The sequence below is a fragment of the Nitratireductor sp. J20-h4 genome (assembly GCF_056780505.1).
Window position 1 is genome coordinate 2859568 of the sequence record NZ_CM165557.1, and the last position, 230686, is coordinate 3090253.

Consider the following 230686-nt stretch of genomic DNA (forward strand, 5'->3'; position numbering starts at 1 on the left):
GTCGTCGAGCCGGATGTGAAAGATGGTCATATCGCCGAGATAGGCGATGTCGTAGATCTCGCCCTCGGCCGCGTTGCTGTCGGTCTTGTCCGGCTTGGCCGCGCTCACCTTGATCTTTTCCGGCCGGATGGCGAACCAGACCCGGTTGCCGGGCGCCGCGTCCCCGGCATCCTCGGCCAGGATCGTCAGCCCCTGGCCGTCCTCGATCCGCGCGACGCCGTTTTCGCGTCCCTTCAGCTCGCCCTCGATCAGATTCACCGTGCCGACGAAATCGGCCACGAAGCGCGAACCGGGCGCCTCGTAGATCTCGGCCGGCGTGGCCACCTGCACCACCTCGCCCTTGTCGAGAATGGCGATGCGGTCGGCCATGGTCATCGCCTCCTCCTGGTCGTGGGTGACGACGATGAAGGTCAGGCCGAGATCGTACTGCAGGTCGACCAGCTCGAACTGCGTTTCCTCGCGCAGTTTCTTGTCGAGCGCGCCCAGCGGCTCGTCGAGCAGCAGAACCTTGGGGCGCTTGGCCACCGAGCGCGCCAGCGCCACGCGCTGGCGCTGGCCGCCCGAGAGCTGGTGCGGCTTGCGTTTGGCAAACTGTTCGAGCTTGACCAGCTTGAGCATTTCGCCGACCCGCTTTTCGATATCGGCTTTCGCCATGCCGTCCTGTTTCAGGCCGAAGGCGATGTTCTGCTCGACGCTCATATGGGGAAACAGCGCGTAGGACTGGAACATCATGTTGACCGGCCGGCGATAGGGCGGAATGCCGGCAAGATCCTGCCCGTCGAGCAGGATGCGGCCGGAGGTCGGCGCTTCGAAGCCGGCCAGCATGCGCAACAGGGTCGACTTGCCGCAGCCCGACGCGCCCAGAAGCGCAAAGAATTCGCGCTCGTAAATATCCAGCGACAGTGAATCGACGGCGGTGAAGTCGCCGAATTTCTTGGTGATGTTGTCGAACGAGATATAGGGCTTGGCCGAGGCGTCGGCCCAGGGCGCGAAACTTCTGCGTATGCTGCCGAGTGACTTCATGATGCCCCCGCCGGACCAGGCCCTGCGGCCCCGGTGCCCGGCACCGGGGCCGTGAGCGGATTATTGTCCGGTGACGACCCGGGTCCACAGGCGGGTGATGCGCCGCTGTTCCTTCGAATCGTAAGGCATGGTCGTATAGAGATTGGCCAGCGTCTCGTCGTCGGGATAGACCGCCGGATCGCCGATCACGTCCTCCTCCAGCAGCTCCTGCGAAGCCTTGTTGCCGTTGGCGTAGTAGACATAATTCGACGCCTTGGCGATCACTTCGGGACGCATGATGTAGTTGAGGAACTCATGCGCTTCCGCGCTGTTGTTGGCGTCGGCCGGGATCGCCATCTGATCGAACCACATCTGCGCGCCCTGTTTGGGGATCGCATAGTCGACCACCACGCCCTGATCGGCCTCCGCGGCGCGGTCGCGCGCCTGGAAGATATCGCCCGACCAGCCGATCGCCATGCAGATATCGCCGTTGGCGAGCGCGTTGATATATTCGGAGGAGTGGAATTTGCGGATGCTCGGGCGGATCGACAGAAACAGCTCCTCCGCCTTGGCCAGGTCATCGGCGTCGGTGCTGGTCGGCTCCAGACCGAGATATTTCAGCGCCGCCGGCACCATCTCGGCGGGCGCGTCGAGCATGTGGACCCCACATTCGGCGAGTTTGCCGATCATCTCGGGCTTGAACACCACGTCCCAGCTGTCGATGCGCTCGATGCCGAGCGTGTCCTGCACCTTCTTGACATTGTAGCCGATGCCGGTGGTGCCCCACATGTAATTGATCGAATAGGCATTGTCGGGATCGTATTTTTGCGTCCTGTCCGCGATCATGTCCCACATGTTGGACAGGTTCGGCAGCTTCGACTTGTCGAGCTTCTGGAACACGCCGGCCTGGATCTGCCGGGCCAGAAACGTGCCCGTCGGCACCACCACGTCGTAGCCGGTTCCGCCGGCGAGCAGCTTGGTCTCCAGGATTTCGTTGGAATCGAAGACGTCGTAGACGACCTTGATGCCGGTTTCCTTGGTGAAGTCCTCCAGGATCGACTCGTCGATATAATCGGACCAGTTGTAGACGTTGACGGTCCGCTCCTGGGCGGCCGCGCCGAAGGACAGGATGGCCGCAAGCGAGGTGGCGGCGAGCAACGCGATGCTGCGTGACATGAAAACGTCTCCTCTGTCTGATCCCCTGCCGGCCCTGGCTTGTTTTTTTATCGAGCCGGTTTTGCTCAAAGCCTATTGACGAAATTTCACCGCGACAAGCGGGAAATTTCGCCGCCGATCAAAGATAGGTTGTGCGCTCCAGCGGCGTGATCTCCCCCCAGAAGGCAAGGATTTCGGCGCGCTTGAGATCCTTGTAGACCTTGGCCAGAAGCGGGCCGAGGGCGCGGTCGACAAAGGCGCTTTTTTCCATCAACTGCAGGGCGTCGTCCATGTCGTCGGGCAAAAACAGCCCGTCATCGTCATAGGCGTTGCCTTCCACCGGCGGCGGCGGCACGAGACCGCCCTCGATGCCCTCCGTCATGCCCTGGAGCAGGGCCGCCAGCACCAGGTAGGGATTGGCGTCGGCGCCGGCGATGCGGTGCTCGACCCGGCGATTGTCCTCGTTGGAAACGGGAATGCGCAACGCCACCGAGCGGTTGTTCTCCGCCCAGACCGCCCGCGTCGGCGCATAGGAGCCCGGCGTAATGCGGCGGAACCCGTTCCAGGTATTGATAAACAAAAGCAGCGATTCCGGCATGGTCTTCAGCAGGCCGGCCACCGCCGACTCCAGCCGCGCCCGGCCGCCCTCCCCGCCAAAGATGTTGCGCTCGTCGCGGTCGAGCATGGAGGCATGCACATGCATGCCGTTGCCGGCATATTCCAGGAAGGGTTTGGCCATGAAGGTGGCGGTGAGCCCGTGTGCGCGCGCGCAGCCAATCACGATGCGACGCAGCAGGATGACGTCGTCGGCCGCCTTCAGCGGGTCGGCGCGATGTTTGAGATTGACCTCGAACTGGCCGGGCGCGGCCTCCTTGATGATCGTGTCGATCGGCAGGTCCATCTCCTGCGCGGCGTCGCGGATCATGTCGAACAGGTCGGCGTGCTCGGCCAAATCGTCGAGCCCGTACATCCGCAACCGGTCGGGCCCGGCGGTGGCACCGACCGGAGCCGGCATGCCGTCGTCCCAGTCGGTTTCGGGATCGAGCAGGTAGAATTCGAGCTCGAAGGCGACGACAGGGAAAAACCCCTTCTCGTTGACCTCGGCGATCTTCTTCTTCAGCACCTGGCGCGGATCGGCCAGGAAGGGTTCGCCCTCCGGCGTGAAGGTCTGCAACAGCACCTGCGCGGTCTTGCGCTTGGCCCAGGGCACGATCGACAGCGTGCCGCGCGTGGCCCGGCAATAGCCGTCCTTGTCGCCGGTTTCGATATGCAGCCCGGTCTCGTTGACCTCGCGCCCCCACACGTCGAGCCCGTGCAGCGACATGGGAAAATTCACCCCGGCGAGATAGGCTTTTTTCAAGGCATCGCCCGGCGCCCACTTGCCGCGCATGACGCCGTTGGGATCGACCAGCAGGAATTCGACCGCTTCGAGATCGGGATGCTTTTCCACGAAAGCGCGATACTCGGCCTCGTGCTCGGCCGAGGCGAACCCTTCGCCGTCATCGGGAGCACGCGCGGCGGAACGCGATTGGGTGGCCGTCGCGGCCTTGACTGGCTCTGCCTTGGAACCGGCGGGAGCCGTACCGGATATGGAAAGGGGCAAGATTGGCCTGTATGGCTGTTGCTAATCGCCTAAGCTGCCAGCGCGGCTGCGAATTTGTCAATCGCCGTTTGCCGCGCTCGGGCGCCCGGCCGGCGCCAATCCCCAATCGCGCGCAGACCGGCGCCTCAGCCCGAAATCACAAAATCGCCGTCCATGCGGCCGGGATCGGCATCCTCGACCTGAACGCGCGCCACCGCCGCATGGCGCGGCCCCTCGTGCAGCCGCGCCAGCATCGCATCGAGGCTTTCCGCTGTTCCCGCAATCAATGCCGTGACCGAACCGTCGGCCTCGTTGCGCACCCAGCCCGACAGGCCGAGAGCCTGGGCCTCGGCCCGGGCCCAGGCGCGATAGCCAACGCCCTGTACCCGCCCCGTTATCCGCGCCACCACGGCCTTGTGCTTGTCGCTCATGGCGCCCTCTTGTGCTTCACCGCCGAAGTGTGGAGGCTGTTTGCCGCTGGCGCAAGCATGCGCGACGCGGACAGGGACAGGATCGGAGAACAGGCGTGAAAGCGGTCTGGTACGAGAAGAACGGCGCGGCGCGCGATGTGCTGGTCGTCGGCGAGATGGAGAAGCCGGAACCCGGGCAGGGCGAGGTGCTGGTGCGGCTCGCCGCGTCAGGCGTCAACCCGTCCGACGTCAAGAGCCGGGCCGGCCGGCCGCTGGTCGCCCCGCGCATCGTTCCCCATTCCGACGGCGCCGGCGTGATCGAGGCGGTCGGCGAGGGTGTGGCGCCAAGCCGGGCGGGCGAGCGCGTGTGGATCTGGAACGGACAGTGGAAACGGCCGTTCGGCACCGCGGCGGAGTTCATCGCCCTGCCTCACAATCAGGCCGTCCCCCTGCCCGACACGATCGACTTTTCCGTCGGCGCCTGCCTCGGCATTCCCGCGCTCACGGCCCTGCGCGCCATCGACCTGCATGGCGCGGTCGCCGGGCGCACGCTGCTGGTCACCGGCGCGGCCAACGCCGTCGGCCACTACGCCGTGCAGATCGCCAAACGCCGCGGCGCCCGTGTCATCGGCACCGCCTCCGCTGCCCGCCGCGATCATGCGCTCGATGCCGGCGCCGACGCGGTGATCGACTACCGCACCGAAAACGTCGCGGCGCGGGTGCAAGAGCTGACGGATGGAAGGGGCGCCGACGGCATCGTCGACATGGACCTGTCGTCGACCGCCGCCCTGCTGCCGCATGGCGTGTTGGCCGCCCACGGCAAGCTTGTCTGCTATGGCTCCAATCTCGCCGCCAAGATCCCGGTTTCGTTTCCCGCCATGCTGTGGAATAGCCTGACGCTGCAGGTGTTCGTCGTCTACGAACTGCCCGCCGACGTCAGAAGAAGGATCATCGGCGAATTGACCCGCATGCTGGCGGCCGGCGAACTGCGTCACGCGATCGGCGCAACCTTTACGCTGGAAGAAGCCGCCGCCGCGCACGAGGCGGTCGAAAGCGGCGGCACTACCGGCAATGTCGTCCTGTCGATCGGATGATCGCGCCGCTCGCTTCTATTCAGCCGCGACAGGCATGTCCGCGCTGCCGCTTTGGGCCGGCCGATTGCCGATCACCAGCCAGCCGAAAAACAGCATGTCGGCCAAGATGACGATCGACGAAACCGCCGCGACCGGCTCGCCGATCGGGCTCTCGTTCATGATCAGCGTGATGCCGCCGACCATGACCGCGGTGGCGACGATCCAGACGCCGACCTGCAACAAAGCCGCGCGGCTGCGGTCGAGCACCGGATGCAGCCGGTAGAACACGCCGATCAGGAAAAGCGACACCCAGCCAAGCAGATTGAGATGGGCGTGAGCCGGCATGGTCGTGTGGTCGTGTGTCATGGCCATATAGATGCCCCAGCCAATCCCGAAGACACCCATCAGCACGGCGGCGGGAAAACTCACGGAAGATGCGGTCATGGTTCAATCCTGTGGTTTAAAAGCGGGTCTCATCGGCGCGTGCATGGTCGGGGCGTGCCGCAGGCGGCCACCGCGTGTTGCACGGCGGCAAACCGCTCTGTACCGTTTCTCGACCATCGGCCGCACCGCTCCCTGTCTGCGCCCCATAGGTGCACGGCAAACGATAGCCCTCGGCGGCCGCGGGCTGGAAATTGAATGTTGATATGGGGTGCATCACGAATATGAATTTTGCATCCTTCGACCTCAATCTCCTGCGCGTCTTCGATGCGCTGATGCGCGAGCGCAGCGCCACCCGCGCCGGCCAGACGATCGGCCTGAGCCAGCCTGCCGTCAGCAACGCGCTCGCCCGCCTGCGCCATGCGCTCAAGGACGAGCTGTTCGTGCGCCGGGGCAACGACATGGTCCCCACCCCGTTCGCCGAAACGCTGGCCGACGCGGTGCGCGACGCGCTGGCGCAGATCGAGCAGGCGCTTGCCGGCGACGCCTGCTTCGAACCGTCGAGCGCCGAGCGGCTTTTCACGCTTTACGGCGCCGATTTCTTTTCCTCGCTGACGATGCCGCCGCTGTTTGCCCGGATCGCGGCGCACGCGCCCGGCGTTGCGCTGCGGCTTCTGGAGAGCGCGACCGGCGAAGTCGAGCGGCTGTTGCGCGACAATGCCATCGACGCGGCGCTGGAGCGGCGCATGGAGATGCCCGACTGGGTGTCGAGCCGGCCGGTGCTGCTATCGAGCTTCGTGACGGTTGCCGCGCGTGACCATCCCGAGATCGGCAGGGCGGGCATCGAACCGGGCGACGTGCTGCCGTTGGCGCTTTTTTGCCGCTTGCCGCACGCGCTGCGCTCCGTCGACGGAACGATGACGGGCATGGTGGACGACGCGCTGGCCGAAATCGGCATGAGCCGTCGCGTGATGCTGGCCCTGCCGCATTTTCACAGCGTCGCCGTCGCCGTCGCCCGCAGCGACCTGATCGCCGCCCTGCCGCGCCAGATGGCCGAGGCGGTCGCCGACCACCTGGATCTCGCGATCCACCCCCTGTCGGTCGACATCCCCGCCCAGGAACTGCGCCTTTACTGGCACAGGCGCCATGACCGGCACCCGGCCCATTGCTGGCTGCGCGAACAGATCGTGGATATCGTCGGCACGATATCGGAACAGCCGGTCTGACGCCCCCCACACCGGCCGGAACGCGGCCCGTAACCGCGTCGCGGACCCGAGCGGTGCTCAGCGAAAATCGAACGCCGAAAGCCCGGTCACCATCTCGTCGAGCCCGAGCGGGCGCGTCACCGGCGGCTCGGCGCGGGCCAGGCATCCGTTTCGCTCGCACAGCCGGCAGGCGGGCCCGACCGGAATGGCCGCGACATCGCCGGGTTTGCCCGCACTTGCCGGCGCGGCCGCCGGCAGCGCGGCCGAATAGACGATCTCCTCGCGAAAGCCGATATCGCAGCCGAGCAGCAGCGCCGTGCGGCGCGGCCGTTCGTTGAACGCGCCCTGCGGGCCTTCCAGCGTGCGCGCGATCGTCAGGAACTCCGCTCCGTCCGGCATCTCGACCGCTTCGACCAGAATGCGCCCCGGCTGCTCGAAGGCGGCGTGAACCGGCAGCTTCGGACAGCCGCCGCCGAAGCGGCTTTGCGGAAAACCCTGCGCGCCCGCCTTGCGGAAGCGATGGCCGGCATTGTCGACCTCCAGCATGAAGAACGGCACGCCGGCGGCACCCGGCCGCTGCAGCATGGTCAGCCGGTTCGCCGCCTGCTCGAAGGAAACCCCGAACCGCGATTTCAGCACGTCGATGTCGTAGCGCGCGCGCACCGCCGCCGACTGGAACGCGGCATAGGGCATCATCACCGCATGCGCGGCGTAGCGCCCGAGTTCGAAACGGGCCAGCCGCCTCGCCTCGTCGCCGGACAGTTTCAGCGCCTCGGTTTCCGCGCCGATCGCCACGCTCATGCGCATCGCGCACGCCTCCATCGCGATCTCCCGCAACTGGTCGAAGGGCGACAGGCGCTCCGAGATGAACAGGCGCTGCGAATGCCGGTCGTAGCGCCGGCGCCAGTTGGGCATGGTCGCCACCGGCAGCACGCGCACGCCGATGCCGTGCTCGCGCCTGAGCCATGCCTTCAGCGCGCCGGCCAAGTCGTCGCCGGGGTCGAGCACGGCCAGAAACGCCTCCGCCTCCTCCTCGATCCGCGCAAAATGGTTCGCCCGGCGCTCGAAGACCTCGTGAACCTCGTCGATCGGCAGCCGCGCGGCCGACAGCGCCGTCGCGTGCCCTTCGCGCGCCAGCAATTCCGACAGGTCCGAAAGCCGGCCGGCCTGTTCGCGATAGGCCCGGTAGAGCTTGACGACGGCGGCCGACACGTTCGGCGCCGCCTCGGCGATTTCCACAAGCTCCTGTTCTCCGGGCAACTCGTCCGACAACAGCGGGTCCGCGAACACCTCGCGCAACGCCGCGATCGAACCGCCGGCGCCGGCCTGCAGCTCTTCCGGTTCGACCTTGTAGACCGAGGCCAGCTTGAGGATAAGCTGCACGGTGAGCGGGCGCTGATTGCGCTCGATCAGATTGAGATAGGACGGCGAAATGCCGAGCCCGCTCGCCATCGCCGTCTGGGTCAACCCCTTGGCGTTGCGGATGCGCCGGATACGCGGCCCGGCAAAGATCTTCTGTTCCGCCATGCGATGCCTTTTGTAACGATTTTACAGATCCGACACGATCGCGTGTCACAAGCACCTTTTACAATCTTGACAATTTTACGAACCCGACCTGTCAAACGCAAGACAGATTTTCTCGATTTTCGACTGATAATTCAATGATTTTCTGGTGCGTTTTGCGCTGCAATGTAAATTAAGTCACATGCGAATGCGGCGCCGACCTCCCAAAACCGCCTTCGACGCAACGCCAATCGTCGGCAGGAGATTTGTCATGACTGATTTTTACAACCTCGTCCCGTCCGCGCCCGAAGGCCGTTATGACGGTATCGAGCGGCCCTATTCCCCCGAAGACGTCAAGAAGCTGCGCGGTTCGGCCCAGATCCGCTATTCGCTGGCCGAAATGGGGGCCAACCGGCTATGGAAGCTGATCCACGAGGACGATTTCGTCAACGCGCTCGGCGCGCTCTCCGGCAATCAGGCCATGCAGATGGTGCGCGCCGGGCTGAAGGCGATCTATCTGTCCGGATGGCAGGTCGCCGCCGACGCCAACACGGCCTCGGCCATGTATCCGGACCAGTCGCTCTACCCGGCCAATGCCGGCCCGGAACTGGCCAAGCGCATCAACAAGACCCTGCAGCGCGCCGACCAGATCGAGACGGCGGAAGGCAACGGCCTGTCGGTTGAGACCTGGTTTGCGCCGATCGTCGCCGACGCCGAGGCCGGTTTTGGCGGACCGCTCAATTCCTTCGAACTGATGAAGGCCTATATCGAGGCGGGCGCGGCCGGCGTCCACTACGAGGACCAGCTTGCCTCGGAAAAGAAATGCGGCCATCTCGGCGGCAAGGTCCTGATCCCGACCGCGGCCCATATCCGCAATCTGAACGCGGCACGCCTCGCCGCCGACGTGATGGGCGTGCCGACCCTGGTGGTCGCGCGCACCGACGCCGAAGCGGCCACGCTCTTGACCTCCGACATCGACGAGCGTGACCGGCCTTTCGTGAACTATGACGAGGGCCGCACGGTCGAGGGTTTCTACAAGGTCAAGAACGGGCTCGAACCGTGCATCGCGCGCGCCGTCGCCTACGCGCCCTATACCGATTTGATCTGGTGCGAGACCTCCAAGCCGGATCTGGATCAGGCCAGGCGCTTTGCCGAGGGCGTGCGCAAACACCACCCCGACAAGCTGCTGGCCTACAATTGCTCGCCGTCCTTCAACTGGAAGAAGAACCTGGACGACGCCACGATCGCCAAGTTCCAGCGCGAGCTGGGGGCTATGGGTTACAAGTTCCAGTTCATCACACTGGCCGGTTTCCATCAGCTCAATTTCGGCATGTTCGAGCTCGCCCGCGGCTACCGGGACCACCAGATGGCCGCCTATTCAAAGCTGCAGGAAGCCGAGTTCGCCGCGGAGGCGAATGGCTACACCGCCACCAAGCATCAGCGCGAGGTCGGCACCGGCTATTTCGACGCGGTATCGATGGCCATCACCGGCGGCCAGTCGTCGACGACGGCGATGCGGGACTCGACCGAACAGGCGCAGTTCAAGCCGGCCGCCGAATAGGCCACAACAACAAAGGCTCTTGCGGTCAGACCCGCAAAGCCGCCCGGCAAACGAGGCCAGGACACAAAGGAGAGCGCAGATGGCGCCGAGAACACGGGTTAAGGAACGCGCCGAAGAACAGGCGTCCAGCATGAACACCGACCAGCAGGCGGCGATCCGCATGGTGGCCAACGACCTCCACCGGCTGAACCAGTCGGTTATGAAAGCCGTCGAGGCCGGCGTTTCGGTGGAACTCGTCCGCTCCGCGCGTCATCACGGCGGCGCCGGCAACTGGGGCGACCTGCTGATTCCCGTGATCGTCACCCAGGGACAGGGCTGAGACCCCGGCGCGGCGCGGGCCATGCGCCGCCACACCGCACCGAGAACGACGAAGCCGCGCGCCCCGGGATGCGCGGCTTCGTCTTTTGTGTCTTTTCAGGGAAAATTACTGGAGCAGGCAAGAAAGGCCTTGCTTAACGGCTCGCTTTTTCTTTATGAAACTGACCATCGGAAATACAACCCTACATTGAATCTCCGCCATTGCCGTCGGCGGCGACGCGAATCCGCGCGGACGGCTGAAACGACGGAAGCGGCAGCATGGCATGCAGCGCGAACAAGGCCCCAGCGGTCCTGGTGATCGGCCGATCAACGATCAACGGCGTCGTGGTTTCGCGGATCGTCGAGCGCGCCGGGTTGAGGGCACGGACGGCCCTACCTGAACTGGCCGCTCACGTGCTGGAAACCGACCTGCCCTCGATCGTCATTCTCGACCTGCCTGCCGACGACCCGGCAGGCGGTGCGCTGTTCGAGCGGCTTGGCGCGCAACGCGCGACCCACGATCGCGCCTTGCCGGGCGTCATCTTGCTGTCGGCGACGACCGACCCGACCCATGGCCCGAACGGCGCGCCCGTCGTCGACATCGTCGTTGCCCGCCCGATCACCGTCGACCGGCTCCAGCCGGCGATCGAGGCGGTGCGGGCGCGCAATGGCGACTATGGCTGAACGCGCCGACAACCGCTCTTCCCTAGCGGCCTGACCGGCGTTTATAGTCGGCCCGTTCAAGGAAACATTGGTGATTGATGCCCCCCGCAAAAAAAGACGTCCGGGCAGCAGGGCGTGCGAGCAAGAAACGCCCTCCCGCATTTTTGAAGAACTTTCGCGGCGTTAGGAACTGGAAAGAGGCCGGCGCTTGGCTTGAATGGCGCGACATCGAGGATATCGAGTGCATCACGCCCGATCAGGCCGGCGTGGCGCGCGGCAAGATGATGCCGTCAAGCAAGTTCACCTCCAACACCTCGCTCGCCTTGCCGTCAGCCGTCTTCATGACCACGATTTCGGGCGGATACCCGCAGGATGGCGGGGACTTCACCTATCCTGCCGATGACGGCGACCTGAAGCTTCTGCCGGACCTGTCGACGCTCTCGGTGGTGCCATGGGAATCAGACCCAACCGCCCAGGTGATCTGCGACCTGGTGCACCAGGACGGCCGCGCGGTCGAATTCACGCCGCGCAACCTGCTCAAACGTGTGGTCGAGGCTTATGAGGCGCGGGACCTGCGTCCGGTGGTTGCGCCCGAGATCGAATTCTATCTGGTCCGCAAGAACCCCGATCCCGACTACCCGCTCACCCCTCCGGTCGGGCGATCGGGCCGGCCGATCGGCGGCGGCCAGGGTTATTCCATCGCCGGCGTCAACGAATTCGACGAGTTGATCGACGACATCTACCATTTCTCGGAGATCCAGGGCCTGGAGATCGATACGCTGATCCACGAGGAAGGCGCCGGCCAGCTCGAGATCAATTTGCGCCATGGCGATCCGGTCGAACTTGCCGATCAGGTGTTCCTGTTCAAGCGCACGATCCGCGAGGCGGCCCTCAAACACGACACCTACGCGACTTTCATGGCCAAGCCGATCCAGGGACAGCCGGGATCGGCCATGCACATCCATCAGTCGATCGTCGAGCTGTCCAGCGGCCGCAACATCTTCTCCGACGACAATGGCGAGGAAACGGACGCCTTCCGCCATTTCATCGGCGGAATGCAGCGCCACATGCCCGCCGCGCTGGTGATGATGGCGCCCTATGTCAATTCCTATCGCCGGCTGACCAAGGCCGCCTCGGCCCCCGTCAACACCGACTGGGGCTACGACAATCGTACCACCGCCTTCCGCATCCCGCGCTCCGACCCCGCGGCGCGCCGGGTGGAAAACCGCATTCCCTCCTCCGACGCCAATCCCTATCTGGCGCTCGCCGGCTCGCTTGCCTGCGGCCTGATCGGCATCGCCGAACGCATCGAGCCCGAAGCGCCGGTCGGCAAGGCCGCCAACGAGGAGGAGATCGACCTGCCGCGCGGCCTGCTCGAGGCGGTCGGCCTGCTGGAGGACGACGATGCCCTGCGGACCATGCTCGGAGCGCCCTTCGTTTCCACCTACGGCGCGATCAAGAAGGCCGAGTTCGAGACCTTCATGGAAGTGATCAGCCCGTGGGAGCGTGAATATCTGCTGCTGAACGTGTAGTCGCCGTGCGAGCCATGGCGATCAGAGGCGCAAGGACAAGATGAAGGCACGACTTCACACCAGGCCGCATCCCAAGGGCGGCCCGCCGCGCGGCGGACCCGCCCCCGCCCGCCCGAAGGCGCATCGATGAACGACCCGTCGCCCATTGCACCCGGCTCGTCCTGGTACGAGGCGACCGTCGGCGAACGGCCACGCTACGCGCCGCTTGCCGGCGATTGCCGGGCCGACGTCGCCATTGTCGGCGGCGGTTTTACCGGTCTTTCGGCGGCCGCGCACCTGGCCCGGGCCGGCGTCGACGTCGTCCTGATCGAGGCGCACCGCTTCGGCGACGGCGCCTCGGGGCGCAATGGCGGTCAGATCGGCACCGGCCAGCGCGCCTGGGCCGAGGAGCTGGAAGCCGAGCTCGGCCTGTCGCGGGCTAAGGCGCTGTTCGATCTCGCCGAGGAGGCCAAGGCGCATCTGCTCGACTTCGCGGCTAGCCACGCGATCGACATCGACTACCGGCCGGGGCAGCTCTCCGTCGCCCACAAGCAGCGCTATGTCGACGACTACCGCGCCCATGCCGACGTGATGGCGACGCGGTTCGGCTACGAGCACCTGACCTATATGGACGCCGACGAGACCGCCCGGCGGGTCGGCTCCACACGCTATTTCGGCGGCGTGCGCGATACCGGCACCGGCCATATCCACCCGCTGAAGCTCGTTGTCGGCACCGCGCGCGTTGCCAGCCGTGCCGGCGCGCGCCTGCATGAACACACACAGGCCACCGGCATCGACAGCACGGGCGGCCGGGTCACGATCACCACCGCCAACGGCACCGTCACCGCCGAGAAATGCCTGGTCGCCGTCAATGCCTATGGCGGCGGGCTCGAACCCGTCAGCGCCGCCCATGTCATGCCGATCGGCTCCTTCATCGGCGCCACGCCACCGCTTGGCGACGACAGTCCCGTCATACCGGGCGGCGAGGCGGTCGACGATTCGCGCTTCGTGGTGCGCTATTTCCGTCGCTCCGCCGACGGGCGGCTTCTGTTCGGCGGTCGCGAAGTCTATTCGACCGACGATCCCAACGACATCGGTGCGCAGATCCGCCGCCAGATCGCCGAGGTCTACCCCGCCCTGCGCGATGTCGAGATCACCCATGCCTGGGGCGGATTTGTCGGCATCACCATGCCGCGCAAACCGTTCGTGCGCGAGGTGATGGCGAACGTGATCGCGGCGGGCGGTTATTCGGGCCACGGAGTGATGCTGTCCAATTTCACCGGCAAGCTCTATGCCGAAACGGTCGCCGGCAACCGCGACCGGCTGCGATTGCTCGAGGAGTTGAAGGTTCCGCCGTTTCCCGGTGGCCGGCGTCTGCGCGCGCCGCTCTTGTTCCTGGCGCTGAACTGGTACGCGCTGCGCGACCGCATCTGAAAAAATGCGGACCCGACGACGTAACGGCAACGACCGGCCTTGATCCTGGTCAATGCCGGTTGCCGCCCTCACCGTCATAAGCGAAACTGGAGAGAGATCGGCGCTGCGGGCGATGTCCGCCGGACGAGGCGCTGTTTTCGGGAGGAAACGATGGTCGGTCCGAACGATGGCGCGAAGCCGGCGATGCCGGAGGTCGCGGCAATCACCGGCGCGGATATTCGCGCGGCGTTGATGCAGGGTCTGAACGATTTCGCGCGCGCGCCGCTGTTCGGGCTCTTCTTCGGCGGCGTATTCGCCCTCGGCGGCATGGTCATCGTGCTCGGTCTGACGATCTGGCGGGTGCCGTGGATGATCTATCCCTTCGCCATCGGCTTTCCGCTGATCGGTCCCTTCGCCGCCGTCGGTCTTTACGAGGTCAGCCGCCGGCTCGAGGCCGGCCAGCCGCTCGACTGGAAGGCGGTCCTGGCCGTGGTCTGGCATCAGCGCACGCGCGAATTGTCGTGGATGGCGTTCGTGATGCTGTTCGTGTTCTGGATCTGGATGTATCAGATCCGCCTGCTGGTTGCGTTGGTCCTGGGGCGGATGTCCTTCGCCACGCTGGAACGGTTCCTCGACGTGGTCTTCACCACGCCGCAAGGCTGGACCTTCCTGGCGGTCGGTCATGTCGTCGGCGCGATATTGGCGCTGGTGCTGTTTTCGATCACCGTCATCTCGATCCCGCTGCTGCTGGAGCGCGAGATCGATTTCGTCACCGCCATGATCACCAGCGTCAAGACGGTGCTGGCGAGCCCGTTTGCGATGATCGGCTGGGGCGTCACCGTGACCGTACTGGTGCTCTTGTCCTGCGTGCCGTTCTTTCTCGGCCTGTTTGTCACGCTGCCCGTGCTCGGCCACGCCACCTGGCATCTCTATCGCCGCGCGGTGGTTGCCTGAGGCAAGCCGGCCGGCCGGCATGTCTGTCGCACGCCGGTTCCGGAGCCGTTTGGCTTATGCGAGCCCGCGCGACAGCGCCAGCAGCCGGGCGCTGATCCAGATCAGATAGGCCAGCATCAACAGCGAGATCAGAAACTCGCGCACCTCCGACAATTCGTGCCCTTCGCTCATCTGCCCGCCAAATGCCAGGAAGACGGCCTGCGAGGCAACCATCAGCGCCGCCCACAGACCCGCAAAGGCGCGCTCGCCGAGCGAGCCTCGGCTGCGGTCAAGAGCGCAGTCGACAAGCAGGATCACGCCGAGCGCGAAGGCGACCTGCATCGGCACCACGTTCCAATATTCGTAGAACAGGCCGGAGATCGGCGCCGCCACCAGGACGAATCCGGCCGGCGGGACAAAAAAGGCGAAAGGTTTCAGCCACCGTCCCGGCAGCTTCGGCCACGCATAAGGCAGGACGAAAAACAGCAATAGCGCCGACAGATAATAGGCCGTTTCGAAGCGATATGTGTAGAAATTGTGGAAATTCGTCTCGTTTTGGATGTTTCCGGCGAAGGTTTCGGGGGTTTGCCAGCCGATCAGATGCTGCCCCCAGGACATTTCCTCGCCGAGGATCAGAAACGCCACCAGCGCCATGCCGACGAACGCCAGCGGGGCGGGAATGATGCCGATCCGCGCCGCGGCCACCGTGCGCGAACGCACCGCCGCAAACACCGCAAGCCCGATCGCGCCCGCCAGGAACAGTTCGGAAATCAACTGCACCACGGCCCCGTCCGTCACCAGCGGATACAGCCTCTCCGGGATAAGCACGACGCCGGCCATCGCCGCCGCCATGGTCAAAAGGCTCACCCATGCAAACAGCTTTCCAAGCCGCGCGCTGGTACAATCAGCCAGGAAGGGGCGCGTCTGGTTCCGGGCCGGTCTGAGCGCCAGATAGATCAAGAAGGCGGCGATCGCCGAGCCGCCAAAGCGCAGCCAGCCGACGGCCGAGAAATCGGGCGGGAATTTTTCCAAAAACCGATAGCCCTGCCCCAGCGTGCCGAGGCGGATCACCATGACCACGGCGGCCAGGCCAATGAGAAGCCCGGTCGCACGCATGAAATGCGGCTGCCGAATTATCGCGATCATGACCGTCCCCCTTTACGCCGACTATTCAAGCGATTGCCGACATATCTAATACAAGCGCCGCCCCTGGCGGGAAAATTGTTAAGATATCGTTAACCGACAAGCCGCCGCGATGAAGGCCGCCGGCCTCCACTTCGTCATGGATGCGACCTTGCCGCTGCCCGCATAAGCCAATAACGTGGCGTGCCGCCATGGAGGAAGGCCGGCCAAAGCATGGCATCCGAGAAGACCACCTCATGTCGGAAACGCAGCTTCGGTTCTCCGTCTTTCTAGCGGCGGTTTTTGCGCTTTATTTCGCCGCCGCCATGCTGGTGCCGGCGGCCGTTGACTTTTTTCTCGGCAACCCGGACTGGCGTGTCTTCGTCTCCTCGGCTGTGCTTGTCGGCGCACCGGCCGCCGCCTGTGCGCTGGCAACGCGTGCAAGCCCCCCGCGCGTCAACGCCCGCTTCGCCTTCCTTCTGGTCAATCTTTTGTGGGTCACTTCGGCGGTCGTCGGCGCCATCCCCTTCATGCTCGCATCGATCCGTCTCGGATTGACCGACGCCGTGTTTGAAGCCGTATCGGCTCTGACGACAACGGGATCGACCGTCATTTCGGGCCTCGACGCGCTGCCGCCGGGGCTGCTTTTGTGGCGCTCGCTGCTGCAATGGATGGGCGGGCTCGGCGTGGTCGCTCTGGGCCTGTTCGTGCTGCCGCTGCTGCGCATCGGCGGCATCTCCTTCTTCCGCATCGAATCCTCCGATACCGCGGACCGGCCCTTCGCGCGGTTTTCCACCTTCACCGTGGCGCTTGTCGGCATCTACAGCGTGCTCACGCTGTTATGCGCGCTGTCCTACGCCGCGGCCGGCATGACCGGCTTCGACGCCGTCAACCATGCCATGACGACGCTGGCGACTGGCGGATTTTCAACCCATGACGCCTCGCTCGGCTATTATGGCGAAAACGGCGCAGTGATCTGGGTGGGAACCGTCTTCATGTTCGTGGCCGGCCTGCCGTTCTCGATCCTGATGCTGCTCGTCCTGCGCGGACGCCTGGAGGCGCTGGGCGACCGGCAGATCCTCGTCTATGTCGGTTTTTGCGTGATCTTCACCCTGTCGGTGGCGGTCTATCTTCGGGTTCAGTCCGACTACACGCCGGTCGAGGCGCTGACCCATTCGGCCTTTAATTTCGTCTCGCTGATCACCACCACCGGCTTTGCCAGCGCCGACTATTCGCTATGGGGCGCCTTTCCGGTCGCCTGTGCGTTCCTGGCCACGATCCTTGGCGGCTGTTCCGGCTCCACCGCCGGCGGTATCAAGGCCTATCGCTTCCTGATCCTGTTCGAGACGATGCGATCCGGCCTCAGGCAACTCGTCTATCCAAGCAGCGTCGCGACCGTTCGCTACGGCGACCGGCGCGTCGATACAGACATGCAAGATACCGCCGTTTTGTTCATCTGCGCCTTCGTGGTCATCTGGGCGCTCACGCTTGTCCTGCTCGCCGCAACCGGACTCGATTTCATGACCGCCGCCACCGGCGCCCTCACCGCCCTGACCAATGTCGGGCCGGGACTGGGAGATATCGTCGGCCCCGCCGGCAATTTTTCAACGCTTCCCAGCGCGGCGAAATGGGTTCTCGACGGCGCCATGATCCTCGGCCGGCTTGAAATACTCGCCGTGCTGGTGCTGCTTTCGCCGGCATTCTGGTCGTAGCAGCACTTGCCGGCATCCTCGCCGGTCGGCGGCCCCTATAGCCGTCTGACGATCACGCTGCCGGCCGAATAGCCGGCACCGAAGGAGCAGATCACGCCAAGGCTTCCCGACGGCAGGTCGTCGGAATATTTCGAAAACGCGATGATTGACCCGGCCGAGGAGGTGTTGGCGTAGTCCTGTAGCACATTGGGTTGCTCGGCCCGGCTCGGCACCCGCCCGAGCACTTTTTCGCCGATCAGATCGTTCATGTTCTTGTTGGCTTGATGCAGCCAAAGCCGCGCCAATTCGGACGGATCGACGCCCTCGTCGCCAAGATGCGCGCGCATCAGGTCGACCACGACCGGCACAACCTGCTTGAAGACCTTCCGGCCCTCCTGGCAGAACTGCATATCGCGCCGGTCGTCCATGTGGCCGGGTCGGGTCCGGCGCAGGAAGCCGTTATTGTTGCGGATAGTGTTGGAATAGAGCGTCAGGCACCGCGTCGACAGCACCTCCCAGGCATTGTCCGCGGCCAGGTCTTCGGCCCGTTCCACGACCACCGCCGTGCACACGTCGCCAAAGATGAAATGGCAGTCCCGGTCGCGCCACTCGTGATGACCGGAGGTGATTTCGGGGTTGACCATCAGGATCGCCCGTGCCGAGCCGCAGCGGATCATGTCTGCGGCGGCCTGGATGCCGAACGTCGCCGAGGAACAGGCGACATTCATGTCGAAGGCGAAACCGTCGATGCCCAGCGCCTGCTGGATCTCGATCGCCACCGCCGGGTAGGCGCGCTCGTGGTTTGACGCCGCGCAGATCACCGCATCGATGTCGGCGGCGGTGCGGCCCGCGCGTTCGAGCGCCTTTTTTGCGGCATCGACGGCGATCTCCGCCATCATCGACAACTCGTCATCGGCCCGTTCGGGAAAGACCGGATGCATGATCTGCGGATCGAGCACACCGGACTTTTCGATCACATAGCGGCGCTCGATGCCCGACGCCTTGAGGATGAACGCCTCGCTCGACATCGGCTTGGCCTCCGCCTCGCCGGCCTCGATCGCCGTGCCGTTCGCCTCGTTCCAGCGTGAGGCGTAGTCGTTGTAGGAGGCGACGAGTTCGGCATTGGTGATGACCTGATCCGGCGTGAAGATGCCGGTGCCGCTGATGGCGACCTTGTGCATGATTTTCCCGACCCCACGTTTTTTTCGAGGATCGGGCCGGGTTCGCCTGCGGTCAAGCCAAAAGGCGCCCCGACCCGTGCCTAAAGCGGCCAGAAGAACAGGATCGCGGGGACGCTCACCACGATGATCAGGATTTCCAGCGGCAGGCCCATGCGCCAGTAGTCGCCGAAATGATAGCCGCCCGGTCCCATGATGATGGTGTTGTTCTTGTGGCCGATCGGCGTCAGGAAGGCGCACGAGGCCGCGACCGCCACCCCCATCAGAAACGGGTCGGGCGACACGCCGATCGAACTGGCAATGCCGACGGCAATCGGCGCTGCGATCAGCGCGGTGGCGACGTTGTTGAGGAAGTCGGACAGGGTCATGGTGACGACCATCAGCACGGCCAGAATGCCCCAGGCCGGCAGGAACGAGGTCTGCGCGACGATCGCGTTGGCGATCAGTTCGGTGCCGCCCAATTCCTCCAGCGCCAGCCCGAGCGGGATCAGCGAACCGAGCAGCACGATGACCGGCCACTCGACCAATTCGTAGACCTCGCGCGCGGTGACGATGTTGAATAGCGCATAAAGCGCCACGGCGGCCGCGAGCGCGATCGGCAGGCTGATCAGCCCGATCACCGACGCGGCGATCGCGGCTGCGAAGATCCCGATTGCCAGCAGCGCCTTGCTGCGCTGGATCACCGCATGGCTGCGGTCTGCCAGCGCCATCGCTCCCATCCACTCGACCGCGTCGGCGACGCGGTTTTCCGGTCCGAGCAACAGCACGACATCGCCGGCCTGGATGGTGAGATTGCGCACGCGTTCGCGGAAACGTGTGCCCTGACGCGACACGCCGATCAGGGTCACGCCGCGCCTGGCCAGAAGCCGCATGTCGAGTGCGGTACGGCCGACGGCGCGCGCGCCGAGCGGCACGATCGCCTCCGTCAGCGTCATCGAACGGCCGATCAGCCCTTCTTCCTTGGGTTTGACCGTGATGTCGAGCTTGGCCGCGCCGGTAAAAGCCTCGATCGATTTCGGGATACCCTCGACCACCAGTCGGTCGCTCTTGCGGATCTCCTCGCCCATGGCAAAGCCTGGCAGGCGCTTTCCCCGGCGCACGAGACCGAGAATGGCGACATCGAGCTCGTCGGCCTTTTCGACCAGGTCGCGCGGCGTTTGCCCGACCCATTCGGACCCCTCGGGAAATCCGGCCTCGGCGACGAACAGTCCGCTTTCCGTTTCGCCCGCCTTTTGCGGCGCGATGCGCTGCGGGATCAGCCGCCAGCCGATGCCGGCCACGAAGGCGATGCCGGCAATGGCGCACACCAGGCCGACGGGCGAAAAGTCGAACATCGAAAACGGCTCGCCCAGCGCCCTGTCGCGATACTGCGCGATCACGATATTGGGCGGCGTGCCGATCATCGTGACCATGCCACCGAGAATCGTGGCGAAAGACAACGGCATCAGCGACAGCGACACCGAGCGGCCCGCCTTCCTCGCCGTTTCCATGTCGAGCGTCATCAGGATTACGAGCGCCGCGACATTGTTGATGATCGCCGACAGCGCGGCGCCGGCCACCGACATCACGCCGATATGGCTGGAGAGCGAACGCCCGGCATCGACGACATATTGCGCGATCAGCTCGACCGCGCCGGAGTTCATCAACGCGCGCGAGGCGATCAGCACCAGGGCGATGATGATGACGGCTTCATGGCCGAAACCGGCAAAGGCATGCTCGGCCGGGATGGCGCCGCCGGCAACGCCGATGATCAGCGCCGCGAAGGCGACCAGATCGTAGCGGATGCGACCCCACACCAGAAATGCGAACACCCCGCCCAGCAGGCCGAAGATGAAGATCTGTTGCCCGGTCATGAAATCGCTGTGCTCCTGCCGCTGGGGCCTTGCTTGAACGTATTGGGAGGCGTCCGGTTCCGCCGACGGGACAGGAGATCAGATGCAGCGGCCGCCATCGACCTCGAGCGCGACGCCGGTGATGAAGGCCGCCTCGTCGGAGGCCAGCCACAACGCGGCGTTGGCGATGTCGAGCGGTGTCGAAAGCCGCCCGAGCGGAATCGAGGCGCGGAACTGGGCGCGCTTTTCGGGCGTATCCTCGCCCATGAACTGGGCCAGCATGCCGGTTTCGCCGGCAACCGGGCACAGGCAGTTGACGCGGATGTTCATCGGGGCGAGCTCAACCGCCATCGACTTCGTCGCCGTCACCGCCCAGCCCTTGGAGGCGTTGTACCAGGTCAGCCCCGGGCGCGGCCGGAGCCCCGCCGTCGAGGCCGTGGTGATGATGGAGCCGCCACCCTGTTGTTCCATGATCGGCACGACGGCGAGCGCGGCGAAATAGATCGCCTTCATGTTCACCGCCGCGATCAGGTCGAACGTCGCCTCGTCGACGTCCAGCATGCTCTGGTTGGTGTGGGTGAAGCCGGCATTGTTGACCATGATGTCGATGCGGCCATGGGCGTCCATCGCCGTGGCCACCATGGCGTCGATATCGGATTTCAGCGACACGTCCGCCGTCACCGGCAGCGCCGCCTGGCCGATCTCGCCGGCGACGCGCTCCGCGCCCTTGGCGTTGAGGTCGGCCACGACCACCTGCGCGCCCTCCTCGGCAAAGCGCTTGGCCATGCCTTCGCCGAAACCCGACGCCGCGCCGGTGATCACCGCAACCTTGTCTTTCAGACGTGTCATTCCCGTTCCTAACTTTCGTCCTTGGGCCGCGTTGCGGGCGATGCCGCCCTGCTTTACGCGGCATTTATCCCATTCTTACCCGTGATTGAACACGACCGTCTTGGTGGCGCTCATGTCGTAAAGTGCTTCAAAGCCCTTTTCGCGGCCGTGGCCCGATTTCTTGAAACCGCCGAACGGCAGCTCGATGCCGCCGCCGGCACCGTATCCGTTGACGAACACCTGGCCGGCCCGCACCCGCTTGGCGACCCGATGCTGGCGCGCGCCGTCGCGGGTCCATATGCCGGCGACCAGGCCGTAATCGGTGCCGTTGGCAAGCCGCACCGCGTCGGCCTCGTCCTCGAACGGCATCACCGCCAGCACCGGCCCGAACACCTCCTCGCGCGCGATCGCCTGGTCCGGATCCGCCGAACCGAACAGGACGGGCGCGAAATAATAGCCGCCGGACGGCGCATCGGCATGCACCGAGCCGCGGGCCAGGATCGGCACGCCGGCCTCCTCGGCCGCCGCCACCAGGCCGGCGACGCGTTCCTTCTGGCGCTGGTTGATCAGCGCGCCGAGGTCGAGATCGGCATCGTGTGGGCCGGCCGTCAGCCTGGAAAACCGTTCGGCCAGGGCGCGCGACACGCTCTCGTAGACCGGGCGCTGCACCAGGACCCGGCTGCCGGCGGAGCAGGTCTGGCCGCCGTTCTGGATGATGGCGTTGACAAGCACCGGCAGCGCCGCCTCCAGATCGGCGTCGTCGAACACGATTTGCGGCGACTTGCCGCCAAGTTCCATCGTCACGCCGCGATTGTTGACCGCCGCGGCCTGCTGGATCGCGGTTCCCGTCAAGGTCGAGCCGGTGAAGGTGACGTAGTCGACCAGCGGATGGCCTGACAGCGCGGCTCCCGCGTCGTGCCCGTAGCCGGTAACCACGTTGAAGACGCCGTCGGGCACGCCGGCCTCATGCGCGAATTCGGCGATGCGGATCGCTGTCAGCGAGGCGTCCTCGGCCGGCTTGACGACCAGCGTGTTGCCCATGGCGAGCGCCGCGCCGGCCACGCGGGCCAGGATCTGCAGCGGATAGTTCCACGGAATGATGCCGGCAACCACGCCATGCGGCTCGCGCAGGGTGAGCGCGGTATACCCGTCCAGGAACGGGATCGTGTCGCCATGCACCTTGTCGGCCGCGCCGCCGTAGAATTCGTAATAGCGCATCGTCGCCGTCACGTCGGCCTTGCCCTGGCGCACGGGTTTGCCGGTATCGCGCGATTCCAGCGCGGCCAGTTCTTCGCCATTCTCCTCGACCAGGCGGAAAAGCCGGGTCAGGCAGCGCCCGCGCTCCACCGCCGGCATCCTGCTCCACGGTCCGTCGTGGAAGGCGCGATGGGCGGCGCGCACGGCCAGGTCGACATCCTCCTTGCCGCTTTCGGGGATCGAGGCGAACATCTTGCCGTCGGACGGCGACACGACATCGATGCGCCGGCCCGACGCGGCCTCCTGCGATCTGCCGTCGATGAAATTCGCGAAGGCCAGGCCCTCGGCGACGCTGCGCGAGAAATGCGTGTTCATTGTCCCGGCTCCTCTTTGCGGCGCGCGCGCTTTGTGATGCACTGGCTGGCGTGCGCCTTATTGGCTGAAGGTGAAACCCGCCTGCTCCCGCACTGTCAAGCGCCAAGCGGCGCCGGACGGGGGCTGGCGTTCTTAAATCGATTAGATTATAGCGACGCCATCCGTCGCCACAGCATGCGAGAGGCTACCGAGACGCATGACGAGCCAGATCATACCGGTCGACCCGTTCGATTTCATCGCCTTCGGCGGAACCGGCGACCTTGCCGAGCGCAAATTGCTGCCGGCGCTGTTCCAGCGCCAGCAGGCGGGTCAGTTTTTGGAACCCACGCGCATCATCGGCGCGTCGCGCTCGAAGCTCAGCACTGAAGAGTACCGCGATTTCGCCCGTACGGCGATCACCGAGCATGTCCGGGCCGAGGAGATCGAGCCGGACGAACTCGCCCGTTTCCTCGACAGGCTGAGCTATGTCCCCGTCGACGCCAAGAGCGGCGACGGCTTTGCGGAGCTGGAGCGCGAGATCGGCGACAGCGACCGGATCAGGGTGTTTTACATGGCCGTCGGACCCGCGCTGTTCGGCGCGATCTGCGCCAAGCTCAAGGAGCATGATCTGGTGAGCGCGGATGCGCGCATCGTGGTCGAAAAGCCGATCGGCCGCGATCTGGCGAGCGCACGCGCCCTCAACGACCAGATCGGCGGCGTGTTCGACGAGCACCAGATTTTCCGCATCGACCATTATCTCGGCAAGGAAACGGTTCAGAACCTGATGGCGCTGCGTTTCGCCAACGCGCTCTACGAGCCGTTGTGGAACTCCGCCCATATCGACCATGTCCAGATCACCGTCGCCGAAACGGTCGGGCTGGAGGACCGGGTCAGCTACTACGACCGCGCCGGCGCGCTGCGCGACATGGTGCAGAACCATATCCTGCAGCTCCTGTGCCTAGCGGCGATGGAACCGCCGGCATCGATGGACGCCGACGCCGTGCGCGACGAAAAGCTGAAAATCCTGCGCTCGCTGGCGCCGATCGACGCCGACAATGCCGCCAGGCTGACGGTGCGCGGCCAGTACCGGGCCGGCGCCTCGGCCGGCGGCGCGGTCAAGGGGTATCAGGAAGAGCTCGGCAATGGCCAAAGCACGACGGAAACCTTCGTCGCCATTAAGGCCGACATCGCCAACTGGCGCTGGGCCGGCGTGCCGTTTTACCTGCGCACCGGCAAGCGGCTGAGCGCGCGCGCCTCCGAAATCGTCATCGCCTTCAAGCCGATCCCGCATTCGATCTTCGAAACCGGCGCCGGGCGCGTGCACGCCAACCAACTCGTCATCCGCCTGCAGCCCGACGAAGGCGTCAAGCAATGGATCATGATCAAGGATCCGGGTCCCGGCGGCATGCGCCTGCGCCATGTGCCGCTCGACATGAGTTTTGCGGAGGCCTTCAACGTGCGCAATCCGGATGCCTACGAGCGCCTGCTGATGGATGTCGTGCGCGGCAACCAGACCCTGTTCATGCGCCGCGACGAGGTCGAGGCGGCCTGGGCCTGGATCGATCCGATCCTTGCCGCGTGGGAGGATTCCGGCCGCGAGCCCCAGGCCTATACCGCCGGCACCTGGGGCCCGTCCGGCTCGGTCGCGCTGATCGAGCGCGACGGCCGCACCTGGCACGACCCCAACTGATGCGCCCGGCATCCCCCTATGGCTTCCACGCCTTCGAAGACGCCGAAGCGCTTGCCGAAACGTTGGCCGACACGATCGTCGGCCATCTGGACGCGGCCCTGCGCCGCGACGGGCGGGCCATGCTCGCCGTCTCCGGCGGCACCACGCCGGCACGGTTTTTCCGGCAGTTGTCGCAACGGCCGCTCGACTGGGAGCGCGTCACGGTCACGCTGGTCGACGAGCGGCTGGTCCCGCCGGCCGCGGCACGCTCCAACGAGCGGCTGGTGCGCGAAACCCTGCTTCGCGATCGGGCGGGCCAGGCCCGCTTCGTCGGGCTCTGGTCCGGCACCGCCGATTTGGCGGCGGCCGCGGCGGCGGCTGACGAGCGCCTCGCCAACTGTCTGCTGCCGCTCGACGCCGTCGTGCTCGGCATGGGGCTCGACGGCCATACCGCGTCCTATTTTCCCGATGCGGAAAATCTCGATACCCTGCTCGATCCGGCGACCAAGGCGCGCGTGCTGCCGGTGCGTGCGCCCAGTGCCGGCGAAGACAGGCTGACGCTTACCCTGCCGCTCGTCGCCGGGGCGCGTTTCCTGGCCCTGCACATCGAGGGCGAGGCCAAGCGCACGGTGTTCGAGCAGGCCATGCAGGCCGGCACCGCGTCGAGCGCCCCGATCCGCGCCGTCTTCGAGCGCGCAACCACCCCGCCAACCGTCTATTGGGCACCCAGCGAGGACAAGAAGCCATGACCGCCGCACGGGCCATCGAAACGATCACCGACCGCATCCGCGAACGCTCCAGGCCGACGCGCGAGCTTTATCTCGCCCGTCTCGACGAGGCCGCCGGTCAGCGACCGAACCGGTCCGTGCTGTCGTGCGGCAACCTCGCCCATGGTTTCGCCGCCTGCGCGACCGGCGACAAGGCCGACCTTTCCGGCGACCGGGTCCCCAATCTCGGCATCATCACCGCCTATAACGACATGCTGTCGGCGCATCAGCCCTTCGAGAGCTTTCCCGCCCTGATCAAGCAGGCCGCGCGCGAGGCCGGCGGCGTTGCCCAGGTCGCCGGCGGCGTGCCGGCAATGTGCGACGGCGTCACCCAGGGTCAGCCCGGCATGGAACTGTCGCTGTTTTCGCGCGACGTGATCGCCATGGCCGCGGCGATCGGCCTGTCCCACAACATGTTCGACGCCGCCGTCTATCTCGGCGTCTGCGACAAGATCGTGCCCGGGCTTCTGATCGCAGCCTTGAGTTTCGGCCACCTGCCGGCGGTCTTCATCCCGGCCGGGCCGATGACTTCGGGCCTGCCCAACGACGAGAAGGCGCGCGTGCGCCAGCTTTTCGCCGAGGGCAAGATCGGCCGCGACGAATTGCTGGAAGCGGAATCGAAATCCTATCACGGTCCGGGCACCTGCACCTTCTACGGCACCGCCAACTCCAACCAGATGCTGATGGAGATCATGGGCCTGCATTTGCCCGGCGCCTCCTTCGTCAATCCCGGTACGCCGCTACGCGACGCGCTCACCCGCGAGGCGACGCAGCGCGCCCTCGCCATCACCGCGCTCGGCAACGACTACCGGCCGGTCGGACGCATGATCGACGAACGCTCGATCGTCAACGGCGTCGTCGGCCTGCACGCCACCGGCGGCTCGACCAATCACACCATCCACCTGATCGCGATGGCCGCGGCCGCCGGCATCCGGCTCACCTGGCAGGACATTTGCGACCTCTCCGACCACGTGCCCCTGCTCGCCCGCGTCTATCCCAACGGGCTTGCCGACGTGAACCACTTCGCCGCCGCCGGCGGTCTCGGCTTCCTGATCCGCGAGCTGCTCGACGCCGGCCTGCTGCACGAGGACGCCGAGACGGTGTGGGGCGGCGGCCTGCGGGCCTACACGGTCGAGGCCGGCCTGGGCGCCGACGGCACGGTCGCACGCCGGCCCGCCCCCGAAAAAAGCGGCGACGACAAGGTGCTGGCCCGGCATCAAAAGCCGTTTCAGGCCAGCGGCGGCCTGACGGTGCTCTCGGGCAATCTCGGCCACGCGATCATCAAGACCTCGGCCGTCAAGCCCGAGCGCCGCGTGATCGAGGCGCCGGCGCGGGTGTTCGAAAGCCAGGACGCCCTCAATGCCGCCTTCAAGGCCGGAACGCTTCAGGGCGATTTCGTCGCCGTGGTCCGCTTCCAGGGGCCGAAGGCCAACGGCATGCCCGAATTGCACCGGCTGACCACCGTGCTCGGCGTGCTGCAGGACCGGGGGCAGCGGGTCGCACTCGTCACCGACGGGCGCATGTCGGGCGCGTCCGGCAAGGTGCCGTCCGCCATTCACGTCACGCCCGAAGCGCTTGCCGGGGGCGCGATCGCCAGGATCCGCGACGGCGACATGGTCCGCATCGACGCCGAGCACGGCGTGCTAGAAGCGCTCGTTGATGAGGCCGAGCTGGCGCGCCGCCCTATGTCCGAACCCGATCTTGCGGCCAATCAGTACGGGCTTGGCCGCGAGCTTTTCGCGCAGTTCCGCCAGATGGCGGCGCGCGCCGACGAGGGCGCCGCCGTCTTCTGAGAGCGGCCGGCGGCACACAAAGCGACCGCCGGCCCGGTTGGGGACGCCTATCGCACCGTGATCGGCCGACGGGCGAGAACGTACCGCCCGTCGCTGGCTTGCATGACGTAACGAAGTTCGTACGCGCCGGCTTCGTTTGGCGCGGTGATTGCGCTTTTTCGTTTGTCGCCTTCGTCGCCGGCCGCGTCCGTGTAGGCGTAGGCGAGTTCGCCCGACGTCTCCTGGTAGCCGGCAGGCACCAGGTCGAGATAGTCGCCGCGCCGGTTGGGACCCGCCCAGATCACGGCAATATCGCCGCCCCTGTCCACAGCCTCAGGCGCCTCGAGCTGAGCGTCCACACCGGTCACGGAAAGCGCCTGGCTGGTGAGAACCTTGCGTCCGTCCGACGCCTGAAGCACATAGCGCACCTGATAGCGCCCCGCCTTGCCCGGCGCGACCAGTTCCCCGGTCTCTCCGTCGTCGGAGGATTCGATATAAAAATAGGCGATTTCGCCGCTGGTCCGGTCATACCCTTCCGGAACGAGGTCGACATAGTCCCCGTCGGCGGCCGGCCCGCTCCAGGAAACCGACAGCACCGAGCCGGCCTCGACGTCGACCGGGAAGGCCACGCTTGCCACCGCCTCCGTCACCTCGAGCGGCACGGCAAGCAACACTTTGCGGCCTTCCGGCGCCTGCAGCACATAGCGCAGTTCGAAACGCCCGGGATCGCCCGGCGCTTTCAACCGGGCCGGATTGCCCGCCTCGGTATAGGCGTAGGAGAGTTCGCCATTGGTTTTCTCATACCCATCGGGCACGATGTCGACATAGTCGCCCGCCGTGCCGGGCCCCTTCCAGTCGACCGTGAAGGCTTTTCCGGCCATCACCCGCGCCGGCGCGATCAGCGCCACGGCGCTGTCGACCACTTTCAGCGGAGCGCTCGCCAGCACGTGGCGCTTGTCCGGCCCTTGCCAGACGTACCGCACGACATAATCGCCGACCTCGCCGGGCGCGCGCAAAACGGCCGTCTCCTCCGCCTTGACATAGGCGTAGGAGAGTTCGCCGCGCGTTTCCTCGTAGCCCACCGGCACGATGTCGAGATAATCGTTCTTGTCCGCCGGCCCGCTCCATTCGACCGTGAGCCCGGAGCCGATCGGCGCCTCGTCTGGGGCCTTGACGCTCGCCGCCGGCAACGCGACTGGCGGCGTCTCGGCCTTCTCGCCCTCGTCCGGACGCGCGCTGACCGTCTCGGTCAGCGCCTCCTTCAGCTCGGCGGCGTCGCCGGCCCGGATATATTTCCCGCCGGTGTTCTCCGCCAGACAGGCGACCTGGCGCCCTTCCTCGCGCGACAGGCCGAAACCGACGACATGGGCGGTGAAGTCCACCCCCGACTGTTCGAGGCTGGTCGCCAGCGTACACGGATCGGCATTGCAGGTCTCGATCCCGTCGGTGATCAGCACCACGGTCGCCTTGTCCTCGGTATAACGCAGCGCCTCGGCCGCGCGCTCGACCGCGGCCGAAAGCGGCGTCTTGCCGAGGAACCGCAGCGCCGCGGCGGCCTCCGCGATCCGCGGTGCCGCGCCCGCCGCCGGTTCCACGATCAGTTCGATATCCTTGCAATTGCCCTTTTCGCGATGGCCATAGGCCATCAGGCCGAGTTCGAGCTCGACCGGCAGCGTCGTCAAGACGTCGGACAGCGTCTCGCGCGCGATCTCCAGCTTGGGCTTGCCGTCGATCTGGCCCCACATCGAGCCCGATGCGTCGAGGACGATGACGGCGCGCTCCGCCGCGCCGGCGGATGTGGCGGCCAGCGCGCACACGGCCGCGGCGGCAAGCAATTTCAATGTCTTCATGAACGGAAATCCAAAGTTGTTGACCCTGCGGAAGCTAGAAAGAAGCCGGTCCATTAGCAAGGTCTTTAGGGCCACGCGCGCCAATGGTCCGCTAGTCGCGCCGCGGTCAGCCCGCGTATGTTGCCGACGCGCGGCGCCGTGCCCGAACGCTTGCCGCAACGGCCAAAATTGCCGTTGTCGAAGCCGTCGGCAGACGATAGTGTCCCGCGCCATGACAAGACGCCTGATCCTCCTTCTGCCCCTGTTCGCGCTCACCGCCTGCGCCGGCTCTCCCTACGGCGTGGAAACCCGCGCCCCGAGCGCGGCCGATCTCGAACGGCAGGCGCTTGAGGAAAAGATCTGGGAACAGAGGCGCATCCAGCGCGCGCAGGGTCGCTCGGAAGCCTCGCTCTAGGTTTAGAAAGATGGTGGTTGTTCGCCCGGTCGAGCGCAGCCCGGCCCCGGCCGCGCTCAGTAGGCCGTGCGCCGTTCCTCGCTCGGCGGCCGGCCGAACTGCAGCCGGTAGCTCTGCGCGAAATAGGAGTGCGAGGTAAAACCGGTCGCGATCGCCACATCGAGGATCGGCAGGTTGGTCTGGCGCAGCAATTCGCGCGCGCGCTCCAGCCGCAGGCGCATGTAATAACGCCCCGGCGTCATGTTGAGATGGCGTAGGAAAAGCCGTTCGACCTGGCGCACCGACAGTCCCGCGCCCTTGGCCAGCTCGACCGCCGAGAACGGCTCGTCGAGGTTTTCCGCCATCATGGCGACGATCTTTTTCAGCTTTTCCGACTTGCCGGTCAGGTCGCGCTCCGGCCCGATGCGCTGCCGGTCGGTGTCGCCGCGAATGCGCTCGTGATGGAACTGGTTGGCGACCTCGTTCGACAGGCTCGCGCCGAATTCGGCCCGCACGATCTCCAGCATCAGGTCGATCGATGTGGTGCCGCCGGCGCACGTATAGCGCTTTCGATCGATCTCGAACACGTTCCCCGTGCATTCGATATCGCGAAACCGCTCCTGGAAGCCGGCCCGGTTTTCCCAGTGGATCGTGCAGCGATAGCCGTCGAGCTGGCCGGCCTCGGCCAGAAGATGCGACCCGACCGACAGCGCGCCGAGCGCGCCGCCGCGCCGCCCCCACGAGCGCAGCGCGCCCAAAACCTTGCTCTTGCCCGGAAAATCGAGCGCCACGCCCACGCACACGAACAGGATCTCCGACGGCGGCATGTCGACCACGGAATAGTCGACCTTAAGCGGCAAACCGTTGGAGGCAATGACGGATTCACCGTCCGCCGACACGGTGATCCAGCCGTAATGATCGCGGCCGATGGTCCGGTTAGCCGAACGGAACGTGTCGATCGCCGCGGCCAGCGAGAACATCGAGAACTTGTCGACAAGCAGAAAGGCGAATTGCCGGACTGGCTGAGCGAAATCGGACATCACAGCGCTTCTACAGCAAGTCGCGACCCCGGCAAAGAGGTCTTGCAAGACGGCTGCCGCGCCGTGCGAACGCGCTCTCCGGCAAGGAAAATCCGCCGCTGTCGTTCCCCTCGCCGGACCGGATCCGCCGCCGGTTGCGGTTTCTCCCAGGATCCGATCCGGTGCATGATCGAAAAGCGAACGAAAGACCAGGCGATTGACGATTTTATGCGATCGTGATTGTTCCGGCGAATGAAGGACGGCGCCAATGTCGACAAAAGCCCGGCCACGCCAAGACAGACGGCGCGCCGCTGAGGGAGGTGCTCGACACTCCGGAGATCGAAGGGTGGTGGAATACCAGCCGCATCGCGGCTCACACCGGCCGCTTGCGGGAGGACGTCGGTGACGAGCCCCGGCCGCACACTCCTTACCGGCAAAAAGAGGCCGCAGCGAAGGACAGAACCAATGCGTGATTTCGAAAATCCGGGCCGCTCGCTCGTGGCAAGCCGCAATGCCATGGCGGCAAGCTCGCACCCGCTGGCCACGCTGGCCGCGCTCGATATTTTGAAGGCGGGCGGCCACGCCATCGACGCCGCAATCGCCGCCTGCGCGGTGCAATGCGTGGTCGAGCCCGGATCGACCGGCATCGGCGGCGACTGTTTCGTGCTGATGACGCCGGCCGGCAGCGCCGAACCCCTCGCCTATAACGGCTCGGGGCGCACGCCGGCGGCGGCCACGCTCGACTGGTACGACAACGCCGGCATCGCCGCCATCGATCGCGCCAGCCCGCATGCCGTCACCATTCCCGGCGCGGTCGAGGCCTGGGCGCGACTGGTCGGCGATCACGGCCGCATGCCGCTTGCCGAAATCCTCGCCCCGGCGATCGAGCTTGCGCGCAACGGCTATGCGATCACGCCGCGTGTCGCCCGCGACACCGAGCTGCAGCAGGCCCTGATCGCCGCCGACCCGACGGCAAGCGCCACCTTCCTGATCGACGGCAAGCCGCCCTCTGTCGGCGCCGTCCAGCGCCAGCCGGCCCTCGCCGACACCTTGGCCGCGATCGGACACGACGGTCCGGACGCCTTTTATCGCGGCCCGGTGGCCGCGGAGATGGTCGATTTTCTGCGCGCGCGCGGCGGGCTGCACACGCGTGAGGATTTTGCGGCCGCCGGCGGCGAATACGTCACCCCGATCAAGACCGACTATCGCGGCTGGACGGTGCATGAATGTCCGCCCAACGGCCAGGGCGTGGTCGCGCTGATGATCCTGAATGTCCTCGAACGGATCGCGCCGTCGGGCGCCCCGCAGGGGATCGACAATGTGTACGGGCTGGTCGAGGCGACCCGCCTCGCCTACGCCGCCCGCGACCTTTATGTGGCCGATATGGGCAAGGCCGCGATGCCGCTCGACGAATTTTTGTCGGACGCCTTTGCCGACCGGCTGGCGCGCCGGATCGACCGCGACCGGGCCATGACCCCGCAGGCGGCCGCCGACACGGTCGAGCATAAAGACACGGTCTACATCTCCGTCGTCGACAAGGACCGCAACGCCGTCAGCTTCATCAATTCGATCTTCCACCCTTACGGCTCCGGGCTGATGACGCCGCGATCGGGCGTGCTGTTTCACAACCGGGGCCAGAGCTTCAGCCTTCAGCGCGGCCACCGCAACGCGATCGCGCCCGGCAAGCGGCCGATGCACACCATCATTCCCGGCATGCTGTCGCGCGACGGCCGCGCCGTGATGCCGTTCGGGGTGATGGGCGGCCATTATCAGGCCATGGGCCATGCCCAGTTTCTCAGCCTGATGATCGACCACGGCCTAGACATCCAGGCGGCGATCGACGCGCCGCGCCTGTTCCCTTTGCCGGGCACGACGACCCTCGAGGCCGAGACGCGGCTGCGCGAGGCGCTCGGGCCGGAGCTGGAACGGCGCGGTTTCACCGTGCAGCCGCCGAACGCGCCGATCGGCGGCGCCCAGGCGATCTGGATCGACTGGGAACGCGGCACGCTGCTCGGCGGCTCCGACCCGCGCAAGGATGGCTGCGCGCTCGGTTATTGAGAGCCCGACACGCGGCGATTGGGGCCCCGTGTCGCGGCCTCAGTTCGCGGGCCGGAACGGCTTGGCCAGCGAGGCCGGGAAATGCAGCGCCAGCATCTGGCGGTTCTGCGAGATGATGACCAGCACCACGATGGTGGCGGCGTAGGGCAGCGCCGACAGGAGTTCGGAGGGAACGCCGAGCCCGAGCGCCTGGCCCTGCAATTGCAGAATGGTCATGCCGCCGAACAGCCAGGCCCCGAGCAGCACCCGGAGCGGACGCCAGGTCGCGAACACCACCAGCGCCAGCGCGATCCAGCCGCGCCCGGCCGTCATGTTCTCCACCCATAGCGGCGTATACGCGACCGACAGATAGGCCCCGCCGAGACCCGCCATCAGCCCGCCGAACAGAACGGCGAGATAGCGGATCTTTATCACCGGAAAGCCGATCGCGTGCGCTGTCTCGGGCGATTCGCCGATCGTACGCAACACCAGCCCCGCCTTGGTGCGGTAGAGAAACCAGCTGATCACGGCAAACATGAACAGCGCCAGATAGACCAACGGATCGAACCGCAGCAGAAGCGGCCCGACCAGCGGAATGTCGGACAGCACCGGCAGGTGGATCGCATCGAGCGCGTCGATCGGCGCGCTGCCGAACCCGCGGCCGATAAAGGCCGACAGGCCCGATCCGAAGATCGCCAGCGCCAGCCCGGCGGCGTATTGATTGGTCAGGAAGGTGAGCGCCAGAACGCCGAACAGCAGCGAGGAGGCCGCGCCGGCAAGTGCTCCGGCAAGGATGGCGAGCGGCATCGGCAGGCCGGCGATCACGCCCCAGAAGGCAAACGCCGCCCCGACCAGCATCATGCCCTCGATGCCGAGATTGAGCACGCCGGACTTTTCCACCACCAGTTCGCCGAGCGCGGCGAAGATCAGCGGCGTGGCGGCAATGATCGTGCCGGTGAAGATCGCGATGAATAGGTCCATCAGGCGTGCTCCCGTAGCGGGCGGATGCGGTAGAAGATGAAGAAATCGGCGGCCAGCAGGAAAAACAGCAGGATGCCCTGGAAGATGCGCGTCAGCGCCGACGGCAGGCCGAGCGTCATCTGCACGGAATCCCCGCCGAGGAAAAGCAGCGACATCAGCAGCCCGCCCAAAACGATGCCGAAGGCGTTGAGCCGGCCGATAAAGGCGACGATGATCGCCGCAAAGCCGTAGCCCGGCGAAATCTGCGAGGAAAGCTGGCCGAGCGGACCCGCCGCCTCGGCCATGCCGGCAATGCCGGCCGCCGCCCCGCCGGCCAGGAGCCCTGTCCACACCGCCGCGGATTCGCGGAACCCGGCATAGCGCGCCGCAAGCGGCGCCGCGCCGCTGACCGACATCTTGTAGCCGAGGAAGCTGCGGTCGGTAAAAAGCCACATCGCCACCACCGCGACCACGGTGATGAAGACCGAGCCGTTGAGCCGGTAGGCATAGTCGAACGGCTCGAACATCGCCGCCGGCGGCAACAGCGCGGTCTGGGGATAGTTGAAGCCGGCCGGGTCGCGCCAGGGCCCGTGCACGAGCCACGACAGAAACAGCACCGCGATATAGGTCAGCATCAGCGTGACCAGGATCTCGTTGGTGTTCATGCGCGCGCGCAGGAAGGCCGGTATCGCCGCCCAGCCCATGCCGGCGAGCGCGCCCGCAACGAACATCAGCGGCAGCAGGAGGACGCTTTCCGGATCGGGGTAAAACAGCCCGACGCCGCTGGCCGCGATCGCACCGATGATCAACTGTCCCTCCGCGCCGATATTCCACACATTGGCTCGAAACCCGACCGCCAGTCCGCAGGCGATCAGGATCAGCGGCGAGGCCTTCAACAGCCACTCCGAAAGCCCGTTCATGGAACTGAGCGGCGCGATGAAAAATGCATGCAGCGTCGCAAGCGGGCTATGCCCGAGCGCGGCGAAGACGATCGAGCCGACCAAAAGCGTCAGCGCTGTGGCCACGATCGGCGCGGCAACCCGCATGCGCGCCGACGGTTCCGGCCTTTGTTCAATCCTGAAGTGCAAGCTCGCCGCTCCTCTTGTCGCTGCCTTGTCCACCGAGCCGTGTCATCAACAGACCCACCTCCTCGCGATCGGTTTCGGCGGTGTGCAACGGCGCCGAAACCTGGCCCTGGCAGATCACCAAAAGCCGGTCGCAGATCTCGAACAACTCGTCGAGTTCCTCCGACACCACCAGCACGGCCGCGCCGGCGCGGCTGAGATCGATCAGGGTCTGGCGCAAAAACGCGGCCGCCCCCACATCGACGCCCCAGGTCGGCTGCGAGACCAGAAACAGTTTCGGCGCCAGTTCGATCTCGCGACCGACGATGAATTTCTGCAGATTGCCGCCCGAAAGGCTCTGCGCGCTCGCGCCCGGCCCGTTGGCCTTGACGTTGAAGCGCTCGATGATCGCCCCTGCGAAATCCCGCGCCTTCGGCCGGTTGACGAGCCCGTTGCGCACCAGCCCGTTGCGATGACCGGTCAGGATCCCGTTCTCCCACAGCGCATGCGGCGGCACCGCGCCGCGGCCGAGCCGCTCTTCGGGCACGAACGCCGTACCGATCCGCCGTCGCCCCGCCGCGTCGAGACGGCCGACCGGCTGCCCGTTGATGCGGATCGTATCGGCCTGGGCGTGAAGCCGCTCGCCGCTCAACAGGGAAATCAGCTCCGCCTGGCCGTTGCCCGACACACCGGCAAGACCGACGATTTCGCCGCCATGCACGGTGAACGAGACGTCTTTCAGACCGATGCCGTAACGATCCTTCGGCGGCGCCGAAAGGTTGCGCACCTCCAGGACCGGCTCCGGGCTCGGCGTCGCGGGATCGAGCCGCATCTCCGGCAGGTCGGAGCCGACCATCATGCGCGCGAGTGCGACGGAGGTGGATTCGCGCGGTCGCGCCGTGCCGGTCACCCGGCCGTTGCGCAGCACGGTCGCCGAATCGCACAGTTCCTGCACCTCGTCGAGCTTGTGGCTGATATAAAGAATGCTGCAGCCCTCCGCGGCCAGCTGGCGCAGCGTTTCGAACAGCTTCACCACCGCCTGCGGCGTCAGCACCGAGGTCGGTTCGTCGAGGATCAGCAGCTTCGGCGCCTGCAACAGGCAGCGCACGATCTCCACGCGCTGGCGTTCGCCTACCGACAAATCATGCACCCGCCGATACGGATCGATCGGCATGCCGTAGCGCTGCGACAGCTCCGTGATCTGCTCGGCGAGGCTGTCGAGGTGGAAGGTGCTGCTGACCGAAAGCGCGATGTTCTCGACCACCGTGACGGACTCAAACAGCGCGAAATGCTGGTAGACCATCTCAATGCCGAGCGCCCGCGAGCTCGCCGGATTGTGCGTCTCCACCAACTGGCCGTCACAATGGATAGTGCCGGAATCGGCCTGCGCCGCGCCGTAGATGATTTTCATCAGGGTCGATTTGCCGGCGCCGTTCTCGCCGAGCACGGCGTGGATTTCGCCGGGCGCGATCGACATCGAGATATCGTCATTGGCGACGACGCCCGGATAGGTCTTGCAGATATTGCGCAGTTCGAGGCGTGGGGTCATTGCGGGTTTGCCTGGCTAGGATCCTTTGCGGTTCGCACACATCGCAAAGGGTCGCGTTCACTGGGGCGCGCGGCGTCCGCCCGGCAGGCATCGCCTGCCGGGCGGACGCGCCGTGATTGCAGTCGTCAGCCGAGTTGGCCGATCATGCCCTTGACGAACCAGTTCATGCTGCGGATGTCGGCGTCGGGCAGCACCGAGCCGGCCGCCGCCTTCACGTTTCCGTCCTGGTCCTGCAGCTCGCCGGCATAGGGATGGACCGCGCCGCTGGCGATATCGGCCTCGAGCTGCTTGAGCTCGGCCTGCACCGCGGCCGGAATCGCCTCGTTATAGGGCGCCATCTTGACGAAGCCGCCGTCCAGGCCCTTCCAGCGCTCTTCCGCCTTCCAGGTACCCGCGGCGACCGCCTTGGCCGCGCCCACATATTCGCTCGACCAGTCGAGCACGAAGGCGGTCAGGTGCTTGCCGTTGCCGAACGGGCTCATGTCGCTGGCATAGCCGATCGACCAGGCGCCCTTTTCGCCGGCAACCTGCACGCCGGTCGCCGTGTCGGTCATCGAGCAGATGACGTCGCAGCCCTGCGAAACCAGCGTGTTGGCCGCTTCCTTCTCCTTGCCCGGATCGAACCAGGAATTGAGGAAGATGGTGTTGCAGGTCACGTCCGGATTGACGCTCTGCGCACCGAGCAGCAGCGCGTTGGCCGGGCCGACAATGTCGGGAATCGGGAAGCCGCCGATAAAGCCGATCTTGCCCGATTTGGTCATATGGCCGGCGGCCGCGCCCGCGACATAGGTGCCTTCGTAATATTTGGCCTCGAACGTGCCCAGATTGTTCAGATGCACGATGCCCGAGCAATGTTCGAAGGCGACGTCGGGAAAGCGCGGCGCGACCTTCTGCAGTGGGGTTCCGTGCGAGAAGCTGGTGCCGAAGACGAGCTTGTTGCCACTTGCCGCGAGTTCGCGAAACACCCGCTCGGCATCCTGCGGATTGAAGATATTGTCGATGACGGTCATGTCGACTTTGTCGCCGAGTTCCGCCTTGATCGCGTCAACGCCGAGGCTGTGTTGTTTGGTCCAGCCGATCTCGGCCACCGGCGAGACGTAGACGACGCCGATCTTCAGCGGCTCCTGCGCGTGCGCCAAGCCGGCAAAGCCGGGAGCGCCAAGTGCGAGCCCGGTCGCGCCTGCGCCTTTCAGGAAGGTTCGTCTGGAAAATCCGTTCATCATTGTTCCCTCTGTTGGTTACGGATCGCCGGCCTGAGTGCGCCGGAGATTGGCTGGCGGGATTGCATAGATCCGTGCGCCGTTCTGCTCGGCGCCCGCCTTGATGTCGCTTGACGCGGCGGCGTTGTTCCCCTCGCCGCCAAGATAGGGCGCAAGCGCCTCGCGCGGGCTGAGTTCGGGGAAGACCGCCCGGTCCATGATATAGCCGCGCACCACCGAGCGGTGATGGGTGTCGATCAGTTCCATCGCCTTCTTCAGCCGGCCCTTTTCCAGAAGGTCGATGACGCGCGCATGATCGTCGAGCAGGTTGCAGTAGTCGAAATCCGCCGTAATCAGCGAGCGCAGCAGGGTGGTGCGCCGCACCAGCTGGGCGTGGATTTCCTGCATGACCTTGTTGCGGCTCAGCCGCACGAACACGGAATGGAACTCCTGGCCGAGCACGTCGGCGAGTGCGTTGTTGCCGGCCGCCACGGCCTGGCGCTGGCGCTCGACGTGCTGGCGCAGTTCGGCCCATCCGCCGGGACCGAGCCGTTCGCTCAGTTGCGCCGCCACGCCCTGCTCGACCAGCGTCAAGGCGTCGTAGATCTCCATCGCCTCCTGCATGCTCGGCTTGGCCACGAACGCACCGCGATTGCGCTCGATCTGGGCAAGCCCGTCATCGGCCAGGCGGATCACGGCCTGGCGCACGACGATCCGGCTCACCCCGAAGATCTCGGCGAGTTCGCGCTCTCCCAGCTTGCAGCCAGGCACGAGGCGATGATCGATGATCGCCCGCGTCAGAATGTCGGCAATGGCCTGCGAGCGGCTGCTCATGTCAGGGTCTCCTCCCGGCCGCGGTCCCCTTTCCCGTCAGCCGGGCGCACCCCGTCCGGGGTAGGCCACAACGCGGGAACCTGCAGCACGCGACGATTGGAGGGCAATGAAAAAATTTTCACAATCAATAAATGCCGAAAGGACTTTCAAAAAAACGGGAATTGCTATCCAATTTCATATCGATCAGGCTTCAATCCAATGCAAGAACGAGCCGAAAATCGGCCATCTGGGAGGACGTTTTCGTGACATTCGCAACCAATGACCGGACCTGCGGCGATCCCGTGCTGGTGAATGACTGGCATATCATTGCCGACCTGACCGCCCTGCCGCAAGGCCGGACCCGCACGGCGCGCCTGCTTGGCGTCGATTTGGCTGCCAATCAGAGCGAAACCGGCCATGCGGTCACGCGCCTGGATACCAACGAGCCGGTCGCGGCAACCGAGCGGTACGGCTTCCTGTGGGCGTGCCTGGGCACGCCCGAGCGCGAGATCGTTGCGATTCCCGAAGCCGACGAGGCCGACCGTCACATCGTCAGCGGCGGCTCGATCGGGGTCCGGGTTTCGGGCCTGCGAGCGGTGGAGAACTTTCTCGACATGGGCCATTTCCCCTTCGTGCACACGGGCTGGCTCGGCGAAGAGCCGCATACCGAAGTGCAGCCCTACACGGTGCAGCTCACCGAAGGCGACGAGGTGCTGGCCACCGAATGCCGGTTCTTCCAGCCCGCGGCCTCGCCGACCGCCAGCGGCGGCATGATGGTGGATTATGTCTACAAGGTCGTGCGGCCCTACACGGTCGCGCTTTACAAGAGCAATCCCGTCCAGACCGACCGGCTCGACGTGATCTACCTGTTCGTCCAGCCGGTCGACGAGGAGAACTGCGTCGCCCATCCGCTGCTGTGTTATCTGAAGGACGGCATCGACGCGGCCGGCGTGCGCGCCTTCATGCAGCTGATCTTCGGCCAGGACAAACCGATCCTGGAAAACCAGTATCCCAAGCGCCTGCCGCTCGATCCGCGCGCCGAAACCCCGATCCGCGCCGACGCCGTGTCGGTCTATTACCGTCGCTGGCTGCGCGACCACAACGTGCGCTACGGCGCCATTCCCGCCCTTCACTGACGCACGGCACCCACCCCAACGAAAGACCCGCCATGACCGAGCCGAAATGCACCGACCACGTGAGCCTCAACCAGTGGTACCCGCTGGGCGCCATCGACGAGGCCCCCAGCGGACGCGTGGCCGACACCGTACTGCTTGAGGAAAACCTGTCCTTCGCCGTCGCCGACAACGGCAAGGTGGCGGCCTGGCGCAGACGCGCGGACCTGAAACCCGGCACGCCGGTCGACGTCGCGGCGCTGACCGACACGCTGCCGACGATCAGCGCCTACGGTTATGTGTGGACCTCGCTCGGCACGCCGCCGGCCGCGCTTTTCCCGATTCCCGAATATGCCGAGCCCGACCGCCGCAGGCTCAACGCCGCGACCATCGGGGTCAATGTCTCCGCCCCGCGCGCGATCGAGAATTTCCTCGACATGGGCCATTTTCCCTATGTCCACACCGACATTCTGGGCGCCGAACCCCACACCGAGGTCAAGGAATACGATGTCGAGATCTCGACCGATCGCGACGAGATCCTCGCCACGCGCTGCCGCTTCTTCCAGCCGATGGCCTCCACCGCGTCCGATGGCGGCGCCGATGTCGATTACATCTATCGCGTGCCGCACCCGTTCTGCTCGGTGCTCTACAAATCCAGCCCGCTCGACGAGACGCGCCAGGACGTGATCGCGGTCTTCCTGCAGCCTCTCGACCAGGAGCATATCCGCGCCCACATGATGCTGTGCGTCCTCGATGATGAAAACGAAGACAAGGTCATCAAGCGGTTCCAGCAGACGATTTTCGGCCAGGACAAGCCGATCCTGGAAAACCAGTATCCCAAGCGGCTGCCGCTCGACCCGCGCGCCGAAACGCCGATCCGCGCCGACAAGTCGGCCATCGCCTATCGCCGCTGGCTGAGCCAGAAGGGCGTGACCTACGGCGTCATCCCGGCCGCCGCCTGATCCCCTCATCCGGAGCTCACCATGCTGGACCAATCCAGGAACCGCTGGCACCCGATTGCCGCATCGCACGATCTCGCCTACCGCCACGTCTTCCACGGGCAGTTGCTCGGGCGTGAATTCGCCGTCTGGCGCGCCGACGACGATTTCGTCAACATCTGGGAAAACCGCTGCCTGCACCGCGGCGTGCGCCTGTCGATCGGCATCAATGACGGCCGAGAGCTCAAATGCCAGTATCATGGCTGGCGCTATTCCAACCGTACCGCCGGCTGCACCTATATCCCGGCCCACCCGGCCGATGCGCCGGCCCGCACCATCACCAACCGAACCTTTCCCGCCGTCGAGCGCTATGGCTTCATCTGGACGGCCGAGGAACCGGTCGGCGAGGTTCCCGAAATCGACGGGCTGCCGCAGGGCGAGCCGCTGGTTTTGCGCGGCATTCCCGTCAATGCCGCGGCCGACCGGGTGGTCGAACATCTCAAAACCTACCGTTTCCAGCCGATCGGCGCACTCGACGCGGACGATGCCGACATGACGATCGAGGCAGACGGCGCGTTTTCGCTCACCTTGGTGGCCCGCAATGGCGCGGCCGAAACGCGCTGCGTTTTTTTTGTCCAGCCGGTCGACGCGGCACGCTCCGTCATCCGCGGCCTGCTCGACCGACAGCCCGAGGCGGCCGAGAAAATCGCGGTGTTGCGCCATCACAATGAGCGCCTGTCGGCCCTGCGCGAGACGATCGAGGACGCCGTGCGCGGCGAGCCCGCGCCCAGCCCGATCGAACCGGTCTTCGATCCGGTGCCGGCCGAGCTCGCCGAGCTGCCGCAGCCTACGCCGCACGGGCGCAAAGCGACCTTGCGGGTCGAGGTGGCGCGCAAATGGGCCGCGGCCGACGGCATCGCCGGCTTCGAGCTCAGGCCGCTGCGCGGCGGCCTGCCGACCTTCCAGCCCGGCGCCCATATCGACGTGCACATGCCCAATGGCGAGATCCGCCAGTACTCGGTCGTCAACGGCCCCGGCGAGAGCGACTATTTCAGCATCGGCGTCAAGCGCGAGCCCGTTTCTAAAGGCGGCTCCGCGTGCATGCACGACACGGTGCGCGAGGGCGACGTGCTGGCGATTTCGGAACCGCGCAACAATTTTCCGCTGCGCCGCGACGCCACCAAGACGCTGCTGGTCGCCGGCGGCATCGGCATCACGCCGTTGCTCGCCATGGCCCAGGCCCTGCACAATCAAGACCTCGCCTTCGAACTGCACTATTTCGCCCGCGACGAGGCGCAGATGGCGTTCCGCGAGCGGCTCGATACGCTGGGCGCGGCGTTGCGCCCGCATCTCGGCCTCGACCCGCAGGCGACCGGCGACACGCTTTCGGCGCTGTTTTCGGACTATCAGGACGGCATGCATCTTTATCTGTGCGGCCCGGGTCCCATGCTTGAAGCCGCCCGCCGCATCGCCGCCGAACGGGGCTGGCCCGAACAGGCGATCCATTTCGAATATTTCAAGAACACCAACGAGATCGACGACAGCACGACCTTCGAGGTTGCGCTGGCGCGTTCCTGTCTGACGTTCCAGGTTCCGGCCGGCCGCACCATTCTCGACATGATCCGCGAAAACGGCGTCGACATGCCGTCGTCGTGCGAACAGGGCGCCTGCGGCACCTGTCTGGCCACCGTCATCGAAGGCGAGCCGGACCATCAGGACGTCTATCTGAACGACACCGAAAAACGCTCGGGCACCAAGATCATGACCTGTGTGTCGCGCGCCCGTTCGGCGCGGCTGGTGCTGGATTTGTGAGGCGAGGCGGATGATCAAGCTCTACGATTACGAACTTTCCGGCAATTGCTACAAGCTGCGGCTCTTGATGAGCATTCTTGGCGTCAACTACGAGACAGTGCCGGTCGATTTCTATCCCGGCCGCGAGCACAAATCGGACTGGTTCCTGCGCCTGAACCCGCTCGGCCAGCTTCCGGTTGTCGACGATGACGGACTGGTGCTGCGCGATGCCCAGGCGATCCTGGTCTATCTGGCCGCGCGCTACGACCCGTCCGGCACGTGGTATCCGCGCGACGACCCCAGGCTTCTGGGCGAGATCAGCCAGTGGCTGGCGTTTGCCGACGGCATCACCGCGACGGCGTCCGCCGCCAGGCTGCATGACGGCCTGTTCTACGATGTCGACATCGACGCCTGCCGTGCCGGCGCACACCGCCTGTTCCGCATCCTCGACGAACATTTGTGGTTCGGTGAGCAGGAGGGCCGCGACTGGCTGTGCGGCGCCTCGCATCCCACCATCGCCGACATCGCCTGCTTTCCCTATGTGATGCTGTCGGAGGAAGGCGGCGTGTCCCGCCAGGATTATCCGGCGATCCGGCGCTGGTGCGACCGGCTCAAGCGGGTTGACGGCTTCATCGTCATGTCGGGTATCTTCCCGGCCAGCCGGGCACGTGCGGCTTAAGGTATCGGCACCACGGACGGGAATCGATTTTCCGACCGTTCCGCGCTTTAAGGGATGACGCGGGCCGCGCAGCGCCGCGCCATCCCCAAACCCCTAATGATATGATCGAAGAGGACTATGGCCATGAAGACATTTGCGGCGGTTGCGGTTGGGGCGGGCAAGCCGCTCGAGGTGATGGAGGTCGATCTTGAGGGGCCGCGCGCCGGCGAGGTTCTGGTGGAGATCAAGGCGACGGGCATCTGCCACACCGACGAGTTCACGCTGTCGGGCGCCGATCCGGAGGGGATCTTTCCCGCGATCCTCGGCCATGAGGGCGCGGGCGTCGTGGTCGATGTCGGGCCGGGCGTGGAAAGCCTGAAAAAGGGCGACCACGTCATCCCGCTTTATACGCCCGAATGCCGCCAGTGCCCGTCCTGCCTGTCGCAGAAGACCAATCTGTGCACCGCGATCCGCGCCACGCAAGGGCAAGGCCTGATGCCCGACGGCACCAGCCGGTTCTCGATCGGCAAGGACAAGATCCACCATTATATGGGCTGTTCGACCTTTTCGAACTTCACCGTGCTGCCCGAGATCGCGCTGGCCAAGGTCCATCCCGACGCCCCGTTCGACAAGATCTGCTATATCGGCTGCGGGGTCACCACCGGCATCGGCGCCGTCCTCAACACGGCAAAGGTCGAGATCGGCGCCACGGCGGCCGTGTTCGGGCTCGGCGGCATCGGGCTGAACGTCATCCAGGGCCTGCGGCTGGCCGGCGCCGACCGGATCATCGGCGTCGACCTCAACAACGACAAGAAGGCATGGGGCGAGAAATTCGGCATGACGCATTTCGTCAACCCGACGGAAGTGGACGACGTGGTGGCCGAGATCGTCAACATGACCAAGCGCGGCGCCGACCAGATCGGCGGGGCCGACTACACGTTCGACTGCACCGGCAATGTCAAGGTGATGCGCCAGGCGCTGGAAAGCGCCCATCGCGGCTGGGGCGAGAGCATCGTCATCGGGGTCGCCGGCGCCGGCCAGGAGATTTCCACACGGCCGTTCCAGCTCGTCACCGGCCGCACCTGGAAAGGCACCGCCTTCGGCGGCGCCAGGGGCCGCACCGACGTGCCGAAGATCGTCGACTGGTACATGGACGGCAAGATCGAGATCGACCCGATGATCACCCACACGCTCACCCTCGACGAGATCAACACAGGCTTCGATCTCATGCACAAGGGCGAAAGCATCCGAAGCGTCGTCGTGTTCTGAGCCAAAGAAGCCGCAAGCCCCCATCCCGGCCAGAACCCGCCGGCGGCGTTACGCAACCGCGTGCCAAAACGCCCCGGCGGGCCTGTTTCGGCTCAGGTGCCCGCCCTCGCCCGGCCTCAGCGCTCGCGTTCGGCCTCAAGCAGATATTCCTTCATTTTCTGGGCGACGGGCGACAGGGCGCGCTGTCGGTGCTGAAGCACCGAGACGTCGCGGCTGATCGCCGGCTCGACCAGCTCCATCACCTTGACGTCGACCAGCGGCGCGAGCTGACGGGCGTTTTCCGGCAACACGGACACGCCCAGCCCGGCCGCGATCATGCTGATCGCGGTGGTTGAAAACCGCACCTCGTAGGATGGGCGGATATCCGGCGCCACGCGCAGCAATGCCCGGTCGACGAGATCGCGCAGCGGGTTTTCCTTCGCCAGCGCAATCAGCGCCTCGCCGGACAGATCCGACCAGCGCACGTTCTTCTGGCGCGCGAAACGGTGGTCGGCCCGGCACACCAGCATCAGCCGGTCGCGCATCATGTGGGTGGATTCCACCTCCGGGTCCTCGTCGGCGACCGTCCCGATGGCGAGATCGACCTCGTTGCGCTTCAAGGCCGGACGGATCTCCTCCTCCGGCATGTCGCGCACCTGCACGCTGATATCGGGATAGCGCCGGTTGAACCGGGCGATCACCGGCGGCAGGAAGGTGGCGGCCAAAACGATCGCCGAGGCGACGAGCACCCGTCCGCGCCGCAGCGAGGCCAGTTCGTGCACGCTGTCGACCGCGATCTCGAGGTCCTCCAGCACCTTGCGGGCCTGGGGAAAGAACTCGCGCCCCGCCCCCGTCAGGCTGACCATGCGGGTATGGCGGTCGAACAGCCTCTGCCTGAGCTCGGTCTCCAGCTCCTTGATCAGGATGCTGATCGCCGACTGGGTCAGGTTCAGCCGGCCGGCGGCAAGGTTGAAGCGGCCAAGCTCCGCCACGGCGACGAAGGCCTGGATCTGGCGAAGCGTTACATTCACACGGCGGGTTCCGTCCTGCTGGGTCCGATGGCCGTCGCGGCCATCTCCATCCGGCAGGGTGACGCTATCGCGATTGATTTTCAATCCGACAATATTCGCGAAATTGTTTCGAATTTTGAATGAGAGTGCCGCGTGCGCCCCTTCATTGGACCCGCGCCGCTGCCAGTTGAGCCGCTTCCTGCCTGTCGCCGGCCATCAGCAGACCCATTTCCTCGATACGGTTCCGGTCGGGCGGCAACTCGCCGACCAACTCGCCATGAAACATCACCAGGATGCGGTCGCAAATTGCGAACAACTCCTCCAGTTCGGTCGAGATCAAAAGGATCGCCCGGCCCGCCTCGCGCTGTTTGAGCACCTCCTGCATGACCAGCTCCATGGCGCCGATATCGATGCCGCGGGTCAGCTGGTTGATCAGCAGGAAATCGGGATCACGGGCAAGCTCGCGCGCCACAACCAGCTTTTGCTGGTTGCCGCCGGACAGGTTCTGGATCAGATCGAACTCGCCGGACGCCTTGACCCGGAACCGGCGGATCAGGTCGCGTGTGTGCTCGGCGATCGTCCCGAATTTCAACAGCCCGTGCCTGGCGAAGGGCGGCCTGTTGTAGCGTTGCAGCAGAACGTTTTCCGTCAGCGCCAGCGGCAAGACGATCCCCATCTTGTGGCGATCCTCGGGAACATGCCCGATCGGCCGCCGATTGACCTCGCCCGGTCGCAGCCGGCTGATCTCCTCGCCATTGAGCGAGATCGTGCCGGAGGTCACCGGCAGCAGGCCGGTCATGGCAAGCGCGAGTTCGCTCTGCCCGTTGCCGGACACCCCGGCAATGCCGACGATCTCGCCTTCGCGGACTTCGAGCGAGACGTTGCGCACCGCCGGCAGACCGATCTCGTTGTCGCAACTCAGCCCGTCGACGGAAAGCACGGTGCGGCCCGGCGTCCGGTTCGTGCGCGGCAGCTCCATCAGCACGTCGCGACCGACCATCATGCGCGCCAGTTCGCGCGGATTGGTATCGGCGGCCCGTGTCGTGAACACCACCTTGGCGTCGCGCATCACACTGACCCGGTCGCTGACCGTCATCACCTCGTCGAGCTTGTGCGAGATGAAGATCACCGTCTTGCCGTCCTTCACGAGGTCGCGCAACAGCACCAGCAAGCGGTCGGTCTCCTGCGGCGTCAACACCGCGGTCGGCTCGTCGAGTATCAGGAGATCGATGCCGTGAAACAGCACTTTGAGGATCTCGACCCGCTGCTGTTCGCCGACCGAGAGATCCTGGATCAGCGCGTCGGGACGCACATCCAGTCCGTAGCGTTCTGACAATCCGCGGATTCGCGCATACACCTCGCCCATATCGGTGATCACGCGCGTCGGCATGCCCTGGCCGAGAACGTAGTTTTCCGCCACCGTCAGGTTGGGCACCAGCATGAAGTGCTGATGCACCATGCCGATGCCATGCCGGATCGCCTCGCGCGGAGAGCCCAGCCGCAACGGCGCGCCCTTGTAGACGATCTGGCCTTCGTTGGGAGACAGGACCCCGCATAAAATATTCATCAACACGCTCTTGCCGGCGCCGTTCTCGCCGAGCAGGGAATGAATCTCGTTTTCTTCCACCTCGAGCGTGACGCCGCCGCTGGCGACAAGATCGCCAAAGCGCTTGTGGATATTGTCCATGCGAAGGAAGGGTTGTGTGTTCATCGGTCCCGCCTCAGGCTTTGTTGTAGGGAACGCCGAGCATCTTCGGCGTGTCGCCCTTGTTGCGCACCATCACCAGCGCGACGATGGTCATCACGTAAGGCAGGGCTTGCAGGGCCTGATAGGGAATGTTGAGAGCCGGCTGCGCCTGAAGCTGGAGCTGGAGCGCATAGAACAGGCCGAACAGCATCGCGACGAAGAACGCACCCACCGGCGACCAGCGCGCGAACACGACCACGGCCAGCGCGATGAAGCCGCGGCCGGAGGTGATGTTTTCGACGAACTGGTTGGAATGGCCAAGGGTCAAGAACGCGCCGCCGAGACCGGCAAGCCCGGTGCCGATCATGACAGCGCCGTAGCGATAGGCGGCAACGCTGCGTCCGACCACGTCGACCGCCTTGGGATGCTCGCCGACGGCGCGCAGGGTCAGGCCGAACGATGTTTTGTACAACACCACCACCGCAAGCAGCACCACCAGCACCGTGCTGTAGACGATCGCGTTGTGACGAAAGAACGCCTCGCCGAAGAACGGCAGGTCGCTGAGGCCGGGAATGTCGAGCGGCTGCGCGATCTCCACCCCGCGGCCGGTGCCGACGAAATAGGTACGGAACAAGAAGGCGGTCAGCCCCATGCCGAGCAGGTTTATCGCCGCGCCGACCACGATCTGATCGGCCTTGATGGTGATGGTGAAAAACGCAAACAGCAGCCCGACGACCATGCCGGCGGCGATCGCCGAGGCCAGCCCGAGCGGCAGGCTGCCATAGGTGAACATGGTGGCGAAGCCGACGAAGGCCCCGACCAGCATCACACCCTCCAGCCCGATATTGAGCACGCCGGCGCGTTCCGAAAACACCTCGCCGATCGCGGCGAAGATCAGCGGAGTCGCCAGGCGCCAGGTGGCGCCGATCGTGGTGGCGATGAAACCGAGTGTCGCGACGTCTTCCATGATGAACCTACTGCGAACGGGAGGCGGAACGGAACCGGTAGACGCCGAAGGCGACGACCGAGAGAATGACCATGCCCTGGATCACCGACACCAGAACCTGCGGCACCTGGGCGGTGATCTGCATCAGCTCGGACCCGGAACGCAGTATGGCAAACAGCCCGCCGGAAAAAATCGCCCCGATCGGATTGTTGTTGGCCAGAAGCGCGACCGCGATGCCCTCGAAGCCGTAACCGGGCGAAATGTTCTGGTAGAGCCGGCGGGTGACGCCCGCGACCTCGAACGCGCCGGCCAGCCCGGCCATGCCGCCGCTGATGCAGATCGCGATCATGATGTTGCGGCCGACATTGATGCCCGCATAGCGCGCTGCATTGGCGTTGATGCCCACCACGCGCACGGCATAACCGGCGCTGCTGCGGAACAAGAAGATATAGAAGGCGATGGCCAGCGCGACGGCGACCAGGATGCCGATATGCAGCCGCGTCGGCGGCAGGATGCGCGGCATCCACGCCTCCTTCAACAGCCGCGCCGACTGCGGATAGGCCGAGGCGGCGTCGCGCAGCGGGCCGGTCACCAGATAGCTGGTTCCGATCAGCGCGATATAGTTGAGCATGATCGTGGTCACGATCTCGCTGGCGCGGAAATAGACCTTGAGCAAGCCGGCAATGCCGGCCCAGGCCGCGCCGGCAAGCGCGCCGGCAACCATAATCAGCGGCACGTAGATCCAGGGCGTCAGGCCCTCGAAGGCAACGCCGACGACTGTCGCTGCAACCGCGCCGGCATAGAGCTGCCCCTCCGCGCCGATGTTCCAGATACTGCAGCGAAAGGCCACGCAAAGCCCGACGCCGATCAGGATCAGCGGGATCGACTTCAGCAGGATCTCGGCGATCGAGCGTGTGTCTTGCAACACCCCCACGATCATGACCGTAAACACGTCCCAGCCGTTAAAGCCGTTCAGGCTCAACAAAATGGCGCCAAGGATGAGTGCAACCAGAACCGCCGCGGCGGGTAGTGCGATCGCCTGGGCGATCCGAACCAAAATACTCATGGCATGTCCCATAAGATCGGTATCCGCGGCGCCTGGCCGCTCGTTTTCGATGTTTGCCATGATCCTGTCGTCGTTCGAAAAACTCGCGAAAGCGCGGTACCGGGCGCAAAAATCGCGCCCTGTCCGTGCAGGTGGTGGGCTATTCGGCGCGGGTGGCAATTTCGCCGGCGATAATGGCGTTCTTGACTTCCTCCACCTTGCGGCGGATCGCGTCCGGCACCGGGCGGGCGGAATGGTCGTTGTAGGAGAACGTCATCACGTCGGTGTCTTTGAGGCCGAAAACGATATTGCCGGAGGCCTCGAACTCGCCGTCTTGAATCTGCGAGACGATGCGCACGATGCCCTGGCCGTAATCGGCCACATAGACGCCGAGCGTGTTTTCGGGCGCCGCCTCGGTATAGTCGGAATAGACGCTGAAGGTCTGGATGTCCGGTCCCGCCTCGCGCGCCGCCTGCACGACGCCGAGACCGGCCGCGTTGGCGTTGGGCACCACGATATTGGCGCCACGCGCGATCATCCCGACCGCGGCCTCCTTGGCCGCTGTGGAATCGGTGAAGCTGCCGACGTAAATCTGCGCGATCGGATAGTCCGGATCGACACTGCGCGCGCCGTTGACGAAACCCTCGAAGGACTGCGTGATCGGCGGTATCTCGAGCCCGCCGACCAGTCCCGCCGAGGTGCCGGTCATCGCCGCGATCACGCCCATGAGATAAAACGGTTCGCTGGAATCGGTGTTGAGACCGATCACGTTGCCGTCGAAGACGTGGCTCGACGAAATCAGGAAAACCGTATCGGGAAAGTCTGCCGCCACCGTCAGCGCGGCGTCCTGAAACTGGAAACCATGGCCCAGCACAACGTCGTAGCCCTGGCTGGCATAGTTGCGGAACGCATTTTCGAACGCCGACGGATTTTCGTGCAGCTCGACATAGCTGACATCGGCGTCGAGTTCCTTTTCGACCCGCAGGAGCGCGTCGTAGGCGATCCGGTTCCAGCCCTCCTCGGCAACGCTGCCCGGAACGAGCAGGCCCATTTTGAAGGTTTCCGCAAGCGCGGGTCCAGCAGTGCCGGCCAGGGCAGCGCCGGCCAAGGCCGCCAGACAGACCCTCCTCGATAGCTTCATGACGCTCTCTCCCTCATCATGACGTGGAACGGCGCGGCAGCCTGCGCCGCGGCCAAGAGGGCGCGCCCTGCGCGCCCTCCGCGTTCGTTCTGCCTGCTGTGGCAGGATCCGTCCGCAAAGCCGGATGCCGGCTTTGCGGATAAACCTCAGCGTGCGCGCGTCTGGATCTCGCCGGCTGCGATCTTCGCCCGGACCTCTTCGACGGCGGCGCGAATGTCGGCCGGAACCGGGTTCTTGACGTCATCGCGGAACGTGAACTTCATCACCTCGGGATCCTTGAGGCCGAACTCGTAGTTCTGGGTCGGCACGTCACCCTCCTGGATCATCCGCGCCACCTTCACCACGCCCTGGGCGTAGTCGGCGACGTAGAGGCCCAGAATATGATCGGGCGCGACTTCGGTGAAATCACTGAAGATGCTGAACGTCCCGACATTCTTGCCTGCTTCCGCGATCGCCTGGTAGCCGCCGATCGTGGCGCCCGACGCATTCGGCATCAGGAAGTCAACACCTTGCGCGATCATGCTGAGCGCGGCTTCCTTGGTGGCCGTGGTGTCGGAGAAATTGCCGATATAGGCCTCGCTGATCGGGAAGTCGGGATCGACGCTTCGGGCACCATTCTTGAAGCCCTCGAAGGCCTGCTGAATCGGCGGGATTTCCATGCCGCCCACGAGGCCGGCCTTCTTGCCCATCTTCGCCGCGACCAAGCCCATCAGGTAGAAGGGCTGGCTGGTATCGGTGTTGAGACCGATCACGTTGCCTTCGTAGATATGGCTCGAAGAGATCAGAAAGACGGTGTCGGGATAGTCCGGCGCCACATCGAGGGCGGAATCCTGGAACTCGAAACCATGCCCCAGAATGATGTCGTAGCCCTGGCTGGCATAATCGCGAAACGCCTTTTCGAAAGAGGCCGGATTCTGCTGCAGCTCGACATAGCTGACCTGCGCGCCCAGTTCCTTCTCCACGCCTTTCAGCGCGTTGTAGCCGATGCGGTTCCAGCCCTCCTCCGAGACACTGCCCGGCACCAGCAGTCCCATCTTCAGCGTATCGGCCCAGGCTGCCGTCGGCAACGACATGGTGACCGCGGCCGCGACGGCCATGCCCGCAATATAGCTGCGTCTAGTAATAGTCATGATGCTCCTCCCAGATTTCTTTCATCATGCGTCCCGGCTCCAGTCGGATGCCGGTCAGCCGCTTCCCGCCGGTTGGCGGTGCTCGTCTCCCGCGACCGGCCTGGAGGCCGTCTCGAAAACGGGTTTACCCTTGGCGATCACCGTCATCGCGTCGGCGCCGCCGGCAACCAACGTGTCGACATCGGCGCAATCGGTGATCAACAGATCGGCGAACGCCCCCTCCCGGAGGCCGTAATCCGCCCCCAAACCCATCAAACGGGCCGGGATATCGGTCATCATCGAATAGACGGTCTTCAGTTCGTCACCGCGCAAATGGCCGGCAAGCAGCGTCCAGCGGCCGATTTCCAGCATGTCGCCGGCACCGGTCGGCACGAACGGGTCCTGGATATTGTCCGACGCGGTCGCGATCGGGACGCCGGCGCGCACAAGCTCGGCCACGCGCGTCAGCCCCCTCGGCGGCAGCATGTCCGCGTCGCGCCCCTGCAGATAGAGATTGGCCGCCGGCAATGTGACGACGCCGAGGTCAAGCTCGAGGATCTCGTCGCGGACGCGCTCGAAGGCGTCGCGCGGCATCGCGCTCAACACCGAGACATGGCTCAGCACCGTGCGGCCCTCGAGCCCGAATTTGCGCACCCGGTCGAAGACCGCGTCGAACAGCGGCCGCTGCGGGTTGAGATGTTCGTCGAGATGCAGATCGACCGGTTTGCCGTGACGGGCAGCCGCGCCGAACAGGATGTCCATGTAGCGATAGGGATCCTCGGCCACGGCCGGGGTGCCGCCGACCACATCCGCCTTCTCTACGGCCGCGTCGATATTGGCTTCAAGCCATTCAAGATCCTGCCCGGGATGCGGGGTCATGAACGCCACCAGCTGCAGCGTCAACCGGTCCGCCCAGCCGCCGCGTAGCGCCGAGAGCGCCTCGATCCCGTTGAAACCGGCATCCTTGTCGACATTGATGTGGCTACGGATCGCGGTCGTCCCGCGCGACAGGCAGCGCGCCATGGTGCGCTCGGCGCGACGCGTAATGTCGTCAGGCGGCGCGTTGCGGGCATATTTGGCAAAGGCCTCGCGCGCACCCTGCAGAGTGCCCGACGGGTTCGGCGTAAACCGCAACACACCGGTTTTGTCGAGATGCTGATGAGAGTCGACGAGGCCGCACGTCACCAACTTGCCGGAGATATCCACGATATCGGCGCCAGGTTCGGCCAGCCCCTCGCCAATCCGTGCGATGCGCCCATCCGCGCCGACCAGGATATCGACTTCGCCTATGTCGTGAGCAGTCGTGACGACACGCCCGCCCCGCAACACATAGGCGCGGCCGGCTTGAGGATAACGCGCACTGCCGTTTGCCAGCATCCAGAACTCCCTTTCCTGGCTTTCACCATCGACGGAAACGATATCGCCCGGCCCATTGATTAGGCAAATTCATTATCCAGATAAATTCTTTCGAATTGTGAATGAATGGCCGCCAGACCCGCGGCCGCGGCCGATCGCACGAATACTGAAAGGTGGCACAGAGAGAAAACCAACTTCCATACAAAATCAAGCAGCCCCCCTCCAAAAGATGAGTTTTATGACAAACCATTTCTCACTACTCCACCTATCTATTTTTGTTTACGATATTTTATATCTATAGATACTTGAAATAGCCGAATGATTTTGGAAAGACAGATCGATATCTACACACCATTCATTTAACATATTGATATTAATGATATTTTTTCGTTGAATGATTTTTTGTTGACAATCTGTACTTACAGAATAAATTGTCGACAATTGGAACGGAGATCGCATGTCGGAATCCCCCTTTCGAATCAAGCCTGGCCACAGCGCCGCGACCCCGGGCGCATCCATGAGCGGACCGGAAGCCGAAGAACGTGTCGTGAGCGCCGTGGTCGAAGCGATCCTTGGCCATCGGATTGCGCCGGGCACGCGGCTGATCGAACGCGAACTCGCCAACTATGCCGGCGCCAGCCGCTCCGCCATCCGTAATGGATTGCTTACGCTTGCCCATGCCGGTCTTGTCGAGCTCAGCCCCAACAAGGGCGCGACAATCGCAATGTGTTCGCCTGAGGAGGCAAGACAGATCTTCGAGGCGCGTATCGTGATCGAGGCGGCGGTGCTCGACATTCTTGCACATTCGCTCGACGATGCCGGGCGCGCCAAACTTGCCGCCTTCATCGACGAAGAACACGCCGCCTACGAGGCCGGGCGCATGGAAGAGGCCCGGCACCTGTCGCGGCGTTTTCATCTGCTTGTCGCCGAGCTCTCCGGCAATGACGTCCTGACCGGTTTCGTGCGCGATCTCATCAATCGCCAACCGTTGCTGTCGTGGACGCGCGAGGCGCGTAAGTCGCGTTTTTGCGGCAACGAGGCACACCAGCGGATCGCCGACGCGCTGGCGCGCGGCGACGGCGCGGAGGCGGCCCGCCTCAACACCGAGCATCTGCGCGAGCTCGAGCTCGAACTTCGCACCGACCGCGACAGCGCCTTGAAGGTGGTCGGCGCAGAAGACGTTGACGAGGACCCGCGGCCCCGGCCCGCGTGACCGCGCCGCCCAAAAAATCACTAGAGAACAAATGCCTGAAGGGATGGAACCGAGATGAGACGCTTTGAATATTACCAGCCGGAAACCCTCGAGGAAGCGTCCGCGCTCATGGCAGAACTCGGCTCCGAGGCCAGCATCATCGCTGGCGGCACCGACCTTCTGGTCGAGATCAAGGAGGAGTTGCGCAAGCCGGTCCATGTCGTCGACATCAAGAAGCTTCCCGGCCTGCAGGACTATTCCCACGACGCCAAGACCGGCCTGCGCTTCGGCGCCCTTGTCACGGCGCGCGAACTGGAAATCTGGGCGCCGGTGATCGAGCACTATCCCAATCTGCGCACGGCCGTCAGTGCTCTTGGCTCGATCCAGGTCCGCAACCGCGCCACGGTGGTCGGCAATGTCTGCCGCGCCTCGCCGTCGGCCGACACCATTCCGCCGCTGATTGCCGACGGTGCTTCACTGTCCGTCTACAATCAGGGCAGCGAGCGGCAGATTGCGATCGAGGATCTGTTCACCGGACCGGGCCGCACCGTCCTGGTGCCCGGCGACATCGTCACCGGCATCTCGGTGCCGCCATCGCGCCCGCAAAGCGGCCGGGCCTATATCAAGCACGGCCGGCGCAAGGCGATGGAGCTCGCCACCGTAGGCGTTGCCGTCAGTCTCGAGCGCGAGGGCGACACCTGCACCGAAATCCGCATCGCGCTTGGCGCGGTCGCCCCCACACCGATCCGCGCCCGCAACGCCGAGGCGCTTCTGCGCGGCCGCGCCATCGACCCGGCCGCCTTCGCCGCGATCGCCGATGCCGCGATGGCGGAGTCCACACCGATCAGCAATGTGCGCGCCAGCGCCGCCTATCGCCGCGACATGGTCGGCGTCTTGACCCGGCGCGCCATTGGCCAGGCCATGGGAGAAGTTTGATGACCCGTATCGTCACAATGACCGTCAACGGAGAGGAGCACGAGTTGCCCTCGCCCGCCAACCGCACCCTGCTCGACGTGCTGCGCGCCGAAGGCGGCTTGACCGGCACCAAGAAGGGCTGCGACGTCGGCGACTGCGGCGCCTGCACCGTCATTATGAACGGCAAGCCCGTCAATGCATGCCTGGTGCTGGCTGTCGAGGCCGAGGGCGCCGACATCCTCACCATCGAGGGCCTGCAGCATGGGCCCGACAGGCCGCATCTGCTGCAGGAAAAGTTCATGGAACACGGCGGCGCGCAGTGCGGTTTCTGCACACCCGGCATCGTCATGATGGCCAAGGCCCTGCTTGACGAGAACCCCGCCCCCAGCGAGGACGAGATCCGCTTCGCGCTGGCCGGCAACATCTGCCGCTGCACCGGTTACACCAAGATCATCAAGGCCGTTCAGGATGCGGCTGAGGAATTGAACAAAGCGAGGGCGCAATGACCATTCACGACCTACCCGTCGCGACCAAGCAGACTTTCTCGGTCGTCGGCAAGAGCGTCAAGCGCTCCGACACGCTGGAAAAGGTCACCGGCACGGCTGTCTATGCCGGCGACATCATTCTGCCCGGCATGCTGCACGGCAAGATCAAGCGCTGCGACATCGCCCATGCCCGCATCAAGTCGATCGACACGTCCAAGGCGCTGGCGCTCAAGGGCGTCAAGGCCGTACTCACCCACGAGAACGTGCCGCGCGTCCTGCACTACGGCTCGCCGCATCCGCGCTCGGCCTCCGTCACCAAGGATCAGTACATCCTCGACGATCGCGTTCGCTACTGGGGCGAGGGCGTGGCGGCGGTCGCGGCCGTCACCGAAGAAATCGCCGAAGAAGCGCTCGGCCTGATTAAGGTCGAATACGAGCCGCTGCCGGCCGTCTTCACCGTCGAGAACGCCTTGAAACCCGACGCGCCAGCGATCCACGACAACGGCCTGGACAAAAACAACGTGCTGCCGCCGGTGATCGTGGAACGCGGCGACATCGACCAGGGCTTCGCCGAGGCCGACCTCATCGTGGAGGGGGAATACGATCTCGGCCGCCCGACCGCCGCCTATATGGAGCCCAATATCTGCGTCACCCAGTGGGACGGCAACGGCAAGCTCACCATCTGGAGTTCGACCCAGACTGCCTTCATGGTGCGCGGCGCGCTGGCCGAGGTGCTCGGCATCCCGCTGAACAAGGTCCGCGTCGTGGTCGACCACATGGGCGGCGGGTTCGGCGCCAAGCAGGACCTGTTCCAGCACGAATTCCTGTCGGCCCTGCTCGCCCGCGAGACCGCGCGTCCGGTCCGCATGGAGTTCACCCGCAAGGAGACCTTCTTCGGCGGCCGGTCGCGTCATCCCGGCAAGATCTGGCTCAAGCAGGGGTTCACCAAGGACGGCCGCATCACCGCGCGCCAGGCGCGTGTGGTCTTCAATTCCGGCGCCTATGGCTCGCACAGCCCGGGCGTGACCAATGTCGGCACGGCGGCGATGACCTCGCTTTACCGTTGCGACAACATTCATCTGGAAGGCCGCGCCATCTACACCAACACGCCGATCGCCGGCGCCTTTCGCGGCTACGGCGTGGTCCAGACTTACTTCGCCATCGACCTGCAGGTCGACGAGGCGGCCGAAAGGCTGGGCTTCGATCCGGCCGAGTTCAAGCTGAAGAACGCGGTCCGCGAAGGCGACATCGCGCCGTCCAACCATCCCATCGTCGGCCACGGCCTGGAGGATTGCATCCGCCGCGGCATGGCCGAAAGCGACTGGTACACGGTGCGCAAGGCCCCGAAGGGCGACGGTGTCAAGCGTCGCGGCTGGGGCATCGGCTGCGAAATGCACGGTTCCAGCGCCTATCCCGGCATCAAGGAACAGGGCAACGCCATCGTAAAAATGAACGAGGACGGCACGGTCACGCTCCTGACCGGCACGGCCGGCCTCGGCACCGGCGCCCACACCGCGCTGTCGCAGATCGTCGCCGAGGAGCTCGGCGTGCCGTTCGAGGACATCGCCGTCGTCCAGGGCGACACCGACGTGGTGCCCTGGGACATCGGCGCATTCGCCAGCCACACCACCTATATGGGTGGCCGCGCCGCCCAGATCGCGGCCGCCGACGTGCGCCGCCAGGTGCTGGCCCACGCGGCGCCGATGCTCGAGGCCGCCCCCGAGGATCTGACGATCGTCGACGGCGTCATCATGCGCACCGACGGCTCCAACCGCTCGATCCCGCTCGGCGAGGCGGTCGCTCCGCAGCGCGGCATGCCGGCGATCCAGCTTGTCGGCGTCGGCACCTATACGCCGACCAAATCCTACTCCTTCGGCGCCCACTTCGTGGAGGTCGAGGTCGACACCGAGACCGGCGAGGTCGCCGTCCTCCAGGTGATCCCGGTGCACGAGATCGGCAAGGTGATCCATCCGGTCGCCGCCGCCGGGCAGATCGAGGGCGGCATCCAGCAGGGCATCGGCCACACGCTGAGCGAGGACTACGTGATCGACCTGACGAATGGCCGCTCGCTCAATCCGAGCTTCGTCGACTACAAGATGCCCCTGTCGATGGACATGCCCCCGATCCGCACGATCATCCTGGAAACCGCGCCCGATCCGGGCGGCCCCTGGGGCGCCAAGGGTGTCGGCGAAGACCCGATCATCGCCATCGGGCCCGCCATCGCCAACGCCATCCACGACGCGGTCGGCGTGCGCTTCCGCCACTACCCGATCACGCCGGAAAACGTCCTCGACGCCCTGCGCGCGAAAAGCAAGGAGGCATGACGATGCCCAACATCGAGACCACAGGCGGCGACAAGGTTCCCGTCACCATCCTCACCGGCTTCCTCGGCGCCGGCAAGACGACGCTGCTCAACTACATCCTGACCGAGCGCCATGGTCATCGCATTGCCGTGATCGAGAACGAGTTCGGCGAGATCGATGTCGATTCCGATCTGGTGATCGCCTCGGAGGAGGAGATTTTCCAGATGCAGAACGGCTGCATCTGCTGCTTCGTCGACGTGCGCAACGACCTCGTCGAGGTGCTGCAGAAGCTGCTTGCCCGCAAGGACAAGTTCGACCACATCCTGGTCGAAACCAGCGGACTGGCCGACCCCACCCCGGTCGCCACCAGCTTCTTCATCGACAACGAGGTCGCCGGCCAGGTCGAGCTCGACGCCATCGTGACCATGGTCGACGCCAAGCACATCGCCCAGCATGTCGACGATCCGCTTCTGGACGGGCGCGACAACCAGGCGGTCGACCAGATCGTCGCCGCCGACCGGATCGTCATCAACAAGGTCGATCTGGTCGACGATGCCGCCGTCGGCGCGCTGGAAACCAATCTGCGCAAGCTCAACGAGACCGCCGACATCTTGAAGGCCAGCTATGGCAAGGTCGACCTGTCGAACATTCTCGGCATCAGCGGCTTCCAGCCTTCCTATGTCGCCGAGCGCGCCAAGCTGTTGAATCTCGACGACCACGATCACCACCACCATCATACGCACGACCAGACGGTGGGATCGGAATCCTTCACCTTCGACAAGCCCTTCGACCGCGCCAAGCTCGAGCCGACCCTGTCGGCCTATCTTCAGGAAAAGGGCGACGCGATCTTCCGCACCAAGGGGATTCTGGCGATCGAGGACGACGACCGCTTCTTCGTTCTCCAGGCCGTCCACAAGCTGATGGATTTTCGCCCCGACCACGCCTGGGGCAAGGACCGGCCCTATTCCAAGCTGGTCTTTATCGGCCGCGACATCGATCGCGCCGAGATCGAGAAAATGCTCGAAACCTGTCTCGCCTGAGACGTCCTATTCTCCCAAGACACCCCACCTGTCGCCGGCCTTCGCGCCGGCGATTTTTTTGCCTGTTCCGTTCGCGGGGGCATGGGTCGGAATGATCGCCCGCCTGTCGTCGGGAGAAACGGGACTGTCGAAAAAATCGGAAAGTTGAAGCGTCTGCGACCGCCGAACGCACCGATGACGGGCTACCCGGTCACGGACTGTCTGGCCGCGCCCTTCAGACCGTCCCAGCGCCGCACGAGGCCGGCATCGATGTCGAACAGGTCGAGCACCCGCCCGACCGTATGGTTGACCATATCGTCGAGCGTTTGCGGCTTGGCGTAAAATGCCGGCACCGGCGGGCAGATGATCGCACCGGCCTCCGTCGCCTGCGCCATCGAACGGATATGGCCCAGGTGCAGCGGCGTCTCGCGCAGCATCAAGACCAGCTTGCGACGCTCTTTGAGTGTCACGTCGGCGGCGCGCGCCAACAGGCTGGAGGTCACGCCGGACGCGATTTCCGCCAGCGTCTTGACCGAGCACGGCGCAACGATCATGCCCAGCGTGCGAAACGAGCCGCTGGAGCAGGCTGCGCCGATATCCTTGTTGGAATGCACCACGGCCGCCAGCTTTTCGACCTCGGCGATCGTGCTGTCGGTTTCCATCGCCAGCGTGATCCGCGCCGCGTTCGACACGATGAGGTGGGTCTCGATGTCGAGCGCGCGCAGGATCTCCAGAAGGCGAATGCCATAGATCGCGCCGGAGGCGCCGCTGATGCCGACGATCAGCCGCTTGCGGGAGGGATCGGCCGGCTTCACGGGACGCGCGCCCTCAGCCGCCGGCGCCGCCGAGCCGTTCGAGCACGGCACGGGCGCGGGCGAAAGCCGCATCGTCGATCCTGGCCAGCGTGCCATGGAAATCGGCGCCGCGCGTGGCGTCGAGGCCCATGCGCGAGGTGGTGCCGATGCCCGACGCCGACGGGTCGAGCGCGTTGCCGGGAAGCCCTTCGATGATGACGACGTCGCGATGCGGCTGGAAATGGGTCGAGAGCGCCCAAAGCACGTCGCTGTCGCGGGTGACGTCGACATCGGCGTCGACGGCGATCACCGTCTTGAGATAGGCGTCCCAGCCGAGCAGGCCGAGCATGACCTGCCGCGCCTCCCCGGGCCGCATCTGGTTGAGCGCCACATAGGCGTGGAAATGCGTTCCCGAGGCCGGATAGTGCACGGCCGTCACACTGGGGAAACGCTGCTTCAGCTTTTCCACCATCTCGGCCTCGCGCGGCACGCGCCCGAGATTGAGATGTTCGGCCGAATTGCCGCCGGCCACCGAAACCAGCATCGCGTCGCGCCGGCGCATCACCGTCTCGACCCGGAACAGATTGTTGGTCGAGCGGTCCGACGAATAGCCGGTGAATTCGCCGAACGGCCCTTCCTCGACATGGGCTTCCGGCTCGATCACGCCTTCCAGCACGATCTCCGCGAAGGCAGGCACGCGGATGCCGTGCCTGGGCGTGCGCACCACTTTGAGCGGTTCGCCCAAAAGCCCTCCGGCCACGTCGCGCTCGTCGGCGCCGAAGGCGAGCCGGGCCGAGGCCGCGATCATGAACAGCGGATGCGCGCCGATCACCATGGCGACAGGCATCGGCTGGCCGCGCTCCTTGGCCATGTTCAGCAGCCGCCACAAATGGCCGCGCGAATGCAGGCTGGTCGCCAGTTCGTTCTTCGAATGGATCATCGCCCGGTGGTAGCTCAGATTGCCGCCGCCGGTCTCGGGATGCTCGGCGATGATGACGCCGCTGGTGATGTATTTTGCGCGGTCGGTGGCGAAGTGCTTCAGCATCGGCAGCGATTCAAGGTCGATATCGCTATCCTCGACCAGTTCCGTCACCGGGCCGCTCTTAAGTTCGACCGGCGCGACCTCGCGGCGCGAGCGCGCCTGATAGGCCTCGTGTAGCCTGCTTTCCTCAACGCCGAACAGATACGCGATGCGCTCGCGCGAGCCGAAAATGTTGGAAACGACCTCGGCGCCGATATTGCCGACCTTGCGGAAATGCAGCACTGGCGCGCGGTTTTGCGCCGCGAGCGCCCAGATAGCCGCGGTGACGTCCTGGTCATCGGAGACCGGCTCGTCGATCGTCAGGATATCGTGCGGACGGGCCGCGCGATAATCGGCCAGGAAACGACGAATGTCCTGCGTGTCGTGGGGGGCCGGCTTGTCCATCTGGGTACTCTTCGATCTTTGCTTGGGCGCGGTATGGGCGGCGACCCGGCCAGGCCGGGTCGCCAGCGGGCATCAGGCGGGAACAGCCTGGCCCGCGCCGCGCGTGACGCCTGCATAGGTGTCCGTCAGGCGCGCCTTCGCCTCGTCCATGGTACGGGGCGGAGGGGTGGGGTCGATGCCGACCAGCTTGGCGATGTTGTTGCCGAGATAACCTTCCAGGTCGTCTTCAGAAAGGCCGAGCCCCTGCGGCGGCTCGTGGCACAGAACTTCCAGTTCGCGCAGCCACATGCCCGGCTCGTTGGGCGGCGAATCGGTGCCGAACACGATCTTGTTCTTGGGCAGTTCCTTGGCGAATTCCACGATGCGCGACTGGAAGCACCAGCCGGACTCGCAGTAGACGTTGGGCGTATCCATCGCCATCCAGAAGGATTCGAAGGAATAGTTGCCGCCGGTCTGGATGCCGAAATGGCCGATGATGAAGTTGACCATCGGGAACTCGCGGATGATCGGGTAGAACATCGTCGGGATCGTGTAGGGTCCGTCACCGGTGTGGATCAGCACGACGACGCCGAGCTCGGCGCATTTCTTCATCGCCGGGCGCAGCCATTCCAGCGCCCGGTCCGGCCGGTAGCCGTGCATGTTGGCGTGCAGTTTCAGCATCTTGAAGCCGTATTCCTTGACGTGGAATTCCAGCTCCGCCGCGCCGTTCTCCGGGCCCCAGCGCGGGTTGTAGTTGAAGTTGCCGATGAAGCGGTCGGGATATTTCTGGCACAGCTCGGCGATGTAGGCCATGTAGTCGCGAATGCCTTCGCGGCCCATGCGATTGCCGTCGCGATAGCCGGTATTGCCGGGCGGCGGCTGGATGAAGCCCATGTCGATGCGGCGCGGCTTGCCGTTGATCCAGTACGGACCGTCCATCAGTTTGAGCATGCGCTCGCCATTGAACGGTGTTCCCGTGTGCCGCCAGGCCTCGTCGACCAGATTGGTCGGATGCAGGTGGGTGTCGATAATCATGATGATCTCCGGAATTTTTCGAGAGCGATCGCCAAACGGCTTCAGGCCGTTGCGAGTGTGGGCGTTTCGCCCTTCAGGCGTGCTTTCGCCTCTTCGACGGTGCGCGGCGGCGGCGTCGGGTCGAGACCGATCATACGCGCGATGTTGTTGCCGAAATAATCTTCCAGCGTGTCCTCGTCGAGGTTCAGGCCCTGCGGCGGCTCGTGACACAGAACCTCCAGCAGCCTCAGCCACATGCCCGGTTCGTTGGGCGGCGTATCGGTGCCGAACAGGATTTTCTCCTTCGGCAGTTCCTTGGCGAACTCGACGATGCGCGACTGCAGGCACCAGCCCGATTCGGCGTAGACATTGGGTGCGTCCAACGCCATCTGGAACGGTTCGAAACAGTAGACGCCGCCGGTCTGCACGCCGAAATGGCCGAGGATGAAATTGACCTCGGGGAATTCGCGGATGATCGGATAGAATTCGGTCGGAATCGAATACGGTCCGTCGCCGGTATGCACTTTCACCAGAAGGCCGAGCTCGGCGCATTTCCGCATCGCCGGGCGCAGCCAGTCGAGCGCCCGGTCGGGCCGGTAGGCGTGCATGTTGGCCTGGAGCTGCACCATCTTGAAGCCGTATTCCTTGGCGTGGTGCTCGATCTCCTCGGCGCCGTTCTGGGTGCCGTAGCGCGGATTGTAGACGAAGCAGCCGAGAAAGCGGTCGGGATATTTTTGAACCAGCTCGACCGTGTAGGCCATGTAGTCGCGGATCGCGTCCTTGCCGGTCAGGTCGCCGTGCCCGTCAGTATAGATCGTGTTGCCCTGGGGCGGCTGGATGAAGGCCTTGTCGATGCGGCGCGGCTTGCCGTTCACCCAGAACGGCCCGTCCATCATCTTCAGCAGGCGCTCGCCGGTAAACGGATCGCCATCGTGCCGCCATGCCAGGTCGACCAGCTTGGTGGGGTAGCAGCTAATGTCGATTATCATCGATTGTCTCCACAATTGGCAATGTCCCGCCAACACGGAGCCCGTGCGCGGCGAAACCACCGCGCCCGACAACAATCCTGCCGCAATCTCTGTCAGCTCTCACCGTCGGGCGCAGATCAAGTGATCTCTTGCCAGCAATTCCCGACCGGATTTTTCGCGCTATACGCGACCGAAATTCGGTGTTTTGCTTCTACTGACAATGTGGGGACCATACCCTATCCGAGCTTTTTCGAAAAGCTAAAAAATCCAAAAAGATCAAATATTTTATATAGTTAAGACAGAATTCCGACACATGAGGGTCATTGCCTGCGGCCTCGTCCGCAAGCCCCGCCGCGATCCGGCGTGCGTATATCATCCGCGCCGTCAAACACACGCAATGCGTGTGGTTGAGGCGCCCCCATTTCCGCTTGGTTTTTTAACCGATCGGCGGCGTGTCGGCCCGCGCCTCGGCGATTTTTTCCCTCAATTCATGCACGATATCGTTGAACTCGGACGTGTAGGTCAGGTCGATCGGCCGCGGCCGCTCGAAACCGATCTCGCGCTCCAGCACGACCCGACCGGGGCGCGCACTCATGACGAAGACACGGTCGGCCAGATAGACGGCCTCGCGTAGATCGTGCGTCACGAGCACCACGGTGAATTTCTTCCTCTGATGCAGGTCGCGGATCACGCCCCACAATTCCTCGCGCGTGAAGGCGTCGAGCGCGCCGAACGGTTCGTCGAGCATCAACAGGCCTGGCTCGTGGATCAGCGCCCGGCACAGATTCGCCCGCTGCTGCATGCCGCCCGAAAGCTGCCAGGGATATTTCGAACCGAAGCCGCCGAGGCCGACCAGGTCAAGCATGGCTTCGGCGCGCGCGACGTACTCGGCCTTGTGCTTGCGCAGCCTCTGGGCGTGCGGCGAGACGATCTCCAGCGGCAGCATGATGTTGTCGAGCGTGCGCCGCCACGGCAGCAGCGAAGGGTTCTGGAATGCCATCCCCACGATGTCGAGCGGCCCCTTGACGGCGGTGCCGTCCACGGCGATCCGGCCGGTCTGGGGAATGACCAGTCCGGTCGTCAGCTTCATCAGGGTCGACTTGCCGCAACCGGACGGACCGACAACGGCGGCGAACTCGCCCTTGCGAACCGACATGGTCAGGTCCTCGACGGCGGTCACCCCTTCGTCGCCGCCATAAGACAGCGTCACATCGGAGATCTCGACGAAATCTGTTGCGGCCTGACCGGCGCGCGACGGATCCACTGCGGCCAGCTTGGCCGTCACGTCATTGGATTGGTACAGCGAGCTTTCGGTGTGCAGCAAAGTCACGGCGCCTGTCTCCTGTCTTGGGTGGTCCGCGAAACGGCGGCCCGGTGTCTCGGGTTCAATGGTTCTGCGAACGATGGGCCCAGCCGGTGAACCGCTGCTCGATCAGCGCGGTGATCGCATAGAGCAGGATGCCCAGCACCGACAAAACCAGCAGCGCGGCGAACACGATCGGCACCTGGAAGGCGGCCTGGGCGTCGAGCATCAGCTTGCCCAGCCCCTTCGACGCGCCGGAGGTTTCGGCCACCACCGCGCCGATGAAGGCAAGCGTGATCGCCACCTTGAGCGAGCCGAAGAAATGCGGCAGCGAGCGCGGAATGCCGACCTTGGTCATCACCACAAGTTTCTTGGCGCCGAGGGCACGCAAGACGTCCTCGAGCTCCGGTTCGACCGTGGCGAGCCCGGTCGCCACGTTGACCACGATCGGGAAAAACGAAATCAGGAACGCGGTCAGGATCGCCGGAACGGTGCCGAGCCCGAACCACAGGATCAGAATCGGCACGACGGCCACTTTCGGGATCGAGTTGAACGCGATCAGCGCCGGATAGACCGCCGAATAGACGGCGCGGTGCCAGCCCACGGCGACGCCCAGAAGCAGGCCGATGACGATCGCCAGTGCGAAGCCGAGCAGCGTCGTCCACAAGGTCACGATCATGTTGTCGAAGATGACGACCCGGAACTCCCACAGCGCGGCGAGCGTCGCGGAGGCTGTCGGCAAGATCGATTCGGGAACGTTGAACAGCCTGCAGCCGACTTCCCATACCAGGAACAAGCCGAGCGTGAACAGCACCGGCGAGCCGATGTTCTCCGCATGCCAGACCCAGTCCGGGCCGCTGCGCGCGGCCTTTGCCGGAGGCGAGACGATATCGGTTTGTGCCATCTTATCCACCTATCTGTGTCGCACCGGTCGCAAGGGCGCTGCAACGAGCGCCCTCGCGCAGGGTTGCTTCAAGCCTATTGGATCATCCGCTCATTCTTCGCCGGCAGAAAATCGCCGGTATAGATGTCGGACGCCTGCGGCTTGTTGGTGAACGAAAAGGTTTCCTCGAGCTGGTCGATCGAGCGCGACAGCCGTCCCGCATCGACGTGGCCGAAACCGTTCTCGCGCACGTCGTCAGTGAAATAACACTCCTCGGCGACCAGCTTCAGCCGCTCGAGTTCGATGTCGCGCTTGGCGATCGGGTTGTGCTTCATGACGCTGTCCATCGCGCCTTCGGGATCGTTGATGGCGTCCCGGAAGCCGCGGATTGTGGCGCGCACGAATCCGGCCACCGCCTCGGGATGCTCGGCCATGAAGGACGGGCTCGCCATCACCGCACTGCCGAACAGGTCGACACCGTACTCGCTCATCATCATGCCGACGATCTGGTCGTCGGGCACGCCGGCGGCCTTGACCGCGAGCTTGTTGGAGATGAAGGCCGTCACCGCGTCGACCTGGCCTTGCGCCAAAAGGGTCTCACGCACCGGAAAGCCGACATTCTCGACCGTGACCGTCGACGTGTCGATGTCATTCAGCTTGGCGAAGATCGGCCAGTGCGAATAGGCCGCGTCCGCCGCAGGCGCGCCGAGAATCTTGCCCTCCAGGTCCTTCGGCTCAGCGATGCCGTTCTTCTTGATCGTCAGGATCGAAAAGGGCGGGATGTTGTAGGTCACCAGCACCGCCTTGATCGGCACGGCGTCGGCTGCGTCGCGATATTTGATCAGCGCGTTGAGATCCATCTGGCCGATATCGTAGGACCCCGAGGCGATCCGGTTGATGCCGTCAACGCTTCCGGTTCCCGGATCGATCGAGACGTCCAGCCCCTCGTCCTTGTAATATCCCTTGTCGAGCGCGACCAGATAGGGCGCGACATGGCCCTCGAAACGCCATTCATGAATAAACCGGACTTTGGTCAGCTCCTCCGCGGCAGCGGGCAGCGTCGCCATCGCCATAACCATCGCACCGAGTACGTAAACCAGTTTGCGCATCGTCTCCTCCCAAAGACCGGCCGGTAACGACCGGTCGAATTCGCGCCAACACCAAACCCATGTCCGAAGGACTGCTCCAACGGTCACCGAACATGGTCGCCGGGGGCCGAAAGCCCCTATTGTCTACAACGAGTCGGGAAGAACCAGTTTCGTAAAGCGCAACCCATCTCGTTGGCGTTCCAACAAGTGAGCAATTATCTCCCCCGCCCTTCAGGCGGCCGGGATTAAGTGCGCTTCTACTCACGCGGCGAGGTTCAAGCTACATCAAGCCGCCACGCACTGTCAAAGTGAAACTCTTGCTAGCCAAACCGATGCAATCGCTTTGATTGCAATGACTTGCGCATATACAGCCCTTACGCGAACACCGCGCGGGGAAAGTAGAACGCAACCACCCAGTTCGGCGCGTCGACGATCTCGCTGATGCGCAGGTCGCCGCAGACCGAGCACAGCATGTAGGCGTCGACGGGGGCAAGGCCGTGCTCACGGACGATCAGGTCGATCATGCCGGCAAGCGCCGCCCGCGCCCCTTGGTAAAGGTCCGGGCCCACACCGGTCGTCGCCTCGTAGCCCGCCCCGTCGAGATGACGCGTCACCGGACCCGGCGTGGTGAAGCGCGGCATCGAAAGCCCCGCCTGCTTGACCAGTTCCAGCGTCAGGGCGACCGTCATCGGACTTTCGATCGCGGTGCCGCACACCTCGCCATCGCCCTGGGCGGCATGGGTGTCGCCGATCGAAAACAGCGCGCCCGCCACCTCGACCGGCAAATAGAGCGTCGTACCGGCGGCGAGGTCGCGAATATCGAGATTGCCGCCCACACGGCGCGGCGGCACCACCGAATGCCGCCCGGGGGCTGCCGGTGCGACCCCGATCGTGCCGGCAAACGGCTTCAGCGGCACACGCGCATTGGCGCCGAACAGGGCCGGCTCGCGCGCCGTCACGTCGTAGCGCCACAGATGCAGCGCGGGATCGGGGAACTGGTCGGCAAGCAGGCCGAACCCCGGAATATTGGCAGTCCAGCCGAAGCCGGACGGCTCGAAGGCCTCGATCGTCACCTTGAGCGCGTCGCCCGGTTCGGCTCCCTCGACGAACACCGGTCCGGTGACGGGATTGATCGTTTCTGATGCTAGCGTCGCGATGTCGGCGACCGTGCTTTGCGGTGTGAAATGGCCGCCCGAGGCGTCAAGGCATTCGAAGGTCAGCCGCGCGCCGGGCTCCACATGCATGACCGGCGCGATCGCGTTGTCCCAGCCGAAATGATGCCGGGCGCGATGGATGGTGTGGTCGGCATGTGTGCACATGGCGCGTCTCCAAACTGGCCGGGATCGCGGCACGCCGCCTGCCACGCTCCTGGTCTCGTCACGCAGAATGGCCGTTTGGCGCGGACGGTTCCACCCGCCGCGGAGATTTTCCCGCCCCTGGTTGGCGCCACCAGTCCGGCTCGGCTATTCGCCAACCGCCTCGCGCGCGATCTCCTCGAGCAGGGTGTTGACCTGGTCACGGCCGCCGCCCTCCGGCAAACGCCGGAAGCCGACGCGCACGGTTCCAGGCTCTGCCTCGGTCTCGTAGGCGAACACCACATAGGGGCAATAGGCGATATTGGCGACATCCTCCTCCATCGCGCGGCGCGAGATGACGGCCGAGCAGAACTGGAAGAACTCGGCATTTTTGTAGAGCGCCTTCTGCGCTCCGACATCTTCGGCCGTGCGCTGCAGCATCTCGCCGATGAAACCGCGATAGTCGACGACATAACCGCGATTGACGATCGCGTCGCCAAGGTCGAAGGCGACATCGGCGAACGGCGTATCGGTCTCGTAGACGGTGACGTCGTCGGCCGCGACGGCCGGCAAGGCCGGAGTAAGCGAGACGAGAACAAGCGCGGCGACCCGCGAAAGACGTTTCATTGTATGGCTCCTTTGCTGCGCCATTGTCGCGCGCTTCGCCGCGCCTGTCCATTCACATAGAAATTCTTGAATACTTTACTCCGTTCCTTGGCGCAGCGATTGACGAGATTGTCGGACCGTGAAATCATTCGAAAAATTGAATATATTGCCGGGAGGCCCGCTCATGCCCACACGTCGCGCCGTTCTGACCGGTGTCGCAACCGCCGCCGCCGTCGCACTCGCCAGGCCTGCACTTGCCGCCACTGCGCTCGCGGCCGGAGATGGCGAGATCATGGTCGTCAGCGACGGTCACATGAACCTGCCGTTGAGCTCCGTCTTTCCCGACATATCGGTCGAGGAGCGCACCGCCCTTCTCGCCGAAGGCGGCATGTCGACCACCGACTACAAGCCGGACTGCAACGTCACCCTGCTGCGCGCCGGCGACCGGCTGGCGCTTTTTGATGCCGGGGCCGGGCCGAATTTCCTGCCGACCACGGGCGAGCTTCTCGCCGGGCTGGAGGAGGCCGGCGTGGACCCTGCCGAGGTCACCGACCTCATCTTCACCCACGCGCATCCCGATCATTTGTGGGGCGTTCTCGACGATTTCGACGATCTTGCCTTCCCCGAGGCCACACCCCGAATGGCGCGCGCGGAATGGGATTTCTGGCGTGCCGACGACACGCTGGCTACGATGCCGGAGGACCGCAAGAGCTTCGTTGTCGGCGCGCGGAACCGGATGGCCGCGCTGGAGGACCGCATCGCCCTTTTCGCGCCGGGCGAGGAAGTGTTCCCGGGCGTCGAGGCCATCGACACCGCCGGCCACACGCCCGGCCATGTCGCCTTCATGATCCATGGCGGCGACCGGCCGGTGCTGGTTGCCGGCGACGCGCTGACCAACGCGGTCTCCTTCCTGCGCCCCGCGCTGCATTCCGGCAGCGATCAGGACCGCGAACAGGCCGCGCAGACCCGCCTGCGCCTGCTTGATCGGATGGCCGCCGAGCGGGCGCGGTTGATCGCCTTCCATCTGCCGTATCCCGGCATGGGCACGGTCGAGCGCAAGGGCGAGGCCTATGGCTTCGCGCCGCTTGGCTGAGCCTATCGCGCCGGCGCGTCGTCCATGCGCCGGAACGCCGCCAGCACCGATCCCTCGATCAGATAGGCGAGACCCAGCCGCGCGCCGGCCATGATCGCCACGATCACGACGGGCGCCGAAAGCGCCATTGCCGACAGGGCGGTGATGCCCTGGCCGACCGTGCAGCCGAGCGCGAACACGCCGCCGGTGCCCATCAGGAAGCCGCCGGCGAAATGCCGTCCCAGTTCGCGCGCATCGTCGCAAGCCTCCCAGCGCACATCGTGGCTGCGCCACGCGCACAGGCCGGCGCCGACCACAACGCCGATCACCAGGCCAACGCCATAGTCCGGCCCGATGCCGGTGAACAGGATCGCCTGCAGGATCGTATCGGCCACCGGCACGACGAACGAGCCGGCCTCGATCTGCACGGGAAAGAAGGAGTGGCGTGCGGCAAGCGTCGTCGCCGCCCAGCCGAACGCGATCACCGCGCCGACCGTCAGGCTGGCGCCGATCGCCAGCCGGGCGCGGCGATAGGCGCGGTCGCGGAACACCCACCAGATCAGGCCGCCGGCGATCAGCGCCGCCACGGCCGCGTGAAGGTCGAGCCCCGTCACGGCACTGGCGATCGCCCCCATCGACTGGCCGCCGACGAAGGACAAGTCGATCGCCAGTTCGTCGACCAGTTCGACACGGGCCAGCGCCGACAGACCGCGCTGCGCGGCCATCGCCGACAGGCCGAGCACCATCAGCACGACCAGCGAGCGCAGGCTGCCGCCGCCGAGCCGCACCAGCGCGCCGAAGCCGCAAGTGCCCACCAGCGCCATGCCGAACCCGAAGGCGAGCCCGCCGATGACCGCGCCGGTCAGGCCGACAAGCGGCATCAGATAGAAACTGCGCCCGGGATCGGCGAGGCCGACCGCAACAAGCGTCTGGGTCAGCACCAGCGCGACGGCGGCGGCGAGCGCCCAACTGCGCACGCCGTGACTTTCGCCCGCATACCAGTGGCGTTCGAGCGCCGACATGGCGCAAAAATGTACGCGCCGCGCGACGAAGCCGAGCAAGGTGCCGGCGACAAGCCCCGCCAGCGGCAGGAAAAACGGCGATCCGACGATATTTTGCACCTGCGTCTCCTCCCTGGGACCGCCGTCTTCGCCGGACGCTCCCCAAGCCGCAGGCTGCCTTGCGTCAGGGTTTCCGGATTTTCGGCTCTCCCTGCCGGACCGGGGCGCAAAACAGCCCGTAAAGGGTCTCGATCACCGAGGCGACCTCCGCGCTGGCGATCGAATAATAGATGACCCGTCCTTCACGACGTGTGTTGACCAGGCGATCGAAGCGCAGGCGTGCAAGCTGCTGCGACACCGCCGCCTGCGGCATGTCCATGATGTTTTCCAGTTCCGAGACCGATTTCTCGCCCTCCGCCAGGAGGCACAGGATCAACAGCCGGCTTTCATGCGACAGCGCTTTCAGCAACTCGCTGGCCTTGCGCGCCTGGTCGAGCAGCGCCTGGAAATCTTCCGGCTGCTGGTCGGGATCGAGTTTCGGAAGGGTCATTCGTCTACGGTCTCGTCAAGCTTGGCGATCAAATCGCCGAGAAGATACCAGAAAAATTCATCGCCCGGATAGCCGCGTATGCGGCCGAGTTCGCGCCCGCCCTCGACCAGGACGAAGGTTGGCGTAAAGCGTTCGCGCGCGACGAAGTCGAGATCGGCCGGCCAGGACCGGGTGATGTCGACCCGGCGCAGCGGCGCCCTGCGGCCTTCCTGCGTCTTGGCATAGGCCGGCGCGATTTCCTCGTTGAAGCGCGCGCACCACGGGCAGCCGGGCTGTTCGAGCATGATCAGTTCGGCCGCTACGACAGGCCAGGCCAGCCCGGCGAAGACCCAGAAAACCAGGCAGAAAGCAAGCCGGCGCATGCAAAGTCCTTTCGTCGATTGCAATATATATAAATTTTCGCATATCTTCCAGCAGAATTGTCGCCAACCCGGCGACTCGGACAGCCGCAAGGCCGCATTACCGCAAGGAACGAACGCGATGCTGGACATAAGCCTCGGAGGCGCCCTTCTGGCGGGACTGCTGTCCTTCGTCTCGCCTTGCGTGCTGCCGATCGTTCCGCCCTATCTGGCCTGGCTCGCCGGGCTGAGTTTCGAGGAACTGCGCAGCGACGCCGTCGCCGCCGGCGCGCGCCGGCGCATCGTCGCGGCCGCCCTCGCCTTCGTGCTCGGCTTTACCACAGTCTTCGTCGCGCTCGGCGCGACCGCCAGCGTGATCGGCAACACGATCGCCCAGTATTTCGACATATTGTCGGTGATCGCCGGCGTCATCATCATCGTCATGGGACTGCATTTTCTCGGCGTATTCCGTATCGCCCTGCTCTACCGCGAGGCGCGCGTGCAAGTGGACAAGAAGCCGGCCGGCATCGTCGGCGCCTATATCATGGGCCTGGCCTTCGCCTTTGGCTGGACACCCTGCGTCGGTCCCGTGCTCGCCGCCATCCTGTTCGTCGCCGGGTCCGAGGGCACCGCCGCCCGCGGCGCCCTTTTGCTGGCCGTCTATTCGGTGGGTATCGGCATTCCCTTCCTGCTGGCGGCGGCCTTTGCCGGCCGCTTCCTCGGCTGGGCTGGGCGTTTTCGCCAGCACATGCGCAAGATCGAGATGGCCATGGGCGGCCTGCTGGTGGTCACCGGCATTCTGTTCATGACCGGCCAGATGGCGACCATCTCCTACTGGTTGCTCGAAACCTTTCCCATTTTCCAGACCATCGGCTAGGAGCCTTGTCATGATCCGTTCGCTGCTGTTGACCGCCCTCGTCACCCTCGTCGGGGCGTTCTCCGCCGCCGCCGCCGAAATCGGCGATGACGGGCTGCACAAACAGCCCTGGTTCTCGCTGACCTTTCGCGACGTCGCCGAGGACATCGAGACGGCGCGGCAGGACGGCAAGCGTCTCGCCATCGTCTTCGAACAGCGCGGCTGCATCTATTGCGCCAAGATGCACGAGGACCTTTTGAGCGACCCGGAGGTGCGCGACTACATCAAGGCGCATTTCAACGTCGTGCAGTACAACATGTTCGGCGACGAGGAGGTCACCGACCTCGACGGCGAGGTGCTGACCGAAAAGACCGCCGCGCGCAAATGGGGCTACGTCTTCACCCCGACGATCGTCTTCTTGCCGCAGGCGGCTCCGGATGGCACGATCGTCAGCGAGGCGGCGGTCGCCACCATGCCCGGCGCCTTTGGCAAATGGACCTTTCTGCACATGTTCGAATGGGTGTTCGAAAAGGGCTATGAAGGCGACGAGCATTTCCAGAAATACCACGCGCGCAAGCTCGACGAGCTTCGCGCCGCCGGCCGCCTGGAGGCGGACTGAGGGGCGGCTCGCGGAAACACATGCAAATAATCATATTTTTTCATTGAAGATTCGGATCGACATGGCTAGCGTGTCGCGGGAAAGAATATCCGCCAAGCAACGAGCGGGAATACGGGAGGAGACCGGCTGATGATTCGTGCGACAGCAATTGTGACGGCGGTCCTGGCGGTCACGGCCGCCGGTGCCTTGGCGGATGAGACCGCTCCCCAGGATGTCAAATTCGAGGATCTCGCCGTTGCCGCGTCGCTGACCGGCAAGCCAGGCGACCCGACCGTGGGACGGGACATTTTCAAGGACCGCAAGCTCGGCAACTGTCTTGCGTGCCACACCAATGCCGACATGCAAAAAGAGCTGTTCCACGGCACGGTCGGTCCGGCCATGGACGGCGCCGGCGACCGGTGGGAACCGGCTCAACTGCGCGCCATCATCACCGACGCCAAGCAGGTTTTCGGCGAACAGACCGTCATGCCGGGGTTTTATTCGCTCGCCGTCGGCAAAGACGTCCGCGAGGATCTTGTGGGCAAGACGATCCTGACGGCGCAACAGATCGAAGATGTCGTGGCCTATGTCGCCACGCTGAAGGAATAGCGCAAGCGCGAGGAGAACGAGAGATGACCATCAACAGACGCCAGGCGCTGGGCCTTACGGCGGGAGCGATCGCTCTTGCCGCCGTCGGCCTGCCCGGCCGCCACGCCTGGGCAACCCCCGAGGAAACCCAAAAGCGCATCGCCGAATTCACCGGCGGCAGGACGCCTGAAACCGGCCGGCTGACGCTGACGGCGCCCGAAATTGCCGAAAACGGCAACACGGTTCCGGTCTCCATCGAGGTCGAAAGCGCCATGGAAGGCGACGATGTCGTCGAGCAAGTCATGATCCTGGCCGAAGGCAACCCCAATCCCGACGTGGCGGTGTTCAATTTCTCCGAAGCCAGCGGCGTCGCCGCGGCGACGACGCGCATGCGCCTGGCCAAGACGCAGAACGTGATCGCCGTGGCGAAGATGAAGGACGGCTCGACCTTCATCGACCAGAAGGAAGTCAAGGTGACGATCGGCGGCTGCGGCGGCTGATCAGAGAGGAAACGACACAATGGCCACACCAAAACCGCGCGTGAAGCTCCCCAAGACCGCCTCGGCGGGGGAGGTCATCACCATCAAGACATTGATCAGCCACCCGATGGAATCGGGCCAGCGCAAGGACAAGAGCGGCGAGCCGATCCCGCGCCAGATCATCAACAAATTCACCTGCGAGTTCAACGGAACGCCGGTGTTTTCCTGCGACATCGACCCTGCGATCTCGGCCAATCCCTATTTCGAGTTCAATGCCAAGGTGGCCGAGAGCGGAACCTTCAAGTTCACCTGGGTCGACGACGACGGCTCGGTCTACGAGCACGAGGCCAGCATCGAGGTCAAATAGGACGGTCGGGCAGCAAAAGGGATCCGCGCGAACGGATTCCGGCCCGCAACCGCAAGGGAACGAATGGGAGGAAGGCCGTGAGGAATAGATACGCAATTGTCGGGCTTGGCGCGCTCCTGGCTTTCGCGACGGCTTTGCCGGCCGTGGCCGAGCCGGTCGACGATGAACTGGTTATCGACGGACAGACCATGACGGTGCGAACCGCCGCGCCCGAGGGCCATCCTTTCGACGAGCTCTTGTCCGGCTGGCTGTTCCGCGAAGCCGAAACGCGCGAACTGGAAGCCGATTCCTTCCAGAACCCGGGCATGCTTTACGTCGACCGCGGCGCCGACATCTGGAACACGGTCGACGGCACGATGGGCAAGTCGTGCGCGTCGTGCCACGACGACGCCGCCGACACCATGAAGGGCGTCGCCGCCAACTATCCCAAATGGGACGCCGACGCCAAGCGGCCGATCAATATCGAACTGCAGATCGACAAGTGCCGGGTGGAGAACATGGGGGCCGAGGCCTACAAGTTCGACGCGCCCGACCAGAAGGCGCTGACGACCTATATCAAGCACCAGTCGCTCGGCACGCCGGTCGCCGTCGACCTGAGCCAGGGCGACCTGCAGAGCTGGTGGGATCGCGGCAAGGAGATGTATTACACCCGCACGGGCCAGTTGAACTTCGCCTGCGCGTCCTGCCACGAGGCCAATTCCGGCCAATATATCCGCGCCGACCATCTGAGCCAGGGCCAGGCGAACGGCTTTCCGACCTACCGGCTGAAACAGGCCGACATGGTGTCGCTGCACAACCGTTTCCGCGGCTGCATCCGCGACACGCGGGCGGAATTTCCGAAAGCCTTTTCCGACGAGCTGATGGCGCTGGAAGTCTACGTCACCTGGCGCGGAACCGGCCTTTCGGTCGAAACGCCGGCCGTGCGTCAATAACCGCCGGCGTAGCCGGGCGCGGCGCGCGGCGTCGCGCATCAAAGCCAATGCCAAATGCACGCCGCTCCGTCCATCGCCGGGCGGACGTGGATGCCGTCGGGGCCAGAACATGATCTCAAGACGCGAATTCCTCATGGCAACGGCGGCTCTGTCGGCCGTCGCCGGTCCAGGCCTCGTCGGACGCTGGTCGCGGGCCGCCGCGCAGCAGACACTCACCGAAGACGCGCTGCTCGACTTCGAGGCGCACGGCAACGTCACCCTCGTGCACCTGACCGACATTCATGCCCAGCTTCGCCCTGTCTATTTCCGCGAACCGTCTGAGAATATCGGCGTCGGCGCGGTTGCCGGCCTGCCCCCGCATGTCACCGGCGCCGACTTCCTCAAGCTCTACGACATCGACCCGGGCAGCCCGCATGCCTATGCGCTGACGTCAGAGGATTTTTCCGCGCTCGCCCGCACCTATGGCCGCATGGGCGGGCTCGACCGCATTGCCACCATCGTCAAGCGCATCCGCGCCGAGCGCGGCGACAACATGCTGCTTCTGGACGGCGGCGACACCTGGCAGGGCAGCTACACCGCGCTGAAGACCAACGGCCAGGACATGGTCGAGGCCATGAACGCGCTCGCACCCGACGCCATGACCGGCCACTGGGAATTCACCTATGGCGCCGAGCGGGTCACGGAGATCATCGGTTCCCTGCCCTTCCCCTTCCTCGGCGGCAACATCTACGACGCGGAATGGAACGAGCCGGCTTTCGAGGCCTACAAGATGTTCGAACGCGGCGGCGTCAACATCGCCGTGCTCGGCCAGGCCTTTCCCTATACGCCGATCGCCAATCCGCGCTGGATGTTCCCGAACTGGTCGTTCGGCATCCGCGAGGAGGATATCGCGGCCAATGTCGCCGCCGCGCGCGCCGCCGGCGCCGATCTGGTGGTGCTTTTGTCGCATAACGGCTTCGACGTCGACCGCGCGCTCGCCGCGCGCGTTTCGGGTATCGACATCATCCTGACCGGCCACACCCACGACGCCCTGCCCGAGCCGGTCAAGGTCGGCTCGACGCTGCTGATCGCCAGCGGTTCGCACGGCAAGTTCGTCACCCGGCTCGATCTCGACGTGCGCGACGGCGCGCTCAAGGGCTTCCGTCACCGGCTGATCCCGGTCTTTTCCGACGTGATCGCGCCCGACGCGGAGATGGACGGCCTCATCACGCGGCTGCGGGCGCCGTTCGAGGACGAGTTGAGGCGCGAGCTGGCGACCACCGAAACGCTGCTTTACCGGCGCGGCAATTTCAACGGCACGTTCGACGATCTGATCTGCCAGGCGCTGCTCGACGTGCGCGAGGCCGACATCGCGCTCTCGCCCGGTTTTCGCTGGGGCACCTCGGTGCTGCCGGGCGAAAAGATCACCGTCGAAGACCTGCACAATGCCTGCGCCATGACCTACCCCGCCGCCTATCGCTCCACGATGAGCGGCGAGACCATCCACGCCATCCTGGAGGACGTGGCCGACAACCTGTTCAACGCCGATCCCTATTATCAGCAGGGCGGCGACATGGTGCGTGTCGGCGGCATGGCCTATACGATCGATCCCGGCGCGACGATGGGCAACCGCATCACCGACATGACGCTGGTCGAGACCGGCGCGGCCGTCGAGCCGGGGCGCGACTATGTCGTGGCCGGCTGGGCCTCCGTGAACGAGGCCACCGAAGGCCCGCCGATCTGGGAGGTGGTCGAGGACTATCTCGCCGGCAACCCGGTCGTGGAGCTGAAGGAAAACCGGCTCGTCACGCTGAAAAACTGACCACCAAGACAGGGCGGCGATGGACAGATGAGTTGCGGCTTGATATATATTAAAATTCATATGTGTATATAGATACCCGGCCGGACGGAACCGAACCATGCCTGATCAGCCATCGAGACGCGGTTTTTTGCAAGGCGGCCTGGCCGCCGGCGCGGCACTCGCCACCGCGACGACCGCCGCGCGCGCGGCCGACGATCCCGCCATCACCGAAATCCAGGACTGGAACCGCTATGCCGGGCCGGGCGTCGACGCCGAACCCTACGGCGTGCCCTCGCCCTACGAGGCCCATGTGGTGCGCCGCAACGTGCCGTGGCTGACGGCCGATCCGATTTCCTCGGTCAACTTCACGCCGCTGCACGAGCTCGACGGCATCATCACGCCCAACGGGCTGTGCTTCGAGCGCCACCACGCCGGCATCGCCGAGATCGACCCCGCACAGCATCGGCTGATGATCAACGGCATGGTCGACACGCCGCTGGTCTTCACCATGGCCGATTTGATGCGTTTTCCGCGCGAAAACCACGTCTATTTCCTCGAATGCGCCGCCAATTCCGGCATGGAATGGCGCGGCGCGCAGCTCAATGGCTGCCAGTTCACCCACGGCATGGTGCATTGCGTGATGTATACCGGCGTCAAGCTGCGCCACCTGCTGGAGGAAGCCGGCATCCGCGCGGGCGCGGCCTGGGTCATGCCCGAGGGCGCCGATGCGTCAGGCATGGCCCGCTCGCTGCCGCTCGAAAAGGCGCTCGACGACTGCCTGGTCGCCTTCAAGATGAACGGCGAGGCGTTGCGGCCCGGCCAGGGTTATCCGCTGCGGCTGGTGGTGCCCGGCTGGGAAGGCAATCTTTGGGTGAAATGGCTGCGCCGTCTCGAGATCGGCGACAAGCCGTGGCAGCTGCGCGAGGAGACCTCGAAATATACCGACCTGCTCGCCAACGGCAAAGCCAGGCGCTTCACCTGGGAGATGGACGTCAAATCCGTCATCACCAATCCGAGCCCGCAGGCGCCGGTCACCCACGGCCGCGGCCGGCTGGTTCTGGCCGGGCTTGCCTGGTCGGGCGGCGGGCGCGTCAGCCGGGTCGACGTCTCGATCGACGGCGGCCGCAACTGGACGACGGCGCGTCTCGACGGGCCGAGCCTGCCCAAGGCGCTGCACCGGTTCTACCATGCGTTCGACTGGGACGGTTCCGAGCTCTTCCTGCAGTCGCGCGCCATCGACGAAAACGGCTTCGTGCAGCCGACCAAGAACGACCTGCGCGCCGCGCGCGGGGAAAATTCCATCTACCACAATAACGGCATCCAGACCTGGCATGTGGCAAAAGACGGAGTGGTCGAGAATGTCGAGATTTCCTAGGCTCGCCGCCGCGCTTGCCCTGTCGCTGCTGCCGGCGGCGGCCTTGGCCGAAGGCGACGTTGACGCCGGCGAAAAGGTCTTTGCCAAGTGCAAGGCCTGTCACGCCGTCGGCGATGGCGCCAGGAACAGGGTCGGACCGCAACTGAACGACGTGTTCGGCCGTATCGCCGGCACGGCTGACGGGTTCCGCTATTCGCCCGCGATGGTGAAGGCCGGCGAGGACGGGCTGGTCTGGAGCGAGGAGACGCTGGCGGCCTATCTCACCGCCCCGCGCGCCTTCATCAAGGGCAACCGGATGGCCTTCGCCGGTCTGAAGAAGGACGCCGAGATCGACGACATCCTCGCCTATCTGGCGACATTTTCGCAATCGGGCGACGACGACGCGGCATCCGCCGAACCGGCGCCGGCCGATACGCCCGATACACCGAACGAGGATACCGCGATCGCCGAAGCCGAACCCAAAGCCGACGAGCCCGAGGAGGCCGTGGTGGAGGCGGACGCTGCGGCCGAGCCGCCCGCCCATGGCGTCTTCCATCTCGGCCGGCCCGCCACTGAGGCGGAGATCGCGGCCTGGGACATCGACATCCGTCCCGACGGCGCCGGCCTGCCGGTCGGCAGCGGCACGGTTCTGCAAGGCGAGACGGTCTATACCGAGCAATGCGCGGTCTGCCATGGCGATTTCGGCGAGGCGATCGGGCGCTGGCCGGTGCTGGCGGGCGGCTACGACACGCTGACGCGCGAGCGCCCGGTTAAGACGATCGGCTCCTACTGGCCCTATCTGTCGACGGTCTACGACTATGTGCGCCGCGCCATGCCGTTCGGCAACGCCCGCTCGCTGTCCGACGACGACGTCTACGCCTTGACCGCCTATGTGCTATATTTGAACGACATCGTCACCGACGAGGCGTTCGAGCTGAACCAGGACAATCTGGCCACGATCCGGCTGCCGAACGAGGACGGCTTCATCGCCGACGACAGGCATGAGGAACCGCATTATGCGGCCGGGGCCGAGCCCTGCATGCGCGACTGCAAGCCCGGCAAGGCCGAGATCGTCCAGCACGCCGCCGTGCTCGACGTGACGCCCGAAGGCGATGGCGACGAGGACGGCACCGGCGGCGGCATCGACTGACCGCGGTCCGGGCCGCCTTTGATGACGCAACGCGGGAGCGACGACGTGCCGAACAGGGCCCGAAAAACGCCACGACGCGCAGCCTCGCGTCTGTCGACCGGCGCCATCGCCCTGTTCCTGTGCGTGCCCGCCGTGGCGAGCGAAACCGGCCCGCCACCGCCATCGGCCGAAGACCTGCTGCGGGCCGAACATCTGGAGACCGAAATTCTGTCTCTCGACGGCGACGCCGCTTTCGGCGAATATCTCGGCGGCGAATGCGTGACTTGCCACCAGTCATCCGGCGCCGGCGGAACCATACCGCCGATCGCCGGCCTGCCGGTCGATCACACGGTGCGGGCGCTGGTGGAATACAAGCTCGGCCTGCGCGCCAACGAGGTCATGCGGTTGATGACGGCGCGGCTGGAGGCCGACGAAATCGCCGCCCTTGCCGCCTATTTCGCCGAGCTGTCGCCGTAGAGCGTTTTGAGGCGAAGGGGATGCCGGTTCGCCGTTCGGAAACGCGTTGAAACGAGAAGGTGAAGCCGGCCTGCGATTTGATGACAAGCAGAACGGCACTTGGATTTGGAGCACGACGCACAAGAACGTCTTTCGCTTGAAAACCGGTACTCGGGAGGATGCCATGACCGGATTGACGAGAAGGCAATTTACAACACTGGTCGGCGCCGGCGCGGCCAGCCTCGCAGCGCCCACATATCTGCGCGCCCAGGGCAAGCCGCGCGTGGTCGTGATCGGCGGCGGCGCGGGCGGTGCGACAGCGGCGAAATATATCGCCAAGGATTCCAACGGCGCGATCGACGTGACGCTGGTGGAGGACAGCGACAGCTTCACCACCTGTTTCTTCTCCAACCTCTATCTGGGCGGCTTGCGCGACTTCCAGTCGATCACCCACAGCTACGACCAGCTGGTCTCGGCCTACGGCATCACCAAGGTGACGGGCCGGGCGAGCGCCGTCGACCGCGCCGCGAAGACCGTGACCATGGCGGACGGCGCCACGCTTGCCTATGACCGGCTTATCCTGTCGCCCGGCATCGACATGATCTGGGATTCCGTGCCCGGCTATTCCCAGGCCCACGCCGAGATCGCCCCGCATGCCTGGCAGGCCGGTCCGCAGACCGAACTCCTGAAAGCCAGGCTCGACGCCGTCGCCGACGGCGAGACGATCGTCATGGTCGCCCCGCCCAACCCCTATCGTTGTCCGCCCGGACCTTACGAGCGCGTCTCGATGATGGCGCATGTGCTCAAAGCCAAGGGTTACACCGGCGCCAAGATCGTCGTCATCGACCCGAAGGCGAAATTCTCCAAACAGGGCCTGTTCCAGGCCGGCTGGGAAAAACACTATCCCGGCATGGTCGAGTGGTACGGGCCCGACATCCATGGCGGCATCAAGACCGTCGACGCCGGCGCCGGCACGGTCGAGACCGATTTCGACACCTTCAAGGGCGCGCTCTTAAACGTCATCCCGGCGCAGAAGGCCGGCGCCATCGCCGACGGCTTCGCCGATGACAGCGGCTTCTGCCCGATCGACGCCGCCTCGATGCGCTCGACGATGGACGAGGCGGTATTCGTGATCGGCGATGCCTCGATCGCCGGCGACATGCCCAAATCCGGCTTCTCGGCCAACAGCCAGGCCAAGATCGCGGCCATGAATGCCCGCGGCGACCTGACGGATTCCAAGGTCTTTCCGGCGAAATATTCCAACACCTGCTGGTCGCTGATCGAGACCGACGACGGCGTCAAGGTCGGCGCCCAGTACGAGCCCAAGGACGGCAAGATCACCTCGGTGGTGAGTTTCATCAGCCAGACCGGCGAGGACGCCGCGCTGCGCAAGGCCACCTACGAGGAATCGCTTGGCTGGTATTCCGGCATCGTCGCCGACATGTTCGGCTGAACGGGCGCCGCTTTCGGGGATCAAGCCGGCCTCGTACCTCGGACGACCGGGATGGCGAACCGATCACGCCATCCCGCTTCGTGACCGGTCGCGCCCGGCTTCGGGTCTATTCGGCCGGCACCGCGTGCGAACGCGTCGACACGGCGGCGGCCGGACGCGCGTCGATCAGCCTGTCGGCCGCCGCCGCGCCGCCGATCATGGCGGCAAGACCGAGCAGCGACGACAGCGCCAGCACCGCGCCGCCGGTGAAGCCGGCGCCGATGGTGCAGCCGACCGCCAGGATACCGCCGAAGCCCATCAGCACCGCGCCGAGCGTGTAGCGCAGGACCGAGGGCGTTCCGGGTTCGGAAAAGCCGGCGATACGGAAGTCGCGGAACAGCAGCGCGGCCGCGAAGGCGCCGGCGAGCGTGCCGATCAGCACACCCTGGTCGAGACCCGGGCCGTCGCTGCCGGCTTGCGCCAGCCCGCCCGTCGTGGCGAGCGGGCGGATATAGGACAGGCTCTCGGCCTGGATCGGGTCGAACACCTGCAGCGACAGCGTGTAGGTGAACCACCAGCCGGCGACCACCGACAGGCCGACGCCGATCCCGCCGACGACCCGCCACGGCGACGGTCGCGCCTTCACCGCCAGCAGCAGCGCCGCTAACGCCAGCGCCGCGCCGATGACGACACCGGCCTGCTGGCCAAGACCGGCATGGGCGAGAACGTCGTTGCCGCCAAGCTGCGCCGTGCTCCACAGTCCACCGATCGCATCGCGCGCCGGCACCAGCACGCCGCTATAGGTGGCCAGCCCCACCACCGCGATCACCACGGATGTGTAGAGGGCGCGCAGATTGCCCGAGGCCGAAAGCACGATCAGCCGCGATACGCAGCCACGCGCCAGCACCATGCCGACGCCGAACAGGGCGCCGCCGATCAGCGCGCCCGACAGGCTCTGCGCGGTGGAAAAGAAGCGCGTTTCCAGGACTTCGAGACGGCCGCTTGCCAGCAGATATTGCACGCCAAGCACGGCAGCGGCGAAACCGGCCGCCCACACCGCGAGCGCCTTCAGGTCGCGCCCACGCGTCAGGTCGAGCACGGCCGAACGGGTGCAAAAGGCGCTGCGCTGGGCGAAAACGCCAAAAAGCGCGCCGATCAGCGCGCCGCCGGCGATCGCGGTTCCGCGCTCGCCCAGTTGATCGATCAGGGGAACGAAATCCATGGCTCAAGGCTCCGGATGACACTGGCCGCAAAATAAGCCATCCGGGGCGGATTGGCAGGAAACCGTCCTCTCACCGGAACCGGGCTTGCGGAACGGTTTTGCGCGGTTTTGCCGGCAAGCGGCATTTCATTCCACTTGCCGGATCGCGCAAGAGCGGCCGTTCAGCCCAGCACCTCGGCAACGGCCTCGGCCGTCTTGGAGACGATCTCGTCGGCTTCGGCCGGCGTCAAGCAGAGCGGCGGCGCGAAACCCAGTATGTCGCCCTGCGGCATGGCGCGGGCGATCACCCCGCGTTTCATCAATGCGGCCGCGACGGCTGGACCGACCTTCTTGGACGGATCGAAGAAGGTCCGCTTGTCCTTGTCGTCCATGAACTCGACGGCGGCCAGCATGCCCTCGCCGCGCACCTCGCCGACGTGACTATGGTCGGCAAGCGCGTCACTCATCGCCGCGTTGAAATAGGCGCCGGTTTCGGCGGCGTTTTCGACCAGGCCGAGACTGTCGATCAGCTTCAGATTGGCAACACCGGCCGCCGCCCCGATCGGGTGCGCGGAATAGGTCCAGCCATGGCCGATCGGCCCGTTCTCGTCGGTCCCCTGCTCCAGCACCGTCCACACCCGGTCGCCGATGATCGAGCCCGACAGCGGCGCGTAGGCCGAGGTCAGCCCCTTGGCGATGGTGACGATGTCGGGTTTCATGCCGTAATGGTCCGAGCCCATCATCGTGCCCAGCCGACCGAAGCCCGTCACCACCTCGTCGGCGATCAGCAAGATGTCGTGCTTTTCCAGCACCGTCTGGATCGCCTGCCAATAGCCTTGCGGCGGCGGCACGATGCCGCCGGTGCCAAGCACCGGCTCGCCGATGAAGGCCGCGATCGTGTCGGCGCCCTCGCGCGCGATCAGCGCTTCGAGCTCGGCCACGCAATGGGCGACGAAGTCGGCCTCGCTCATCGCCAGGTCGGGCCGGCGGAAATAATACGGCGCCTCGGTGTGCAGGATGCGCTCGAGCGGCAGATCGAACTTCTTGTGGAAGAGCTCCAGCCCGGTCAGCGACCCGGTCACCAGCCCCGATCCGTGATAGCCGCGCCAGCGCGAGATGATCTTCTTCTTTTCCGGCCGGCCGAGAATATTGTTGTAGTACCAGGTAAGCTTGACGTTGGTCTCGTTGGCGTCGGAACCGCCAAGGCCGAAATAGACCTTCGACATGCCCTGCGGCGCACGCTCCAGCACCATTTTGGCGAGCGTGATCGAGGCTTCCGTGCCGTGGCCGACATAGGCATGATAATAGGCGAGTTCCTTGGCCTGTTCGGCGATCGCCTCGGCGATCTCCGGCCGCCCATAGCCGACATTGACGCAATAAAGGCCGGCGAAGGCGTCGAGCAGCCTGTTGCCGTCGCGGTCCTCGATGAACACGCCCTTGCCGCCCGACACGATGCGGTTCGGCGCTTCGCCGCGCGCGTGCTGGGCGAGATGCGTGGAGGGATGGAAGAAATTCTCCCGGTCCCACTGGTCGAGCAGATCGTTTCTGAGCATGGTTTTCTCCTATGTCACGATCGGGCCGAAATCCGTTGTGGTCAGGATCTCGGCGCCGTTTTCGGTCAAGAGCACGGGGTTCGAGACGAAATAGTCGCCCCGGCCGGTTCCCATCAGCCAGGAGAGCACGTGGAAACTCATCCCGGCCTTGATTTTCATATCGCTGTCGGCGCGCAGCCCGGTCACGCGGTTGCCGCCGGTCCACGATGGCGGCACGCCGATGCCGACCGCGTAGCCGCAATGATGACGGCGATAATGCGAAAGCCCGGCGGCGTCCACCACGTCCTGCCAGGCGCGGTAGACCGCGCCGGCCGTCCGTCCCGGTCTGAGCGCGGCCAGAACCGCGTCGAAGCCGGCCTTTGCCGTCTCCGCCATCGCCGCGTCGTCGGCTTCGATCCCGCCGACATGGACCAGACGGCCGATCGGCGCATGATAGCGCGCCACGCAGCCCGACAGTTCCAAAAACACCGGCTCGCCGGCCGGGTAGCGCCCGTCGCCCCAGGTCGCATGCTCCTCGCCGAGCCGCGCGCCCGGCCGGATGAAGGGACCGAAGCCCGGCGTGTCGCCGCCGGCGTGGATCATCGCCGCGTGGCATTCCGCGGCCACCTCGCGTTCGTTTGCCCCGGCGCCGATCGCCACCATCGCCGCCGCCATCGCCACGTCGGTCACCCGGGCGGCCTGGCGCAACAACGCCTGCTCGGCCGGCGACTTGACCAGCCGCATGGCATCCACCAGCCCGGTCACATCGTGCCAGTCGACATGCGCCAGACCCGCGCCGAGCGCCCGGCCGAAGCCGAGGCTCAGCCCGGCCGACCAGTGTTCGAGCCCCAGCCGCGCCGGGGCGGCGAACCGGCCGCGCAGGATCCGGACCGCCAGATCTGCCGCCGTCTCGGTGTCGGCATGCCCCTCGAAACGGGCATTGCGCACATAGGTCTCGATCGAAACGCGTTCCATCGCCCGCGTCACCAGCACCAACTCGCCATCGGCCGGCACGATCAGGATATGCGGGGCGAAATAGCCCCAATGGTCGAGGCCAGTCAGATAGAAGATGTTTTCCGGCGTGGAGATCAGCGCCGCGTCGAGGGCGAGCGCCGCAAGCGCCTCGCGCAGCCGCGCCACACGCCCGGCCAGTTCCGCGTCGGAAAACGGGTTGCGGTGCATCGGCGCCTCAATCGGTTTCCCGGCAGATATATTTGATCTCGGCATAGGCTTCCATGCCGTGGCGCGAGCCCTCGCGCCCGAGGCCGGCCTGCTTGACGCCGCCGAACGGCACCGGCGCGCCGGTGATCTTGGTGCGGTTGACCGCCACCATGCCGAATTCGAGCGCTCGCGCCAGGCGCGCCGCGCGCCCGGTATCGCCGGTGTGCAGATAGGCCACCAGCCCGGTCTCGGTGGCGTTGGCCCTGGCCAGCACCTCGTCCTCGGCGTCGAACGGGGCGAACCCGGCCACCGGGCCGAACGTTTCCTCGCGAAAGATCAGCGCGTCGTCGCCGACATCGGCAAGCACGGTCGGCGCAAAGAAATTCTCCCCTGCCGGATGCGGCTCCCCGCCGGTCACCAGCCGCGCGCCGCGCGCCAGCGCGTCGGCCACGTGCTCGCGCTGCTTGGCGACCGCGCGGCCGTTGATCAGCGGCCCGATATCGGGATCGGCAAGGCCCGGCCCCACCGTCAGGCGGGCCACGCGTTCGGCAAAGGCCGCCACGAAGCGGGCGTAGATCGGCCGTTCGACATAAAAGCGGTTGGCGGCCAGGCAGTCCTGTCCCGAGGTGGCGAACTTGGCCGCGACGGCGCGCTCGACCGCGCGTTCGAAATCGCAATCGGCGAAGGCGATGAAGGGCGCATGCCCGCCGAGCTCCATCACCAGGCGCTTCACCGTCGGCGCCGATTGGGCGTAGAGCAGCCGGCCGATCTCGGTCGAGCCGGTGAAGGAAACGACACGCACCAGCCGCGAGGCCGTCATCGCGCCGACCACCTCGGTCGCGCGTCCGGTCAGGACGTTGAAGACGCCGGCCGGCAGCCCGGCCCGTTCGGCGAGCTCGGCCAGCGCCAGCGCCGAAAACGGCGTCTCGGACGACGGATGGGCGACCACGGTGCAGCCGGCGGCGAGCGCGGCCGCCGCCTTGCGCGTCAGCATGGCGGCGGGAAAGTTCCACGGCGTGACAAGCGCCGCCACACCGGCAGGCTGGCGGATCACCGACATCTCGGCCCCGGGAAGATGCGAGGTCACGCTTTCCACGTTGAGCCGTTTCGCCTCCTCGGCATAGAACTCGATGAAGGAGGCGGCGTAGTCGATCTCGCCCAGCGCTTCCGACAGCGGCTTTCCCTGCTCCTCCACCATCAGCCGGGCGAGATCCTCGCGCGCCGCGCCGACCAGCTCGAACCAGCGCCGCAACACGGTGGCGCGCTCCTGCGGCAATTTCGCCGACCAGGCGGAAAAGGCGCGATGCGCGGCCGCGATCGCTGCCTCGACATCGCCCGCCGTCAACGCCGGCACCGCGCCGATCCTGCGGCCGTCGGCAGGGTCGGTGACGTCGATCGCCGTTGCCGACGCCCCGGCGACCCACGCGCCGTCGACATAGGCGAACTCGCGGAAAAGCCGCGGGTCACGCAGCGCGGACAGGGATGTCTTTTCCAGCTTGGCGACCGCGTTCATGGCAGGGCTCCTCCGTTCCGGTTGCGCCTGAACTGTCGACCGCCGGCCGGCGAAGTTTTTCTTGAAGACCCCGCCCCGCGCAGACGGTTTTTCGGTTTTGCCCGCCCTGGGAGCGCTCATTCGTCTTCCGGAGCCGGCGGCACCAGCGCGGCGAAGGGCAGCCGCGCCGAAAGCTTGACCGGCTTGGTCACGACATAGGTGAAATAGCGCGCCAGCCCGACCTGGCTTTCCAGCAACTCGTCGACCAGGCGCTGATAGGCGTCGATGTCGCGCGCGATCACCTGCAAGATGTAGTCGAAACCGCCGCCCACCGCCCAGCAGGCGACGATCTCGTCGTGGCGGGCGACCGCGCGCTCGAAAATCTGGAAATGTTCGGCCCGGTGTCCTTCCAGTTCGGCCGCCATGAAGATCACGACATGCGGCGCGATCTTCTTTAGCGCCACTTCGGCCCGGTAGCCGGTGATGATGCCGGCCTTTTCGAGCCGCTTCAGCCGCTCCCAGCAGGGCGCCGCGGTCAGGTTGACGCGCCGGGCGAGCTCGGATTTCGATATCCGCCCTTCCTCGCGCAGAATGGCGAGGATCTTCATGTCGCGATCGTCGAGTTTCAGCATGCGCGCGCCATTCAGGTCGAAATCACCGTGCCCGCGCCACCGGCGCGCGCCGCCGCCAGCGCCACGGTGGCGATCGCGGTATCCTGCGCGCCGGTGCCGGTCAGGTCGCAAACCGTCACCTGCGCTTCGCTCACCCGGCCGGGCCTGGCGCCGGCGACGATGTCGCCCAGTTCTGGCGGCGTGCCGCCGCGCCAAAGCCCGGCCGCGATCGCGGCGCGCAACTCGCCGAGCCGTTCGCACTGGCTCACCCGGTCGGCGACGTAGAGCCCGGCCTCGACCAGCGCGCGCGGCTCGATCTCGTTCTTGCCGCCCTGGTCGGAGCCCATCGCCGTCACGTGCAGGCCCGGATGCAGCCAGTCGGCCAGGAAGATAGGCTCCTCGGCCGGTGTCGTGGTCACCACGAGCTGCGATTGCGCGGCCAAGTCGGCCGGATCGGCGATGGCGCTGGCCTCGATGCCGAGCGCGGCCGAAATGTCGGCCGCGCAGGCCGCGGCCTTGGCGCCGTCGCGCGCCCACACGAGCACACGCCGAAACGGACGCACCAGGTGAGCGGCCTGGATCTGCAGCCGCGCCTGGACGCCGGCGCCGTAGACGCCGGCGGTCGCCACCGTCGCCGGCGCCAGATGCCGGGCCGCGACCGCGCCTGCGGCCGCCGTGCGCACATCGGTCAGATAGCCATTGTCCAAAAGCACAGCCTCGACCAGCCCGGTCTTCGCCGAAAACAGCACCATAAGACCGTTCAGGCTCGGCAGACCGAGCGCGGGATTGTCGAAGAAACCGGGGCTGACCTTGATCGCAAAGCTCTCGAAGCCCGGAATATAGGCGGTCTTCACGTCGACCTCGCCATTGGCGTCGGGGAACGCCATCGACAGAACCGGCGGCATCACCACCTCGCCCGAGGCGAGCGCGGCGAAAGCCCGCTCGACCGTGTCGACGACGGCGAGATCAAGCCGCACCGCCGCGCGCAGCTCGTTTTCGGTCAGGATGGTGATGTCATGCGGCATAAGGCGCTCCCGTGATGCGATAGTCGCCAAGCGTCACATCGGCACCGCGCATGATGGCGTTGAAAACCGCCATGTCGACATTGCGGCCGGTGATGATGGTGGCGACCGGGCCGGCGAGGTCGCCCAGCCTTCCGGCGATGAGGGCGGCGGCGCCGACCGCGCTTGCGCCCTCGCACACCAGCCGGTCCTCGAAATAATGCGTCTGCAAGGCGCGGTAGATCTCCTCCTCCGTCACCAGGATCACATCGTCGAGATGATCGCGGCAAAGCCGGAAAGATAGCTTGTTGTCGAGCCCGATGCCGCCGCCGAGCGAATCGGCCAGGCTCGCCACCTCCTCGACCTCGACCGGACGCCCCGCCGCCAGCGAGGCGTGCATGGCAGCCCCCCGGTCCATCGATATGCCCACCACCCGCACCGACGGCTTGATCGTCTTGGCCGCCAGCGCCACCCCGCCGGCAAGCCCGCCGCCCGACAGCGGCACCAGCAGCGTCGCGATATCGGGGCGGCGCTCCAAAATTTCCAGCCCGATCGTACCCTGGCCGGCGATCACATGCGGGTCGTCGAACGGCGAAATCTCCGTCAGTCCCTCCTCCGCGCACAGGCGCAGGCTTTCCGCCAGCGCCTCGTCCTGGCTCCGGCCGACGATGCGCACCTCCGCGCCCAGCGCCTTGATGCCGTCGATCTTGGTCTGCGGCACCAGCGAGGACATGCAGATCACCGCCCTGATGCCGCGCGCCCGCGCCGCGAAAGCCACCCCGCGCCCGTGATTGCCGGTCGAACAGCAGGTCACGCCGCGCGTCGCGTCCTCCAGCTTGAAGACCGCGTTGACCGCGCCGCGCAGCTTGAAGGCGCCGACCGGCTGTGTCGTTTCCAGCTTGAGCAGGAATTCGCCGCCGGCCCGCGCACTGAGATGCGCAGACGGCACCAGCGGCGTGTCGCTCGCCGTGCCGGCGATGGTGCGCCGGGCCTCGAAAATGTCGGAAAGGGTCAGGGAAATCATGCCAGGATCGATCGCAACAGAAAAGACAAAGCGGCTGTCGAACAAAACCCTGCCCGCTACCCCGCCTCCAGCACGGCGCTCAGGAACTGGCGCGTGCGGTCGCTGTCGGGGTCGTTGAACAGCTTGTCGGGCGGTCCCTGCTCGGCGATCTTGCCGCCGTAGAAGAAGCAGACCCGGTCGGAGAATTCACGGGCAAAACCCATCTGGTGGGTGACCATCAGCATGGTGAGATCGTGCTCGGCGCCTAGATTTCGGATGACGTTGAGCACCTCGCCGACGAGCTCTGGGTCGAGCGCGGAAGTCACCTCGTCGAACAGCATCACCTTCGGCCGCATCGCCAGTGCCCGGGCGATCGCCACGCGCTGTTTCTGGCCGCCCGACATCTGGATCGGGAAATGTCCCTTCTTGTCGCCGAGCCCGACCATGTCGAGCAGTTCGGACGCGCGACTCTCGGCTTCGTCCCGCGGCAGACCGAGCACGGAAACCGGAGCCTCCATGCAGTTCTGCAGCGCGGTCATGTGTGGAAACAGATTGAAGTGCTGGAACACCATGCCGATCTTGCCGCGCACGCGCCGCAGATGGCGCTCGCTGGCCTTCACCAGCGTGCCGTTCCTGTCCATATGGGTCAGCGGCTCGCCGTCGACCCAGATCACGCCGTCATTGATGCGCTCAAGCGTCATCAGCATTCTGAGTACGGTGGTCTTGCCGGAACCCGACGGCCCGATGATTGAGACTTTCTCGTTGCGCTCGATGTCGAGATTGAGCTGGTCGAGCACGGTCAGCGCCCCGTAGCGCTTGGTGACGTTTTCGAAACGGACCATCGGATCGCTCATGACGGGCTCCTACTGCAGATGGTAGCGGCGGTTGAGCCACAGGCTGATCATCTGGACGATCACCGAGGCGACAAGGCTGAACAGCAGGTAAAGCGCGCCCGCCATGGTGATCGCCTCGATATAGCGATAATTCTCGGCGCCGAAATTCTTGGCCTGCTGCAGCATTTCCAGGATCGCGATCGCCGCCAGGATCGGCGTGTCCTTGAACATGCCGATGAAATAATTGCCGAGGCTGGGCACGATCGGCGGGATCGCCTGCGGCAGGATGATCACCCGCCAGGCCCGCGCCATCGACAGGTTGAGCGCGGTGCAGGCCTCCCACTGGCCGCCGTCGACATTCTCGATGCCGGCCCGGTAGCATTCCGAGCAATAGGCGGCGTAATGGATGCCGAGCACGCCGATGCCGGCCGTCCAGGCCGGAATGACGATGCCGAATTGCGGACCGACGAAATAGACGAAGAAGATCTGCAAAAGCAGCGGCGTCGAGCGGATGAACTCGACGATCTCGGCCATCGTGCCGGAAATGATCCGGTTTTGCGACTGCCGGATCAGCGCGAAGACCAGGCCCAGTACCAGCGCGATCGCAAAGCCGATAAAGGTCGCCTGCACGGTGACGATCGCGCCCTTCAACAGATAGGGCATCGCCTCCCAGACATACTCCCAGTCCCAGATACTCATGCCACCGCCTCCCGGATGAAGCCCCGCGAGAAGCGGCGCTCCAGCCAGCGCACCAGCGGTGTGATGATGGCCCGGGCGATGAGGTAATACCCGAACAGCGCGACGGCGAAGAACAAGAGGTAATTGCCGGTGGCGTCGGCGGCGAGTTTCGAGGCGGTGGTCAGTTCGGTGATGGTGATGAAAAAGATCAGCGACGTGCCCTTCAGCAATTCGATCAGGAGATTGCCCCAGGGCGGCAGCATGCCGCGGATCGCCTGCGGCACGATGATGCGCCGCATCATGGTCAGTCGCGGAAAGTTGAGCGCCGTCGAGGCCTCGTACTGGCCGCGATCGACGCTCTGGATCGCCGCGCGCACCAGCTCCGCGCCATACCCCGAAACGTTCATGCCGACACCGACGATGGCCACGGTCCACGGCGACAGCGACAGACCGAAGATCGGCAGCACGAAGAACCACCAGTAGAGCTGCACCAGCATCGAGGTGCCGCGGAAGAATTCGATATAGGCCACGGCCAGCCAGCGCAGCGGCGCCAGCGTCGACACGCGCACCAGCCCGACGGCCAGTCCGAGCACGATGGCCACGATCGAGGCGCCGGTGGTGACGAAGAGCGTGACCGCCGCGCCCTTGAACAGGGCTGCGACGCTGAAACCGAGGGCGAACTCGTTCATAAAGCCGATTCCCATTTCGCGTCCTCCGGCTCAGGGGCCGGAAGACGCCTCGGGTTCAAATCGGATACGACACGCCAAACGTGCCGTCTCAGCCCTTGCAGAGCTCCGCCGTCGGGGTTCCGTCGGGCAGGTTGGCCTTGGAATAACCGTAAGGCTCGACCGACTTCATCATCTCCTCGGAACCGATATAGTCCTTGAGCGCGGCGTTGAAGGCGTCGACCTCCTCCTGCTGGTTGGGCAGGAAGGCCAGACCGGGGTAACCGTCGATGACCGGTGGCGTGAACGGGTCGGCAAGCTCGACCGCCTCGTCCTTGTCGGCGAATTCCTTCATGGTGAAGTAGGTGCCGCTGCCGGCCGCCGCCCGTCCGGCCTTGACCGCCTGCAGGATCTCGGCCGGGCCGGCGACCTGCATGATCTTGTCGTCGGCGATGCCGACATTCTTGGCGTTCTTGACGGTGTTGTAGCCGGCGCCGGTGACGAACATCAGCTCCTTGTCACGCACATCGTCGAAGGAGTGCAAAGCCTCGGGATTGCCCTTGGGCACGAGAAGCGCATCGGCGAAAGTGCCCAGCGGCTCGGTGAACAGCGCGTTGCGGCAGCGTTCCGGCAGAATATACATGCCGCCGGTGATGATATCGAAGCGGCCGGCCTGAAGGCCCGGGATCAGGGAGCCCCATTCGGTCACCACCGGCTCGATCTTGGTCGTGCCCATCTTCTTCAGGATGTCGATGGTGATCGCGTTGACGAAGCCGAGCGGTTCGTTGTTGTCGCCCGGATACGCCCAGGGAACTTCGTTCGAGAAGCCGACGCGGATCGTCTCCCCGGCCTTGATCTTGTCGAGCAGGTCGCCCGCCGCTGCCGATCCGGCCCACGAGCCGATCGTCAGCGCCGCGATACCGAGCGCGACCGCGCCCTTGAGGATGGTACGTCTCATAGCGTTTCTCCCATTGTAAGGTTCACCCGTTCTTCTTTTGTTGTGTACAACATCACGCAGGATCGGAGAATGTCAACGGGTTTTTGCTTAAAATTGCAGTTACACGTATGATTTTGTGCTTGCGTGAGAAGAGATGTACACATTATCGTCCCTGTCGGGCGACACAGCGCATCCGTCGCCGAGGGAGGAAGAATTGCCGGCCGCCGACTTGCCGTTTCCAAAATCCGAATATCGGCGCCGCCTGACCAAGGTGCGCGCGGCGATGGCCAAGGCCGAGATCGACGTGCTTTTCGTCGAGGATCCGTCCAACATGGCCTGGCTCACCGGCTACGAGGGCTGGTCGTTCTACGTCCACCAGGGTGTGATCGTGTTCCACGACGTCGACCCGCTGTGGTGGGGCCGCGTCCAGGACGCCAACGGCGCCCTGCGCACGGTCTGGATGCGAGACAGCGACGTGGCCGGTTATGCCGACCGCTATATCCAGTCGACGCACTGCCACCCGATGGAGGACCTGGCCGAGCGCCTGCGCGCGCGCGGCTACGCTGGCAAGCGCATCGGCGTCGAGATGGAGAATTATTATTACTCCGCCAAGGCGCATCTCGTGCTGACCGAAACCCTGCCGGAGGCGACCTTTGTCGACGCCACCGCGCTGGTTAACTGGCAGCGCGCGGTCAAGTCGCCGGAGGAGATCGTCTTCATGCGCCACGCCGCCGCGATCTCCGAAAAGATCGTCGACGGCATTCTGGCCCGCGTCGAGCCCGGCCTTCCCAAGAACGAACTCGTCGCCGAGATCTACGCCGACGCGATCCGCGGCACGGGCGAAGCCTGGGGCGACTATGCCGCCATCGTGCCGCTGCTGCCGAGCGGCGCCGACGCCACCGCGCCGCACCTGACCTGGGACGGGCGGCCCTTTTCATCCGGCGAGGCGACCTTTTTCGAGATCGCCGGCTGTTACCGGCGCTATCACGCGCCGTTCTGCCGCACCGTTTTCCTCGGCAAGCCGCCGCAGGAGATGCTGGACGCCGAAAAGGCGTTGGTGGAGGGGCTCGAGGCCGGCTTGGAAGCGGCCCGGCCCGGCAATCTGGCCGGCGACGTCGCCCGCGCCCTGTTCGGGTCGCTCGAACGCGCCGGCATCGAGAAGGAAGGCCGTTGCGGCTATCCGATCGGGCTTTCCTATCCCCCCGACTGGGGCGAGCGCACCATCTCCTTCCGCCACGAGGACGAAACCGTGCTCGAGGCCGGCATGACCTTTCACTTCATGCCGGGGCTGTGGATGCGCGACTGGGGCCTGGAGATCACCGAAAGCATCCTCATTCGCGACGGCGGGCCGGCCGAGTGCCTGTGCGACCGGCCGCGCAAGCTCTTCGTCAAGGACTGACCGCCATGGCCGATCTCGATCGCACCTGCGCGATCCTGGCCGATCTGGTCGGCTTCCCCACCGTCTCGGCGGACAGCAATCTCGACCTGATCACCTTCGCCGCCGACCTGTTGAGCAGCGCCGGGGCAAGCCTGTCGATCATGCGCGACGAGACCGGCGGCAAGGCCAATCTGTTCGCCACGATCGGTCCGCCCGGCGATGGCGGCATCGTGCTTTCCGGCCACACCGACGTCGTTCCGGTCGAGGGCCAGGACTGGTCGAGCGATCCCTTCCAGCTCGCGGAGCGCGACGGCCGCCTCTACGGCCGCGGCACCTGCGACATGAAGGGGTTCATCGCCTGCGCGCTCGCCATGGCGCCCGCCTTCGCCGAAACCGACCTCGCCCGCCCGGTCCATTTCGCCTTCACCTATGACGAGGAGATCGGCTGTTTCGGCGCCCGCGCGCTGGTGCGCGAACTGGTCGAGGTCGGCCTGCGCCCCGCAGTGGCCATCATCGGCGAACCCACCGGCATGGGTGTGATCGAAGGCCACAAGGGCTGCTACGAATACACGACCGAATTCACCGGTCTCGAAGGCCACGGCTCGGCGCCCGAACGCGGCGTCAACGCCGTCGAATACGCCGCGCGCTACGTCGCGCGCCTGCTCGATCTGGGCGAACAACTGAAAGGCCGCGCACCGGAAGAGAGCCGCTTCGAACCGCCCTGGACGACCGTCCAGGTAGGCCGCATCGCCGGCGGCGCGGCGCGCAACATCATCGCCGGCCAATGCGCCGTGGAATGGGAAATGCGCCCGGTCACCACCGAGGACGCGGATTTCGTGAAGGCCGATCTCGGCGCCTATGTCGACCAGGTTTTGCGCCCGGCCATGCAAGCGGTCCATGCCGACGCCGAGATCGTCACCCATGTGATCGGCGAGGTCGAGGGCCTGCGCGCCCTGCCCGATTCGGAAGCCCGCCGCGTGATGTGCGAACTCACCGGCGCCGACCACGCCGGCGTCGTTCCCTTCGGCACCGAGGCGGGCCTGTTTCAAAGCGCCGGCATCTCGTCGGTGATCTGCGGTCCGGGATCGATCGATCAGGCCCACAAGCCGGACGAGTTCATTGCCCTCGACCAGCTCGAGGCCTGCATGGGCATGCTGGAGCGATTGCGGCGGAAGATGAGCCGATGACCGCCATCCCGACCCTGGGCAGACTGCCCGCCGCCGAGGGCGCGCCCCAGTCCGGCGGGTCGCGCGAACGCATCGAGCGCATCTATGCCGTGCTGCGCAAGCGGATTTGCCTGCTCGATTACGCGCCCGGCGAACGCCTGCGCGAGGAAACGCTGGCCGACGAGTTCGATGTCAGCCGCACCCCGATCCGCCGGGTCCTTGCCCGGCTCGAGGACGAAGGCCTGGTCCGCTCCGTCCACGGCGTCGGCACCATCGTCACCGATATCGACATCGACGCGCTCGAACAGGTCTATCAGTTGCGTGTCGAACTCGCCGAGCTGATCGGCAAGCTGAGCCCCGTCCGGCCGGACGCACAAAAGATCGCCGCCTTCCAGACACTGCTGGCGCGATGCGAAACCCTGGTGGCGACGCCGGACGCGCGCAGGTTCGCCGAAATCAACATGGACTTCTTCCACATGCTGAATTCGCTGACCGCGAACGAACCGTTGCGCGCCATCAGCGAGCTTCTTTATTACCAGACGACGCGCATCTGGCTGAAGACCGCCTCGCGGCTGGAGAGCTACCAGGCGGTGCTCAACACCGAGATCACCATCTTTCACCGCGAGATGGCCGATATCGTCGCCGCCGTGGAGATCGGCGACCTGGAGGTCGTCGGTCATATCCGCCGCGCGCATATCTCGATGAGTTTTTTGCGACTGCGCGACAGCGCCCACGCCGACGCGACCCGCGGCGGCGACGACTGAACCGCCCCCGGCCGCGTTAGGATCGCGATCAGATCATCGCCCCGTTCTCGATCAGCCTCGCCCGGACGGTCCCGGCATCCGGCGCCTTGCCGGCTTCGGCGGCAAGCGCGGCGGCCGTGCCCGCCGCCTCGCCGGTGGCAAACGCCGTGCCCATCACCCGGATCGATCCATAGGCCAGACTGTCGGCGCCGACCACGCGGCCCGCATACCACAGATTGTCGAGCCCGCGCGCCGTGACCGCATCGAGCGGCACGTGAAAAAAGCCGTCCGCGCCGATGCTCTGGTAGAACGGCTTGCCCGCCTCCTTGTGCAATTCGATCGGCCAGGCGGCCCGCGCCACCCCGTCCTCGCGCTGGCGCCCGCCGACAACGTCGTCATAGGTGATCTCGTAGCGCGCGGCCGGATGCCGGCTTTCGCGCACCCCGATCTGTGGCCCTGTCTGGGCGAGCCAGGCCCGCTCGAAGCCGGCCACCTTCTCGCGCAGCACGTCGACCAGAAGCAGCGCCATCTCGCGCCCGCTCTGCTCGGCGCGAGTGAAGGTGCGCGTGCCGAGATCGGCCATCTCGCGGTCGATCACCAGCCACCAGAAATCGCTGCTTCCGGGCACCCGCGTGTAGATGCCGCCATCGGTGCGGTTGATCTTGAACTCGGCGCGCTCGTTATAGGTATCGACGGCCGCCTTGATCGCGGCGCGATCGATCTTGAGGTCGGGGTCGAGACCGCCGATGCGCACCGGCATGGTCGCCGCCTGCAGCCGCCGTTCCTCGTCGCCGACGCGATAGTCGACCCCGGCCACCAGCGCCAGATTGGCGTCTCCACTGGCATCGACGAAGGCTTCCGCCGCCACCCGGCTGCGCCCGTCCATGCCCGCCAGCGTCGCCGCTTCCAGACGGCTGCCGGTCCGCGACACCGCCGCCAGCCTGGTATGCAGCATCACGTCGACGCCGTGCGCCGCGCACAGCCGGTCGAGCGCAACCTTCAGCCGTTCGGGATCGAGCAGCACGATCCAGTTGCCGGTGGTCTCCGAGTGATAGGGCTCGGCCTTGACGCCGAGCGCGCGCAGCGCCTCCAGCACCTGCTCGCCGGCGCCCGCCACCGCCTGCCTGGGCGCGCCGCCCTGCTGGAAGAACCCGCAATAGGCAAGCACCTGCGCATTGGTCGCCGCGCCGCCCAGAAAGCCGTATTTCTCCACCAGGCACACTTTCGCGCCCGCCTTGGCGGCACCGAGCGCGGCGCCGACGCCGCCCGCGCCACCGCCGACAACGATCACGTCATAATCTGCTTCGGGACGCCTGGTCATGATCGCATGCTCCTTCGTGTCGCGTTCGCCCGCAAAGACCCGTTTCCGCGCCGCCAGCCGGCGCGGAGCGTCCCTGCATGATGATGTGAAACGGCCGCCGGCACCGCGCCGGCAGCCTCATGCGCCGGCGTTCAGGCCCGCCAGCGCAGGAAATAGCGTTCCGCGAGCGAGATCAGCCAGCTCACGATCAGCCCCAGGATCGACAATGTCGCCACGCCCGCGATGAGCTGATCCGTGGCCATGAGATTGCCCGCCAACAGCACGTAGGCGCCGATGCCGTATTGCGCGCCGATCATTTCCGCCGCCACCAGAAGGATGATGGAAATCGAGGCGGCGATGCGCATGCCGTTCAGGATCGCCGGCAGCGCGCTCGGCAGGATGATGTTGCGCACGATTGCCATGCGGCTCAGATTGAAGCTCTGGCCCATGCGGATCAGGTTGCGGTCGACGGCGTCGATGCCGCCATAGGTGGCGATCACCATCGGAAAGAAGGAGCCGAACAGGATGGTGGCGACCTTGGATCCTTCGCCGATGCCGAACCAGATGATGAACAGCGGCAAGAGCGCGATCTTGGGAATCGGAAAGATCGCGGCGACCAGCGGCTTGAAGGCCGAACGCGGGATCGAATAGAGCCCGATCGCGACCCCCACCAGCACGCCGAGCGTCGCGCCGCAGACGAAGCCGATCACAAGGCGCGTCAGCGACGCCTGCAGATGCTTGGCGAGCATGCCGCTGCGCACCAGGTCGCCGAACGCGCCGAGCACCTCGCTCGGCGCCGGCAGAACCAGCGGCGAGATGTAGCCGTTGCTGGAGCCGAACTCCCACAACAGCACCAGGGCCACGAACATCAGCGGCGCCACATACCACACCGGCTTGGGCGCGAAGCCGCCGCCGCGAAACGGCACGGAACGCTTGCCACCGGCCTCCGAAGAAGCGCCGCCGGCGGAAAGTGAGGCCTGAGCGGCCGTGGAAACGGAATCGGTCATGATTGATCACGCATCGGCGAGTTGTCGGTCCGCCGTCAGCGCCTCCTCGCGCATCATTTCCCACAATTTGGTCTGTGTCCTGGCCAGTTCGGGACTGTCGACCTTGCGTTCCGACAACGGGATGTCGATATCGACGGTCTCGCGGATTTCACCCGGCCGTCGCGACAGGACAACGACGCGATGGCCGAGGCGCACGGCCTCGTTGAGATTGTGGGTGATGTAGCACGCGGTGAACTGCTCGCGCTCCCACAGCGACACGAGGTCGTCCATCAAGAGTTCGCGCGTCTGGCTGTCGAGCGCCGATAGCGGCTCGTCCATCAACAACACGGCCGGATTGACCGCCAGCGCCCGCGCGATCGCGACCCGCTGCTTCATGCCGCCCGAGAGTTGCTTGGGATAGACATTGGCGAAGTCGGACAGCCGGGTGCGCTCGAGCACGTTGGCGATCCGCGAGGCAACCTCCTCGCGGCTGATCGGATGGCCTTCCAGCACCAGCGAGATATTGCCCTCCACCGTCCGCCACGGCAGCAGCGCAAAATCCTGAAAAATGTAGGTCAGCGGATTGAGCGAGCCCTGCGGCGGCTCGCCGATCTGGTTGATTTCGCCGGCGGCGGGCTGTTCCAGCCCGCCGATCAGCCGAATGAGGGTGGACTTGCCGCAGCCCGAGGGTCCCACGACGCACACCACCTGCCCGCTCGGGATGGTGATGTTGATGTCCCGCAGAACCTCTAGCTTGTCGTAGTGATGCGACAGGTTTCTGATTTCCAGATCCACGGCAGTCCGCCCTTTTTCGCGCCCGGCTCGTCAGTAGGTGTCGACGAACGACGTATCGGCCAGCTTGTCGAGCGTCAGGCTGGTCGGCACGAGACCGGCATCCTGAAACCACTTCATCTGCTTTTCGACATCGGTGATGTCGAGCGCGCCGGCCTCGTTGAGGTTCATTGCGCCCGAGATGATCAGCGGCGCGGCGTCCTCGTAGGGCCGCTCATTGTAGACATATTTGTGGATGATCTTGACCATCTCCTCGCGCTCGGCCGGATCGGCGTCGGCGGCAAGCATCACGCGATTGAAGTCGGCGATGCCCTTGGCGTAGGCGCGCACGAACCGCTCGACCATCTCCCGCCGCTCCTCGATGTTCTTGGTCGAGGTGAACAGGGCCGAGATCTGATATTCCGCGTAGTCGTAGAGCCAGCCGAGCTGCTTCGCATTGCCGGATTCCACCAGGCTCTTGGCGATATGCGGCACCATGATCATGCTGTCGACCTGGCCGCTTTTCAGCGCCCCGATCATCGCGCCCACCTTCTGCAGCGGCACCAGCTTCATCTCGTCGAGCGGAAAGCCGACCTGTTCTGCGATACGCGCCATCATGTAGTGGAAGGTCGATCCGACCTGGGTCATGGCCAGCGAATGGCCGCGCAGCTTGTCGACGGCGTCGAGCCCGGCCTCATAGGCCTGGTTGGACGCCAGGATCATCATGCCGTCGACGCCCTTTTTCTCGTGCAGCACGCCCGCGACCAGGCGCACGGCGCCCTTTTCCGCGAGATTCATGAAGCCGCCGGTGACGCCGGCAATACCGAAATCGACGTCGCCGGACGCGGTCGCCACGGCGATCGGCTGAGCCGCCTGGAAGAACGAGAACTCAGCGTCGATGCCCTCGTCCTTGAAATAGCCCTTCTCGTAGGCGATGAAGCCGGCGGAATGCGAGGTGAAGCGCAACGCGCCGATCACCACCTTGTCGGCCGCAGCGGCGACCGAGGAGACGGCGCCGACCGTGGCGGTCGCCAGAACGGCGGCCAGTGTCAAGCGTCGCCAGAAGCCGGTAGTTTTATCTTGGGTCATGGGTACCTCCCTTAACGTGTCAACGAGATCGGCAGTTCGGTTCGGCATGACTGTTGCAATCGACACCGGTTGGAAAGACAAGATCGATCGCCGTACGATAGCCTGAAGCTATAAAGCCCCGATCGCGGCGCCGGACAGACCAAAGCGCCGGGCGATCAGGTCGAACTGGGCCTCCGCCATCGCCGCTCCGTCCTGGATCGCGCATCCCCGCCCTTCCGCCTCGCGAAGCCAGGCTGTTTTTTCCGGCCGCGCCAGCACATCGGCGACCAGGCTTCCCGCGGCGACGGTGTCGAGCGGGAACACGGTTTGTTGTCCATCATAACCGATCGCCGTCGCATTCACGACCAGATTATAGGGCGCGAGCGTGTCGGGCGCGCCGATATCCACGCGTGCGGCACTGCTGGCGCCGATCAGGTTGGCAAGCGCGGTGGCCCGCGCCGTATCGGGATCAACCAGCCGCACCCGGCCGAGCCCGGCCTGGGCAAGCGTCAGCGCGATCGCCGATCCCGCCCCGCCACAGCCGAAAACGAGCGCGCTTGCCCCGTCCGGATCGAATCCGCCTGCCCGTGCCGCGCGCAGAAATCCGGCGCCGTCGACATTGTCTCCCTCCAGCGTCCCGTCATCGTGTCGCGTGACCACATTGACGGCGCCGAGCAGGCGCGCGGCCGTGCTGGCGCGGTCGACATGCGTCAGGCAGGCCTGTTTGTGCGGCGCCGTGACGACCGCGCCGCGGCAGTTCGCAAACCCCTTCATGGACAGGAAGAAGGCCGGCAGCGCGTCGGCGGCGAGATCGACCGGCGCCATCACGGCGTCGAGGCGGGCCTGCAGGAAGTGGCGGTTGAACACGGCCGGCAGATGCGCATGAGCGATCGGCGAGCCGATCATGATGGTCAGCTGCGCCCCGGCTCCCGGCGCGAAAATTTCTGGCTCGGCCATTGCCTGCCCCTCGCTGGCTTCGTTGCCCCTTCTGGCCGCGCGTTGAAACCGGCGCAACAAAGCGATTGCATGCCCGCCATAGCCCGTTGGAATAGTGCGTGCCATTGACTATGTTGGTCGCATGCTTTCCTTCCGCCAGCTTGAAATATTCCGCTCCGTCATGGTGTGCGGCTCGATCAGCGCCGCCGCGCAGCAGATGAACATCGCCCAGCCGACCGTGACCAACACGATCAAGCGCCTGGAAGACGTGCTGGGCGTGGAACTGTTCGAGCGCAGCGGCGGCCGGCTCACCCCGACCCGCGTCGCCCAGCAGATTTTCGAGGTCGTCCAGCCCTCGATCGTCAGCATGGAGCAATTGTCGCTGACGGTGAAGGAGATCGCGGGCGGGCGCCACGTCAAGTTCCGCCTCGGCGTCTCGCCCAGCGTCTCCCAGGCGCTGGCGCCGCGCGCGCTGCGCTTCCTGGCCGAGGCCAATCCGGGCGTCAGCCTGCGTATGGACACACTGTCTCTCAAGCAGATCAAGGACTATCTGCTATTGGCCGAAGGCGATTGCGCGGTCACGATCTTCCCGGTCAAGGACGCCTTCTTGGTTTCGCAGCAGATCGCCGAGATCGCGCTGGTCTGCCTGGTTCCGATCGAGCATCCGTTGTCGCAACACGCTTCCCTGTCGCTCGCCGACATCGCTGCGGAGCCGCTGATCTTCTTTCATCCCAACACGCCGCACGGCAAGATGCTCCGGGACACGTTCGAGACGCTGGCCGTTCAGCCCAACATCGCCATCGAGACCCGTTTCGCCGAAAGCGCGGTCAATCTGATCTACGAGGGGTTCGGCATCGCGGTCGTCGACGAGTTGACCAGCAAGGGCGTGCGCCAGCCCGACATAAAGGTCGTCCCGCTCGCCGGCACGCCGCGCCTGCCGGTCCTGTTGCATCATCACAAGGACCATGGCTCGCCGCGCGTGCTCAACATGATGCGGACCTGCCTGATCCGGGCCGCGCGCGATCTCGACCTGCTCTGATCCCGACCCGGACCGGCCCGTGCGCCGGCCGCCGGTGCGCATGTCATAGCTTTTTGCTATGAAATCGACCGCAATTCTTTCTGGTCACTCCGGCCGAAGCCGATCATCAATCGGCGCGCCGCCGCCCTGGTGGCGACGCGAGGATTGTGGAGTGTGACATGAAACTGCCCGGCAATATCGGCGCCGCGCTGCGCGCGGCGGCCGCATATTCCATGCCCTTCGCCGCATGGCGCCGCCCCGGCGGCAAAGATTTCGAGGCGGTGATATCCTGCGGCGCCACGGCCAGGCGCGCGGTCTTCGCGGCCGGCGCCGCTCAGCCTTTCTTCGCCCTCAACCGGTTCGACAGCCCCGACGCCAATATCAGCGATGCCATCGTCGCCGACATCGTCGTGCAAGGCTCTGTTTTGCGCTACCGGAACGGCGAGACCTATGCCTCCGAGCCGGTCGACGACGCGCAGCACAGGATCGCCCGGGCCGCGGCCGAAAGCGCGGCCGCGCGCACGCCGCTGCGCGCCGGCGCCGGCGCCGAACGCCCGCGGCAGACCGGAGAGGCCGGCTATCGCGATCTTGTCGCCCGCGCGACCGCGGCGATCGGCGACGGCGCCTTCCGCAAGGTCGTGACCTCGCGCGCCGAAGCGCGGCCGCTTGCCGCCGACCACGACCTGCTCGCCCTTCTGGAAACGCTCGCCGCCAAGCTGCCTGAGGCGTTCGTGGCGCTGGTTCACCTGCCCGGGGAGGGCGCCTGGCTGGTCGGCACGCCCGAATCCCTGCTTTCGGTCCGCAACAACCGCGTCAGCACGGTGGCGCTCGCCGGCACGCAATGGGCCAAGGAGGACACCGCCGCCGGCGACGTCTGCTGGCCCGACAAGATCATCGAGGAACAGGCGCTGGTGGGCAGCTATATCCGCGGCGCCTTCGAGGCCGGCGGCATCCACGAATTCGACGAGCGCGGCCCCCGGACCGTGCGCGCCGCCAATCTCGTTCACCTGCGCTCGGAATTCGAGGCCGATCTGGCGCGCAACCCGCATGCCGCCCTCGATACGCTGTTGCGCAAGCTGCACCCGACCTCGGCCGTGCTCGGCATGCCCAAGAAGCCGGCCTACGATTTCCTGCTTGAGCACGAGGGTTATGAGCGCGGCTATTATACCGGTTTCCTGGGCCCGGTCGGGTTCGACGGGGCGACCGATCTCTACGTCAATCTGCGCACCGCGCAGATCATCGGCGAGACCGCCTATCTTTATGTCGGCGGCGGCATTGTCGGCGATTCCAGACCCGAGGTCGAATGGGAGGAGACGGTGCAGAAGACCAGAACGGTCGGCTCGATCCTCTGACATCCGCGGCGGACCGGCCCGCCGATGCGCCCTTGCGGCGCGTCGGCGGGCTTATCGTCCGCGCAGGCCGGATGCGCTGCGATCGTAACTGTTGCTAAGCGGTCATGAATTGCGGCAAGCTGCCTCCCGCGTGGACGAAAAGGGGGGAGGATGGCTCGGCGCATCAGGATCATTACCGGCCTTGTCTTGTTCGTCTTCGTGACGTTCCACCTCCTCAACGTGGCGCTCGGCCTGCATTCGATCACCCTGATGGACCGGGCGAGACCGGTGCTCATGGGCATGTGGACGAACCCGCTCGGGATCGCCGTCCTCGCCGTATCCATGCTTGCGCACGCGACATTGGGGCTCGTCGCGATCTACCAGCGCAACACGCTTCGCCTGTCCGCCTCAGACGGCGTCCAGCTTCTGGCAAGCCTCGCCATCGTGCCGCTGCTGACCCCGCATGTCGTCGGCACGGTGGTCGCCGCCAGCTTCGGCATCGTGCCGAGCTTCGCCCTGCTCATTCCCTATTTCTGGATCGACCAGCCCCAGGAGGGCCTCAGACAGGTTCTGCTTCTCGCCTTTTTGTGGGTCCATGGCTGCGTCGGCGTCTTTACCTGGACGCGTATCCAGCCCTGGTGGCCGCGTGTCGGCGGTTTTGTCTACCCGTTCGCCGTTGCCATACCGGTGCTCGGCCTGCTCGGTTTCGTGGAGGCCGGCAATCAGGCGATCGCCTATGTCGAGGATCCCGCCGCGTTTGCCGGCGCCATACCGCCGCTCGAACCAGCGGTCCTGACACGCCCCTTCGACGAGATCCTGGCCTTGCTGAAGCAGATCAACTGGACCGTCTTTATCCTCTATCTCATCCTTCTCGCCGCCGTTTTCGCCGCCCGCCAGCTCCGTGTTGCCGGCAGCCACGGCCGTGCGCGCATCACCATCGCCGACGGTCCGGTCATGACCGGCTCGACCAGCCTGAACCTGCTCGAAATCGCCCGGCTGAACAATACGCCGATGGCCAATCTGTGCCGCGGCCGCGGGCGCTGTGGAACCTGCCGCGTGCGCGTTCTCTCGGCTGCCGGCAAACTGCCCCGGCGCACCGAGGCGGAGGAAACCACGCTCGCCAGGCTGGCCGCGCCGCCGGACGTCCGGCTTGCCTGCCAGCTCAAGCCTCCGGCCGGCGAAATGACGGTCGAGCGGGTGCTGTCGCCGTTCCTGCGCCCGCGCGACATGCATGACGACTATCCCGCCCCGGCGGACGGGCCGCCCCACGGCGAACCGAGCCCAGCATGACGGGGATGGCTCGCGCTCTCGCCGCCGTGCTGTTCTGGATCGCCTGCGTGGTGCCGGCGGCAAGCCAGGTCAACACGCCGGTCGCGCAAGCGCAACCCCAGGCGCAGACCCAGGACGAGGCCGTCGGCCAGCCATCCGCCAACGATGTCCAGGAATTGCTGCGCATCCTTGGCGACCCGCGCGTCGTGGAATGGCTCAAGACCCGCCTTGCCGACCTGCCGCAGCCGGAGACGGCGAACCGCTCGCTGCGCGCCGAGATCGAGGACCGGTTGAAGGCGGCCCGCCAGCGCATCGCCGAACTGGGCCAGGCCTGGTCCAATTTCCCCTATCTTCCCGATGTTCTCGCCGAGGCCTGGCGCGCGCAGCTCGAGCGCGGCGCCGCGCTGCGCAGCCTGACCTATGTGATTGTCTTCCTGTTCATCGGCGGCGGGCTGGAATGGCTGTTCTGGCAATATTTCCACCCGATCCTGCTGCGCATCGAGCACACCCCGCCGCTCACCCTTGCCCAGCGTCTGCGTGGCGCGGCCGCCCGTCTGCTGCTTCAGGCAAGCGGTCTGCTGCTGTTCGCGCTCGGCAGCATCGGCGCCTTCCTGAGCTTTGCCTGGCCGCCTTTCCTGGAACGGATCGTCGTCAGCGTGCTTTTGACGGTGATCGGCATCCGGGCGCTTGCCATGCTGTCGCGCTTCGTCGTCGCCCCGCGCAATGCCCAGTTGCGGCTGGTGCCGCTGGAAACGCCGATGGCCACGCGCATCCATCGCTGGCATCTGGTGGTGGCGAGCGTATTCGCCAGCGCGATGATGGTGTCGGACACGTTCGCGTTCCTGGCGCAGGGACCGTCGGGCTCGCCCCAGGCCGTCAACGCGGCACTCGCCATCGCCGTCCTGCTCGGCGCCGGCGCCACGGCGGCGGTAATCGCCATGATCTGGACATTGTCGCGCGGCATCGCCCGCGACCGCGCGCCGCCGGTCGCCCCCACGCGCCGCTTCGAAACGGCACGCCTGCGGGTCCAGCCGACGGTGATCAGCGTTGTCGTGCTTGTCGCCTATCTGTTGTGGGTCTTCGACGCCGATGAGCTGATGTGGACCGTGCTGGTCATCGGCCTGTTCGTGCCGGCGGCCCGACTGACCCGGGTGATGGCCAATCATTTCGTCGACCGCGCCGAGCAAAGCGCAAGAGAAAGCGGCTCCGCCGCGCAACGGGCCGACGCCGCCGGGCCCGACGACGCCACACCGGCCGAACCCGAAGACGGCACGGGCGCCGAGGACGCCTCGAGCGCGCGCGGCCCGGCCCAGGCCGAAGGCGAGCGCTACGCCATCTACCGGCCGCTGATCCACCGCATCGCCCGGTTCGCCCTGGCGGGGCTGGCGCTGCTGGTGCTGGCGGCCGCCTGGAACACCAATATCGCCGCCCTGTCGGACTCGCCGCGCTTTGCCGGGCGTCTGGTCAAGATCGCCATCGACATCGCCGCCGCCGCGCTGATCGCCGATCTGGTCTGGGGCTGGGCCAAGACCGCGATCGACCGCCGCATGGCCGGCTACGTCGCCCCGCCGCCCGGCGAGCCGCCGGGTCCCGAAGCGCGCATGGCCACGCTTTTGCCGCTGACACGCAACATTCTCCTGATCACCCTGATCGCGCTGGTCGGCCTGACGGCGCTGTCCTCGCTCGGCGTCAACATCGCGCCTTTGATCGCCGGCGCCGGCATTCTCGGCGTTGCGATCGGCTTCGGCGCGCAATCGCTGGTGCGCGACATCGTGTCGGGCATTTTCTTCCTGATCGACGATGCCTTCCGCGTCGGCGAATATGTCGAGATCGGCGATCTGCGCGGTACGGTCGAATCGATGTCGCTGCGCTCGATGCGCGTTCGCCACCACCGCGGCGCCGTGCACACGATCCCGTTCGGCGAACTGAAGTCGCTGACCAATTACAGCCGCGACTGGGTGATCATGAAGCTGGAGTTCCGGGTTCCCTTCGACACCGACCTCAGACTGGTCAAGAAACTGGTCAAGAAAGTCGGCGCCGAGCTCCAGGCCGACGAGAATTACGGCCACTATCTGATCGAGCCGCTGAAATCCCAGGGCGTGCGCCGCATGGAAGAATTCAACATGGTGGTCGGCGTCAAGTTCATGGCCAAACCCGGCGCGCAATGGGTGATCCGCCGCGATGCCTACCAGAAGCTGCGCGACGCTTTCGAGGCCAACGGCATCAATTTCGCGCAACGCAACGTCAAGGTTGAGGTGTTGTCCGACCGTCCCCTGACGGCGGAGGAAAAGGAGGCCGTGACCGGTGCCGCGCAGGACGCGATCGACCCGCCGCGCCAACAGCAGCCGCAACCCGACGAGCCCTGACGCCTGCGCCCAAAACGGGCCGATTTTGCCGGCCGGGCAAAAAACCTTGATGGGAAGTCTTGAAATCGCGGCCTCAAAAGGTCAAGTGGCACGGAAACCAAGTCGGATCGAGGCTTTCGCAGTGGCGGGAAAAGGGTCTGGTTGGCGGAGCGCACACGCGTTTCATTGCGCTTGAGAGTGATATCGCCTATCACCAGCTGATCGCTGGTGCCGAACCTTCCGGGCTGTGCATGGACCCGTTCGACAAGTTCAAAGTGCTCATGTACAGCCATGACACCTTCGGCCTGGGGCATTTGCGCCGCAGTCGCACCATCGCGCATGCACTCGTCTCCCATTTCCGCAATGTCGAAGTGTCGATCATCTCGGGCTCGCCGGTGGTCTCGGCCTATCCGTTCGAGGACCGGGTCGACTACGTTCAGATACCGGCCGCGCACAAGCTCACCGACGGCACCTATGTCTCCGGCAGCGCCAGTTCCACCTTCGACGACACCATCCGCCAGCGCGAAGCGCTGATCGACGAAGCCGCCGACCGGATTGACCCGCAGCTCGTCATCGTCGACAAGGAACCGCTCGGACTGGCACGCGAGATGCTGCCCGCATTGCAGCGGCTGAAACAGCGCGGCGCCACCACGGTACTGGGCCTGCGCGACGTGCTCGACGCGCCCGAGCTTCTGCGCGAGGAATGGGCCCGCAAGCACATTCTCGATCACCTCGAAGCCCTCTACGACGAGATCTGGATCTACGGGCCGGGCAGTTTCTACAATCCGCTCGCCGGCATCGACCTGCCCGAGGCCGTGCTTGCGCGCACGCGCTATACCGGCTTTCTGCCGCGGGCGCTGCCCGAGACCGGCGAAGCACCGAACGATTATGGCAGCGGCTACGTGCTGGTGACGGCCGGCGGCGGCGGCGACGGCTATGAACTGATGGCGGCCGCGCTCAATGTCATCCGGCAGGGACTGTGCGACCACCTGGCCTTCCTGTTCGTGCTCGGACCGTTCATGACCGACAAACAGCGTTTCGAGATCATGGCGCGCGCCTCGGGTCTCGCGCATGTACGCGTCGTCGACTTCGACGCCAATCTCGAAGCGATCGTGGCCAATGCGCGCGCGGTGATCGGCATGTGCGGCTACAACACGTTTTGCGAGGTGATGTCGTTCGACAGGCCGGCGCTGTTCATTCCGCGCACCGCGCCACGCCGCGAACAGTCGATCCGCGCCCATCGCGCCGAGGAATTTGGCTGGGTCGACGTGCTCGACATCGAAAGCGCCAAGAACCCGCACCGTTTCCTGGCCGCGATCGACCGGCTGCTTGAGCGCGCGCCGCCATCGGCGGCCGTGGCCCGCCCCGACATGGACGGCCTCAACCGCATCTGCGCATTGTCGGAAATCCTGCTCGACCGCCGGCGCGAGGCCGCCACCGCCACGGCCTCGCTCAGGGCCGCCAGCCTATGAGTTCACACATCGCCATCGTGCTGAAATGCTATCCGCGCCTGTCGGAGACGTTCGTGGCGCAGGAACTGCTCGAACTCGAGCGCGCCGGCTTCCGTCTCTCGCTGGTTTCGCTGCGCCACCCGACCGACAAGAAGACCCACCCGATCAACGACGAGATCCGCGCGCGGACGCTCTATCTGCCCGAATATCTGTATCACGAGCCCGGCCGCGTGTTTGCCGCCTGGCGCAGGGCCCGCCGCCTTCCGGGTTATCGGCAGGCGCGCAACAATTGGCTGCGCGACCTGCGCCGCGATCCGAGCGCCAACCGCATTCGTCGCTTCGGCCAGGCGCTGGTCTTCGCCGCCGAGTTTCCGCAGGACGCGGCCTGGATCTACAGCCATTTCCTGCACACCCCGTCCTCGGTCGCGCGGTATGCGGCCGAGATGCGGCAAATGCGCTGGAGCGCCTCGGCTCACGCCAAGGATATCTGGACCTCGCCGGATTGGGAGATCCAGGAAAAGCTCGCCGCGAGCGACTGGACCGTCACCTGCACGGCGGGCGGCGCGCGCCACCTCAAAAGCCTCGCCGACGACCCCGACAAGGTCAGCCTCGTCTATCACGGCATCGATCTGTCGCGCTTTTCGCCGCCGCCGGCGCCCTCATACGCCCGCGACGGCTCCGACCCGCGAGACCCCGCGCGCATCCTGTCCGTCGGCCGGGCGGTGCCCAAGAAGGGGCTCGACACGCTCGCCGCCGCGCTCGCCCGCCTGCCCGCCGACTTGAACTGGCACTGGACCCATATTGGCGGCGGCGAATTGAGCGAGGCGCTGAAGGCGCAGGTGGCCGAACTCGGGCTTGTCGGCCGGGTCAGCCTGCACGGCTCGATGCCGCAACGCGAGGTGCTGGCCGAGTACCGCAAGGCCGACCTGTTCGTGCTGCCCTGCCGGATCGCGCCGAACGGCGACCGCGACGGCCTGCCCAACGTGCTGGTGGAGGCGCAAAGCCAGGGTCTGGTCTGCGTTTCGACGCCCGTCTCCGGCATTCCCGAACTGATCCTCGACGGCGAAACCGGTTTTCTGGTCGCTCCCGACGAGCCGGCGTCGCTTGGCGCCGCGATCGAGAACCTCATTCGCGACCCGGGCCTGCGCCGGCGCATCGGCGAGGCGGCCGAAAACCGCGTGCGCACGGCGTTCGACCATCGCGGGGCGATCGGCCGCCTGATCGCGCGTTTCGTGGCCTCCGGCGTCGCGCCGGCCAAACCGTCCGCGGAGAAAATCGCCTCGTGACGAAGAAGGTCTTTTTCTACGTCCAGCACCTGATGGGCGTTGGCCATGTCTTTCGGGCCGCGCGCATCGTGCGCGCCCTGGTCGCGGCCGGCTTCGAGGTTGATCTCGTCTTTGGTGGCGTGCCCATCCCCGATTTCGACAGCGGCGCGACGCGGACCCATTTTCTGCCGCCGGTACGCGCCGGCGAGGCGGTCTTCAACAAGCTGGAACTGCCGGACGGCACGCCGGTCGACGACGCCTGGAAGGACCGGCGGCGTAAGATCCTGCTCGATCTGTTCGAGCGCACCCGACCCGACATCGTGCTCACCGAGGCGTTTCCGTTCGGACGGCGCCAGATGCGCTTCGAGCTGCTGCCGCTGATGGAGGCCGCGCGGGCGCGCAGGCCACGCCCGCTGATTGTCGCCTCGATCCGCGATATTCTGCAGGCCAACACCAAGAAGCCGGAACGCGACCACGAGGTGGTCGACATCATCCAGTCCTATTTCGACCATGTCCTGGTTCACGGCGACCCGGCCTTCACGCGTCTCGACGACACGTTCCGCCTGACCGGCGAGATCGCCGACAAGGTCTTCTATACAGGCCTCGTCGCGCCCGAACCGCCGTCGCCGCGCCCGCGCGCCGGGGTGGTGGTGTCGGTCGGCGGCGGCGCGCTCGGCCACACCCTTCTCAGGACCGCGCTGCAGGCCAAGCCGCTCTGCGGCCTGCGCGACGAGCAATGGACGGTGATCACCGGCCTGAGGACCAGCGAGGCCCAGAAGGCGGAATTGAGCGCGCTCGCCTCCGGCAGGCTCGAATTCCTGTCCTTCGTGCCCGACCTGCCGGCCCTTCTCGCCGCCGCCAGGCTGTCGATCTCGCGGGTCGGCTACAACACCGTGGCCGACATCTACGCCGCCGGCTGCCGGGCGGTGGTGGTGCCCTTGTCGGACGGCATCGAAACCGAACAGATCACCCGCGCCGCGCTGATGGGACGCTCCGGGCTCGCCGAAGCCGTCGCCCACACCGACGAAACGCCTGCCGGCATCGCCGCCGCCATCGACCGCGCGATTGAAGCGCCCGTGCCCGACCGCGCCGCGATCCGCCTTGACGGCGCCCCGGAAACCGCACGGCTCCTTGCCCGCTACACCCGCGTCGCGGCCGCATCCGCGTGAGACCGCGACACGGCTTGACCGCGCCGCCGCGTTCTCTCTAGCGTCGATGCCGATGTCCGCAAAAATCGCCTTTTACGCGCCCTTGAAATCACCCGATCACCCGATCCCGTCGGGCGATCGCGAGATCGCCCGCGCGATAATGAAGGCGCTGCGCCTGGCCGGCTACCAGGTTGCGCTCGCCACCGAGACCATCTCCTATCAAAAGCGCCCCTCGCCCGCGCTTTTCCACGAACGCCGCGCCGCGTGCGAGGCCGAGCGCGACCGGCTGATTGCCATGTGGTCGGAAAAGCCGGCGACCGCGCCCGATCTGTGGTTCACCTATCACCCCTATTGCAAGGCGCCGGACTGGATCGGGCCGGCCGTGGCACAGGCGTTCGACATTCCCTACGTGACGGCCGAAGCCTGCCGCACCCGCCAGGCGACCGACACCGACTGGGCAGAGGCACGCGCCGCCGTCCAGGCCGCCGTCGCCGGCGCCGCCGCGAATTTCTGCCTGAAACCCTCCGACCGGGCCTATCTGGAGAGTTTTCTCGCCGATCCCGGTACGATCGTCCCGCTTCCTCCCTTTATCGACACGGCCGCGCCGGCGCCGCAGGTCTCGCCATCCGTTCCCTTCGACAACGGCGCGCCGCTGCTGCTGGCCGTCGGCATGATGCGGCCCGGCGCCAAGATGGCCTCCTACCGGGCCCTGGCCACGATCCTGTCGGGGCTCGCCGCGCGCCGTTGGACCCTCGTCGTCGTCGGCGACGGTCCCGGTCGCGCCGAGGTCGAGGCGATGTTTTCCACCCTGCCGCCCGGCCGCGTTTTTTTCGCCGGCGCGCTGCCGAAACCCGAGGTCGCCGGCTGGATGGGCGCGGCCGACATCTTCGTGTGGCCGGGTCTCGGCGAGGCGTTCGGCATGTCCTATCTCGAGGCACAGGCGCTCGCCCTGCCGGTCGCCGCCTACGCCACCGCCGGCGTGCCGGTCGTGGTGACGCCCGCAAGCGGTCTGCTCGCCCCCGAAGGCGACGTCGCGGCCTTTCGCGCCAATCTCGCCCGCCTCATCGACGCGCCTGCGCTCCGGCTTTCGATCGGCGCCGCCGGGCGCACCAACGTCGCCGACCACCATTCGCTCGCGGCGGCCGCGCGTCTGTTCAAGCACAGGCTCGACCCGCTGCTCGGTCGCGCCAAGCACGCGACGCGGCAACGATGAACGCGTTCGCCGAGCTCGACCGCGAACTGGCGCTCTGGGCCGACGAGGGGCTCGCGCCGCGCCTGTTCTTGCGCGACGACGACGCCACCCGTCCCTCTCCGGCGCTCGACCGGCTGATCGCGCTTGCCGGGCGGTACCGGGCGCCGGTCCTGCTCGCAATCATTCCCGCAGACGCGACGCCGGCGCTCGCCGCGCGCATCGCCACGGAGCCGCTGGTGACGCCCTGCGTCCACGGTTATGCCCACCGCCGCCACACGCCCGACACCGAAAAGGCGGTCGAACTCGGCGGCGACCGCGACGTCGACGAGGTGCTGGCCGAGCTGCGCGCCGGGCGCGCCCGGCTGCAAGATCTGTTCGGTTCCCGGCTCTCCGGCATTCTGGTGCCGCCGTGGAACCGGATCGCGCCGGCGGTGGCCACGCGCGTCCACGAAGCCGGGTTTTCCGCGCTCTCGACCCATGCCTGGCGCCCGACAGGCACGCGCCTGCCCGAACTCAACACCCATGTCGACATCGTCGACTGGCATGGCGGCCGCAAGGGTCGCTCGCTCGATTGGACGATTGCCGAGACCCGCCGCCGGCTCGGCGAGGCGCGCGCGCGCGGCGGCCCGCCTGTCGGCATCCTGTCGCATCATCTCGTCCATGACGACGACGCCTGGGCGACGCTCGACGGCCTGCTGTCCTATCTCACCGGCGACAAGGGACTGGTCCTTCGCCGCGCCGACGACCTCGTCGCCGCGCAGGCGTCCGCCGGTCAGTGATAAGGATCGGCGGCGTCGCGCAGGCCGTCGCCGAGGAAGTTGAAGGCCAGGATCACCAGGATCACCGGCACGACCGGCAGGATCAGCCACGGATACAGCGCGACCACGTTGATGTTTTGCGCCTCGTTGAGCAGCACGCCCCAGCTCGTCACCGGCGGACGCAGGCCGAGGCCGAGAAAGCTCAGCGCCGTCTCGCCCAGGATCATGGTCGGGATGGTGATGGTCGCCGAGGCGATCAGATGGCTCATGAAGCCGGGAATCAGGTGGCGGAAAATCACCCGGACGGGGCTTGCCCCCATCAGTTCCGCCGCCACCACATATTCTTCCTCGCGCAAGGACAGGAGCTTGGAGCGCACGGCGCGCGCCAGCCCCGTCCAGTCGATCAGGCCCAGAATGATGGTGATGCCGAAATAGACCAGGATCGGGCTCCAGGTCACCGGCATGATCGCCGCCAGCGCCAGCCACAGCGGAATGCTCGGCAGGCTTTGCAGCACCTCGATCACACGCTGCACGATATGGTCGACCCAGCCGCCGTAATAGCCGGCCGCGCCGCCGATCGAAATGCCGAGCACGAAGCTGACCGTGATGCCGATCAGCCCGATGGTCAGCGAGATGCGCGTGCCGTAGATAATGCGCGACAGCACGTCGCGTCCGAGCCTGTCCGTGCCGAGCAGGAACACATCCCCGCCCTCGGCCGGGCAGAACAGGTGCACGTCGCTTTCCCACATGCCCCAGAAGCGGTAGCGGTCGCCGCGGCAGAAGAAGCGCAATTTCTGCACCTGAGAGGTATCGGCGGTGTATTCGCGCTTCAGCGTCTCCATGTTGAGCTCGAATTTGGTCCCGTAGACGAACGGACCGACAAACGCGCCCTCGTGGAACAGATGCACGCTTTGCGGCGGCATGTAGATCGCCTCGACGTTGCGGCTTTCCAGATTGTAGGGCGCCAGAAACTCGCTGATCAGGATCGAGGCGTAAAGCAGCACCAGAAAGATGCCCGAAATCACCGCCGCGCGGTGGCGCCGGAATTTCCACCACATCAGGCGCAGTTGCGAGGCCAGATAGATGCGCTCCTGCGCCGGTGTCAGCTTCTCCGTGACATCGGGATCGAAGTCGGTCTGCGACACGAAATGCTCGAGCGGTCGGCCGTCCGGCGGCAGGGGAGACGTCATCGCCGGCGTCCCTCCTGCAGCCTGATCCGCGGGTCGAGAACGGCCAGCGCGATGTCGGAAATCAGCACGCCGATCACCGTCAACGTCGCCAGAAACATCAGGAACGATCCGGCCAGGTACATGTCCTGGCTCTGCAGGGCGCGGATCAGCAGCGGCCCGGTCGTCTCCAGCGACAGCACGATCGCCACCACCTCCGCGCCGGAGATCACCGCCGGCAGAATGCTGCCGATATCGGCAATGAAGAAGTTGAGCGACATGCGCAGCGGATATTTCAGCAGCGCCCGCAGCGGCGGCACGCCCTTGGCGCGGGCGGTGACGACATATTGCTTCTGCAGCTCGTCGAGCAGGTTGGCCCGCAACCGGCGGATCATGCCGGCCGTTCCCGCCGTGCCGATGACGATCACCGGGATCACCATATGCTCGGCCATAGACCGGAATTTGGCCCAGCTCATCGGCTGGTCGATGAAGCGCGAATCCATCAGATGGCCGATCGAGGTGCCGAACCACACATTGGCGAGGTAAAGCAGGATCAGCGCCAGCAGGAAGTTCGGCGTCGCCAGGCCCAGAAGGCCGATGAAGGTCAGCCCGTAATCACCCCAGGAATATTGGTGCGTCGCCGAATAAATGCCGATCGGAAACGCGATCAGCCAGGTGAAGATGATCGTCACCATCGAGACCACGATGGTGAGATAGAGCCGGTTTCCGACCACGTCGCTGACCGGAAGCTCATACTCGAACGAATAGCCGAAATCGCCCTGCAGCATGCCGCCGACCCAGGTGAAGTAGCGCTCCAGCAGCGGCTTGTCGAAACCGTATTGTTCCTTGAGATATTCGATCTTCTTCGGATCGACCGTCTCGCCCTGCGCCTGCAGTTCGGCGACATAGGTCTCGAAATAATCGCCCGGCGGCAGTTCTATGATCAGGAACACCAGCGCGCTGATCAAAAACAGCGTCGGGATCGCGGCCAGCAGTCGAAAGACGATGTAACGCAGCAACCGGCCTAATCCCCTGCCGAAAACCAGAACGTGTCCGGCATGTAGACGCCGAAATAGGCGACCGGAGAAAACGCGTAGATGCCCTTGTCGGGCACGTTCTGCAACGTGTTGCGCACCACCACCGGCTGCAGCACCCCGTTGACCGTGCCGATCGTGTAGACCTGATCGGTATAGATCTCCAGCATCTCGTGCCAGATCGCCCGGCGTTCCTCGTTCGTCGACGACACCCGCCAGGACTGGAACAGCTCGTGCAGGCGCAGCGCCTTCGGCTCGTCGACCATCTCGCCCGCTTTGCCGCCGGTCTCCACATATTGCCCCCATTGCGGCCAGGTGCCCTGGACGGAGGAGACCGGCGCGAGTTCCTCCGGCGGCATGTCGGCGGTGGCGAGGCCGACATTCAGGCCGCTCCACACCGACATCTGTGTCTCGCCGGCCAGGAACCGGCGGCGCAGATTGTCGAGCTGCATGGAGCGCGGGAAAACCTTGATGCCGATCTTGCCCCAATATTCGCCGACGAGCTGGGTCACGTCGGATTCCTCGGTGCCGCCCGCCAGTTCGACGATCAGTTCGGCCGGGCGGCCGTCCGGCAGCCTGCGCACGCCGTCGCTGCCTCGCTCCAGCCCGATCTCGTCGAGCAGCCGATTGGCGAGGTCGGGATCGTATTGCGCCCAGGCCTGGTCGTATTCGGGCCGGAACAGCGGCGATGTGTCGAGCACGGTGTTGGCGGCCGGATGCGCCAGACCGAAATAGAACTGCTGGTTGATCTCCTCGCGGTGGATCGCCACCGACAGCGCGCGGCGGAAGCGCACGTCGCGAAACAGCGCGCGCCAGACCGGATCGTTGACGTTGAGGTTGGGCAGGTAGGCGACCTGCGAGCCGTCGCCGTCGCGCCACAGCTTCACCTCGTAGCCGTGCGACTGACTGGCCTGTTTGAGGAAGGTGTAGTTGTCGAAGCGCAGATAGCGGGCCTGCAGATCGCTATCGCCGCTGCCGGTCTTGGCCGGAATGATGTCGGCCGAACTGATGCCCATGAAGATCTCGTCGATATAGGGCAGTTGCCGGCCGGACTGGTCGACCCGGTGATAATAGGGATTGCGCTTGAAGATGAAACGTTCGGCCGGCGGCGGCGTGGTGTTGACCCAGGGTTCGAGCGACGGCAGGTCCGGGTTCTCCGGCCGGTAGGCGCGCGCCCGGATCGTGTGCAGCGCCACCCAGTCGCGCACGCCGGCCTCGGCGACCTTGGCGTCGAGTTCGGCCTTGTCGGTATATTTTTGGTGGAACTGCTTCAGATAATGCGCCGGCACGGCGATGTAGTTCGGGCTGCCGCCGGCAAGCGACGGCAGGAACTGCGGGTTGGGTTTCGACCAGGTGTAGCGCACCGTGTGTTGGTCGATCACCTCGAATTCCGGCGCCTCCCCGTCGACCAGCATGACCTGCGAGGGGCCGGCCCGCGATAGGTCCTCGTTGATCTCGACATCCTCCCAGGAATAGCGGAAATCCTCGGCGGTGAATGGATGGCCGTCGGACCAGCGATGGCCCGGCCGCAGCTTCAAGGTGAAGATGCGGCCCTCCTCGACTTCGAAGCTCTCGAGAATGTCCGGCACGAGATCCAGCTTTTCGTCGAAGCCGACCAGCCGCGCATAGCCGTAGATCGTCATCATGCGGATGTCCTTGGACTGGGCCATCAACATGGTCAGCGTGCCGCCGTAACGCCCCTCGCTGCGGCCGAGCGCGGCAAGGTCGATCACGCGCGGCGTGTCCGGCAGCCTGTCGGCCATCGGCGGCAGGGCGCCGCTTTCCACCGCCTGCGCGAGCGACGGCGGCTCCTCCGCCAGGGCGGGCGCGACGGCAAGCACAGAGACGGCAAGCAGGCCGGCGAAACCGACCGAAAGGCGTGCGCGTCTGAAAAAAGCTGAGACGGTCATGCTGGTATCCTCTCCCGGGATGGCAGCGAACGGGCAAGCACCCAGTGGCCCTCATCGACCGGCAGCAGCCGCAGCGGATCGCGGTGCGCGTCGGGCCTGAACTCGTCCGGCCAGTCCTGCGCGGGGTCATGGGTGTCGCCGTCGTGATACGAGAAATCGAGCTTGCGTTCGAGCCGAATGGTCGGCACGGCGGCGAGTAGGTCTTTCGTATAGGGGTGGACGGGCCGCGCGAACAGCGTCTCGACATCGGCGACCTCGACGATGCGGCCCTGTCGCATCACGGCGATCCGGTCGGCGATATATTTGACCACCGCCAGATTGTGCGAAATGAAGACCATCGTCAGGCCGAGATCCTTTTGCAGATCCTTCAACAGATTGAGGATCTGCGCCTGCACGGAGACGTCCAGCGCCGAGACCGGCTCGTCGCAGATCAAGAGATCGGGCGACAGCGCGAGCGCCCGCGCGATACCGATGCGCTGGCGCTGACCGCCGGAAAAACTGTGCGGATAGCGGTTGAGCTGGCTGGTCTGCAAGCCGACCAGCGCCATCAGCTCCGCCGCGTTGCGGCTGTTTGCCTTGCCGCTCGACACGCCATGGATTTCCAGCGGCTCGCTCAACGTATTGAGGATCGTCGAGCGCGGGCTCAGTGAACCGAACGGGTCCTGGAAAACGATCTGGATGCGCTTGCGGAACTCCTTCAGCGCGTGCCCTTCAAGCGCCAGCACATCGCAGGCGTCGGTTCCGTTGTCGAACCGGATCGTGCCGCTATCGGCTTCGATCGCCCGCATGATCAGCTTGCTGATGGTCGACTTTCCGCAACCGCTTTCGCCCACGATGCCGAAACACTCGCCCGGCATCACGTCGAAACTGACATCGTCGACGGCGAGCGTGCGTGTCTTCGTGCCGCCGAACCAGCGCCCCGCCTTGCCGATATAGCTCTTCGACAGGTTGCGCACGCGCAGCAAGGGTCCGTCGATGCGCGAAAAATAGCGGGTCTGGCCCTTCATCGAGCTCGGGATCACCGGCGTACTGTCGCGCAGGGCGACAAGCTTCTGGTTGCGGTCCATCTCCAGGTCCGGAACCGCTTTCATCAGGGCGCGCGTATAAGCGTGGCCGGGCGCCTTGAAGATCGCCTCCAGCGGCCCGGCTTCCATGATCTCGCCGTGATAGATCACCACCACCTCGTCGGCCATGTTGGCGACCACGCCCAGATCGTGGGTGATCAGAAGCAGCGACATGCCGAGCTTGCTCTGCAGCGACTTCAAAAGCCCGAGCACCTGGGCCTGCACCGTGACGTCGAGCGCGGTCGTCGGCTCGTCGGCGATCAGCAGGGCCGGCCGGCAGATCAGCGCCATCGCGATCATGGCGCGCTGGCGCAGCCCGCCCGAAAGCTCCATCGGATACATCTCGTAGGCGCGCGCGGGATCGGGGAACCCGACCAGGCGCAGCATTTCCTGCGTTGTCGTGCGTGCCTCCGTTCCGGCGATCGCGCGATGCAGCACAAGCGCTTCCTCGACCTGGTGGCCAACCTTGTGCAACGGCGACAGCGACGTCATCGGCTCCTGGAATATCATGGCGATGCGGCCGCCCCGCAGCGAACGCATCTCGGCGCTGTCGGCGTCGAGCGCGGCTATGTCACACTCCTCGCCCGGCTTCAGCGGATCGCGGAACCGGATATGCCCGCCGGTAATGCGGGCCACGCGCGGAAGAATGCCAAGGATGGATTGGGCGATGATCGACTTGCCCGACCCGGACTCGCCGACGAGCGCAACCGTCTTGCCGGCGGGAATGCGGAAGCTCGCATTCTTCACCACCTCCAGACTGGTGTCCTGGATCGCGATCGAGATGCTGAGGTTCTCGACGCGCAGCAGGTCTTTGTTCGCGCTCACGCCGACTCCCCCGATCGCGCTGTCTTCGCCGTAGCGGCAGCGTAGACGCGCCTTCGATTTTTGCAATACGTCCCGTCGCCGCAGTCCTGACAGCTTCTCATGACGAGGGTATTTCATCCGGTGGCCGCGGCGCCGGCCGCATCTGCCCGCCATCGAAAAGATGGACAGCGCCATGGCCGACCGAATCGCGCAGCGCCTCAGCCGGGTCGCGGCCGGCGGCTCGTATCATCAAGATACGCAGATTGCCGGCATGAGTGACCAGCAGCGACGGCGGTGCCCGATCCAGCTCTTCGAGCAGGCTACAGGTGGCGCGGTCGATATCGGCGTAGCTTTCGCCGCCAGGCGGAGCATAGGACCAGCGATCGGCCTTGCGCCGTCGCCGCTCCTGGGGAAAGCGCGCCTTGACCTCCAGCGTCGTCAGGCCCTCCCAGTCCCCGAAACCCGCCTCGCGCAGTCGCGTATCGACGCTGAGCGCTTCCTCCGGCAGGCCGAGCGCGTCGCGCACGATCCCGGCTGTTTCGCGGGCGCGTGCGAGCGGTGAGGTCATGATGCGTTCGGGCGCCGGCAGGTGCGGCTGTTTCGCCAGCATCGCCCGAAGACCCGCAACACCGGCCAAGGCCTGCGCGCGACCTTCGGGCGAAAGCGCGATATCGCTGTGCCCCTGGAAGCGGCCTTGCGCATTCCACGCGGTTTCGCCGTGGCGCATTGCGTAAAACGCGGTTTTGACCATAATTTACTCTGATTGGGCGCCGTTTTGTGGCATTAAATCTGAAAAGATTGGCATTTTCGGCGCAGATTTCATGAAAAACCAATCCCTTTTCGGGGCGATCGTTCAGCAATTGCAGCTCTTGCGCCCGATCCTGTTTGTCCTGAGCGTCCTCGTGTTGCAAGCCCTGCTTCATGCCGGCGCGGCGCTGGCACAGACGCCCCAGGCGCAAACTGGCGACGAGGCCGCGCTGGAAGCGTTTCTGGAGGCGGCCCGCAAGGACGGCTCCACTGTGATCGTCGTGCGGCCCGGCGGCGACGACAAGGAGGCCGCCGCCCCGCCGATGACGATGGCGTTTTCGAGCAAGAACCTGCTCGAGGCGCGCGCCAACATGCGCCGCATGATCGCCAACGCGATGGTTTTCCTCGACAACCTGCCGAAATCGCTGAAGGCGGCGAGCCCGGACGGCACCGCCTGGTGGCTGGTCGTCGGATTGGTCACGGCGGTCGGCGGCCTGATTGCCGGGCATTACATGTTTCGCCTGGTCACGCGCTGGGGTCGTGATCATTTCCGCGCACTTTATGACGAAAACGAGCAAAAACGCTCCGGAAAGCTCGCCTATCTGCTGGCGCGGGCGGGCTGGATGCTCTTGAGCGCGACGGTGATGTTCGTCACCGCGATCCTCGTGGCCGTCATCTTCGATTCAGGCCATGAACCCACCCGGGCGACGATTTTCATCATCGTGTCGACCTATATCGGCTACCGCGTGCTGCGCGGCGTCGTGTTCTGGAATTTCTTCGCGCCGACATCCCCGGCGCACCGCCTCGTCGATCTTGACGACGCACAGGCGCAGCGCATGTTCCGGCACTGGGCGATCGCGCTGGCGATCGGCGCGATCATCATCGGACTGTGCCGCTGGATCCAGATTCTGGCGCTGGACGATGGTCCGTCCGGCGCCGCGATGGACACCGTCAACGCCGACGCGCACAGCCTCGCCTTCATTGTCGGCCTGCTGATCTGCGCGGCCATGCTGGCCCTTCTCGCAGTCCTCCACCGGCAGGATCTGCGCATCATCATCCTGGGCAAGGGCGACCCCGCGCAGAAACCGGCCTGGCTGAAAACCATGGCCTTTCTGGCGGTGCCGCTGCTGCTTCTATATCTGGCGCTGGCCTGGTTCGTCAGTTCGGTGCGCCTGACGCTCGGCCTGCCGGGCGGTTATATTCCCGTCCTCGCCCCGATCATCGTCTTCGTGGCCGCGATCTTCGCCTACGCGGTCGCCTCCTATCTGATCGAAATCGTCTACGAGCGGCGCGCGGCCGCCCATCTCAGGCGCGAGCAGATGAAGCTGCAGGCCGAAAAGCAGGCCTGGGAGCGCGCCCAGGCCGCCGACGAGATGATGTCCGAAATGAGCGAAGACATGCGCGACATGATCGAAGAGGGTGGCGAGATGACCGTCATGCGCACCGCCCAGGAGCCCTCGACGGCCATTCGCCCCTATTTCCCCGCCTTCAAGCCGTTTTTCGAGAACGTCGTCCAGGCCACGATCCTGGTGGTCTCGGCCGGCGAGCTCGCCCGGCTGTGGGGCATCGATATCGGCCGCGAGGGCGGACATCCGCTCGCCGCCGCCCTCGACATCCTGCTTGCCGTCATCGTCGCGGCTTCCGCGTACCGGACCGTCAACGGCTACATCGATCACCGCATCATCGAGGAAGGCGGCACGCTCGACGACCAGCCGAGCAATCCCGGCGAAGGCGACAGCGAGGGCGGCAAGGGCCAGTCGCGGCTCGCGACCCTGTTGCCGATCTTCCGCAACGTGCTGATCTCGGCCATCGTCGCCATCGGCGCGATGGTGGTGCTGGCCAATCTCGGCGTCGACATCGGCCCGCTCTTCGCCGGTGCGGGCGTGATCGGCATTGCGATCGGCTTCGGCGCCCAGACCCTGATCCGCGACATCTTTTCCGGCGCGTTCTTCCTGATCGACGACGCCTTCCGCAAGGGCGAATATATCGAGATCGACAATGTGAAGGGCGTGGTGGAAAAGATCTCGATGCGCTCCTTCCAGCTGCGCCATCATCTCGGCGCCGTCCACACGGTGCCCTTCGGCGAGATCCACCAGCTCACCAACTATTCCCGCGACTGGGTGATGATGAAACTGCCGCTGCGGCTGACCTACGACACCGATATCGAAAAGGTGCGCAAGCTGATCAAGAAGCTCGGCCAGCAATTGCTCGAGGATGAGGTGGTGGGGCCGCTCTTCCTGCAGCCGCTGAAATCGCAGGGTGTGTACAAGATGGAGGATTCGGCGATGATCGTGCGGGTCAAGTTCATGACCCGGCCCGGCGACCAGTTCGTCACCCGCAAGGTGGTCTATGCCGCGATCCGCGATCTGTTCGAGAAGGAAGGCGTGCGCTTCGCCCATCGCGAGGTCACCGTGCGGCTTGCCGACGGCGAAAAGGCGAGCGAATTGAGCCCGGAGCAGAAGGAGGCGATCGCGGGGTCGGTGCGCGCGGCGATCGACGACGAAGAAGCCGCTGGCAAGAGTGCCGGCAAATCGACCACGCCCGCGCTCTGACCGGCAAGCGCACGACACCATGGCCACGCCCCGCCCGCCACTCGACACGACGACCCCGTTTGGCCAGCGCCAGCCCGGCTTCGCGGCGACCGCGGCCTGGCGTCTGGCCACCGCCGGCCTGCTTTCGCCCGCGGCCCGGCGCCTCGTGCGCAAGCGTCTCGCCGGCCGCTTTGCCGGCCCGTTCGATGTCGAGGTGGCGGGGCTGAAGCTGCGCGCCTATCCGACCGAAAACCGCGACGACCGTATCCTGCTCGGTCGCGGAACCATGCCGGAGCCGGCCGAACTGGCACTGATTACCCCCCGCCTCGGGCCGGGCATGGTGTTCGTCGACATCGGCGCCAATGTCGGCACCTACGCGCTGTTCGTGGCAAAAGCCGCCGGACCGAGCGGGCGGGTGCTTGCCTTCGAACCGCATCCGCGCACCTTCGCCAAGCTCGCCTTCAATGTCGCGGCCAACGACAACGGCGCCATCGTCGCCAGAAACCTCGCGATTGCCGAAACGGCTGGCACGATGACGCTCCATAGCGACGGCGGCGGCAATATCGGCCATGCCTCGCTGCTGGCCGAAGCCGCCGGCACGGTGCGCGCCGGACACGAGGTCGCGGTCCGGCCGCTCGCCGCCGAAATCGCCGACCAGGGGCTTACGCGGATCGATCTCCTGAAGATCGACGTCGAGGGTTTCGAGGACCGCGCCCTGTTGCCGTTTTTCGACCAGGCCGAACCGTCGCTATGGCCGGCCGCGATCCTGATCGAGACCGTCTTGTCCCAATTGTGGCGCACGGATTGCCTCGCCGTCCTGGCGCACCGCGGTTATGTCGTGGCCGGCAAGACTGCGGAGAACGTGCTTCTTGCCCGGTAGCGCGCGAGCCGCGTCGCGCCTCGTCAGGCCTTCCGGTAAAACACGTCGCCGACGACAAAGCCGTCCAGCCCGGTGTCGCGGGCATACCGCACCAGGTCGCTCATCCGGTTGATGAAGCCCTTGCCGGAAAAATTGAGCGAGGTGTTGCACAACACCCCGTAGCCGGTCGCCGCCTTGAACGCCGTCAACAGCGCGTGGACCTGCGGGTTCTGGGCCTGCGTCACCGTCTGGGCGCGCGCCGAGCCGTCGACATGCGTCACCGCCTTCAAAGCGTCGGTGGTCACCGTCTGGAAGAACAGCATATGCGGGCTCGGCCCGTGATGGCCGAAATGGCGGTCGAGTTCCTCTTCCAGAAGGATCGGCGCGATCGGCCTGAATCCTTCGCGCTGCTTGATGGCGTTGAGCCGCGTGTGGGTCTCGGCCGAAAAGGGAGCGGCGATCAGCGAGCGGTTGCCGAGCGCGCGCGGTCCGATCTCGTAGCGTCCCTGCACCCAGGCAAAGACCGCCCCCGCCTTCAGCCGCGCGGCGAGTTCACCATCGTCGCGGGCGACGGCCTCGAAACCGGACAGATCGGCCTCGTCATGCACGAAATCCTCGCCGGCATAGGCGTCCCAGGCGATCTTGGCGTTGCCGGTGTAGCGATACTGGGCGTCGGCCGCCGTGCCGATCGCGGAGCCGGAATCGTTGGTACAGGGCTGGACGAAGACGTCGGCAAACAGGCCGGAGCCGATCCAGGCGCTGTTCCAGTCGCAATTGAGCCCGCAGCCGCCCGACACCAGCAGCGGCAGGCCCTCGGTCATCTCGCGGCGCGCAAACGCGGCGAAACGCTCGAACACGGCGTTCTGGAACCGGCGGGCGAGATTGCGGAATTCCTGGCTTTCGAGGCCGATGTTGAAAAACGGCGTGTCGGTGAAATCGGCCTTGCGCAACGGGGCGGCGACCGCGTCCCAGGCGATCAGCCGTTCCATCAGCACGCGCTCCTGCGGCGTTTCCGGCGTATCGTGTCCGTACCCGGCGATCGCCATCAGCTTGCCGGCGTCCTCGCGCCGCGATTTGCGCGCCTCGACCGGCAGTTTCGGATCGGCGAGGCCGTAGAGAAAGCCATATTTGTGGCCGGGTCCCGACATTGGCGTGCCGAGCCTTCTCACCCCGAGCTTTTCGTCGATCCGGTAAAAGCTGCCGATCACGCCTTCCCAGACCAGCGCATAGCACGGCTGGCCTTGCGCAAAGGGCGACATCGCATAGCTGCCGACAATATGGGAGCGTTCGTGCGAGGAAGAGAAATAGCGAACGTCGCGGCCCTGGAAACGATGCGGCCGGTCGATGATGCCGGCCTCCATTTCGCCGAAATAGCCGGCCCCGATCGGATCGGCCATCGGCCGGAAGGAGCGCAGCCAGCCGGATACGGCCAAGACGTCGGGTACGTTGTCGGCCAGCGACAGTCCGTGCAGCATCAGTTCCGGCGTGATCGGCCCGTAGCGCGGCCCGGAATCCTTTTCCGCCTCGATCGAGAAGGCGAGCCGCCCGTCCTCCAACAGCGCGACATGGCCGTCATGGCCGGGCTTGTAGGCAAAGATTCTCATGAAGGCTCCGAACTGCGGGAGAACGAGACGGCTGCGGCGAACCAACCCCCTGTCCTTACCCGATCATCGTTCGGCATGAAACCGCTCCCGGCGCTCAAGAGCGCCGGGATCGTCTGCAAGGCTACTCCGCCGCCTCGACGAACTTCTTGGGCGTATAGTTGAGCACCGGCCCGAGCCAGCGCTCCACGGTCGCGACCTCCATGCCCTTGCGGGCGGCATAGTCCTCGACCTGGTCGCGCTCGACCTTGGCGACGCCGAAATAGTAGCTGTCGGGATGCGACAGATAGAGCCCGGACACGGACGAGCCCGGCCACATGGCGAAACTCTCGGTGAGCTTCACCCCGATTTTCGCCTCGGCGTCGAGCAGGCCGAACAAGGTGGCCTTTTCGGTATGGTCGGGCTGGGCCGGATAGCCGGGCGCCGGCCGGATGCCGTCATAGGGCTCGCCGATCAGCTCTTCCGGCGTAAAGGTCTCGCCCGCGCCGTACCCCCAGAATTCCTTGCGCACACACTCGTGCATGCGTTCGGCGAAGGCCTCGGCGAAGCGATCGGCCAGCGCCTTGACCATGATCGAGGCATAGTCGTCATTGGCCCGCTCGAAACGCTCGGCAATCGCGATCTCCTCGATGCCGGCCGTCACCACGAAGCCGCCGATATAGTCCGGTTTGCCGCTTTCGACCGGTGCGACGAAATCGGCAAGCGCCAGGTTCGGCTTGCCGTCGCGGCGGGTCAGCTGCTGGCGCAGCGTGTAGAACGTCGCCAGTTCCTTGTCGCGGCTGTCGTCGGCAAACAGGCGGATGTCGTCGCCGACCGCGTTGGCGGGCCAGAAACCGATCGTCGCCTTGGGCACGAACCATTTTTCGTCGATGATCTTTTTCAGCATTTGCTGGGCGTCGTCGAAGAGCTGGCGCGCGGCCTCGCCCTGCTTTTCGTCCTGCAGGATCTTGGGATAGCGCCCCTTCATCTCCCAGGTCTGGAAGAACGGCGTCCAGTCGATATAACGCGACAGCTCCTCCAGGTCCCAGTTGTCGAAGACACGCGTGCCGGTGAAGGACGGCGCCGGCGGCTCGTAGCCGGCCCAGTCGGGCTTGAACGTGTTGGCGCGCGCCGCCGCCAGCGGCAGCCGGCGCTTTTCGGCCTCGTTGCGCTCGTGCGCGGCCGCCACCTTCTTGTATTCGGCCTGCACGGTCTCGACATAGGAGGCGCGGGTTTCCGGCGACAGCAGGCTCGACACCACGCCGACGGCGCGGCTGGCATCGGTGACGTAGACGGCCTGTCCGCGATCATATTGCGGATGGATCTTGACCGCTGTGTGCACGCGGCTGGTCGTGGCGCCGCCGATCAGCAGCGGAACGTCGAAACCTTCGCGCTCCATCTCCGCCGCGACATGCGCCATTTCGTCCAGCGAAGGCGTGATCAGGCCGGACAGGCCGATAATGTCGACCTTTTCCTCGCGCGCGGTCTGCAGGATCTTGGTTGCCGGCACCATCACGCCGAGATCGATGATCTGGTAATTGTTGCAGGCCAGAACGACGCCGACGATGTTCTTGCCGATATCGTGCACGTCGCCCTTGACGGTAGCCAAGAGCACCTTGCCGGCATTCTTGCTTTCGTCGCCGCTCTCGCGTTTTTCGGCTTCCATGTAGGGCAGCAGATGGGCGACCGCCTGTTTCATGACGCGGGCCGACTTGACCACCTGCGGCAGGAACATCTTGCCGGCGCCGAACAGGTCGCCGACCACGTTCATGCCGGCCATCAGCGGCCCCTCGATGACGTGCAGCGGCCGCTCCGCCTTGGCCCTGGCCTCTTCGGTGTCGTCCACCACATATTCGGTGATGCCGTTGACGAGCGCGTGTTCGAGCCGCTTTTCGACCGGCCATTCGCGCCAGGACAGGTCCTTTTCCCGCGCCGCCTTGCCGCCGGTTCCGCGGAAGCGCTCGGCAAGGTCGAGCAGGCGCTCCGTCGCGCTCCCCTCGCCTTTCGGCGTCCGGTTCAGCACCACGTCCTCGCACGCCTCGCGCAATTCGGCGTCGATCGTGTCGTAGACGGCGAGCTGGCCGGCATTGACGATGCCCATATCCATGCCCGCCTGGATGGCGTGATAGAGGAACACCGCGTGCATCGCCTCGCGCACGGGCTCGTTGCCGCGGAAGGAAAACGACAGGTTGGACACCCCGCCCGACACGTGGACATGCGGCAGGGTGCTGGTGATCTCGCGCGTCGCCTCGATGAAGTCGACGCCGTAATTGTCATGTTCCTCGATGCCGGTGGCGACCGCGAAAATATTCGGGTCGAAAATGATGTCCTGCGGCGGGAAGCCGACCTTTTCGGTCAAAATCTTGTAGGCGCGGGTACAGATCTCGACCTTGCGCTCTTTGGTGTCGGCCTGACCGGTTTCGTCGAAGGCCATCACCACGACCGCCGCCCCATAGGACCGGCACAACCGCGCCTGTTTGAGAAAGGCCTCCTCGCCTTCCTTGAGCGAGATCGAATTGACCACCGCCTTGCCCTGCACGCATTGCAGGCCGGCCTCGATCACCTCCCATTTGGAGGAATCGATCATCACCGGCACCCGGGCGATGTCGGGCTCGGAAGCGACCAGATTGAGATAGTCGACGATGACGGCCTTCGAATCGATCAGGCCCTCGTCCATGTTGATGTCGATCACCTGGGCGCCGTTTTCGACCTGGTCGCGGGCGACCTCGAGGGCGGCGGCGTAATCGCCGGCGGTGATCAGCTTGCGGAAGCGCGCCGAGCCGGTGACGTTGGTGCGCTCGCCGATATTCACGAACGGAATGTCGTCGGTCAGCACGAACGGCTCAAGCCCCGAAAGGCGCATGCGCGGTTCGATGTCCGGCAGCGTGCGCGGCGCGTGTTTGGAAACCGCCTCGGCGATGGCGCGGATATGCTCCGGCGTCGACCCGCAGCAGCCGCCGACGACATTGACCAGCCCCTCCCGGGCGAACGCCTCGACCTGTTCGGCCATGAATTCCGGGCTTTCGTCATATTCGCCAAACGCGTTCGGCAGGCCGGCATTGGGATAGGCGCAGGTGAAGGTGTCGGCGACGCTCGAAATCTCGGCCAGATGCGGACGCATCTGCTCGGCGCCGAGCGCGCAGTTCAGCCCGACCGTGAACGGCCTGGCATGGCAGATCGAATGCCAGAACGCCGTCGGCGTCTGGCCGGACAGGGTACGCCCGGAAAGGTCGGTGATCGTGCCCGAAATCATGATCGGCAGCTCGATCTCCTTTTCGGCGAACACTTCCAGCGCGGCGAAGATCGCTGCCTTGGCGTTCAGCGTATCGAAGATCGTCTCGATCAGCACGATGTCGGCGCCGCCGTCGATCAGGCCGCGCAGCTGATCGGCATAGGCGATCCTGAGATCGTCGAAGGTGACGGCGCGGAATCCGGGATTGTTGACGTCGGGCGAGATCGAGGCCGTGCGGTTGGTCGGTCCGAGCGCGCCGGCGACGAAACGGCGGCGACCGTCCTTCTGCTGGGCGCGGATCGCGGCGCGGCGCGCCAGCCGGGCGCCGTCGCGGTTGAGTTCGTAGACCATCGCCTCCATGCCGTAATCGGCCTGGGCGATCGAGGTGGAGGAAAACGTGTTGGTCTCCAGGATGTCGGCGCCGGCAAGCGCGTATTCGAGGTGAATGTCCTCGATCGCCTTGGGCTGTGACAGGATCAGCAGATCGTTGTTGCCCTGCTGGTGGCAGGCGCAGCCGGCGAACTTCTCGCCGCGATAATCATCCTCGCCGAAGCCGAGGGCCTGAATGCGCGTCCCCATCGCGCCGTCGAGAACGAGAATGCGTTCGCGCGCCGCTTGTTCGAGCGCGGCGCGAATTTCCTTGCCGTCCGGCTTTTCCGCAACCGGGCCGAACAGCTCATCAAGGCTGGAAGCCATAAAATATACTCGCGTGATCGTGTTCTGGAACTCCTTCCATGATCACATAAGGATATCTTTATGTCAACATGACGTCGCAATCGGATGCGATGCCTGTCGCATTCACGAACATTGCGCGCGGTGTCGCGCGCACGATGAAGCGCGCGCGACGCGACAGGCCGCAGGCGGAGCGTCCGGGCGGCCGCCCGGCGCCCCCAACGCGGACCCGAGGCCCGCCGGCGGCGGCTCAGTCGCCGTGCATCTTGCCACCGCCCATGCCGGTGACTTCGAACATCGCTTCGACCGCACCGGCCTTTTCGAAGATCAGCCGGACTGCGAAGCTCTCGCCCTCCTCCGGCTGGGCGCCGAGCCCCATGAACATCAGGTGGAACGAGCCGGGCTTCAGCGTCACGGTCTCGCCGGCCGGGATCGCCAGCCCGTCCGCCAGCGGACGCATGGTCATCACGCCGTTGTCGTCGACCGACATCTCGTGGATCTCGCCACGTTCGGCGATGCCGGTTTCGACGGCGACCAGCCGGTCGTCGGCACTGCCTTCATTGCGGATGACGACGAAGCCGCCCGCCACTTTTGCGCCGCCCGGCGCGGCCCGCGACCAGCCCTTTTCGACGACGATGTCGCCGACCCTGGCTTCGGACGCCATGAGCGAGAACGCGCTCGCCACGAGCAGCGCGAAGGTGAGTACGGCAACACCGAGCCTTTCCTCGAAACTGGCGAGGAAGGACGGTTGCGGGCGGAAGGAACGCGCGAATGCCGCGCTGAAAAAAGTCGACATGATGGTCTCCAAAAACAGTCGTCAGCCGGGGTCTGCCCGGCGGCAAATCCAAAACGGGACCGTCAATAACGGTCCGGATCAGCCCGACAGGGGCGGTGCGCGCGGCCTGCCCGGTTCGCCGCGCCCGCGTGTGGGAAAAACGACGGGATGATAGGTGGCGACCGCCACTTCGCCGGCCAGGCCCGGGCGGAGTGCGGCTGCGTGTGCGACGGTCGCCATGGCCGGCGCGAACATGGAACACGATGCCAGGCAGCAGTTCGGCAGTTGATGACCGCCAGCCCCGTTTTCGCCCGGATCGCCGACAATGTTGCCGATACACAGCGGGTTGCCGAACGCGTCGAGCGCAAGCGGCGCGGCGTTGGCGCCGCCGGCAAAGCCGGCCAGCGCGGCCTGCAGCACAAGGAAGGCCGTCGCAACTATGGCGATCCAGGATCGCGTCCAGTGTGGCCGACTTTGCACGTTGTTTGCCTTTTCCGTTTCGACCCCACTCATACCAGCGCCGCCGATCCGGAGAAATCGCAAATCCGCGCCTGCGGCAATACGGACATTGGCTTATGCCCCGCGCCTGTGCCAATCGATTGACCCGCGCAGCCGCTTGCCTCGCCGCGCAGCCTGTACCAAGTGCCGGATCAATGCACCGTGCGAACGCCCACGAATGGCCCGCGCGCGGTCGCGTATCATGAGGCCATAATGAGCAGAGTGGCAGATTGCCCGGCCGCGCCCCAGGCGCCGCCACAAACGTCGGCATGGCGGCGGGAAATCCGCGCCACGCTGGCGCTTGCCTGGCCGATGGTCATGACCAATCTCGGCCAGAACGCCATGACGGCCACCGACATCATCATGATGGGGCGCCTCGGCCCGGTGACGCTGGGCGCCGGCACGCTCGGCTGGTCGCTCTACTTCGCACCGATGATCTTCGGCCTCGGCCTGATCCTGGCGACGGCGCCGATGATCGCAAGCGAACTCGGACGCCGCCGCCATTCGGTCCGCGACGTGCGCCGCACGGTGCGCCAGGGCCTGTGGATCGCAACGCTGATCGCGGTGCCGATCTGGGTGTTTTTGTGGTTTGCCGAATTGCTGCTGTTGCTGATGGGCCAGCAGAAGGAACTGGCCAGCGAAGCCGGCCGTTATATGGTCTGGCTGCAGTGGGCGATCCTGCCGTTCTTCTGGTACATCGTGCTGCGCTGCTTCATGGCGGCGCTGGAGCGGCCGGGATGGGCGTTGGCGGTGACCTTCTTCGCCGTCGCTTTCAACGTGCTGGCCAATTGGTGCCTGATGTTCGGCAATCTCGGCTTTCCCGCGATGGGCATTGCCGGGTCCGGGCTGGCGACCACCCTGTCGAGCCTTCTGATGTTTGCCGGCGTGTCCCTTGTCGTGACCATTGACAAGCAATTCCGCCGCTACCGGCTGTTCGGACGTTTCTGGCGTCCCGACTGGCCGCGTTTCGTTACCCTGGCCCGTCTCGGCCTGCCGATCGGCGCGATCGTGCTTTTCGAGGTCTCGATCTTTAATGTCGCGGCAATGCTGATGGGGCTGATCGGCACGACCGCGCTTGCCGCCCATGCCATCGCCATGCAGGTCGCCTCGCTGTCCTTCATGGTGCCGATGGGCATCTCCCAGGCGGTGACGGTGCGCGTCGGGCGCGCCTACGGCGCCGGCGACCCGAACGGCGTTGCGCGCGCAGGCTGGACGTCCTTCACGCTCGGCGTCGGCTTCATGGCGCTGATGGCGCTGGTCATGATCACCGTCCCCGATCTTCTGATCGGCGTCTTCATCGACGCATCCACGCCCGAAAGCAGGGCGGTTGCGCAACTGGCGGTGGGGTTTCTCGCCTTCGCGGCGCTTTTCCAGATTTTCGATGGAGCCCAGGCCGTGGCGGGCGGCATGCTGCGCGGCCTGCACGACACACGCGTGCCCATGATTTACGCCGCGTTCGGTTATTGGGGCGTCGGCCTGCCGGTCGGCGCGCTGCTGGCCTTCCAATTCGGCTTCGGCGGCGCCGGCATCTGGGTCGGGCTTTCCTCCGGCCTGGCCGTCGTGGGCGTGCTGTTGCTGGCCCGCTGGCTGGCGCGGGAACGGCTCGGCCTGATCGGACCGCGATAACCGCACAAGACGGTGCGCGACCGCGCGGCTCGCCATCGTCTTTGCACAACGCGATTTCGCAGTTGACGCGATTCGCGCTGCGTGGAAATCGTTGGGCATGTCGAGTGATTCGCCAAGCTGCGCTGCCGGTCCCGCCGGCGGGAACGCGCCGCCGGTCCCGGACCGGCGGTCATGAACGCCGCACGGCAAACGCTCTCGCGCGAGACGCTGGCCGCCATACCGGCCGTCACCACCCGCAGCGACCTGTCCGAGTGTCTCGGCCGCATCTGCGCCGAAGCAGGCGCCGAGCGGTTTCTCTTGCTGGGCACCTTGCTCGACCATGGCGGCGAGCGGCCTTACATCATCGCGTCGAACTGGATTTACGATACCGTCCACATTCTCGGCCTGGAACCGCTCGCGCGGCTTTCGGCCGGCCAGCGCACCTGCGCGATCGGAGAACCGGCAAAACCGATTACCGGAGACGGCGACGGGGCGAACGCCACCGAGGCGCTGCAACAGCTTGCGCGCCACGGCCACGCCGAGATCTACAGCGTGGGGCTGCACGCCACCGCGCAGCGCTGCAGGGCGCTGTTTTCGTCAGGCCGGGTGGGCACCATCGATAGCCAGATGCTGCCGCAGGTGCAGCTTGCCTGCTGCTATTTGCTGTCGCGGATACCTGCCGAGCTTTTGGGCACGCCGCCGCCGAATTCCCTGTCGGTACGCGAGCGCGAATGCCTGCGCTGGGTGTCGGAGGGCAAGACCACCGGTGAGGTTGCGATGATCCTCGGCGTCACCGCCAACACCGTCAACAGCTATCTCGCCCATGCGATACGCAAATACGGCGCCAGCAACCGCGCCATGGCGATCGCCACCGCGATCCGCAGCGGGACCATCTGAACGATGAAGCACCGCACGGCGAAGGACGGCCCGGCAGGCCCCGCCAAGACAAGAGCCGCCGCCGACGGTCTCGACGTCACCCAGGAAAACGTGGCGGTCGTGCTCGACACGGTGCGCCACGCCCGGCGCCTGGCGGCCAGCGCCGCGGCGTCCTTCTACGGTCTTTATGTCGAAACCCGCGACCGCCGCATACCCGGTCTGGCCACGGTCTTCGACCGGGAATTCCCGCGCACGTCCGACCTGTCGCGGGCGATCTGCGGTCCCGCAGGCATGGCGTGGATGGCGACGCGCACCGAATCGCTCGCCCCGGCCTGGTGGTATTGCGAAACCGGCGCCCAGCAATGCCCCGCCTTTTCGCTCGTCTCGCTCGGCCACCACATGCCCGCCCTGACGTCGAACCTGCCGGGCCTGGCCCTGCCGGTATTCGCCGAAGGCGGGATCGGCGGTTTCTTCGTCCTCGCCGGCCGCGACATGGCCGTTGACGACGGCCTGGTGTGCGACCTGCACATCCGCGCCTTTTCGCTGTTCCGGTCGGTGGCCAGGTTGCGCCTGTCGCAGCTCGACGGCACGCCGCCAATGTCCAAACGCGAGCTCGAGTGCCTGACAATGACGGCCGGAGGAAAGACCAGCGAGGACATCGCCGCGGCGCTCGGCCTGTCGGTCCACACCACCAACCAGTATCTCGCCGCCACCACCCACAAGCTCAACGCGATGAGCCGCACCCATGCGGTGGCCAAGGCGCTGCGGCTCGGGCTGATCGCATAGCTCGCAATACCCGCTCAGATGTTGAGCGGCGCCGTGCGGCGGATCTTGGACGCATCCAGAGCGTTGGCCAGAAACCGGGTGTTTTCCATCGGATCGGGCGAAGGATCGTCGAGCGCGACGTAGCCGATCTCGACCCCGGCCTTAAGCGCGGTCATGTTGAGCGTGAAATAGACCGTCGCCCCTTTCGGCCGCAATTGCAGATCGAGATTGACGGTCGGCTCGCCCGACCAGCCGAGATCGACATCGCCGCCGTGACCGAAGCGCAGCGTGTCGGGCATGAAATAGAGCTCGGCCGCCGATTCCACGATATCGGCCAAATTGGCGAAATATTCCAGCCGGATATAGGCCACGTAGTCGGCGACATCGACCAGGCGCAGTTCCGATACGACCTCACGGATCGCATCGGCTACGATGATTTCGCGTGCAGAAGTGTGCGGCTGGCGATTCATGAATGCGACTTGCCTGTCTTCGCGCCGTTGCGGCTGCTGTGAATGATGCGGACCAGTTCCGCGACCGCCTCGTAGAAGTGAGACGGAATCATGCTATCGACCGAAACTTGTTTGAAGATGGAACGGGCGAGCGCCACGTCCTCGAAAACCGGCACATTGTGCTCCTCCGCGATCTCGCGGATCTTGAGCGCAATCAGGTCCTGGCCCTTGGCCACCACCACCGGCGCCGCGTTTTCCTCGCGCACGTAACGCAGCGCCACGGCGTAGTGGGTCGGGTTGGCGACCACCAGCGTCGCGCGCGGGACGGCCGCCATCATGCGCTGGCGCGCACGGTCGCGGGCGAGCGAGCGCATCCGCGATTTCAGGATCGGGTCGCCCTCGGCCTGCTTGACCTCGTCCTTGACCTCCTGCTTGGTCATGCGCAGTTCCTCAAGCCAGTGATAGCGCGACCACAAGAGGTCGACTGCGGCGATGAGGACCATGACGATGGTGATCGTCACCACCAGCTCGACGGCCATGTCGCGGATCACGGTGCCGAAACCCAACGGATGGGTGACCATGCCCTGCAGCAGACGCACATCGACGTCGTGCATGACGAAATACAGAAACACCATCGCAAACAGCACTTTGCCGAGGGACTTGAGGAATTCCACGAAACCCTTGACCCCGAAAATGCGCTTCCACCCGCCGATCAGCGATATGCGGGAGAATTTCGGCATCACGCGATTGCCGACGAAACGCGGCAGGTTCTGGAACACCGACGCCGCGAGCCCGGCCGCCACCAGCAGGAACATCACCACCATGATGGCGCGCGCGATCTCGATAAAGACGGTCTGGTAGAGCGAGATCGCGTCGAGCTCGGTTTCCAGTCGCCATTCCTCCGGCCGTTCGAGGAACGTCGACAGGAAACCGGCCAGCCGGATGCTGGTGTCGTAGGCGAAGAACAGCAGGAAGATGGCGATGGCGGCGAAGGAGGCCAGGATCGGCGTCTCGCGCGAAAACGGCTGATTGCCCTTTTCGATGCTGTCACGGATCTTCTTTTCCGTGGCCGGCTCGGTTTTGCTGTCCTTGTCCTGGTCTTCGGCCATGAAGGAGCCGTCCTTTCATCGCCAGGGCCGCCGCGTGGGCGAGCGCCGCAAGGCGTTGGCTAAGCGGCAGCCTGGGTGGACGGCAGCTCGATCTTGCCGTCCTTCGACAGGCGGATGGCGGTGGCGGCGATCGCGCGGCGGGCCTTCGCGATCTCGGCCGCCGGAAGACCGTCGATCTCCATCGCCAGCTCGGCCTCGATCATGCGGCGCGAGCGCACGCCAAGCGCCGACAACACCACTTCCGTCAGTTCCTTGCTCGCGTTGCGCAGCGCCAGGGTGACGATTTCCGTGGACAGGCCGTCGAAAAGCGCAAGCCGCGCCTTCTGACTGAGCAGCGGCAGATCCTCGAACGAGAACAGCTGCGAGCGAATGGCATGCACGTCCTGCGAACCGGCCGTTTCCATGTCCGACAGGATCTCGTCGAGTTGCGCTTTTTCCAGCTCGTTGAGAACCGTGGCCACCCGCGCCTGGCCTTCGCTCGACGATTTTTTCGCGCTGTCGCCGAGAAGCGTGGTCCGTAACTGGTTTTCGACGATCCGCAAGGCGCCGGGCTTGACGTTGCCCATGGTGACCATGCGCTTGGCGACCTCGCCGCGCTGTTGCTTGGGCATGGCCAAAAGAACGTTGGCCGTGGCCGTGGAGGACAGTTTCGTCAGCACCAGCGCCGCCGTCTGCGGGTGTTCGCCGGCCAGAAAGGCGCCGACGCGTTCGGGTTCGAGCTTTTCGATCTGCGGCCAGACCGCCAGCGGCGCCTCGCCGCCCGTTTCCGCACCGTGGTTCATGATCGCGCTGACTTCCTCGGGCGAGAGCGACTCGCTCAGGATCTTGTCCATCGTCGCGGCCGAATCCATCAGCCCCGCGCCCTCGGCGAACTCGTCCTCGAACTCGGCGATGATCTTTTCCAGTTCGCCCTGCGGGATCGTCTTGAGCATCCGCGCGGCCTCGATCAGCGACTTGAGCTCCTCGTGGCTGAAGAATTTCAAGAGCCGGCCTGCCGCGGGCTTGCCCATCGCCACCAGGATCGCCGCCGCCTTTTGCGCCCGCGTCAGGCTTTCGGCCGTGATCCCCTGCGACGTGGTCGATGTGTGCGCGTCGAAATCCATGGAGCGGTCAGGAAACTTTCGAGTTGCTGATGATTTCGGTCAGCCGGATGCCGAAGCGGGACGAATTGCTTTCCAGCACGGTGATCTCGCCGCGCGCGATCTTGCGGCCGTTGACGACCACGTCGACCGGCTCGCCGATCCGGCGATCAAGGGCCACGGTGGCGCCCTTGCGCAGCGACATCAGCTGCGAGACCTGCATCTCGGTGCTGCCCAGGACGATCTGCACGTCGACGGGGATACCCATGATGACGCCGGAACCAGCCTCGTCGCCGCCCATCTCACCAGGCGCATAGTCCGGCGCCGACCCGCCCCCGGCCGCCGGACCCGCCGCGTCGGCGGGCGCGTCCGCCGCGTCCTCGCCTTCGTGCAGGACGCCGCGCAATTCGTCGATTGCCCGGTTCAGTTCCTCTTCTTCGTCTCCGGTCCCGGCCGGAGCGTTGACCTGGTTCATCGTCCAGCTCCCGGTCCCGCGACCATGACAGGCCGGGTCAGGTCAGGCAGGTTAAAGCCCATCGATCAGTTCCTCTTCGGTATTCCAGGGGCTTTTGATTCGTACGGTGTAGTTTTGTCCAAGCCGGCCGAACTCGCAAACGAACAGCGTCTTGTTCTTGCTGGCTAGCGTGGCCTGCGCGGCCGCATCGGGCGCCAATGCGATGGTCTGGCCCTGTTTCAGCCGGGCAATCGCACCCAGGCTCATACGCGCGAGCGGCATCGTCGCCTGGAGCTTGACCTTCGAACGCATCACCTCCTCGCTGAAACGCGCCGACCAGTCGTCGGCCCGCCCCCCGGACGGGGCTGCATCGCCCGCCCCGGTTTCGTCGCGCGGACGCAACAGGATGCGTTGCGGCATGACCACCACGACACGCCCGGGTTCGGGTTCGGCCTCCACCAGGAATTCGATCTTCACCGCCGGTCCGTCCCGCAGTGCGATTTTTTCCAGCCCCTCGCCGGACTGCACCGGCGGCAGCGGGAAACGAACCTGCAGCGCCCGCTGGCCGAAACCGTTGAAGGCGGTTGCGACCTGCTGGGCGGCGAGCCCCGCGACCTCGCGTTCGAGCGGCGACAATTCGCGGGCGATCGCCTCCGGCGCGGCATCGGGCTCGGCGCCGAACAAAGCGTTGATGAGTACCGCGATCGCCATCGGATCGACGCGGATGACCAGGGCGTCGGGCGAATTGGCCGACGCCGCCACCACCACGGCGTCGTGCGGTCCCGCGTCGCCGATCGCCTGCTTCATGCGCACCATGTCGGCCCCGCCCAGATCAATCGAGACCGGATGGCTCATGCCCTCGCCCATTGCCGCGCGCAGCGGCTTCAGCGTGCGCTCGCCCAGATTGCGCGCACTCTCGATGATGAGGTCGGGCTCTCCGGTATCGCCAAGCAGACGCTCGAGGATATCGCTTCCACCACGCTCGGGGACGGGGGCGCCATCCGCCATGTCAGGCTGCCTTTTTCGCTTCGCCGCCACCCGGGTTCAGCGTCTGCTGCTCGACGGCGTCGATCGAGGGCCGGTCGTAGGAGGAGATCGTCTTGCGGCCGAACTCCAGCGCGACCTGCGGCAGGGCGCCGTTCATGTAGGCCAGCAAGGTCTGTTTGACGATGATGTAGAGCCGGTTGCGCTTCTCGCGCACGACCTTGATCTTGGCCGCGATCGGCCCGACGACGCCGTAGGACAGGAAGATGCCCAGGAACGTTCCCACCAGCGCGGCGCCGATCAGCGCGCCCAGCACTTCGGGCGATTCGTCGAGCGCGCCCATCGCCTTGATGACGCCGAGCACCGCCGCCACGATGCCGATCGCCGGCAGGCCGTCGCCGATGGCCACAAGCGCGTGATAGGATTTCAGCTTGTCGTGGCGGATGGTGTGGATTTCCTCGTCCATCAGCGCCTCGATCTCGTGCGAACGGGCATTGCCGATGATGATCAGCCGGCAATAGTCGCAGATGAAATGCGTCAGGTCCTTGTTCTTCAGTACCAGCGGATAGGATTGGAAGATCGGCGATTCCTCGGGATTGTCGATATGGCCTTCGACTTCGCTGCGCGACTTGGTCTTGAGCTCGCGCATCAGGCTGTGCAGCACGCCGAGCGTCTCCAGATAGTCGTTCTCGTTGGGAACGGCGTGCTTGAAGGCCTCCACGATCGCCCGGCCGGCGTCCTTGACCGTCGACATCGGATTGCCGATCAGGAAAATGCCGAGCGCGGCGCCGGCGATGATGACGAACTCCCAAGGCTGGATAAGCACATCGATGTGCCCGCCCATGGCCATGAAACCACCCAGAACGCAGCCGAACGTGACGACCAGACCGATGAGAATGCCCAAAGCGGCGCCTCCGCAATTCGCTTGAGGGATTCCCCTAGCGCGGCTTGCTTGTGTGAGGCTTGACCGTGCGCCGCGCGGTCCCGGAAAGGTTCACGCAAGCAATTGCGCCTAGTGTGACGGCGGTCGAACCCGTATCGGAGCACCCGCTTGGTCAGCACCTTTGTCAACTACAACGCGATTGCGCGCGACATTGAGCGATCGCTCGATCGGGTCCAGGCCCAGCCGATGGTTCAGCGCGAGAGCGACTATTATCTGGAAAACATCGAAAAGGTGAAGTCGGTCGAGGACTTCATCGGCAATGACCGCCTGTACCGCTACGCCATGAAGGCCTTCGGCCTGGAGGACATGGCCTACGCGAAGGCGTTCATGGTCAAGGTGCTGGAGGGCGGCATCGACGACAGCGACAGTTTCGCCAATTCGCTCAACGACCAGCGCTATCGCGAATTCGCCGAAACCTTCAACTTCGCCCGCTTCGGCGAAGACACCACGGTCTTCGACCGTACCCGTCAGGGCACCGTTGACCGCTATCTGCGCCAGACGCTGGAGGAAAACGCCGGCGACCAGAACGAAGGCGTCAGGCTGGCGCTCTATTTCGAGCGCAAGGCGCCCGACATCGAAAGTTTCTATTCCATCCTCGCCGACAGCGCGCTGGCCAAGGTCGTGCGCACCTCGCTCAGCCTGCCCGATTCCTTCGCCCTTCTCGATGTCGACAAGCAGGTCGAGATTTTTGAGCGGTCGCTCGACATCGAGGATTTCAAGGACCCCGAGGCCCTGTCGGAATTCCTGACGCGGTTCACGAGCATGTGGGAGATCGCCAACCCGACCTCGGCCGCATTGCCCAACACGGCCATCCTGTTCGGCCAGCCCGCCGAGCTGGGGATTTCCACCGACCTGCTTTTGACCATGCAGAAGCTGAAATTCTGAGGACGCGCCCGTGCAGACAGGTCTTTATGTCGCCCTTTCCGCCCAGGTCGCGCTCGAAAAGCGGCTGCGAACGATCGCCGACAACGTCGCCAACGCCAACACTGTCGGCTTCCGGGCAACGGAAGTGAAATTCGAGGATATGGTGTCGCAATCCGGCTCGGATTCGGTCGCCTATGTCTCGCCCGGCTCGACCTTCCTGTCGACAACGTCCGGCCCGGTCAAGCAGACCGGCAATCCGCTCGATTTCGCAGTGCGCGGCGAGGCCTGGTTCGCCATCGACACGCCCGCCGGCCCGGTGATGACGCGCGACGGCCGCTTTACAATGCTTGAAACCGGCGAACTGGTTTCGACCGAAGGTTATCCGGTGCTGGACGCCGGCGGCGCCCCGATCCAGCTCGATCCGTTCGAGGGCGCACCCACGGCCGGCAGCGACGGCATGCTGCGCCAGAACGGGCAGCCGGTCGGCGCGATAGGCCTGTTCACCTTCGCCCCGGGCGCACAGTTCGCACGCTATGGCAATTCCGGCGTTATTCCGGCCAGTCCGCCCGAAGCCGTGGTCGACAGTCTCGAGGTCGGCGTGCTGCAGGGCTTCGTCGAGGAATCCAACGTCAATCCGGTCAAGGAAATGACCCGGCTGATCATGGTCCAGCGCGCCTTCGAGAACGCGGCCGCCGCAATCCGCGAAAGCGACAAGTCGCTCGATGGCGCCGTCAAGGCGCTCGGCAGCTAGAGAAGTGGAACCGACCGGGCCGTTGCAGGAATACGCCGCCAAATCCGCGCCGGCACCGTCCCCGGACGCCGACGGCACGGGGCTCGACGCACTGGAGGCGTTGGGGCGCCTCCATCGCGGCCTGGTCGCGGATGACGCTCTCGTGCGCCGTGGCGGACATGTGCGGGAGGTTTCCGCCACCCATTACAGGGTCGGCGGGCTATCCGCCGCCGCGAGGCTGGGCGACATCGTCGAGCATCGCGGCCACCATGGACCGAAAGCCGGGGAAGTCGTGCAGATCAGTGCCGACAGCGTTCTCGTCGCACCGTTCGACACCACCTTCGACGCCGGCATTGCAGACCCGGTATTCCTGCGCGGCCGGTTTCGCATCGGACCGGATGTTTCGTGGAAGGGGCGCGTCGTCGACGCGCTCGGCCATCCCGTCGACGGCGGCGCGCCGCTGGTGCCCGACACCGGCAATCCCGCGATGTCCGTGACACCGCCGGCCCTGTCGCGGCAGCGCGTCGACGCCTCCTTCCGCACCGGCGTCAAGGTGATCGACATCTTCACGCCGCTGTGTTTCGGCCAGCGCATGGGTGTGTTCGCCGGCTCCGGTGTCGGCAAGTCGACGCTGCTCGCCATGCTGGCCGCCGCCCAGGCCTTCGATACGGTCGTCATCGCTCTGGTCGGCGAGCGCGGGCGCGAGGTGCGCGAGTTTCTCGAGGACACGATCGGCACCGAGAGCATGAAAAAGACCGTCGCGGTGGTGGCCACCAGCGACGAAAGCGCGATGATGCGCAAGCGCGCCTCCGGCACCGCCATGTCGGTGGCCGAATATTTCCGCGATCGCGGCGACAAGGTCCTGCTGATCCTGGATTCGGTAACACGCTTCGCGCACGCCCTGCGCGAGGTCGCGATCGGCGCCGGCGAGCCACCGGTCGCGCGCGGCTATCCGGCCTCCGTCTTCACCGACCTGCCGAAACTGCTCGAGCGCGCCGGCCCCGGCGGCGAAGGCGCCGGCTCGATCACCGCCATCATCTCGGTCCTGGTCGACGGCGACGACCACAACGATCCGGTGGCCGATTCGGTCCGCGGCATCCTCGACGGCCATGTCGTGCTCGAACGCGCCATCGCCGAACAGGGCCGCTATCCCGCCGTCGACCCGCTGGCGTCGGTGTCGCGGCTTGCCAACCGCGCCTGGAGCGACGGCGAGCGCACCCTTGTCACGCGTCTCAAGGCGATGATTTCCCGTTTCGAGGAAACGCGCGACATCCGCATACTCGGCGCCTACAAGCCGGGCGGCGACGGCGAACTCGACAACGCCGTGCGCCAGGTTCCCGCGATCTATCAGGCGCTGATGCAAGCGCCGCACGACGGCGCGATCGCCGATCCGTTCGCCGAACTGGCGCGGCATCTCAAGGCTCTGGAGGCAACGGATGGCTAGCTGGCGCATCTTCGCTCAAAAACGCGGCAAGACGGACGGACCCGCGCTCGCCGGCATGCCGTCCGCCCAAAAGCCCGCCCGGCCCCGGCGCAAGGGGCGCTACAGCCTGGGCGACGCCGTCCTCGCCGGCCTCGGGCTTGGCATCGGCGCGGCGAGCTTCATGTTTCCGTGGTACGTCTTCTTCCACCAGGAGCAATTCGGGGTGCGGGTGGTCGATTTCGACGGGGTCGCCGTTGAGTCCGACCTGTCCGGTCCGTTCTACACGCCGCAGGTCAACTGGACGCCGCAGCGCCTCACGCGGGAGGAAATCGCCGAACTGCCGCTGGATTTCGCGCCCACCGGCACGGTCATGCCGGACAGGGTCGCGCCCGAAACCACCGGAAGCGTGCAGCCCTTTCCGGCCCGCAAGCCCGCCTACGCCCTGGTCCACGTCGCCAAGGGGCGCGCGATGATCCAGGACGCGAACGGTTTCTGGGTGGTCCAGCGCGGGTCGATTCTGCCCGACAATTCCCGCGTCACCGCGATCGAAATGCGCTCGGGGTCCTGGATCCTTCGCACCAGCAACGACACCGTGATCGAAATGACGCCATGAGGCCGCCGTTCGGGCTTCGCGCCCGCGTGACGGCGCGGCGGCGAAGCCGGTGACCGGCAGCCTCACCTCCGGCCCCTCGACGATCCCCCTTCAAGTTCAAGTCAAACGACGCTGACGCGACCACGCAAGGTCCGCGCAAGACTGTGTTTCTAATCTGTCCCTGACCGAGGGAAAGATCATGCAACCGGTAAGTCTGTTCGATCTCGCCGCGCAGCAGGCGCGCTGGCTGTCCGTGCGCCAGTCGGCCGTGGCGGGCAACATCGCCAACATCAACACGCCCGGCTATCAGGCGATCGACGTCGTGCCGTTTGAACAGGTGCTCGACAGCGCCAGGCTCGCCTTCGCGCCGAGCCGGGCCGGGCACATCCCCCTCGGCGCCGGCCGCGAGACGTTCAACCTGCGCCAGGACGCGATCGAAACCACCTCACCCTCCGGCAATTCAGTCACCGTCGAGCAGGAACTCGTGAAAGCCGGCGAGGTCCGCCACGCCTTTGAACTGAACACGGCGATCGTGAAATCCTTCCACCGCATGATGATGATGGCGACGAGGGGCTGATGGCGCTTGATCCGCTTTCCGCCGCTCTCAAGATCGCCGCGTCGGGTCTCGGCGTGCAGTCCGAACGCCTGCGCGTCGTCTCCGAGAACCTGGCCAACGCCCAGTCGACCGGCAATACGCCGGGCGCCGACCCGTATCAGCGCAAGACCGTAACCTTCGCCACCGCGCTCGATCGCGACAATGGCGGCTCCTTCGTGCGTGTCCAGTCGGTCGATCTCGACCGCAGCGAGTTCCCGATCGAATATCTGCCGAGCCACCAGGCCGCCGACGATGGCGGTTTCGTGAAGATGCCCAACGTCAATCCGATCATCGAAATGGCCGACATGCGCGAGGCCAACCGCTCCTACGACGCCAACCTCCAGGTGATCAAGCAGGCGCGCCAGCTGATCTCCATGACCATCGACTTGCTGAGGTCGCAGACATGATCGCCGGATTGGGACTGGTCGTCCGCCTCAACCAGACGTCTCTGGGCAACGGGCTGGCCGGTGTCGGGCCCGCCGCCCCGCCGGTCGCGCCTTCGATCTCGCCGGCCTCGTTCGAAGCGGCCCTGGAAGCGGCCGCCAGCCAGTCGGTTGCCACGCTGGAGCGCGCCGAGAGCGCATCCATGCTCGCCTTGAAAGGCGGCGACATCCAGGCGCGCGACGTCGTCGACGCCGTGATGAGCGCCGAGCAGACCCTGCAAGCAGCGATCGCGATCCGCGACAAGATCGTGACCGCCTATCTCGAAATCAGCCGCATGGCGATCTGAGGAACAGCGATGAAAGCCCTAGCCATTGCCGCCACCGGCATGAACGCCCAGCAGCTCAATCTGGAAGTGATCGCCAACAACATCGCCAACATCAACACGACCGGCTTCAAGCGCGCGCGCGCCGAGTTCTCCGACCTTCTCTACCAGGTCGAGCGGCTGCAGGGCGTGCCGAACCGGGCCGACCAGAGCATCGTGCCGGAAGGCGCGAGCATCGGCCTCGGCGTCAAGGCGTCTGCGGTGAGAAACGTGCACATGCAGGGCGCTCTCGACAGCACCGGCAACAAGTTCGACCTGGCGCTTACCGGTCCGGGCTGGTTTCAGATCGAGGGCGCCGACGGCCAGACGCTTTATACCCGCGCCGGCGCCTTCAACACCAATGCCAATGGCGAACTGGTCACCGTGGACGGGTTCCGCGTCGTGCCCGACATCGTTTTCCCGGCCGAGACGGTCGAGGTCATCGTCAACAAGTCGGGCCAGGTTTTCGCCCGTCTCGACGGCCAGGTCGACCTGCAGGATCTCGGCCAGATCACGCTCGCCTCCTTTCCCAACGAGGCGGGCCTCGCCCCGCTCGGCGACAATCTCTTCCAGGAGACCGCCGCCTCCGGCGCGGCCAATGTCGGCGTGCCGGGCGACCCCGGTTTCGCCACCATAGAGCAGGGTTATCTGGAGAATTCCAATGTCGACCCGGTCAAGGAAATCACCGAGCTGATCTCCGCCCAGCGCGCCTACGAGATGAACTCCAAGGTCATCAAGGCGGCCGACGAGATGGCGTCCGTCGTCACGCAGAGCATCCGGTAGGCCGATGTCGCGGCTTCGCATCCCCACACTCGTCCTCGGCGCGGCGCTGATGCTCGCCGCCTTTGCCGGGACAGCCGTCGCGCAGGAAATGGCGGTGGTGGCGAAGCGCGTGATCTACCCTGGCGAAACCGTCGATGCCGGCGCGCTGACCGAGGTCAAGCTTCGGCGCAGCAACCGCATCCTGACCTCGATCGCGCAATATGCCGATCAGGTCACCGGCAAGGTCGCCAAGCGCACCCTGCTGCCGGGCAAGCTGATCCCGATCAACGCCCTGCGCGAGGCCTATATGGTGGAGGCCGGCGCGCCGGTCGCCGTGAGCTATGTCCATGGCGGGCTTCAGATCTCCACCATCGGCATCCCGCTCCAGCCGGGCGCGATCGGCGACATGGTCAAGGTGAGGAACGCCGATTCCGGCGCGGTGTTCACCGGCATCGTCATGGCGGACGGATCGATCCGGGTCGGCGCGATATGATCAAGCGCCTCGTCCTGGCCCTTTGTTTCGGCCTTATTGCGGCAGCGCCGGCCAGTTCCGGCGGCGAACTCAATGACGGGTATGACGGCGCGCAGGCCATCCAGGTCTCCGCCAGCGGCCAGTCGTCCAATCTGCCCGTGCCCACCGGACCGGCATCGCGCATCAAGGATATCGCCACCTTGCAGACGGCGCGCGACAACCAGCTGATCGGCTATGGCCTGGTAATCGGCCTGCAGGGCACCGGCGACGGCTTGCGCAATTCCCCGTTCACCGAACAGTCGATCCGCGCCATGCTGCGCAATCTCGGCATCGCCATGGAGGACGGACGCGCGCGGGCCAAAAACGTCGCCGCCGTGATCGTCACCGCCAACCTGCCGCCTTTCGTGCAATCGGGATCGCGCATCGACATCAACGTGTCCTCGCTCGGCGACGCGACCTCGCTCGCCGGCGGCACCCTGGTCATGACGCCGCTGCGCGCGCCGGACGGCGAGATCTACGCCGTCGCCCAGGGGCCGGTCTTCGTCTCCGGCTTCACCGCGCAGGGCGAGGCCGAGACCCTCACCAAGGGCGTGCCAACATCCGGCCGCATCCCCAACGGGGCCATCGTCGAACGCCAGGTCGCCGCCCGCTTCAACGACGACAGCGTGTTGACGATGCAGTTGCGCAATCCGGACTTTTCGACCGCCGTCAGGATCACCGACGCGATCAATCGCTACACCACCAGCCGCTTCGGCAAGCGCACCGCCAGCGAGCAGGACGCGCGCACGATCCTGATCGACAAGCCCGGCGGCATCTCGGCGGCGCGGTTCGTGGCCGAACTGGAAAACCTCATCATCCAGACCGACACCCCGGCGCGGGTGGTGATCGACGAGCGCACCGGCACGATCGTGATCGGCCAGGACGTGAAGATATCGCAGGTCGCCGTCAGCTATGGCGCGCTGACCGTGCGCATCACCGAACAGCCGAAAATCGTCCAGCCGGCGCCGTTCTCGCGCGGCGAAACCGCCGAGGAGCCCTCGACAATCATCGACGCCCAGCAGGACGATGCGCGCGTTGCGCTGCTCGACGGTCCCGACCTGCAGACATTGGTGGCCGGCCTCAACCGTATCGGCGTCAAGCCGGACGGCATCATCGCGATCCTGCAGGGCATCAAATCGGCCGGCGCGCTGCAGGCCGAGCTGGTTCTGCAATAGGAGACGGAAAGGTGGCGACAAGCATGCGAACCGCAAGACGCGCCCTTCCCCGGGCGCTGGCGATCGGCCTGCTCGCCGCGCTGTGTTTCGGCGCGGGCGCCTTCGCGGTTTCGGATTCCTTCGCCCAGGCGCGCAAGGTTCCCTCGCGCCTCACCGACGAGGTGCGCGAATTCTGCGCCAACATCATCGATGCGGCGCGCGACCGCCGCTACGCCGTGCAGGCCCAGGAGCTGGAGAAACTGCGCTCGGAGATCGACGAGCGCATGGTCGCGCTGGAAGCCAAGCGCAGCGAATACGAGGCCTGGCTGAACAAGCGCAACGAGGTCATCAACAGCGCCGAGGACAGCATTGTCGGCATCTACGCCCGCATGCGCCCCGACGCCGCCGCCGCCCGACTGGAAAAGATGGACGCCATGCTGGCCGCCGCGATCATCCTGAAGCTCAAGGGACGCCAGGCCGGCGGCATCCTCAACGAGATGGATGTTCAGGCCGCCGCGAAACTCACCGGCATCATCGCCGATGTCGCCAAAGCCGAGGACCCGACATGAAACGCAGCCTGCCGATCCTGGCGACGGGGCTCTTGCTCGCCGGCTGCGCTGGCGAGTTGAACGAAATCGGCCGCGCCCCGAGCCTGTCGCCGGTCGGCTCGGGCCTCGATCCCGCGACCGGTTCGGTACAGGCCTATCCCGAATCGCCGGCCGCGCCGGTCAAGCGGTTTTCGCTGTGGGACGACCGCCAGAGCCAGCTCTACGAAGACGCGCGCGCCCTGGTGGTCGGCGACATCATGACCGTGTTCATCTCGATCAACGACAAGGCGATCCTCAACAACGAATCCGACCGCAGCCGCACCACCAACCGGACGCTGGGCCTGGCCGGCGGGTTCGAGTCGGACGGCGTCGGCAAATCCGCGTCCGCCGATCTCGATATCAATTCGCGCTCGACGGCCGCCGGCTCGGGTGCAACGGCGCGTTCGGAAAACATCCGCCTGTCGGTCGCCGCCGTCGTCACCGAAGTGTTTCCGAACGGCAATCTGATGATCAGGGGCTCGCAGGAGGTGCGCGTCAACGCCGAGCTGCGCATTCTCACCATTGCCGGCATCGTGCGCCCCGCCGACATCAGCGCAAGCAACACCATTCCCTACGAGCGCATCGCCGAGGCGCGGATTTCCTATGGCGGCCGCGGCCGGCTGACCGAGGTCCAGCAGCCTCCCTATGGCCATCAGATCCTGGATCTGATCTCTCCGTTCTGAGGATTATCAAGGGGCAATGTCGCTCGCCAACGCCGAAGACCAGACCGAAGCCAAGAAGGGTCCGTCGCTGATCGTCCAGATCGGCGTGCTGGCGGCGCTGACCATGCTGGCGATCGGCGGCGGCTGGGGGGCCGGCATCTACCTCAAGACCGGTGCCGACACCGAGCCGGAGACCCAGAAAATCTCGGTCGAGCCGGTGATGTCTGAGACGCCGGACGACGGCGCCGCGCACGGCGGGGAAGAAGAACAGGACAGCGATGGCGAGGCGAAACCCGTGCCGCGCCTGGTGCCGCTCGAGCCGATCACCACCAATCTGAGCGCGCCGGCCGACATCTGGGTGCGCATGGAACTGTCGATGGTGTTCGCCGCCACGCCCGATCCCGAACTGGTCCGCAGCATCCATCAGGACATTCTCGCTTATATGCGCACCGTCACCCTGCAGCAGGTCCAGGGCGCTAGCGGCTTCCAGCATCTCAAGACCGATCTTGAAGAACGCGCCCGCATCCGCAGCAACGGCCTTGCGCGGGAACTGGTGATCAGGACCCTTTTGTTCGAATGAGAACGCTTGCCGCCATCGCCGCCGCCCTGCTCGCGCTGACCGCGACAGCGCACGCCCAGCAACTCGACCTCGGCCAGATCACCGGTCAAGCCGACGGCGCCACGATCGGCTATATCATCCAGGTGTTCGGGCTTCTGACCGTGCTTTCCGTGGCGCCCGGGCTGCTGATCATGGTCACCAGCTTCACCCGCTTCGTGATCGTGTTCGCCATCCTGCGCGCCGGCATCGGCCTGCAGACCACGCCGGCCAATATCATCCTGATCAGCCTCGCCCTGTTCATGACCTTCTATGTCATGACGCCGACCTTCGACAGCGCATGGAACAACGGCGTGCGCCCGCTGGTCAACAACCAGATCGACGAGACCGAGGCCATGCAGCGCATCGCCGATCCGTTTCGCGACTTCATGCTGGCCAATGTCCGCGACGCCGATTTCAACCTGTTCGCCGACCTCGCCCGCGAGCGCGGCCAGAACGTGGTCGAGGGCGAACAGGTCGACCTGCGCGTTCTGGTGCCGGCGTTCATGATCTCGGAAATCAGGCGTGGCTTCGAGATCGGCTTTCTGATCGTGCTGCCATTCCTGGTGATTGACCTCGTGGTCGCGACCGTAACGATGGCGATGGGCATGATGATGCTGCCCCCCACGGTCATATCCCTGCCCTTCAAGATCCTGTTTTTCGTGCTGATCGACGGTTGGAATCTGCTCGTCGGTAGTCTGGTGCGCTCCTTCAACTGACGCGCTCCCGGCCTCGGTGCCGGGGGTCCGTGCCGCGCCAGCCAGAGACCGCCGGTAACGAAGCGTTAGCCACTTTCTTGAAATCCCGACCGAAAATTATCGGTTTGGTAAATTTTTTCCATCACAACACGGTTAATCAGGATGGATCGACGCCCTGCACGATGGGGTCGAGGGCATGATGCCAAGCCGTCTTGCCGGTGAAGTCCGGTATGACCCAGTTCGTTAGTTTGTGGCAGTCAGTAAGGGACACTCCCCCATGTCGAGTATCATGACCAACGCGTCGGCGATGACCGCGCTCAAAACCCTCCAGTCCACCAACAAGGCTCTCGAAACCACCCAGGCCCGCATCTCCACCGGCTACCGCGTCGGTGAGGCGAGCGACAACGCCGCTTACTGGTCGATCGCCACCACGATGCGCTCCGACAACAAGGCGCTGTCCACCGTTCAGGACGCGCTCGGCCTCGGCGCCGCCAAGGTCGACACCGCCTATACCGGCATGAAGGCCGCCATCGACGTCGTCGACGAAATCAAGGCCAAGCTGGTGGCCGCCCGCGAACCGGGTGTCGACCGCACGAAAATCCAGGCCGAGATCACCGCGCTGCAGGGTCAGCTGACCTCCAACGCCAGCGCATCGACCTTCTCCGGCGAGAACTGGCTGTCGGTTGATTCCGGCGCCGCCGGCTACAGCGCGACCAAATCGATCGTCGCCTCCTTCACCCGTGCCACCGACGGCTCCGTGTCGATCGGCACGATCTCGGTCGACACGTCCAGCACCAAGCTGTTCGACGCCGCTGTCGACGCGGCCGCGGCCGGCACCGGCATTCTCGACGGCCGTTACGATGCCGCCACCGGCGCGCTGCTCGCCGACCAGTCGGCCGGCGGCTTCACCGTCGCCTCGCTCGACATCTCGGCCCTGACCAACAGCACCGCCGACCTGACGACGCTGGAAAACTACATCAAGGGCGTCGACGACGCGCTCAGCAAGATGACCACGGCCGCGTCCGATCTCGGCGCCGCCAAGAAGCGCATCGATCTGCAGAGCGAGTTCGTCGGCAATCTGATGGACACGATCGATCGCGGCGTGGGCACGCTGGTCGACGCCGACATGAACAAGGAATCGACCCGCCTGCAGGCCCTTCAGGTCCAGCAGCAGCTCGGCATCCAGGCCCTGTCGATCGCCAACCAGAACTCGCAGTCCATCATGTCGCTGTTCCGCGGCTAGGATCACGGTTAACCGACCGTCTCCCTCCCATTAACTGAATCAAAATGTCCCGGCCTTACAAGGGTCGGGACGTTAGTCGTTTCAGGACGGATCAAAGCCCATGTTTCGGGCCGCTTGATTGGCATGATGCCGAGCCGTCTTACCGGTGAAGTCCGGTATGTCGAGTATCTGCGTTTTGTAAGGGGACACCCATGTCGAGTATCATGACCAACGCGTCGGCAATGACCGCGCTCAAGACCCTCCAGGCCACCAACAAGGCTCTCGAAACCACCCAGGCCCGCATCTCCACCGGCTACCGCGTCGGTGAGGCGAGCGACAATGCCGCCTACTGGTCGATCGCCACCACGATGCGCTCCGACAACAAGGCGCTGTCCACCGTTCAGGACGCGCTCGGCCTCGGCGCCGCCAAGGTCGACACCGCCTATACCGGCATGAAGGCCGCCATCGACGTCGTCGACGAAATCAAGGCCAAGCTGGTGGCCGCCCGCGAACCGGGTGTCGACCGCACGAAAATCCAGGCCGAGATCACCGCGCTGCAGGGTCAGCTGACCTCCAACGCCAGCGCATCGACCTTCTCCGGCGAGAACTGGCTGTCGGTTGATTCCGGCGCCGCCGGCTACAGCGCGACCAAATCGATCGTCGCCTCCTTCACCCGCGCCTCCGACGGCTCCGTGTCGATCGGCACGATCTCGGTCGACACGTCCAGCACCAAGCTGTTCGACGCCGCCGCCGACGCGGCCGCGGCCGGCACCGGCATTCTCGACGGCCGTTACGATGCCGCCACCGGCGCGCTGCTCGCCGACCAGTCGGCCGGCGGCTTCACCGTCGCCTCGCTCGACATCTCGGCCCTGACCAACAGCACCGCCGACCTGACGACGCTGGAAAACTACATCAAGGGCGTCGACGATTCGATCAGCAAGATGACCACGGCCGCGTCCGATCTCGGCGCCGCCAAGAAGCGCATCGATCTGCAGAGCGAGTTCGTCGGCAATCTGATGGACACGATCGATCGCGGCGTGGGCACGCTGGTCGACGCCGACATGAACAAGGAATCGACCCGCCTGCAGGCCCTTCAGGTCCAGCAGCAGCTCGGCATCCAGGCCCTGTCGATGGCCAATTCGAACTCGCAGTCGATCCTGTCGCTGTTCCGCTAATCGACACCGCGGCGCAACCGCGCCGCGCCGAAACCGATCCGGGTCGCGCTCCTCAGGGGCGCGGCCCGATTTCATTCTCGCGCAAGCTTCGCGCATTAGTCTTCCCGGGCCATTCACTGCGGGACGACGCGCTTTGCCTGAACAATTCCAGAAGATCGCCGACAATCTAAAGGCGCTGGGCACCCAGCGACTCATGGTTATGGGCGGCATGGCCGCCCTCGTGATGGCCGTCATCGCGGTCGCCTCGATCTACTTGAACCGGCCGGCGATGGAGACGCTTTACGTCGGCCTCGACCGTGGCGACGTCAACCGGATCGGCGTGGTTCTGGGCGAAGCGGGCGTCACCTACGACATCGGCGCGGAAGGAGCATCGGTCTTGGTGTCGTCCGGCCAGGCCGGGCGCGCCCGCATGATCCTGGCCGAAAAGGGGCTGCCGGCCAGTTCCAACGCCGGTTACGAGTTGTTCGACAATGTCGGTTCTCTGGGCCTGACCTCCTTCATGCAGGAGGTGACCCGCGTGCGCGCGCTCGAAGGCGAGATCGCCCGCACCATCCAGTCGATTGCCGGCATCAAGTCGGCGCGTGTCCATATCGTCATGGCCGAACAGGCCAATTTCCGGCGCGGCGAGCAGAAGCCAACCGCCTCGGTCGTCATCCGCACCGGCGGCGTCGACGCCACCCGCAGCGCGAATTCGATCCGTCATCTCGTCTCCGCCGCAGTGCCCGGCCTGACCGCCGACAATGTGACCGTCCTCGACGCGGACGGCTCGCTGCTGGCGGCCGGCGAGGATCCGACCACCAGTTCCCTCAACCAGTCGATCTCCATCCAAAGGACGGTCGAAAGCCAGATTTCCGACAACATCTATCGCGCACTGTCGCCCTATCTCGGCCACGAGAACTTCCGCGCCAGCGTCAAGGCGGTGGTCAACACCGACAGCCGCCAGATCGAGGAAACCATCTTCGACCCCGATTCACGGGTCGAACGCTCAATCCAGGTCATCCGCGAAAACGACAACTCCAACAAGAGCACCGCCGCCGCGCCGGCTTCCGTCGAACAAAACCTGCCCGACGAAGACGCTGGCGGCGCGGCGACCCCGCAATCGGTCGAGGAGCGCGAGCGCAAGGAGGAGATCACCAATTACGAACTGAACTCCAAGCGCATAGCCACGGTCAGCAACGGGTATTCGATCTCGCGGCTCTCGATCGCCGTCGTGGTCAATCGCGAACGACTGGCCGCCGTGCTCGGCGAGGGCGCGACCCCGGAATTGGTCGAGGCGCGGGTTGCCGAAATCCAAAAGGTGGTGTCGACGGCAGCCGGCCTCGACGAGGAACGCGGCGACAAGATCAACGTCACCGCCCTCTCCTTCGTCGACGCCATGGAGGCGGAAGCCGCCGCGGCCCCTGGCTATCTGGAGATTGCCGCGCACTATACCGGTTCGATGGTGAATGCACTTGCCTTCATCGTCGTCGCCTTCCTGGTATCCTGGTTCGGCCTGCGTCCGCTCGCCGGCATGCTGACCAAGAAGGAGGAAGCCGAAGGACCGGATTTCGAGGATCTGCAGCTTGCCCTCGGTTCGCCGCTCGACAACATCGCCCTGCCCGATCCGCTGGCCGAAATGGCGGCCAACGAAAAGGACGTCATGGAAGAGCTGAAGATGCGCCTGCGGCCCGCACCGCAGGAACGCCTCGCGCAGATGGTCGATCTCAACGAGGAACGCACCGCGGCGATCCTGCGTAAATGGACTCAAGGCGAAGGCGTCGGCGAGGCGATGGCGGGCTGATGGCGAACCTGTCGCTCGCCGATATGCTGGTCGACTTCGGCAAACGCAACGATCCCGCGCCTTTCGAGGCTTCCATGCCGGAGTTCGACCTGCCGCTCGGTATGCAACCGGCCGCGCCCGAACCGGACCAGCCGGACATCGACGCTCTGGTCGCCGAGGCGGTGGACGACGCGGTCAGAAAGGCGGTTGCTGACACCACGGCGCGATTGCAGGCCGACCATGCCGCGGCGCTGGAAGCCGAGCGGGACAGGCACGCCGCTGAGGTCGCGGCCCTTCAGGCCGGCATCGGCGAGCAACTGGGCACTGCGATCCGGGACCGTTTCGAGGCCGCCGAAAAACGCTTGCTGGATCTGACCGCCGAGGTGGTGTCGCGTGTCTTGGGGCCGGTTCTGGCCGAGGATCTGCAACACCGTTCGGTGGCGCGGCTGGCTGAAATCATCAGCGCCGCGATCCGCGACACCGAAACGGCCAAAATCCGGGTTCACGGACCGATGTCGCTCTACCAGGCGCTCGAGACGGCGCTCGGCGAGCAGGCCGCCCTGCTGGAATTCACCGAATCGAACGGGCTCGACCTTTCCGTCGACCTCGACGGCAGCGTCTACGAGACGCGGCTTTCCGAATGGTCGGTCTCGGCCGCAAAGGTGCTGGCATGACCACCGACAAATCCGACCATCCCCACGAGATCATCATCGTCAAGCACAGCCGTGGCGACGATCACGACGCCCATCACGGTGGGGTTTGGAAAATCGCCTTTGCCGATTTCATGACCGCGTTGATGTGCTTCTTCCTCGTGATGTGGCTGATCAACGCCGCCAATGAGGAAACCAAAGTATCGGTCGCCAGCTATTTCAACCCGATCAAGCTGGTCGACCGCAATTCGAGCCGGCGCGGCCTCGACGAGGCCGGCTCCGGCCCACAGAACGAACAGGGGTCCGACAGCACCGAGGAGTCCGACAAATCCACCAAATCGGAAGGGAATTCGGAAAGCGGCGCCGGCACCGAACGCAGCGCCAGGGCCGGCGACAGCATGGAATCCGCGTCCGACGAGCATCTGTTTTCCGATCCCTACGCCGTTCTGGCCGAAATCGCCGCTGAATCCGGCGAGCTGCAGAACCTGAGCGCCAAGGGCGACGGCGGCGCCGATACGGCCGGCGCGGCCACCGGCGCCTCGGGCGGCGAATCCTATCGCGATCCGTTCGCGCCCGATTTCTGGTCCAAGCAGGTCGAACAGGACGAGCCCGGCGAGCCGGACCTGTTCGAAACGCCCCAGGTCGAAGCCGCCGCCGAAGGCGCCGACCCGCGCGCAGGCATCAGGCACGACGATTTCGAGGACGATCCGTTCGCGCCCACGGTCGAGCAGAAACCGGACGAAACGGACGATGCCGGCGCGCAGGCCGAGGCGGCCGGCGAGGACGACCGGGACGGCAAGGCCGAAGCCGAAAAGCCCGACGCCGCCGCGCTGGCCGAAGCCGAGGCGATCAGCGAGGAACTGGCCAGGGCGTTCGGCACCGGCGAGAAGATCTACGACGGCATTTCGGTGACCCCGACGGAGCGCGGCGTGATGGTGTCGCTGACCGACCAGCTCGACTACGGCATGTACGAGATCGGCTCCGCCGTTCCGCGCCGCGACCTCGTCCTGGCGATGGAGAAGGTCGCCACCGTACTCGGCAGCCACAAGGGCGCGATCACGATCAACGGCCACACCGACGGCAGGCCGTTCCGCAGCAAGGATTATGACAATTGGCGGCTTTCGACCGCCCGCGCCCATTCCGCCTATTACATGCTGGTACGCGGCGGCCTGGACGAACAGCGTATCCGCGAAGTCACCGGCTATGCCGATCGCCAGCTCAAAGTGCCGGACAATCCGCTCGATGACCGAAACCGGCGCATCGAAATCGTGCTGGAGACGAAAGGGTGATCGCGCGCCTTGTTCTGCTCGGCGCGCTGATTGCGGCGCCCGTCTCCGCGGCCGCGCAAGGCGCTGCGATGGCGCCGTTCAAAGTGGTCCGGTCGCTGCAACTGGTGCAGGACCGCCTGGCCCGGGGCGACCATGCCGCCCTTCCAATGCAGCGCAAGCTGCTCGAACTCACCGACGCGCGTTTCCGTACCGTGACCCGGGAGGAATTCGAAGACCGCCGCAACTTCACCGCGCTGATGGTCTACGCGATGAGCGGCGGCAATCCGGCAACGCTCGACGTGGTGCTGTCGCGCACCATGCCGGCCGGCGCCGATCGCGCGCTCGGGCTGGGCATTCTGGCCTATATGCGCGGCCAGTTGCCGAAGGCGGCCCAGGCGCTCGCCGAAATCGATCCGATGGCGCTCGAGCCCGAAGTCGGCGCCTATCTGGCGCTGGTCAAGGGCTCTATCGTCGCGCTCAGCCAGCCGGGCACGGCTCTGGGTTTCATGGATCAGGCCAGGCTGCTCGCGCCCGGCACGCTGGTCGAGGAGGCCGCGCTGCGGCGCTCGTTGCCGGCCTGCATCACGCTCAACCAGCCCGAGCGCTTCATGACGGTGGCCGAGCAATATACGCGCCGCTTCCTGCGCTCGCCCTATGCGAGTGAATTCGCCGACGCCTTCGTCGAGGGTCTCGTCGCCTTTCACGACCGCATCGGCACGCGGGAGATCGAGCGCATCGTGTCGCTGATGCGCCCGGCCCAGCAGGAGGCGATCTATCTGCGGCTCGCCCGTCGCAGCACCATCAAGGGACAGACCGAACGGTCGGCCTTCGCCTCGGCCAGGGCGCGCGAGGTGGCCCGCAAGACCAACGAGCCGGAAGACCCGCGCGCCGCGCTCTACGCCGCGCTTGCCTCCATCACCTCCGAAAACGCCCGTGAAGTCGCCGCAACGCTCGAGAAAGTCGATCCGGCCGCCTTGTCGCCGCGCGACAGACGCCTTTTCCAGGCCGCGCGCGCGATCGCGGCCGAGATGCTGACCCCGCCGGCGGCGCCAGCGCCGGAGGCAGAAACCGCCACCATGGAACCCGAGACCGGAGCAGCGGCCGAGGCACCCGTCGAGGCGGCCATCGCGCCGCGGCCGGAAGCCCCCGCCGAACCGGCTCCGTCCCTCGCGAACGTGTCCGGGGGGAGAGCGATTGAAAGCTCGATCGCGTCCGGCGAGGACGACGATATCCATAGGCGCGGGTCCGAACTCGTCACCGCGGTGCAAAAGCAACTCGAGGCCATCGACCGCATGCTGGAAGAACAACAAGAGGTGGAACGCCCGTGACAGAAATCTCCGGACTGGCCACCGCCCTGCCCCTGGCCAATGCGCGCCTTGAGCGCCGTGATGGGGACCCGACAAACGACGCCTTCTCCGGCATTCTGCAACGCGGGCAGAACAAACTTTCGGAGCCCCGGGACGGAACCGACCGCCCCGAAGACAAGGACGACACCGCCATGGAAGAGCGGCAACCGGCACCGGCGGCACAGGCGGACGGGGCCGCGCGCCGCCAGCGTCCGCCGGTACCTTTGGAAGGTCAGTTCGTCCTGCTGCGTCATCCGGGCCTCTCCCTGCGGACGGCAGGCGAAGGCGAAGGCGAAAACAGCGCCGTGACGCGCGATGGACAGGAGGAGGAAAACCAACCCTCCGGCGACGAGACCGAGGCGGCGGCGGCAACGGCGGCCGTCACAGCCGCGGTTCTGCCGCTGGCGCCGGCCGAAGCCCCGCGTCGCGCTGTTGGCGGCGGCCCGGCCGCAACGGCCCGCGTGGCCGAGACCGGCAACGACCGCAAGCCGGACGCGGCGCAATTGCGCGCCGCGGCGGCGCAGACAGTTCCCATGGAAGAAGAAACGACGCCAAACGACCAGCCGCGCGCGACAGCGCAGGAGCCCGGCACGACGCACCGGACGCCCTTACCGGTCGCAGGCGAGCCTGTTGACCCGCTGCCGATCAAGGTCAAGGTGCTCGCAGACGCCAATCATGTCGGACTCGGCCCCGCACAGATGGGCGAAACCGTGTCCGCGCTGGCAAAATCCATCGCCGCCGACCGCACTATCAGCGAATTTGCGCGTGCCGCCGCGCTTCCTTCCGAAACGCCCGGAGTCAATAGGCAGGCCCCGGTCCGCGATCTCACGATTTCAGCTTCAGCCGATTTCCCTGGGGACGGTGAACGCGCGGCTGCGCACGCAGGGAGAACAACTTACGGTAGAAATTCGCGTCGACAACGCCGAGGCGTTTCAGCGGCTTTCGGCCGAGCGCGACGCCCTGACGACCTCTTTGCGCGGCCTTGGCTTCAAGGTCGACGACGTGTCGATCGTCCAGCAGCCCGCTGCCGCCCAGCCAGCCCAGGCGGGTCTGTCGGCGCGTGACGGAAACGGCTCGCAGGCGTTTTCGCCGGGAGCGCGGGAGCAGGACGGAAACCGCTCCCAGACGGGGGATCAGTCTCGACGCGACAGGCAAGAAGGGGGTTCGAATGCGGATGCGCGCACTGGCGATTCCGGTTCTGCTTCTGGCGGCATTTACATCTGAACCCGCAGCCGCGAACCCCTGCGAGGGCGAGATCCTGCGTGCGGCCGAACGATACGGCGTACCAGCCGGAATACTATATGCTGTGGGTCTGACAGAAACGGGACGCAAGGGAAGCCTTCAGCCCTTCGCACTGAACATAGAAGGACGCGCAGTCTTCGCCCGCAACAAGGCCGAGGCGATCCGCACTTTTACCGAGGCGCGATCGGGGGGCGCCAAGCTGATCGATCTCGGCTGCATGCAGATCAATCATCACTACCACCGCGACCGCTTCACCGGCGTGGCGGACATGCTCGATCCGCGCCGCAACGTCGACTACGCGGCGCGCTTCTTGGCAGAGTTGAAAAAGCGCCACGCGAGCTGGTCGATGGCCGTCGCGCGTTATCATGCCGGCCCCGACAACGATCCGGCGCAGAAGCGCTATGTATGCCGGGTAATCCACAACATGGTTGCAACCGGCTTCGGTCGCTGGACGACGAACGCACGCGCTTTCTGCAACCAATAGATGCATTCAATCCGGAATTTCCAGCCTGAACGACACCCGTCACATCTGTGGACAAGCTGTGGATAATTTGGTGACAAGCTGGAAGTTACCGGCACCTGAATCCCAAATTGATACATACAAGAAATAACGATTGCCGCTGATTCCCGCCACCGGTTACGCCTTTGTTCGGCGAACCATGAAACTGATTCGGAGGGCGGGCCGATGATTGTGATTGTGGATGAGCGTGATCGAGTAAAAGAGGGATATTCTTCGCTTTTCGGCAGAGAGGGTGTCCCAAGCGCCGGCTTTTGTGCCAGCGAATTTGGCGAATGGGTATCGACGGCGGCCGAGGATGACCTCAAGGCGGTCGGGGCCTTTCTGATCGGCGAATGCGACAGCCATCCTGTCTCACCACGTGCTTTGCGCGAACGCAGCGGGGCACCGGTGATCGCGCTCAGCGACCACCATTCACTGGAAAACACTCTGCGGTTGTTCGAGCTCGGCGTCGACGACGTCGTTCGCAAGCCGGTGCATATTCGAGAAATCCTGGCCAGGATCGCGGCGATCCGCCGGCGCGCGCAGGACGAGGCGTCCTATACCGAGATCGGCAAGCTGCGCATCTACACCGACGGCAAAGATCCCGAGATCGACGGCACGCCACTGCCATTGCCGCGCCGCGAACGTCGCATTTTGGAATATCTCGCCAGCAATCGCGGGCGACGTGTGACGAAAACGCAGCTTTTCAATGCGATTTACGGGATTTTCGACGACGAAGTCGAGGAAAACGTCGTCGAAAGCCATGTCAGCAAGCTGCGCAAGAAGTTGCGTGAGCGGATCGGCACCGATCCCATCGATTCAAAGCGTTTCCTTGGATACCGGCTGAACGTGTGATGCCTCCGTCCTTTTCCGCCACCGGCGGAAATCCGGGCTCCCATGGGCGGCGGCGGTCGAGCGGGCGTCAAAGACAGTTTCGCGCAAGTCAGAAACGATAGCCTGTCAGGTAGCGGTGCTGACTACGAGGAGAAGTTGCAATGAGCCTTTACGGGATGATGCGGACCGGCGTATCCGGCATGCAGGGCCAGTCCAACCGGCTCGGCACCGTCGCTGACAACATCGCCAACGCCAACACCAATGGCTACAAGAAGTCGATGACGGAGTTCTCCACCCTGGTGATTTCCAGCGGCGAGGGCAGCTATTCCTCCGGCGGCGTCGTGTCGAACGTGCGTTCGGCCGTCTCGCGCCAGGGCGTCATCCAATACACGCCGTCCGCAACGGATCTGGCGCTATACGGCAACGGTTTCTTCGTCGTGCAGGATACCGCAGGCCAGCCCTTCCTGACACGCGCCGGCTCCTTCGTGCCCGATGACGAGGGCCGCCTGGTCAATGCCGCCGGCTTCTATCTGATGGGCTACAGTTTCGAAAACGGCGCGCCGACCCCGGTCAGCAATTCCTTTGCCGGGCTCGAGCCGATCCAGGTCCTTCAGCAGGCGCTGACCGCCGTCCCAACGACCTTCGGACGCTTTTCCGCCAATCTGCCGGCCAGCGCCGCCGTCGTGCCCGCCGCCGACCTCCCCTCCACCAACACGCCGGCCGCGACATTCACCAACAAGACCTCGATGGTGACCTATGACAGTCTCGGCGGCGAGGTCCTGCTCGACATCTATTTTTCCAAGACGTCGGCGAACGAGTGGGAAATCGCTGTCTACAACCAGGCCGATGGCGCACCGACGACCGGATTTCCCTACGCCACGGGTCCGCTGGCGACCGAGACGGTCACCTTCGACGGCGCAACGGGCAAGCTGACCGTAGCAAGCCCCAAGGACATCCAGATTCCGATCCCGGGCGGCGAAACGCTCGACCTCGATCTTTCCACGATGACCCAATTGTCGGCCGGCTACATTCCCGGCGACTCCAACGTCAACGGCAGCGCCGCCAGCGCCATGAAGGAAATCAAGATCGACGGCGACGGCACGGTCTACGCCCAGTACGAAAACGGCACGTTGCAGGAACTCTACAGGATCCCGCTCGCCAATGTCCGCAGTCCCGACGAATTGAATGTCGAGAGCGGCAACGTCTACAGCCAGAGCACCTCGTCGGGCGACGTCTTTCTCGGTTTTGCCGGCGAAGGCGGCTTCGGGTCCGTTCGCTCGGGCGCGCTGGAGGCCTCCAATGTCGATATTGGCGAGGAACTGACCGCGATGATCGAATCGCAGCGCAGCTACACCGCCAATTCGAAGGTTTTCCAAACCGGCTCCGAGTTGATGGACATCTTGGTTAACCTGAAGAGGTAGTCTGGCGTGCCTTTGTCGGAAAGAGCTTTGGAATGTCGCTGACGACCGCCCTCGGAATCGCACAAAACGCGCTGCTGACAACGGCGCGGCGAACCAGCATCGTCTCGCAGAACGTCACCAATGCCTCCAATCCCGACTATTCGCGTCGCTCCGCCGTTCTGTCGAGCGACGCACCCGGCGTCCGCGTCGCCGAAATCCGGCGCGCGGCGGCCGAGGCCCTGTTCTGGCAAAACCTCAGCGCCTCGTCGTCGTGGGAAGCGCAAAAACAGTTGCTTGCCGGCTATGACACTCTCGCGATCTCGGTCAACGGGGCCGACAACGCCGCCTCCCCTGCGACCGCGCTCGGTAAGCTTCAGGAGGCCCTGCAGCTCTACGCGACCACCCCTTCGAGCGCCACGGTCGCCGAAGGCGCGCTCGACGCCGCGCGCCAGTTCGTCCGTTCGCTCAACAACGGCAGCGCGCAGATTCAGACGTTCCGCGCCAATATGGACGTGGAAATCGGGATCGCGGTCAACGATCTCAACCGGCTGCTTGCCGATTTCGAAGTCGCCAACAAATCGGTGATCGCCGCGCGCGCGACCGGGCGCGACGCCTCCGACGCGCTCGACCAGCGCGAGGCGATCCTCAAGCAGATATCCGACCAGATCCCCATCTCGACCTTTTCGCGCACCAACGACGACATGGTCATCACCACCGCGGACGGCTCCACCCTGTTCGAGACCAGGCCGCGTGTGGTGTCCTTCGAGAGCACCGCGGCCTATGCGCCGGGCGTGGCCGGCAACGCCGTTTACATAGACGGCATCCCGCTGGCCCCCGGCAAGAACGGCGCGGTGTCGGGTCGGCTCGCCAGCTTCGTTGCCCTGCGCGACGACGTCGCCACAACCCTGCAGACGCAACTTGACGAGATCGCGCGCGGCGCCATTGCCGCGTTTTCCGAGACCGACCGCACCGGCGGCGGCGCTCCCCCGCTTGCCGGCCTGTTCACCTGGGCGGGCGGCCCGGCCCTGCCGCCGGCGGCGACAAGCACAACGGGACTGGCCAATTCGATCGCCATCAATCCGGCGTTTGATACGGATGCCGGCGGCAATCCCGCCCTGCTGCGCGACGGCGGCGCCAACGGCGCAGCCTATATCGCCAACCCGGGCGGCGCCTCCTACGCCAACCTCCTGATCGACTATGGCGACCGCCTCATTGCTCCGATCACCTTCGATGCGGCTGCCAGGCTTGCCACCAATATCAGCGTCACGGAATTCTCCAGCGCCTCGATCGGCTGGATCGAGGCAAGCCGCCAGAACGCGTTCAACGCCGAACTGACGACCGGCGCCCTCAAGGTGCGCACCGCCGAAGCGCTGTCGAACGAAACCGGGGTCAATATCGATGTCGAGATGTCGCTTCTTCTCGATCTCGAACACGCCTACGAGGCGTCGGCCAGGCTGATCCGCACCGTCGACCAGATGATGGCGACGCTCTTGGAAACGGTGTGAGACCGTCGTGAAAATTTCCTACGTCTCCTCTCAGGCAATTTCCCAGGCGCTCAGACACCCCCTGTTGCGCTCGCAAAGTGAACTCGTCAGCGCCCAGAAGGAAGCGCAGTCGGGCAAGGTGGCAGACGTTGGTTTGGCGCTCGGCATCCGCACCGGCCAGGCGGTATCGCTGGCGCGCGATGTCGGTCGGCTCCAGACGATCGTGGATGCCAACACGCTGGTGGCCTCCCGCCTCGCTGCGACCCAGGACTCGCTGAGCCGGGTATCGGAAGCAGGCTCGGCCTTCCTGTCTGCGGTAACCGCGGCCATCTCCGGCGATTCCGATCCGGCCACCACCAGGCAGGCGGGCAGGGTCATGGGCGAAGCGCTCACCGGCATCATCAATTCCAGCTTCAACGGCGAGCACCTGTTTGCCGGGGTCAACACGGACGTGCGCCCGCTCGCCGACTATCGGGCCGATCCGCCATCCGCCGCCAAGACAGCGTTCGACGCGGCGTTTCTGGCGCATTTCGGCTTTGCCCAGGACGACCCGGCCGCCGTCGCCATCGACGGGCCCGCCATCACGGCTTTCCTGGACGGTCCGGCCGTAGCGGAATTTCTCGGCGCGGGCTGGAACGCAAACTGGTCGAACGCGACCGATCAGGGCATTTCAACGCGCATATCGCTCAACGAAACCGTGGAAACCTCCGTCAGCGCCAACATTGACGGGATACGCAAAATGGCCATGGCCGCCACGATCGTCGACGATCTGTTTTCGAGCGCCCTGAACGAAGGCGCCCTACAAGCCGTCGCCAACACCGCGTCACACCTGGTCAGCGAAGCGATGGGAGACATCGCCCAGGTGCAGGCCGCCACCGGCTTCACCGAACAAAGGATCAAGAACGCCAGCGAGCGTCTTTCCATGCAGGTCGACATCTTCAACGGCTTCCTGAACGATATGCAGGGCGTAGACCCGTTCGAGGCGGCGACCCGCGTCAACGCGCTGATCACCCAGATCGAAACCTCCTACGCGCTGACAGCGCGCATCCAGCAATTGAGCCTGACGAGGCTGTTGTCCTAATGCGGCGCCACGACGGCAGAAAGTAAACACGGAAAGAAGATGTATCAGTTTTCATACGCCGACATCCAATCCGACTCGGCCGCGGACGCGAAGGACCGCGAGCGGCAACTGCTGACCCGGTCCATCGATCTGTTGGTGGCAGCGCGCGACGCGGGAGCCGGCTCGATGCAGGCGGTCGAGGCGGTGCATTTCCTCAACCGGCTGTGGACGGCTTTCGTGGAGGATCTCGGCAGCCCCGAAAACGGACTGCCGTCCGAGTTGCGCGCCAACCTGATTTCGATCGGCCTGTGGCTGCTGCGCGAGGCCGAAGCGATCCGGCAGGGCGAATCGGACAATTTCGACGGGCTGATTGAAGTCTCTCAGATTATCAGGGACGGCATTCAATGAAGGGAAAGCTGCGGATTTCGCTCAAGGCGAACGAGAAGATCTACATCAACGGTGCCGTGGTGAAGGTCGATCGCAAGACTTCGATCGAATTCCTCAACGATGTGCAGTTTCTGCTCGAAAATCACGTCATGCTGCCCGAGAACGCGTCGACACCGCTTCGCCAGCTCTATTTCATTATCCAGGTCATCCTGATGAATCCGAACGATTCAGGCGATGCGCGCGACATGTTCCGTCGGTCGCTGCCGCTGCTTCTGGCCAGTTTCACCAGCGAACAGATCCGCGCGACGCTGAAACAGGTCGACAGGCTGGTCTCCGAGGAACACACCTATGAGGCGTTGAAGATGCTACGCGGCCTGTTTCGGCTCGAGGAGGCCGTTCTGGCCGAAAGCGATACCGCCCACAAACCGATCGAAAACCTGGCGCTGGAGGCGCTTGCATCATGACCGTAACCAGCGCGACATCCGCACCGCCGACCACGGCACTGCAATCCGACACCAAACGTACCAACCTGGTCGACTACGACTCCTTCCTGAAGCTGCTCGTCACGCAGATGAAGAACCAGGATCCGACCAAACCGATGGAATCGACCGACTATGTCGCACAATTGGCGACGTTCTCGCAGGTCGAGCAGACCGTGCAGACCAACAGCAAGATCGACCAGCTGATGCAGGTCTCGCTGCTCGGCCAGGCCGATGCCATCATCGGGCGGACCGTCACTTCGGCCGATGGGGCGGTGTCGGGAAAAGTCGCTGAAGTGCGTATCGGCAGCGCCGGTCTGATCGCCGTATTGGCGGATGGAACCGAATTTCCCGTCGAACCCGGCATGACAATCAGCTAGGGTGCATCCATAGCTCGACGTCTTCTTTCGGCCGGCGGATTCGAAAACCCATGAACGAAGCCGACGCTCTCGATATCGTGCAATTCGCCATCTGGACGGTGCTGATGGCGTCCGGACCGGCCGTGATCGTGGCCATGCTGGTCGGCGTCTCGATCGCGCTGGTGCAGGCGCTGACGCAGATCCAGGAAATCACGCTCACCTTCGTCCCGAAAATCATCGCCATCCTGCTTGCAGTCGCGTTTTCCGGACCGTTCGTGGGCGCGCAGATTTCCTCCTTCACCAACGTGATATTCCAGCGCATCCAGGGCGGTTTCTGATCGCGCCGCCACTTGGAACGCCCCCGTCGCAAAACCATGACAGCGCCTGGCCGCAACCACACCGGAACGCCTGACCGGCCTTGCTCCTCGTTCAGGCAACGCATCGGCTGCCGTTCGACAGAAAGGAAATCCCGTGTTTTCCCACCATGTCACTGCCATCCGCGCTGCGGGGCTCGCCGCCGCGCTCGCTCTTCTGCCAGCTCCGGCACAGGCTGAGCAGGACGACGCGATACGCTCGCAACCCATGCCCTCGCCCGCCCAGGAGGTCGCGATCGAGATCACCCGGACCGAGATCGACGCCGCCATAGCCGGGCTTGACGGGCTGGCCGCCGACATCCTGCGCCGCTCGGCCGTTCCCGGCCTGGCGATCGCAGTGGTGCACGCGGGCAAGACTGTTTACGCCAAGGGTTTCGGCGTGCGCTCGCGCGCAGGCCGCGAGCCGGTCGACGCCGATACGGTATTTCTGCTCGCCTCGCTGTCCAAGCCGGTCGGCGCGACCGTCGTCGCGCACCAGGTCTCGCGCGGCGTGGTCGGCTGGAACACGCCGGTCCAGGCGCACCTGCCCTGGTTCCGACTGGCCGATCCCTGGGTGTCCGCGCATGTCACCATCGGCGATCTTTACGCACACCGCTCGGGCCTGCCCGATCATGCCGGCGACGATCTGGAAGATATCGGCTATGGCCGCAAGGCGGTCCTGGAACGCCTCCATCTGCTGCCGCAGGCCACGTTCCGCGACAGCTACGCCTATACGAATTTCGGCCTGACGGCGGCGGCCGAAGCCGTGGCCGCGGCCGCCGGCAGCACCTGGGAAGAGCTCTCGGCGCAGGCGATCTACACCCCGCTGGGCATGTCGGCCACCAGTTCGCGTTACAGCGACTATCTGGCCCGGACCAATCGCGCGGCCTCGCACATCCCCGGCCCCGACGGGTACGAGGTCGCGGATCTGCGCCGGCCGGATCCGCAATCCCCCGCCGGCGGGGTCAGCTCGAGCGCCAACGACATGGCCAGATGGATGACCATGGTGCTCGGTGGCGGCATGTTCGAAGGCACCGAGATCATTGCGCCGGACGCGCTGATGCCGGCCGTCAGCCCGCAGATCCTGCCGTCGCCGCCGCATGCGCTCGACGCGCGCGCCGGCCAGTACGGCTTCGGCTTCAATGTCGGCGTGCGCGCGTCCGGTCGCGTCGTCTTCAGTCATTCAGGTGCCTTCGCACTGGGCGCGGCCACCGCCTTCACCCTGGTTCCCGGGCTCGATCTCGGCATCGTGGTGCTGACCAACGCGCCACCGGTCGGCGCGGCCGAGGCGATTGCCGCAGGCTTCGCCGACATGGTCGAATTCGGCGAGGTGAAGCGCGACTGGTTCGAGGGGTATCGGTCGCGACTGGCGCCGCTGACGGCGCCGGCGGGCGAACTGGCCGGCCAAAAACCGTCCATCGGCGCGCGCGCGTCCCGGCCGCTGGAAACCTATCGGGGCACCTACGAAAACGCCTATTACGGACCGGCCACCATCACCGTCCACGAAGGCAGTCTTCGACTTGCCGTCGGTCCCGCCGATACCGCCTTTGCAATGACGCCCTGGGAGGAGGACAGTTTCATCATCGAGCCCTTCAACGAGAACCAGCCGAGGGGTTCTGTGTCCAGGGTCACGTTCGAGATGACCGACGGGGCGGCGAACGCGGTGCGCATCGAACATCTCAACGCCTATCGCGACGGCGTCTTCACGCGGATTGCGACTGGGCAGTAGACCCCACGCGGCCGGCCGTCACGCCAGCGGCCGGCCGCGCCGCAAAACTCATCCTCGCGCAAGCTTGGGGCCCTAGTCTGCGAGCTTCAAATCAGGCGCGGAGATAACAGACCGACATGGCGGCAGGCCCGACCACATACACGCCCGTCCCGGCGGCCTCCGCCCGCAACGGCCGCGACGTCTTCTTCGCGATCGGCATCATCACCATCCTGTCGGTCCTGTTCCTGCCGATCCCCTCCTTCATGATCGATATCGGGCTGGCGTTTTCGATCGCGATCTCGGTCCTGATCCTGATGGTCGCGCTGTGGATACAGCGGCCGCTCGATTTTTCCTCCTTCCCGACGATCCTGCTGATCGCCACCATGCTGCGGCTGGCGCTCAACATCGCCACCACACGCGTCATCCTCGCCCACGGCAACGAGGGCACCAACGCGGCCGGCTACGTAATCGGCGGCTTTTCCAACCTGGTCATGGCCGGCGATTTCGTCATCGGGCTGATCGTGTTCCTGATCCTGATCGTGGTGAACTTCATCGTCATCACCAAGGGCGCCACCCGCATCGCCGAGGTCGGCGCCCGCTTCACCCTCGACGCCATTCCCGGCAAGCAGATGTCGATCGACGCCGACCTTTCCGCCGGCATGATCAACGACAAGGAAGCCCAGGCGCGCCGGCGCGAGCTCGAGGAGGAAAGCTCGTTTTTCGGCTCCATGGACGGCGCCTCGAAATTCGTCCGCGGCGACGCGATCGCCGGCCTGATCATAACCGGGGTCAACATCGTCGGCGGCGTGGCAATCGGCTATGGCCGCCACGACATGAACCTTGGCCAGGCCGCAGACGTGTTCGTCAAGCTGTCGGTCGGCGACGGCCTGGTGACCCAGATACCGGCGCTGATCGTCTCGCTGGCCGCCGGCCTTCTGGTCTCCAAGGGCGGCACGCGCGGGTCCGCCAACCAGGCCGTGTTCGGCCAGCTCACCGCCTATCCGCGCGCCCTCCAGGTCGCGGCCCTGCTGCTGGCGGTTCTGGCTTTCCTGCCCGGACTTCCCTTCCTGCCCTTCGTTGGGCTGGCCATGGTGATGGCCGGCGTCGGCTATGCCATCCCGCTGCGCCAGAACCGCCGCGCCGCCGCCGAGGCCGAGGACGAAAAGCAGCGCCAGGACGCGATCGAGGCCGAGGACAAGAACTCCATCAGATCGTCGCTGAGAACGCCCGAAATCGAGCTCCTGATCGGCAAGCAGCTGTCCGCCCGCCTGCTCGCCTCGCATCAGGAACTCGCCTTCCGCATGGGCAAGATGCGCAAGAAATTCGCCCTCGACTATGGTTTCGTCGTGCCGGAAGTGCGCCTGACCGACGATTTCGCCATTCCGCCGAAGAGTTACCAGATCAAGATTCACGGCACGGTCGTGGCGGAACATCAAATGCGCGTGGGCGAGGTGATGGTGCTGCTGGGCGGCAACGAGCCGCCGGACATGCCCGGTGAGGAGGTGCGTGAACCGGCCTTCGGCATGCGCGCCTATTCCGTTCCCGAAACCTTCTCGGAGGAGCTGAAACGCGACAATTTCGCGATCGCCGACAATCTCTCGGTCCTGCTCACCCATCTCTCCGAGGTGATCCGCAACAACCTGCCGCAGCTCCTGTCCTACAAGGACATGAAGACGCTGATCGAGCGGCTCGACCCTGAATACAAGAAGCTCGCCGAGGAAATCTGCACCAGCCACATCTCCTATCCGGGCCTGCAGGCGGTGTTGAAGCTCTTGCTGGCCGAGCGCGTCTCGATCCGCAACCTGCACCTGATTATCGAGGCGATCGCCGAGATCGCACCGCACGTGCGGCGCACCGAACAGATCGTCGAACATGTGCGCATCCGCATGTCGCAGCAGATCTGCGGCGACCTCTCCGAAGCCGGCACGCTGAAGGTGCTGCGGCTCGGCAATCGCTGGGACCTCGCCTTCCACCAGGCGCTCAAGCGCGACCAGAAGGGCGAGGTGCGCGAATTCGACATCGACCCCCGCCTGCTGGAGGAATTCGGCCAGGAGGCAAGCAAGGTGATCCGCCAGCATTTCGACGCCGGCGAGCGCTTCGCGCTGGTCACCGCGCCGGATGCCCGGCCCTATGTGCGCATGATCATCGAACGCCTGTTCTCGACCCTGCCCGTCCTGTCGCATGTCGAGATCGCCAAGGGCGTCGAGATCAAGGTACTCGGCGCGCTGTCGTGATCAGCGACCAGATCGTCATCACGGCGTTTCTGGCCTTCTGCCGCATCGGCGCCTGTTTCATGCTCATGCCCGGCCTTTCGAGCGTGCGCGTGCCCATGCAGATCCGGCTGTTCGTGGCGATCGCTGTGACCTTCGCGCTGTTGATCCATCTCTGGGACAGCCTGCTGCCTTATGCCAGTCGCGCGCCGGACGTTCTGGCGCCGATGGTCGTGTCGGAACTGCTGACCGGCGCGCTGATCGGGCTTGTGACCCGGTTTTACATCCTCGCGCTGCAGTTCATCGGCTCCGCCATCGCCATGATGTCGGGCTACGGCAACATGGTCGCCTCGGGCATCGAAGAGGCCGAACCGCAGGCCGCCGTCACCAATCTGATCACGCTTTCTGCCCTGCTTTTGCTGTTCATCTTCAACTTCCACCACGAGATCATCAAGGCCCTGGTCAATTCCTACGAGGTCGCGCCCCCGAACCTGTTGTTCAACCCCCGGTCCGCCCTCACCGACATGGTCGACGTCCTGTCCGAGGCGTTCCTGGTCATGGTCCAGCTCGGCAGCCCGTTCATCGCCTACGGCATCATCGTCAATCTGGCGATCGGCTTCGTCAACAAGCTCACGCCGCAGATACCGATCTACTTCATCTCGCTGCCCTTCGTGCTGGCCGGCGGCATCCTGCTTCTTTATCTCGGCATCGGACCGCTGCTGCGCCTGTTCGCGGACGGGTTCGTGCCGATCACGGTCGGGCGCTAGCGATGGAAAAGAGCCGACGTCTCGCCCGCCTGCTCAAGGTCCAGAACCAGTTGAAGGCGCTGCATGAAACCCAGCGCGCCGGTCATCTGCGCGACGCACACGAGGCGGAAGCCAGGGCTGCCGAAGTCGCCGAGCGCAAGGACGGCCCCGGCTCGCTCTCAGCACTGTTTCCCGAGCTTTACGAGCGCAGCATCGCCCGCGCCTTCGAGGATCGCGACCGCGCGCTGACCGCGGCGGAAGCCGAAGCGGCCAAAATCGCCGTCGAGACCGCGCGCTGCCGTATGCTCGACCGCGACCGCCGGGTCGCCGTCACGAGGGAGGAGCGCACCCGCGAGGAGCGCGACGGGCTGGAAAGCGTCGAGCGCATGCTCGGGCGCGCGCCGGAAGACAAGTAAGGTTGCGGCAAGCTCTGTCTGCGACAACGAACCAAGCTGAATTTCGAGAAGAGGATCGCCTTGGCCATTTCGCCCCCCAGCGACATCGTTCTCGATGTCGCCCGCGCCGTCGACCAGACCGACCTCGCCGCCGCGCGCACCCGCCTGGCGGCCGCAGCCAGGTCGGTGGCGGCCGGGTTCGAGGCAGGCGGCGCGCCGGACCTGCGCGGCAGGCCCGCCGCGGGCGCCGGCGCCAGAGCGCCCGAGGCGTTCCGCGACTTCGAGGCCATGGTGCTGCAGACCTTCATGCAAAGCATGCTGCCCGAGGATGCCCAGAACGTCTATGGCGAAGGCCTGGCCGGCGAGATGTGGAAGACGTTTCTGGCGCAGGAACTCTCCAGCGAGATGGCAAAGCGCGGCGGCATCGGCATCGCCGACCGGATTCTGGGCGATTTCTACATGGATGACGACAAACGCGTCGCGGTTGCCGGCGTCGCCGCCGATACGCAGGAAAAACGCGCCGCCGACACGCAGGATCTGCTTTCGGTGGCGCTGATCGACGAAATCCAGCGTACGATCGTGCGCGGCTTCGAGGACGAGGCTGACCCGACGGGTCTCCCCGTGCGTTCCGGGCGCTGACACAAGGGAGCTTGCGCGAAAGTGAGCGAACAGGACATCTACACTTCCGTACCAACCCTGCGCGCGGGCGCTGATGCGCCGACCGGGCCCGGCCCGCGCTCGGGCTCGCTCGGCACGATCATCGCGCGCATCGAGGAGGCGATCGAGGCGGAGACGGCAGCCATCCGCACCGACGTCAATTTCGACCTCAAGGCCTCAAACGCGCGCAAGAGCCGCCATCTCTACGACCTGAACCGCGCCGTGCGCGACGTGGGCGCCGGCGCGCTGGAAGCCCATCGCCCGGACATCGCGCGTCTGCGCGACAAGCTCGCCGACAACGAATCCGCGATCAAGGCTCATTTGAGCGCGGTCAATGAGGTCGCCAAGCTGCTGCAGGACGCGATCGAGCGCTCGGAGGACGACGGCACCTATTCCACCAGAACCTTCGGCGGAGGCGGTGGCCTATGATCAAATTCGTCATAGGCGCGCTCTGGATCGTCGCCGTCACGATCGGCTCGATATTCTTCGCCTTTTCCGCCACCGGCGACAAGGACGACACGGGCGAGCGCGCCTATCTCGAAGGCCTGGAATATTACAAGACCGAGATCGTGACGGTTCCGGTCATCCAGAAGGGCGAGGTGCGCGGCTATTTCCTGACCCGGCTTGTCTATACGGTCGAGCCGGAGAAGCTGAAGAAGCTCAAATTGCCGATCGACACGCTGCTTGTCGACCAGCTTTACACCTATCTGTTTTCCAATCCGCAGATCGATTTTTCGCAGACCGACACGCTCGACATCGTCGCACTGCGCAACGGGCTGCGCGACAGCATCAACGAGCGTGTCGGCGACAAGCTGATCGAGGAAGTGCTCGTTCAGCAGATCGATTACCTGACCAAGAGCGACATTCGCGACAATGCGCTGCGCCGCCGCGACGCCAATGGCGGCAAGAACCGGCCGATCCTGCGTTGAGCCCGGACGCGGCCCGCTACGGCGCCAATCCGGTTAGCAAGGACCGCGATGCATGAAACTCGTCACCTTCGAGCAGCAGACCACCCGCCGGATCGGCCATGTTGATACCGACACGCAAACCGTGTTCGACCTGACCGGGGCGTCGGGCAACGACCCCGCCTTCGCCACCATGCTCGACCTGATCGACGCCGGCGAAGCCGCGCTCGGCCACGCCCGCGAGATGGCCGCCGACCCCGCGCTGATCGCCCGCCATTCCCGCCCGCTGGCGCAGATCCGGTTGCTCGCGCCGCTTCCCGTGCCACGACAGATGCGCGACTTTTCCGTCTTCCCCGGCCATATCAAGCAGGCGCCGCGCGGCATGCGGCGGCTTGCCGCCATAGCCCGCGGCGACGAGGCGGCGGCGGCGGCCGCCAAGCCGCTCGACGCCGTGCCCGACATCTATCGCACGCAGCCGGCCTATTATCTGACCAACCGCTTTTCGGTCATCGGACCCGACGCCGTGGTTGCCTGGCCACGCTACAGCCGGGTGATGGATTTCGAGTGCGAGTTCGGGATCGTCATCGCCAGGCCCGGCCGCGACATTCCCGTCGGCGACGCCGGCTCCCACATTTTCGGCTACACGATCTATAACGACTTTTCCGCCCGCGACGCTCAGCTTGCCGAAATGCAGACCATGCTCGGACCGACCAAGAGCAAGAGTTTCGACTACGGCAACGCGATCGGCCCGTGGATCGTCACGCCGGACGAACTTGCCGATCCCTACAAGCTCGCCATGCAGGCGCGGGTAAACGGCGAGGTCTGGGGACGCGGATCGTCGGCCGACATGTTGTTCACCTTCGAGGACATGATCGCCCACGTCTCGCGCGACGAAACCCTGCATGCCGGCGAGTTTTTCGGTTCCGGCACGATGGGCAATGGCTGCGGGCTGGAACTGGATCGTTTCCTAACCGACGGCGACGTCGTCGAACTGGAGGTCGAGGGGCTCGGCGTGCTGCGCAACACTCTGCGCGCGCAAGGGTAGAACGCGGCCCGCCGTACCGCGCTATTTGAATTTCGGATCGCGCTTTTCCAGAAACGCCCGCAGGCCTTCCCTGGCATCGCCGCCGGTCTGCGACAGCGCGGCGCTGAGGCTTTCGGCGAACAATCCGTCGCCACGCCCCATATCGTCGATGCGCGAGACGGCCTGGATGACCAGATAGTTGACCAGCGGCGCGTTGGACGCGATCTCCATGGCGAGTTCGCGGGCCTTGGCGATCCCCTCGCCGTCACCGACGAGATAATGCGCAAGGCCGAGGCGGTGTCCCTCCTCGGCATCGTAGGAACGCCCGGTCAGCATCATTTCCGTCAGCCTGTCGGCGCCGAGGAGACGCCCGACCCGCACCGTCGCGCCGCCCCCGACGAAAATTCCCCTTTTGCCTTCCGGCAGTTGAAACCGGGCCGAAGGCTCGGCGATGCGCACATGGGTCGACGCGGCGATTTCGAGCCCGCCGCCGATCACGGCGCCGTTGAGCACCGACACCACGGGCAGTCCGCCGAGTTGGATTTCGTCCATCACCTTATGCCAGCCGCGCGAATGCCGCATCACCTCGGCCGGCTCGCGCGCGACCTGTTCGGAAAGGTCCAGTCCGGCGGAAAAATGCCCGCCCAGCCCGTGCAGGACTGCCACGCGCACCGCCTCGGGCGGCGCGGCGAAGAAGCGCTTCAGCCGGTCCAGCAGCGCGTCGCTGATCGCGTTGCGTTTTTCCGGCCGGTTGAAGGCGAGAAAAGCGATCGGCCCGTCAATCGTAATGCGTAACGGCGCGGCGGCACCCTCGTCACGTATCGCCGCGCCGTTCGAAGTATTCATCGGTCGCGTCTCCACATCTGCCTGCATGGTCGAAAAATGTTTTATATCATAACATTATTGCGGGATACAAGGCGACGCTGCCGGCCGTGCGGGCGGTTGACCCGGCTTCGCCCTTCGTGCGAACAAATTCGCACAGGGAACCGGACGTCACCGATTTTCGCCGGTGACGGACCGGACAGGCGACCTACGGCAACAGGGCCGCGAGGAACAGGGAGCGGTCGGCAGGCACAGTGAGCGCTGGTTCCAAGAAAACGGGTCCGTCCGACGACCGCGACAGCCCAGCCGACACGCAGCCGGCCATGCCGTCAATGTCGACCATTGTCGGTTACAAGCTGCGGCGCGCCCAACTGCACGTCTTTCAGGATTTCATCGGCACGTTTTCCAAGATGAAACTGCGTCCGGCCGAGTTTTCGGTGCTGGCCATCATCGCCAACACGCCTGGGCTGAAACAGTCCGAGATCGCCGAGATGCTGGGCATCAAGCGCGCCAATTTCGTCGCGCTGATGGACGGACTGGAAAAGCGCGGCCTGGCCGAACGCCGCAAGGCCGATACGGATCGGCGTTCGCATTCCCTGCATCTGACCCCTGAGGGCGAGAGATTCGTGCGCAAGATGGCCGCCGTCTGGGCCGAGCACGAAAACCGCATGATCGAACGCCTGGGCGGCGCGCGCGAGCGCGATCGGCTGATCGGCCTGCTCGACCGCCTGATCGAGCCTGCGGGGCAATAGGCCCCGGACCGGGACGGGCAGCCCTACCCGGCCGAAAGCGCGGCGATCACCTCCTTGGGGATGGTCTTGCCGCGTATGCGGTCAGGATCGTCGGGGTGTTTTTCGGCCCACACCCGGGTTTCCCGCGCTTCGATAGCGAGTTCGTCGCCCTTGAACACGCGGTGCTGGACATCGAAGCTCGAGCGGCGCAAGGCGCCAACCCGGCTTTCGATGGCGATCACGTCGCCATAACGTGAAGGCACGAGGAAGCGCGCCCCGGTGTCGACCATCGGAATGCCGACTATGGCGTAGGTCTTCGTCCAGGCGATTTTCTTCATGCCCAGCGCTTTTTCGAACAGATAGGCGGTCGAGGCGTCGAACATGGCGAAGTAGCGCGGATAGAAAACGATGCCGGCGGCGTCGCAATCGCCCCACTCGATCTCGACCTCGCGGCGGTGAACAAGCATGGCAGCCGCTCCGTCAGCCCGCATCCGGGTTTTCGACCAGGACAGCGATGCCTTGCCCGCCGCCGATACAGGCCGCCGCGATGCCGTAACGCAGGCCGGCGCGGCGCAGTTCGCGCGCCACCGTGGTGGTGATGCGGATACCGGTCGCGCCCAGCGGATGGCCGATGGCGATCGCCCCGCCATTGACGTTGAGCTTGTCCTCGTCGAGGCCGAGTTCGCGCGCGCAGGCGATCGTCTGGGCGCCGAAGGCTTCGTTGATCTCGATACGGTCGATCGCGTCGAGATCGAGCCCGGCCTCATCGAGCAGCGCCCGGATCGCCGGCGCAGGACCGATGCCCATAATGTGCGGCGGCACGCCGACCGTCGCGCCGGCGACGATGCGGGCAAGCGGTGTGCGTCCGTTGGCGCGCGCCTTGCTGACGACGATGGCGGCGGCCGCACCGTCGACGATCGCGGAGGAATTGCCGCCCGTCTGCACTCCGCCGAAAGCCGGCCTGATCCTGGCCAGCATGTCGTAGGAGGACGGACGGATATGGCTGTCGGTGTCGACCGCCTCGATCTTGCGCGGCAGGCGGATGCCGCGCTGGTTGAAACCGTCGACGGCAAAACTCTCGCTGACCACCGGCGTGATCTCGCCGGCCAAGAACCCGTCCGCCTGCGCGGCGAGCGCGCGGGCGAAGGAGCGTTCGGCGTAGCGGTCCACTTCTTCGCGCGTGATGTTGTAATCGCGCGCCAGATTTTCGGCCGTGTCGCCCATCGTGCACGAGCAGGCCGGATCGAGCAGCGCCTCCCACAGGAAATCCTTGAACTCGACCTGACCCATGCGGAACCCGGAGCGATGCGTGTAGGCGGCGACCGGATTGCGGCTCATCGATTCGGTGCCCACGCACAGCGCCGCCTCGACCCGCCGGCGTTCCACCAGTTCGGCCGCCTGCAGCACCACCTCGATGCCGGTGCCGCAAATGCGCTGCACCAGATGCGCCGGCCGTTCCACCGGCACCCCGGCATAAAGCCCGATATGGCGCGGCGTCATATAGGCGTCGAACGAGGCCTGGGCCATCGAGCCGGCGATGGTGGTGCCGATATCGGCCGGGTCGAACCCGGTCTTGTCGAGCACGGCCCGCGCAGCCTTGATGCCGAGATCGATGGGCGAGATGTCAGACAGCGCGCCGGTATAGTCGACGAACGGCGTGCGCGTGCCGTCGAGCAGCCAGGCGTCGTCGAAGCTGAAACGCAGGCCCTGCGGGGTGTCGGTCATCTCGGTTCCAGCCTCTTATGCACCATCGTCAACGCCGCCGGCCGGCGGGCCGCACAGGTCGCGCCCGTCGCTGCCGGCAATTAATGTTATTAATTATAACAAAATAGCGCGGGACTCAACCGGGCCGATCGCCGTCCGCCGGGTCTCCTGGGCCCGGATCGAGTTCGATCAGCAGATCTCCGGCGCCGACCTGCTCGCCTTCGCCGCGATGGACGGCCCGCACCGTGCCGGCGACCGTGGCCGCAAGCGCGGTCTCCATCTTCATTGCTTCGATGACGGCGAGCGTATCGCCTGCCTCGATGGAATCGCCCGCGACAACGGCGAGCGAGCGCAAAAGCCCGGTGACGGGCGCCGTCACGCGCGAAGCGTCCGCGACCGGCGGCCGGGCGGCCAGCGGATCGGTTTCGCGGAACGCCAGACTGTGCCCGTCCATATCGAGCCATAGCGTCCGGCCGGACACGAAAACCGTTGCCCGCGCCGGCGTGCCGGCATGGACGTAGCGCAGCTCCTGGCCGTGCAACGCGATCTCCGTCAGCGCCACCGCGTCGCCATCGACACGGATCGTCGACAACAGGCCACGCGCGACCTCAACCACCACGACGCGGGTCTCGTCTCCGCAGATGAGCGTGAGCGGGCAGGCCGCGATGCCGCTGGAGCGGAACCAGTCGCCGTCGACGCCAAGCGCCAGAACGGCGCCGGCGAGCGCGAAGTGCCAGTCCTGCAAGGCTTGAGCACCCATCGCCGCGCGTCCGCTGCCGAGCAGGTCGTCGATAAAACCGGTGGTGACGCCGCCCTGCCTGAAGTCGACGCCCTCCAGCAGGTCGATCAAGAAACCGCGATTGGTCGTCAGGCCGAACAATGGCCGCGCCCTGAGCGCCCGCACCAGCCTGTCGATCGCCTCGTCACGGTTACGACCATGCGCGACCAGCTTGGCGATCATCGGGTCGTAATGCGGCGAGACCCGGTCGCCCGCCGCAACGCCGCTGTCGATCCGGATACCCGCCTCGCCAGTCTTGACCTGCGGCTGCCAGAACAGGATTTCGCCGGTCTGCGGGCGGAACCCGTCTGCCGGGTCCTCGGCGTAAAGCCTGGCCTCGATCGCATGGCCAAAAAAGTCGATATCCTCCTCGCGCAACGGCAAGGGCTCGCCCGCCGCCACCCGCAACTGCCATTCCACCAGGTCGATGCCGGTCACCATTTCCGTGACCGGGTGTTCGACCTGGAGCCGGGTGTTCATTTCCAGGAAATGATGCTGGCGGTCGGCGCCGACGATGAACTCGACCGTGCCCGCCCCGACATAGTTTACGGCCCTGGTCGCCGCGATCGCGTCCACCGCCATCGCAGCCCCCATCGCCGCATCGACAAAGGGCGACGGGGTTTCCTCCACGATCTTCTGATGCCGGCGCTGCGCCGAACAATCGCGTTCGCCCATATGCACGACATTGCCATGCGCGTCGGCGAACACCTGCACCTCGACATGGCGGGCCTCGGTGACGAGTTTTTCAAGCAGCACGCGCCCGTCGCCGAACGCCGCCTCGGCCTCGCGCCGCGCGCTTTCCAGTGCCGCATCGAACGCCTCGGCCCGGTCGACGCGGCGCATGCCGCGCCCGCCGCCGCCGGCCGCCGCCTTGATCAGGACAGGAAAACCGATCTCGCGCGCCGCCGCGGCCAGCCGTTCGGCCGACTGGTCGGCCCCGTCGTAACCCGGCACCACCGGCACGCCGGCCTCGACCATCACAGCCTTCGCCCCGGCCTTGTCGCCCATGACGCGGATCGCGTCCGGCGGCGGGCCGACGAAGACCAGCCCCGCCGCCCGGCAGGCTTCGGCGAAATCGGCGTTTTCCGACAGGAAGCCGTAGCCGGGATGGATCGCCTCGGCTCCCGTCGCCCGCGCGGCGGCGATCACCGCGTCGCCGTCGAGATAGGATAACGAAGCCTGCGCCTCGCCGATGCGCACCGCCTCGTCGGCCTGGCGCACATGCAGCGCCGCGCTGTCGGCATCGGAATAGACCGCAACCGTGGCGATGCCCATCCGGCGCGCGGTGGCGGCGATGCGGCAGGCGATCTCGCCGCGATTGGCGATCAGCAGGCGCGCAATCACGCCGCCGCCTTCCATGAGCATGGGCGGGAGCGGCAATTGCCGAACGGCGACATCGGGTCAGATCCTCGCAAGGCCATGCGACTACCCGCGCGCCTTGTTGCTCGTGCCCGGCAGCGTGCCTTCCAGCTTACAGATGATGCCGAGCATGATTTCGTCGGCGCCGGCCCCGATCGACACCAGACGCGTGTCGCGAAAGGCGCGGCTGACCGGATTGTCGAGCGTATAACCCATGCCGCCCCAATATTGCAGGCAGGAATCGGTGAGTTCGCGCGCCAGGCGCCCGGTCTTGAGCTTGGCCATCGAGGCGAGCCGGGTCACGTCGCGCCCGGCGACATATTGCTCAATCGCGCTCCAGGTCAGGGCGCGCAGCGCCTCGACCTCGGTCCTGAGTTCTGCGAGCCGGAAATGCACCACCTGATTGTCGAGCACCGGCTTGCCGAAGGTCGTGCGCGCGCCGGCATAGTCGATCGTCAGGTCGATCAGACGGTCGAAGCCCTTAAGCGAGCTCGCCGCCGAATAAAGCCGTTCTTCCTGGAACTGCAGCATCTGCATCGTGAAGCCCATGCCCTCCTGGCCGATGATGTTGCGCCGCGGCACCCGCACCTCGTCGAAGAACAGTTGCGCGGTATCGGACGAATTCATGCCGATCTTCCTGATCTTCTGGCGCGAGATGCCTTTTGCATCCATCGGCACCGCGATCAGCGACTTGTTCTTGTGCGCCGGGCCGTCCGACGTGTTGGCGAGCAGGCAGCACCAGTCGGCCTTCATGCCGTTGGTGATCCACATCTTGGTGCCGGAAATGACGAAATCGTCGCCGTCCACGCGCGCCGTCGTCTTGACGGCGGCGACGTCCGAGCCGCCGCCGGGTTCCGACACGCCGAGACAGCCGACCACGTCGCCGGCGATCGAGGGGGCGAGAAACGTCTTCTTGACGTGATCGGAGCCGAACCGGTTGAGTGCCGGCGTGCACATGTCGGTATGCACCCCGATCGCCATCGGCACGCCGCCGGCCGCGCTCAGGCCGAGTTCCTCGGCCATCACCATCGAATAGGAAAAATCGAGACCCAGCCCGCCATAGTCGGGATCGTACTTGATGCCGAGCAGGCCGAGATCGCCGAGCTTCTTGAAGAGGTCGTGCGAGGGAAATTCCTCCGCCGCCTCCCAGGCGTCGACATGGGGATTGATCTCGGTCTCCACGAACCTGGCCACGGTACGGCGCAGATTGTCGTGCTCGGGGGTGAACTGCATCGCTGTCATTCCTTCCTGTGTGCCTGGACGCTCATCCCCGTGCCACGCCGAACGCGTTGGGCCTAAGATCACGCCCAGCGCCTTCCGCAGCGATCTGCAGGCAAAGGCCCAGCACGCGCCGCGTGTCGCGCGGGTCGATGATGCCGTCGTCCCACAGCCTGGCGGTGGCGAAGAGAGCCGTCGACTGCGCCTCGACGCCGGCGCGTATGCCGGCGCTCATCTTCGCAAGCTGCGCCTCGTCGGGCTCCGCGCCGGAAGCCGCCGCCTTGCCGCGACTGACGATCTCCATCACCTTGGCCGCCTGCGCGCCGCCCATCACCGCGGTGCGCGCCGAGGGCCACGAAAAGATGAAACGCGGCGAGAACCCCCGCCCGCACATGCCGTAATTGCCCGCGCCATAGGAGCCGCCGAGAATGAAGGTGAATTTCGCCACCCGCGCATTGGCGACCGCCTGGATCATTTTCGAGCCGTGCTTGATCGCGCCGTCGCGCTCGGCCCGCGAGCCGACCATGTAGCCGGTGGTGTTCTGCAAAAAGACCAGCGGCGTGCCGGCCTGGTCGCAGAGCTGGATGAACTGCGCCGCCTTGAGCGAGCCGGTCGGCATGATCGGGCCGTTATTGGCGAGAATGCCGACGCGATGTCCCTCGACACTGGCATGGCCGCAGATCGTGTCGGGCGAATGGGCCTGCTTGAATTCCAGAAAGTCCGACCCGTCGACGATGCGCGCGATCACCTCCTTCATGTCGAAGGGCGCCTTGTCGTCGGCCGGCACGATGCCCATCAGTTGCTCGGCGTCGTAAAGCGGCGGCGCGGCCGGCCGCGCGGGCGCGACGGCGTCCCAGCCGATGGTCTTCATGATCTCGCGGCCATAGGCGATCGCCTGAACGTCGTCCTCGGCGACATATTCGCCGAGCCCGGTGACCCTGCCGTGCAGGTCGGCGCCGCCCAGCGCCTCGTCGTCCGCCTCCTCGCCGATCGCCGCCTTGACCAGCGGCGGGCCGGCCAGAAAAATCTTCGAGCGCCCGCGCACCAGAACGACATAGTCCGACAGTCCCGGCAGATAGGCGCCGCCCGCCGTCGAGGATCCGTGCACGATGGCGATCTGCGGAATGCCGGCGGCCGACAGCCGGGCCTGGTTGGCGAAGGAGCGTCCGCCTTCCACGAACATCTCGGCCTGATAAAGCAGGTTGGCGCCGCCGCTTTCGACCAGATAGATCAGCGGCAGCCGGTTTTCGAAAGCGATCTCGTGCAGGCGCAGCGCCTTCTTCAGCCCGATCGGCGGGACCGTGCCGCCCTTGATGCCGGAATCGGAGGCCGAGACGATGCAGCGCCGGCCGGCAACCACGCCGATGCCGGCAATGCTGCCGCCACCCATGATGGTCTTGCCGCCATCGTCGTCGTGCATCTTGTAGCCGGCGAGCGTACACAACTCGATGAATGGCTGGCCGCGATCGAGCAGCCGCTCGACGCGCTCGCGCGGCAGGATCTGACCCCGCGCCTCGAACCGCGCCCGGCGCGCCGCCGAATTGTCGCGCACGCGCTGCTCGAGCGCCCGCACCGCGTCAAGCTTGCCGGTCATCGCCTCGGCATTGGCCGCAAAATCCTGCGAGCGGACATCGAGGGCGGACGACAGCGTCGGCATCAGCCCGCATCCTCCCCGGCAAGGGCCGCGGGCGTCACGGCGCGGTGAAACCCGTCGAAAGCGGCGATCCGGCTCATTGCCTTCACCGGGTAAAGCGGGCTGCCGAGCGGCGCGCCGCCGTCTATCGGCACGGTGACGCCGGTGACGAAGGACGCCGCCTGCGACAGCAGGAAACACACCACCGACGACACTTCGGCCTCGACCCCGATGCGCCCGATCGGCACGTGATCCTTCAGATGCGGGATCAGCGCCCTGGTCATGCCGTCATAGGTGTCCATGCCCGACGAGGCGATCCAGCCCGGCGCGACGGCGTTGACCCGCACGCCGTGCTGGCCCCACTCATAGGCCGCGGTCTTGGTCAGGTTGACCATGCCGGCCCGCGCCGCGCCCGAATGCCCCATGCCCGGCATGCCGCGCCACATATCGGCCGCCATGTTGACGATCGCGCCGCCATGCTTGCGCATCGACTGGCAAAACGCCTCGCGCATCACCAGGAAACCGCCGGTCAGATTGTTGGCGACCACCGCCTCGAAACCACGCTTGGAGATCGCCTCCAGCGGCGCGGGAAACTGCCCGCCGGCATTGTTGACCAGCCCGTGAAGCCGGCCGTGGCGTTCCACGACTCCGGCCAGTGCCTGTTTCACCGCCTCTTCGTCGCGAATGTCGAAGGCCCGCGCCTCGGCGCTGCCGCCATCGTCTGCGATTTCGGCGACAACCGCCTCGAGCTTGTCGGGCTTGCGGCCGGTGATGACGACGTGGGCGCCGAGTGCAGCCAGTTCATGCGCGATGCAACGGCCGATGCCCGAGCCGCCGCCGGTGACAAGATGGACCGCGCCGGCAAAGCAGTCGTCCCGCAAAATGCTTCGATAGCCCATCGCGCGCCTCCTCCGCGACGACGACGCTAATCAACGTTGACGTAAACGTCAATCGACTGCTATCACCGGCCGGCCTGCCGCCTCGCCGGCGGGAGAAAACGATATCGCCACAAAGGCGCGCGCCGCCACGAGGAGAAAGCCCATGAGCCTTGATTCGATCGCAGCAAAAATCGGCGAGCGCCTCGCTGATTCCGGATTCGACAAATCGGTGAAGTTCGACCTCGGCGATGCCGGCGCCATCATGATCGACGGCACCAGCGTCTCGACCGGCGGAGGCGACGCGGACTGCACGATTTCCATGTCCAAGGACGATTTCGAGGCGCTGGTCGCCGGCGAACTCAACCCGACGGCCGCCTTCATGCAGGGCAAGATGAAGGTCGACGGCGACATGTCGGCGGCCATGGCCTTGAGCCAGGTGCTCTGATCCGAAAACCTGCCTTGCCACGACCATCGCCCGGCGCTTAGCGCCGGGCTTTTTGCTGGCTGCGTCCCGTCGAGCGGCCGGATGCGAAGTCGCGGGACGCGGGCTAGGCCGCCATCCTGCGCGCGCGGCTCCGCGGGCTTCTTTTTCCGCACGCACCCAGCACGCCGCTGGCGCCGTCGAGCACACCCGGCCGCAGTTCCAGCGCCAGAAGCCGATGTTTTTCGTAAGGGCCGGGCATGGCGAGCGCGTCGGTCTTGTCGGCGCTGAAGCCGAAACGCCGGTAATAGTCCGGATCGCCGACGAGCAGGATCGCGCCGTGACCGAGGCGGCCGGCCTCGCCGATCGCGTGGCGCATCAGCGCCGCGCCAATGCCCGCGCCCTTGAGCGACGGTTCGACCGCAAGCGGGCCGAGAAGCAGCAAGCCGGAAGGTGACGGCGACAGCGCCGCCGTCACGTTCCACAGCCGCACCGTCCCGACCAGCCGGCCCGCGCCGTCGCGCGCCGCAAACGCCAGCCCGGCGGCCGGCAGACGGCCGCGGCGCAGTTTTTCAGACGATTTGCGTGTGCGGCCGGGGCCCATCGCCCGGTCGAGCAGCGCCTCGCGCGCAAGCGCGTCGGCGTCGGTCTCAAGCGTGATCGTGGCGGCGCCTGCCCCCGTGCCCGGCGCAGCGGGCAAAGGCGGCACGAGCGCCGTTTCCGGAAAAAAATCGAACTGGTCCATCTCCAGATCCTTCCCAAGCGGAGACATGTGTCCACGAGCGGGCCGGGGCGGGCAAAACGCCAGCCGCCGGATGATCTGACGGTCTTGCGAACCGTCAGATCACGTAGGATCGCAGCGGTTCGAAGCCGTTGAAGGCCACCGACGCATAGGTGGTGGTGTAGGCGCCGGTGCCCTCGATCAGCACCTCGTCGCCGATCGTCAGCGACAAGGGCAGCGGATAGGGCGTCTTCTCGTACATCACGTCGGCCGAATCGCAGGTCGGGCCGGCGAGCACGCAGGGCGCGGCCTGGTCGCCGTCGCGCGGCGTGATGATCGGGTAGCGGATCGCCTCGTCCATCGTCTCGGCCAGGCCGCCGAACTTGCCAATGTCGAGATAGACCCAGCGCAGATTGTCGTTGTCGGCCTTTTTCGAGATCAAGACGACCTCCGACTTGATGACGCCGGCATTGCCGACCATGCCGCGGCCGGGCTCGATGATGGTTTCGGGCAGCCGGTTGCCGAAATGGCGCGACAACGCCTCGAAGATCGCCTGGCCATAGGCCTGCGCCGCCGGCACGTCCTTCAGGTAGCGGGTCGGGAAACCGCCGCCCATATTGACCATCTTCAAGACGATGCCCTCGTCGGCAAGCGTCGCGAACACCGCCTTGGCGTCGCCCAGCGCCTTGTCCCAGGCCGACAGGTCGGTCTGCTGCGAGCCGACATGGAACGACACGCCGTAAGCCTCGAGCCCGCGTGCCGCCGCGTGGCGAAGCACGTCGACCGCCATCGCAGGCACGCAGCCGAACTTGCGGCTGAGCGGCCACTCGGCGCCCTCGCCGTCGGTCAGGACCCGGCAGAAAACCCGGCTTCCCGGCGCGGCGCGGGCGATCTTGTCGACCTCTTCCACGCAGTCGACGGCGAAAAGCCTGATGCCGAGATCGAAGGCGCGCGCGATGTCGCGCTCCTTTTTGATGGTGTTGCCGTAGCTGATGCGCTCGGCCGTGGCGCCGGCATCCAGAGCCATTTCGATCTCGGCGACGCTGGCCGTGTCGAAGCTGGAGCCCAGGGCGGCCAGCAGCCGCAGGATCTCCGGCGCCGGATTGGCCTTGACCGCGTAGAAGATGCGGCTTTCCGGCAGCGCCTTCTCGAAGGCGCGGTAATTGTCGCGCACGACATCGAGGTCGACGATCAGGCAGGGGCCGTCGGGACGGCGGGTGGTGAGGAAATCGAGGATGCGCTGCGTTGCCATCGGGTCTCTCCAACAGGCGGTTCGACCCGCCAGGCTCAAGGGTCGCGGGCATCGGCGCACACGGCGTCCGGCCCCGCGGTGGACAAAGGGCGTAAAAATGCGTTGCTGAACCCGGACGGTGGAAATGACCGGAGCTCGAAACGCGTTTCACGCGGCGATGAGCCTCCGCCTGTGGGGCGACTGCTCGCTTTGTCTGCCTCAGCTTTGGATTGGGAGACCCGTTCCGCACTGCCGGCAATGAAGGTGTGCCTCTTCAGTAACCCCGGTTTATGGACAACCGGCAGACACCAGAAAGGCCCGCACCGTCGTTGCTTCAAGATGTCCTCGATCTGCGGTTGGGCCGCGAGACCGACTGGAGTGGTTAGGTCCAGGTACCGTACCGGCTTCCTCGCCATTTCGAGGACCGGCGGACACCCACAGGCACGTGCGACTTTGGGCAGGCGCGATATAGGCGCGACGTCCGTCACAATCAATCAAAAATCGATGCGGACTTGCATTTTTTCGCCCGTCGAACATTCTTGCACGAACCGTAAACTGATTGCGAACGATGACCCGGACACTTCCCCCCCACAACGCCCTGCTCGACTATCCCGCTCCCGATCTCGGCGAGGCCGCTTCCGGCCCGCTTTCGGGCCTGACGCTGGCCGTCAAGGATATTTTCGATGTCGCCGGCATGAAGACCGGCTGCGGCAACCCCGACCGCGAGGCCGAGGCCGGGATCGCCGAACGCACGGCGCCGGCTGTTGCGCGTCTTTTGAAGGCCGGCGCCCGCTTCCTCGGCAAGACCCAGACCGACGAACTCGCCTTTTCGCTGATGGGCCAGAACGCGCATTTCGCCCATCCGGTGAACCCGGCAGCGCCCGAGCGCGTGACCGGCGGGTCCTCCTCGGGATCGGCCGCCGCCGTCGCCGCCGGCCTGGCCGACATCGCCACCGGTTCGGATACCGGCGGCTCGATCCGCGCGCCGGCGAGCTTTTGCGGCCTGGTCGGCCTGCGCACCACCCATGGCGCGATCTCGCTCGACGGCGCAATGCCGCTGGCGCCGTCCTTCGACACGTTCGGCTGGTTCGCCAGGGACATCGACACCTACGCCAGGGTCGGCGAGCTGCTGCTCGGCGACGGGACCGACCCGTCCAGGAACGGGCCGGCTCTGCGGCCGGTGCGCCTGGCCGCGCTTGACGATCTCGTTTTGGGACCGGCGGAGGCCGATGAGTACCGGCGCATGGCGGCGGTCGTCGCCGCAGTGCTGGGCGAGGCGGAAGAAGCACCCGCCTTGCCGTTCACGATCGACGATCTCTACTGGGCGTTTCGCAAATTGCAGGCCTACGAGGCCTGGGCCGCGCACGGCCAATGGCTGTCGGCGAAAGACCGCCATCTCGGCCCGGGCGTGCGCGAGCGCTTCGATTTCGGCCGCGAGATCGGCCCCGACGCGGCTGCAGCCGAGACCGGCCTCCGCGACGCCCTGCGCGGGGAACTGGCCGCCCTGCTCGGCGAAAACGGCGTGCTGGTGCTGCCGACCGTGCCCGGCGCGGCGCCGCGGACGGATGCGCCCTTCGAGGCGTTGCAGGCCTATCGCGAGCGCGCGCTCGGCCTGTTGTGCCTGTCCGGCCTCAGCGGGTTTCCGCAAATCACCCTGCCGCTCGGCCAGGTCGACGGCGCGCCGTTCGGAATTTCCCTGCTCGGGCCTGCCGGCGGCGACCTGACGCTGATCGGACTTGCGCGAACGATCCTCGCCCGGACCCGGAAAGGCTGAGCCATGGACACGCTTACCCGCATGCGCGCCTTCATCGCCGTGGTCGAGGCGGAAGGGTTTTCCGCCGCCGCGCGCAAGATCGGCCGTTCCAAGGCGCTTTTGTCGAAATATGTCCGCGAACTGGAGGACGATCTCGGCGCGCTGCTGCTCAACCGCACGACGCGCCAGTTCTCGCTGACGGAAGCCGGCCATACCTATTTTCGCCGCGCTTCCGAGATCATCCGCGAGATCGACAGCCTGGCCGATTCGGTGCGCGAATCCTCCGGCGACGTGAAAGGCCGCATCAAGCTGTCGGCGCCGCGCACCTTTGCCGACGCGCCGATCGGCCAGTCGCTGATCGACTTCGCCGCCGCCCATCCGGATATCGTGCTCGACATCAATCTCGACGACCGCTTCGTCGATCTGGTCGAGGAGGGCTTCGATCTCGCCATCCGCATCGCCCGGCTTGAAAATTCCTCGCTGATCGCGCGCCGCCTCGCCCCGTTCTCGGTCAAGGTCTGCGCCGCTCCGGCGCTTATCGAAAGACGCGGTGCGCCACGGCGTCCGCAGGACCTCGCCGACCTGCCCTGCATCATCGACACCAATGGGCGCTGGCTTTCCAACTGGCCGTTCATCGGCGACGACGGCGAAACGGTCACCGTGCCGGTTTCGGGGCCCATCGAGGTCAACAGCCCGCTTGCCGCGCGCGCGGCGGCCCTGGCCGGGCTCGGTTTCGCCATCCTGCCCGATTTCATCGCCGCCCCGGAGATCGAGGCCGGACGGCTGACGACGCTGTTTGACGACCGCATGCCGACGGATGCCGGCATTTTCGCCGTCTATCCGCACCGCCGCTACCTGCCGGCCAAGGTCCGTGTTTTCGTCGACTTCCTCGTGCAATGGTTCAGGGACGAGCGCGCGCCATGACACGGGACGGTCCCAATTTCGCCCGTTTTGTGGTCATGCTGCGGCGAGATTCCATCCCCCATCCGGCAGGTAGTTGATGCGGCCGACCATGCGACGTTCGATCTCCACCGCACTCGTGGCCGCAACCGTCTGCACCGCGGGGCCGGCCGCCGCCCATCCGCACGTATTCGCCGAGGCCCGGCTCGACGTCGTTGTCGACGCCGACAGGTCCGTCACCGCGCTGCGGCATCTGTGGCGCTTCGACGATTTGTTTTCCAGCACCGTGCTGGTGGAGTTCGACAAGAACGGCGATCTGAAACTGAGCCCGGACGAACTCGAGGAAGTCTCGAGCGTGGTCTACGATTCGATCGGTGAGTTCGACTATTTCCAGATCGTGTCGGCCAACGGCAAGCCGGTCGCCATGCAGGCGCCGGACCGGCTGATGGTCAATTTCGAGGACAATCAGCTCATCATCCTGTTCGAATCCCAGCCCAAGGAGAGGCTGGAACTCGACGGTACGGTGGATTTCGGTGTCTATGACCCGACCTTCTACACCGCGATCGACTTCGTCGAGGACGCCTATATGGCGGTCGAAGGCCTGCCTTCGGGCTGCGGGCGCCAGGTGGTGCGGCCCGATCCGGACGAGGCGATCGCCCAGAACCAGTCCTCCCTGACCGAGGCCTTCTTCAACGATCCGACCGGCAACGACATGGGCAAGCTGTTCGCGACCCGGCTCGAAATTTCCTGCCCCGCACAGGGTTGAGGCCGATTATGACAAAAGCACGCATGATTGCCGCTTTGGCCGCCGGAACCCTGCTGGCGGCGGTTGCGGCCGGCAATGCCCAGAGTTCGCTCGGCATCGGCACCAACGAGGCGATGCTGCCGCAAACCGGTTTCTTTGGCGGCTTTGTCAATTGGGTCAACACGCAGCAGCAGGCCTTCTACCGCGCGCTCACCGGCGCATTGAAGGCGATGCGCGAGGATAGCGGCAAGCTGTGGCTGCTCGTCGGGCTTTCCTTTGCCTACGGTGTCTTTCACGCCGCGGGACCGGGCCATGGCAAGGCGGTGATCTCGTCTTACATGCTGGCCAACGAGGTGGCGCTCAAACGCGGCGTGATGCTCTCCTTCGTCTCGGCCTTCCTCCAGGCGCTGAGCGCCATCGTCCTGATCGGCGCGGTGTTTTTGTTCCTGCGCGGCACCGCGGTGTCGATGACCGGCGCCACCTGGTTCCTGGAAGTGGCCAGCTATGCGCTGATTACGGCGTTCGGCGCCTGGCTCCTGTGGCAGAAAGCCGGTCCACGTCTGCGCGCGCGGCTTGTCGGCGGCCCGGCGCAAAATCTGTCGGCGGCGATCGCGACCGACAACGACCATCATCATCATCACGGCGATCACGCCCATCACCACGGCGACGGGCACGACCAAAATCATGACCACGCCCCCGGTGCGGTCTGCGCCAGTTGCGGCCACGCCCACGCGCCGGACCCGAGGCTTGTTTCCGGCGACCGCTTCACCTGGCGCGCCGCCTGGTCGGCGGTGGCCGCCGTCGGCCTGCGGCCCTGCTCGGGCGCGCTGATCGTTCTGACCTTTTCCTTCCTCAACGGCCTCTGGCTCGGCGGCATCGTCTCGGTACTCGCCATGGCGCTCGGCACCGCGATCACTGTCTCGGCGCTCGCAACGCTCGCGGTCGTTGCCAAGAACTGGGCTGTGGCGCTTGCCGGCGACGGCCGTCTGGGCAATCGTATCCACGCCGCGATCGAGATCGGCGGCGCCGCTTTCGTTTTCCTGATCGGCCTTACGCTTCTGACCGCGAGCCTGCAGGCGTAGAGCCGATCAGATCGCCCCGTCGAGCTCGTCCTCGATATGCGCCCGGACGATCTCGTCGAAACTCTCCTCGGCCTCGAACCCGAGCGCGCGCGCCCGTTCGGCCGTAAACCGCGTCGGCCAGTTGCGCACGATCGCCCACACCGCATCGTCGCGCTGCTCGCGGATCAGCGCGACCGCCCTTGTCCCGGCGATGCGCCCGAGCGCGTCGATCTGCTCGCCGACGGTGCAGGCGACGCCCGGCATGGTCACGTTGCGCCGTGGCCCGACCGCGTCGCCGGCAAGCCCGGCGGCGTGCAGCAGGAAGCCCACCGCCGCGCGCGGGCTGGCATGGGTGTGCAACACGGAGCGCGGCACCGGCAGCACCATCTGCCGGCCGGCCAGCGGTTCGCGGATGATCGACGAAAAGAATGAGGACGCCGCCTTGTTCGGCTTGCCCGGCCTGACGCAGATGGTCGGCAGGCGAAGCCCGATCCCGTCGAGAAAGCCGCGGCGCGAATAGTCGGCAAGCAGCGCCTCGCCGATCAGTTTCTGGGTACCGTAGGAGGTCAGCGGCGTGGGGTGGAAATCGTCGGGGATCGTGTCGGGAAACGGCGCCCCGAAAACCGCGATCGAGGAGGAAAACACCACCCGCGGCCCATGGCCGGCAAGGCGGATCGCCTCGAACAGGGCGCGCGTGCCGTCGAGGTTGACCCGGTAACCCTTGTCGAAATCGGCTTCGGCCTCGGCCGAAACGACACCGGCGAGATGAAACACCACATCCGGTTTCGCCGCGACCAGCCTGTCGGCCTCGCCGGGCGCGGCAAGGTCGCCGACATGGATCGACACCGCCGTCCCGGCAATCGCGGGCGCGTCGGCGCCAACGATATCGTGCAGGTCGAGCGCGGCGAGCCGCCTGCCGTTCAGCCCCCCGTCGCGCGCGAGCCGGGCAACCAGCTTGCGCCCGATCATTCCGGCCGCGCCCGTCACCAGGACCCGCATGCTCATTTGCGTCGCTGCGCGCGGCCGCGCAGCCAGAACACCCCAAAAAACGCCACCACGAAGGCAACCGCGATGGCACCGGCGGCGAGTGGCGAACTCTCGCCCACGGCGAGCATGATCGTGGGCATGTAGAAGGCGACCAGGCCGAAGCCGACCAGGATGATCGCGGCGGCGATCGCCGCGTTGCGGGTCCGGGCGTCCATCACAGCGTCCACCCGCCGTCGATCGGGATCGCCGTGCCGGTGGTGAAGGCGGATTCGTCGGAAGCCAGATAAAGCGCCAGCGCGGCGATTTCGGCGGCTTCGCCGACCCGGCCCATCGGCTGGCGCGACACGAACATCTCCATCGCCTTGTCGGTCCCCCCGACCGACTGGCCGAGTTCGTCCACCCGCGCCTCCCAGGACGGGGAACGCACGGTGCCCGGGCAGATCGCGTTGCAGCGTATGCCCTTGCGGATGAAGTCAACCGCGACCGACTTGGTCAGGCCGATCACCGCCGCCTTGGTCGCGCCATAGGCGTAGCGGTTCGGCGCGCCCTTCAGCGACGAGGCGCCGGACGATAGATTGATGATCGAGGCCGAGGTCCCGGTCCCCTCGGCGCGCCGCAGCATGCCAGGCAGGAAAGCCGCGATCGTGCGGTGCATGGATTTGACGTTGAGATCGAAGGAAAAGTCCCAGTCCTTCTCCGAGCAGTCGAGCACGGTGCCGTGATGCACGAAACCGGCGACATTGACCAGAATGTCGATATCGCCGATTTTTTCGGCATATTTCTCCACCGCCCGCGTCGAGCGGACGTCGAGCCTGGCCCGTTTCACGCGCCGCAGATCGTCCAGCTTGTCACGCGCCAGATCGGAGGCGTAGACCGTCGCGCCCTCGGCCACGAATGCTTCGGCGATCGCGCGCCCGATCCCCTGCCCTGCCGCGGTAACGACCGCGATCTTGCCCTTCAGCCTGCCGGCCATGTTCACCTCTCTTCAATGCGAATGGTTGTTGTGATGGTCCCGCGCATCGGCGCAATCGCCATATTCGGGTTCGACGGTGGCGTGGCCGATGCCATGCACGTCCGAAAGCCGCGCCTTGATGCGCGCGATCGCCTCGCCGGCGATCATGCCGCCTTCCAGGCTGGCATGCAGGGTCGCCATGGTGCGGCGGCCGTCCATCGACCAGACATGCATGTGGTGGATGTCGCGCACGCCCGCGACATGGGTTTCCAGATCGCGCGCGACGGCGTCGCGGTCGAGGTTCGACGGCGCGCCTTCAAGCAGCACATGACCCGAATCGCGGATCAGCGCCCAGGCGCTGCGGAACAGCAGCACCGCCACCAGCACCGACAGGATCGGGTCGATCGGATACCAGCCCGTGGCCAGAATGATGAGCGCCGCCGCGATCGCGGCGACGGAGCCGAGAAGGTCGCCCAGCACGTGCAGAATGGCGCCGCGCATGTTGAGATCGTCGCGCGATCCGCCATGCAGGACGAAAAAGGCGACGATATTGACGAGGAGGCCGGCAAGGCCGACGACAAGCATCGGACCGCCCAGCACCGGCGACGGCATGGAAAACCGTTCCCACGCCTCGTAGACGATCCACAACGCAATCACGAACACCGTCAGGCCGTTGGTGTAGGCAACCAGCGTCTTGATGCGGTCGTAGCCGTAGGTCAGGCGCTCGTTGGCGCGGCGTTCGGCGAGATGGAAGGCATACCAGCCGAGCGACAGCGCGACCGTATCGGTCAGCATGTGGCCCGCATCGGCCAGCAGCGCCAGCGACCCGGTCAAAAGTCCGCCGGCCGCCTCCACGATCATGAAACCGCCGGTCAGGAGCGCGGCGATCAGCATGCGCGTCTTGTTGCCGGAGCCATGGTCGTGCCCGTGATCGTGACTGTGATCGTGGCTGTGGTCGTGCCCCATGACCGAAGACTACTCCTTGATCGCGTCGCGGCATGCCTCGAGCCGGCGCCGCTGTCGTCCTTCACCGTCGAAATTGGCCGGGTCGAGCCACGCCTCGAAGGCCCGTTTCAGCGCCGGCCATTCCGAGTCGATCATCGCATACCATGCCGTATCGCGGTTTTCGCCCTTCACGACCATATGTTGGCGGAAAACCCCCTCAAACGAAAACCCGAACCGTTCCGCCGCACGCTTGGAGGGCGCGTTGCGATCGTTGCATTTCCATTCGAAGCGCCGATAGCCGAGCGCGTCGAACGCATGGGCGGCAAACAGATAAAGCGCCTCGGTGGCGGCCGGCGTGCGCGCGATCGCCGGCCCCCAATAGATATTGCCGATCTCGATCACCCCGTTCGCCGCATCGATGCGCATCAGCGTCTGGCGTCCGCACACCGCCCCGCTGCGGCGGTCGATGACGGCGAAGAACAGCGGGTCCGCGCTCGCCGCCGCCTTGTCGAGCCAGGGCTGGAAGTCGGCCCTGCTTGCCGGCGGAAACTCGGGCAGCCACCGGAACCGCTCCGGCGCATCGGCAACGGTCGAGGCCGCATAGAGCCCGTCGCCGTGGCGTGCCGGGTCGAGCGGTTCGAGCCGCACGAACCGTCCTTCCACGGCCGTGTGCTGCGGCCGCGGCCGCCCGGTCCAGTTCGCAAGCTCCCCACCCACCTTGATGCTCCTGCCGTTTGACTTTTGCCGCCGGAGGCTCACAAAAGTCGCGCAGAACGGAAAGGACCACAAGGACACGCCGCATGCTCCACACGATTCCGGCCTTCGACCGCATCGGCGAGGAAAACGCCTTCGCCGTGCTCGCGCGGGCGACCAGGCTTGCCGAACAGGGGCGCGACATCATCAATCTGGGCATCGGCCAGCCCGATTTCAGCACGCCCGCCCACATCGTCGAGGCCGCCGTCAAGGCGCTGCGCGACGGCCATCACGGTTACACCCCCGCCAACGGCCTGATCGCCACCCGCGAGGCCGTGGTGCGCCGCACGCTGGCCACCACCGGCGTCGAGGTCTCGCCTGAGTCTGTAATGATCATGCCGGGCGGCAAGCCGACCATGTTCGCGGCGATCCTGATGTTCGGCGAACCGGGTGCGGAAATCCTCTATCCCGATCCCGGTTTTCCGATCTACCGTTCGATGATCGAGTTCACCGGCGCCACGCCCGTCCCCGTGCCGATGCGCGAGGAAAACGGCTTCGCCTTCTCCGCCGAGGAAACGCTGGCGCTGATCACGCCGCGAACCAGGCTTTTGGTGCTGAACTCGCCCGCCAATCCGACCGGCGGCGTCACGCCGCGCGCCGAGATCGAAAAACTGGTCGCCGGCCTTGCCGCGTTTCCCGATGTCGCCCTGCTGTCGGACGAGATCTACGACGTGATGACCTATGACGGCGAGCGGCACTCTTCGCTGCTCGGCTTTGCCGAAATCCGCGACCGGCTGATCGTGCTCAACGGCTGGTCCAAGACCTGGGCCATGACCGGCTGGCGCATGGGCTGGTCGATCTGGCCGGAGCGGCTCTACGACAAGGTGCGCAAGCTCGCCGTCAATTGCTGGTCCTGCGTCAACGCTCCCAGCCAATATGCCGGCATCGCGGCGATTGACGGGCCGCAGGACGAGGTCGAGACCATGCTGCGCGCCTTCGATCGCCGCCGCCGGGTGATCGTGGAAGGGCTGAACGGCCTGCCCGGCATCTCCTGTGTGACGCCGAAGGGCGCCTTTTATGCCTATCCGAACGTGCGCGACACCCGCTGGCCGGCCAAGAAACTGGCGGCCGCGCTTCTCGACGAGGCCGGCGTGGCGACGATCGGCGGACCGGATTTCGGGGTGCTCGGCGAAGGGTATCTGCGCCTCTCCTACGCCAATTCGGAAGAAAACATCCTGCGCGCGATCGAGCGTATGGAGGCCTTTTTGAGCCGCTGATCCGCAGTGTCTGGATCATCATCGCCATCACCGCCGGCCCGCGCGCGGGGCAATCGGGAGGAAACATGCTCTACGCCATACTCGCCTATCACGAAGAACAGGCCGTTTCCGCGCTGTCGCCCGACGAGGACGCAGCGCTGATGGCGGGCCTGATGAGGGTTCACGACAAGATCGACCGGCAAAACCGGCTCGGTCCGGCGGCCCGGCTCGACGGGACCGGCACCGCCGTCACCCTGCGCGGGCCCGGCGAACCGATGGTGATCGACGGTCCCTTTGCCGAGACCAAGGAGCAGTTGCTCGGCTTCTACGTGCTGGAATGCGACACGCTGGATGCTGCGGTTGCGGCCGCCCGCGACCTACAGCGCGTCAACACGTCGGCCGTCTACGAAATCCGGCCGATCACGCTCTACCTGCCCGGCGCGGCCGTGCAAGGCGGCTGAAGGCGGCCCGGAGCAAGGCTCACAGATCGTAAAGATACCAGATCGCCAGGCAGGTGGTGGCGGCGATCGACAGGTTCATCGGCACGCCGATCTTCAGGAAGTCGGAAAAGCGGTAATTGCCGGCGCCATAGACCAGCGTGTTGGTCTGGTAGCCGATCGGGGTTGCGAAACTGGCGCTGGCGCCGATCATCACCGCGATCAGGAAGGGACGCGCGTCGACGCCGAGCTGGGCGGCGAGCCCGATCGCGATCGGCGCCATCAGCACCGCCACGGCGTTGTTGCTGACCAGTTCGGTGAAGATCGAGGTCAGAATGTAGATCGCGGCCAGCGTCACCAGCGGCGGCGAGGCTTCCAGCAGCGGCGTCAGCACCGAGACGATCAGCATCACCGCGCCGGATTTCTCCAACCCGGCCCCGACGATCAGCATGGAAAAGATCAGCACCAGGATCGACCCGTCGATCGATCCCCACGCCTCGTCGCTGTCGATGCAGCGCAGCACCAGGATCGCCGCGACGGCGAGCATCGCCAGGATGGAGATGTCCATGAACTGAAGGGCGGCAAGCAGCACCACGGCGCCTAGCGCCAGCACGGCGACGGGCGCCTTGCCGCGGCGATAGGGACGGCCGCTCGGCCGCGTCACCGACACCAGCGCCGCGTCCTCGGTCAGCGCGTCGAAATTGGCCGGCGGGCCTTCCAGAAGCAGCTTGTCGGCCGGCCGCAGCATGACGCTTTCCAGATCGGAACCGGGAATGTGGCGATGCCGGTGCGCGCCGAGCACACGCACGCCGTAGCGCCGGCCGAGCGACAGGTCGGCAATGCGGCCGCCGGCCGTCCCGCGATGCGGCGCCACCACCGCCTCCACCGCGACCCGTTCGCCGGTGCGCTCCTGCCCGCGGCGCATGCCCACGCGCAGGTCGGCCTGCTCGTTCAGCGTCAGGATCTCGGCCGCGGTCGCCGCCACGATCAGCGAATCGCCGCGTTTCATGATCCGGTCCTGAATATTTTCGCGCATGATGTCATTGCCGCTGCGCAGGCCCAGTATGCGCAGGCCGGAGCGTTTGAAATCAGCCAGTTGCCCGATCTTCTGCTGGGTGTAGCGGCCTTCGGCCCGCACCGTGACCTCGGACAGGAATTCGGTCTGTCCGGCCGGCGAGGTTTCGCCGCCGGTGCGCCGGTCGGGCAAGAGAAAGCGGCCAAGCGTAAGCATGACCACCGTACCGGTCAGGGCCGCCACCAGGCCGACCGGGGTCATCTCGAAGATCGAGAACGGCGCCAGCCCGGCCTCGCGCGCCACGCCGTCGACGAGAATGTTGGTCGAGGTGCCGATCAGCGTGCAGGTGCCGCCGAGGATCGCGGCATAGGAGACGGGGATCAAGAGACGGGTCGCGGCGACATCGAGCGAGCGGGCGAGCCGGAACACGATCGGGATCAGGATCAGCACCACCGGAGTGTTGTTCATGAAGGCCGACGCTGTGACCGCGCCGAACAACAGCACCCCGATCGCGGTCGCCGGACGGCGTGCTGCCTGGCCGATCACCCTGTCGGCGACCATTTCCAGAACGCCGGTGCGCACCAGCGCCCCCGAGAGCACGAACATGGCCGCGATCGTCAGCGGCGCCGCGTTGGAAAACACCTTTGTCGCTTCATCGGCCGGCGTCAGCCCGAGCAGCAGAAACACCGCCGCGCCGGCGACCGCCGTGACCTCCGGCGGATAGCGCTCGATGATGAAAAACACCAAAAGCACAGCCAGAACCGCAAGCGCGACATAGCCTTGATAGCCGTCGATGAACGCTGCCATGGTCTAAAGTCTGTCCTTGCTCTCACTCTATGGCCCCGTCCCGGGGTGGGCGCGCCGCCTTAGGTCGCCATCGGCGCACCCGGCCTATCGAAGCGCGCAATACCGGCCGTGTCCAAGCAATTCCGTTGAAGTTGACCCGGCCTGCGGAACGGTTTTTCTCAACCGCGGCCGACGAAGGGCATCTTCGTCGCCATGACGGTCATGAACAGCACATTGGCGTTAAGCGGCAGATTGGCCATGTGCAGCACCGAACGGGCGACATTGTCGACATCCATCACCGCCTCGGGCGCGATCCGGCCGTCGGCCTGCGGCACACCGTCGGCCATCGGCGCGGCCATGTCGGTCAGCGCGTTGCCGATATCGATCTGCCCGCAGGCGATGTCGAAGGGCCGCCCGTCGAGCGCCAGCGTCCGCGTCAGGCCGGTGATGGCATGCTTGGTGGCCGTATAGGGCGCCGAGCCCGGTCGGGGCGCATGCGCGGAGATCGAGCCGTTGTTGATAATGCGCCCGCCCATCGGCGCCTGGCGACGCATCTGCCTGAAAGCCGCCCGCGCGCACAAAAAGGCACCGGTCAGATTGACGTCGACGACCGCCTTCCACACCTCGACCGGCGTTTCGTCGATCGTCTGGCTCTTGGAAAACATGCCGGCATTGTTGAACAGGAGATCGACCCGCCCGAACCGGGCCGCGACCTGCTCAAACAGATCGTCCACCGCCGCGGGATCGGTCACGTCGGCGTGAAATGCCAGCGCCTGGCCTTGTGTCTGTCCGGTTGCGGCGATCGCTTCCTCGAGCAGCGCCTTGCGCCGCCCGACATAGATCGTATGCCAGCCCGCGCGCGCCAGAGCGGCGGCGGCGGCCTTGCCGATCCCGGTTCCCGCTCCGGTGACGATCGCGACCTTGCCTGCATCCATATGCTTTCCTCCGATCCGATGCACTTGGCAGAGGATGGCGGAATGCGCAAGCTGTCTGGGAATAAGGAAGGGCGGCCATTCGCGGCCGCCCGATCTGGACCATGCTTGGGAGGAGGAAAGCTGATCCGACTGGACCGAGCATGCGCTCAACTGGTTAACGAAACGTTAACGCGCACCCGCCGCGCGGCGCCGTCATCAAGCTCCGCACGGCGAAAAGCCGGCGCGGGCAGGCTACCAGGGCGATCTGCCGGACGGCGCATCGCCCGGCGCGGGCTGCGCGGCAACCGGCTCCTTGGCCGAGGCGACCGTCGCCTCGATGTGGTCGACCAGCGCGTCGGGCAGCTTCAACCGCCCGGCCAGCATGTCGAGATAACCGCGCTCGGCCCGGGTATGCGGCTCGATCGCCAGCCGCGACGCGGTGTAGAGTTCCACCCGCTGCGCCTCGGTGCGGGCCTCGGCGACCAGCGCATCGAGGTCGACCGGCCGTTCCAGCTCCGAAACCAGGAACGATTCGGCTTCCGCGCCGATGCCCGACAGCGTGAGCCGGTCGGCGATCCTGCCGCGCTCCTCGTCGTTGATATGGCCGTCGGCACGGGCGGCCGCGATCATCGCGCGCACCAGGGTGAGCGCGAATTCCGTCTCGCCCTGCGGGGCGGTTTCGGGCCGGAATTCGCTGTCGGACGGGGGTGGCAGAAGCTCGGGCTCGGCCGCGGCCGGATCGGAACCCGGCGCGTCGCCGGCGCGATAATTCTGATAGGCCTTGTAGGCCAGACCGGCAACGGCGGCGAGGCCGCCGACCTTCAGCGCCGCGCCGGTGACCGCGCGGCCGGTTCCCGTGCCAAGCAGTACGGCGACCAGCGCGCCGGTCGCAAGCGGGTTGTCCTTGGCCAGTTGCGTCGCCTGGCCCGCCTTGTCGCGGAGCGTTGAATCCGTGCCCGGGACTTTCGAACCGAGCAGATCGTCGAGCAGCTTCTTGGGATCGAACATAAAACCTCCGCGATTAGGCGTTCGGGCATGCTTTAGCTAGGACCGCGGTCGCGACATTGCAATGACGCGCGTCAATCATCCCGGTTCGCCCGCTGCCCCAAATGCGGACCGTGGCCGCGGCGCGCAGCAAGGTCGACCTGGCGTTGGCGTTCGGCATAACGGGCGCGATCGGCGGCCGAGCGCTTGTCGGCACAATGCGGGCACGACACGCCTTCGACGAATTGCGGCGATCCCCTGTCCTGCCCGGTCAGAGGGTGGCGGCAGGCCCGACATAGCGAGGCGTCGCCTTGCGCGAGCCCGTGTCCGACCGAAACCCGCTCGTCGAAGACGAAACACTCGCCACGCCAGCGGCTTGCCTCGGCCGGAACCTCTTCCAGATATTTCAAGATCCCGCCCTTGAGGTGGAAGACCTCCTCGATCCCGATCGATTTCATGTAGGCGGTCGCTTTTTCGCAGCGGATGCCCCCGGTGCAGAACATCGCCACCTTGCGGCCACGAAACGCCTCGCGGTGCGCTTCGGCCCAGGCCGGAAAATCGCGAAAGCGGCGCGTCCCCGGATCGAGCGCGCCTGCGAAGGTGCCCAGCGACACCTCGTACTCGTTGCGGGTGTCGACCACCACGGTCTCGGGATCGTCGATCAGCCGGTTCCAATCCTCCGCCTCGACATAGGTTCCCGCTTCCGCCACCGGATCGACCGCCTCGACGCCCATGCTGACGATCTCGCGTTTCAACCGGACTTTCATGCGCAGGAACGGCATCGTGGCGGCGCGGCTGAACTTGAGCTCGAGATCGCCGAGCCCCGCCTCGCGCTGCAGATAGGCAATCAGCGTATCGATCCCGGCATCCGGGCCGGCGACGGTGCCGTTAATGCCCTCCGGGGCAAGGATCAGCGTGCCCATGACGCCATGGCGATCGCAGAAAGCGGCCAATGGCTGGCGCAGCGTCTCGGGCCGCGCCAGTCGGCAAAACCGATAGAGCGCGGCGATCTTGACAGGGTCCGGAACCGTGGGCGAATTCATGATGGATGTCGCCTATCCGCTTGGCGGCGAAAGCGCAAGCGGCGCGAAAAGGCCGCGTGGTTTCAGCCTCTTCACCAAAAGCACGCCGTCGGGAACCGGCCTCAACGACACCGCTTTCGATCCACCTGCGCGCCCCTGCCCGCATCATCGCGGGATTGGTTGCGGAGGTTCAAAAAATGTTCAGCCCGGAAATCATCCAGTCGATCACCGCCGCGGCGGCACGCCATGCGCTCGCACCGGCGGTCCTGCTCGCCATCGCCGACGTCGAAAGCGCCGGCAAGCCCTTCGCGACGGTCGCCGGCCGGCGCGAACCGGTAATCCGCTTCGAAGGCCACTATTTCGATCGGCGCCTGCGGGGCGCGCAACGCGCCCGGGCCCGCGCCGCGGGCCTCGCCTCGCCCGAGCCCGGCCGCGTCGCCAACCCGCGCACCCAGGCCGCCCGCTGGGCGCTGCTGGAACGGGCCTGTGCCATCGACCGCAAGGCCGCGTTGGAATCGGTGTCCTGGGGCATCGGTCAGGTCATGGGTGCGCACTGGGCCTGGCTCGGTTACGCCAGCGTTGAAGCGATGGTCGAGGAGGCCCGCTCCGGCGTCGCAGGTCAGGTCGCGATCATGCTGCGTTATATCGAAAAAGCAGGTTTGACGGCCGCGCTCAGGCGCCGCGACTGGGCCGCCTTCGCCAAGGGGTATAACGGGCCCGGCTATCGCAAATATGGCTATGACCGCAAGATCGCCCGCGCCGTCGCCAGATACGAAGCGGTGGGCACCGCCCCGGCAGCGCCGGCCTCCGCTATCAACGCCGGTGCCGCCACGGTGCCGGTCACACGCGGCGCGACCGGCGCGCGTGTGCGCAGCCTGCAGGCACGCCTGACGGCTGCGGGTCACGCCGTCGACCAGGACGGCGTGTTCGGGCCCGCGACCGAGCGGGCGCTGCGTGCCTTCCAGCACCGCAACGGCCTGCGGGAGGACGGCATCGCCGGGCCGAAGACATGGCGGGTCCTGACCGACGGTCCGCGCGCGGTAACAAAGGGCACGGTCTGGCAACGGTTGCTCGCGGCTCTGTCGCGTGCGCTGCCGCACTGGTGAATTCGGGCGCGGCCGGCTTCTGATTGCGCCAGCGATCGGCTATACCCGCCTCCCGAACGGTTCACGAAAGGCGCCGCCGCGACCATGCCCCAGAAATCCGACAAGCTTCTGCCCATCCTCACCGGCCAGCCGGTGATCCCCGTCCTGAAGATCGATCGCGCGGCCGACGCCGCGCCGCTGGCGCGGGCCCTGGCAAAGGGCGGCCTGCCGGCGATCGAGATCACCTTGCGCACCCGCGAGGCGATCGACGCGATCCGCATCGCCGCCGCCGAGGTGCCCGAGGCGGTGATCGGCGCCGGCACGATCCTCAACGCGCGCCAGTTCGACCAGGCCGTGCGCGCCGGCGCCCGTTTCATCGTCAGCCCCGGCACGACCCAGGAGCTTCTCGACGCCGCGCGCTCGACCGACGTGCCGTTGCTGCCGGGAGCGACGACGCCCAGCGAGATCATGGCCGCGGCCGAGGAAGGCTATTCGATCCTGAAATTCTTTCCCGCCGAGCAATCGGGCGGCATCGCCTTCCTGAAAGCCCTTTCGGCGCCGCTTGCCGGCACCCGTTTTTGCCCGACCGGGGGTGTGACGCCCGCCAACGCGCCGGCCTATCTGTCCCTGCCGAACGTGATCTGCGTCGGTGGCTCGTGGATCGTGCCCGACACGCTCCTGCAAGCGGGAGACTGGGACGGCATCGAGGCACTGGCCCGTGAGGCGGCGGCACTGTCGAAAGCCTGAGACGAATCGAACCGGTGCGGCACTCCGGTTCGCACGCAAAGCCGTCTGGAACCGTTTGACCTTGGTCTTTCGCGATCTGGACGGCACCGCGAGCGGCCCACACATCGTCGAGCGCACCATGCGCAAGCGAAACATCCGGCAGTCGAAGGATTTCTGCCTACAACGGCCAGCTCGGGAAAGCGGTCCGGGTAGAACGCCTGACGGCGACGCTACTCGGTTTCGAAGCGCGCCACCGACAGGAAAGTCACCGCGTTGCCGGAAAAACGTGCCGGATCGGGTTCGGCGGGCGCGGTTTCGAAACCGCTCGTATAGACCTGCGTCGGTGCGATGCGGATCGCGTTGTGCGCCAGAGACGGCGTCTTGGCGCTGGCGATCGAACGCGTTGCCCGGCCAGCGGTTTCCAGCGCCCAGCGCGCCTTGATCTCCTCGATCGGCAGCGTCACCGACCGCCGGTCGCCCTTGGCGTCCGAGGGGCCGGGCTTGGCGCCCTTTTCGGTGGTTTTCACGCGCGTGTCGATGACTGCCTCGGCATCGCGATAACCGGCGCTGGCCAGAAGCAGGGCGCGCTGCGTGTGCTTGGGCGCGGCGAGCCGGCCGCTTTTCGCAGGGACGGGGCCGGTAGCGCCGGTAATTTCCGCACGCAGCCGGTCTTCTGGGCGCGGTTGCGGCAAGGCCGCGACGATTTCCTTGATCGAACCGTCTCCGGGCCGGAATTCGGGCACCGGGGCAAAGGCCGCGAGCACGATCTCGCGCTGCTCGGCATCCTTTTTCTTGTCGTCGGCCACCAGACGACGGGACGTTTCGATGATGCCGGCGATCGCCGATTTGCGGATTTCGGCAGCGGCGTGCGCATTGCCGGCCGGCTTTTCTCCGGCCGCCGCGAGCGCGATTGCTTCGCGAGCGCCCGGCCGCGTCGCCGGCAGCGGCACGCCATAGGCAAGCACGGTCTCTTCGCTCGTTTCGATTTCGCCGGCTGCGTCGGCCGCCGCAAGCGCGGGTTCTGCGACCACCTCCGCTTTCGGTCGCGGTGCGACAGCCGGCAGCGGTACGCTGCGCTCAGGCAAGGCGGCCAGGATCGTCTCGGGCGTTTCGACCGGAGGTGGCGCTTCAGCCTTGGGTGCCCTTGCGGGAGCCGAAGTCGCCGCCACGCCCGGCAAGTCGGCTTCTGGCGTGGGTTTCGGCGCTGCCCTGGCCACGGTTTGCCCGCGACGCATTGGCTCCTGCGAGATGGCGATGTTGTCTTCTTCTTCGTCAGCACCGCCGCCGAACAGGCTGGCCAGAAGGCCGCCGCCGGAAGACCTGGTACCGGAAGCCCCGGACCCCCTATCCCTGTCATCGCTACGTGCGACCTGGATGGTACCGCCGCCGCTCTTGCCAGACTTGTACGCGGCGAGCGCCTGATTGTAGCCGGGAAGCGGCTTGCCGTCGGTCGGCACATGCAGGGTCTTGCCGTTGGGAAAGACCGAAGCGAGTTCACGACGGCTCATGCGCGGCCAGTGCCGGACGCTGCCGGTGTCGAAATGGACGAAGGGAGACCCGGAGCGCGGATAATAACCGACCCCGCCGACGCCCTCCCGCAGGCCGGCATTGCGCAGCTTCTTCAGCGGCACGCCGGGAATATAGAAGTCCATCGCCTTGCCGAGCATATGCTGGCTTTTCTTGGCGACGCCGCGGCCGCGCTTGCGCAGCATGGAATTGGTGGACGGCGAGCGGTAGCCCGACACGACATGGATATAGTCGCGCGCGCCGACCTTCTGGTAGGCCTCCCAGACGACGTCGAGCAGGCGCGGGTCCATTTTTGTCGGCTCGTTGCGCCGCCAGTCGCGCAGGAAGCGGTTGATCTGCTTCAACCCCGAGGACAGATAGCGCCCGTTGCGCTTGTAGGTGATCTCGGCGCGTTCCTTGGTGTGGATGAAATAGAGCTTCAGCGTACGCGTTTCCGCGCGCGCCTCGGCCGCCGTCAGCATGACGCATGCCGCCAGCAGCAAAACCGCCATATGGACAGGACGGAAAAACGCGCTCGATCGCCATCCGCCGATGGAAGAAGCCTGGTCGTTCAAATCAAGAGGCCTTGTGGCTTTGAAGTGTCCCCGGAAGACCGGCAGACGCATTTCGATGCGTCCGACTATCATCCCTAATGGTTAATCGAGACTTATTGAAGATCAAATGCGGTAAGACGATGGCAGAAATCCGGCGAGGGGTCCTTGACCGAGGTCAAGGTAAACCAAAGATTTATCGCGCCCCCCGCCGGTCAGATGGCCTCAACCTGCCGCGTATTCGCCCCGTCCGGCGTCGGGTTCGATGCCGTATTCCTTGAGCTTGCGATAAAGCGTCGAACGCCCGATCCCGAGCCGTCTGGCGACCTCGCTCATCTGCCCGGAATAATGCTCGACGGCGAAGGCGATCGCCTCGCGCTCGATTGCGGAAAGGGAGCGGACATTGCCGTATTCGTCGAAAAGCGCGAGCGTACCGCCCCCGGGCCCGGCGGTAGCGGGCGAGCCGATGACCAGGTCTGCCCGCGACGGATCGACGTCCAGGCCTGGAGGGGTGTCCAGATAGAGCCCGCGTTCCTCGACCGGATCGACCGCGCCGACCTGCGCGCGGATCTGCGGGAACTCCTCCGAGGTCAGCGTCGACCCTTCGCTCAGCACCACCGCGCGAAAGATCGCGTTTTCGAGCTGGCGGATATTCCCGGGCCAGTCATAGGCCTTCAGTACCGCCATCGCCTCGCCCGAGATGCCGGTGACCCGCCCGCCGGTTTCCGCGGCGCTGAAACGATCGATGAACAGGCTCACCAGCTCGTCCAGATCCTCGCGCCGGTCGCGCAGCGGCGGCACATAGATCGGGAAGACGTTGAGCCGGTAGAACAGGTCTTCGCGAAAGAGCCCGTCCTTGACGCGCTGCAAGAGATCGCGATGGGTGGCCGAGATCAGGCGGATGTTGACCTTGACCGCCGACCGACCGCCGACCGGGTCGACCTCGCCTTCCTGGACCGCGCGCAGGAGCTTGACCTGGACGTCGAGCGGCAGGTCGCCGATCTCGTCGAGAAACAGCGTGCCGCTGCTGGCCTCCACGAACTTGCCGGCATGTTTGTCCTGGGCCCCGGTGAACGAGCCCTTTTCATGGCCGAACAGGATACTCTCGACCAGATTTTCGGGAATCGCGCCGCAATTCACGGTCACGAATGGTTTCGAACGGCGCGGGCCGGCGCCGCGGATCGCGCGCGCGATCACCTCCTTGCCGACGCCCGACTCGCCTTCGATCAGGATCGGGATGCTGGAGGCCGCCGCCTTCTCGGCCAGCCGCACGACCCGGTCCATCGCCGGGCTGCGGGTGACGAGATCCTTGATCGCCAGCGTCTCTATGTGCGCCGGTCTTGCGACGCGCTCGGGCGCGCCCAGCGCCTTGACCTTGAGCGCGTTGGCGATCGCGTTGCGAAGCCGGTCCGGCGACACCGGTTTGACGACGAAATCGAACGCGCCGGCGCGCATCGCCGACACCACCGTATCGATTCCGGCCTGCGCGGTCTGGACGATCACCGGCGGATCGATGCCGACCGCCCGCATCGCCGCGAGCACGGCGAGCCCGTCCATGTCGGGCATGGCCAGATCGAGGATGACCACTCCGGTCCCCTGCCCCTTGGGTCCGGTCAGATGCGCCATCGCCGCCTTGCCGCCGTCGACGGTGACACAGGCGTGGCCGGCGCGGCTCGCCGCGGCCTCCAAAAGTCGCCGCTGCACGGGATCGTCATCGACGATCAGTATGGTGTCTGTCATGGTGGCGCTGGACAAAGCTGTCCTCGCTGGAAATTGGTCACTGGATCATACTGGCACACCCATCTAAATAGGGGCTCAACAAAGCCGGTGAACAAATCCTTTCCCCGACCGCAAACAGCCGAACCAGCCCGTAAGGAACAAGGCATGAGCGCTCCGACCGCGACGCAGACGACCGCGACCTCCGCGCGACCCGAGGCCACGACGCGACTGGGCGACCTGCCCGAATGGAATCTCGCCGACCTCTACCCCGCAATGGATTCCAGGGAACTGGCGCGCGATCTCGAGCGCGCCAAGGCCGACGCCCAGGCCTTCGAGACCGACTGGCGCGGCAAGCTTGCCGCCGAGGCCGAAAAGAAGGCCGACTCCCGGCTCGGCGAGGCGATGGAAGCCTATGAGGCGCTCGAGGAACTGATCGGTCGCATCGTCTCCTACGCCAGCCTGATCTATGCCGGCGACACCAGCGATCCGAAACGGGCCAAGCTTTACGGCGACGTCCAGGAAAGCATGACCGACGCCAGCGCCCATCTGCTGTTTTTTCCGCTCGAGCTCAACACGATCGACGAAGACGCCATCAACGCCGCACTCGATGCCGCGCCCGCCTTCGGCCACTACCGCTCCTGGATCGTCGATCTGAGAAAGGACAAGCCTTTTCAGCTCGAAGACCGGATCGAGCAGCTGTTCCACGAAAAATCGGTGACCGGCCGCGGCGCCTGGAACCGACTGTTCGACGAGACCATGACCGCGCTGCGGTTTGAGGTCGACGGCGAAATGCTGCCGCTGGAGCCGACCCTGAACCTGCTCCAGGATCCTGACGGGGCCAAGCGCAAGGCCGCGGCCGACGCGCTCGCCAAGACGTTTCAGGCCAATCTGCGCGTCTTCACGCTGATCACCAACACGCTGGCCAAGGACAAGGAGATTTCCGACCGCTGGCGTGGGTTCAAGGACATCGCCGATTCGCGCCATCTGGCCAATCGCGTCGAGCGCGAGGTGGTGGACGCGCTGGCCGCCGCAGTCGAGGCCGCCTATCCGCGGCTGTCGCACCGCTATTACAAGCTCAAGGCCCGCTGGCTGGGCGTGGATGCGCTCAACCACTGGGATCGCAACGCCCCCCTGCCCGAGACGCCGCAGGCCATGATCGGCTGGGAGGAGGCGAGAGACACCGTGCTTTCGGCCTATCGCGGTTTCGCGCCGGAAATGGCCGATATCGCCGCCCAGTTCTTCGACAAGCGCTGGATCGACGCCCCGGTACGCCCGGGCAAGGCGCCGGGCGCGTTCGCGCACCCGACCGTTCCGTCCGCGCATCCCTATGTGCTTTTGAATTACATGGGCAAGCCGCGCGACGTCATGACGCTCGCGCACGAGCTCGGGCACGGCGTCCACCAGGTCTTGGCCGGCCGGCAGGGCGCGCTGATGGCCTCGACACCGCTGACGCTCGCCGAGACGGCGTCGGTATTCGGCGAAATGCTCACCTTCCGCTCGCTGCTGGACAAGACCACGGACCGGCGCGAACGCAAGGCCATGCTCGCCCAGAAGGTCGAGGACATGATCAACACGGTGGTACGCCAGATCGCCTTCTACGCCTTCGAGCGCAAGGTCCATGCCGAGCGCCGCAGTGGCGAGCTGACCTCGGACCGGCTCGGCGAATTCTGGCTTGAAGTGCAGCGCGAAAGCCTCGGTCCCGCGATCCGGCTGCGCGAGGGATACGAGGTGTTCTGGAGCTACATCCCGCATTTCATCCATGCGCCGTTCTACGTCTACGCCTACGCCTTCGGCGACTGCCTGGTGAACTCGCTGTTTGCCGTCTACCAGAACGCCGAGACCGGCTTTCAGGAGAAATATTTCGACATGCTGAAGGCCGGCGGCACCAAGCACCATTCCGAACTGCTCGCGCCCTTCGGGCTCGACGCCTCCGACCCGGCATTCTGGGACAAGGGCCTGTCGGTGATCGAGGGCCTGATCGACGAGCTCGAGGCCATGGAAGGCTGACAGGGTGAGCCGCCGCGCGCAGCCCGCCCACACGCCCTATGACGGCACGGCCACACCGTTCACCATCGGGCTGAGACCGCTCGACCCCAAAAGCTGGCTCGAGATCGACGGCGACTACGAAACCTATCTGGCCGAGAAGCGCCGCCTGTTCGACACCGCCCCCGCCGCCGTCTTTGCCGCGGAACCCGAAACCCGCGACGCCCAGAACGAAGTGCTCGCGCTCGTGCGGGCCGAGCTCGCCGCCGGCTTTCCGGCGCTCTTTCCCGGAACCCGGCAATGGGAGGCGGCGCTCGCTGCGATGGAGCGCGAGGGTGATAGCGACGCCCCTCCTCTCAAGACGGCTTCGCTCCTGGTCCAGGAAGACCTCGTCCTGATGCGCAAGGGCGAGGCCGGATGGCGGCTCGCCGCGGCATCGCTGTGCTTTCCCTCATCGTGGACGCTGGCGGAAAAGTTCGGCCGGCCGCTCGAGGATATCCACGCCACCGTTCCCGGTTTCGGCCGCGGAACGCGCACGGCCGGGCTGATCAACCGCATTTTCGACAATCTCAAGGTCGCGCAGCCGGTCGAGCGGCTGAACTGGTCGCTTCAGGACGACAACGAACTCCACAAGCCGCTGTCGAAGGCCACGCGCGACCGCGAGGGAAAGCCACGAGACGCCGCCCCGCTGCTGCGCAGTTTCATCCGCGTCGAACGCCAGACGCTGCGGAAACTGCCCGACTCCGGCGACATCCTGTTCACGATCCGCATCTTTCTCGATCCGATGCGCATCCTGGCCGACCATCCCGACCGCGCCGCCCTGGCGGGCTCGCTTGCCGCCCAGCTCGCCGCGCTCGATGCCGCGCAACTGGCCTATAAGGGGCTTGCCGCCGACCGCGACCGGCTGGTCGCGGCGCTTCAGAGACTGGCGGCGGCCTGACGCACACGCCGACCGCCTTCACACACATGCCAGGTCAACCCGCCTAATGCCCCCGATGGACCGGAGGGCTACCTTTCAAATTACCGAAGCGGCCGTTAGGGATCAGTCCGGCACGTGCCGGACTGCTCCCTTGGAGGCGCTGGTCGTCAGCGCGGCATAGGCCTTGAGCGCAGTGGTCACCTTACGCTTGCGCGGTGCCGTCGGCTTCCAGGCGTCCGCGCCTCTGGCCTCCATCGCCGCGCGGCGGCGCCCGAGTTCCTCGTCCGAGACGGCGACATTGACCGTGCGGTTGGGAATGTCGATCTCGATCATGTCGCCGGCCTCCACCAGCGCGATCGCACCGCCCTCGGCGGCTTCCGGCGAGGCATGGCCGATCGAAAGGCCGGACGTGGCGCCGGAGAAGCGCCCGTCGGTGATGAGCGCGCACACCTTGCCGAGCCCTTTCGACTTCAGATAGCTGGTCGGATAGAGCATTTCCTGCATGCCGGGTCCGCCGCGCGGCCCCTCGTAGCGGATCACCACCACGTCGCCGGGCTTGACCTCGTTGGAGAGGATCCCCTTCACCGCCGCGTCCTGGCTTTCGAAGATCACCGCCGGTCCGGAGAATGTGAGGATCGACTCGTCGACGCCGGCGGTCTTCACGACGCAGCCTTCAAGCGCGATATTGCCCTTCAAGACCGCCAGCCCGCCATCCTTGGAGAACGCATGCCCGGCCGAGCGGATGGCGCCGCTTTCGCGGTCAAGATCGAGTTCGTCCCAGCGGCGATCCTGGCTGAAGGCGGTCTGGGTCGGCACGCCGCCCGGCGCGGCGCGGTAGAAATCGCGCACGGTTTCGGCCTCGGTGCGCACCACGTCCCAGCGGTCGAGCGCATCGGCGAGCGAAACCGAATGCACCGTCGGCAGGTCGGTCTTGAGCAGCCCGGCCCGGTCGAGTTCGCCCAGGATCGCCATGATGCCGCCGGCCCGGTGCACGTCCTCCATATGGACGTCGCTCTTGCTCGGCGCGACCTTGCACAGCACCGGCACCCGGCGCGACAGGGCGTCGATGTCGTCGAGGTCGAAGTCGATCTCGCCTTCCAGCGCGGCGGCCAGGATATGCAAGACCGTGTTGGTCGAGCCGCCCATCGCGACATCGAGCGTCATGGCGTTTTCAAAGGCCTCCTTGCAGGCGATGGTGCGCGGCAGCGCCGTCTCGTCGTCCTGCTCGTAATAGCGGCGCGCGAGATCGACGATCAGATGGCCGGCCTCCACGAACAGGCGCTTGCGGTCGGCATGGGTGGCGAGCGTGGAGCCGTTGCCGGGCAAGGACAGGCCGAGCGCCTCGGTCAGGCAGTTCATCGAATTGGCGGTGAACATGCCCGAGCACGAGCCGCAAGTCGGGCACGCCGAGCGCTCGATGGCCTGCACGTCCTGGTCCGAAACGCTGTCGTCGGCGGCCGCGACCATCGCGTCGGCGAGGTCGAGCGCCATGGTCTTGTCGTTGAGGACGACCTTGCCGGCCTCCATCGGGCCGCCCGAAACGAACACGCACGGGATGTTCAGCCGCATGGCCGCCATCAGCATGCCGGGCGTGATCTTGTCGCAATTGGAAATGCACACCATGGCATCCGCGCAATGCGCGTTGACCATGTATTCAACGGAATCGGCGATGATCTCGCGCGACGGCAGCGAATAGAGCATGCCGTCATGGCCCATCGCGATGCCGTCGTCGACGGCGATCGTGTTGAACTCCTTGGCCACACCGCCGGCGCTCTCGATCTCGCGCGCGACGAGCTGGCCGAGGTCCTTCAGGTGCACGTGACCGGGCACGAACTGGGTGAAGGAGTTGACAACCGCGATGATCGGCTTGCCGAAATCGCCGTCCTTCATGCCCGTGGCGCGCCACAGACCGCGGGCGCCGGCCATGTTGCGGCCATGAGTGGTTGTGCGGGAACGATAGGCTGGCATGAGACTGTCCTGCGGTTGTGGGCCTGCGGGCCGTGCGGTCCCTGGGGGCGGGACCGACGGAGCCGCTTTGTTCGTCCCTATCACATAGCGTCCTTTTCGCGGCTTCGAAACCCGCGCTCGCCCTTCGGCGCGTTTTCGCTTTATTGTGACAGGGCTTTGTGATTTAGCCGCGAACCGGAACAACTGGCAATCGGAAAGGAGCCTGTCCGCATGGCCGACAGGGACTGGCCCATCCACGGCGACATCACCGGACCGATCGTCATGATCGGTTTCGGTTCCATCGGCCGCGGCACCCTGCCGCTGATCGAACGCCATTTCCGCTTCGACAAATCGCGCATGGTGGTGATCGATCCGCGCGACGACGACCGCGCGCTGCTCGACGAACGCGGCATCGCCTTCGTCCAGGCGCATGTGACCAGGGACAACTACAAGGAACTGCTGACACCCTATCTGAGCGCCGGAGACGGCCAGGGCTTTTGCGTCAACCTGTCGGTCGACACCTCCTCGCTCGACCTGATGAAATTGTGCCGCAAGCTCGGCGTGCTTTACGTCGACACGGTCGTGGAGCCCTGGCTCGGCTTCTATTTCGACGACAAGGCCGACAACGCCTCGCGCACCAATTACGCGCTGCGCGAGACGGTGCGCCGCGAAAAGCGCAAGCATCCCGGCGGCACCACCGCCCTGTCGTGCTGCGGCGCCAATCCCGGCATGGTCTCGTGGTTCGTCAAGCAGGCGCTGGTCAACCTCGCCGACGATCTGGGGCTCGCCTACACGCGGCCCGGTGCCGACGACCGCCGCGGCTGGGCGAAATTGATGAAAAAGGCCGGCGTGAAGGGCATTCACATCGCCGAGCGCGACACGCAGCGCGCCAAAAACCCGAAACCGATGGGCGTGTTCTGGAACACCTGGTCGGTGGAGGGTTTCGTCTCGGAGGGGCTGCAGCCGGCCGAGCTCGGCTGGGGTACGCACGAGAAGTGGAAACCCAAGAACGCCAGGAGCCACAAAAAGGGCAACCGGGCGGCGATCTACCTGGAACAGCCCGGCGCCAACACCCGCGTGCGCACCTGGTGCCCGACGCCGGGCGCGCAATACGGCTTTCTGGTCACGCATAACGAGGCGATCTCGATCGCCGATTTCTTCACCCTGCGCGATGGCAAAGGCAAGCTCGCCTATCGGCCGACCTGCCACTACGCCTACCACCCCTGCAACGACGCGGTGCTGTCGCTGCATGAGATGTTCGGCGCCGCCGGCAAGGCCCAGCCGGTCCAGCACGTGCTCGACGAAAACGAACTGGTCGACGGCGTCGACGAGCTCGGCGTGCTTCTCTACGGCCACAGGAAGAACGCCTATTGGTTCGGCTCGCGGCTTTCGCTCGATGAGACCCGCAAGCTGGCGCCCTATCAGAACGCGACCGGCCTGCAGGTGACGTCAGCCGTGCTGGCCGGCATGGTCTGGGCGCTCGAAAACCCGCGCGCCGGCATCGTGGAAACCGACGAGATGGACTTCGCGCGTTGCCTGGAGGTGCAAAGACCCTATCTCGGCCCGGTCGAAGGCCACTACACCGACTGGACGCCGCTCGACGGCCGGCCCGGCCTGTTCGCGGAAGACCTCGACGCCAAGGATCCCTGGCAGTTCCGCAATATTCTCGTCAGGTGATCGCAAGGTGGCCGGCCGGTGCCGACGGCCCCGCCCGTCGCATTGTCGCCTTGCTTTTGCCGGCCTGACGCGGCAAGACAGGCGGTGACGATGAGAGGAGCGCCACGATGAAGAAGTCCCCCCTGATCCTGGCTGCGGCCGGCTTGGCCATTTTGGCCGGCTGTCAAACGCAGGGCCCCGGCGGCGGCACCGCGGCGCCCCGTCCGACCGGTTTTCAGGGGACGTGGATCGACGCGACCGGAGGGGTCTCGACCCTGTCGGGCGGTTCGTTCCAGACCGTGGCGCTCGATACCGGCGAACGGCTTTCGGAAGGCCGCTATTTCTCCAGCGGCGCCGACCAGATCACCATGTCCGGCGTGTCCTTGGCCAGAAAGCGCCGCGGCCTGCCGGCCGAGATCAGCTTCAACTGCCGCCAGGTCACGACCGACCAGCTCAATTGCACCAGCGCCTCGGGCTCCACCTTCGTGCTCACGCGACGCCTGCCGGCATGACGCAAGGCGGCTGCCCGGCCGGACGGGTTTCGTTCGCCCGGGCCTGACGCGGATCGAAACTATTTTTTCAAGTGTATTGCCACGCCTTGCGTGGCCGAGCGCCCTCCTGCGATAACGCCTCAAAAAGGGGAGGAGGACGCCGATGAGCGCCTATTTCGACGATCTGGAGGTTCGTGACCCGGCCGAGCGCGAGCGGGATTCTGTTTCGGCGCCTGCCGCGATTTCTCGCAGACGCGGTCGCGGCGGCGCCAGGCTTGGCGCGCTGGCTGGACGGCGTCGCCCCCGAAACGGTGACCTCGCGCGGGGCGCTGGCCGGACTGCCGGTGCTGCGCAAGGCCGAACTGCTGGACATGCAGCGCCAAAACCCGCCCTTCGGCGGCTTTGTCGATGCCCGGGCGCTGGCCGGACAGCGCATCTTCATGTCGCCGGGGCCGATCTGGGAACCGCAGGGACAAGGCATCGATCCCGGCCAGGGCGCGCGCGCCTTCTTCGCCGCCGGCATCCGCCCCGGTGCGATCGTCCACAACGCCTTCGCCTATCATATGACGCCCGGCGGTTTCATTCTGGACGCCGGGGCGCGGGCGCTCGGCTGTATGCTGTTTCCCGCCGGCACCGGCAACACCGAAATGCAGGTCGAGGCGGCGGCGGCGCTGAAACCCTCGGTCTATTGCGGCACGCCCGACTTTTTGAAGGTCATGCTCGACAAGGCACGCGAGTTGCAAAAGGACCTGTCCTGCTTTCGCCACGGGCTGGTCTCGGGCGGCGCTCTGTTTCCCTCCCTGCGCGCCGAATATGCCGAGCGCGGCATCGAAGTCCTGCAATGCTACGCCACCGCCGAATTCGGCGTCATCGCCTACGAGGCCGTCGACGCGGACGGCAAGCCGCTGCCCGGCATGATCGTCAACGAGAACCTGATCGTGGAGATCGTGCGTCCGGGCACCGGCGACCCGGTCGAGGTCGGCGAGGTCGGCGAGGTGGTCGTGACCGGCTTCAACCCGATCTATCCGCTGGTGCGGCTCGGCACCGGCGACCTGTCGGCAATCCTGCCCGGCGCGTCGGCCTGCGGGCGCACGGGAACGCGCATCAAGGGCTGGATGGGCCGCGCCGACCAGCGCACCAAGGTCAAGGGCATGTTCGTCGACCCCAAGCAGGTCGCCGACATCGTGCGCCGCCACCCGGAAATCGCGCGCGCGCGCCTCGTGGTGCGCCGCGACGGCGATCGCGACGCGATGGAACTCCAGATCGAGCCGGCCGGCGACGTCGCCCCGGATGTCGGCGCGATCACGGCGACGCTGCGCGAAACGACCAAGCTCGGCGGCACGGTGAGCGCCGTTCGGGCCGGCCTGCTGCCCAATGACGGCCGTGTCATCGCCGACGAACGCGACTATTCGGCCTGAGCCCTGCCGTCGAAACGCTTGCATCGGACCGGCCTCGGTGTGAACATGGCCTGCAACCAGGCGCGATAATTTTGACAATAAAGCGCGCTAGTTCTGAACTGGGTTGTTCGAACCCGGCCGCGCCGCAAGCCGGCCGGGGGTTAACGGGAGAATGGTCATGAAGAAACTCGCCGCACTCGCTGCTGCCTCGGCCTCGATACTGGCCCTGTCGGCATCGGCCTCGTTTGCCGACTACACGCTCACCATCCTGCATATCAACGACTGGCACAGCCGGATCGAGTCGATCAACAAATACGATTCGACCTGCTCGGCCGACGACGAGACCGAGGGCAAGTGTTTCGGCGGCGCCGCGCGCCTCGTCACCGCGGTGCGCGACCGGCGCGCCGCGCTCGACGGCCAGAACCTCTTGTTTCTCAATGCCGGCGACAATTTCCAGGGCTCCTTGTTTTACACGACCTACAAAGGCGCGGTCGAAGCGGAGTTCCTCAATCTGATGGGCACCGACGCCATGGCCGTCGGCAATCATGAATTCGACGACGGCGAGGACGGCCTCACGACCTTCCTCGACATTGCCGACTTCCCGGTGCTGAGCACCAATGTGAAGGTGACCGACGCCTCGAAACTGGCCGGCCGCATCGAGCCGTTCACGATCTTCGAACGCGGTGGCGAGCGGATCGCCGTGGTCGGCGCGGTCGCCAACGATACCGCCGAATTGTCCTCGCCGGGCGACAACGTCACCATCGAGGAGGATGTCGCCACGATCACCGCCGCGGTCGAGGCGGTCAAGGCGCAAGGGGTCGACAAGATCATCGCGCTGACCCATGTCGGCTACCCGCGCGACCTCGCCGCGATCGCCAAGATCCCCGGCGTCGACGTGGTGGTCGGCGGCCACAGCCACACGCTCCTGTCCAACCAGGACGACGGCGCGGCCGGCCCCTATCCGACGATGGTCGACAATCCGGACGGTTATGCCGTACCGGTGGTGCAGGCTGCCTCCTATTCGAAATATCTCGGCGAATTCCAGGTCGTTTTCAACGACGATGGCGTCGTGACCTCCGCCGCCGGCGACCCGATGCTGCTCGACGCCTCGGTTGCGCCGGACGAAGCCGTGTTGGCGCGCATCGCCGAGCTCGGCGCGCCGATCGAGGAGCTCAAGAACAAGGTGGTCGCCGAGACCAGCGCGCCGATCGACGGCAGCCGCGACACCTGCCGGGCGCAGGAATGCGAGATGGGCAATCTCGTCGCCGACGCCATGCTCGACCGGGTCAAGGACCAGGGCGTCCAGGTCGCCATCCAGAACGGCGGCGGACTGCGCGCCTCGATCGACGCCGGCGAGATCACGATGGGCGAGGTGCTGGCCGTGCTGCCGTTCCAGAACACGCTCGCCACCTTCCAGTTGAAGGGCGCCGACATCGTCGCTTCGCTGGAAAACGGCGTCAGTCAGATCGAGGACGGCGGCGGCCGCTTCGCCCAGGTCGCCGGCCTGCGCTTCAGCTTGGATCCCTCCGTCGCATCGAACGAAGGCCGCATCCAGTCGGTCGAGGTCAACGAAGACGGAACCTGGGTACCGATCGACCCGGACAAGACCTACGGCGTTGTCAGCAATAATTTCATGCGCAATGGCGGCGACGGCTACGCGCTGTTCAAGACCAACGCCGAAAACGCCTACGACTACGGCCCGGGCCTGGAACAGGTGGTCGCCGACTATCTGGTCGAAAACCGTCCCTATCAGCCGGTGATCGAGGGACGCATCACCAGGGTCGAGGGGATGGCGGCTGCCGAGGAACCCAAGGAAGACGACATGGCCGCCGAGGCCGCGCCCGCGAGCGAGCCCGTGGTGGAAACCCCGGAACTGCCCGCAATGTCGAACACCTTGACGACCAAAGCGCCGGAACTCCCCGCCGACGAGGTGGCCGACAAGACCGCCGAAGAGGCTGCCATGAAGAAGGCAGAGGAAGAAAAAATGGCCGAGGAGGCGGACATGAAAGCCGCCGAGGAAGCCAAGGCCGCCGAAGAGGCCGCCATGAAGAAGGCCGAAGAGGAAAAAATGGCCAAGGAGGCGGACATGAAGACCGCCGAGGAAACCACCCTCCCCGCCGATAAACCCGCCAATGGCGAAATGGCGATGGACGACAAGACCTACACGATCGCGCGCGGCGACAATTACTGGGAACTCGCCCGCAAATTCTACGGCGATCCGAGGATGTGGACCAAAATCAAGGCGGCCAATCCGGACTATGATCCCAATTTCCTGCCGATCGGCAGCCCGCTCAAGGTTCCGGCCGCCAACTAGAACCGACCCGGTCGCGACCTCGCGACCAATTGCCCCGCTCCCGCTATCGGGAGCGGGGTTTGTTTTTGTTGCCGGCGCCTTGGTATAGATCAGCGCACACGCTTGATCGCGCGCCACCGGCCGCTATGTGCCTTGCTCGCACGAGGACTGCTTCATGACACTCACTCCGGCCCTTGCCGACACACAGACCAGGAAGACCGGCCCACTGCCGTCCGGCCATCCGCGCGTCGCGCCGCCGAAGGTCGGCGTCATGCTGGTCAATCTGGGCACGCCGGACGGCACCGATTTCACCTCGATGCGCCGCTATCTGCGCGAGTTTCTGTCCGACAAGCGCGTGATCGAATGGCCGCGCGCGCTCTGGTATCCGATCCTCTACGGCATCGTGCTCAACACGCGCCCGAAGAAATCGGGCGCCGCCTACGACAAGATCTGGAACCGCGAGCGCAACGAATCGCCGCTGCGCACCTTCACCCGCGCCCAGGCCGAAAAGCTGGCGCACGCGTTGCAGGGCCACGACGAGGTCGTCGTCGACTGGGCGATGCGCTACGGGCAGCCGGCGATCGAGACCGTGCTCGACAGGCTGACGGACGCCGGCTGCGACCGCATCGTCATGTTCCCGCTCTACCCGCAATATTCGGCGACCACGACCGCGACCGTCAACGACGCGTTCTTCAGGGCGCTGATGAAAAAACGTTGGATGCCGGCCACCCGCACCGTGCCGGCCTATCACGACGAGCCTGTCTATATCGACGCGCTCGCGCGGTCGATCGAAACCCATCTCGCCACGCTCGATTTCGAGCCCGAGACGGCGATCGCCTCCTATCACGGCATTCCGCAGAGCTATTTCCGCGCCGGCGACCCCTATCACTGCCATTGCCAGAAGACGACGCGGCTGCTGCGCGAACGGCTCGGCTGGGACGAGAAGCGGCTGATAACCTGTTTCCAGTCGCGCTTCGGCCCGGAGGAATGGCTGCAGCCCTATACCGACAAGACCGTCGAGAAGCTGGCGCGCGAGGGCGTGAAATCGATCGCGGTCTTCAATCCGGGCTTCGTCTCCGACTGCCTGGAAACGCTCGAGGAGATCGCCGGTGAGGCAGGCGAGATATTCCATGAGGCGGGCGGAAAGAATTTCACCCATATTCCCTGCCTCAACGACAGTGCCGAAGGCATGGCGGTGATCGAGGCGATGGTGCGCCGCGAACTGTCCGGCTGGATCTGAGGTCGCAGGAGACAACCGGCATGTCTTCCAGGCTCATTCCGTCCGCTCTCGTCACGCTGGCCGCCGGCGTCGCGATCCTCGCCGGCCTCGTCGCCTTCAGTCGTCCACCCGAACGCCCGCGGCCGGACGCCGGGACCGGGCTCGATTTCGCCACCGCGATCGCGGCGGACCTGTCCGCTCTCCCCGACCTGCAGGGTTATCATGCCCGCGACGCGACTGTGCTCTCCTACCGGCGCTATGCCGCAGCCAATAACAGTGCCGCGCGCACGATCATTCTCGTCCACGGCTCGGGCTGGCACGGCATGCAGTTTCATGCGCTCGCCACGGCGCTCGCAGCGAATGGGCTTGGAACCGTGATCGTGCCCGACTTGCGCGGACATGGGCCGGACCCGGTCCGGCGCGGCGACGTCGACCATATCGGCCAGCTCGAGGAAGACCTTTTCGACCTGATCGCCCACCTGAAGAACGGCGGCGAGCCCGGACGGCTCGTGCTCGGCGGCCATTCGTCGGGCGGCGGGCTGGTCGTGCGTTTTGCCGGCGGGCGTTATGGCGGTGAGGCCGACGCCTTCCTGCTGCTCGCGCCCTTTCTGAAATATGATGCGCCGACCACACGCCCCGCGTCGGGCGGCTGGGCGCGCCCGGCGACCGGGCGCATCATCGCGCTCGGCCTTATCAACACGCTCGGCATCACCGCCTTCAACCATCTGCCGGTAATCAGCTTCGCCATGCCGCGATCCGTGCTCGACGGCCCGCTCGGCGACACCGCCACAACACGCTACACCTACCGCATGAATGTCTCCTTCGCGCCGCGTCCCGATTACATTGGCGATCTCGCGCGGCTCGACCGGCCGTTTTTGCTGCTCGCGGGCGACCGGGACGAGGCATTCATCGCCGACAAGTACGAGCCGACGATCGGGCCGCACACAAGCAGCGGCTCCTATCGCATCCTGGCCGGCGTCAACCATCTCGGCCTGGTGGATGCCGAGGCAACCATGAACGCCATCGACGCCTGGCTGACCGAACGCGTTCCGGCGGGTTCATGACCGGACGGCCGGCACAACTGTTTCCATCCCGCCACAAAACGGTCTAAGTCTTTCCGCTGACAAGGGCGCCGGCCCATCGCCGGTTCCCATTCGACATGGCCAGCGGAGGACATACGCATGCCAATCACCGGTCTCGACATACTCATTCCGGTCCTCGTTGTTCTCGTCCTGCTGCTCATCTTCGTCGGCATCAAGACGGTCCCGCAGGGTAGCAATTACACCGTCGAGCGCTTCGGCCGCTACACCCGCACCCTGTCGCCCGGCCTCAACCTCATCGTGCCCTTCATCGACCGCGTCGGCGCCAGGCTGAACATGATGGAGCAGGTGCTCGACGTGCCGACCCAGGAAGTGATCACCCGCGACAACGCCATCGTGGCCGTGGACGGCGTCGCCTTCTATCAGGTGCTCAACGCCGCCCAGGCCGCCTATCAGGTGTCGGGCCTGGAAAACGCGATCCTCAACCTGACCATGACGAATATCCGTTCCGTCATGGGATCGATGGACCTCGACGAGCTGCTGTCGAATCGCGACGCCATCAACGAGCGCCTGCTGCGCGTCGTCGACGAGGCCGCCAATCCCTGGGGCGTGAAAATGACCCGGGTCGAGATCAAGGATATCAACCCGCCCGAAAACCTGGTCGAGTCCATGGCCCGCCAGATGATGGCCGAGCGCAACAAGCGTGCCCAGATTCTGGAGGCCGAAGGCTTGAAACAGGCCCAGGTGCTGGAGGCGGAAGGCCGCAAGGAGGCCGCGTTCCGCGACGCCGAAGCCCGCGAACGCCTCGCACAGGCCGAGGCGCGCGCCACCCAGTCGGTTTCCGAGGCGATCGCCCAGGGCGGCGTGCAGGCGATCAACTATTTCGTCGCCCAGAAATATACCGAGGCGCTGGCCAAAATCGGCTCGGCCAACAACAACAAGGTCGTCCTGATGCCGTTCGAGGCTTCGTCTCTGATCGGCTCGCTGGGCGGCATCGGCGCGATCGCCAAGGAGGTGTTCGGCGAGGATGCGGTTCCGCTGGTCCGGCGCAGCCCGGCGCGGCCGCCCGTCGTCACCCCGGACGAGTCGTGAACCCGACACGGGAAAACCTGACATGATCGCAAGCGTCTTGGTTGAACTCGGTCCCTGGAGCTGGATTGTGCTCGGCTTCGCGCTGCTCGCGGCCGAAATCCTCGTTCCCGGCGTTTTTCTCGTCTGGATCGGGCTGGCGGCTCTGGCCACCGGCCTGTTGTCGATCGCGCTGTGGGACGCCCGGTTCTGGGACTGGCAGGTGCAGACGCTGGTGTTTCTCGCCCTGTCGCTGGTCGCCGCCTATGGCGGCTACCGCTTCGTCCACGGCCGGCAGACGCCGAGCGACCAGCCGCTGCTCAACCAGCGCGCCAGGCAGCTCGTCGGACGAACCGCCACGCTGGACGAGGCCATCCGCGAAAGCCGCGGCCGTATCCGCATCGGCGACACCTATTGGCGCGTGACGGGGCCCGACGCGGCGGCGGGAACGCGGGTGCGCGTGATCGCGGTCAAGGACGGCGATCTGGTCGTCGAAATCATCTGATAGCGGGCAGGCTTTCGACCAGGCAATGCCGGCGTCTCAGGCCGCGCCGATCGCCAGCAGATCGTGGAAATGGACGATCCCGACCGGCCGGCCCTCCTCGACCACGACCAGGGCGCTGATATGATGTTCGTTGAGCACGGCCATGGCCGCGCCGGCGAGCGTGGCCGGGCCGATCGTCTTCGGCGCGCGCGTCATCAGGTCCTCGACGGCGAGTTCGGCGAGGTTGCGGTCGAGGCTGCGCGCCAGGTCCCCATCGGTGAAGATGCCCGCCAGCCGGCCGCCGGCATCGGTCACGCACACGCAGCCGAAGCGTTTTTGCGCCAGCATCATCACGGCTTCGGGCATGCGGGTTCCCGGCCCGACCAGCGGCAGTTCGTCGCCGCCATGCATGATCTCGCGCACCTGGGTCAGGTTGGCGCCGAGCTTGCCGCCGGGATGGAAGGTCTTGAAATTATCCGGCGTGAAACCGCGCGCTTCCAGCAACGCCACCGCCAGCGCGTCGCCGATCGCCAGTTGCAGCAATGTCGACGTCGTCGGCGCCAGCCCGTGCGGGCAGGCCTCGGCCGCCTTGGGCAGGCACAAAACGATGTCGGCCTCGCGCGCCAGGGTGGAGTCCTCGCCGGACGTGATCGCGATCAGCGGAATCGCGAACCGTTTCGAATAGGAGACGATCCCCTTCAGCTCCGAGCTTTCGCCCGACCAGGACATGGCGATGACGGCGTCGTCGCGGGTGATCATGCCGAGATCGCCGTGATTGGCTTCCGCGGGATGCACGAAGAACGCCGGCGTTCCCGTGGACGACAGCGTCGCGGCCAGTTTCGAGCCGATATGGTGGCTTTTGCCGACGCCGGTCGCGATCACCCGTCCGCGAATCGCCGCCAGACGCGCCACCGCATCCGCGAACGGTTCTGAAAGCCCGTTGTCGAGCGCCTCGGCCAGCGCGGCCATGCCGGACTGGCCGGTCGAGACCGTGCGCACCGCAGACGCGATCGCAGCCTCGCGATCCGGCTGCCGTTTCTCTTGTATGCCCTGCATGGCGTTCGTTTAGCTGCTTCGCCATGCCGTGTCCAACGCCATTTGATGCGCCCGAACGCAGGGCGCCGACGCGCCTCTCAACCAAGCGTTAACCATCCCGATTTACGGTTCGGTAAAGTTCCACCACGCGCGCACGCACCAGGACATGACGAGGACGCCGAAAAGCATGCGGGAAAAAACCGGCGTCCCGCATTTGCGAGGGACAGCCACCGGCATCCTTGCCGTCCTCCTTTGCACCGGCGTGTCGACAGTCTCCGTTTTCGCTCAGGAAAGCGAACTTCGCGGCGAGGTCTCGGCAGAAACCGTCAACCGCAGCCTGCTGTCGTCCGGCGGCATCCGCCCCGGCGAGGAACTTCGCCCTGCCGAGAGCAACACGGCGCGACAGACCTATGTCCCGGTCAGCGAAGGCGCGCTTCCCGACGAAACGGAGGATGGCGAGAACACAACCGGGCGCGAACGCAGCATTTTCGCCGACTCCGAAGACGACGACGATCCCTTCGCCGACGCGCCGCGGCCCGCCGGCCGGCCGTCGATGGCGCGCCAGAACCGGCGCCAGGCGGAACGGGATAGCGCGACGGAGCGCACACGAGGCCGATCGCCGACCACGACCGCAGAAGACGGAGACGACGCGCAGAATGCGGACATCGTCGAGACCACCGCCTCGGTGCGCGCGCCGACCCTCGACAGTCTCGACGAGGACGCCAACAGCTCGGCGGAAATCCTCAACGGCCGCCTGGAAGCGATCGAAACCCGCGATCTGGAAGCCGAGGAAGCACCCTACGCGCCGCTCGGCCTGCGGCTCGGCACGTTCGACGTCACCGCGACGCTCGACCAGGGTGTGCGCTGGACCAGCAATGTCGATTCCAGTCCCGGCGGCGAGGAAGGCTGGCTGTCGGAGACCCAGCTTCGCCTGAACGCCGTATCGGACTGGTCGCGCCACGCCGCGCGCGCCAGCCTCTACGGCACGTTCCTGAAATCGGTGTCCGGCGCCGATTATTCCCAGGCCCAGGGCGGGCTCGATACCGCGCTCGATTTCGATCTCGGCGGCGGTTACGCAGCCAGCGCGGGGTTTGCCTACACGCTGCGCCCGGAGACGGCATCTTCCCCGGTGGTGATCGTCGGCACCGCCTCGCAGCCGCTCCAGCACGGCCTTACCGGCACACTCGGGCTGCGCAAGGATATCGGCAAGCTGCGCCTGTCGGCGACCGGTCTCGTCGACCGCGAGATCTATTCCGACGCCGAATTGTCGGGCGGTGGAACCCTGTCCCAGGAAGAACGCAACGCGACCCTGGCCTCGCTCGCGCTGCGGGTCGGATACGAGATTTCGCCGGCGATCGTGCCGTTCGTGGAGACCGAGATCGGACGCCGTTTCTACGATCTCGAAATCGACACGAGCGGTTTTGCCCGCTCCGCCGACCGGCTGGCCGTGCGCGGCGGCGCGGCGTTCGATTTCGGCGAAAAGCTTTCCGGCGAACTGTCCGCCGGCTGGCTGCGCGAGACCTTCGACGACACGCGCCTGATCCCCGTTTCCGGACCGGCCGTCGATGCCCGCCTCGCCTGGTCGCCGGTGCGCAGCACCACCGTCACATTGACCGGCTCAACGACCGTCGAAGGCACGACCAGCGCCGGCGAGAGCGGCTCGATCCTGTATTCGGGCGGGCTTGCGCTGTCGCGCGAGGCACGCGCCAACCTGCTCCTGGAAGCCTCGATCGGCGCGGACTGGCGCGACTATGTCGGCACCAGCGACAATGAACGCGCGCTGCGCGCGGAAGCCGGCGCGACCTGGTGGTTCAACCGCTACGTCGGCCTCAACGGTCGCCTGCGCCACGAGACCTTCAAGAGCACGCTGCCGAACCGCGATTGGCAGGCCAGCAGCGTCTATCTGGGGCTGCGGCTGCAGCGCTGAACCGTGTGTGCCAAAGGCGGGCGCGCGTCAGCGCTTGGTGGCCCGGCGTTCGACCGGCTCGATCTCCGCCATCAGGCGTGCCAGTTCCTCCGAGACGGCAGGCTGGATATCGGGTCGCCACAGCGCGAAGGCGACATTGGCCGCCACGAACCCCTCCGGCGAACCGCAATCGAAGGTCCGGCCCTTGTAGTGGTAGCCGTAAAAGGATTGGCGCTCCATCAACGTCAGCATGGCGTCGGTCAACTGGATCTCGCCGCCAGCGCCCTGTTTTTGTTCGGCCAGAACGTCGAATATCTCCGGCTGCAGGATGTAGCGCCCGTTGATGTAGAAATTGGATGGCGCCGTCCCCGGGGCCGGCTTTTCCACCATGCCGGTGATCTCGAAACCGGCACCGGCCGCGTTTCCCTTTTCGACGATACCGTATTTATGCGTCTCGTCCGGATCGCATTCCTGCACCGCCACGACGTTCTGGCCGGTCTGGGCGTAGAGATCGACCATCTCCGTCAGGCAGGATCGCTTCGACTGCATGATCATGTCCGGCAGCAGAAGCGCAAACGGCTCGTCGCCGACGATCGAGCGGGCGCACCATACCGCATGGCCCAGCCCCAACGGCTCCTGCTGGCGTGTGAAGCTGGTTTCGCCGGGCCCTGGCTGCATACGCTGCAGCCGGGCGAGTTGGGCATCCTTTCCGCGCTGGGCGAGCGTGTCGTAAAGCTCGACCTGGATGTCGAAATGGTCCTCGATGACGCCCTTGTTGCGCCCGGTGACGAAAACCAGGTGCTCGATGCCGGCCTCGCGCGCCTCGTCGACGACATACTGGATGACGGGTTTGTCGACCACGGTCAGCATTTCCTTGGGCACGGCCTTCGTCGCCGGCAAGAACCGTGTGCCGAGTCCCGCCACCGGGAAAACCGCTTTTCGAACTTTCTTCATCACTGCAACCATGCCTTCGATTCCGATCATGACATCTTCATGCCGGAATTAAAAAATATCGAACAGGAGGGCGGATCGGTGCGGATGCACCAGCCTATGTCTCGTTGATTCACACTATGGTAAACCATTTTCTAACCGCAAACCGCGAAAGATCATCCCGAGACAACAAACGGACCAGATGATGTTTGCAAAATCAGTTGCCGCACGTGCGACCAGCCTTGTCGCCGGTGCCGCCTTCGCCTTCGCCCTGCTGACCTCCCCGGTGCTGGCCGATGCCAAGTTCGAACGCTGGGTGGCGGGTTTCCGCACCACCGCCCAGAAGAACGGTATTTCCAAGTCCACGCTCGACCGCGCGTTTCGCGGCGTGACCGCGCCCGACCCGGAAGTGCTGGAGAAGGCGCGCTATCAGCCGGAATTCACCGCCCCGGTCTGGGATTATTTCGACAACCGCGTTCACGAACAGTCCATCTCCGTGGGTCGCCAGATGGCGCGCCAATGGAAGAACTGGCTCGACCGCATCGAATCGCGCTTCGGCGTCGACCGCCATATCCTGCTGGCGATCTGGTCGATGGAATCGAATTACGGCGAAATCCTCAAAAACGACCGCGTAATGCGCAATGTGGTGCGCTCGCTGTCGACATTGGCCTATGCGGACAAGCGGCGCGCCAAGTTCGCGCGCACCCAGCTCCTCGCCGCCTTGAAGATCCTGCAATCGGGCGACATCGACGTCTCCCATCTGACCGGGTCTTGGGCCGGTGCGATGGGCCACACCCAGTTCATCCCCACCAGCTACCAGGCCTACGCGGTCGACATTGACGGCAATGGCCGCCGCGACATCTGGAACTCCATTCCCGACGCCCTGGCGACGGCGGCGAATCTGTTGCGCAAGAACGGCTGGCAGAGCGGCAAGACCTGGGGATACGAGGTCAGCCTGCCGCCCGGCCGCAAGTTTCCCGGCGGATCGATGTCGTTGGCCAGGTGGCAGTCGATCGGCGTAACGCGCACCAACGGCAAACCCTTCCCGCGCCCGTCCGAGAAGGCCGAATTGAAAGTGCCCGACGGGCGCGCCGGGCCGGCCTTCCTGATGACGCGCAATTTCTTCGTCCTGAAACGCTACAACAACGCCGACAAATACGCCCTGGCCGTCGGTCTGCTGGCCGACGAGATCGCCGGTTATGGCGGCCTGGAACGCGACTGGAACCGGCCCTTCACCAAGCTGAGTTTCGCGGAGAAACAGGAACTGCAGAAACGCCTCGGATCGGTCGGGCTTTATGACGGTCCGATCGATGGCAAGATCGGCTCCGGGTCGCGCGGCGCGATCGAAACCTACCAGAAGCGGGTCGGCATGCCTGTCGACGGTCACCCGAGCATGGAAGTGCTCAACCGGCTGCGCCGCTGACTTTGAGGGAACCTTGATGCACGTGCGGGCTTTGAAACGACTGCGCGCCACACATCTGCTGACGGTCGTGCTGATTGCCCTGGCGACGGTGATAACCGATTTCGCCGGCACGGCCTTTGCGCAGGAGCAGCCACGCTCGTTGCTGGAATTCCTGTTCCGGGGTGGACGCGAACGCGCCCGCCAACCGGAGCGCCGGCAGGTGCCGAAGGTGAAGAAGCGCACGACCACGCGACGCGCCACGGCGCCACGGCGCGCGGCCGCGCCGTCGCAACCGGCCGTCGAGGTGGTTGAAAAGGCCGAGGACGCGCGCGTCGTCGTCGTTGTCGGCGACTTTCTCGCCGGCGGGCTGGCGGAAGGGCTGACGACCGTCTTCGCCGAGGATCCCTCCGTGCGCATTGTCGACAAATCGAACGGCTCGTCGGGTTTCGTGCGCGACGATTTCTACAACTGGCCCGCCGAGATCGACCCGATCCTTGATGAGACCAAACCGGCCGTCGGCGTTATTATGATCGGCTCGAACGATCGTCAGCAAATGCGGGTCGAGGGAAGCCGGGAAAGCGTGCGTTCGGAAAAATGGACGGCGGAATACGCCGCCCGCGCCGAGGCGTTGGCGCAGCGTTTCGCCGCGCGCAGCATTCCCGTCGTCTGGGTCGGTCTGCCGGCGTTCAAATTCTCCACCATGAGCTCCGACATGCTGGCCTTCAACGACCTGCAGCGCAATGCGGTGGAAACCGTCGGCGGCAGCTTCGTCGACATCTGGGAGGGTTTCGTCGACGAGAACGGCGCCTATGCCGCCACCGGCCCCGACATCAACGGCCAGGCGGTCAGGCTGCGCGCCAGCGATGGGATCAACTTCACCCGGGCCGGCCGGCGCAAGATCGCCTTCTACGCCGAAAAGCCGTTGAAACGCATATTGGGTACCGGCCCCTCCAGCGTCTTTCCCGAGCTCGGCGTGCCCGACCTGATCGGCCCACCGGCCGCCGGCCAGCCGACCGTCGAACGCACGCCGCCGATCGCGCTCGGCGACCCCGGCTTGGACGGGGCGGACGAACTGATGGGCGCCAGCCTCAGTCCCAGAGTCGGCGAGGCCGTCACCCTGTCGGAAAAGCTCGCCATCGAGGGAAAAACGCCCGAGCCCAGGCCGGGACGGGTTGACGATTTTTCGATTCGCGTCCAGCCGGCCGTTGCCGTGGTGCCCGAACCCGGTGCGGACCGCGACGAAACGTCGGCGATCGTGCCGGCGCGGTGAACTAGACCCGAAAAGCGCTGCCGGCTTCTGGCGGCGGCCAGAAATACCCGCCGAACGGCCGATCGGATTCCTTCTCGGTCGGCCGGCTCGCGTTTCGACGGATTATCGCGGCAGCACCGTCGATCCCATCAAAAAGGCGTCGATCGCATGCGCGGCCTGACGGCCCTCACGGATCGCCCACACGACCAGTGACTGCCCACGCCGCACGTCGCCGGCTGCGAAGAAACGGTCGAGACTGGTGCGGTAGTCCCGGTCGTTTGCCTTGATGTTCGTCGAGCGGCGGCCATCGACGACGGTCGTCACCTTGCCGGACAATTCCTGCATGATGCCGCCCTCGATCGGCCCGGAAAAGCCGATGGCGATGAAGGCCAGGTCGGCGCGGATCAGGAACTCCGTCCCGGCAATCGGCTTGCGCGCCTCGTCGACCGCGGCGCATTTGACGCCGGTCAGCACCCCGTCCTCACCGACGAACTCCAGCGTCGCGACCTGGAACTCGCGCTCGGCGCCTTCCGCCTGGCTCGACGAGGTGCGCATCTTCGTCGCCCAATAGGGCCACACCGCCAGCTTGTCCTCCTTCTCCGGCGGCTGCGGGCGGATGTCGAGCTGGGTCACGCGCACCGCCCCCTGGCGGAAGGCGGTCCCCACGCAATCCGACGCCGTATCGCCGCCGCCCACGACGACGACATGCTTGCCGCCGGCAACGATCGCCTCCGACGGCCAAGCCGACGACTGGATGTCCTCGCCGGCGACACGCCGGTTCTGCTGGACCAGATAGGGCATGGCGTCGTGCACGCCGTCGAGATCGCTGCCGGGAATGCCGGCCGGACGCGGATTTTCCGACCCGCCGCAATAAAGCACGGCGTCGTAGGTCGCCAACAACTCCTCGACGGTCTTGTCGACGCCGACATTGACGCCGCAGAAGAACGTCACCCCTTCGCCCTCCATCTGGCTGACGCGCCGGTCGATATGGTGCTTTTCGATCTTGAAGTCCGGAATGCCGTAGCGCATCAGACCGCCCGGCCGGCTCTCGCGCTCAAAGACGTGCACGTCGTGACCGACCCGGCCGAGTTGCTGGGCCGCCGCCATGCCGGCCGGTCCCGAGCCGATGATGGCGACTTTCTTGCCGGTCTTCTGCTCGGCCGGATAGGGCCTCATGTAGCCCGTTTCCCAGGCCTTGTCGGCGATCGCGTGCTCGATCGTCTTGATGGCGACGGGAATGTCCTCGAGATTGAGCGTGCACGCCTCCTCGCACGGAGCCGGGCAGATGCGCCCGGTCCATTCGGGAAAATTGTTGGTGGAGTGCAGGTTGCGGATCGCCGTGTCCCAGTCGCCATTGTAGACGAGGTCGTTCCAGTCCGGGATCTGGTTGTGAACCGGACAGCCGGTCGGCCCATGGCAATAGGGAATGCCGCAATCCATGCAGCGCGCGGCCTGTTTCTCGACTTCCTTTTCCGACATCGGCAGCGTGAACTCGCGGAAGTGCCGGATGCGGTCGGAAGCCGGCTGGTACTTGTGAACCTGCCGGTCGATCTCCAGAAAACCTGTTACCTTGCCCATATATCGCTCTCCAAGGCACCGCGGCGCGGAGCTTGCGCCCCGGCGCCGGCACGGTGTCCGTGTTTTTGCCTACTCCGCCGCCAGTCCCATGCGCATGCGCTCCATCTCGATGAGCGCGCGGCGATATTCGACCGGCATGACCTTGCGGAATTTCGGCCTGTAATCGGCCCAGTTGTCGAGGATCTCCTTGGCCCGCGTCGAGCCGGTGTAGTGCATGTGATTGGATATCAGCTGCACCAGCCGCTCCTCGTCGTGGCGGGTCATGTCGCCGGAGACGTCGACACGGCCCTTGTGCGCGAGATCGCCGCCATGATGGTGCAGCTTCTCCAGCATGTCGTCTTCTTCAGGCACCGGCTCGAGCTCGACCATGGCCATGTTGCAGCGCTCGGCGAAATCGCCGACCTCGTCGAGCACATAGGCCACGCCGCCGGACATGCCGGCAGCGAAATTGCGCCCGGTCTGGCCAATGACGACGACGACGCCGCCGGTCATGTATTCGCAGCCATGGTCGCCGACGCCCTCGACCACCGCCGCGGCGCCCGAATTGCGCACCGCGAACCGTTCGCCGGCAACGCCGCGGAAATAGCACTCGCCCTCGACCGCGCCGTAGAGCACCGTGTTGCCGACGATGATCGAGTTTTCCGGCACGATCCGCGATCCCTCCGGCGGGCGGATGACGATGCGGCCGCCCGACAGGCCCTTGCCGACATAGTCGTTGCCGTCGCCATTGAGCTCGAATGCCACGCCGCGCGCCAGGAACGCACCGAACGACTGCCCGGCCGTACCGGTAAAGCGCACCGAAATCGTTTCGTGCTTCAGCCCCTTGTGGCCGTGGCGCTTTGCGACTTCGCCCGACAGCATGGCGCCGGTCGACCGGTCGACATTGCGGATCGGCATTTCGATCGAGACTTTTTCCTTGCGTTCGAGCGCCGGCGCGGCCGCGGCGATCAGCTTGCGGTCGACCACGTCGTCGATCGGATGCTGCTGGCGCTGGGTCCAGTAGGTCGCCTCCTTCGGCGCCGCCGGCTTGTGGAAAACGCGGCTGAAATCGAGGCCGCGTGCCTTCCAGTGCTCGATCAGCGGCCGTTTCTCGATCAGATCCGTATCGCCGATGATCTCGTTGAGCCCGCGGTAGCCCATCGCCGCCAGCAGGGCGCGCACTTCCTCGGCCACATAGAAGAAATAGTTGATGACGTGTTCGGGCGTGCCCTTGAAGCGCTTGCGCAGCACCGGATCCTGGGTCGCGACGCCGACCGGACACGTATTGAGATGGCACTTGCGCATCATGATGCAGCCGGCTGCGATCAGCGGCGCGGTCGAGAACCCGAACTCGTCCGCCCCCAGAAGCGCGCCGACGATCACGTCGCGCCCGGTGCGCAGGCCGCCGTCGACCTGAAGCGCGATGCGCGAGCGCAATCCGTTGAGCACCAGCGTCTGGTGGGTCTCGGCCAAGCCCATCTCCCACGGGCTGCCGGCATGTTTCAGCGAAGTCAGCGGCGAGGCGCCCGTGCCGCCGTCATAGCCGGCGATGGTGATGTGGTCGGCGCGCGCCTTGGCCACGCCCGCCGCCACCGTGCCGACACCGACCTCCGACACCAGCTTGACCGAGATATCGGCGGCCGGGTTGACGTTTTTCAGGTCGAAGATCAGCTGGGCCAAATCCTCGATCGAATAGATGTCGTGATGCGGCGGCGGCGAGATCAGCCCGACGCCGGGTGTGGAATGGCGCACCTTGGCGATGATGGCGTCGACCTTGTGACCCGGCAATTGTCCGCCCTCGCCGGGCTTGGCGCCCTGGGCGACCTTGATCTGAACCATGTCGGCATTGACCAGATATTCAGTCGTCACGCCGAAACGGCCGGACGCGACCTGCTTGATCGCTGAGCGTTCGGGATTGGACGAACCGTCCGGCAGCGGCATATAGCGGTCCGGCTCCTCGCCGCCCTCGCCGGTGTTCGACTTGCCGCCGAGCGTGTTCATCGCGCGCGCCAGCGTCGTGTGCGCCTCGCGGCTGATCGAGCCGAACGACATCGCGCCGGTCGAAAACCGCTTCACGATCTCGGCGACCGGCTCGACCTCGTCGAGCGGCACAGGCTTGCGCCCCATCTCCGCCGCGGTGCGGATGTGAAACAGCCCGCGGATCGTCTTGGTCCGCCCGGACGCCATGTCGATCTGTTCGGCATAGTCCTTGTAGGTGTCGAACGAGCCCTTGCGCACCGCATGCTGGAGGCTCGCCACCGCGTCCGGCGTCCACACATGCTCCTCGCCGCGGATGCGGTACATATATTCGCCACCCACATCGAGCGCGTTGCGCAGCACCGGATCGTTGCTGAAGGCGGCGACGTGGCGCTCGACCGTCTCGGCCGCGACCTCCTCGAGACCGACGCCCTCGATCGTGGTCGCCGTACCGGTGAAATAGCGCTCGACGAACGCCTTCTTCAGCCCGACCGCATCGAAGATCTGCGCTCCGCAATAGGACTGGTAGGTCGAGATGCCCATCTTGGACATGACCTTCAGAATGCCCTTGCCGATCGACTTGATGTAGCGCGTGACGATTTCCTGCGCGTCGACCTCGGGCGGGAACTCGCCGCGCCGGTGCATCTCGATCAGCGTGTCAAAGGCGAGATAGGGGTTGATCGCCTCGGCGCCGTAACCCGCCAGGCAACAGAAATGATGCACCTCGCGCGGTTCGCCCGATTCGACCACCAGCCCGACGGCCGTGCGCAGGCCCTTGCGGATCAGGTGATGGTGCACCGCCGCGGTGGCCAAGAGCGTGGGAATGTCGATCCTGTCGGGACCGATCTGGCGGTCGGAAAGGACGATGATGTTGTAGCCGCCGGCCACGGCCGCCTCGGCGCGCTCGCACAGGCGCTCGACCGCCGCCTCCATGCCTTCCGCGCCCTCGGTGGCGGAATAGGTGATGTCGATCGTCTTGGTGTCAAACCGGTCCTCGGTGTGGCCGATGGAGCGGATCTTTTCAAGATCGCCATTGGTCAGGATCGGCTGGCGCACCTCCAGGCGCTTCTTGCGCGACGAGCCGACCAGATCGAAAATATTCGGGCGCGGTCCGATGAAGGAGACCAGGCTCATCACCAGTTCCTCGCGGATCGGGTCGATCGGCGGATTGGTGACCTGCGCGAAGTTCTGCTTGAAATATTCGTAGAGCAGCTTGGTGCGGCCCGACATGGCGGCGATCGGCGTGTCGGTGCCCATCGACCCGATCGCCTCCTGGCCGGTCGTGGCCATCGGCGCCATCAGCAGCTTGAGGTCTTCCTGCGTGTAGCCGAACGCCTGCTGGCGGTCGAGCAGCGACACGTCGCGGCGCAGTTCCCGCGGCTCCACCGGCTTCAGCTCTTCCAGGATGAGCTGGGTGGAATCGAGCCACCGCCGGTAGGGATGCTTGCCGGCGATCTCCGACTTGATCTCCTCGTCGGAAACGATGCGCCCCTTTTCCAGGTCGATCAGCAGCATCCGGCCGGGCTGCAGACGCCATTTCTTGACGATCTTGTCCTCGTCGACCGGCAGCACGCCGGCTTCCGAGGCCATGATCACGCGATCGTCGTCGGTGACGATGTAGCGCGCCGGGCGCAGGCCGTTGCGATCGAGCGTCGCGCCGATCTGGCGCCCGTCGGTGAAGGCTACCGCGGCCGGCCCGTCCCACGGCTCCATCAGCGCAGCGTGGTATTCGTAGAATGCCTTGCGATCCTCGCCCATCAGCTTGTTGCCGGCCCAGGCTTCCGGGATCAGCATCATCATGGCGTGAGCGAGCGAATATCCGCCCTGCCACAGGAATTCGAGCGCATTGTCGAAACAGGCCGTGTCCGACTGGCCTTCATAGGAGATCGGCCACAGCTTGGAGATGTCGTTGCCAAACAGCTCCGAATCGACCGAGGCCTGGCGCGCCGCCATCCAGTTGACATTGCCGCGCAGCGTGTTGATTTCGCCATTATGGGCGACCATTCGGTAGGGATGGGCGAGCTTCCAAGACGGGAACGTGTTGGTCGAAAAGCGCTGGTGCACCAGGATCAGCGCCGATTCGAAGCGCGGATCGAGCAGGTCCTTGTAATAGGCGCCGACCTGATAGGCCAGGAACATGCCCTTGTAGACGATCGTGCGCGAAGACAGTGACACGGTGTAGGAGCTGTTGTCGCGCCCGCCGGTTTCCTCGAAAATGCGCGCAGACACCGCCTTGCGCAGGATATAGAGGCGCCGCTCGTAGTCCTCGTCGGATTCGATCGCCGGGTTGCGGCCGATGAAGACCTGCAGATGCACCGGTTCCGACGCCGCGATATGCGGCGCCTTCGACAGCGAGGCATTGTCGACCGGCACGTCGCGGAAGCCGATCAGCGGCTGGCCCTCGGCCTGCGCCACCTCGGCGAACACCTGCTCGATATGGGCGCGCAGGTCGCGGTCGCGCGGCATGAAAATGTGGCCGACCGCATAATGGCCCGGCGGCGGCAGCTCGATGCCCTTTTCGGCCATCTCCTCACGGAAGAACCGGTCCGGGATCTGCACCAGCACGCCCGCGCCGTCGCCCATCAGCGGGTCGGCGCCGACCGCGCCGCGGTGGGTCAGGTTTTCGAGCATGGCGAGCCCGTCGAGCACGATCTGGTGCGACTTGCGGTTCTTCATGTCGGCGATGAAGCCGACGCCGCACGCATCATGCTCGTTGCGCGGATCGTAAAGCCCGCGCGCCTCCGGCAACCCGCCGGTCATCGGCAAATCGGCACGTTTGGCGGCTCGCGCATCGCGCCCGGCGGCCGGGCAGGGCTGCGTCGCTGATGGCGTCGAATCCGTCATCGTCCTTCCTCCATATACCCCCAATTTCCGGGGTGCCTTGATATCGCGGACGCCCATTTTATCAGCACGTCCACCTCGTGCACATTGCTCCACGAGGGTGACCTGTCAGGCTCGGCTTCACAGGCCGCGAGCATCCCAGGTCGCTGTTGTCCGGCGCACACGCCAGAGCCGGCGCATCACGCCAGCCCCGGCCCGAATTTCCCGGATAAATAAGACAGCAGTACTGTCCTAATTGCACAATGACAGAATTGAATACCGCACACAAGACCGGATCACGATCTTTTTCGCACAGAATCGCAACAAAATTATTCCTGGCGAACGCATGCAGAAACATAATTTCACGACTGGCCGGTTTTTGTCGCATCGGGCGGGCTGGTCGCGGACCGGAGGCGGGTGTTATGTGGCGCAGGCCCCTTGAAGCCCGGTGACGAAAGCGGGCACAGTCCGGCCTCCTTCAGCTCATTTCGGACACAGCGATGATCTTTGCTTCTGACAACTGGGCCGGCGCCCATCCGGCGATTGCCCAGGCGCTCGCCGATCATGCCGGCGGCCACGCCCACGCCTATGGCGACAGCGACCTGGACCACGCGGTCCGCCGCCGCTTCTGCGAGATTTTCGACAAGGATGTGGCCGTCTTCTTCGTTTCCACCGGAACGGCGGCCAACGCGCTGTCGCTGGCCAGCGCGTCCCGCCCCGGCGGCGTCGCCTTCTGCCACGCCGAGGCGCATCTGGTCGAGGACGAAGCCGGCGCCACTGAGTATCTGAGCGGCGGCACCCGCCTTGCCCGCGTCGGCGGCCCGCTCGGCCGCATCGACCCGCAGGCGCTGGAGGCCGCGATCCGGCGCTACCCGCCGGAATTCCTGCATGCCGGACGACCGGTCGCGGTGTCGGTGACTCAGGCGAGCGAGATCGGCACGGTTTATGCGCCCGACGAGCTCGACGCCATTACCGCGGTCGCCAAGCGGCATGGACTGGCCGTGCATATGGACGGTGCCCGCTTCACCAATGCGCTGGTGTCGCTCGACCTGTCTCCGGCCGAGATGACCTGGAAGCGCGGCGTCGACCTGTTGTCCTTCGGCGGCACCAAGAACGGCTGCTGGTGCGCGGAGGCGGTGGTGCTGTTCGATCCCGCACAGGCCGGCGAATTTGCCTTCCTGCACAAGCGCGCCGCGCAGTTGCTGTCCAAATCGCGCTTCGTGGCGGCCCAGTTCCAGGCCTATTTCGACGACGACCTGTGGCTCGACAACGCCCGCCACGCCAACGCCATGGCGGCCCGCCTGGCAGAATGCGTCAAACGCTCGGGATCGGCCCGGCTCGCCTGGGAGCCGCAGGCCAACGAAGTCTTCGCCGTCATGGCCGGCGCCACGGCCAAGCAATTGACCGACGCCGGCGTCGCCTTCTACGACTGGAGCGCGCCCGAGGGATTCCAGGGCATCATGGCCATGGACGAGCGCATCTGCCGCTTCGTCACCGGTTTCGCCACCACCGCCGAAGAAATCGACCGCTTCTCCGGTCTGATCGCATGAATCGGCGCGACAATTTCGACATTACCGTTCGGTAACACTCTCGTCAGCGCGGCGTGATGATTGCTCTCGGCGGCTTTATTTCCATGTGAGCGGCGCATTTGAAATGGTGTCTTGCCGGCTTGAGCCGGCCGGAATTCTTGCAACCGAGAGGAGAACACCATGTCGACCAAAACCATGATTGGCGCCGCCTACCTGGCCAGCGCCGTGGCCGGCGCCGTTGCGGCCGGTGCCATGACCACGACTGCGGCCCAGGCTCAGGAGAAGGAAAAATGCTACGGCGTCGCCATGGCCGGCCAGAACGATTGCGCCGCCGGTCCCGGCACCACCTGCAAGGGCACCTCGAGCGTCGACTATCAGGGCAATTCCTGGAAACTGGTCGACGCCGGCACCTGCGCGACGATGGAACTGCCGGGCGAGCGCATGGGGTCGCTTGAGCCGCTCGAGCGCGACCTGCCGTCCTGAGAACCGGCCGAAGACAGGGTCCGGCAGCCCGAAGAAGCCCGTGCCGGACCCGCATTTCGAACACGATGGCGCGTCGCCGAAACGCCATCGTGTTCGCATGACCGCCG

General features: G+C 65.7%; 209 protein-coding genes (1 of these 209 cut by a window edge). 116 read left to right on the forward strand and 93 right to left on the reverse strand.

What is annotated here, in order from left to right; translation table 11 throughout:
- From ACT2B0_RS13890 to ACT2B0_RS13905, 4 genes are all read right to left on the reverse strand, one after another.
- Positions 1-1023, reverse strand: the 5' portion of a protein-coding gene (locus ACT2B0_RS13890; protein ID WP_106570738.1) for an ABC transporter ATP-binding protein. Its footprint begins 120 nt before the window's first position; only the first 1023 of its 1143 coding nucleotides appear in the window; it begins with the start codon at positions 1021-1023; its stop codon lies beyond the left edge, outside the window.
- Positions 1024-1083: 60 nt separating this feature from the next.
- On the reverse strand, positions 1084-2178 hold the full coding sequence (locus tag ACT2B0_RS13895; RefSeq protein ID WP_473458422.1) for a polyamine ABC transporter substrate-binding protein: 1095 nt from the start codon (positions 2176-2178) through the stop codon (positions 1084-1086).
- Between the two features lie 118 nt (positions 2179-2296).
- Complete coding sequence (locus tag ACT2B0_RS13900; protein WP_473466002.1) at positions 2297-3607, reverse strand: glutamine synthetase family protein; 1311 nt, start codon at positions 3605-3607, stop codon at positions 2297-2299.
- Between the two features lie 278 nt (positions 3608-3885).
- Positions 3886-4170 (reverse strand): acylphosphatase, encoded by a 285-nt coding sequence (locus ACT2B0_RS13905; RefSeq protein WP_348513343.1) that lies wholly within the window; start codon positions 4168-4170, stop codon positions 3886-3888.
- Positions 4171-4265: 95 nt separating this feature from the next.
- On the opposite strand from ACT2B0_RS13905, the gene ACT2B0_RS13910 reads away from it, so the two are divergent.
- A complete protein-coding gene (locus ACT2B0_RS13910; protein WP_473458424.1) occupies positions 4266-5243 on the forward strand; it encodes an NADPH:quinone reductase in 978 nt (325 codons plus the stop codon).
- Positions 5244-5258: 15 nt separating this feature from the next.
- Here ACT2B0_RS13910 and ACT2B0_RS13915 read toward each other — a convergent pair whose 3' ends face one another.
- Entirely contained in the window at positions 5259-5666 is a 408-nt protein-coding gene (locus tag ACT2B0_RS13915; protein ID WP_473458426.1) for a hypothetical protein, read from the reverse strand.
- Between the two features lie 221 nt (positions 5667-5887).
- Between ACT2B0_RS13915 and ACT2B0_RS13920 the strand changes: the two genes are divergently transcribed.
- Positions 5888-6829, forward strand: a complete 942-nt coding sequence (locus ACT2B0_RS13920; protein ID WP_348513340.1) for a LysR family transcriptional regulator — start codon at positions 5888-5890, stop codon at positions 6827-6829.
- 57 nt (positions 6830-6886) lie between these two features.
- On the opposite strand, the gene ACT2B0_RS13925 is transcribed toward ACT2B0_RS13920, so the two are convergent.
- Complete coding sequence (locus ACT2B0_RS13925; RefSeq protein ID WP_473458428.1) at positions 6887-8335, reverse strand: helix-turn-helix domain-containing protein; 1449 nt, start codon at positions 8333-8335, stop codon at positions 6887-6889.
- 247 nt (positions 8336-8582) lie between these two features.
- Here ACT2B0_RS13925 and aceA point away from each other — a divergent pair, with 247 nt between their 5' ends.
- The 6 genes from aceA (at position 8583) to ACT2B0_RS13955 (ending at position 14710) form a co-directional block, all read left to right on the forward strand.
- A complete protein-coding gene (gene aceA, locus ACT2B0_RS13930; protein WP_473458430.1) occupies positions 8583-9872 on the forward strand; it encodes an isocitrate lyase in 1290 nt (429 codons plus the stop codon).
- A gap of 79 nt (positions 9873-9951) precedes the next feature.
- A complete protein-coding gene (locus tag ACT2B0_RS13935; protein ID WP_106570745.1) occupies positions 9952-10191 on the forward strand; it encodes an SMc00767 family acetate metabolism repressor in 240 nt (79 codons plus the stop codon).
- A 257-nt stretch (positions 10192-10448) separates the two neighbouring features.
- Positions 10449-10853 (forward strand): response regulator, encoded by a 405-nt coding sequence (locus ACT2B0_RS13940; protein WP_473458432.1) that lies wholly within the window; start codon positions 10449-10451, stop codon positions 10851-10853.
- 77 nt (positions 10854-10930) lie between these two features.
- On the forward strand, positions 10931-12364 hold the full coding sequence (locus tag ACT2B0_RS13945) for a glutamine synthetase family protein (protein ID WP_473458434.1): 1434 nt from the start codon (positions 10931-10933) through the stop codon (positions 12362-12364).
- Positions 12365-12490: 126 nt separating this feature from the next.
- Positions 12491-13777 carry an NAD(P)/FAD-dependent oxidoreductase gene (locus tag ACT2B0_RS13950; protein ID WP_473458436.1) on the forward strand — a complete coding sequence of 429 codons (1287 nt, stop codon included), beginning with the start codon at positions 12491-12493 and terminating at the stop codon, positions 13775-13777.
- Between the two features lie 150 nt (positions 13778-13927).
- Positions 13928-14710 (forward strand): DUF2189 domain-containing protein, encoded by a 783-nt coding sequence (locus tag ACT2B0_RS13955; protein WP_473458438.1) that lies wholly within the window; start codon positions 13928-13930, stop codon positions 14708-14710.
- A gap of 54 nt (positions 14711-14764) precedes the next feature.
- Here the strand turns inward: ACT2B0_RS13955 and ACT2B0_RS13960 are convergent, their stop codons facing one another.
- A complete protein-coding gene (locus ACT2B0_RS13960; protein WP_473458440.1) occupies positions 14765-15835 on the reverse strand; it encodes a hypothetical protein in 1071 nt (356 codons plus the stop codon).
- Positions 15836-16068: 233 nt separating this feature from the next.
- On the opposite strand from ACT2B0_RS13960, the gene ACT2B0_RS13965 reads away from it, so the two are divergent.
- The gene (locus ACT2B0_RS13965; protein ID WP_473458442.1) at positions 16069-17523 is read left to right on the forward strand and encodes a TrkH family potassium uptake protein; all 1455 of its coding nucleotides are present in this window, start codon (positions 16069-16071) and stop codon (positions 17521-17523) included.
- A 35-nt stretch (positions 17524-17558) separates the two neighbouring features.
- On the opposite strand, the gene ACT2B0_RS13970 is transcribed toward ACT2B0_RS13965, so the two are convergent.
- The 4 genes from ACT2B0_RS13970 to ACT2B0_RS13985 all read right to left on the reverse strand — a co-directional run bounded on the left by ACT2B0_RS13970 (position 17559) and on the right by ACT2B0_RS13985 (position 22912).
- The gene (locus ACT2B0_RS13970) at positions 17559-18683 is read right to left on the reverse strand and encodes a beta-ketoacyl-ACP synthase III (protein WP_473458444.1); all 1125 of its coding nucleotides are present in this window, start codon (positions 18681-18683) and stop codon (positions 17559-17561) included.
- 80 nt (positions 18684-18763) lie between these two features.
- Positions 18764-20533 (reverse strand): SLC13 family permease, encoded by a 1770-nt coding sequence (locus ACT2B0_RS13975; protein ID WP_481658402.1) that lies wholly within the window; start codon positions 20531-20533, stop codon positions 18764-18766.
- Positions 20534-20611: 78 nt separating this feature from the next.
- On the reverse strand, positions 20612-21361 hold the full coding sequence (locus tag ACT2B0_RS13980) for an SDR family oxidoreductase (protein ID WP_473458448.1): 750 nt from the start codon (positions 21359-21361) through the stop codon (positions 20612-20614).
- 75 nt (positions 21362-21436) lie between these two features.
- Positions 21437-22912, reverse strand: coding sequence for an aldehyde dehydrogenase family protein (locus ACT2B0_RS13985; protein WP_473458450.1), 1476 nt, complete (start codon positions 22910-22912; stop codon positions 21437-21439).
- Between the two features lie 196 nt (positions 22913-23108).
- Between ACT2B0_RS13985 and zwf the strand changes: the two genes are divergently transcribed.
- From zwf to edd, 3 genes are read left to right on the forward strand one after another with little or no spacing between them, the layout of a single operon-like run.
- On the forward strand, positions 23109-24581 hold the full coding sequence (zwf, locus tag ACT2B0_RS13990) for a glucose-6-phosphate dehydrogenase (protein ID WP_473458452.1): 1473 nt from the start codon (positions 23109-23111) through the stop codon (positions 24579-24581).
- The gene (pgl, locus tag ACT2B0_RS13995) at positions 24581-25309 is read left to right on the forward strand and encodes a 6-phosphogluconolactonase (protein WP_473458454.1); all 729 of its coding nucleotides are present in this window, start codon (positions 24581-24583) and stop codon (positions 25307-25309) included. Before zwf ends, pgl begins: the two co-directional genes overlap by 1 nt.
- Positions 25306-27120, forward strand: coding sequence for a phosphogluconate dehydratase (gene edd / locus ACT2B0_RS14000; RefSeq protein ID WP_473458456.1), 1815 nt, complete (start codon positions 25306-25308; stop codon positions 27118-27120). The genes pgl and edd overlap by 4 nt, the downstream gene beginning before the upstream one ends.
- Positions 27121-27167: 47 nt before the next feature.
- Here the strand turns inward: edd and ACT2B0_RS14005 are convergent, their stop codons facing one another.
- A complete protein-coding gene (locus ACT2B0_RS14005; RefSeq protein ID WP_473458458.1) occupies positions 27168-28949 on the reverse strand; it encodes a vWA domain-containing protein in 1782 nt (593 codons plus the stop codon).
- 211 nt (positions 28950-29160) lie between these two features.
- Between ACT2B0_RS14005 and ACT2B0_RS14010 the strand changes: the two genes are divergently transcribed.
- Positions 29161-29343, forward strand: coding sequence for a hypothetical protein (locus tag ACT2B0_RS14010; protein ID WP_348513323.1), 183 nt, complete (start codon positions 29161-29163; stop codon positions 29341-29343).
- Positions 29344-29399: 56 nt separating this feature from the next.
- On the opposite strand, the gene ACT2B0_RS14015 is transcribed toward ACT2B0_RS14010, so the two are convergent.
- Positions 29400-30362 (reverse strand): GlxA family transcriptional regulator, encoded by a 963-nt coding sequence (locus ACT2B0_RS14015; protein ID WP_473458461.1) that lies wholly within the window; start codon positions 30360-30362, stop codon positions 29400-29402.
- A 444-nt stretch (positions 30363-30806) separates the two neighbouring features.
- Here ACT2B0_RS14015 and ggt point away from each other — a divergent pair, with 444 nt between their 5' ends.
- Positions 30807-32399 (forward strand): gamma-glutamyltransferase, encoded by a 1593-nt coding sequence (gene ggt, locus ACT2B0_RS14020; RefSeq protein WP_473458463.1) that lies wholly within the window; start codon positions 30807-30809, stop codon positions 32397-32399.
- A gap of 39 nt (positions 32400-32438) precedes the next feature.
- On the opposite strand, the gene ACT2B0_RS14025 is transcribed toward ggt, so the two are convergent.
- The 5 genes from ACT2B0_RS14025 to ACT2B0_RS14045 form a co-directional block, all read right to left on the reverse strand.
- Positions 32439-33359, reverse strand: coding sequence for an ABC transporter permease (locus tag ACT2B0_RS14025; RefSeq protein ID WP_156714549.1), 921 nt, complete (start codon positions 33357-33359; stop codon positions 32439-32441).
- On the reverse strand, positions 33359-34426 hold the full coding sequence (locus tag ACT2B0_RS14030; RefSeq protein ID WP_348513320.1) for an ABC transporter permease: 1068 nt from the start codon (positions 34424-34426) through the stop codon (positions 33359-33361). Before ACT2B0_RS14030 ends, ACT2B0_RS14025 begins: the two co-directional genes overlap by 1 nt.
- Positions 34410-35951 (reverse strand): ABC transporter ATP-binding protein, encoded by a 1542-nt coding sequence (locus tag ACT2B0_RS14035; protein WP_473458466.1) that lies wholly within the window; start codon positions 35949-35951, stop codon positions 34410-34412. Before ACT2B0_RS14035 ends, ACT2B0_RS14030 begins: the two co-directional genes overlap by 17 nt.
- A 125-nt stretch (positions 35952-36076) precedes the next feature.
- Complete coding sequence (locus tag ACT2B0_RS14040; RefSeq protein ID WP_473458468.1) at positions 36077-37171, reverse strand: BMP family ABC transporter substrate-binding protein; 1095 nt, start codon at positions 37169-37171, stop codon at positions 36077-36079.
- A gap of 18 nt (positions 37172-37189) precedes the next feature.
- Positions 37190-37984 carry a GntR family transcriptional regulator gene (locus ACT2B0_RS14045; protein WP_473458470.1) on the reverse strand — a complete coding sequence of 265 codons (795 nt, stop codon included), beginning with the start codon at positions 37982-37984 and terminating at the stop codon, positions 37190-37192.
- Between the two features lie 242 nt (positions 37985-38226).
- Between ACT2B0_RS14045 and ACT2B0_RS14050 the strand changes: the two genes are divergently transcribed.
- The 5 genes from ACT2B0_RS14050 (at position 38227) to ACT2B0_RS14070 (ending at position 43731) form a co-directional block, all read left to right on the forward strand.
- Positions 38227-39099: an aromatic ring-hydroxylating dioxygenase subunit alpha gene (locus ACT2B0_RS14050; protein WP_473458472.1), complete on the forward strand. Its 873-nt coding sequence runs from the start codon at positions 38227-38229 to the stop codon at positions 39097-39099.
- A gap of 32 nt (positions 39100-39131) precedes the next feature.
- Positions 39132-40037: an aromatic ring-hydroxylating dioxygenase subunit alpha gene (locus ACT2B0_RS14055; RefSeq protein WP_473458474.1), complete on the forward strand. Its 906-nt coding sequence runs from the start codon at positions 39132-39134 to the stop codon at positions 40035-40037.
- A 21-nt stretch (positions 40038-40058) separates the two neighbouring features.
- On the forward strand, positions 40059-41825 hold the full coding sequence (locus ACT2B0_RS14060) for a PDR/VanB family oxidoreductase (RefSeq protein WP_473458476.1): 1767 nt from the start codon (positions 40059-40061) through the stop codon (positions 41823-41825).
- Positions 41826-41835: 10 nt separating this feature from the next.
- Positions 41836-42483: a glutathione S-transferase family protein gene (locus ACT2B0_RS14065; protein ID WP_473458478.1), complete on the forward strand. Its 648-nt coding sequence runs from the start codon at positions 41836-41838 to the stop codon at positions 42481-42483.
- 123 nt (positions 42484-42606) lie between these two features.
- Positions 42607-43731, forward strand: coding sequence for an S-(hydroxymethyl)glutathione dehydrogenase/class III alcohol dehydrogenase (locus tag ACT2B0_RS14070; protein ID WP_473458480.1), 1125 nt, complete (start codon positions 42607-42609; stop codon positions 43729-43731).
- A 116-nt stretch (positions 43732-43847) separates the two neighbouring features.
- Here ACT2B0_RS14070 and ACT2B0_RS14075 read toward each other — a convergent pair whose 3' ends face one another.
- The 7 genes from ACT2B0_RS14075 to ACT2B0_RS14105 all read right to left on the reverse strand — a co-directional run bounded on the left by ACT2B0_RS14075 (position 43848) and on the right by ACT2B0_RS14105 (position 52025).
- On the reverse strand, positions 43848-44741 hold the full coding sequence (locus ACT2B0_RS14075; protein WP_473458482.1) for a LysR family transcriptional regulator: 894 nt from the start codon (positions 44739-44741) through the stop codon (positions 43848-43850).
- A gap of 142 nt (positions 44742-44883) precedes the next feature.
- Positions 44884-46431, reverse strand: coding sequence for an ABC transporter ATP-binding protein (locus ACT2B0_RS14080; protein ID WP_473458484.1), 1548 nt, complete (start codon positions 46429-46431; stop codon positions 44884-44886).
- Positions 46432-46441: 10 nt separating this feature from the next.
- Entirely contained in the window at positions 46442-47374 is a 933-nt protein-coding gene (locus tag ACT2B0_RS14085) for an ABC transporter permease (RefSeq protein WP_473458486.1), read from the reverse strand.
- Between the two features lie 7 nt (positions 47375-47381).
- Positions 47382-48419, reverse strand: coding sequence for an ABC transporter permease (locus ACT2B0_RS14090; RefSeq protein WP_350149034.1), 1038 nt, complete (start codon positions 48417-48419; stop codon positions 47382-47384).
- A gap of 139 nt (positions 48420-48558) precedes the next feature.
- On the reverse strand, positions 48559-49539 hold the full coding sequence (locus tag ACT2B0_RS14095; RefSeq protein ID WP_350149036.1) for a BMP family lipoprotein: 981 nt from the start codon (positions 49537-49539) through the stop codon (positions 48559-48561).
- Positions 49540-49685: 146 nt separating this feature from the next.
- Complete coding sequence (locus tag ACT2B0_RS14100; RefSeq protein WP_473466004.1) at positions 49686-50636, reverse strand: BMP family protein; 951 nt, start codon at positions 50634-50636, stop codon at positions 49686-49688.
- Positions 50637-50723: 87 nt separating this feature from the next.
- Entirely contained in the window at positions 50724-52025 is a 1302-nt protein-coding gene (locus ACT2B0_RS14105; RefSeq protein ID WP_473458491.1) for an amidohydrolase family protein, read from the reverse strand.
- A 436-nt stretch (positions 52026-52461) separates the two neighbouring features.
- On the opposite strand from ACT2B0_RS14105, the gene ACT2B0_RS14110 reads away from it, so the two are divergent.
- The 5 genes from ACT2B0_RS14110 to ACT2B0_RS14130 are packed head-to-tail and all read left to right on the forward strand — an operon-like array spanning position 52462 to position 57939.
- Positions 52462-53217: a GntR family transcriptional regulator gene (locus ACT2B0_RS14110; protein ID WP_350149042.1), complete on the forward strand. Its 756-nt coding sequence runs from the start codon at positions 52462-52464 to the stop codon at positions 53215-53217.
- A 54-nt stretch (positions 53218-53271) separates the two neighbouring features.
- Positions 53272-54132 carry an FAD binding domain-containing protein gene (locus ACT2B0_RS14115; RefSeq protein ID WP_473458493.1) on the forward strand — a complete coding sequence of 287 codons (861 nt, stop codon included), beginning with the start codon at positions 53272-53274 and terminating at the stop codon, positions 54130-54132.
- Entirely contained in the window at positions 54132-54617 is a 486-nt protein-coding gene (locus ACT2B0_RS14120) for a (2Fe-2S)-binding protein (RefSeq protein WP_473458495.1), read from the forward strand. The genes ACT2B0_RS14115 and ACT2B0_RS14120 overlap by 1 nt, the downstream gene beginning before the upstream one ends.
- Positions 54614-56920, forward strand: a complete 2307-nt coding sequence (locus ACT2B0_RS14125) for a xanthine dehydrogenase family protein molybdopterin-binding subunit (RefSeq protein ID WP_473458497.1) — start codon at positions 54614-54616, stop codon at positions 56918-56920. The genes ACT2B0_RS14120 and ACT2B0_RS14125 overlap by 4 nt, the downstream gene beginning before the upstream one ends.
- A 2-nt stretch (positions 56921-56922) precedes the next feature.
- Positions 56923-57939 carry a CobW family GTP-binding protein gene (locus tag ACT2B0_RS14130; protein ID WP_473458499.1) on the forward strand — a complete coding sequence of 339 codons (1017 nt, stop codon included), beginning with the start codon at positions 56923-56925 and terminating at the stop codon, positions 57937-57939.
- A 182-nt stretch (positions 57940-58121) separates the two neighbouring features.
- Here the strand turns inward: ACT2B0_RS14130 and ACT2B0_RS14135 are convergent, their stop codons facing one another.
- The 9 genes from ACT2B0_RS14135 to ACT2B0_RS14175 all read right to left on the reverse strand — a co-directional run bounded on the left by ACT2B0_RS14135 (position 58122) and on the right by ACT2B0_RS14175 (position 67295).
- Positions 58122-58805 (reverse strand): UbiX family flavin prenyltransferase, encoded by a 684-nt coding sequence (locus ACT2B0_RS14135; protein WP_473458501.1) that lies wholly within the window; start codon positions 58803-58805, stop codon positions 58122-58124.
- Positions 58747-60138, reverse strand: a complete 1392-nt coding sequence (locus ACT2B0_RS14140; protein WP_473458503.1) for a UbiD family decarboxylase — start codon at positions 60136-60138, stop codon at positions 58747-58749. The genes ACT2B0_RS14135 and ACT2B0_RS14140 overlap by 59 nt, the downstream gene beginning before the upstream one ends.
- A gap of 72 nt (positions 60139-60210) precedes the next feature.
- Positions 60211-61152, reverse strand: coding sequence for an amidohydrolase family protein (locus ACT2B0_RS14145; protein WP_473458505.1), 942 nt, complete (start codon positions 61150-61152; stop codon positions 60211-60213).
- 41 nt (positions 61153-61193) lie between these two features.
- Positions 61194-62120: an amidohydrolase family protein gene (locus tag ACT2B0_RS14150; RefSeq protein ID WP_350149058.1), complete on the reverse strand. Its 927-nt coding sequence runs from the start codon at positions 62118-62120 to the stop codon at positions 61194-61196.
- Positions 62121-62535: 415 nt separating this feature from the next.
- Positions 62536-63303, reverse strand: coding sequence for an ABC transporter ATP-binding protein (locus ACT2B0_RS14155; RefSeq protein ID WP_350149092.1), 768 nt, complete (start codon positions 63301-63303; stop codon positions 62536-62538).
- Positions 63304-63484: 181 nt separating this feature from the next.
- The gene (locus tag ACT2B0_RS14160; RefSeq protein WP_425487184.1) at positions 63485-64315 is read right to left on the reverse strand and encodes an ABC transporter permease; all 831 of its coding nucleotides are present in this window, start codon (positions 64313-64315) and stop codon (positions 63485-63487) included.
- A 65-nt stretch (positions 64316-64380) separates the two neighbouring features.
- Positions 64381-65394, reverse strand: coding sequence for an ABC transporter substrate-binding protein (locus tag ACT2B0_RS14165; protein WP_350149061.1), 1014 nt, complete (start codon positions 65392-65394; stop codon positions 64381-64383).
- Between the two features lie 353 nt (positions 65395-65747).
- Entirely contained in the window at positions 65748-66692 is a 945-nt protein-coding gene (locus ACT2B0_RS14170; RefSeq protein WP_473458508.1) for an acetamidase/formamidase family protein, read from the reverse strand.
- Positions 66693-66836: 144 nt separating this feature from the next.
- Entirely contained in the window at positions 66837-67295 is a 459-nt protein-coding gene (locus ACT2B0_RS14175; RefSeq protein WP_350149065.1) for a DUF302 domain-containing protein, read from the reverse strand.
- 163 nt (positions 67296-67458) lie between these two features.
- Between ACT2B0_RS14175 and ACT2B0_RS14180 the strand changes: the two genes are divergently transcribed.
- Positions 67459-68367 carry an MBL fold metallo-hydrolase gene (locus tag ACT2B0_RS14180; RefSeq protein WP_473458510.1) on the forward strand — a complete coding sequence of 303 codons (909 nt, stop codon included), beginning with the start codon at positions 67459-67461 and terminating at the stop codon, positions 68365-68367.
- Positions 68368-68369: 2 nt separating this feature from the next.
- Here ACT2B0_RS14180 and ACT2B0_RS14185 read toward each other — a convergent pair whose 3' ends face one another.
- From ACT2B0_RS14185 to ACT2B0_RS14195, 3 genes are all read right to left on the reverse strand, one after another.
- Positions 68370-69467: a YeeE/YedE family protein gene (locus ACT2B0_RS14185; protein ID WP_473458512.1), complete on the reverse strand. Its 1098-nt coding sequence runs from the start codon at positions 69465-69467 to the stop codon at positions 68370-68372.
- Between the two features lie 64 nt (positions 69468-69531).
- Positions 69532-69897, reverse strand: coding sequence for an ArsR/SmtB family transcription factor (locus ACT2B0_RS14190; RefSeq protein ID WP_350149071.1), 366 nt, complete (start codon positions 69895-69897; stop codon positions 69532-69534).
- Entirely contained in the window at positions 69894-70259 is a 366-nt protein-coding gene (locus ACT2B0_RS14195) for a transcriptional regulator (RefSeq protein WP_473458515.1), read from the reverse strand. The genes ACT2B0_RS14190 and ACT2B0_RS14195 overlap by 4 nt, the downstream gene beginning before the upstream one ends.
- Positions 70260-70377: 118 nt before the next feature.
- Between ACT2B0_RS14195 and ACT2B0_RS14200 the strand changes: the two genes are divergently transcribed.
- From ACT2B0_RS14200 to ACT2B0_RS14250, 11 genes are all read left to right on the forward strand, one after another.
- Positions 70378-71112 carry a cytochrome c biogenesis CcdA family protein gene (locus ACT2B0_RS14200; protein WP_473458517.1) on the forward strand — a complete coding sequence of 245 codons (735 nt, stop codon included), beginning with the start codon at positions 70378-70380 and terminating at the stop codon, positions 71110-71112.
- A gap of 10 nt (positions 71113-71122) precedes the next feature.
- A complete protein-coding gene (locus tag ACT2B0_RS14205) occupies positions 71123-71710 on the forward strand; it encodes a SoxW family protein (RefSeq protein WP_473458519.1) in 588 nt (195 codons plus the stop codon).
- Between the two features lie 129 nt (positions 71711-71839).
- Positions 71840-72298 carry a sulfur oxidation c-type cytochrome SoxX gene (gene soxX, locus ACT2B0_RS14210; protein WP_473458521.1) on the forward strand — a complete coding sequence of 153 codons (459 nt, stop codon included), beginning with the start codon at positions 71840-71842 and terminating at the stop codon, positions 72296-72298.
- Positions 72299-72321: 23 nt separating this feature from the next.
- Positions 72322-72777, forward strand: coding sequence for a thiosulfate oxidation carrier protein SoxY (soxY, locus tag ACT2B0_RS14215; protein WP_473458523.1), 456 nt, complete (start codon positions 72322-72324; stop codon positions 72775-72777).
- Between the two features lie 19 nt (positions 72778-72796).
- The gene (gene soxZ, locus ACT2B0_RS14220) at positions 72797-73123 is read left to right on the forward strand and encodes a thiosulfate oxidation carrier complex protein SoxZ (protein ID WP_473458525.1); all 327 of its coding nucleotides are present in this window, start codon (positions 72797-72799) and stop codon (positions 73121-73123) included.
- Positions 73124-73200: 77 nt separating this feature from the next.
- Positions 73201-74055: a sulfur oxidation c-type cytochrome SoxA gene (soxA, locus tag ACT2B0_RS14225; protein WP_473458527.1), complete on the forward strand. Its 855-nt coding sequence runs from the start codon at positions 73201-73203 to the stop codon at positions 74053-74055.
- A gap of 109 nt (positions 74056-74164) precedes the next feature.
- Positions 74165-75856, forward strand: a complete 1692-nt coding sequence (gene soxB / locus ACT2B0_RS14230) for a thiosulfohydrolase SoxB (protein ID WP_350149083.1) — start codon at positions 74165-74167, stop codon at positions 75854-75856.
- 97 nt (positions 75857-75953) lie between these two features.
- A complete protein-coding gene (soxC, locus tag ACT2B0_RS14235) occupies positions 75954-77210 on the forward strand; it encodes a sulfite dehydrogenase (RefSeq protein WP_473458529.1) in 1257 nt (418 codons plus the stop codon).
- Positions 77194-78339: a c-type cytochrome gene (locus ACT2B0_RS14240; protein WP_473458531.1), complete on the forward strand. Its 1146-nt coding sequence runs from the start codon at positions 77194-77196 to the stop codon at positions 78337-78339. The genes soxC and ACT2B0_RS14240 overlap by 17 nt, the downstream gene beginning before the upstream one ends.
- 45 nt (positions 78340-78384) lie before the next feature.
- Positions 78385-78795, forward strand: coding sequence for a c-type cytochrome (locus ACT2B0_RS14245; protein ID WP_473458533.1), 411 nt, complete (start codon positions 78385-78387; stop codon positions 78793-78795).
- Between the two features lie 163 nt (positions 78796-78958).
- The gene (locus tag ACT2B0_RS14250; RefSeq protein ID WP_473458535.1) at positions 78959-80227 is read left to right on the forward strand and encodes an FCSD flavin-binding domain-containing protein; all 1269 of its coding nucleotides are present in this window, start codon (positions 78959-78961) and stop codon (positions 80225-80227) included.
- A 106-nt stretch (positions 80228-80333) separates the two neighbouring features.
- Here ACT2B0_RS14250 and ACT2B0_RS14255 read toward each other — a convergent pair whose 3' ends face one another.
- From ACT2B0_RS14255 to ehuB, 11 genes are all read right to left on the reverse strand, one after another.
- On the reverse strand, positions 80334-81428 hold the full coding sequence (locus ACT2B0_RS14255) for a YeeE/YedE thiosulfate transporter family protein (RefSeq protein WP_473458536.1): 1095 nt from the start codon (positions 81426-81428) through the stop codon (positions 80334-80336).
- A 161-nt stretch (positions 81429-81589) separates the two neighbouring features.
- Positions 81590-82960, reverse strand: a complete 1371-nt coding sequence (locus tag ACT2B0_RS14260; RefSeq protein WP_473458539.1) for an aspartate aminotransferase family protein — start codon at positions 82958-82960, stop codon at positions 81590-81592.
- A 9-nt stretch (positions 82961-82969) separates the two neighbouring features.
- Complete coding sequence (locus ACT2B0_RS14265) at positions 82970-84121, reverse strand: M24 family metallopeptidase (protein WP_473458541.1); 1152 nt, start codon at positions 84119-84121, stop codon at positions 82970-82972.
- Between the two features lie 7 nt (positions 84122-84128).
- Positions 84129-85613: an NAD-dependent succinate-semialdehyde dehydrogenase gene (locus ACT2B0_RS14270; protein ID WP_473458543.1), complete on the reverse strand. Its 1485-nt coding sequence runs from the start codon at positions 85611-85613 to the stop codon at positions 84129-84131.
- A gap of 116 nt (positions 85614-85729) precedes the next feature.
- Positions 85730-86224 (reverse strand): Lrp/AsnC family transcriptional regulator, encoded by a 495-nt coding sequence (locus ACT2B0_RS14275; RefSeq protein WP_473458545.1) that lies wholly within the window; start codon positions 86222-86224, stop codon positions 85730-85732.
- An 11-nt stretch (positions 86225-86235) separates the two neighbouring features.
- Positions 86236-87228 carry a cyclodeaminase gene (locus tag ACT2B0_RS14280; RefSeq protein ID WP_473458547.1) on the reverse strand — a complete coding sequence of 331 codons (993 nt, stop codon included), beginning with the start codon at positions 87226-87228 and terminating at the stop codon, positions 86236-86238.
- A complete protein-coding gene (eutB, locus tag ACT2B0_RS14285) occupies positions 87218-88228 on the reverse strand; it encodes a hydroxyectoine utilization dehydratase EutB (protein WP_473458549.1) in 1011 nt (336 codons plus the stop codon). The genes ACT2B0_RS14280 and eutB overlap by 11 nt, the downstream gene beginning before the upstream one ends.
- Before the next feature lie 56 nt (positions 88229-88284).
- The gene (ehuA, locus tag ACT2B0_RS14290; RefSeq protein WP_473458551.1) at positions 88285-89061 is read right to left on the reverse strand and encodes an ectoine/hydroxyectoine ABC transporter ATP-binding protein EhuA; all 777 of its coding nucleotides are present in this window, start codon (positions 89059-89061) and stop codon (positions 88285-88287) included.
- Between the two features lie 9 nt (positions 89062-89070).
- A complete protein-coding gene (gene ehuD, locus ACT2B0_RS14295) occupies positions 89071-89739 on the reverse strand; it encodes an ectoine/hydroxyectoine ABC transporter permease subunit EhuD (protein ID WP_473458553.1) in 669 nt (222 codons plus the stop codon).
- Positions 89736-90407 (reverse strand): ectoine/hydroxyectoine ABC transporter permease subunit EhuC, encoded by a 672-nt coding sequence (ehuC, locus tag ACT2B0_RS14300; protein WP_473458555.1) that lies wholly within the window; start codon positions 90405-90407, stop codon positions 89736-89738. The genes ehuD and ehuC overlap by 4 nt, the downstream gene beginning before the upstream one ends.
- Before the next feature lie 88 nt (positions 90408-90495).
- On the reverse strand, positions 90496-91341 hold the full coding sequence (gene ehuB, locus ACT2B0_RS14305; RefSeq protein WP_473458557.1) for an ectoine/hydroxyectoine ABC transporter substrate-binding protein EhuB: 846 nt from the start codon (positions 91339-91341) through the stop codon (positions 90496-90498).
- A 193-nt stretch (positions 91342-91534) separates the two neighbouring features.
- On the opposite strand from ehuB, the gene doeA reads away from it, so the two are divergent.
- Genes doeA through ACT2B0_RS14320 form a run of 3 tightly spaced genes read left to right on the forward strand, consistent with a single transcriptional unit; the run spans position 91535 to position 94628 of the window.
- Entirely contained in the window at positions 91535-92719 is a 1185-nt protein-coding gene (gene doeA / locus ACT2B0_RS14310; protein ID WP_473466007.1) for an ectoine hydrolase DoeA, read from the forward strand.
- 5 nt (positions 92720-92724) lie between these two features.
- Positions 92725-93885, forward strand: coding sequence for an acetylornithine deacetylase (argE, locus tag ACT2B0_RS14315; RefSeq protein ID WP_473458559.1), 1161 nt, complete (start codon positions 92725-92727; stop codon positions 93883-93885).
- Positions 93882-94628 (forward strand): GntR family transcriptional regulator, encoded by a 747-nt coding sequence (locus tag ACT2B0_RS14320; RefSeq protein WP_473458561.1) that lies wholly within the window; start codon positions 93882-93884, stop codon positions 94626-94628. Before argE ends, ACT2B0_RS14320 begins: the two co-directional genes overlap by 4 nt.
- Positions 94629-94656: 28 nt before the next feature.
- On the opposite strand, the gene ACT2B0_RS14325 is transcribed toward ACT2B0_RS14320, so the two are convergent.
- The 5 genes from ACT2B0_RS14325 to ACT2B0_RS14345 form a co-directional block, all read right to left on the reverse strand.
- Positions 94657-95928, reverse strand: a complete 1272-nt coding sequence (locus tag ACT2B0_RS14325; protein WP_473458563.1) for an FAD-dependent oxidoreductase — start codon at positions 95926-95928, stop codon at positions 94657-94659.
- 131 nt (positions 95929-96059) lie between these two features.
- Positions 96060-96914, reverse strand: a complete 855-nt coding sequence (locus tag ACT2B0_RS14330) for an ABC transporter permease (protein ID WP_473458565.1) — start codon at positions 96912-96914, stop codon at positions 96060-96062.
- Positions 96915-96920: 6 nt separating this feature from the next.
- Positions 96921-97688: an ABC transporter ATP-binding protein gene (locus tag ACT2B0_RS14335; protein ID WP_473458567.1), complete on the reverse strand. Its 768-nt coding sequence runs from the start codon at positions 97686-97688 to the stop codon at positions 96921-96923.
- Positions 97689-97718: 30 nt separating this feature from the next.
- A complete protein-coding gene (locus ACT2B0_RS14340; protein ID WP_473458569.1) occupies positions 97719-98753 on the reverse strand; it encodes an ABC transporter substrate-binding protein in 1035 nt (344 codons plus the stop codon).
- Between the two features lie 108 nt (positions 98754-98861).
- The gene (locus tag ACT2B0_RS14345; RefSeq protein ID WP_473458571.1) at positions 98862-99689 is read right to left on the reverse strand and encodes a shikimate dehydrogenase family protein; all 828 of its coding nucleotides are present in this window, start codon (positions 99687-99689) and stop codon (positions 98862-98864) included.
- Positions 99690-99810: 121 nt separating this feature from the next.
- On the opposite strand from ACT2B0_RS14345, the gene ACT2B0_RS14350 reads away from it, so the two are divergent.
- The 9 genes from ACT2B0_RS14350 to ACT2B0_RS14390 all read left to right on the forward strand — a co-directional run bounded on the left by ACT2B0_RS14350 (position 99811) and on the right by ACT2B0_RS14390 (position 111466).
- A complete protein-coding gene (locus tag ACT2B0_RS14350; RefSeq protein ID WP_473458573.1) occupies positions 99811-100707 on the forward strand; it encodes a LysR family transcriptional regulator in 897 nt (298 codons plus the stop codon).
- 158 nt (positions 100708-100865) lie between these two features.
- Positions 100866-102038 (forward strand): chorismate-binding protein, encoded by a 1173-nt coding sequence (locus tag ACT2B0_RS14355; RefSeq protein WP_473458575.1) that lies wholly within the window; start codon positions 100866-100868, stop codon positions 102036-102038.
- Between the two features lie 150 nt (positions 102039-102188).
- Complete coding sequence (locus tag ACT2B0_RS14360) at positions 102189-103307, forward strand: 2Fe-2S iron-sulfur cluster-binding protein (RefSeq protein WP_473458577.1); 1119 nt, start codon at positions 102189-102191, stop codon at positions 103305-103307.
- Positions 103304-105652, forward strand: coding sequence for a mechanosensitive ion channel family protein (locus ACT2B0_RS14365; RefSeq protein ID WP_473458579.1), 2349 nt, complete (start codon positions 103304-103306; stop codon positions 105650-105652). The genes ACT2B0_RS14360 and ACT2B0_RS14365 overlap by 4 nt, the downstream gene beginning before the upstream one ends.
- Positions 105653-105882: 230 nt before the next feature.
- Positions 105883-107103 (forward strand): glycosyltransferase family protein, encoded by a 1221-nt coding sequence (locus ACT2B0_RS14370; RefSeq protein ID WP_473458581.1) that lies wholly within the window; start codon positions 105883-105885, stop codon positions 107101-107103.
- Positions 107100-108368: a glycosyltransferase family 4 protein gene (locus ACT2B0_RS14375; protein WP_473458585.1), complete on the forward strand. Its 1269-nt coding sequence runs from the start codon at positions 107100-107102 to the stop codon at positions 108366-108368. Before ACT2B0_RS14370 ends, ACT2B0_RS14375 begins: the two co-directional genes overlap by 4 nt.
- Positions 108365-109516, forward strand: coding sequence for a glycosyltransferase family protein (locus ACT2B0_RS14380; RefSeq protein ID WP_473458588.1), 1152 nt, complete (start codon positions 108365-108367; stop codon positions 109514-109516). Before ACT2B0_RS14375 ends, ACT2B0_RS14380 begins: the two co-directional genes overlap by 4 nt.
- Before the next feature lie 52 nt (positions 109517-109568).
- A complete protein-coding gene (locus ACT2B0_RS14385) occupies positions 109569-110708 on the forward strand; it encodes a glycosyltransferase family 4 protein (protein ID WP_473458590.1) in 1140 nt (379 codons plus the stop codon).
- Positions 110705-111466, forward strand: a complete 762-nt coding sequence (locus ACT2B0_RS14390; RefSeq protein ID WP_473458592.1) for a polysaccharide deacetylase family protein — start codon at positions 110705-110707, stop codon at positions 111464-111466. The genes ACT2B0_RS14385 and ACT2B0_RS14390 overlap by 4 nt, the downstream gene beginning before the upstream one ends.
- Here the strand turns inward: ACT2B0_RS14390 and ACT2B0_RS14395 are convergent.
- The 5 genes from ACT2B0_RS14395 to ACT2B0_RS14415 form a co-directional block, all read right to left on the reverse strand.
- Positions 111460-112635 carry an ABC transporter permease gene (locus ACT2B0_RS14395; protein WP_473458594.1) on the reverse strand — a complete coding sequence of 392 codons (1176 nt, stop codon included), beginning with the start codon at positions 112633-112635 and terminating at the stop codon, positions 111460-111462. The two genes, ACT2B0_RS14390 and ACT2B0_RS14395, sit on opposite strands and share 7 nt — an antisense overlap.
- Entirely contained in the window at positions 112632-113630 is a 999-nt protein-coding gene (locus ACT2B0_RS14400) for an ABC transporter permease (RefSeq protein ID WP_473458596.1), read from the reverse strand. The genes ACT2B0_RS14395 and ACT2B0_RS14400 overlap by 4 nt, the downstream gene beginning before the upstream one ends.
- Positions 113631-113635: 5 nt before the next feature.
- The gene (locus ACT2B0_RS14405; protein ID WP_473458598.1) at positions 113636-115555 is read right to left on the reverse strand and encodes an ABC transporter substrate-binding protein; all 1920 of its coding nucleotides are present in this window, start codon (positions 115553-115555) and stop codon (positions 113636-113638) included.
- Entirely contained in the window at positions 115552-117444 is a 1893-nt protein-coding gene (locus tag ACT2B0_RS14410) for an ABC transporter ATP-binding protein (RefSeq protein ID WP_473458600.1), read from the reverse strand. The genes ACT2B0_RS14405 and ACT2B0_RS14410 overlap by 4 nt, the downstream gene beginning before the upstream one ends.
- A gap of 97 nt (positions 117445-117541) precedes the next feature.
- A complete protein-coding gene (locus tag ACT2B0_RS14415; RefSeq protein WP_473458602.1) occupies positions 117542-118174 on the reverse strand; it encodes a histidine phosphatase family protein in 633 nt (210 codons plus the stop codon).
- Between the two features lie 70 nt (positions 118175-118244).
- On the opposite strand from ACT2B0_RS14415, the gene ACT2B0_RS14420 reads away from it, so the two are divergent.
- Both ACT2B0_RS14420 and ACT2B0_RS14425 read left to right on the forward strand, forming a co-directional pair.
- Positions 118245-120722: a mechanosensitive ion channel family protein gene (locus ACT2B0_RS14420; protein WP_473458604.1), complete on the forward strand. Its 2478-nt coding sequence runs from the start codon at positions 118245-118247 to the stop codon at positions 120720-120722.
- Positions 120723-120741: 19 nt separating this feature from the next.
- On the forward strand, positions 120742-121581 hold the full coding sequence (locus ACT2B0_RS14425) for an FkbM family methyltransferase (RefSeq protein ID WP_473458606.1): 840 nt from the start codon (positions 120742-120744) through the stop codon (positions 121579-121581).
- Positions 121582-121604: 23 nt separating this feature from the next.
- Here the strand turns inward: ACT2B0_RS14425 and ACT2B0_RS14430 are convergent, their stop codons facing one another.
- The 4 genes from ACT2B0_RS14430 to ACT2B0_RS14445 form a co-directional block, all read right to left on the reverse strand.
- Entirely contained in the window at positions 121605-123164 is a 1560-nt protein-coding gene (locus tag ACT2B0_RS14430; RefSeq protein WP_473458608.1) for a carbamoyltransferase C-terminal domain-containing protein, read from the reverse strand.
- Between the two features lie 121 nt (positions 123165-123285).
- Complete coding sequence (gene metH, locus ACT2B0_RS14435) at positions 123286-127068, reverse strand: methionine synthase (RefSeq protein ID WP_473458610.1); 3783 nt, start codon at positions 127066-127068, stop codon at positions 123286-123288.
- 226 nt (positions 127069-127294) lie between these two features.
- Complete coding sequence (locus ACT2B0_RS14440; RefSeq protein ID WP_473458611.1) at positions 127295-127840, reverse strand: copper chaperone PCu(A)C; 546 nt, start codon at positions 127838-127840, stop codon at positions 127295-127297.
- A gap of 78 nt (positions 127841-127918) precedes the next feature.
- A complete protein-coding gene (locus tag ACT2B0_RS14445) occupies positions 127919-128332 on the reverse strand; it encodes a hypothetical protein (RefSeq protein WP_473458612.1) in 414 nt (137 codons plus the stop codon).
- Positions 128333-128530: 198 nt separating this feature from the next.
- Between ACT2B0_RS14445 and ACT2B0_RS14450 the strand changes: the two genes are divergently transcribed.
- The 3 genes from ACT2B0_RS14450 (at position 128531) to ACT2B0_RS14460 (ending at position 131584) form a co-directional block, all read left to right on the forward strand.
- Positions 128531-129943 (forward strand): MATE family efflux transporter, encoded by a 1413-nt coding sequence (locus ACT2B0_RS14450; RefSeq protein ID WP_481658403.1) that lies wholly within the window; start codon positions 128531-128533, stop codon positions 129941-129943.
- 171 nt (positions 129944-130114) lie between these two features.
- Positions 130115-130819: a helix-turn-helix transcriptional regulator gene (locus ACT2B0_RS14455; protein ID WP_473458614.1), complete on the forward strand. Its 705-nt coding sequence runs from the start codon at positions 130115-130117 to the stop codon at positions 130817-130819.
- Positions 130820-130822: 3 nt separating this feature from the next.
- Positions 130823-131584 carry a helix-turn-helix transcriptional regulator gene (locus ACT2B0_RS14460; protein ID WP_473458615.1) on the forward strand — a complete coding sequence of 254 codons (762 nt, stop codon included), beginning with the start codon at positions 130823-130825 and terminating at the stop codon, positions 131582-131584.
- A 14-nt stretch (positions 131585-131598) separates the two neighbouring features.
- Here ACT2B0_RS14460 and ACT2B0_RS14465 read toward each other — a convergent pair whose 3' ends face one another.
- Genes ACT2B0_RS14465 through motA form a run of 6 tightly spaced genes read right to left on the reverse strand, consistent with a single transcriptional unit; the run spans position 131599 to position 136542 of the window.
- On the reverse strand, positions 131599-132033 hold the full coding sequence (locus tag ACT2B0_RS14465) for a hypothetical protein (RefSeq protein WP_473458616.1): 435 nt from the start codon (positions 132031-132033) through the stop codon (positions 131599-131601).
- A complete protein-coding gene (flhB, locus tag ACT2B0_RS14470; RefSeq protein WP_473458617.1) occupies positions 132030-133121 on the reverse strand; it encodes a flagellar biosynthesis protein FlhB in 1092 nt (363 codons plus the stop codon). The genes ACT2B0_RS14465 and flhB overlap by 4 nt, the downstream gene beginning before the upstream one ends.
- A gap of 59 nt (positions 133122-133180) precedes the next feature.
- On the reverse strand, positions 133181-134224 hold the full coding sequence (locus ACT2B0_RS14475; RefSeq protein ID WP_473458619.1) for a flagellar motor switch protein FliG: 1044 nt from the start codon (positions 134222-134224) through the stop codon (positions 133181-133183).
- 7 nt (positions 134225-134231) lie between these two features.
- On the reverse strand, positions 134232-134675 hold the full coding sequence (gene fliN, locus ACT2B0_RS14480; protein WP_481658404.1) for a flagellar motor switch protein FliN: 444 nt from the start codon (positions 134673-134675) through the stop codon (positions 134232-134234).
- A 51-nt stretch (positions 134676-134726) separates the two neighbouring features.
- On the reverse strand, positions 134727-135662 hold the full coding sequence (locus ACT2B0_RS14485; RefSeq protein ID WP_473458623.1) for a FliM/FliN family flagellar motor switch protein: 936 nt from the start codon (positions 135660-135662) through the stop codon (positions 134727-134729).
- Between the two features lies 1 nt (position 135663).
- Positions 135664-136542, reverse strand: coding sequence for a flagellar motor stator protein MotA (gene motA / locus ACT2B0_RS14490; RefSeq protein ID WP_473458625.1), 879 nt, complete (start codon positions 136540-136542; stop codon positions 135664-135666).
- Positions 136543-136689: 147 nt separating this feature from the next.
- Here motA and ACT2B0_RS14495 point away from each other — a divergent pair, with 147 nt between their 5' ends.
- The 38 genes from ACT2B0_RS14495 to ACT2B0_RS14680 all read left to right on the forward strand — a co-directional run bounded on the left by ACT2B0_RS14495 (position 136690) and on the right by ACT2B0_RS14680 (position 169682).
- Complete coding sequence (locus ACT2B0_RS14495; protein ID WP_473458627.1) at positions 136690-137466, forward strand: DUF1217 domain-containing protein; 777 nt, start codon at positions 136690-136692, stop codon at positions 137464-137466.
- Positions 137467-137476: 10 nt separating this feature from the next.
- Positions 137477-138196: a flagellar basal-body rod protein FlgF gene (gene flgF / locus ACT2B0_RS14500; protein WP_473458629.1), complete on the forward strand. Its 720-nt coding sequence runs from the start codon at positions 137477-137479 to the stop codon at positions 138194-138196.
- A gap of 22 nt (positions 138197-138218) precedes the next feature.
- Positions 138219-139619, forward strand: a complete 1401-nt coding sequence (gene fliI / locus ACT2B0_RS14505; RefSeq protein ID WP_473458631.1) for a flagellar protein export ATPase FliI — start codon at positions 138219-138221, stop codon at positions 139617-139619.
- Complete coding sequence (locus tag ACT2B0_RS14510) at positions 139612-140211, forward strand: hypothetical protein (protein WP_473458633.1); 600 nt, start codon at positions 139612-139614, stop codon at positions 140209-140211. The genes fliI and ACT2B0_RS14510 overlap by 8 nt, the downstream gene beginning before the upstream one ends.
- A 178-nt stretch (positions 140212-140389) precedes the next feature.
- Complete coding sequence (gene flgB / locus ACT2B0_RS14515) at positions 140390-140767, forward strand: flagellar basal body rod protein FlgB (protein ID WP_473458635.1); 378 nt, start codon at positions 140390-140392, stop codon at positions 140765-140767.
- Positions 140767-141192, forward strand: a complete 426-nt coding sequence (gene flgC / locus ACT2B0_RS14520) for a flagellar basal body rod protein FlgC (RefSeq protein WP_473458637.1) — start codon at positions 140767-140769, stop codon at positions 141190-141192. Before flgB ends, flgC begins: the two co-directional genes overlap by 1 nt.
- Positions 141189-141515 (forward strand): flagellar hook-basal body complex protein FliE, encoded by a 327-nt coding sequence (gene fliE / locus ACT2B0_RS14525; protein ID WP_473458639.1) that lies wholly within the window; start codon positions 141189-141191, stop codon positions 141513-141515. Before flgC ends, fliE begins: the two co-directional genes overlap by 4 nt.
- A 9-nt stretch (positions 141516-141524) precedes the next feature.
- Positions 141525-142313, forward strand: a complete 789-nt coding sequence (gene flgG, locus ACT2B0_RS14530; protein ID WP_473458641.1) for a flagellar basal-body rod protein FlgG — start codon at positions 141525-141527, stop codon at positions 142311-142313.
- Between the two features lie 4 nt (positions 142314-142317).
- The gene (gene flgA, locus ACT2B0_RS14535; RefSeq protein ID WP_473458643.1) at positions 142318-142785 is read left to right on the forward strand and encodes a flagellar basal body P-ring formation chaperone FlgA; all 468 of its coding nucleotides are present in this window, start codon (positions 142318-142320) and stop codon (positions 142783-142785) included.
- Positions 142782-143978, forward strand: coding sequence for a flagellar basal body P-ring protein FlgI (locus tag ACT2B0_RS14540; protein WP_473458645.1), 1197 nt, complete (start codon positions 142782-142784; stop codon positions 143976-143978). Before flgA ends, ACT2B0_RS14540 begins: the two co-directional genes overlap by 4 nt.
- A 23-nt stretch (positions 143979-144001) precedes the next feature.
- Positions 144002-144526 carry a MotE family protein gene (locus ACT2B0_RS14545; RefSeq protein ID WP_473458647.1) on the forward strand — a complete coding sequence of 175 codons (525 nt, stop codon included), beginning with the start codon at positions 144002-144004 and terminating at the stop codon, positions 144524-144526.
- Entirely contained in the window at positions 144523-145227 is a 705-nt protein-coding gene (flgH, locus tag ACT2B0_RS14550) for a flagellar basal body L-ring protein FlgH (protein ID WP_473458649.1), read from the forward strand. The genes ACT2B0_RS14545 and flgH overlap by 4 nt, the downstream gene beginning before the upstream one ends.
- Before the next feature lie 16 nt (positions 145228-145243).
- Complete coding sequence (locus tag ACT2B0_RS14555; RefSeq protein ID WP_473458651.1) at positions 145244-145786, forward strand: flagellar basal body-associated FliL family protein; 543 nt, start codon at positions 145244-145246, stop codon at positions 145784-145786.
- Positions 145783-146520, forward strand: a complete 738-nt coding sequence (gene fliP, locus ACT2B0_RS14560) for a flagellar type III secretion system pore protein FliP (RefSeq protein WP_473458653.1) — start codon at positions 145783-145785, stop codon at positions 146518-146520. Before ACT2B0_RS14555 ends, fliP begins: the two co-directional genes overlap by 4 nt.
- A gap of 256 nt (positions 146521-146776) precedes the next feature.
- A complete protein-coding gene (locus ACT2B0_RS14565) occupies positions 146777-147742 on the forward strand; it encodes a flagellin N-terminal helical domain-containing protein (RefSeq protein WP_473458655.1) in 966 nt (321 codons plus the stop codon).
- Positions 147743-147933: 191 nt separating this feature from the next.
- The gene (locus ACT2B0_RS14570) at positions 147934-148896 is read left to right on the forward strand and encodes a flagellin N-terminal helical domain-containing protein (RefSeq protein ID WP_473458657.1); all 963 of its coding nucleotides are present in this window, start codon (positions 147934-147936) and stop codon (positions 148894-148896) included.
- 133 nt (positions 148897-149029) lie between these two features.
- On the forward strand, positions 149030-150676 hold the full coding sequence (fliF, locus tag ACT2B0_RS14575; protein ID WP_473458659.1) for a flagellar basal-body MS-ring/collar protein FliF: 1647 nt from the start codon (positions 149030-149032) through the stop codon (positions 150674-150676).
- On the forward strand, positions 150676-151329 hold the full coding sequence (locus ACT2B0_RS14580) for a hypothetical protein (RefSeq protein ID WP_473458661.1): 654 nt from the start codon (positions 150676-150678) through the stop codon (positions 151327-151329). Before fliF ends, ACT2B0_RS14580 begins: the two co-directional genes overlap by 1 nt.
- On the forward strand, positions 151326-152594 hold the full coding sequence (locus tag ACT2B0_RS14585; RefSeq protein ID WP_473458663.1) for a MotB family protein: 1269 nt from the start codon (positions 151326-151328) through the stop codon (positions 152592-152594). The genes ACT2B0_RS14580 and ACT2B0_RS14585 overlap by 4 nt, the downstream gene beginning before the upstream one ends.
- Complete coding sequence (locus ACT2B0_RS14590; RefSeq protein WP_473458665.1) at positions 152591-153901, forward strand: chemotaxis protein MotC; 1311 nt, start codon at positions 152591-152593, stop codon at positions 153899-153901. Before ACT2B0_RS14585 ends, ACT2B0_RS14590 begins: the two co-directional genes overlap by 4 nt.
- A gap of 693 nt (positions 153902-154594) precedes the next feature.
- On the forward strand, positions 154595-155143 hold the full coding sequence (fliK, locus tag ACT2B0_RS14595; RefSeq protein ID WP_481658405.1) for a flagellar hook-length control protein FliK: 549 nt from the start codon (positions 154595-154597) through the stop codon (positions 155141-155143).
- Positions 155088-155645, forward strand: a complete 558-nt coding sequence (locus ACT2B0_RS14600; protein ID WP_481658406.1) for a lytic transglycosylase domain-containing protein — start codon at positions 155088-155090, stop codon at positions 155643-155645. The genes fliK and ACT2B0_RS14600 overlap by 56 nt, the downstream gene beginning before the upstream one ends.
- 201 nt (positions 155646-155846) lie before the next feature.
- On the forward strand, positions 155847-156515 hold the full coding sequence (locus tag ACT2B0_RS14605; RefSeq protein WP_473458671.1) for a response regulator transcription factor: 669 nt from the start codon (positions 155847-155849) through the stop codon (positions 156513-156515).
- A 140-nt stretch (positions 156516-156655) separates the two neighbouring features.
- Positions 156656-157915: a flagellar hook protein FlgE gene (locus ACT2B0_RS14610; protein ID WP_473458673.1), complete on the forward strand. Its 1260-nt coding sequence runs from the start codon at positions 156656-156658 to the stop codon at positions 157913-157915.
- Positions 157916-157947: 32 nt separating this feature from the next.
- Positions 157948-159399, forward strand: coding sequence for a flagellar hook-associated protein FlgK (flgK, locus tag ACT2B0_RS14615; protein WP_473458675.1), 1452 nt, complete (start codon positions 157948-157950; stop codon positions 159397-159399).
- A gap of 7 nt (positions 159400-159406) precedes the next feature.
- On the forward strand, positions 159407-160459 hold the full coding sequence (locus ACT2B0_RS14620; RefSeq protein WP_473458677.1) for a flagellar hook-associated family protein: 1053 nt from the start codon (positions 159407-159409) through the stop codon (positions 160457-160459).
- 39 nt (positions 160460-160498) lie between these two features.
- Positions 160499-160846 (forward strand): flagellar biosynthesis regulator FlaF, encoded by a 348-nt coding sequence (flaF, locus tag ACT2B0_RS14625; protein WP_473458679.1) that lies wholly within the window; start codon positions 160499-160501, stop codon positions 160844-160846.
- The gene (gene flbT, locus ACT2B0_RS14630; protein WP_473458681.1) at positions 160843-161289 is read left to right on the forward strand and encodes a flagellar biosynthesis repressor FlbT; all 447 of its coding nucleotides are present in this window, start codon (positions 160843-160845) and stop codon (positions 161287-161289) included. The genes flaF and flbT overlap by 4 nt, the downstream gene beginning before the upstream one ends.
- Positions 161286-161684 carry a flagellar hook assembly protein FlgD gene (flgD, locus tag ACT2B0_RS14635; RefSeq protein ID WP_473458683.1) on the forward strand — a complete coding sequence of 133 codons (399 nt, stop codon included), beginning with the start codon at positions 161286-161288 and terminating at the stop codon, positions 161682-161684. The genes flbT and flgD overlap by 4 nt, the downstream gene beginning before the upstream one ends.
- 50 nt (positions 161685-161734) lie before the next feature.
- Complete coding sequence (gene fliQ, locus ACT2B0_RS14640; RefSeq protein ID WP_473458685.1) at positions 161735-162001, forward strand: flagellar biosynthesis protein FliQ; 267 nt, start codon at positions 161735-161737, stop codon at positions 161999-162001.
- Positions 162002-162134: 133 nt separating this feature from the next.
- Entirely contained in the window at positions 162135-163745 is a 1611-nt protein-coding gene (locus ACT2B0_RS14645; RefSeq protein WP_473458687.1) for a serine hydrolase, read from the forward strand.
- A 116-nt stretch (positions 163746-163861) separates the two neighbouring features.
- Positions 163862-165958 (forward strand): flagellar biosynthesis protein FlhA, encoded by a 2097-nt coding sequence (gene flhA, locus ACT2B0_RS14650; protein WP_473458689.1) that lies wholly within the window; start codon positions 163862-163864, stop codon positions 165956-165958.
- Positions 165958-166701, forward strand: a complete 744-nt coding sequence (gene fliR, locus ACT2B0_RS14655) for a flagellar biosynthetic protein FliR (RefSeq protein WP_473466010.1) — start codon at positions 165958-165960, stop codon at positions 166699-166701. The genes flhA and fliR overlap by 1 nt, the downstream gene beginning before the upstream one ends.
- 2 nt (positions 166702-166703) lie before the next feature.
- Positions 166704-167096, forward strand: coding sequence for a hypothetical protein (locus tag ACT2B0_RS14660; protein ID WP_473458691.1), 393 nt, complete (start codon positions 166704-166706; stop codon positions 167094-167096).
- Positions 167097-167156: 60 nt separating this feature from the next.
- Entirely contained in the window at positions 167157-167714 is a 558-nt protein-coding gene (locus ACT2B0_RS14665) for a rod-binding protein (RefSeq protein WP_473458693.1), read from the forward strand.
- A gap of 21 nt (positions 167715-167735) precedes the next feature.
- Positions 167736-168161: a hypothetical protein gene (locus ACT2B0_RS14670; RefSeq protein WP_473458695.1), complete on the forward strand. Its 426-nt coding sequence runs from the start codon at positions 167736-167738 to the stop codon at positions 168159-168161.
- Entirely contained in the window at positions 168158-168661 is a 504-nt protein-coding gene (locus ACT2B0_RS14675; protein WP_473458697.1) for a hypothetical protein, read from the forward strand. The genes ACT2B0_RS14670 and ACT2B0_RS14675 overlap by 4 nt, the downstream gene beginning before the upstream one ends.
- A 52-nt stretch (positions 168662-168713) precedes the next feature.
- Positions 168714-169682 (forward strand): fumarylacetoacetate hydrolase family protein, encoded by a 969-nt coding sequence (locus ACT2B0_RS14680; protein WP_473458699.1) that lies wholly within the window; start codon positions 168714-168716, stop codon positions 169680-169682.
- A 21-nt stretch (positions 169683-169703) separates the two neighbouring features.
- Here the strand turns inward: ACT2B0_RS14680 and ACT2B0_RS14685 are convergent, their stop codons facing one another.
- Positions 169704-170507 carry a crotonase/enoyl-CoA hydratase family protein gene (locus ACT2B0_RS14685; RefSeq protein WP_473458701.1) on the reverse strand — a complete coding sequence of 268 codons (804 nt, stop codon included), beginning with the start codon at positions 170505-170507 and terminating at the stop codon, positions 169704-169706.
- Between the two features lie 230 nt (positions 170508-170737).
- On the opposite strand from ACT2B0_RS14685, the gene ACT2B0_RS14690 reads away from it, so the two are divergent.
- Complete coding sequence (locus tag ACT2B0_RS14690; protein ID WP_473458703.1) at positions 170738-171235, forward strand: MarR family winged helix-turn-helix transcriptional regulator; 498 nt, start codon at positions 170738-170740, stop codon at positions 171233-171235.
- Between the two features lie 23 nt (positions 171236-171258).
- On the opposite strand, the gene ACT2B0_RS14695 is transcribed toward ACT2B0_RS14690, so the two are convergent.
- The 6 genes from ACT2B0_RS14695 to ACT2B0_RS14720 form a co-directional block, all read right to left on the reverse strand.
- Positions 171259-171681 carry an acyl-CoA thioesterase gene (locus ACT2B0_RS14695; RefSeq protein WP_473458705.1) on the reverse strand — a complete coding sequence of 141 codons (423 nt, stop codon included), beginning with the start codon at positions 171679-171681 and terminating at the stop codon, positions 171259-171261.
- Between the two features lie 13 nt (positions 171682-171694).
- Positions 171695-172939, reverse strand: coding sequence for a thiolase family protein (locus tag ACT2B0_RS14700; protein WP_473458707.1), 1245 nt, complete (start codon positions 172937-172939; stop codon positions 171695-171697).
- A 115-nt stretch (positions 172940-173054) separates the two neighbouring features.
- Positions 173055-175040 (reverse strand): acetyl/propionyl/methylcrotonyl-CoA carboxylase subunit alpha, encoded by a 1986-nt coding sequence (locus ACT2B0_RS14705; protein ID WP_473458709.1) that lies wholly within the window; start codon positions 175038-175040, stop codon positions 173055-173057.
- Positions 175041-175121: 81 nt separating this feature from the next.
- The gene (locus ACT2B0_RS14710) at positions 175122-176288 is read right to left on the reverse strand and encodes an acyl-CoA dehydrogenase family protein (RefSeq protein WP_473458711.1); all 1167 of its coding nucleotides are present in this window, start codon (positions 176286-176288) and stop codon (positions 175122-175124) included.
- A gap of 31 nt (positions 176289-176319) precedes the next feature.
- Positions 176320-177930 carry an acyl-CoA carboxylase subunit beta gene (locus tag ACT2B0_RS14715; RefSeq protein WP_473458713.1) on the reverse strand — a complete coding sequence of 537 codons (1611 nt, stop codon included), beginning with the start codon at positions 177928-177930 and terminating at the stop codon, positions 176320-176322.
- Positions 177930-178805 carry an SDR family oxidoreductase gene (locus ACT2B0_RS14720; protein WP_473458715.1) on the reverse strand — a complete coding sequence of 292 codons (876 nt, stop codon included), beginning with the start codon at positions 178803-178805 and terminating at the stop codon, positions 177930-177932. The genes ACT2B0_RS14715 and ACT2B0_RS14720 overlap by 1 nt, the downstream gene beginning before the upstream one ends.
- A 142-nt stretch (positions 178806-178947) precedes the next feature.
- Between ACT2B0_RS14720 and ACT2B0_RS14725 the strand changes: the two genes are divergently transcribed.
- Positions 178948-179229 (forward strand): SCP2 sterol-binding domain-containing protein, encoded by a 282-nt coding sequence (locus ACT2B0_RS14725; RefSeq protein ID WP_473458717.1) that lies wholly within the window; start codon positions 178948-178950, stop codon positions 179227-179229.
- Between the two features lie 103 nt (positions 179230-179332).
- Here ACT2B0_RS14725 and ACT2B0_RS14730 read toward each other — a convergent pair whose 3' ends face one another.
- The gene (locus ACT2B0_RS14730; protein WP_473458719.1) at positions 179333-179950 is read right to left on the reverse strand and encodes a GNAT family N-acetyltransferase; all 618 of its coding nucleotides are present in this window, start codon (positions 179948-179950) and stop codon (positions 179333-179335) included.
- 94 nt (positions 179951-180044) lie between these two features.
- A complete protein-coding gene (odc2, locus tag ACT2B0_RS14735; protein ID WP_473458721.1) occupies positions 180045-181178 on the reverse strand; it encodes an ornithine/lysine decarboxylase in 1134 nt (377 codons plus the stop codon).
- Positions 181179-181725: 547 nt separating this feature from the next.
- Between odc2 and ACT2B0_RS14740 the strand changes: the two genes are divergently transcribed.
- The 4 genes from ACT2B0_RS14740 to ACT2B0_RS14755 all read left to right on the forward strand — a co-directional run bounded on the left by ACT2B0_RS14740 (position 181726) and on the right by ACT2B0_RS14755 (position 185637).
- Entirely contained in the window at positions 181726-182931 is a 1206-nt protein-coding gene (locus ACT2B0_RS14740) for an amidase (RefSeq protein WP_473458723.1), read from the forward strand.
- A gap of 3 nt (positions 182932-182934) precedes the next feature.
- Entirely contained in the window at positions 182935-183834 is a 900-nt protein-coding gene (locus ACT2B0_RS14745; protein ID WP_473458725.1) for a LysR family transcriptional regulator, read from the forward strand.
- A gap of 88 nt (positions 183835-183922) precedes the next feature.
- Positions 183923-184576, forward strand: coding sequence for a DUF1007 family protein (locus tag ACT2B0_RS14750; RefSeq protein ID WP_473458727.1), 654 nt, complete (start codon positions 183923-183925; stop codon positions 184574-184576).
- An 8-nt stretch (positions 184577-184584) separates the two neighbouring features.
- On the forward strand, positions 184585-185637 hold the full coding sequence (locus ACT2B0_RS14755; RefSeq protein WP_473458729.1) for a nickel/cobalt transporter: 1053 nt from the start codon (positions 184585-184587) through the stop codon (positions 185635-185637).
- Positions 185638-185643: 6 nt separating this feature from the next.
- Here the strand turns inward: ACT2B0_RS14755 and denD are convergent, their stop codons facing one another.
- From denD to ACT2B0_RS14780, 5 genes are read right to left on the reverse strand one after another with little or no spacing between them, the layout of a single operon-like run.
- Positions 185644-186615, reverse strand: a complete 972-nt coding sequence (gene denD, locus ACT2B0_RS14760; RefSeq protein ID WP_473466013.1) for a D-erythronate dehydrogenase — start codon at positions 186613-186615, stop codon at positions 185644-185646.
- A 2-nt stretch (positions 186616-186617) separates the two neighbouring features.
- Positions 186618-186818 (reverse strand): hypothetical protein, encoded by a 201-nt coding sequence (locus tag ACT2B0_RS14765; RefSeq protein WP_473458731.1) that lies wholly within the window; start codon positions 186816-186818, stop codon positions 186618-186620.
- Positions 186818-187576, reverse strand: coding sequence for an SDR family oxidoreductase (locus tag ACT2B0_RS14770; RefSeq protein WP_473458733.1), 759 nt, complete (start codon positions 187574-187576; stop codon positions 186818-186820). Before ACT2B0_RS14770 ends, ACT2B0_RS14765 begins: the two co-directional genes overlap by 1 nt.
- A gap of 12 nt (positions 187577-187588) precedes the next feature.
- On the reverse strand, positions 187589-188521 hold the full coding sequence (locus tag ACT2B0_RS14775) for a cation diffusion facilitator family transporter (protein ID WP_473458735.1): 933 nt from the start codon (positions 188519-188521) through the stop codon (positions 187589-187591).
- Positions 188522-188530: 9 nt separating this feature from the next.
- Complete coding sequence (locus ACT2B0_RS14780; protein ID WP_473458737.1) at positions 188531-189217, reverse strand: GNAT family N-acetyltransferase; 687 nt, start codon at positions 189215-189217, stop codon at positions 188531-188533.
- An 83-nt stretch (positions 189218-189300) separates the two neighbouring features.
- Between ACT2B0_RS14780 and ACT2B0_RS14785 the strand changes: the two genes are divergently transcribed.
- Entirely contained in the window at positions 189301-190470 is a 1170-nt protein-coding gene (locus tag ACT2B0_RS14785) for a pyridoxal phosphate-dependent aminotransferase (RefSeq protein ID WP_473458739.1), read from the forward strand.
- A gap of 65 nt (positions 190471-190535) precedes the next feature.
- Complete coding sequence (locus ACT2B0_RS14790; RefSeq protein ID WP_473458741.1) at positions 190536-190910, forward strand: YciI family protein; 375 nt, start codon at positions 190536-190538, stop codon at positions 190908-190910.
- A gap of 19 nt (positions 190911-190929) precedes the next feature.
- Here the strand turns inward: ACT2B0_RS14790 and ACT2B0_RS14795 are convergent, their stop codons facing one another.
- The 4 genes from ACT2B0_RS14795 to trhO all read right to left on the reverse strand — a co-directional run bounded on the left by ACT2B0_RS14795 (position 190930) and on the right by trhO (position 195628).
- The gene (locus ACT2B0_RS14795; RefSeq protein ID WP_473458743.1) at positions 190930-192708 is read right to left on the reverse strand and encodes an SLC13 family permease; all 1779 of its coding nucleotides are present in this window, start codon (positions 192706-192708) and stop codon (positions 190930-190932) included.
- Positions 192709-192866: 158 nt separating this feature from the next.
- The gene (locus tag ACT2B0_RS14800; protein WP_473458745.1) at positions 192867-193622 is read right to left on the reverse strand and encodes an SDR family oxidoreductase; all 756 of its coding nucleotides are present in this window, start codon (positions 193620-193622) and stop codon (positions 192867-192869) included.
- 231 nt (positions 193623-193853) lie between these two features.
- A complete protein-coding gene (locus ACT2B0_RS14805; RefSeq protein WP_473458747.1) occupies positions 193854-194609 on the reverse strand; it encodes a tellurite resistance TerB family protein in 756 nt (251 codons plus the stop codon).
- Positions 194610-194680: 71 nt separating this feature from the next.
- Positions 194681-195628 carry an oxygen-dependent tRNA uridine(34) hydroxylase TrhO gene (trhO, locus tag ACT2B0_RS14810; RefSeq protein WP_473458749.1) on the reverse strand — a complete coding sequence of 316 codons (948 nt, stop codon included), beginning with the start codon at positions 195626-195628 and terminating at the stop codon, positions 194681-194683.
- Between the two features lie 176 nt (positions 195629-195804).
- On the opposite strand from trhO, the gene ACT2B0_RS14815 reads away from it, so the two are divergent.
- Positions 195805-196713 (forward strand): N-acetylmuramidase domain-containing protein, encoded by a 909-nt coding sequence (locus ACT2B0_RS14815; RefSeq protein WP_473458751.1) that lies wholly within the window; start codon positions 195805-195807, stop codon positions 196711-196713.
- 84 nt (positions 196714-196797) lie between these two features.
- On the forward strand, positions 196798-197439 hold the full coding sequence (locus tag ACT2B0_RS14820) for a 2-dehydro-3-deoxy-phosphogluconate aldolase (protein WP_473458753.1): 642 nt from the start codon (positions 196798-196800) through the stop codon (positions 197437-197439).
- A gap of 209 nt (positions 197440-197648) precedes the next feature.
- On the opposite strand, the gene mepK is transcribed toward ACT2B0_RS14820, so the two are convergent.
- Together mepK and ACT2B0_RS14830 are read right to left on the reverse strand one after the other, a co-directional pair.
- A complete protein-coding gene (gene mepK / locus ACT2B0_RS14825) occupies positions 197649-199436 on the reverse strand; it encodes a peptidoglycan L,D-endopeptidase MepK (protein ID WP_473458754.1) in 1788 nt (595 codons plus the stop codon).
- A gap of 264 nt (positions 199437-199700) precedes the next feature.
- Positions 199701-201215, reverse strand: coding sequence for a sigma-54-dependent transcriptional regulator (locus tag ACT2B0_RS14830; protein WP_473458756.1), 1515 nt, complete (start codon positions 201213-201215; stop codon positions 199701-199703).
- Between the two features lie 144 nt (positions 201216-201359).
- On the opposite strand from ACT2B0_RS14830, the gene ACT2B0_RS14835 reads away from it, so the two are divergent.
- Both ACT2B0_RS14835 and ACT2B0_RS14840 read left to right on the forward strand, forming a co-directional pair.
- Complete coding sequence (locus tag ACT2B0_RS14835) at positions 201360-203201, forward strand: M3 family oligoendopeptidase (RefSeq protein WP_473458758.1); 1842 nt, start codon at positions 201360-201362, stop codon at positions 203199-203201.
- A gap of 4 nt (positions 203202-203205) precedes the next feature.
- On the forward strand, positions 203206-204117 hold the full coding sequence (locus ACT2B0_RS14840; RefSeq protein WP_473458760.1) for a heme-dependent oxidative N-demethylase family protein: 912 nt from the start codon (positions 203206-203208) through the stop codon (positions 204115-204117).
- Between the two features lie 102 nt (positions 204118-204219).
- Here ACT2B0_RS14840 and ilvD read toward each other — a convergent pair whose 3' ends face one another.
- A complete protein-coding gene (ilvD, locus tag ACT2B0_RS14845; RefSeq protein ID WP_473458762.1) occupies positions 204220-206064 on the reverse strand; it encodes a dihydroxy-acid dehydratase in 1845 nt (614 codons plus the stop codon).
- 210 nt (positions 206065-206274) lie between these two features.
- Between ilvD and ACT2B0_RS14850 the strand changes: the two genes are divergently transcribed.
- The 8 genes from ACT2B0_RS14850 to ACT2B0_RS14885 all read left to right on the forward strand — a co-directional run bounded on the left by ACT2B0_RS14850 (position 206275) and on the right by ACT2B0_RS14885 (position 215712).
- A complete protein-coding gene (locus tag ACT2B0_RS14850) occupies positions 206275-207720 on the forward strand; it encodes a homospermidine synthase (protein ID WP_473458764.1) in 1446 nt (481 codons plus the stop codon).
- A gap of 107 nt (positions 207721-207827) precedes the next feature.
- The gene (locus tag ACT2B0_RS14855) at positions 207828-208211 is read left to right on the forward strand and encodes an Omp10 family outer membrane lipoprotein (RefSeq protein ID WP_106570904.1); all 384 of its coding nucleotides are present in this window, start codon (positions 207828-207830) and stop codon (positions 208209-208211) included.
- A gap of 254 nt (positions 208212-208465) precedes the next feature.
- Positions 208466-209608 (forward strand): phenylacetate--CoA ligase family protein, encoded by a 1143-nt coding sequence (locus tag ACT2B0_RS14860; RefSeq protein ID WP_481658407.1) that lies wholly within the window; start codon positions 208466-208468, stop codon positions 209606-209608.
- Positions 209609-209765: 157 nt separating this feature from the next.
- Positions 209766-211901, forward strand: a complete 2136-nt coding sequence (locus ACT2B0_RS14865) for a 5'-nucleotidase C-terminal domain-containing protein (RefSeq protein ID WP_473458768.1) — start codon at positions 209766-209768, stop codon at positions 211899-211901.
- A 154-nt stretch (positions 211902-212055) separates the two neighbouring features.
- Positions 212056-213120, forward strand: a complete 1065-nt coding sequence (hemH, locus tag ACT2B0_RS14870; RefSeq protein ID WP_473458770.1) for a ferrochelatase — start codon at positions 212056-212058, stop codon at positions 213118-213120.
- A 20-nt stretch (positions 213121-213140) separates the two neighbouring features.
- A complete protein-coding gene (locus ACT2B0_RS14875) occupies positions 213141-214163 on the forward strand; it encodes an alpha/beta fold hydrolase (RefSeq protein WP_473458772.1) in 1023 nt (340 codons plus the stop codon).
- Positions 214164-214280: 117 nt separating this feature from the next.
- Positions 214281-215231: an SPFH domain-containing protein gene (locus tag ACT2B0_RS14880; RefSeq protein WP_473458774.1), complete on the forward strand. Its 951-nt coding sequence runs from the start codon at positions 214281-214283 to the stop codon at positions 215229-215231.
- Between the two features lie 22 nt (positions 215232-215253).
- On the forward strand, positions 215254-215712 hold the full coding sequence (locus ACT2B0_RS14885; protein ID WP_473458776.1) for an NfeD family protein: 459 nt from the start codon (positions 215254-215256) through the stop codon (positions 215710-215712).
- 36 nt (positions 215713-215748) lie between these two features.
- Here the strand turns inward: ACT2B0_RS14885 and ACT2B0_RS14890 are convergent, their stop codons facing one another.
- Entirely contained in the window at positions 215749-216747 is a 999-nt protein-coding gene (locus tag ACT2B0_RS14890; RefSeq protein WP_473458778.1) for a KpsF/GutQ family sugar-phosphate isomerase, read from the reverse strand.
- A gap of 166 nt (positions 216748-216913) precedes the next feature.
- Between ACT2B0_RS14890 and ACT2B0_RS14895 the strand changes: the two genes are divergently transcribed.
- Positions 216914-218653, forward strand: coding sequence for an outer membrane beta-barrel protein (locus ACT2B0_RS14895; protein ID WP_481658408.1), 1740 nt, complete (start codon positions 216914-216916; stop codon positions 218651-218653).
- A 27-nt stretch (positions 218654-218680) separates the two neighbouring features.
- On the opposite strand, the gene galU is transcribed toward ACT2B0_RS14895, so the two are convergent.
- Entirely contained in the window at positions 218681-219586 is a 906-nt protein-coding gene (gene galU / locus ACT2B0_RS14900; protein ID WP_350142226.1) for a UTP--glucose-1-phosphate uridylyltransferase GalU, read from the reverse strand.
- 181 nt (positions 219587-219767) lie between these two features.
- Here galU and ACT2B0_RS14905 point away from each other — a divergent pair, with 181 nt between their 5' ends.
- Positions 219768-220985, forward strand: a complete 1218-nt coding sequence (locus tag ACT2B0_RS14905; RefSeq protein WP_473458782.1) for a lytic murein transglycosylase — start codon at positions 219768-219770, stop codon at positions 220983-220985.
- A gap of 16 nt (positions 220986-221001) precedes the next feature.
- The gene (locus tag ACT2B0_RS14910; RefSeq protein WP_473458784.1) at positions 221002-222234 is read left to right on the forward strand and encodes an SGNH/GDSL hydrolase family protein; all 1233 of its coding nucleotides are present in this window, start codon (positions 221002-221004) and stop codon (positions 222232-222234) included.
- A gap of 102 nt (positions 222235-222336) precedes the next feature.
- On the opposite strand, the gene ACT2B0_RS14915 is transcribed toward ACT2B0_RS14910, so the two are convergent.
- Both ACT2B0_RS14915 and gltB read right to left on the reverse strand, forming a co-directional pair.
- On the reverse strand, positions 222337-223791 hold the full coding sequence (locus ACT2B0_RS14915) for a glutamate synthase subunit beta (RefSeq protein ID WP_473458786.1): 1455 nt from the start codon (positions 223789-223791) through the stop codon (positions 222337-222339).
- A gap of 69 nt (positions 223792-223860) precedes the next feature.
- Entirely contained in the window at positions 223861-228591 is a 4731-nt protein-coding gene (gene gltB / locus ACT2B0_RS14920) for a glutamate synthase large subunit (RefSeq protein ID WP_473458788.1), read from the reverse strand.
- Between the two features lie 476 nt (positions 228592-229067).
- On the opposite strand from gltB, the gene ACT2B0_RS14925 reads away from it, so the two are divergent.
- Together ACT2B0_RS14925 and ACT2B0_RS14930 are read left to right on the forward strand one after the other, a co-directional pair.
- A complete protein-coding gene (locus tag ACT2B0_RS14925) occupies positions 229068-230117 on the forward strand; it encodes a threonine aldolase family protein (RefSeq protein WP_473458790.1) in 1050 nt (349 codons plus the stop codon).
- Between the two features lie 159 nt (positions 230118-230276).
- The gene (locus ACT2B0_RS14930; protein WP_350149218.1) at positions 230277-230579 is read left to right on the forward strand and encodes a BufA1 family periplasmic bufferin-type metallophore; all 303 of its coding nucleotides are present in this window, start codon (positions 230277-230279) and stop codon (positions 230577-230579) included.
- Positions 230580-230686: the final 107 nt, after the last annotated feature.

Bases quoted from the DNA above. Each gene is read 5' to 3' on its own strand.
- odc2 (WP_473458721.1), bottom strand. From the start codon at position 181,178: ATGGCAACGCAGCGCATCCTCGATTTCCTCACCACCCGCCGTCCCGAC.
- ACT2B0_RS14330 (WP_473458565.1), bottom strand. From the start codon at position 96,914: ATGACCGATTCCGTTTCCACGGCCGCTCAGGCCTCACTTTCCGCCGGC.
- ACT2B0_RS13970 (WP_473458444.1), bottom strand. From the start codon at position 18,683: ATGCACAAGGTCGCCATCAGCGGCACCGGCATCTTCACGCCGGATCAG.
- ACT2B0_RS14395 (WP_473458594.1), bottom strand. From the start codon at position 112,635: ATGACGTCTCCCCTGCCGCCGGACGGCCGACCGCTCGAGCATTTCGTG.
- ACT2B0_RS14835 (WP_473458758.1), top strand. From the start codon at position 201,360: ATGAGCGCTCCGACCGCGACGCAGACGACCGCGACCTCCGCGCGACCC.
- ACT2B0_RS14875 (WP_473458772.1), top strand. From the start codon at position 213,141: ATGTCTTCCAGGCTCATTCCGTCCGCTCTCGTCACGCTGGCCGCCGGC.
- ACT2B0_RS13955 (WP_473458438.1), top strand. From the start codon at position 13,928: ATGGTCGGTCCGAACGATGGCGCGAAGCCGGCGATGCCGGAGGTCGCG.
- ACT2B0_RS14095 (WP_350149036.1), bottom strand. From the start codon at position 49,539: ATGAAGCTATCGAGGAGGGTCTGTCTGGCGGCCTTGGCCGGCGCTGCC.
- galU (WP_350142226.1), bottom strand. From the start codon at position 219,586: ATGAAGAAAGTTCGAAAAGCGGTTTTCCCGGTGGCGGGACTCGGCACA.
- ACT2B0_RS14455 (WP_473458614.1), top strand. From the start codon at position 130,115: ATGAACGCCGCACGGCAAACGCTCTCGCGCGAGACGCTGGCCGCCATA.
- flbT (WP_473458681.1), top strand. From the start codon at position 160,843: ATGAAGGGAAAGCTGCGGATTTCGCTCAAGGCGAACGAGAAGATCTAC.
- ACT2B0_RS14175 (WP_350149065.1), bottom strand. From the start codon at position 67,295: ATGAAACGTCTTTCGCGGGTCGCCGCGCTTGTTCTCGTCTCGCTTACT.
- ggt (WP_473458463.1), top strand. From the start codon at position 30,807: ATGCGTGATTTCGAAAATCCGGGCCGCTCGCTCGTGGCAAGCCGCAAT.
- flgD (WP_473458683.1), top strand. From the start codon at position 161,286: ATGACCGTAACCAGCGCGACATCCGCACCGCCGACCACGGCACTGCAA.
- ACT2B0_RS14805 (WP_473458747.1), bottom strand. From the start codon at position 194,609: ATGTTCGATCCCAAGAAGCTGCTCGACGATCTGCTCGGTTCGAAAGTC.
- flgH (WP_473458649.1), top strand. From the start codon at position 144,523: ATGAAACGCAGCCTGCCGATCCTGGCGACGGGGCTCTTGCTCGCCGGC.
- ACT2B0_RS14605 (WP_473458671.1), top strand. From the start codon at position 155,847: ATGATTGTGATTGTGGATGAGCGTGATCGAGTAAAAGAGGGATATTCT.
- aceA (WP_473458430.1), top strand. From the start codon at position 8,583: ATGACTGATTTTTACAACCTCGTCCCGTCCGCGCCCGAAGGCCGTTAT.
- ACT2B0_RS14815 (WP_473458751.1), top strand. From the start codon at position 195,805: ATGTTCAGCCCGGAAATCATCCAGTCGATCACCGCCGCGGCGGCACGC.
- ACT2B0_RS14255 (WP_473458536.1), bottom strand. From the start codon at position 81,428: ATGGATTTCGTTCCCCTGATCGATCAACTGGGCGAGCGCGGAACCGCG.
- ACT2B0_RS14720 (WP_473458715.1), bottom strand. From the start codon at position 178,805: ATGGGCTATCGAAGCATTTTGCGGGACGACTGCTTTGCCGGCGCGGTC.
- ACT2B0_RS14540 (WP_473458645.1), top strand. From the start codon at position 142,782: ATGATCAAGCGCCTCGTCCTGGCCCTTTGTTTCGGCCTTATTGCGGCA.
- ACT2B0_RS14070 (WP_473458480.1), top strand. From the start codon at position 42,607: ATGAAGACATTTGCGGCGGTTGCGGTTGGGGCGGGCAAGCCGCTCGAG.
- ACT2B0_RS14775 (WP_473458735.1), bottom strand. From the start codon at position 188,521: ATGGGGCACGACCACAGCCACGATCACAGTCACGATCACGGGCACGAC.
- ACT2B0_RS14755 (WP_473458729.1), top strand. From the start codon at position 184,585: ATGACAAAAGCACGCATGATTGCCGCTTTGGCCGCCGGAACCCTGCTG.
- ACT2B0_RS13960 (WP_473458440.1), bottom strand. From the start codon at position 15,835: ATGATCGCGATAATTCGGCAGCCGCATTTCATGCGTGCGACCGGGCTT.
- ACT2B0_RS14685 (WP_473458701.1), bottom strand. From the start codon at position 170,507: ATGAATACTTCGAACGGCGCGGCGATACGTGACGAGGGTGCCGCCGCG.
- ACT2B0_RS14080 (WP_473458484.1), bottom strand. From the start codon at position 46,431: ATGAACACACAACCCTTCCTTCGCATGGACAATATCCACAAGCGCTTT.
- ACT2B0_RS14085 (WP_473458486.1), bottom strand. From the start codon at position 47,374: ATGGAAGACGTCGCGACACTCGGTTTCATCGCCACCACGATCGGCGCC.
- ACT2B0_RS13905 (WP_348513343.1), bottom strand. From the start codon at position 4,170: ATGAGCGACAAGCACAAGGCCGTGGTGGCGCGGATAACGGGGCGGGTA.
- ACT2B0_RS14405 (WP_473458598.1), bottom strand. From the start codon at position 115,555: ATGACCGTCTCAGCTTTTTTCAGACGCGCACGCCTTTCGGTCGGTTTC.
- trhO (WP_473458749.1), bottom strand. From the start codon at position 195,628: ATGAATTCGCCCACGGTTCCGGACCCTGTCAAGATCGCCGCGCTCTAT.
- ACT2B0_RS14545 (WP_473458647.1), top strand. From the start codon at position 144,002: ATGCGAACCGCAAGACGCGCCCTTCCCCGGGCGCTGGCGATCGGCCTG.
- ACT2B0_RS14370 (WP_473458581.1), top strand. From the start codon at position 105,883: ATGGACCCGTTCGACAAGTTCAAAGTGCTCATGTACAGCCATGACACC.
- soxB (WP_350149083.1), top strand. From the start codon at position 74,165: ATGATCTCAAGACGCGAATTCCTCATGGCAACGGCGGCTCTGTCGGCC.
- ACT2B0_RS14890 (WP_473458778.1), bottom strand. From the start codon at position 216,747: ATGCAGGGCATACAAGAGAAACGGCAGCCGGATCGCGAGGCTGCGATC.
- ACT2B0_RS14555 (WP_473458651.1), top strand. From the start codon at position 145,244: ATGTCGCTCGCCAACGCCGAAGACCAGACCGAAGCCAAGAAGGGTCCG.
- ACT2B0_RS14195 (WP_473458515.1), bottom strand. From the start codon at position 70,259: ATGCGCCGGCTTGCTTTCTGCCTGGTTTTCTGGGTCTTCGCCGGGCTG.
- ACT2B0_RS14005 (WP_473458458.1), bottom strand. From the start codon at position 28,949: ATGAAGACATTGAAATTGCTTGCCGCCGCGGCCGTGTGCGCGCTGGCC.
- ACT2B0_RS13975 (WP_481658402.1), bottom strand. From the start codon at position 20,533: ATGACCGGGCAACAGATCTTCATCTTCGGCCTGCTGGGCGGGGTGTTC.
- ACT2B0_RS14750 (WP_473458727.1), top strand. From the start codon at position 183,923: ATGCGACGTTCGATCTCCACCGCACTCGTGGCCGCAACCGTCTGCACC.
- flgK (WP_473458675.1), top strand. From the start codon at position 157,948: ATGTCGCTGACGACCGCCCTCGGAATCGCACAAAACGCGCTGCTGACA.
- ACT2B0_RS14035 (WP_473458466.1), bottom strand. From the start codon at position 35,951: ATGACCCCACGCCTCGAACTGCGCAATATCTGCAAGACCTATCCGGGC.
- ACT2B0_RS13940 (WP_473458432.1), top strand. From the start codon at position 10,449: ATGGCATGCAGCGCGAACAAGGCCCCAGCGGTCCTGGTGATCGGCCGA.
- ACT2B0_RS14135 (WP_473458501.1), bottom strand. From the start codon at position 58,805: ATGCGGCTTTCGCCCGCGCCCGTGCCGTGCTCGAACGGCTCGGCGGCG.
- gltB (WP_473458788.1), bottom strand. From the start codon at position 228,591: ATGACGGATTCGACGCCATCAGCGACGCAGCCCTGCCCGGCCGCCGGG.
- ACT2B0_RS14865 (WP_473458768.1), top strand. From the start codon at position 209,766: ATGAAGAAACTCGCCGCACTCGCTGCTGCCTCGGCCTCGATACTGGCC.
- ACT2B0_RS14785 (WP_473458739.1), top strand. From the start codon at position 189,301: ATGCTCCACACGATTCCGGCCTTCGACCGCATCGGCGAGGAAAACGCC.
- ACT2B0_RS14340 (WP_473458569.1), bottom strand. From the start codon at position 98,753: ATGACCCAAGATAAAACTACCGGCTTCTGGCGACGCTTGACACTGGCC.
- ACT2B0_RS14240 (WP_473458531.1), top strand. From the start codon at position 77,194: ATGTCGAGATTTCCTAGGCTCGCCGCCGCGCTTGCCCTGTCGCTGCTG.
- ACT2B0_RS13935 (WP_106570745.1), top strand. From the start codon at position 9,952: ATGGCGCCGAGAACACGGGTTAAGGAACGCGCCGAAGAACAGGCGTCC.
- ACT2B0_RS14880 (WP_473458774.1), top strand. From the start codon at position 214,281: ATGCCAATCACCGGTCTCGACATACTCATTCCGGTCCTCGTTGTTCTC.
- ACT2B0_RS13920 (WP_348513340.1), top strand. From the start codon at position 5,888: ATGAATTTTGCATCCTTCGACCTCAATCTCCTGCGCGTCTTCGATGCG.
- ACT2B0_RS13925 (WP_473458428.1), bottom strand. From the start codon at position 8,335: ATGGCGGAACAGAAGATCTTTGCCGGGCCGCGTATCCGGCGCATCCGC.
- flaF (WP_473458679.1), top strand. From the start codon at position 160,499: ATGTATCAGTTTTCATACGCCGACATCCAATCCGACTCGGCCGCGGAC.
- ACT2B0_RS14440 (WP_473458611.1), bottom strand. From the start codon at position 127,840: ATGTCGACTTTTTTCAGCGCGGCATTCGCGCGTTCCTTCCGCCCGCAA.
- ACT2B0_RS14715 (WP_473458713.1), bottom strand. From the start codon at position 177,930: ATGCCGACGCTGTCGTCCGCCCTCGATGTCCGCTCGCAGGATTTTGCG.
- ACT2B0_RS14325 (WP_473458563.1), bottom strand. From the start codon at position 95,928: ATGACCAGGCGTCCCGAAGCAGATTATGACGTGATCGTTGTCGGCGGT.
- ACT2B0_RS14130 (WP_473458499.1), top strand. From the start codon at position 56,923: ATGCCCAACATCGAGACCACAGGCGGCGACAAGGTTCCCGTCACCATC.
- ACT2B0_RS13945 (WP_473458434.1), top strand. From the start codon at position 10,931: ATGCCCCCCGCAAAAAAAGACGTCCGGGCAGCAGGGCGTGCGAGCAAG.
- ACT2B0_RS14570 (WP_473458657.1), top strand. From the start codon at position 147,934: ATGTCGAGTATCATGACCAACGCGTCGGCAATGACCGCGCTCAAGACC.
- ACT2B0_RS14320 (WP_473458561.1), top strand. From the start codon at position 93,882: ATGACCGCCATCCCGACCCTGGGCAGACTGCCCGCCGCCGAGGGCGCG.
- hemH (WP_473458770.1), top strand. From the start codon at position 212,056: ATGACACTCACTCCGGCCCTTGCCGACACACAGACCAGGAAGACCGGC.
- ACT2B0_RS14510 (WP_473458633.1), top strand. From the start codon at position 139,612: ATGGCTAGCTGGCGCATCTTCGCTCAAAAACGCGGCAAGACGGACGGA.
- ACT2B0_RS14740 (WP_473458723.1), top strand. From the start codon at position 181,726: ATGACCCGGACACTTCCCCCCCACAACGCCCTGCTCGACTATCCCGCT.
- ACT2B0_RS14745 (WP_473458725.1), top strand. From the start codon at position 182,935: ATGGACACGCTTACCCGCATGCGCGCCTTCATCGCCGTGGTCGAGGCG.
- ACT2B0_RS14350 (WP_473458573.1), top strand. From the start codon at position 99,811: ATGCTTTCCTTCCGCCAGCTTGAAATATTCCGCTCCGTCATGGTGTGC.
- mepK (WP_473458754.1), bottom strand. From the start codon at position 199,436: ATGGCGGTTTTGCTGCTGGCGGCATGCGTCATGCTGACGGCGGCCGAG.
- ACT2B0_RS14170 (WP_473458508.1), bottom strand. From the start codon at position 66,692: ATGTGCACACATGCCGACCACACCATCCATCGCGCCCGGCATCATTTC.
- ACT2B0_RS14055 (WP_473458474.1), top strand. From the start codon at position 39,132: ATGACCGAGCCGAAATGCACCGACCACGTGAGCCTCAACCAGTGGTAC.
- ACT2B0_RS14115 (WP_473458493.1), top strand. From the start codon at position 53,272: ATGAGACGCTTTGAATATTACCAGCCGGAAACCCTCGAGGAAGCGTCC.
- fliP (WP_473458653.1), top strand. From the start codon at position 145,783: ATGAGAACGCTTGCCGCCATCGCCGCCGCCCTGCTCGCGCTGACCGCG.
- ACT2B0_RS14165 (WP_350149061.1), bottom strand. From the start codon at position 65,394: ATGCGCAAACTGGTTTACGTACTCGGTGCGATGGTTATGGCGATGGCG.
- ACT2B0_RS14145 (WP_473458505.1), bottom strand. From the start codon at position 61,152: ATGATTATCGACACCCACCTGCATCCGACCAATCTGGTCGACGAGGCC.
- ACT2B0_RS14695 (WP_473458705.1), bottom strand. From the start codon at position 171,681: ATGCTTGTTCACCGCCGCGAGGTCGAGATCGAGTGGGGCGATTGCGAC.
- ACT2B0_RS14610 (WP_473458673.1), top strand. From the start codon at position 156,656: ATGAGCCTTTACGGGATGATGCGGACCGGCGTATCCGGCATGCAGGGC.
- eutB (WP_473458549.1), bottom strand. From the start codon at position 88,228: ATGATTTCCCTGACCCTTTCCGACATTTTCGAGGCCCGGCGCACCATC.
- fliN (WP_481658404.1), bottom strand. From the start codon at position 134,675: ATGAACCAGGTCAACGCTCCGGCCGGGACCGGAGACGAAGAAGAGGAA.
- soxX (WP_473458521.1), top strand. From the start codon at position 71,840: ATGATTCGTGCGACAGCAATTGTGACGGCGGTCCTGGCGGTCACGGCC.
- ACT2B0_RS14060 (WP_473458476.1), top strand. From the start codon at position 40,059: ATGCTGGACCAATCCAGGAACCGCTGGCACCCGATTGCCGCATCGCAC.
- ACT2B0_RS14700 (WP_473458707.1), bottom strand. From the start codon at position 172,939: ATGACCGACACCCCGCAGGGCCTGCGTTTCAGCTTCGACGACGCCTGG.
- ehuA (WP_473458551.1), bottom strand. From the start codon at position 89,061: ATGAGCGATCCGATGGTCCGTTTCGAAAACGTCACCAAGCGCTACGGG.
- ACT2B0_RS14150 (WP_350149058.1), bottom strand. From the start codon at position 62,120: ATGATAATCGACATTAGCTGCTACCCCACCAAGCTGGTCGACCTGGCA.
- ACT2B0_RS14180 (WP_473458510.1), top strand. From the start codon at position 67,459: ATGCCCACACGTCGCGCCGTTCTGACCGGTGTCGCAACCGCCGCCGCC.
- ACT2B0_RS14930 (WP_350149218.1), top strand. From the start codon at position 230,277: ATGTCGACCAAAACCATGATTGGCGCCGCCTACCTGGCCAGCGCCGTG.
- flhB (WP_473458617.1), bottom strand. From the start codon at position 133,121: ATGGCCGAAGACCAGGACAAGGACAGCAAAACCGAGCCGGCCACGGAA.
- ACT2B0_RS13980 (WP_473458448.1), bottom strand. From the start codon at position 21,361: ATGACACGTCTGAAAGACAAGGTTGCGGTGATCACCGGCGCGGCGTCG.
- argE (WP_473458559.1), top strand. From the start codon at position 92,725: ATGGCCGATCTCGATCGCACCTGCGCGATCCTGGCCGATCTGGTCGGC.
- ACT2B0_RS14355 (WP_473458575.1), top strand. From the start codon at position 100,866: ATGAAACTGCCCGGCAATATCGGCGCCGCGCTGCGCGCGGCGGCCGCA.
- flgC (WP_473458637.1), top strand. From the start codon at position 140,767: ATGGCGCTTGATCCGCTTTCCGCCGCTCTCAAGATCGCCGCGTCGGGT.
- ACT2B0_RS14820 (WP_473458753.1), top strand. From the start codon at position 196,798: ATGCCCCAGAAATCCGACAAGCTTCTGCCCATCCTCACCGGCCAGCCG.
- ACT2B0_RS13965 (WP_473458442.1), top strand. From the start codon at position 16,069: ATGTCGGAAACGCAGCTTCGGTTCTCCGTCTTTCTAGCGGCGGTTTTT.
- soxC (WP_473458529.1), top strand. From the start codon at position 75,954: ATGCCTGATCAGCCATCGAGACGCGGTTTTTTGCAAGGCGGCCTGGCC.
- ACT2B0_RS14425 (WP_473458606.1), top strand. From the start codon at position 120,742: ATGGCCACGCCCCGCCCGCCACTCGACACGACGACCCCGTTTGGCCAG.
- ACT2B0_RS14250 (WP_473458535.1), top strand. From the start codon at position 78,959: ATGACCGGATTGACGAGAAGGCAATTTACAACACTGGTCGGCGCCGGC.
- ACT2B0_RS14040 (WP_473458468.1), bottom strand. From the start codon at position 37,171: ATGAACGGATTTTCCAGACGAACCTTCCTGAAAGGCGCAGGCGCGACC.
- ACT2B0_RS14565 (WP_473458655.1), top strand. From the start codon at position 146,777: ATGTCGAGTATCATGACCAACGCGTCGGCGATGACCGCGCTCAAAACC.
- fliQ (WP_473458685.1), top strand. From the start codon at position 161,735: ATGAACGAAGCCGACGCTCTCGATATCGTGCAATTCGCCATCTGGACG.
- ilvD (WP_473458762.1), bottom strand. From the start codon at position 206,064: ATGCCAGCCTATCGTTCCCGCACAACCACTCATGGCCGCAACATGGCC.
- ACT2B0_RS14795 (WP_473458743.1), bottom strand. From the start codon at position 192,708: ATGGCAGCGTTCATCGACGGCTATCAAGGCTATGTCGCGCTTGCGGTT.
- ACT2B0_RS14925 (WP_473458790.1), top strand. From the start codon at position 229,068: ATGATCTTTGCTTCTGACAACTGGGCCGGCGCCCATCCGGCGATTGCC.
- ACT2B0_RS14580 (WP_473458661.1), top strand. From the start codon at position 150,676: ATGGCGAACCTGTCGCTCGCCGATATGCTGGTCGACTTCGGCAAACGC.
- ACT2B0_RS14200 (WP_473458517.1), top strand. From the start codon at position 70,378: ATGCTGGACATAAGCCTCGGAGGCGCCCTTCTGGCGGGACTGCTGTCC.
- ACT2B0_RS14110 (WP_350149042.1), top strand. From the start codon at position 52,462: ATGTCGGAATCCCCCTTTCGAATCAAGCCTGGCCACAGCGCCGCGACC.
- flgB (WP_473458635.1), top strand. From the start codon at position 140,390: ATGCAACCGGTAAGTCTGTTCGATCTCGCCGCGCAGCAGGCGCGCTGG.
- ACT2B0_RS14460 (WP_473458615.1), top strand. From the start codon at position 130,823: ATGAAGCACCGCACGGCGAAGGACGGCCCGGCAGGCCCCGCCAAGACA.
- ACT2B0_RS14360 (WP_473458577.1), top strand. From the start codon at position 102,189: ATGGCTCGGCGCATCAGGATCATTACCGGCCTTGTCTTGTTCGTCTTC.
- ACT2B0_RS14105 (WP_473458491.1), bottom strand. From the start codon at position 52,025: ATGCTGGCAAACGGCAGTGCGCGTTATCCTCAAGCCGGCCGCGCCTAT.
- ehuC (WP_473458555.1), bottom strand. From the start codon at position 90,407: ATGAACGAGTTCGCCCTCGGTTTCAGCGTCGCAGCCCTGTTCAAGGGC.
- fliK (WP_481658405.1), top strand. From the start codon at position 154,595: ATGTCGGACTCGGCCCCGCACAGATGGGCGAAACCGTGTCCGCGCTGG.
- ACT2B0_RS14430 (WP_473458608.1), bottom strand. From the start codon at position 123,164: ATGAGAATCTTTGCCTACAAGCCCGGCCATGACGGCCATGTCGCGCTG.
- ACT2B0_RS14850 (WP_473458764.1), top strand. From the start codon at position 206,275: ATGGCCGACAGGGACTGGCCCATCCACGGCGACATCACCGGACCGATC.
- ACT2B0_RS14260 (WP_473458539.1), bottom strand. From the start codon at position 82,960: ATGCTCAGAAACGATCTGCTCGACCAGTGGGACCGGGAGAATTTCTTC.
- ACT2B0_RS14445 (WP_473458612.1), bottom strand. From the start codon at position 128,332: ATGAGTGGGGTCGAAACGGAAAAGGCAAACAACGTGCAAAGTCGGCCA.
- ACT2B0_RS14190 (WP_350149071.1), bottom strand. From the start codon at position 69,897: ATGACCCTTCCGAAACTCGATCCCGACCAGCAGCCGGAAGATTTCCAG.
- ACT2B0_RS14265 (WP_473458541.1), bottom strand. From the start codon at position 84,121: ATGCACCGCAACCCGTTTTCCGACGCGGAACTGGCCGGGCGTGTGGCG.
- ACT2B0_RS13985 (WP_473458450.1), bottom strand. From the start codon at position 22,912: ATGAACACGCATTTCTCGCGCAGCGTCGCCGAGGGCCTGGCCTTCGCG.
- ACT2B0_RS14585 (WP_473458663.1), top strand. From the start codon at position 151,326: ATGACCACCGACAAATCCGACCATCCCCACGAGATCATCATCGTCAAG.
- ACT2B0_RS14270 (WP_473458543.1), bottom strand. From the start codon at position 85,613: ATGAACGCGGTCGCCAAGCTGGAAAAGACATCCCTGTCCGCGCTGCGT.
- soxZ (WP_473458525.1), top strand. From the start codon at position 72,797: ATGGCCACACCAAAACCGCGCGTGAAGCTCCCCAAGACCGCCTCGGCG.
- ACT2B0_RS14830 (WP_473458756.1), bottom strand. From the start codon at position 201,215: ATGACAGACACCATACTGATCGTCGATGACGATCCCGTGCAGCGGCGA.
- ACT2B0_RS14120 (WP_473458495.1), top strand. From the start codon at position 54,132: ATGACCCGTATCGTCACAATGACCGTCAACGGAGAGGAGCACGAGTTG.
- ACT2B0_RS14365 (WP_473458579.1), top strand. From the start codon at position 103,304: ATGACGGGGATGGCTCGCGCTCTCGCCGCCGTGCTGTTCTGGATCGCC.
- ACT2B0_RS14485 (WP_473458623.1), bottom strand. From the start codon at position 135,662: ATGGCGGATGGCGCCCCCGTCCCCGAGCGTGGTGGAAGCGATATCCTC.
- ACT2B0_RS14415 (WP_473458602.1), bottom strand. From the start codon at position 118,174: ATGGTCAAAACCGCGTTTTACGCAATGCGCCACGGCGAAACCGCGTGG.
- soxY (WP_473458523.1), top strand. From the start codon at position 72,322: ATGACCATCAACAGACGCCAGGCGCTGGGCCTTACGGCGGGAGCGATC.
- ACT2B0_RS14675 (WP_473458697.1), top strand. From the start codon at position 168,158: ATGATCAAATTCGTCATAGGCGCGCTCTGGATCGTCGCCGTCACGATC.
- ACT2B0_RS14125 (WP_473458497.1), top strand. From the start codon at position 54,614: ATGACCATTCACGACCTACCCGTCGCGACCAAGCAGACTTTCTCGGTC.
- ACT2B0_RS14660 (WP_473458691.1), top strand. From the start codon at position 166,704: ATGGAAAAGAGCCGACGTCTCGCCCGCCTGCTCAAGGTCCAGAACCAG.
- ehuB (WP_473458557.1), bottom strand. From the start codon at position 91,341: ATGAGACGTACCATCCTCAAGGGCGCGGTCGCGCTCGGTATCGCGGCG.
- ACT2B0_RS14710 (WP_473458711.1), bottom strand. From the start codon at position 176,288: ATGCAGTTCACCCCCGAGCACGACAATCTGCGCCGTACCGTGGCCAGG.
- ehuD (WP_473458553.1), bottom strand. From the start codon at position 89,739: ATGAGTATCTGGGACTGGGAGTATGTCTGGGAGGCGATGCCCTATCTG.
- ACT2B0_RS14450 (WP_481658403.1), top strand. From the start codon at position 128,531: ATGAGCAGAGTGGCAGATTGCCCGGCCGCGCCCCAGGCGCCGCCACAA.
- ACT2B0_RS14905 (WP_473458782.1), top strand. From the start codon at position 219,768: ATGTTTGCAAAATCAGTTGCCGCACGTGCGACCAGCCTTGTCGCCGGT.
- ACT2B0_RS14090 (WP_350149034.1), bottom strand. From the start codon at position 48,419: ATGAGTATTTTGGTTCGGATCGCCCAGGCGATCGCACTACCCGCCGCG.
- ACT2B0_RS14765 (WP_473458731.1), bottom strand. From the start codon at position 186,818: ATGGACGCCCGGACCCGCAACGCGGCGATCGCCGCCGCGATCATCCTG.
- ACT2B0_RS14390 (WP_473458592.1), top strand. From the start codon at position 110,705: ATGAACGCGTTCGCCGAGCTCGACCGCGAACTGGCGCTCTGGGCCGAC.
- ACT2B0_RS14345 (WP_473458571.1), bottom strand. From the start codon at position 99,689: ATGGCCGAGCCAGAAATTTTCGCGCCGGGAGCCGGGGCGCAGCTGACC.
- ACT2B0_RS14420 (WP_473458604.1), top strand. From the start codon at position 118,245: ATGAAAAACCAATCCCTTTTCGGGGCGATCGTTCAGCAATTGCAGCTC.
- ACT2B0_RS14100 (WP_473466004.1), bottom strand. From the start codon at position 50,636: ATGGCCGTCGCGGCCGCGGTCACCATGTCGTTGCCGACGGCAGCCTGG.
- ACT2B0_RS14600 (WP_481658406.1), top strand. From the start codon at position 155,088: ATGCGGATGCGCGCACTGGCGATTCCGGTTCTGCTTCTGGCGGCATTT.
- ACT2B0_RS14015 (WP_473458461.1), bottom strand. From the start codon at position 30,362: ATGTCCGATTTCGCTCAGCCAGTCCGGCAATTCGCCTTTCTGCTTGTC.
- ACT2B0_RS14770 (WP_473458733.1), bottom strand. From the start codon at position 187,576: ATGGCCGGCAGGCTGAAGGGCAAGATCGCGGTCGTTACCGCGGCAGGG.
- metH (WP_473458610.1), bottom strand. From the start codon at position 127,068: ATGGCTTCCAGCCTTGATGAGCTGTTCGGCCCGGTTGCGGAAAAGCCG.
- ACT2B0_RS14680 (WP_473458699.1), top strand. From the start codon at position 168,714: ATGAAACTCGTCACCTTCGAGCAGCAGACCACCCGCCGGATCGGCCAT.
- ACT2B0_RS14725 (WP_473458717.1), top strand. From the start codon at position 178,948: ATGAGCCTTGATTCGATCGCAGCAAAAATCGGCGAGCGCCTCGCTGAT.
- ACT2B0_RS14800 (WP_473458745.1), bottom strand. From the start codon at position 193,622: ATGGATGCAGGCAAGGTCGCGATCGTCACCGGAGCGGGAACCGGGATC.
- ACT2B0_RS14895 (WP_481658408.1), top strand. From the start codon at position 216,914: ATGCGGGAAAAAACCGGCGTCCCGCATTTGCGAGGGACAGCCACCGGC.
- ACT2B0_RS14790 (WP_473458741.1), top strand. From the start codon at position 190,536: ATGCTCTACGCCATACTCGCCTATCACGAAGAACAGGCCGTTTCCGCG.
- ACT2B0_RS14275 (WP_473458545.1), bottom strand. From the start codon at position 86,224: ATGCTGAAACTCGACGATCGCGACATGAAGATCCTCGCCATTCTGCGC.
- ACT2B0_RS14045 (WP_473458470.1), bottom strand. From the start codon at position 37,984: ATGAGCAGCCGCTCGCAGGCCATTGCCGACATTCTGACGCGGGCGATC.
- ACT2B0_RS14065 (WP_473458478.1), top strand. From the start codon at position 41,836: ATGATCAAGCTCTACGATTACGAACTTTCCGGCAATTGCTACAAGCTG.
- ACT2B0_RS14915 (WP_473458786.1), bottom strand. From the start codon at position 223,791: ATGGGCAAGGTAACAGGTTTTCTGGAGATCGACCGGCAGGTTCACAAG.
- ACT2B0_RS14280 (WP_473458547.1), bottom strand. From the start codon at position 87,228: ATGCCGCATGACATCACCATCCTGACCGAAAACGAGCTGCGCGCGGCG.
- ACT2B0_RS14730 (WP_473458719.1), bottom strand. From the start codon at position 179,950: ATGGACCAGTTCGATTTTTTTCCGGAAACGGCGCTCGTGCCGCCTTTG.
- ACT2B0_RS14010 (WP_348513323.1), top strand. From the start codon at position 29,161: ATGACAAGACGCCTGATCCTCCTTCTGCCCCTGTTCGCGCTCACCGCC.
- ACT2B0_RS13950 (WP_473458436.1), top strand. From the start codon at position 12,491: ATGAACGACCCGTCGCCCATTGCACCCGGCTCGTCCTGGTACGAGGCG.
- ACT2B0_RS13895 (WP_473458422.1), bottom strand. From the start codon at position 2,178: ATGTCACGCAGCATCGCGTTGCTCGCCGCCACCTCGCTTGCGGCCATC.
- ACT2B0_RS14140 (WP_473458503.1), bottom strand. From the start codon at position 60,138: ATGGACAAGCCGGCCCCCCACGACACGCAGGACATTCGTCGTTTCCTG.
- fliE (WP_473458639.1), top strand. From the start codon at position 141,189: ATGATCGCCGGATTGGGACTGGTCGTCCGCCTCAACCAGACGTCTCTG.
- zwf (WP_473458452.1), top strand. From the start codon at position 23,109: ATGACGAGCCAGATCATACCGGTCGACCCGTTCGATTTCATCGCCTTC.
- flhA (WP_473458689.1), top strand. From the start codon at position 163,862: ATGGCGGCAGGCCCGACCACATACACGCCCGTCCCGGCGGCCTCCGCC.
- flgG (WP_473458641.1), top strand. From the start codon at position 141,525: ATGAAAGCCCTAGCCATTGCCGCCACCGGCATGAACGCCCAGCAGCTC.
- denD (WP_473466013.1), bottom strand. From the start codon at position 186,615: ATGCGGGTCCTGGTGACGGGCGCGGCCGGAATGATCGGGCGCAAGCTG.
- ACT2B0_RS14025 (WP_156714549.1), bottom strand. From the start codon at position 33,359: ATGGACCTATTCATCGCGATCTTCACCGGCACGATCATTGCCGCCACG.
- ACT2B0_RS14385 (WP_473458590.1), top strand. From the start codon at position 109,569: ATGTCCGCAAAAATCGCCTTTTACGCGCCCTTGAAATCACCCGATCAC.
- ACT2B0_RS13915 (WP_473458426.1), bottom strand. From the start codon at position 5,666: ATGACCGCATCTTCCGTGAGTTTTCCCGCCGCCGTGCTGATGGGTGTC.
- ACT2B0_RS14855 (WP_106570904.1), top strand. From the start codon at position 207,828: ATGAAGAAGTCCCCCCTGATCCTGGCTGCGGCCGGCTTGGCCATTTTG.
- pgl (WP_473458454.1), top strand. From the start codon at position 24,581: ATGCGCCCGGCATCCCCCTATGGCTTCCACGCCTTCGAAGACGCCGAA.
- flgA (WP_473458643.1), top strand. From the start codon at position 142,318: ATGTCGCGGCTTCGCATCCCCACACTCGTCCTCGGCGCGGCGCTGATG.
- ACT2B0_RS14475 (WP_473458619.1), bottom strand. From the start codon at position 134,224: ATGGATTTCGACGCGCACACATCGACCACGTCGCAGGGGATCACGGCC.
- edd (WP_473458456.1), top strand. From the start codon at position 25,306: ATGACCGCCGCACGGGCCATCGAAACGATCACCGACCGCATCCGCGAA.
- ACT2B0_RS14375 (WP_473458585.1), top strand. From the start codon at position 107,100: ATGAGTTCACACATCGCCATCGTGCTGAAATGCTATCCGCGCCTGTCG.
- ACT2B0_RS14465 (WP_473458616.1), bottom strand. From the start codon at position 132,033: ATGAATCGCCAGCCGCACACTTCTGCACGCGAAATCATCGTAGCCGAT.
- ACT2B0_RS14910 (WP_473458784.1), top strand. From the start codon at position 221,002: ATGCACGTGCGGGCTTTGAAACGACTGCGCGCCACACATCTGCTGACG.
- ACT2B0_RS14885 (WP_473458776.1), top strand. From the start codon at position 215,254: ATGATCGCAAGCGTCTTGGTTGAACTCGGTCCCTGGAGCTGGATTGTG.
- ACT2B0_RS14205 (WP_473458519.1), top strand. From the start codon at position 71,123: ATGATCCGTTCGCTGCTGTTGACCGCCCTCGTCACCCTCGTCGGGGCG.